Annotated in this window: 178 protein-coding genes, 6 tRNA genes and 2 pseudogenes; 83 read left to right on the top strand and 103 right to left on the bottom strand. The window is 32.2% G+C overall.

The features are described 5' to 3' along the window. Nucleotides 1-331: 331 nt before the first annotated feature. From PF021_RS06660 to PF021_RS06635, 6 genes are all read right to left on the bottom strand, one after another. The gene (locus PF021_RS06660) at nucleotides 332-736 is read right to left on the bottom strand and encodes a DUF2972 domain-containing protein (RefSeq protein ID WP_271021698.1); all 405 of its coding nucleotides are present in this window, start codon (nucleotides 734-736) and stop codon (nucleotides 332-334) included. Beyond that, complete coding sequence (locus PF021_RS06655; protein WP_271021697.1) at nucleotides 666-1,055, bottom strand: hypothetical protein; 390 nt, start codon at nucleotides 1,053-1,055, stop codon at nucleotides 666-668. The genes PF021_RS06660 and PF021_RS06655 overlap by 71 nt, the downstream gene beginning before the upstream one ends. Continuing rightward, a complete protein-coding gene (locus PF021_RS06650) occupies nucleotides 1,028-1,531 on the bottom strand; it encodes a hypothetical protein (RefSeq protein WP_271021695.1) in 504 nt (167 codons plus the stop codon). Before PF021_RS06650 ends, PF021_RS06655 begins: the two co-directional genes overlap by 28 nt. Next, the gene (locus tag PF021_RS06645; protein WP_271021694.1) at nucleotides 1,531-2,808 is read right to left on the bottom strand and encodes a peptidase U32 family protein; all 1,278 of its coding nucleotides are present in this window, start codon (nucleotides 2,806-2,808) and stop codon (nucleotides 1,531-1,533) included. Before PF021_RS06645 ends, PF021_RS06650 begins: the two co-directional genes overlap by 1 nt. Nucleotides 2,809-2,818: 10 nt before the next feature. Continuing rightward, nucleotides 2,819-3,487 (bottom strand): chemotaxis protein, encoded by a 669-nt coding sequence (locus PF021_RS06640; RefSeq protein WP_271021693.1) that lies wholly within the window; start codon nucleotides 3,485-3,487, stop codon nucleotides 2,819-2,821. Nucleotides 3,488-3,555: 68 nt separating this feature from the next. Beyond that, the gene (locus tag PF021_RS06635; protein WP_271021692.1) at nucleotides 3,556-4,653 is read right to left on the bottom strand and encodes a deoxyguanosinetriphosphate triphosphohydrolase family protein; all 1,098 of its coding nucleotides are present in this window, start codon (nucleotides 4,651-4,653) and stop codon (nucleotides 3,556-3,558) included. Between the two features lie 74 nt (nucleotides 4,654-4,727). Here PF021_RS06635 and PF021_RS06630 point away from each other — a divergent pair, with 74 nt between their 5' ends. Further along, nucleotides 4,728-5,369 (top strand): MBL fold metallo-hydrolase, encoded by a 642-nt coding sequence (locus PF021_RS06630; RefSeq protein ID WP_271021691.1) that lies wholly within the window; start codon nucleotides 4,728-4,730, stop codon nucleotides 5,367-5,369. Here PF021_RS06630 and PF021_RS06625 read toward each other — a convergent pair. Beyond that, nucleotides 5,362-7,008 carry a lactate permease LctP family transporter gene (locus PF021_RS06625; protein ID WP_271021690.1) on the bottom strand — a complete coding sequence of 549 codons (1,647 nt, stop codon included), beginning with the start codon at nucleotides 7,006-7,008 and terminating at the stop codon, nucleotides 5,362-5,364. The two genes, PF021_RS06630 and PF021_RS06625, sit on opposite strands and share 8 nt — an antisense overlap. Nucleotides 7,009-7,208: 200 nt before the next feature. On the opposite strand from PF021_RS06625, the gene PF021_RS06620 reads away from it, so the two are divergent. From PF021_RS06620 to PF021_RS06610, 3 genes are read left to right on the top strand one after another with little or no spacing between them, the layout of a single operon-like run. Then, on the top strand, nucleotides 7,209-7,940 hold the full coding sequence (locus PF021_RS06620) for a (Fe-S)-binding protein (RefSeq protein WP_271021689.1): 732 nt from the start codon (nucleotides 7,209-7,211) through the stop codon (nucleotides 7,938-7,940). Between the two features lies 1 nt (nucleotide 7,941). Beyond that, entirely contained in the window at nucleotides 7,942-9,384 is a 1,443-nt protein-coding gene (locus tag PF021_RS06615) for a LutB/LldF family L-lactate oxidation iron-sulfur protein (RefSeq protein ID WP_271021688.1), read from the top strand. Further along, nucleotides 9,377-10,024: a LutC/YkgG family protein gene (locus tag PF021_RS06610; RefSeq protein ID WP_271021687.1), complete on the top strand. Its 648-nt coding sequence runs from the start codon at nucleotides 9,377-9,379 to the stop codon at nucleotides 10,022-10,024. The genes PF021_RS06615 and PF021_RS06610 overlap by 8 nt, the downstream gene beginning before the upstream one ends. On the opposite strand, the gene PF021_RS06605 is transcribed toward PF021_RS06610, so the two are convergent. Together PF021_RS06605 and PF021_RS06600 are read right to left on the bottom strand one after the other, a co-directional pair. Beyond that, entirely contained in the window at nucleotides 10,021-10,395 is a 375-nt protein-coding gene (locus PF021_RS06605) for a group III truncated hemoglobin (protein WP_271021686.1), read from the bottom strand. The two genes, PF021_RS06610 and PF021_RS06605, sit on opposite strands and share 4 nt — an antisense overlap. A 9-nt stretch (nucleotides 10,396-10,404) precedes the next feature. Then, a complete protein-coding gene (locus PF021_RS06600; RefSeq protein WP_271021685.1) occupies nucleotides 10,405-10,842 on the bottom strand; it encodes a copper resistance protein CopD in 438 nt (145 codons plus the stop codon). A 96-nt stretch (nucleotides 10,843-10,938) separates the two neighbouring features. Between PF021_RS06600 and PF021_RS06595 the strand changes: the two genes are divergently transcribed. Further along, a complete protein-coding gene (locus PF021_RS06595) occupies nucleotides 10,939-11,502 on the top strand; it encodes a Crp/Fnr family transcriptional regulator (RefSeq protein WP_271021684.1) in 564 nt (187 codons plus the stop codon). Here the strand turns inward: PF021_RS06595 and uvrB are convergent. Then, a complete protein-coding gene (gene uvrB, locus PF021_RS06590) occupies nucleotides 11,499-13,475 on the bottom strand; it encodes an excinuclease ABC subunit UvrB (RefSeq protein WP_271021683.1) in 1,977 nt (658 codons plus the stop codon). The genes PF021_RS06595 and uvrB overlap by 4 nt on opposite strands. 74 nt (nucleotides 13,476-13,549) lie before the next feature. On the opposite strand from uvrB, the gene PF021_RS06585 reads away from it, so the two are divergent. Further along, nucleotides 13,550-13,882, top strand: coding sequence for a hypothetical protein (locus tag PF021_RS06585; RefSeq protein ID WP_271021682.1), 333 nt, complete (start codon nucleotides 13,550-13,552; stop codon nucleotides 13,880-13,882). 2 nt (nucleotides 13,883-13,884) lie between these two features. Here PF021_RS06585 and PF021_RS06580 read toward each other — a convergent pair whose 3' ends face one another. From PF021_RS06580 to PF021_RS06545, 8 genes are all read right to left on the bottom strand, one after another. After that, nucleotides 13,885-15,210, bottom strand: coding sequence for a sodium-dependent transporter (locus PF021_RS06580; RefSeq protein WP_271021681.1), 1,326 nt, complete (start codon nucleotides 15,208-15,210; stop codon nucleotides 13,885-13,887). A gap of 65 nt (nucleotides 15,211-15,275) precedes the next feature. Next, on the bottom strand, nucleotides 15,276-16,988 hold the full coding sequence (locus PF021_RS06575) for an AAA family ATPase (RefSeq protein WP_320415073.1): 1,713 nt from the start codon (nucleotides 16,986-16,988) through the stop codon (nucleotides 15,276-15,278). Nucleotides 16,989-16,997: 9 nt separating this feature from the next. After that, nucleotides 16,998-17,450 (bottom strand): hypothetical protein, encoded by a 453-nt coding sequence (locus PF021_RS06570; RefSeq protein ID WP_271021679.1) that lies wholly within the window; start codon nucleotides 17,448-17,450, stop codon nucleotides 16,998-17,000. Beyond that, complete coding sequence (gene lpxC / locus PF021_RS06565) at nucleotides 17,443-18,333, bottom strand: UDP-3-O-acyl-N-acetylglucosamine deacetylase (RefSeq protein WP_271021678.1); 891 nt, start codon at nucleotides 18,331-18,333, stop codon at nucleotides 17,443-17,445. The genes PF021_RS06570 and lpxC overlap by 8 nt, the downstream gene beginning before the upstream one ends. Next, on the bottom strand, nucleotides 18,334-18,888 hold the full coding sequence (locus PF021_RS06560) for a septum site-determining protein MinC (protein ID WP_271021677.1): 555 nt from the start codon (nucleotides 18,886-18,888) through the stop codon (nucleotides 18,334-18,336). A 1-nt stretch (nucleotide 18,889) separates the two neighbouring features. Beyond that, a complete protein-coding gene (locus PF021_RS06555) occupies nucleotides 18,890-20,290 on the bottom strand; it encodes a M23 family metallopeptidase (protein WP_271021676.1) in 1,401 nt (466 codons plus the stop codon). Nucleotides 20,291-20,303: 13 nt separating this feature from the next. Further along, the gene (locus tag PF021_RS06550) at nucleotides 20,304-20,618 is read right to left on the bottom strand and encodes a thioredoxin family protein (protein WP_271021675.1); all 315 of its coding nucleotides are present in this window, start codon (nucleotides 20,616-20,618) and stop codon (nucleotides 20,304-20,306) included. Nucleotides 20,619-20,627: 9 nt separating this feature from the next. Further along, nucleotides 20,628-21,341 (bottom strand): YebC/PmpR family DNA-binding transcriptional regulator, encoded by a 714-nt coding sequence (locus PF021_RS06545; protein ID WP_271021674.1) that lies wholly within the window; start codon nucleotides 21,339-21,341, stop codon nucleotides 20,628-20,630. A 182-nt stretch (nucleotides 21,342-21,523) separates the two neighbouring features. Between PF021_RS06545 and PF021_RS06540 the strand changes: the two genes are divergently transcribed. After that, nucleotides 21,524-21,598: transfer RNA gene (locus PF021_RS06540), tRNA-Asn, on the top strand. 59 nt (nucleotides 21,599-21,657) lie between these two features. On the opposite strand, the gene PF021_RS06535 is transcribed toward PF021_RS06540, so the two are convergent. From PF021_RS06535 to PF021_RS06450, 18 genes are all read right to left on the bottom strand, one after another. Further along, nucleotides 21,658-22,353 carry a DUF2726 domain-containing protein gene (locus PF021_RS06535; protein ID WP_271021672.1) on the bottom strand — a complete coding sequence of 232 codons (696 nt, stop codon included), beginning with the start codon at nucleotides 22,351-22,353 and terminating at the stop codon, nucleotides 21,658-21,660. Between the two features lie 116 nt (nucleotides 22,354-22,469). Next, complete coding sequence (gene fusA, locus PF021_RS06530) at nucleotides 22,470-24,551, bottom strand: elongation factor G (RefSeq protein ID WP_271021671.1); 2,082 nt, start codon at nucleotides 24,549-24,551, stop codon at nucleotides 22,470-22,472. A 95-nt stretch (nucleotides 24,552-24,646) separates the two neighbouring features. Further along, nucleotides 24,647-25,114 (bottom strand): 30S ribosomal protein S7, encoded by a 468-nt coding sequence (rpsG, locus tag PF021_RS06525; RefSeq protein ID WP_271021670.1) that lies wholly within the window; start codon nucleotides 25,112-25,114, stop codon nucleotides 24,647-24,649. 16 nt (nucleotides 25,115-25,130) lie between these two features. Then, nucleotides 25,131-25,514 (bottom strand): 30S ribosomal protein S12, encoded by a 384-nt coding sequence (gene rpsL / locus PF021_RS06520; protein WP_271021665.1) that lies wholly within the window; start codon nucleotides 25,512-25,514, stop codon nucleotides 25,131-25,133. A 96-nt stretch (nucleotides 25,515-25,610) separates the two neighbouring features. Beyond that, complete coding sequence (locus PF021_RS06515) at nucleotides 25,611-34,250, bottom strand: DNA-directed RNA polymerase subunit beta/beta' (RefSeq protein WP_271021664.1); 8,640 nt, start codon at nucleotides 34,248-34,250, stop codon at nucleotides 25,611-25,613. 62 nt (nucleotides 34,251-34,312) lie between these two features. After that, the gene (rplL, locus tag PF021_RS06510; protein WP_271021663.1) at nucleotides 34,313-34,687 is read right to left on the bottom strand and encodes a 50S ribosomal protein L7/L12; all 375 of its coding nucleotides are present in this window, start codon (nucleotides 34,685-34,687) and stop codon (nucleotides 34,313-34,315) included. Nucleotides 34,688-34,702: 15 nt separating this feature from the next. Continuing rightward, nucleotides 34,703-35,185, bottom strand: a complete 483-nt coding sequence (rplJ, locus tag PF021_RS06505) for a 50S ribosomal protein L10 (protein ID WP_271021662.1) — start codon at nucleotides 35,183-35,185, stop codon at nucleotides 34,703-34,705. A gap of 92 nt (nucleotides 35,186-35,277) precedes the next feature. Next, nucleotides 35,278-35,982 carry a 50S ribosomal protein L1 gene (rplA, locus tag PF021_RS06500; protein WP_271021661.1) on the bottom strand — a complete coding sequence of 235 codons (705 nt, stop codon included), beginning with the start codon at nucleotides 35,980-35,982 and terminating at the stop codon, nucleotides 35,278-35,280. Between the two features lie 22 nt (nucleotides 35,983-36,004). After that, complete coding sequence (rplK, locus tag PF021_RS06495; protein WP_271021660.1) at nucleotides 36,005-36,430, bottom strand: 50S ribosomal protein L11; 426 nt, start codon at nucleotides 36,428-36,430, stop codon at nucleotides 36,005-36,007. A 23-nt stretch (nucleotides 36,431-36,453) separates the two neighbouring features. Then, nucleotides 36,454-36,978: a transcription termination/antitermination protein NusG gene (nusG, locus tag PF021_RS06490; RefSeq protein WP_271021703.1), complete on the bottom strand. Its 525-nt coding sequence runs from the start codon at nucleotides 36,976-36,978 to the stop codon at nucleotides 36,454-36,456. Between the two features lie 21 nt (nucleotides 36,979-36,999). Then, nucleotides 37,000-37,179 (bottom strand): preprotein translocase subunit SecE, encoded by a 180-nt coding sequence (gene secE, locus PF021_RS06485; protein WP_271021659.1) that lies wholly within the window; start codon nucleotides 37,177-37,179, stop codon nucleotides 37,000-37,002. 25 nt (nucleotides 37,180-37,204) lie between these two features. Next, nucleotides 37,205-37,280, bottom strand: a tRNA-Trp gene (locus tag PF021_RS06480). A 46-nt stretch (nucleotides 37,281-37,326) separates the two neighbouring features. Beyond that, on the bottom strand, nucleotides 37,327-37,497 hold the full coding sequence (gene rpmG, locus PF021_RS06475) for a 50S ribosomal protein L33 (RefSeq protein WP_271021658.1): 171 nt from the start codon (nucleotides 37,495-37,497) through the stop codon (nucleotides 37,327-37,329). Between the two features lie 10 nt (nucleotides 37,498-37,507). Next, the gene (gene tuf / locus PF021_RS06470; protein ID WP_271021657.1) at nucleotides 37,508-38,707 is read right to left on the bottom strand and encodes an elongation factor Tu; all 1,200 of its coding nucleotides are present in this window, start codon (nucleotides 38,705-38,707) and stop codon (nucleotides 37,508-37,510) included. Between the two features lie 120 nt (nucleotides 38,708-38,827). After that, a tRNA-Thr gene (locus PF021_RS06465) sits at nucleotides 38,828-38,902 on the bottom strand. Nucleotides 38,903-39,004: 102 nt separating this feature from the next. After that, nucleotides 39,005-39,081 (bottom strand) — tRNA-Gly (locus PF021_RS06460). A gap of 9 nt (nucleotides 39,082-39,090) precedes the next feature. Further along, a tRNA-Tyr gene (locus PF021_RS06455) sits at nucleotides 39,091-39,175 on the bottom strand. A gap of 53 nt (nucleotides 39,176-39,228) precedes the next feature. Then, nucleotides 39,229-39,304, bottom strand: a tRNA-Thr gene (locus PF021_RS06450). Between the two features lie 278 nt (nucleotides 39,305-39,582). Here PF021_RS06450 and PF021_RS06445 point away from each other — a divergent pair. From PF021_RS06445 to pseF, 13 genes are all read left to right on the top strand, one after another. Continuing rightward, a complete protein-coding gene (locus tag PF021_RS06445; RefSeq protein WP_271021656.1) occupies nucleotides 39,583-40,269 on the top strand; it encodes a 5-formyltetrahydrofolate cyclo-ligase in 687 nt (228 codons plus the stop codon). Further along, nucleotides 40,178-41,743: a ribonuclease Y gene (rny, locus tag PF021_RS06440; protein WP_407081417.1), complete on the top strand. Its 1,566-nt coding sequence runs from the start codon at nucleotides 40,178-40,180 to the stop codon at nucleotides 41,741-41,743. Before PF021_RS06445 ends, rny begins: the two co-directional genes overlap by 92 nt. 11 nt (nucleotides 41,744-41,754) lie before the next feature. After that, entirely contained in the window at nucleotides 41,755-42,921 is a 1,167-nt protein-coding gene (locus tag PF021_RS06435) for a cation:proton antiporter (RefSeq protein WP_271021654.1), read from the top strand. After that, on the top strand, nucleotides 42,918-43,634 hold the full coding sequence (locus tag PF021_RS06430) for an NlpC/P60 family protein (RefSeq protein ID WP_271021653.1): 717 nt from the start codon (nucleotides 42,918-42,920) through the stop codon (nucleotides 43,632-43,634). Before PF021_RS06435 ends, PF021_RS06430 begins: the two co-directional genes overlap by 4 nt. A 119-nt stretch (nucleotides 43,635-43,753) precedes the next feature. Further along, nucleotides 43,754-44,815: a YedE family putative selenium transporter gene (yedE, locus tag PF021_RS06425; protein WP_271021652.1), complete on the top strand. Its 1,062-nt coding sequence runs from the start codon at nucleotides 43,754-43,756 to the stop codon at nucleotides 44,813-44,815. Continuing rightward, nucleotides 44,815-45,036 (top strand): sulfurtransferase TusA family protein, encoded by a 222-nt coding sequence (locus tag PF021_RS06420; protein ID WP_271021651.1) that lies wholly within the window; start codon nucleotides 44,815-44,817, stop codon nucleotides 45,034-45,036. Before yedE ends, PF021_RS06420 begins: the two co-directional genes overlap by 1 nt. Next, nucleotides 45,029-46,183, top strand: coding sequence for an aminotransferase class V-fold PLP-dependent enzyme (locus tag PF021_RS06415; protein WP_271021650.1), 1,155 nt, complete (start codon nucleotides 45,029-45,031; stop codon nucleotides 46,181-46,183). The genes PF021_RS06420 and PF021_RS06415 overlap by 8 nt, the downstream gene beginning before the upstream one ends. Then, nucleotides 46,183-46,398, top strand: coding sequence for a DUF3343 domain-containing protein (locus tag PF021_RS06410; RefSeq protein ID WP_271021649.1), 216 nt, complete (start codon nucleotides 46,183-46,185; stop codon nucleotides 46,396-46,398). Before PF021_RS06415 ends, PF021_RS06410 begins: the two co-directional genes overlap by 1 nt. 8 nt (nucleotides 46,399-46,406) lie before the next feature. Beyond that, nucleotides 46,407-47,090, top strand: coding sequence for an aspartate/glutamate racemase family protein (locus PF021_RS06405; protein ID WP_271021648.1), 684 nt, complete (start codon nucleotides 46,407-46,409; stop codon nucleotides 47,088-47,090). Between the two features lie 103 nt (nucleotides 47,091-47,193). Further along, nucleotides 47,194-49,767: an ATP-dependent Clp protease ATP-binding subunit gene (locus PF021_RS06400; RefSeq protein ID WP_271021647.1), complete on the top strand. Its 2,574-nt coding sequence runs from the start codon at nucleotides 47,194-47,196 to the stop codon at nucleotides 49,765-49,767. Between the two features lie 95 nt (nucleotides 49,768-49,862). After that, nucleotides 49,863-50,849, top strand: a complete 987-nt coding sequence (gene pseB, locus PF021_RS06395; protein WP_271021646.1) for a UDP-N-acetylglucosamine 4,6-dehydratase (inverting) — start codon at nucleotides 49,863-49,865, stop codon at nucleotides 50,847-50,849. Between the two features lie 15 nt (nucleotides 50,850-50,864). After that, nucleotides 50,865-52,031 carry a UDP-4-amino-4,6-dideoxy-N-acetyl-beta-L-altrosamine transaminase gene (gene pseC / locus PF021_RS06390; protein WP_271021645.1) on the top strand — a complete coding sequence of 389 codons (1,167 nt, stop codon included), beginning with the start codon at nucleotides 50,865-50,867 and terminating at the stop codon, nucleotides 52,029-52,031. Then, nucleotides 52,013-52,687 (top strand): pseudaminic acid cytidylyltransferase, encoded by a 675-nt coding sequence (gene pseF / locus PF021_RS06385; protein WP_271021644.1) that lies wholly within the window; start codon nucleotides 52,013-52,015, stop codon nucleotides 52,685-52,687. The genes pseC and pseF overlap by 19 nt, the downstream gene beginning before the upstream one ends. On the opposite strand, the gene PF021_RS06380 is transcribed toward pseF, so the two are convergent. Then, nucleotides 52,676-54,076 carry a TrkA C-terminal domain-containing protein gene (locus tag PF021_RS06380; RefSeq protein WP_271021643.1) on the bottom strand — a complete coding sequence of 467 codons (1,401 nt, stop codon included), beginning with the start codon at nucleotides 54,074-54,076 and terminating at the stop codon, nucleotides 52,676-52,678. The two genes, pseF and PF021_RS06380, sit on opposite strands and share 12 nt — an antisense overlap. Before the next feature lie 49 nt (nucleotides 54,077-54,125). Between PF021_RS06380 and tgt the strand changes: the two genes are divergently transcribed. The 6 genes from tgt (at nucleotide 54,126) to galE (ending at nucleotide 62,349) form a co-directional block, all read left to right on the top strand. Further along, complete coding sequence (tgt, locus tag PF021_RS06375) at nucleotides 54,126-55,244, top strand: tRNA guanosine(34) transglycosylase Tgt (protein WP_271021642.1); 1,119 nt, start codon at nucleotides 54,126-54,128, stop codon at nucleotides 55,242-55,244. A gap of 78 nt (nucleotides 55,245-55,322) precedes the next feature. After that, nucleotides 55,323-55,988: a bacteriohemerythrin gene (locus PF021_RS06370; RefSeq protein WP_271021641.1), complete on the top strand. Its 666-nt coding sequence runs from the start codon at nucleotides 55,323-55,325 to the stop codon at nucleotides 55,986-55,988. Nucleotides 55,989-55,997: 9 nt separating this feature from the next. Beyond that, complete coding sequence (locus PF021_RS06365) at nucleotides 55,998-57,734, top strand: flagellar assembly protein A (protein ID WP_271021640.1); 1,737 nt, start codon at nucleotides 55,998-56,000, stop codon at nucleotides 57,732-57,734. A 19-nt stretch (nucleotides 57,735-57,753) separates the two neighbouring features. Next, nucleotides 57,754-60,348 carry a phosphoenolpyruvate carboxylase gene (locus tag PF021_RS06360; RefSeq protein WP_271021639.1) on the top strand — a complete coding sequence of 865 codons (2,595 nt, stop codon included), beginning with the start codon at nucleotides 57,754-57,756 and terminating at the stop codon, nucleotides 60,346-60,348. After that, nucleotides 60,348-61,334: a glycosyltransferase family 2 protein gene (locus PF021_RS06355; RefSeq protein ID WP_271021638.1), complete on the top strand. Its 987-nt coding sequence runs from the start codon at nucleotides 60,348-60,350 to the stop codon at nucleotides 61,332-61,334. Before PF021_RS06360 ends, PF021_RS06355 begins: the two co-directional genes overlap by 1 nt. Then, nucleotides 61,327-62,349: a UDP-glucose 4-epimerase GalE gene (galE, locus tag PF021_RS06350; protein WP_271021637.1), complete on the top strand. Its 1,023-nt coding sequence runs from the start codon at nucleotides 61,327-61,329 to the stop codon at nucleotides 62,347-62,349. Before PF021_RS06355 ends, galE begins: the two co-directional genes overlap by 8 nt. Here galE and PF021_RS06345 read toward each other — a convergent pair. The 8 genes from PF021_RS06345 to PF021_RS06310 form a co-directional block, all read right to left on the bottom strand. Continuing rightward, nucleotides 62,307-63,269, bottom strand: coding sequence for an RluA family pseudouridine synthase (locus PF021_RS06345; protein ID WP_271021636.1), 963 nt, complete (start codon nucleotides 63,267-63,269; stop codon nucleotides 62,307-62,309). The genes galE and PF021_RS06345 overlap by 43 nt on opposite strands. Continuing rightward, on the bottom strand, nucleotides 63,269-63,763 hold the full coding sequence (gene msrA, locus PF021_RS06340) for a peptide-methionine (S)-S-oxide reductase MsrA (protein ID WP_271021635.1): 495 nt from the start codon (nucleotides 63,761-63,763) through the stop codon (nucleotides 63,269-63,271). Before msrA ends, PF021_RS06345 begins: the two co-directional genes overlap by 1 nt. Continuing rightward, nucleotides 63,763-65,706, bottom strand: coding sequence for a ribonuclease J (locus PF021_RS06335; protein WP_271021634.1), 1,944 nt, complete (start codon nucleotides 65,704-65,706; stop codon nucleotides 63,763-63,765). Before PF021_RS06335 ends, msrA begins: the two co-directional genes overlap by 1 nt. Nucleotides 65,707-65,717: 11 nt before the next feature. Then, nucleotides 65,718-66,449 (bottom strand): 16S rRNA (adenine(1518)-N(6)/adenine(1519)-N(6))-dimethyltransferase RsmA, encoded by a 732-nt coding sequence (gene rsmA, locus PF021_RS06330; protein ID WP_320415072.1) that lies wholly within the window; start codon nucleotides 66,447-66,449, stop codon nucleotides 65,718-65,720. Nucleotides 66,450-66,515: 66 nt separating this feature from the next. After that, complete coding sequence (locus PF021_RS06325; protein ID WP_271021632.1) at nucleotides 66,516-67,187, bottom strand: pilus assembly FimT family protein; 672 nt, start codon at nucleotides 67,185-67,187, stop codon at nucleotides 66,516-66,518. Beyond that, nucleotides 67,177-68,349 (bottom strand): hypothetical protein, encoded by a 1,173-nt coding sequence (locus tag PF021_RS06320; RefSeq protein WP_271021631.1) that lies wholly within the window; start codon nucleotides 68,347-68,349, stop codon nucleotides 67,177-67,179. The genes PF021_RS06325 and PF021_RS06320 overlap by 11 nt, the downstream gene beginning before the upstream one ends. Next, nucleotides 68,327-69,532 carry a threonine ammonia-lyase gene (gene ilvA, locus PF021_RS06315; protein ID WP_271021630.1) on the bottom strand — a complete coding sequence of 402 codons (1,206 nt, stop codon included), beginning with the start codon at nucleotides 69,530-69,532 and terminating at the stop codon, nucleotides 68,327-68,329. The genes PF021_RS06320 and ilvA overlap by 23 nt, the downstream gene beginning before the upstream one ends. Beyond that, nucleotides 69,529-69,924, bottom strand: a complete 396-nt coding sequence (locus tag PF021_RS06310) for a CoA-binding protein (protein WP_271021629.1) — start codon at nucleotides 69,922-69,924, stop codon at nucleotides 69,529-69,531. Before PF021_RS06310 ends, ilvA begins: the two co-directional genes overlap by 4 nt. A 76-nt stretch (nucleotides 69,925-70,000) precedes the next feature. On the opposite strand from PF021_RS06310, the gene PF021_RS06305 reads away from it, so the two are divergent. Further along, complete coding sequence (locus PF021_RS06305; protein WP_271021628.1) at nucleotides 70,001-70,240, top strand: DUF2443 domain-containing protein; 240 nt, start codon at nucleotides 70,001-70,003, stop codon at nucleotides 70,238-70,240. A gap of 12 nt (nucleotides 70,241-70,252) precedes the next feature. Here the strand turns inward: PF021_RS06305 and bcp are convergent, their stop codons facing one another. Further along, on the bottom strand, nucleotides 70,253-70,723 hold the full coding sequence (bcp, locus tag PF021_RS06300; protein WP_271021627.1) for a thioredoxin-dependent thiol peroxidase: 471 nt from the start codon (nucleotides 70,721-70,723) through the stop codon (nucleotides 70,253-70,255). A gap of 75 nt (nucleotides 70,724-70,798) precedes the next feature. Here bcp and gltX point away from each other — a divergent pair, with 75 nt between their 5' ends. Together gltX and PF021_RS06290 are read left to right on the top strand one after the other, a co-directional pair. After that, nucleotides 70,799-72,190, top strand: coding sequence for a glutamate--tRNA ligase (gltX, locus tag PF021_RS06295; RefSeq protein WP_271021626.1), 1,392 nt, complete (start codon nucleotides 70,799-70,801; stop codon nucleotides 72,188-72,190). Further along, nucleotides 72,184-73,356 (top strand): MFS transporter, encoded by a 1,173-nt coding sequence (locus tag PF021_RS06290; RefSeq protein WP_271021625.1) that lies wholly within the window; start codon nucleotides 72,184-72,186, stop codon nucleotides 73,354-73,356. Before gltX ends, PF021_RS06290 begins: the two co-directional genes overlap by 7 nt. Here the strand turns inward: PF021_RS06290 and lpxD are convergent. From lpxD to PF021_RS06270, 4 genes are read right to left on the bottom strand one after another with little or no spacing between them, the layout of a single operon-like run. After that, complete coding sequence (gene lpxD, locus PF021_RS06285; RefSeq protein ID WP_271021624.1) at nucleotides 73,349-74,323, bottom strand: UDP-3-O-(3-hydroxymyristoyl)glucosamine N-acyltransferase; 975 nt, start codon at nucleotides 74,321-74,323, stop codon at nucleotides 73,349-73,351. The two genes, PF021_RS06290 and lpxD, sit on opposite strands and share 8 nt — an antisense overlap. 10 nt (nucleotides 74,324-74,333) lie before the next feature. Next, the gene (gene ilvN / locus PF021_RS06280; protein ID WP_271021623.1) at nucleotides 74,334-74,801 is read right to left on the bottom strand and encodes an acetolactate synthase small subunit; all 468 of its coding nucleotides are present in this window, start codon (nucleotides 74,799-74,801) and stop codon (nucleotides 74,334-74,336) included. 2 nt (nucleotides 74,802-74,803) lie between these two features. Then, nucleotides 74,804-76,495 carry an acetolactate synthase large subunit gene (locus PF021_RS06275; RefSeq protein ID WP_271021622.1) on the bottom strand — a complete coding sequence of 564 codons (1,692 nt, stop codon included), beginning with the start codon at nucleotides 76,493-76,495 and terminating at the stop codon, nucleotides 74,804-74,806. 14 nt (nucleotides 76,496-76,509) lie between these two features. Then, nucleotides 76,510-77,796, bottom strand: a complete 1,287-nt coding sequence (locus tag PF021_RS06270; RefSeq protein ID WP_271021621.1) for an aminotransferase class V-fold PLP-dependent enzyme — start codon at nucleotides 77,794-77,796, stop codon at nucleotides 76,510-76,512. Nucleotides 77,797-77,892: 96 nt separating this feature from the next. Here PF021_RS06270 and PF021_RS06265 point away from each other — a divergent pair, with 96 nt between their 5' ends. From PF021_RS06265 to PF021_RS06255, 3 genes are read left to right on the top strand one after another with little or no spacing between them, the layout of a single operon-like run. Beyond that, nucleotides 77,893-79,653 carry an aminopeptidase P family protein gene (locus tag PF021_RS06265; protein ID WP_271021620.1) on the top strand — a complete coding sequence of 587 codons (1,761 nt, stop codon included), beginning with the start codon at nucleotides 77,893-77,895 and terminating at the stop codon, nucleotides 79,651-79,653. Further along, nucleotides 79,623-81,398 carry a bifunctional anthranilate synthase component I family protein/class IV aminotransferase gene (locus PF021_RS06260; RefSeq protein WP_271021619.1) on the top strand — a complete coding sequence of 592 codons (1,776 nt, stop codon included), beginning with the start codon at nucleotides 79,623-79,625 and terminating at the stop codon, nucleotides 81,396-81,398. Before PF021_RS06265 ends, PF021_RS06260 begins: the two co-directional genes overlap by 31 nt. After that, complete coding sequence (locus PF021_RS06255) at nucleotides 81,395-81,961, top strand: anthranilate synthase component II (RefSeq protein WP_271021617.1); 567 nt, start codon at nucleotides 81,395-81,397, stop codon at nucleotides 81,959-81,961. The genes PF021_RS06260 and PF021_RS06255 overlap by 4 nt, the downstream gene beginning before the upstream one ends. A 47-nt stretch (nucleotides 81,962-82,008) precedes the next feature. Here the strand turns inward: PF021_RS06255 and PF021_RS06250 are convergent, their stop codons facing one another. The 11 genes from PF021_RS06250 to PF021_RS06200 all read right to left on the bottom strand — a co-directional run bounded on the left by PF021_RS06250 (nucleotide 82,009) and on the right by PF021_RS06200 (nucleotide 93,947). Next, nucleotides 82,009-84,192: an NADP-dependent isocitrate dehydrogenase gene (locus PF021_RS06250; protein ID WP_271021616.1), complete on the bottom strand. Its 2,184-nt coding sequence runs from the start codon at nucleotides 84,190-84,192 to the stop codon at nucleotides 82,009-82,011. A gap of 102 nt (nucleotides 84,193-84,294) precedes the next feature. Next, nucleotides 84,295-85,713 (bottom strand): replicative DNA helicase, encoded by a 1,419-nt coding sequence (locus PF021_RS06245; RefSeq protein WP_271021615.1) that lies wholly within the window; start codon nucleotides 85,711-85,713, stop codon nucleotides 84,295-84,297. Between the two features lie 3 nt (nucleotides 85,714-85,716). Continuing rightward, a complete protein-coding gene (locus tag PF021_RS06240; protein ID WP_271021613.1) occupies nucleotides 85,717-86,415 on the bottom strand; it encodes an EI24 domain-containing protein in 699 nt (232 codons plus the stop codon). Between the two features lie 39 nt (nucleotides 86,416-86,454). Next, the gene (locus PF021_RS06235) at nucleotides 86,455-87,174 is read right to left on the bottom strand and encodes a methyltransferase domain-containing protein (protein WP_271021612.1); all 720 of its coding nucleotides are present in this window, start codon (nucleotides 87,172-87,174) and stop codon (nucleotides 86,455-86,457) included. Beyond that, entirely contained in the window at nucleotides 87,174-87,800 is a 627-nt protein-coding gene (locus PF021_RS06230) for a pimeloyl-ACP methyl esterase BioG family protein (protein WP_271021611.1), read from the bottom strand. Before PF021_RS06230 ends, PF021_RS06235 begins: the two co-directional genes overlap by 1 nt. After that, nucleotides 87,784-88,947, bottom strand: a complete 1,164-nt coding sequence (locus PF021_RS06225) for an aminotransferase class I/II-fold pyridoxal phosphate-dependent enzyme (protein ID WP_271021610.1) — start codon at nucleotides 88,945-88,947, stop codon at nucleotides 87,784-87,786. Before PF021_RS06225 ends, PF021_RS06230 begins: the two co-directional genes overlap by 17 nt. Continuing rightward, nucleotides 88,935-90,083, bottom strand: coding sequence for a glutamine-hydrolyzing carbamoyl-phosphate synthase small subunit (gene carA, locus PF021_RS06220; RefSeq protein WP_271021609.1), 1,149 nt, complete (start codon nucleotides 90,081-90,083; stop codon nucleotides 88,935-88,937). The genes PF021_RS06225 and carA overlap by 13 nt, the downstream gene beginning before the upstream one ends. Then, complete coding sequence (locus PF021_RS06215; RefSeq protein ID WP_271021608.1) at nucleotides 90,083-90,634, bottom strand: DUF507 family protein; 552 nt, start codon at nucleotides 90,632-90,634, stop codon at nucleotides 90,083-90,085. The genes carA and PF021_RS06215 overlap by 1 nt, the downstream gene beginning before the upstream one ends. A gap of 45 nt (nucleotides 90,635-90,679) precedes the next feature. Beyond that, nucleotides 90,680-91,321: a dethiobiotin synthase gene (gene bioD / locus PF021_RS06210; RefSeq protein ID WP_271021607.1), complete on the bottom strand. Its 642-nt coding sequence runs from the start codon at nucleotides 91,319-91,321 to the stop codon at nucleotides 90,680-90,682. Beyond that, a complete protein-coding gene (locus PF021_RS06205; protein ID WP_271021606.1) occupies nucleotides 91,321-92,688 on the bottom strand; it encodes an L-serine ammonia-lyase in 1,368 nt (455 codons plus the stop codon). The genes bioD and PF021_RS06205 overlap by 1 nt, the downstream gene beginning before the upstream one ends. Continuing rightward, entirely contained in the window at nucleotides 92,685-93,947 is a 1,263-nt protein-coding gene (locus PF021_RS06200) for an SLC5/6 family protein (protein WP_271021605.1), read from the bottom strand. Before PF021_RS06200 ends, PF021_RS06205 begins: the two co-directional genes overlap by 4 nt. 71 nt (nucleotides 93,948-94,018) lie before the next feature. Here PF021_RS06200 and PF021_RS06195 point away from each other — a divergent pair, with 71 nt between their 5' ends. Genes PF021_RS06195 through PF021_RS06145 form a run of 11 tightly spaced genes read left to right on the top strand, consistent with a single transcriptional unit; the run spans nucleotide 94,019 to nucleotide 101,948 of the window. Continuing rightward, nucleotides 94,019-95,125: an epoxyqueuosine reductase QueH gene (locus PF021_RS06195; protein ID WP_271021604.1), complete on the top strand. Its 1,107-nt coding sequence runs from the start codon at nucleotides 94,019-94,021 to the stop codon at nucleotides 95,123-95,125. A 26-nt stretch (nucleotides 95,126-95,151) separates the two neighbouring features. After that, on the top strand, nucleotides 95,152-95,877 hold the full coding sequence (locus tag PF021_RS06190; protein ID WP_271021603.1) for a thioredoxin domain-containing protein: 726 nt from the start codon (nucleotides 95,152-95,154) through the stop codon (nucleotides 95,875-95,877). Then, nucleotides 95,877-96,974: an MlaE family ABC transporter permease gene (locus tag PF021_RS06185; protein WP_271021602.1), complete on the top strand. Its 1,098-nt coding sequence runs from the start codon at nucleotides 95,877-95,879 to the stop codon at nucleotides 96,972-96,974. Before PF021_RS06190 ends, PF021_RS06185 begins: the two co-directional genes overlap by 1 nt. Beyond that, nucleotides 96,975-97,706, top strand: a complete 732-nt coding sequence (locus tag PF021_RS06180) for an ABC transporter ATP-binding protein (RefSeq protein ID WP_271021600.1) — start codon at nucleotides 96,975-96,977, stop codon at nucleotides 97,704-97,706. Nucleotides 97,707-97,715: 9 nt separating this feature from the next. Next, nucleotides 97,716-98,519 (top strand): MlaD family protein, encoded by an 804-nt coding sequence (locus tag PF021_RS06175; RefSeq protein WP_271021599.1) that lies wholly within the window; start codon nucleotides 97,716-97,718, stop codon nucleotides 98,517-98,519. After that, nucleotides 98,516-99,040, top strand: coding sequence for an ABC-type transport auxiliary lipoprotein family protein (locus PF021_RS06170; RefSeq protein ID WP_271021597.1), 525 nt, complete (start codon nucleotides 98,516-98,518; stop codon nucleotides 99,038-99,040). Before PF021_RS06175 ends, PF021_RS06170 begins: the two co-directional genes overlap by 4 nt. Further along, nucleotides 99,037-99,375, top strand: coding sequence for a dihydroneopterin aldolase (locus tag PF021_RS06165; protein ID WP_271021596.1), 339 nt, complete (start codon nucleotides 99,037-99,039; stop codon nucleotides 99,373-99,375). The genes PF021_RS06170 and PF021_RS06165 overlap by 4 nt, the downstream gene beginning before the upstream one ends. Continuing rightward, nucleotides 99,368-100,078: a hypothetical protein gene (locus PF021_RS06160; RefSeq protein WP_271021595.1), complete on the top strand. Its 711-nt coding sequence runs from the start codon at nucleotides 99,368-99,370 to the stop codon at nucleotides 100,076-100,078. Before PF021_RS06165 ends, PF021_RS06160 begins: the two co-directional genes overlap by 8 nt. Beyond that, nucleotides 99,999-100,586 carry a CDP-glycerol glycerophosphotransferase family protein gene (locus tag PF021_RS06155; protein ID WP_271021594.1) on the top strand — a complete coding sequence of 196 codons (588 nt, stop codon included), beginning with the start codon at nucleotides 99,999-100,001 and terminating at the stop codon, nucleotides 100,584-100,586. The genes PF021_RS06160 and PF021_RS06155 overlap by 80 nt, the downstream gene beginning before the upstream one ends. A gap of 8 nt (nucleotides 100,587-100,594) precedes the next feature. Continuing rightward, nucleotides 100,595-101,737 carry an FkbM family methyltransferase gene (locus PF021_RS06150; protein WP_271021593.1) on the top strand — a complete coding sequence of 381 codons (1,143 nt, stop codon included), beginning with the start codon at nucleotides 100,595-100,597 and terminating at the stop codon, nucleotides 101,735-101,737. Nucleotide 101,738: 1 nt separating this feature from the next. Beyond that, on the top strand, nucleotides 101,739-101,948 hold the full coding sequence (locus tag PF021_RS06145) for an alkylphosphonate utilization protein (RefSeq protein ID WP_271021591.1): 210 nt from the start codon (nucleotides 101,739-101,741) through the stop codon (nucleotides 101,946-101,948). Here PF021_RS06145 and flhB read toward each other — a convergent pair. After that, nucleotides 101,945-103,009, bottom strand: a complete 1,065-nt coding sequence (gene flhB, locus PF021_RS06140; RefSeq protein ID WP_271021589.1) for a flagellar biosynthesis protein FlhB — start codon at nucleotides 103,007-103,009, stop codon at nucleotides 101,945-101,947. The genes PF021_RS06145 and flhB overlap by 4 nt on opposite strands. A gap of 27 nt (nucleotides 103,010-103,036) precedes the next feature. Beyond that, the gene (locus tag PF021_RS06135; RefSeq protein WP_271021588.1) at nucleotides 103,037-103,588 is read right to left on the bottom strand and encodes a molybdenum cofactor guanylyltransferase; all 552 of its coding nucleotides are present in this window, start codon (nucleotides 103,586-103,588) and stop codon (nucleotides 103,037-103,039) included. Nucleotides 103,589-103,677: 89 nt separating this feature from the next. Between PF021_RS06135 and moaA the strand changes: the two genes are divergently transcribed. Both moaA and PF021_RS06125 read left to right on the top strand, forming a co-directional pair. Then, entirely contained in the window at nucleotides 103,678-104,640 is a 963-nt protein-coding gene (gene moaA, locus PF021_RS06130) for a GTP 3',8-cyclase MoaA (protein WP_271021587.1), read from the top strand. 110 nt (nucleotides 104,641-104,750) lie between these two features. Continuing rightward, nucleotides 104,751-105,188 carry a Dps family protein gene (locus tag PF021_RS06125; protein WP_271021586.1) on the top strand — a complete coding sequence of 146 codons (438 nt, stop codon included), beginning with the start codon at nucleotides 104,751-104,753 and terminating at the stop codon, nucleotides 105,186-105,188. Here the strand turns inward: PF021_RS06125 and gpmI are convergent. Beyond that, complete coding sequence (gene gpmI, locus PF021_RS06120) at nucleotides 105,185-106,651, bottom strand: 2,3-bisphosphoglycerate-independent phosphoglycerate mutase (RefSeq protein WP_271021585.1); 1,467 nt, start codon at nucleotides 106,649-106,651, stop codon at nucleotides 105,185-105,187. The genes PF021_RS06125 and gpmI overlap by 4 nt on opposite strands. A 70-nt stretch (nucleotides 106,652-106,721) precedes the next feature. Here gpmI and mraY point away from each other — a divergent pair, with 70 nt between their 5' ends. Together mraY and murD are read left to right on the top strand one after the other, a co-directional pair. Beyond that, nucleotides 106,722-107,780 (top strand): phospho-N-acetylmuramoyl-pentapeptide-transferase, encoded by a 1,059-nt coding sequence (gene mraY / locus PF021_RS06115; protein WP_271021583.1) that lies wholly within the window; start codon nucleotides 106,722-106,724, stop codon nucleotides 107,778-107,780. Continuing rightward, entirely contained in the window at nucleotides 107,780-109,018 is a 1,239-nt protein-coding gene (gene murD, locus PF021_RS06110) for a UDP-N-acetylmuramoyl-L-alanine--D-glutamate ligase (protein WP_271021581.1), read from the top strand. The genes mraY and murD overlap by 1 nt, the downstream gene beginning before the upstream one ends. An 86-nt stretch (nucleotides 109,019-109,104) precedes the next feature. Here murD and PF021_RS06105 read toward each other — a convergent pair whose 3' ends face one another. Then, the gene (locus tag PF021_RS06105; RefSeq protein WP_271021580.1) at nucleotides 109,105-109,668 is read right to left on the bottom strand and encodes a DUF4879 domain-containing protein; all 564 of its coding nucleotides are present in this window, start codon (nucleotides 109,666-109,668) and stop codon (nucleotides 109,105-109,107) included. Between the two features lie 142 nt (nucleotides 109,669-109,810). Here PF021_RS06105 and cfrA point away from each other — a divergent pair, with 142 nt between their 5' ends. Further along, nucleotides 109,811-111,916, top strand: a complete 2,106-nt coding sequence (cfrA, locus tag PF021_RS06100; protein WP_271021579.1) for a TonB-dependent ferric enterobactin receptor CfrA — start codon at nucleotides 109,811-109,813, stop codon at nucleotides 111,914-111,916. Nucleotides 111,917-111,936: 20 nt separating this feature from the next. Here cfrA and PF021_RS06095 read toward each other — a convergent pair whose 3' ends face one another. Beyond that, nucleotides 111,937-112,821 (bottom strand): LysR substrate-binding domain-containing protein, encoded by an 885-nt coding sequence (locus tag PF021_RS06095; RefSeq protein ID WP_271021578.1) that lies wholly within the window; start codon nucleotides 112,819-112,821, stop codon nucleotides 111,937-111,939. Nucleotides 112,822-112,915: 94 nt separating this feature from the next. Here PF021_RS06095 and PF021_RS06090 point away from each other — a divergent pair, with 94 nt between their 5' ends. After that, nucleotides 112,916-114,016 (top strand): putative sulfate exporter family transporter, encoded by a 1,101-nt coding sequence (locus tag PF021_RS06090; RefSeq protein WP_271021577.1) that lies wholly within the window; start codon nucleotides 112,916-112,918, stop codon nucleotides 114,014-114,016. Between the two features lie 13 nt (nucleotides 114,017-114,029). On the opposite strand, the gene PF021_RS06085 is transcribed toward PF021_RS06090, so the two are convergent. The 10 genes from PF021_RS06085 to PF021_RS06040 all read right to left on the bottom strand — a co-directional run bounded on the left by PF021_RS06085 (nucleotide 114,030) and on the right by PF021_RS06040 (nucleotide 124,286). Continuing rightward, the gene (locus PF021_RS06085) at nucleotides 114,030-114,377 is read right to left on the bottom strand and encodes a hypothetical protein (protein ID WP_271021576.1); all 348 of its coding nucleotides are present in this window, start codon (nucleotides 114,375-114,377) and stop codon (nucleotides 114,030-114,032) included. Beyond that, entirely contained in the window at nucleotides 114,374-115,063 is a 690-nt protein-coding gene (locus tag PF021_RS06080) for an AzlC family ABC transporter permease (protein WP_271021574.1), read from the bottom strand. The genes PF021_RS06085 and PF021_RS06080 overlap by 4 nt, the downstream gene beginning before the upstream one ends. Further along, nucleotides 115,060-115,830: a hypothetical protein gene (locus PF021_RS06075; RefSeq protein WP_271021573.1), complete on the bottom strand. Its 771-nt coding sequence runs from the start codon at nucleotides 115,828-115,830 to the stop codon at nucleotides 115,060-115,062. The genes PF021_RS06080 and PF021_RS06075 overlap by 4 nt, the downstream gene beginning before the upstream one ends. A 608-nt stretch (nucleotides 115,831-116,438) precedes the next feature. After that, complete coding sequence (locus tag PF021_RS06070; RefSeq protein WP_271021572.1) at nucleotides 116,439-118,343, bottom strand: heavy metal translocating P-type ATPase; 1,905 nt, start codon at nucleotides 118,341-118,343, stop codon at nucleotides 116,439-116,441. 9 nt (nucleotides 118,344-118,352) lie between these two features. Next, nucleotides 118,353-118,682: an ArsR/SmtB family transcription factor gene (locus PF021_RS06065; protein ID WP_271021571.1), complete on the bottom strand. Its 330-nt coding sequence runs from the start codon at nucleotides 118,680-118,682 to the stop codon at nucleotides 118,353-118,355. Between the two features lie 84 nt (nucleotides 118,683-118,766). Continuing rightward, nucleotides 118,767-119,960 carry a type II secretion system F family protein gene (locus tag PF021_RS06060; protein ID WP_271021570.1) on the bottom strand — a complete coding sequence of 398 codons (1,194 nt, stop codon included), beginning with the start codon at nucleotides 119,958-119,960 and terminating at the stop codon, nucleotides 118,767-118,769. Continuing rightward, nucleotides 119,957-121,360: a GspE/PulE family protein gene (locus PF021_RS06055; RefSeq protein ID WP_271021569.1), complete on the bottom strand. Its 1,404-nt coding sequence runs from the start codon at nucleotides 121,358-121,360 to the stop codon at nucleotides 119,957-119,959. Before PF021_RS06055 ends, PF021_RS06060 begins: the two co-directional genes overlap by 4 nt. A 136-nt stretch (nucleotides 121,361-121,496) precedes the next feature. After that, nucleotides 121,497-122,081: a GIY-YIG nuclease family protein gene (locus PF021_RS06050; RefSeq protein ID WP_271021567.1), complete on the bottom strand. Its 585-nt coding sequence runs from the start codon at nucleotides 122,079-122,081 to the stop codon at nucleotides 121,497-121,499. 3 nt (nucleotides 122,082-122,084) lie between these two features. After that, nucleotides 122,085-123,062: a DNA adenine methylase gene (locus PF021_RS06045; RefSeq protein ID WP_271021566.1), complete on the bottom strand. Its 978-nt coding sequence runs from the start codon at nucleotides 123,060-123,062 to the stop codon at nucleotides 122,085-122,087. A gap of 18 nt (nucleotides 123,063-123,080) precedes the next feature. Further along, nucleotides 123,081-124,286, bottom strand: coding sequence for an argininosuccinate synthase (locus tag PF021_RS06040; protein WP_271021565.1), 1,206 nt, complete (start codon nucleotides 124,284-124,286; stop codon nucleotides 123,081-123,083). Between the two features lie 123 nt (nucleotides 124,287-124,409). Here PF021_RS06040 and PF021_RS06035 point away from each other — a divergent pair, with 123 nt between their 5' ends. The 6 genes from PF021_RS06035 (at nucleotide 124,410) to PF021_RS06010 (ending at nucleotide 128,728) form a co-directional block, all read left to right on the top strand. Next, complete coding sequence (locus PF021_RS06035) at nucleotides 124,410-124,658, top strand: RNA-binding S4 domain-containing protein (RefSeq protein ID WP_271021564.1); 249 nt, start codon at nucleotides 124,410-124,412, stop codon at nucleotides 124,656-124,658. Further along, the gene (locus PF021_RS06030) at nucleotides 124,655-125,200 is read left to right on the top strand and encodes a phosphorylase family protein (protein ID WP_271021563.1); all 546 of its coding nucleotides are present in this window, start codon (nucleotides 124,655-124,657) and stop codon (nucleotides 125,198-125,200) included. Before PF021_RS06035 ends, PF021_RS06030 begins: the two co-directional genes overlap by 4 nt. Then, a complete protein-coding gene (gene rlmN / locus PF021_RS06025) occupies nucleotides 125,190-126,233 on the top strand; it encodes a 23S rRNA (adenine(2503)-C(2))-methyltransferase RlmN (protein ID WP_271021562.1) in 1,044 nt (347 codons plus the stop codon). Before PF021_RS06030 ends, rlmN begins: the two co-directional genes overlap by 11 nt. Before the next feature lie 133 nt (nucleotides 126,234-126,366). After that, on the top strand, nucleotides 126,367-127,014 hold the full coding sequence (gene plsY / locus PF021_RS06020) for a glycerol-3-phosphate 1-O-acyltransferase PlsY (RefSeq protein ID WP_271021561.1): 648 nt from the start codon (nucleotides 126,367-126,369) through the stop codon (nucleotides 127,012-127,014). Nucleotides 127,015-127,084: 70 nt separating this feature from the next. Beyond that, nucleotides 127,085-128,458: an anaerobic C4-dicarboxylate transporter gene (locus PF021_RS06015; RefSeq protein ID WP_271021560.1), complete on the top strand. Its 1,374-nt coding sequence runs from the start codon at nucleotides 127,085-127,087 to the stop codon at nucleotides 128,456-128,458. A 114-nt stretch (nucleotides 128,459-128,572) separates the two neighbouring features. Further along, nucleotides 128,573-128,728, top strand: a complete 156-nt coding sequence (locus PF021_RS06010) for a hypothetical protein (RefSeq protein WP_271021559.1) — start codon at nucleotides 128,573-128,575, stop codon at nucleotides 128,726-128,728. A 66-nt stretch (nucleotides 128,729-128,794) separates the two neighbouring features. On the opposite strand, the gene PF021_RS06005 is transcribed toward PF021_RS06010, so the two are convergent. The 6 genes and pseudogenes from PF021_RS06005 to dnaA all read right to left on the bottom strand — a co-directional run bounded on the left by PF021_RS06005 (nucleotide 128,795) and on the right by dnaA (nucleotide 136,795). Continuing rightward, the gene (locus tag PF021_RS06005; protein WP_407081416.1) at nucleotides 128,795-129,268 is read right to left on the bottom strand and encodes a restriction endonuclease; all 474 of its coding nucleotides are present in this window, start codon (nucleotides 129,266-129,268) and stop codon (nucleotides 128,795-128,797) included. 1 nt (nucleotide 129,269) lies between these two features. Continuing rightward, a pseudogene (locus tag PF021_RS06000) lies at nucleotides 129,270-130,183 on the bottom strand (SAM-dependent methyltransferase). Between the two features lie 38 nt (nucleotides 130,184-130,221). After that, nucleotides 130,222-131,940, bottom strand: coding sequence for a DUF262 domain-containing protein (locus PF021_RS05995; RefSeq protein WP_271021558.1), 1,719 nt, complete (start codon nucleotides 131,938-131,940; stop codon nucleotides 130,222-130,224). Beyond that, nucleotides 131,940-134,255, bottom strand: coding sequence for a DNA topoisomerase (ATP-hydrolyzing) subunit B (gene gyrB, locus PF021_RS05990; protein ID WP_271021557.1), 2,316 nt, complete (start codon nucleotides 134,253-134,255; stop codon nucleotides 131,940-131,942). The genes PF021_RS05995 and gyrB overlap by 1 nt, the downstream gene beginning before the upstream one ends. 24 nt (nucleotides 134,256-134,279) lie before the next feature. Further along, nucleotides 134,280-135,353 (bottom strand): DNA polymerase III subunit beta, encoded by a 1,074-nt coding sequence (dnaN, locus tag PF021_RS05985; RefSeq protein ID WP_271021556.1) that lies wholly within the window; start codon nucleotides 135,351-135,353, stop codon nucleotides 134,280-134,282. Nucleotides 135,354-135,502: 149 nt separating this feature from the next. Next, nucleotides 135,503-136,795 (bottom strand): chromosomal replication initiator protein DnaA, encoded by a 1,293-nt coding sequence (gene dnaA, locus PF021_RS05980; RefSeq protein ID WP_271021555.1) that lies wholly within the window; start codon nucleotides 136,793-136,795, stop codon nucleotides 135,503-135,505. Between the two features lie 108 nt (nucleotides 136,796-136,903). On the opposite strand from dnaA, the gene ruvC reads away from it, so the two are divergent. The 13 genes and pseudogenes from ruvC (at nucleotide 136,904) to PF021_RS05915 (ending at nucleotide 147,386) form a co-directional block, all read left to right on the top strand. Next, nucleotides 136,904-137,383, top strand: coding sequence for a crossover junction endodeoxyribonuclease RuvC (ruvC, locus tag PF021_RS05975; protein WP_271021554.1), 480 nt, complete (start codon nucleotides 136,904-136,906; stop codon nucleotides 137,381-137,383). A gap of 8 nt (nucleotides 137,384-137,391) precedes the next feature. Then, nucleotides 137,392-138,021, top strand: coding sequence for an FAD-dependent thymidylate synthase (gene thyX, locus PF021_RS05970; RefSeq protein WP_271021553.1), 630 nt, complete (start codon nucleotides 137,392-137,394; stop codon nucleotides 138,019-138,021). Nucleotides 138,022-138,023: 2 nt separating this feature from the next. Beyond that, on the top strand, nucleotides 138,024-138,665 hold the full coding sequence (locus PF021_RS05965; RefSeq protein ID WP_271021552.1) for a DsbA family protein: 642 nt from the start codon (nucleotides 138,024-138,026) through the stop codon (nucleotides 138,663-138,665). A gap of 60 nt (nucleotides 138,666-138,725) precedes the next feature. Beyond that, nucleotides 138,726-139,127, top strand: a complete 402-nt coding sequence (locus PF021_RS05960) for a hypothetical protein (RefSeq protein WP_271021551.1) — start codon at nucleotides 138,726-138,728, stop codon at nucleotides 139,125-139,127. Nucleotides 139,128-139,237: 110 nt separating this feature from the next. Then, nucleotides 139,238-140,620, top strand: a complete 1,383-nt coding sequence (locus PF021_RS05955) for a cation:dicarboxylate symporter family transporter (protein WP_271021700.1) — start codon at nucleotides 139,238-139,240, stop codon at nucleotides 140,618-140,620. A gap of 9 nt (nucleotides 140,621-140,629) precedes the next feature. Then, on the top strand, nucleotides 140,630-141,913 hold the full coding sequence (locus tag PF021_RS05950) for an adenosylmethionine--8-amino-7-oxononanoate transaminase (protein ID WP_271021550.1): 1,284 nt from the start codon (nucleotides 140,630-140,632) through the stop codon (nucleotides 141,911-141,913). A 94-nt stretch (nucleotides 141,914-142,007) separates the two neighbouring features. After that, nucleotides 142,008-143,231 (top strand): sodium/glutamate symporter, encoded by a 1,224-nt coding sequence (gene gltS / locus PF021_RS05945; protein ID WP_271021549.1) that lies wholly within the window; start codon nucleotides 142,008-142,010, stop codon nucleotides 143,229-143,231. Between the two features lie 158 nt (nucleotides 143,232-143,389). After that, complete coding sequence (locus PF021_RS05940; RefSeq protein ID WP_271021548.1) at nucleotides 143,390-144,319, top strand: hypothetical protein; 930 nt, start codon at nucleotides 143,390-143,392, stop codon at nucleotides 144,317-144,319. Nucleotides 144,320-144,450: 131 nt separating this feature from the next. Continuing rightward, nucleotides 144,451-144,906 (top strand): hypothetical protein, encoded by a 456-nt coding sequence (locus PF021_RS05935; RefSeq protein ID WP_271021547.1) that lies wholly within the window; start codon nucleotides 144,451-144,453, stop codon nucleotides 144,904-144,906. A gap of 57 nt (nucleotides 144,907-144,963) precedes the next feature. Then, complete coding sequence (locus PF021_RS05930; RefSeq protein ID WP_271021546.1) at nucleotides 144,964-145,959, top strand: hypothetical protein; 996 nt, start codon at nucleotides 144,964-144,966, stop codon at nucleotides 145,957-145,959. Beyond that, a pseudogene (locus PF021_RS05925) lies at nucleotides 145,959-146,815 on the top strand (hypothetical protein). Before PF021_RS05930 ends, PF021_RS05925 begins: the two are co-directional and overlap by 1 nt. Nucleotides 146,816-146,830: 15 nt before the next feature. Beyond that, the gene (locus PF021_RS05920; RefSeq protein WP_271021544.1) at nucleotides 146,831-147,106 is read left to right on the top strand and encodes a cysteine peptidase family C39 domain-containing protein; all 276 of its coding nucleotides are present in this window, start codon (nucleotides 146,831-146,833) and stop codon (nucleotides 147,104-147,106) included. Then, nucleotides 147,096-147,386, top strand: a complete 291-nt coding sequence (locus PF021_RS05915) for a cysteine peptidase family C39 domain-containing protein (RefSeq protein ID WP_271021543.1) — start codon at nucleotides 147,096-147,098, stop codon at nucleotides 147,384-147,386. Before PF021_RS05920 ends, PF021_RS05915 begins: the two co-directional genes overlap by 11 nt. 5 nt (nucleotides 147,387-147,391) lie before the next feature. On the opposite strand, the gene PF021_RS05910 is transcribed toward PF021_RS05915, so the two are convergent. From PF021_RS05910 to PF021_RS05900, 3 genes are read right to left on the bottom strand one after another with little or no spacing between them, the layout of a single operon-like run. Beyond that, nucleotides 147,392-147,745 (bottom strand): YraN family protein, encoded by a 354-nt coding sequence (locus tag PF021_RS05910; protein WP_271021542.1) that lies wholly within the window; start codon nucleotides 147,743-147,745, stop codon nucleotides 147,392-147,394. Beyond that, nucleotides 147,742-149,013, bottom strand: coding sequence for a homoserine dehydrogenase (locus PF021_RS05905; protein WP_271021541.1), 1,272 nt, complete (start codon nucleotides 149,011-149,013; stop codon nucleotides 147,742-147,744). The genes PF021_RS05910 and PF021_RS05905 overlap by 4 nt, the downstream gene beginning before the upstream one ends. Nucleotides 149,014-149,054: 41 nt before the next feature. Beyond that, nucleotides 149,055-149,408 carry a hypothetical protein gene (locus tag PF021_RS05900; protein WP_271021540.1) on the bottom strand — a complete coding sequence of 118 codons (354 nt, stop codon included), beginning with the start codon at nucleotides 149,406-149,408 and terminating at the stop codon, nucleotides 149,055-149,057. Between the two features lie 108 nt (nucleotides 149,409-149,516). On the opposite strand from PF021_RS05900, the gene PF021_RS05895 reads away from it, so the two are divergent. From PF021_RS05895 to PF021_RS05860, 8 genes are read left to right on the top strand one after another with little or no spacing between them, the layout of a single operon-like run. Beyond that, nucleotides 149,517-150,362: an ATP phosphoribosyltransferase regulatory subunit gene (locus PF021_RS05895; protein ID WP_271021539.1), complete on the top strand. Its 846-nt coding sequence runs from the start codon at nucleotides 149,517-149,519 to the stop codon at nucleotides 150,360-150,362. A gap of 42 nt (nucleotides 150,363-150,404) precedes the next feature. Next, nucleotides 150,405-151,646 (top strand): adenylosuccinate synthase, encoded by a 1,242-nt coding sequence (locus PF021_RS05890; RefSeq protein ID WP_271021538.1) that lies wholly within the window; start codon nucleotides 150,405-150,407, stop codon nucleotides 151,644-151,646. Continuing rightward, nucleotides 151,643-152,062 carry a flagellar export protein FliJ gene (locus PF021_RS05885; RefSeq protein ID WP_271021537.1) on the top strand — a complete coding sequence of 140 codons (420 nt, stop codon included), beginning with the start codon at nucleotides 151,643-151,645 and terminating at the stop codon, nucleotides 152,060-152,062. The genes PF021_RS05890 and PF021_RS05885 overlap by 4 nt, the downstream gene beginning before the upstream one ends. Nucleotides 152,063-152,070: 8 nt before the next feature. After that, nucleotides 152,071-152,601, top strand: a complete 531-nt coding sequence (locus tag PF021_RS05880; protein WP_271021535.1) for a MotE family protein — start codon at nucleotides 152,071-152,073, stop codon at nucleotides 152,599-152,601. Continuing rightward, nucleotides 152,582-152,803: a hypothetical protein gene (locus PF021_RS05875; RefSeq protein WP_271021534.1), complete on the top strand. Its 222-nt coding sequence runs from the start codon at nucleotides 152,582-152,584 to the stop codon at nucleotides 152,801-152,803. The genes PF021_RS05880 and PF021_RS05875 overlap by 20 nt, the downstream gene beginning before the upstream one ends. Next, nucleotides 152,766-153,527 (top strand): type II secretion system protein, encoded by a 762-nt coding sequence (locus tag PF021_RS05870; protein ID WP_271021532.1) that lies wholly within the window; start codon nucleotides 152,766-152,768, stop codon nucleotides 153,525-153,527. Before PF021_RS05875 ends, PF021_RS05870 begins: the two co-directional genes overlap by 38 nt. After that, a complete protein-coding gene (locus PF021_RS05865) occupies nucleotides 153,527-153,880 on the top strand; it encodes a hypothetical protein (RefSeq protein WP_271021531.1) in 354 nt (117 codons plus the stop codon). Before PF021_RS05870 ends, PF021_RS05865 begins: the two co-directional genes overlap by 1 nt. 27 nt (nucleotides 153,881-153,907) lie before the next feature. Continuing rightward, entirely contained in the window at nucleotides 153,908-154,687 is a 780-nt protein-coding gene (locus PF021_RS05860; protein WP_271021530.1) for a HesA/MoeB/ThiF family protein, read from the top strand. A 56-nt stretch (nucleotides 154,688-154,743) separates the two neighbouring features. On the opposite strand, the gene PF021_RS05855 is transcribed toward PF021_RS05860, so the two are convergent. From PF021_RS05855 to PF021_RS05770, 18 genes are all read right to left on the bottom strand, one after another. Then, on the bottom strand, nucleotides 154,744-155,310 hold the full coding sequence (locus PF021_RS05855) for a D-glycero-alpha-D-manno-heptose-1,7-bisphosphate 7-phosphatase (RefSeq protein WP_271021529.1): 567 nt from the start codon (nucleotides 155,308-155,310) through the stop codon (nucleotides 154,744-154,746). Next, the gene (locus PF021_RS05850; protein ID WP_271021528.1) at nucleotides 155,311-155,475 is read right to left on the bottom strand and encodes a hypothetical protein; all 165 of its coding nucleotides are present in this window, start codon (nucleotides 155,473-155,475) and stop codon (nucleotides 155,311-155,313) included. An 11-nt stretch (nucleotides 155,476-155,486) separates the two neighbouring features. Continuing rightward, nucleotides 155,487-155,744: a 30S ribosomal protein S18 gene (rpsR, locus tag PF021_RS05845; RefSeq protein ID WP_271021527.1), complete on the bottom strand. Its 258-nt coding sequence runs from the start codon at nucleotides 155,742-155,744 to the stop codon at nucleotides 155,487-155,489. Nucleotides 155,745-155,754: 10 nt separating this feature from the next. Next, nucleotides 155,755-156,246 (bottom strand): single-stranded DNA-binding protein, encoded by a 492-nt coding sequence (locus tag PF021_RS05840; RefSeq protein WP_271021526.1) that lies wholly within the window; start codon nucleotides 156,244-156,246, stop codon nucleotides 155,755-155,757. Between the two features lie 15 nt (nucleotides 156,247-156,261). After that, nucleotides 156,262-156,654, bottom strand: a complete 393-nt coding sequence (gene rpsF, locus PF021_RS05835) for a 30S ribosomal protein S6 (RefSeq protein WP_271021524.1) — start codon at nucleotides 156,652-156,654, stop codon at nucleotides 156,262-156,264. 68 nt (nucleotides 156,655-156,722) lie between these two features. Then, nucleotides 156,723-157,724 (bottom strand): DNA polymerase III subunit delta, encoded by a 1,002-nt coding sequence (locus PF021_RS05830; protein ID WP_271021522.1) that lies wholly within the window; start codon nucleotides 157,722-157,724, stop codon nucleotides 156,723-156,725. Continuing rightward, complete coding sequence (locus PF021_RS05825; RefSeq protein ID WP_271021521.1) at nucleotides 157,721-159,832, bottom strand: RNB domain-containing ribonuclease; 2,112 nt, start codon at nucleotides 159,830-159,832, stop codon at nucleotides 157,721-157,723. The genes PF021_RS05830 and PF021_RS05825 overlap by 4 nt, the downstream gene beginning before the upstream one ends. Next, entirely contained in the window at nucleotides 159,825-160,697 is an 873-nt protein-coding gene (locus tag PF021_RS05820; RefSeq protein ID WP_271021520.1) for an HDOD domain-containing protein, read from the bottom strand. Before PF021_RS05820 ends, PF021_RS05825 begins: the two co-directional genes overlap by 8 nt. A gap of 383 nt (nucleotides 160,698-161,080) precedes the next feature. Next, the gene (locus tag PF021_RS05815) at nucleotides 161,081-161,512 is read right to left on the bottom strand and encodes a hypothetical protein (RefSeq protein WP_271021699.1); all 432 of its coding nucleotides are present in this window, start codon (nucleotides 161,510-161,512) and stop codon (nucleotides 161,081-161,083) included. Continuing rightward, nucleotides 161,512-162,075, bottom strand: coding sequence for a D-sedoheptulose 7-phosphate isomerase (gene gmhA / locus PF021_RS05810; RefSeq protein ID WP_271021519.1), 564 nt, complete (start codon nucleotides 162,073-162,075; stop codon nucleotides 161,512-161,514). The genes PF021_RS05815 and gmhA overlap by 1 nt, the downstream gene beginning before the upstream one ends. Continuing rightward, nucleotides 162,072-163,589 carry a D-glycero-beta-D-manno-heptose-7-phosphate kinase gene (rfaE1, locus tag PF021_RS05805; RefSeq protein WP_271021518.1) on the bottom strand — a complete coding sequence of 506 codons (1,518 nt, stop codon included), beginning with the start codon at nucleotides 163,587-163,589 and terminating at the stop codon, nucleotides 162,072-162,074. The genes gmhA and rfaE1 overlap by 4 nt, the downstream gene beginning before the upstream one ends. Next, nucleotides 163,586-164,581 carry an ADP-glyceromanno-heptose 6-epimerase gene (gene rfaD / locus PF021_RS05800; protein WP_271021517.1) on the bottom strand — a complete coding sequence of 332 codons (996 nt, stop codon included), beginning with the start codon at nucleotides 164,579-164,581 and terminating at the stop codon, nucleotides 163,586-163,588. Before rfaD ends, rfaE1 begins: the two co-directional genes overlap by 4 nt. Nucleotides 164,582-164,601: 20 nt before the next feature. After that, complete coding sequence (locus tag PF021_RS05795) at nucleotides 164,602-166,164, bottom strand: class I SAM-dependent methyltransferase (protein ID WP_271021516.1); 1,563 nt, start codon at nucleotides 166,162-166,164, stop codon at nucleotides 164,602-164,604. 38 nt (nucleotides 166,165-166,202) lie between these two features. Further along, nucleotides 166,203-167,108, bottom strand: coding sequence for a sulfate/molybdate ABC transporter ATP-binding protein (locus tag PF021_RS05790; protein ID WP_271021514.1), 906 nt, complete (start codon nucleotides 167,106-167,108; stop codon nucleotides 166,203-166,205). Further along, nucleotides 167,105-167,770 (bottom strand): molybdate ABC transporter permease subunit, encoded by a 666-nt coding sequence (gene modB, locus PF021_RS05785; RefSeq protein WP_271021512.1) that lies wholly within the window; start codon nucleotides 167,768-167,770, stop codon nucleotides 167,105-167,107. Before modB ends, PF021_RS05790 begins: the two co-directional genes overlap by 4 nt. Nucleotides 167,771-167,774: 4 nt before the next feature. Continuing rightward, complete coding sequence (locus tag PF021_RS05780; protein WP_271021511.1) at nucleotides 167,775-168,134, bottom strand: hypothetical protein; 360 nt, start codon at nucleotides 168,132-168,134, stop codon at nucleotides 167,775-167,777. Further along, entirely contained in the window at nucleotides 168,127-168,891 is a 765-nt protein-coding gene (modA, locus tag PF021_RS05775) for a molybdate ABC transporter substrate-binding protein (RefSeq protein WP_271021510.1), read from the bottom strand. The genes PF021_RS05780 and modA overlap by 8 nt, the downstream gene beginning before the upstream one ends. Nucleotides 168,892-168,901: 10 nt before the next feature. Continuing rightward, the gene (locus PF021_RS05770; protein ID WP_271021509.1) at nucleotides 168,902-169,693 is read right to left on the bottom strand and encodes a molybdenum-dependent transcriptional regulator; all 792 of its coding nucleotides are present in this window, start codon (nucleotides 169,691-169,693) and stop codon (nucleotides 168,902-168,904) included. Nucleotides 169,694-169,815: 122 nt separating this feature from the next. On the opposite strand from PF021_RS05770, the gene PF021_RS05765 reads away from it, so the two are divergent. The 7 genes from PF021_RS05765 to traT all read left to right on the top strand — a co-directional run bounded on the left by PF021_RS05765 (nucleotide 169,816) and on the right by traT (nucleotide 174,452). Next, nucleotides 169,816-170,040: a hypothetical protein gene (locus PF021_RS05765; protein ID WP_271021508.1), complete on the top strand. Its 225-nt coding sequence runs from the start codon at nucleotides 169,816-169,818 to the stop codon at nucleotides 170,038-170,040. Nucleotides 170,041-170,049: 9 nt separating this feature from the next. Continuing rightward, a complete protein-coding gene (locus PF021_RS05760) occupies nucleotides 170,050-170,298 on the top strand; it encodes a tetratricopeptide repeat protein (RefSeq protein ID WP_271021507.1) in 249 nt (82 codons plus the stop codon). Continuing rightward, nucleotides 170,289-170,687: a CiaD-like domain-containing protein gene (locus PF021_RS05755; protein ID WP_271021506.1), complete on the top strand. Its 399-nt coding sequence runs from the start codon at nucleotides 170,289-170,291 to the stop codon at nucleotides 170,685-170,687. The genes PF021_RS05760 and PF021_RS05755 overlap by 10 nt, the downstream gene beginning before the upstream one ends. 243 nt (nucleotides 170,688-170,930) lie before the next feature. Continuing rightward, nucleotides 170,931-171,620 (top strand): response regulator transcription factor, encoded by a 690-nt coding sequence (locus tag PF021_RS05750; protein ID WP_271021505.1) that lies wholly within the window; start codon nucleotides 170,931-170,933, stop codon nucleotides 171,618-171,620. Nucleotides 171,621-171,623: 3 nt separating this feature from the next. Next, nucleotides 171,624-172,874 (top strand): ArsS family sensor histidine kinase, encoded by a 1,251-nt coding sequence (locus PF021_RS05745; protein WP_271021504.1) that lies wholly within the window; start codon nucleotides 171,624-171,626, stop codon nucleotides 172,872-172,874. Beyond that, complete coding sequence (gene hemB, locus PF021_RS05740; RefSeq protein ID WP_271021502.1) at nucleotides 172,867-173,844, top strand: porphobilinogen synthase; 978 nt, start codon at nucleotides 172,867-172,869, stop codon at nucleotides 173,842-173,844. The genes PF021_RS05745 and hemB overlap by 8 nt, the downstream gene beginning before the upstream one ends. Then, complete coding sequence (traT, locus tag PF021_RS05735; protein WP_271021501.1) at nucleotides 173,841-174,452, top strand: complement resistance protein TraT; 612 nt, start codon at nucleotides 173,841-173,843, stop codon at nucleotides 174,450-174,452. Before hemB ends, traT begins: the two co-directional genes overlap by 4 nt. The last annotated feature ends 88 nt before the right edge of the window (nucleotides 174,453-174,540 follow it).

Genomic DNA, 174,540 nt, shown 5'->3' with positions numbered 1-174,540 from the left:
ACAAGATATTACTAATAATGTAAATAGAATTGCAGATGATATTATTAGTGATGTAAATAAGAAAAGATTCTAGGAGTAGAATCTTTTCTTGAGAGATGTTGCCTAGAATCACTTTGATATTCTTTCTTTAATTCACCTAATATAATATATTTAAATACATTTATGATATACAATGATTTCTTATAGCAATACATAATAATAAAGCATCTGCAAAGAGTTAGTATAAAAATATAGTTAAATATATTGTATACCAATATATTTAACTATCTAATTCATAGTCTATTAAGCATTTCTTGTATGATGTGGAAGTTTTGAAATAAAGCAATCTATATTATTCCAAAAACTCTTTGTAATACTTCCAACCATCATATATGTGTGGTGCACATGATCTAAAAATTGTTGTTTCATGTGTCAATAACTCTTTAACCTCTGAATAAAATTCACTTTCTTTTAAATATTGCAATACTTGATTTTCTATTAGTCTTTTATTATCTTCATCTTGAATCTTTATATGCAATCTATAACAAAAATTACTAATATCATACTTAAAGCTATCACATTTAAGAAGTTCCAAATCATTGCAGTAAATTTTCAAATAACTCATATTTTGGCTATCTTTAGAATCCAAAATATCATCACTAATATCAACATAACCTTTTTTATTGTCACCTAAAATAGTGGTTATAATACCCCCCCCCCGCTCTATACATACCACAATCAATATTAATACTACCAAAAAAATTTACAAGTTTTTTTGTATAAACATTACTTCTAAATTCTATGTCAAACAATTCTGATATAAATCTCAAAGTGTCCGTTATTTTATCATGTGCCAAGTCTTTCATATCTATAATAGATATATTTTTATCTTTAAATAGATTCAATAATGTATTTTCAAAATACTGGAATCTTTGTGGTCTTTCAAAAATATTTCTTATATCATTATTTTTATAATTTATCTCCGATTTAACAAATAATAAAACGGCATCTAATGTGGGATGATAATTAGCAATATATTCATTTCTGGCTATAGAATAACCATGATAAACAAACAAATTATCAAAAAAAGATTCTCTAAATCATCTCCAAGTCTAAAGCTGTCCTTATGCAAGAATTTTACATTACAATTTGTTACTAGATTGCTTATAGGATCTCTTGTTAGCATTAACATACTTGGTTTTTTACCACTTATTAGATCTATATATTTTGAAAAATTATCATAAAAACAATTTAGATATACAATTTTAGTATCTTTGTTATACATCTTACTTATAGCTTTATAATATCTATCTTTACCGTCTCCTGTGTAGTCAGCAAGAATTAGAGCATTACTATTTTTCAAAAAATAACTAATAGCATTATTTCCACTGCCATGAGATGCAATTATAAACTTATCATAGCAACCAAGTTTTATACCAAGATTCCAGAAAATACATTTTACAAACTTAGGCAATCTCTTTGTTACTAAATAAGCAATAGAGTATAAAAGTCCATATTCTTTGAAATAAGATAGACTTTTACTTTTTTGCATTACTCTATCTTTTCCCTTAAAAAGCTAAAGGCAGGTAAAGTAATTGGCAATACTATTTTATTTTCATTTCCACTATGAATCGATTCTAACTCCTTGCCATTTTCTAGTAGAATCTTATAAAACTTCATATATTTTTTGCCATTCTCACTATATATCTCGCCAAGCTCACTCTTGCCAACTGATACCTCATCGATATTAGGACTTACTATTTCTTTGCTTTCTCCAAGTCTAATTGTATGCCTACATAAAGCAAACTTACCATCTTCACTCACTTCAGCATTTACTTGATAGCTACCCTCGCTAATGGCTGTTTTATGGTTTTGTGTATTTAGCTTTTCAAATGGTCTATGTATCAAATATCCATCGCTAAAACCACGATTTTTAAGAGTCAATAATTCATTTTCATATCTATCCAAAACAAAATTAGAATCCCTATAATCATCAAGTGCTGCCCTATAAGCTAAAGCAGTGATTCCAGCATAATAGCTAGACTTTGTTCTTCCTTCAATTTTTAGCGAATCAATAACATCACTTTCTAGTATAGCAGGTATATGTTCTACTAATTTTAAATCTTTAGCGTTAAAAATATGTGTGCCAACTCCCTCTTCTTCTACAAGTCTCATCATAACGCCATTATCAGGATTTTTGACATAATATTCATAATCGAATCTGCAATCATTAGCACAGCTTCCACGATTTGGGACTCTACCATTTTGCAACGCAGAAATAAGACATCTACCAGAAAATGCAAAACACATACTTCCATGCACAAAAATTTCTAGCTCCAAGTTAGGCAGTGCCTTTTTAATCTCTATTGCATCTTTTAAGCTAAGCTCTCTTGCAGCTACAATTCTTTTAACTCCCATTTCATAGAAGACTTCTGCATCAAGTACATTTAGGACATTTGCTTGTGTTGATAGATGGATTGGGATATGTGGTGCTATTTTTTTAGATAACTTTACCACCCCGGGTGTAGCCATGATAAAAGCATCTGGGTTTAAAGATGCCATTTTTTCAATATGAGATTCTAGAAGCTTTAGTTGCGAGTTAAACGGAAAACCATTTATTGTTACATATATTTTTTTACCCAAAGAATGAGTATATCTAACGCCCTCACCAAAACTATCAAAGTCAAATTCTTTACTAGCCCTATTTCTTAAAGAAAAATGACTAACTCCACCATATACAGCATCAGCACCATAACTTAAAGCTATTTTTAGTTTTTTTAGATTCCCAGCAGGGGAGAGTAACTCGGGGATTTTTTTTGTATTACTCAAGGTTTTAGTCTTATTTGGAAAAGTTAGCAATTAATGCTTCAATATCATCGTCATTGACTACATTTTCGGTTTTATCACCTTGTATATGAACTGCAGAACTAACCCTCTTAGAATCATCAATTCTACCTTCAAATAAAGAACTCATATACCTAGATAACGCTCTCATTACATTTATAACTCTCTCTATCTTTTGCCTATGAATATCTTGATATTGCATTATATCCATAGCCTCTAATGATGAGTTGCTTATAATATCAGAAGAATCCATTATCGTATCTAACGCACTTTGTGCCTTTTTTAGCTCTTCTAATTTATCTCCAAATGTATGAAAGTCAGGGAATTGAGCATGTAGTTTTTCCAATAATTCTTTTTGTGATTTAAAAAATCCACTAATAACTTTGACAGAATCTTCAATGTCCATTCCTGCATTATTTATAGCTTCTAGCTTATCAAAAGTCTCTGTAGCCTTCACTTCAGAATCTCTTGTAACATCATCTAACTGATGCACAACTTTATGCTCATTAGTAGGTGGTGGTGGTGGCCAATTTACTTCTTGGTCTATTCTAAAGTCGCTACTTAGCTCTTCTTTTGCTTCCTCTTTTTCCTCTTGTAATTCCTCTTCGTCTGGCAATTCAGAAACATCACTATTTAATAGGGCATTTAGCTCTTCTTGTGTCATATAAAAACCTTAAAACTTAAATTTTGTAATTGTATTCAAAATTTTTTGTAAAAAAAATTAAATATTTATCATTTCAGCTCATTATATAATGAAAGTGCATATCTATCGCTCATAGAAGCTATAAAATCTGCACAGATTCTATGTAGTTTGCCTCCATTTTGCACCCTTAGTTTTAAATCTTTTGGCAACAAATTTACATCACTGCTTAAACATTCATATAGAGTTTTTATACATTTCTTTCCTACAAACATTTTTGTCTGTATTTCCTTATGCTTATATAGCTCACTAAATAAAATCTTTTTTATCTTTTTAATTTCGCTTTGTATATCTTTTGAGTGGGATATAAGTAAGGATTCTGTGCTTTTAAAACAACTGCATTGCGGTTGTTGCTGCATTATTTTTTGTGAATTTTCTAGCACATCATAGACTAACACAGAAATAAGCCTAGAAGTAAATCTATGCCTAAAAATTTTATCCTTCCTACATACCCCCTCATTAGATTCTACATATCTCATACAGTCTTTTATTAGCTCATTTTCTTGTATTGTATCAAAGCTAATAAGCCCATATTTTATACCATCATCAATATCATGGCTAACATATGCTATCTCATCTGAAATATCTACCACCACTGCTTCTAAAGATGGGTGAAATCCTGTTTTAAAAATACTCTTTAATTCATCACTCAAAAATGGTTTATCATAGGGATAGGAATGTTTTAGTATTCCTTCTAAAGTTGCAAATGTCAAATTTAGCCCATCAAAGTCCTTATATCTCTTCTCTAGCTTACTTACAACCCTAAATGACTGAAAGTTATGGTCAAATCCATTTTTATAGTCATTTTCTTTTAATACTTCATCTAGCATATCACCACCTGCATGACCAAAAGGAGTATGACCTAGATCATGTGCTAGTGCTATTGCCTCACTTAGAGATGAATCTAATCCTAGATTCTTAGAAATCGCCCTTGCTATTTGACTTACTTCCAAAGAATGTGTAAGACGCGTCCTAAAATAATCTCCACTAGAGTTTAAAAAAACTTGAGTTTTATACTCCAATCTCCTAAATGATGAACTATGTATAATTCTATCCCTATCTCTCTCAAATGAACTTCTAAAATCTTCATTTGATGGATAAAATCTAGTATGTGGCAATAAATTTTCCATTTAGATTCCTAAAGCTTTTTTGTTATTTTATCGCCTTTGTGATAAGATTGCCACAAATTAGGCTAAGGAACAATATGAAATTTGATTTTGAGAATTTTTATATCTTAAGAGAACCTTTTGGCGAATATCAAACCAACTGCTACATACTATGCTCAAATAATAGCTCTATAATAATAGACCCCGGAATCAATGCTACTTCATGGGTGCTAGAAAATGCAAAAAGTCCATTAGCCATACTAAATACTCATGGGCATTTTGACCATATTTGGAGCAATTATGAATTACAAACAAAGCTAAACATACCGCTAATATGCCCAAAAGAAGATTCATTTATGCTTCTTAGCGATTGCTTTAGCACAGGACTTACTCCATCAAAACCAGATGTCTTAATAGATGATACTAATAGTGGCCAAACTTTTGCAGACTTTGAAATATCATTCTTACACTTCCCCGGACACACACCTGGTTGTAGCGTGATAGTAGCAAACCATAAACAAAACAAAGAAGAAAAGGTAATGTTTAGCGGTGATTTTATATTTTATCGTTCCATAGGCAGAAGTGATTTTCCATACTCAAACACACAAGATATGATTGATAGCTTAAAAAGATTCTTAGATATAAAAGAAGACATGCCAATCTTCCCCGGACACGGAGAAGAAACAAGCATTAAAAAAGAACAGATAAATATTCCCTATTGGCTAACAAGGCTTACATAGGGATTAAATCTGTAAATACAAACGCCAACAAATAAGTAAAGATTCCTATACCTATTACAAGCAATATAGAATACTTAACTGTGTATCTAAATAGCTCTGATTCTTTACCAACCAAGCCAACTGCCGCACAAGCAATGGCGATACTTTGAGGACTTATCATTTTACCAACGACACCACCAACAGAATTAGCCGCTAAGAATAACACTTCAGGCACTCCAAGCTGTCTTGCAGTTAGTTGTTGTAATGTCCCAAAGAGTAGATTCGAACTTGTATCACTACCGGTTAAAAACACTCCAATCCAACCAACTATAGGAGAGAAGAAAGCAAAGGCGTCACCAGTTTGAGCTAAAGCAAGTGCTAAGGTTGCAGATAATCCACTATAATTTGAAACATAGGCAAAGCCAACAACAAGCCCTATTGTAAGAAGTGCAAATTTCATCTCATTTAATGTCTCTCCAAAAGTCTGAACTGCAGTTTGGATATTTATTCTTAAGACAACCATAGTAATTAATGCAGTAAAGAATATAGAAGTTCCAACTGCTAGTATTAAAGGAATCTCAAAGACTGATTTTACTGCTTTATCACTGCTTACTGCAGGTGCTGTTTGTATTATATTTGATAACGATTCAAAATTAAATTTCAGACTAGTAAATGCCAAGATTCCATCTTGTGCAAATAACGCTTTAAACCAGCCTTGCGTCCAAATAATAATCATAAACACCAAAATAACAAATGGAATCCAAGCAAGTATTATTTGCTTTGGGGTATAAGACTTAACCGAAAGCGTCTGCTCTCCACCAATATCACTATCAAACTTAAATGTATTTTTTGGTTGCCAAAATTTCAAAAATATAGTAGTAGCCGCTATTGATACAATTGCAGAGGCAATATCTGGTAATTCCGGTCCGAGTTTAGTTGCAGTGTAAAACTGCACAATAGCAAAACTTCCACCTGCTACCAAAGCAACTGGATAAGTCTCTTTTATCCCTCTAAATCCGTCCATGAGAAAAATTAAGAAAAATGGCACAAACAATGATAAAGGTGGCAACATATGCCCTGCTACTGATGATATTTCTAATGCAGGAACATTTACAACTCCTGCCATGGCAATAATAGGAATCCCAACAGCACCAAAAGCAACAGGAGCAGTATTTGCTATCAAACAAAGTCCTGCTGCATAAAGCGGTCTTAGCCCCAATCCAACAAGCAATGCAGCAGTAATAGCTACAGGTCCTCCAAAGCCAATAGCACCCTCCAAGAATGCACCAAAACAAAATCCAATTAAAATTACTTGGATCCTCTGATCTGGGGTAATAGCAATTATCGATTCTCGCAAAATATCAAAATATCCCGATTTTAGCGTTAGCTTATAGAGAAAAATTGCAGCAATGATAATCCAAGCAATAGGCCACAATCCATACAAAAACCCATAAACAAAACTATATATCACTTTATCAAGTGGCATTTTATATACAAATATAGCTATCAATATAGCAGATAGAACCGTAAGAAACCCAGCAACATGTCCCTTGAGCTTCAAAACAACTAAAGATATAAAAAACAATGCGATAGGAATAAATGCAACCAATGCACTAAGCCAAAGATTTCCTGTTGGATTATAAACTTGAAACCATTCCATATAACCTCCTAAAAATGTCTTTATTTCATTGTATATAAGGTTTCTAAAAAATACTGATTACAAGATATTAAATATGGAAAAATTAAACAATAATGTTACTTTTTGTATTCACAAAGCAAAGCCAAATAAAATGCTTAAATGTTTAAAAAACAAAAAACAAATTTTGTGCTAGATTGTTAAAAAAGTAGTAAGGATTCTTTATGCGTGTTTATTTTTTTGGAACCTGTATTGGCTCAATGGTCTTTAGCAATACTTGCGTCAATGCTATAAAATTGCTTCAAAGAGAAGGTGCAGAAGTTATCTTCAAAAAAGATCAAACCTGTTGCGGACAACCAAGTTATAACTCTGGATATTATGAAGAAAGCAAAAAAGTTGCACTTTATAATATGGAGCTTTTCAAAGGAAGTGAGCCAATTATTATACCTAGTGGATCTTGCACTGGCATGATGAAAGTTGATTATATAGAACTATTTGAAGGCACAGAACATGAAGAACAAGCAAGAAAATTTAGCAACAGAATCTATGAACTAAGTGAATTTTTAGACAAAGTGTTACAAGTAAAATATAATGATTTAGGCGAAAAAACAAAAGTAACATGGCATAGCAATTGTCATGCATTAAGGGTGGCTAAGTGTATAGATTCTGCAAAAAATCTTATACGATCGCTTAAAAATGTTGAACTTATTGAACTAGAAAGGGAAGAGGAGTGCTGTGGGTTTGGCGGGACATTTAGCATAAAAGAACCTGAAATATCAAACGCTATGGTAAGCCAAAAAATAAAAGACATACAATCACGCAATGTAGAATACATGCTAAGTGCTGATGCTGGTTGTTTGCTAAATATTAGCGGAGCAATGCAAAAACAAGGCGTCAATGTGCAGACCATGCACCTATATGATTTTATTGCACAAAGAATAGGTATAAGGGGCTAGCATGAGCGAAGCACTAAAACAAAAATATCACAATATAGTTTCTCAAAAATTAGAAGATAAACAATTAAGAAAAAACCTCCTTAGCGTTATGGACACGCTAAAAGGCAACAGAAAAAAACTCATAGCCTCAAGATTCTATGATTGGGAAGCTTTGAGAGAACAAGGCAAAACCCTAAAGCAAAAAAACCTAGCCAAGCTTGATACATTGCTTGAAAAATTTGAATCTAAAGCAAAAGAAAATGGCTTTATAGTGCATTGGGCAAAAAATAGTGATGAAGCAAATAATATCGTGCTAGACATAATGCGAAAAAATAATATAAATAAGATTCTAAAGGGTAAGTCTATGGCAAGTGAAGAAACGCATTTGAATGCGTTTTTAAAAGCTAGAGGCTTAAATCCTATTGAAACAGACTTGGGCGAGATTATTATCCAGCTTATAGATGAACCACCAGTGCATATAGTAGCTCCTGCAATCCATAAAAATCGCTACCAAATTGGTGAGATTTTTCGAGATAAACTTGGAGCACCATTAGAATCTGAACCAGAAAAGCTTAATGAAATTGCACGCACACATTTAAGAAAAGAGTTTAAAGATTTCAAGCTTGGTCTTAGTGGAGTGAATTTTGCTATTGCTAATGAAGGTGCTATTTGGCTATTAGAAAACGAAGGCAATGGCAGAATGAGCACGACTGCTTGTGATATTCATGTGGCATTTTGTGGGATTGAAAAAGTTATAGAAACTTTTGAAGAAGCCTCAATTTTAAACGCACTACTTATCCCCTCAGCAACCGGTGCTCCTGTAACTTGCTATAACAATATAATCACCTCTCCAAGAAAAGAAGGTGAGCTAGATGGTCCAAAAGAAGTGCATATTATAATACTGGATAACAATCGTTCAAATATGCTAAAAGATTCGCATTATTATCGTGCGTTAAGTTGTATTCGTTGCGGGACATGTCTAAACCACTGCCCAGTATATGATAAAATCGGCGGACATGCTTACCTTAGCACATATCCCGGACCTATTGGAGAGGTTATTTCACCTCAACTTTTTGGTTTAAATAAATTTAGCCCTATGCTTGATCTTTGCTCACTTTGTGGGCGATGCTCTGAAGTGTGTCCAGTAAAAATCCCCCTAGCAGAACTTATAAGAGATCTAAGGAGCGAGAGGGTTGGACAAGGTAGAAAGGGTGTAGTTGGAACAGATTCTAGCACACAAAATAAAGCTGAAATCAAAGCAATGCAAAGCTTTATGCAAATAGCAACAAATCCAAAAAAATGGAGACTACTATTAGCTATGGCAGACTTTTTATCACCACTTAGCAAAACTTTTGCGCCATTAATTCCGGGACTAAAAACTTGGACTAAATATAGAGAGCTACCAAAACTTAATGGGAATCTACATCAAAAAGTATCAAAAATGCAAGGAGTGATTTATGAGTAGAAATGAAATTTTAGAAAACATAAAACATGGAATCGCCACAAATAATAACATACCAAAAAATGATGTAAAGTATAAAAATCCCATGAATCACACAAGAGAAAGCTTGTTAGAAGAATACAAGCTAAACCAAAGCAATAACAAAGCAATAGTATTAGAATCTGATAATTTACCAAAGACAATAAATGAAATATTAACTGAAGTTAATGCAAGCAAGATTCTGCTAAACAATGACTTAGCAATAGACACAAAAGATATTAATAACAATTACCAAACAATCCCATATACAAAAAGTATCGATTTTGTGCGTGAAGAACTATTTAACATTGATACTTCAGTTGTAGAGGCAAGATGTGGTGTAGCAAATGTTGGGATTGTAGGCTTAAGCTCAAACTCTGCTTCTCCTAGACTTGCTTCATTAATTACAAATAATTGTATTTACTTACTTAAAAAAGAAAATATTGTAGAGAGTTTGCATGAAGGTATAAACTTTATAAAACAATACGAAAAAAAGCGTAGCAACACGGATATTCTGCCAAGCAATATAATCTTTGTAGCAGGTCCATCACGCACCGCAGATATTGAACTTCAGACAATTTTTGGTGTGCATGGACCAAGGGTTGTGTATGTTGTTTTATACTAATGTGCTTCATATAGCATATATTGGAATCTTGAGGCAATCATCTTTGCTCTTTGCAAGATTTCAGCACTAACTTCTTGTGAGAAAACTTGGGATAAACTCTCTTCAAACAAAGATAGCCACAAATCAAAAAACTCCCTAGGAAATGGTGGTAAATCCAAATGAGCTTTCATTGGTTGCCCACTATAATTTCCAACTCCAAGCAACATTCCTTGCCAAAAATTTGAGATTTTCTCTTTGTGCTTATCCCACTCTTCGTTGCTTGTACCAATTTTATTGTTAAATATATCGCCAAGCCCATTTTTATCAACGCGAATCTTGTTATAAAAAATGTCCATAAGCTTATTTATCTTTTCAATAGTTATTTCTTCCATAAAAACTCCTTAAAAATAAAATGCCATCTTAGCTAGTAAGACAATAAATAACCCAAGTATCAAAGCCAAAATATGGATAATCTTAGCTAGTGGATTTTTAAGCCCCAAATAATAGCAAGAAAGAGAGATAACAACAGCGACCAAAATCACAAATGCTAAAATCATTTTTATAAACAAAAATTGTTGCAGCGTTGTATCAAAAAACCCAACTTCGCTATTTATATATCTACTAATCATAACACCACCGCTTAATATTAACAAAGCAAGACATAATGGCATTATCTTTCTAGCTCTAGAACCTATTATAGAAAAAATCTTATCTGCAATCTCTTCGCCTAGCTTCTTCCTTATAAGACTAAGTAACACTACATCAGTAAAAATATATCCTAAAAATATAATTGCACACAAAATGTGTATTATCAAAAAATATGGGTATAAAGATTCCATGAATGTCCTTTTAAATTTTAGAGATATTATCAAAGTTGTATCATAAAAAAATTGACAAGAGTTAATTGTGTGATATACTTAGTAAAAGGAGCAACAATGCAAGACTACATAAAATTACTAAGAAACATAGGGCATAAAAGGTTCTACAACAAAAGTGAGATTCTATTTTTTGAAGGAGAGAAGCCAAAAATGGTGCTAATCTTGCTAAGTGGTAGCATACGACTTTATAAGACAAGCGATACGAACAAAGAAACAACAATACACAAAATAGAACACACAAGTTTCATTGCTGAAATGCCAAGCTTTCTAAACATGCCCTACCCAGCTAGTGCGGTATGTGAGAGAGATAGTGAAATTTTAGAAATAAACATAGAAACTCTAAAAAATCAGTGTATAAAAGATTCTGACTTTTGCTTCTCTCTAATAGCTTCCTTATGTCAAAAAATCAAAATTTTAGAAAACTTAATAAACAACAACCAAAAAACCCTAAAAGAAAAGATAATAGAATTCCTAGAAAACAACAAAGAAAACTTGCAAACTCTAACTCAAAGAGAAATAGCCAAAAGATTGAATATTAGCCCAGAATCTCTATCAAGAACGCTAAAACAACTTAAAGATTCAAATAAACTAAAAATCGCAAAGGGCAAAATCAGCCTTTAGAGATTTCTAAATCTTGCAATCTCATCTCTAAGCCTAGCAGCCTCTTCAAAATCTAGCCTTTTGGCTGCTTCGTGCATTTGCTTTGTTAGCTCTTTTACAAGTTTTGCTCTCTCTTCTTTTGGCATTTTTTCCTTTTTCTTTGCCCTTTCATATAGCATTCCTAAATCTTGGTTTTTTAGATTCTCATCTAATTTCCTTACAACCCCTTTAGGTGTTATATTGTTCTCTTTATTGAATCTTTCTTGTCTCTCTCGCCTATAATCTGTCACTTCCATTGCCCTCTTTAAAGATGGAGTAATTGTGTTTGCAAACAACAAAACATGCCCTCTTACATTTCTAGCAGCTCTTCCCATTGTCTGAATAAGGCTTGTCTCGCTTCTTAAAAATCCCTCTTTATCAGCATCTAATATTGCTACTAACGATACTTCAGGCAAATCAAGCCCTTCGCGCAACAAATTAATCCCAACTAGCATATTAAACTCACCTAACCTAAATTCTCTAATTATTTGATTTCTTTCTATTGCGTCTATTTCAGAATGCATATATCTAACCTTAAGCCCAAGCTCTAAATAATACTTAGTTAGTTCTTCTGCCATTTTTTTAGTCAAAGCAGTAACAAGCACTCTATCGCCATTTTTGATTACTCTTTTGGCTTCATCATATAGCCTTTCCACTTGATTATCTGTGCTACAAATCTCATAAGTTGGATCAAGTAAGCCCGTAGGTCTAATTAGTTGCTCTGCTATATGTTCTTTACTCAAATCTAGTTCTTTTTGTGCAGGAGTTGCTGAAACAAATAAAAAATGTGGTGCTTTTTGTATAAATTCTTCATATTGTAATGGTCTATTATCTAACGCACTAGGAAGCCTAAATCCATACTCTACTAACACTTCTTTTCTACTTCTATCACCTGCATACATTCCGCCAAATTGAGGCAAACTCACATGAGATTCATCTACAATTAGCAAATAAGGTTTTCTTTTTTGCTCAAAGTAATCAAGCAAAGAATATGGAGTTTCTCCCTCTTTTTTACCAGTCAAGTGTCGTGCATAATTTTCTATTCCTTTGCAAATTCCAGTACTACTTATCATTTCTAAATCAAATTCAACCCTACTTTTTAGCCTCTCATACTCTACCATTCTATTTTCTTTTTTATAAAGCTCAAGTCTTAAAGCTAATTCTTCTTCTATGCTTTTTATTGCAGATTTTAGCTTGTTTTCACCAACTATAAATGGATTTGCCGCATAAAGAACAAAAGTATCTTTTCTGTCAATATTTTTCTTATCTATAGAATCTAAAATAAAAATATTCTCCAATTCATCACCAAAAAACTCTAACCTAACCACCTCATCTTCATTATATGCAGGATATATATCTATAACTTCTCCATTAACTCTAAAATCACCTCTATCAAAAAAGGCATCATTTCTTTTATATCCCATATCCACCAGTCTTAAAAGGAGCGATTTTTGATTATAACTTTTACCCACCTCAAAGCTCTCAATCATCTCTAAATATTCACTAGGATTACCTAAACCATAGTTTGCAGAAACAGAAGCAACAACAATCGTATCATCAAAAGCCAACAAAGAAGTTGTAGCCGATAGACGCAATCTCTCTAGCTCATCATTAATCTTAGAATCTTTTTCTATAAACAAGTCTTGTCTTGGTATATATGCTTCAGGTTGATAGTAATCAAAGTGGGAGATAAAATATTCGACATGATTTTTAGGAAAGAATCCTTTAAACTCGCTAAATAGTTGTGCTGCTAAAGTCTTGTTATGCGTCATTATTAAGGTTGGCATTTGAAGCTTTTCTATTATATGTGCCATAGAAAATGTCTTTCCGCTACCAGTTACACCTATTAGGGTTTGATATTGACTACCTTGTTTTATAAACTCGCTTAACTTTTCTATTGCTTGAGGCTGATCGCCAGATGGATTATATTTAGATTCTAATATAAATTTTTGCATACACATGCCTATAAAATAAAATTGCAAAAAGCTATAATTATATCACAGCATTTTTACTAACCTTAGGAGAAGTCATGTTAAAACTTGTATCATTATTATTTTGCCTTTCTTTTAGTCTTTATGCACAACCTTGGGTTATGTTTAGCGATATGGACGATACATATTTATATGACCAAGCAAGTGGACAAGTATATATAAGAAAGAAAAACGGAGGAAAAAACTATGAAGATACATTCGTAAAAATGGGAGTAATAGATAACGCAAAAAAAGATTCCAAACCAAACACACAAACAACAAAAACCACACAAGATTCAGCAGATAAAGCCAAAAAAGAACAAGAAGATCTAATAAAGAAAGCCCAAGAACTTCAAAGAAGTATCCAAGGCAGTATTTTTGAAAACCAATAGCTTTATATAAGGCTAATCATGGCCGATAATATACCTATTGGTGCAATAAATCTAATAGTAAAATACCAAGTTTTAAAGTAAATACCTCTCAAGTGTCCCTCGCTCATAGCATATACTTTCTCCTTTGGTAGTATAAACCCCATATAAATACACATAAAAACACCAGCTAGAGGCAACATAAATGATGAAGTAATATAATCTAACCAACCAAAGAAGTTCTTATCAAAAAATGTCAAATAGCCCCCATAAGATTCTGTGTTGCTAAATAAAACCACAAGTCCAAGAATATATGCAATGCTAATACTAGTTAAGTTTGCTCTTTTTCTAGTGTATTTTAATCTTTCAATAAGGCACGAATTAAGTGGTTCAAGCATGGATACTGCAGATGTAATTCCTGCAAAAATTAATGCAATAAAAAACAAAAACGCAATAATTTGACCACTAACTCCCATGTTTGCAAATATCAGCGGAAGAGATACAAACACTAAGCCCGGACCACCAGATGGTTCTGCACCATGCCCAAATATAAATGTAAATACCACAAGCCCTGCTACAAGACAAAATAGAAAATTAAGCACCGCAACAATAACAGCAAATCTAACAAAGTTACCATGCTTTGGAAGAGAGTTTGAATATGTAAGAATCACACCAACACCAAGCGATAGCGCAAAGAATGCTTGTCCTATTGCCTCAACTACAACTTGCGAGTTAAGCTTACTAAAATCAGGGCTAAATAAGAACTTAAAAGATTCAATAAATGAATCTTGCATTACAGAATATACCAATAAACCAGCAAAAATAATAAACAATAAAGGCATTAAAATTAAATTTAATTTCTCGATTCCAGCCTTCACGCCCTTATTTAGTACATATGCACAAAGTGCTACAACCAATAAATGCCAAAACATCTGATAACCTATGCTACCACTTACAAACTCTCCCCATACCTCTTGTGCTTCTTGTAGTGTCTTTGGCATACCAATAACCGATAAAAACAAATAATGAAACAACCAACCAAGCACAACCACATAAAAAGAAAAAATAAGCAAACCAGAAATAACCATCAGGCCACCATATTTTAAAAACTTCATATTATTTGGCGCTAAAGTCTCAAAAGTGCTTATACTATTTTGCTCGCTCTCTCTGCCAAATAGCATTTCAATCACAAAAATACTAAGCCCAAATAATATAAATGCCAAAATAAACACGATAACAAAAGCAGCTCCACCATTTTGACCAACTAGGTATGGAAATTTCCAAATTCCACCAAGTCCTATGGCGCTACCTGCAGTTGCTAAGATAAATCCGGCTTTTGAAAATCTAGTCATAATAAATCCCTAAAACACTAAATAAAAGCCTAACTTTATCAAAAAATATAAAAAAATAAAATATTTTATGTATTAAACCCAACTTCCCTAGCACCATCAAAGTTTGATGAAAGCTCTCTTTTTATCTCATTAATAAAAACTTGTGTTGTAAATAGCGGATTCTTCATCGTAGCTACAAGCAATGCTACATTTTTTATTATTATAAATATCTGACCACCAGTTAGAGAAAACTCACACAAAGAATCTATGCTAAAGTCTTTTTCATAAGGTGCATTTTTTGGAAGCATTTTCTCCCATAGCAATTTTCTCTCACTTAAGCTTGGCTTTTTAAACTCGATTTTATAATTGAATCTCCTAGAAAATGCACTATCTATTGTCTCTAAGAGATTTGTGGTAGCTATTAGGATTCCATCAAATTTTTCTATTTGTTCTAAAAATATATTTTGCATTTGGTTGTGCATTTTATCAGCACCACTTGTATAGAGACTCCTTGTGCTTAAAAACTGATCTGCTTCATCTAGTAGCAATATTGGTGTTTGCTTGGTTTTATTTCTTATTTCATAATATGAATCAAAGATTCTTCTGACATTTTTCTCACTCTCGCCAACATACATCGATAATATCTTAGAACAATCAAAGCTTAGCACTTCTTTTTTTAGCGATTTTGCTAATGCTAAAGCAGTCATTGTCTTCCCAGTTCCTGCAACACCATAGAAAATTATTTTAGATTCTATATCTTTATTTTTATCCTTTATGCCCCATTCTTTAAGATTAGCAAGAACTTTTGTATCCATTTGTTGCAATACAGAATCTAACAACTTTCTAGTATCTTTATTTAATATAACTTCATCAAGTGTATGCTTTGGCTTTACAAACTCGAATATTTCATGGTCTTCTAATAAGTTTTGCACACTTATTTTTTTTCTTGTTTTGCATTTTGTGGATTGATTTATTATTTGCCTTAGAATATTATCTGCTATATAAAAACTACGATTCCCACCAAACATAACATCACTCTCTATTAACCCACCATATATTAGCCTACTATCATCATCTAGCAAATATCTATTTTTTATTTTTTCATCATTATTCTTGCTAATTATATTTATAAGATAATTTAGATCTCTCCTCTCACTATCAATAGGAGCATACTCTTCTTTTAGAATAACTAAAAATATCATCTTTTCATTTCTATCTAAATTATAATCATCAAATATTACTTCAATGCTTGGCTTGTCTTTTGTCAAAGCTAGTCTTTTTTTAATTCTTGATTCTAATGAAGTTAGCTTTTTTATATTTTGAGTTAGCAAGGGTGAATTTTTATTGTATTTTTTAAGCATAAAAATATCATGCAAAATATCCACGACACAGAATTGATCCTTTAAATAATCCAAATCATCGACATATGAAGATATTTTTTCTGTCTTTGCACTATTGTTTAGATTCTCCAAAACCCTAAAAAAATCACTACTTAGATAGAATGGGGAATTTATAAGCTCTAGCAATGTTAGCTCTCCACCCATAGTTCTTATCCAGCCTAGATTCATTAGATTTTTAAATTGCACCATTAGATTTAGTATAGAAAGTGGATTTTCAAGACCATACAAACCACGCAAAATCTCTAAAGCAGTCCCCTCTGTATTGCCATGCAAAAACGAATTTAACATATATTGTAATATTAGTGCTTCATCTTTTGCACATTGCAAAGAAGCAAAAATTTTTGTTTTTTCTATATTTTTTGTGTTTAAAAACTCTAAAACATGTTTCATATTCTGCATACACGCCCCTTATACTGCTGGAAGTATATATAATGGCTCTAAATCACCACCAAAAATGCTCTCATCTAAAACACTAGGCAAAGCATAATTCGAACATATATTCTCATTTGATTTTATTAACTTTATCTGCCCATTCTCATATGCAAAATAACAATCTCCATATGCTTTAATAGGGGTGTTATTATTAAAATAAAATCCATTAGTCGCATGTAACTTTACATTGTTTGATATATGCAATGTTTGAGCAAAAATATATGTAAGCTTCAATGCCATATAGCTACCTGGGCCATTTACATAAAACAACTCATCAAAGGCTATTCTTTTCTTTTTTAAATCACAAAAAAAAGACACTAACGAATCTGAAAGCTTAGATTCTAGCACATGAGATGAAATCAGCTTATTATCTTTATATATCCCAATAAGAGGTGGCACGCTTGTTGGGATTAATAATATTTTATGCATTTTCTTTTGCTAATTCATAATCATAAAGCTTGTATTCTTGTGGTATTTCCACTATTTCATAAGCTTCTTCTTCAAGCAGTTTTTTAGTTAGCAAATGATTTAGTTTATGACTTCCAGCATACGATATATACGCACCAAGCAATGGCATGCCAAGCAAAGACATATCTCCTATTGCATCAAGTATTTTATGTCTTACAAACTCTTCTTTATATCTAAGTCCCTCTTTATTTAAAATAGTAGTATCATCTAGCACTATGGCATTATCCAAAGAACCACCAAGTGCTAAGCCTATACTACGCATATATTGCACTTCTGATAAGAATCCAAAAGTCCTAGCTCTTGCGATTTCTTCTTTATAATTTTTGGTGCTAAATTCAAATTTGTATTTTTGAGTCCCAATTGCAGGGTGTGGAAAATGTATGGAAAAGTCAAATACACATTCATCGCTTGGCTCTAACCTTACGAATTTATCTCCATCTTTTATCTCAATAGGAGATTTTACTTTTAGAATCTTTTTTGTGCTATCTTGTTCTATAATTCCAGCTTCTTCAAGCAACATACAATACCCTATGCTACTTCCGTCCATAATTGGCACTTCTTCATTATCAAGCACGATTCTTAGATTATCTATACCATATGCATATACAGCTGATAGTAAATGCTCAATGGTAGAGACTTTATGAGAATCTTTAGCAATCACGGTTGCCATTGTAGTATCTACTACATTATCTGGCTTTAGCTCTATATTTACTCCAACATCGCTTCTAAAAAAATGTATCCCACTTCCAGTAGGTAATGGCTCTAGCTTCATTGTAACTGGCACACCTTTATGCAAACCTATACCAACTAATTCCACTGATTTTTTAATTGTCTGCTCTCTCATCTATAACCTTTCAATTTTAATTTCATTATCAACTTTATATATTTTCTTCATATCAGGCATTAAACTATCCCTATCTATAATAGTGCCATTTAACAATAAATTACCTTCTTTAACTGTACCTGCTATTATATAGCTACCATCACAGAATATATTTCCATTAATTTCGCCAAAAATCTGTATATTACCCATACTCTGCACAATAGCACCACTATTAACATTACCAAAAATAGTAATATCGCTATTTGATATTATCTCCTCTCCACTTCTTACATTTCTGTGCAATACTAAAGTTTTTGGAATATCATTGGTTTCTTGTTTTTCTTCTTCTTTGTTTTTAGCTTCTTTTGCAACATGAAGACAATTATCGCTTTCTTGGACAAAATTTAACTTTAGCTCTTTTAAGCATTCAAGGACATTATCTCCAACTTCATAAGAAAAAATCAAAATAAAATCAGACAATAAAATTGAATTTTTACGCAAATACGCAATAACCTCATCATCATCGCTCCTAGTAAATATAAATGCTCTTAAACTTTTCTGTCTGACATTTACCACACTACAACCTATCTATAATCTGCTTAGATTCTAAAATTACATCTGTTATATTATCTCTTATCCAATCTTTATCCATCCACTCTGCGGTTCTTGCTTCATATCCTTGAATTAAAACACTAAAATGCAAATGATCTCCAAGTGCTAATCCAGTAGCACCAGTATTTGCAATAATATCACCACTAAAGACTTCATCTCCAACACCTACATTAGAACTAGTTAAATGTGCATACAAAGTAGATAATCCAAGACCATGATAAATTACAACTGCATTGCCATCGATTCCTACAAACTCATTTAAGCTAACTACTCCATTGTTGCTAGAGATTACAGGCGCCTGTTTAATGCTTGCTATATCTAACCCCATATGATTTGACCTACTAACTATCTCTCCTTGATAGCTAAAGCTCCTAGAATCTCCAAAACTTGCCATAACGGCTGGATTTTTAAGTGGTGCAAATGGATTTATTTTAAAATCACTAACAATGCTATCTCTATCATATACACTTGCAACTTCATAGATTCTATTAAAGCTATAATCTCTAACTTCTTCGTTTATATATTTAAAAAGGGATACTTTATTTGGAAACTCACTTATATCCCTCTCTCCTATTTCTTGTGTTAATGAGGTTATCTTGCCATCAATGAAGTTATCTGTAAGTGGGATTGTAGAATCTCTATATTGTCTCTTTTGTAAATAGAAATTAATAGGAACAATGCTTACATTTCCTGCTTTATCCTTCACTTCTATCTTGCCATCAAATGTAGATTCACCCTTATCCCACGCAACTAAAGATATATAAAACCCATCTTTATAGAAAGGTTGTGGCTTAAAGATATATTGTCCATTTGTGATTTGTATAGAATCTAAATTATCATCAACAGCACGAAATACAACCAAAGCACTTCCGCCTTGTGTTATCTTATAAGAATGAGCCACAATGGCTACTTGTGGATTTTTAGCATCTATGGTTATTTTAATGTTCTCTGTTGTTGTGTTTCCGCTAAAAAAATTCCACTTACTATTATCTATGGCAACTACTTCTAGTTCTAAAGATTCATTGCTAGATTTTACTTGTTGAGGCTTTTTGAAGCTTACACACACATTGTTGGTATTTACTGGTATATCACACTTTGTAGCCTCTTCTTTAACTAACTCTAGTGGTATTTTACTTCCATTATCATTTATAGAGATACTATACTCCCTAATTCCACTATCATCGGTAAAACCAACAAAAAAGCTATCTTTTAGATTCCATATTGTCGGATTTTTGTATGATATTTTTGGCGACTCTTTTTCAAAGCTATCTGAAGAGAGCATAAAAATACCGCCACCAATTAGTACAAGCACGAATATCAAGCCAAAAAGCTTCACAAAACCTCCTTGTCTTCTATGGTATTGCATGCAATTCTCCTAGTTATGCTTCTAATGCTACTTTAATTGCGTTTTCTATTTTGTCCTTAGAATCTGGTTCAACAACTCTTTCACCAACCTCCACACCATTTTTATAAAAAATCAAAGTAGGGATTCTTCTAACGCCTAGCTTGTCTTTTAACTCTTCCTCTTCATCAGCACCAAGATGAAAGAAACTGATATTAGAATACTCACTAGCTAGAATCTTCATAATAGGCTCTATCTTCCTGCAATCAGGACACCAAGGAGCACCCACAGCAACCAAACAAACGCCTTCTTTAATAGAATCTTCATAGATTTCTTTTGTTAATTTTTCCATAATATCTCCTTAAGCTATATTTGTAAATACTACTTGCACATCATCATCTTCTTCTATTTTATCAAGTAGCTTTTCTATATCAACTAATTGCTCCTCACTAAACTCAACTGGATTATTTGCTATACGCTCTAAAGCAGCCTTCTTTACATCTAAGCCTTTTTCCTCTAAAGCCGTCGCTAAAGTGCCAAAACTCGTATAATCACCATAGATGTGTATTATATCACCATCAACTTCTAAAGTCTCTAAGCCAAAGTCAATAAGCTCTAGCTCTAGCTCTTCAATGTCATTTATATTTTCTTTACTGATTTCAAAATGTGCTTTTCTAGAAAACATAAACTCCAAAGAATTATTAGTAAGCATTTGTCCGCCAAATTTATTTACATAACTTTTTAGATTCGCTACCGTCCTAGTTGAATTATCAGTAGCACATTCCACAAAAAATAATGCACCATGAGGGGCTTTTATCTCATAATTTACTTCTGTAATAGTAATTCCATCTTTACCCAATGCTCTTTTAATTGCAGCTTCTATATTATCCTTTGGCATATTTTGTGCCTTTGCTGCTAAAATCGCACTTCTTAATTTAGAGTTCATATCAGGATCGCCACTTCCTCCTTCTTTTACTGCAATGCTAATTGCCTTGCCTAATTTTGGAAATAGCTTAGACATTTTATCCCAACGCTTCTCCTTGCTTGCTCTACGATACTCAAACGCTCTTCCCATAATAAAACCTTAATAATGTAATATAACGATAATATAAACATAATATAATAATATAAACATATTATTAACACAATATAGCATTATAGCTTTGTAGGCACACTTTTTTCAAGCTAAAACAACAAACATACTATTTTCTTGACACAAAATTATTTTTTTACTATAATCTCATTTCTTTTTTACATTCCGGATTAGCTCAGCGGTAGAGTAGGCGGCTGTTAACCGCTTGGTCGTAGGTTCGAATCCTACATCCGGAGCCACTAATCCATTAAATCAATCTCAATACTTTTACTTATAAATTAAAGCCAATCGATACTGCTTAGTTTATTATATTTAATCTATGCAACTCAGCTTCCAAATACTTTTTTATATTTACTTTCAATTCCATATAATAGTCTGTTGCGACCTTTCTATATTCATTGTAAGCTGGTTCTTTACTATTTTTATTTTGACTTAATTTTGTAAAACTATCCATAGTGACTTTAAATGCTTGATCTTTTGTAAAATCATTTATATCAACAACTAAAAGTGGAATTTTTGCCATTTCAAATATGCACTTTTTAATAAAATCTCTCAACTCAACACCTCTTTTTATGTTGTCTTGCACATATTCATTGCCATAATGTCCGCTACCTTGATATTCAACAATCACTCTTGGTTTGTAATAATCACACACAACAAAATCAACATAAAGCTTATCATAATATTGACGAAGCCCAGCATATTCGTCCTTAAACTCGTTTGGTATATTAATTAGAGCTGAAACTGATATTTGAGTAAAAATATCTTTATCTGGCAGTAGTTCTTTTAAGGCTAACATACATTGTTGTTCTTCTCCATTAATGATCTTTTTACTTTGTATAAATTTTTTATTTTCATAGTTTTGTGCAGCTATTTGCAACTTTTTTAATGCTTCAAGTTCGTTATTATATTGCTGGAGCTCATATGTTGCTTTATTAACAAGTCTATTAGAAGTTATAAGTCCGCTTTCGATTTCTTGGATAATTTTTTTCATAGATTCAAACCTTTAATTTTTGATTATGCAACAATTATCCTTACAAATATATAGGTAGCAGTTTTTAATATTTATTATTTCCATAGCACTAAAGATTTAGCAAAAATGCTAAATCTCTATCCGTTTCTCTTTTCCATGATTTCTTTAGCGATATTACTTGGAACCTCTCCATAATGGTCAAATTCCATAGTATATGTTCCTCTACCTTGTGTAGCAGAACGCAAATCAGTAGAATATCCAAACATTTCTGCTAATGGTACAAAAGCATTTACAATCTTTAATCCCATTCTATCATCCATTGAATTAATCTGTCCTCTTCTACGATTTAAATCACCAATTACATCACCCATATATTCTTCAGGAACTTCAACTTCAACCTTCATCATAGGCTCTAGCAATACAGCCCCTGCCTTTCTACAAGCATCTTTAAATGCCATAGAACCAGCGATCTTAAACGCCATTTCACTTGAATCTACATCATGGTAGCTACCATCAAAAAGAGTAACTTTAAAATCAACAACCGGATAACCTGCCAACACACCATTTTGCATTGCCTCTTGGATACCTTTATCAACTGCTGGAATATATTCTTTAGGGATAACACCACCAGAGATATTATTAACAAACTCATATCCTTTGCCAGGTTCTTGTGGTTCAACTTTTATAAATACATGTCCATATTGTCCTCTACCACCTGATTGCTTAGCATACTTGCACTCTTGCTCTACACTTTGGCGGATAGTCTCACGGAATGCAACTTGTGGTTGTCCTACTTCTGCTTCTACTTTGAATTCTCTTTTTAGTCTATCTACAATAATTTCTAAGTGAAGCTCACCCATACCAGAGATGATTGTCTGACCTGATTCTTCATCTGTATGCACTCTAAAGCTTGGGTCTTCTTCGGCTAGTTTTGCTAAAGCTAATGCCATTTTTTCTTGGTCTGCCTTTGTTTTTGGCTCAACTGCGATAGAAATAACCGGATCTGGAAATTCCATTCTCTCTAAAATTACCGGATCTTTTTCAGAACATAGAGTATCACCTGTTAGCGTCTCTTTTAATCCAACAAACGCACAAATCTCCCCTGCATACACCTCTTTAATATCTTCTCTTTTATTTGAGTGCATCTTAAGAAGTCTTCCAACTCTTTCTTTTTTGCCTTTTGTAGAGTTAAGCACATAGCTTCCCGATTCTAACATACCACGATAAGCACGCACGAAAGTTAGCTGTCCCACGAATGGATCTGTCATAATCTTAAATGCTAGACCTGCAAACTCACCATCATCAGTAGATTTAACACTAATTTCTTTTTCTTCATCTTTTGGATCTACACCACGAATGTCAGCAACTTCTGTTGGAGCTGGTAAATATTCTACAACTGCATCTAGCAGTGTTTGCACGCCTTTGTTTTTAAAGCTTGAACCACAAAGCATAGGGATAATCTCCATTGCTAAACAACCCTTTTTGATTCCTGCTTTAATTTCCTCTACACTTAGCTCTTCTCCGCCAAGATACTTTTCCATAGTAGCTTCATCAAGCTCTGCAACGGATTCTAAAAGTTTTTCTCTATATTCATTTGCTTTTTCTACTAAATCTGCTGGTATCTCTTCTATGTCATATTTTGCACCCATAGATTCATCATTCCAAACAATCGCTTTCATAGCTATAAGATCTACTACACCTTTAAAGCTATCTTCAGCACCAATAGGAATCACTAAAGGAACTGGCTTAGCCTTAAGTCTATTTGCAATTTGAGATTCTACATTATAGAAGTTTGCACCAATTCTATCCATTTTATTTACAAATACGATCCTTGGAACACCATATTTATTAGCTTGTCTCCAAACAGTTTCACTTTGAGGTTGCACACCACCAACAGAACAAAACACAGCAACAGCCCCATCTAAAACGCGCATAGATCTTTCAACTTCAATAGTAAAATCCACGTGTCCGGGAGTGTCAATTAGGTTTATTTGATAATCTTTCCAAAAACAAGTTGTTGCCGCAGAAGTAATTGTAATACCTCTTTCTTTTTCTTGCTCCATCCAGTCCATTGTAGCTGCACCATCATGCACCTCACCAATCTTATGGCTCACACCTGTATAAAACAAGATTCTTTCTGATGTAGTAGTCTTACCAGCATCAATGTGAGCTGCAATACCGATATTTCTAATCTTATGCAACGGGGTTTTTCTTGCCATTTTTATTCCTTTGGGATAAATATTTTTTGAGTTTCAATAGAAATCGTAGAAAATGCTAAAAGAGGGCAATAAGCAATCCTCTTAAGCATAGATAATTACCAACGATAGTGTGCAAATGCTTTATTGGCTTCTGCCATTTTATGCACATCTTCTCTTTTTTTGTATGCTGCACCTCTTTCGTTTGCTGCATCAATTAATTCATTTGCTAGTCTTTCAACCATTGTTCTCTCATTTCTCTTTCTAGCAGAATCTAAAAGCCATCTGATAGATAAAGACTGCTGTCTTGCAGGACGAACTTCAACAGGAACTTGATAAGTAGCACCACCAACGCGTCTGCTTCTTACTTCCACTAGAGGCTTAACCTTCTCTAATGCTTTTTCAAAAGTTTCAATACCTTTTTCTTTTGTTTTTTCTTCAATTTTTTCAAAAGTAGCATATATGATTTTTTCAGCTACACTTTTTTTACCATCATACATCATCTTGTTAATGAACTTTGTTACAACAATGTTGTTATAGATTGGATCTCCCAATACCTCTCTTTGCGGAGCTTTTCTTCTTCTCATTTAATTACCTCACTTACTATTTTGAATCACTCTTAGCACGCTTTGCACCATACTTACTACGAGATACTGTTCTTTTAGCAACACCAGCAGTATCCAACGCACCACGAATAATGTGATACTTAACACCCGGTAAATCTTTTACCCTACCACCACGAATTAGAACTATCGAGTGTTCTTGCAAATTATGTCCCTCACCGGGAATATAGCTAATCACCTCAAAGCCACTTGTTAGTCTAACTTTAGCTACTTTTCTTAAAGCAGAGTTTGGCTTTTTAGGTGTTGTAGTATAAACACGAGTGCAAACACCTCTTCTTTGAGGGCAAACCACCAAAGCAGGAGATTTTGACTTCTTTATAACCTTTTTTCTTTCTTTTCTAATTAATTGATTAATCGTTGGCACTTTTTTTCCTTCCTAAAAATATCTTCAATAGAGAAAATGAAGCGGATTTTACATGCAATCTGCTTTTATTCTCCTTAAATTAAGGTTTAACTAACCTTAATTCTCCTTGATTTTTATCTTCTGATCCTTGTAGATTCCAGTTCCTACCGGTATCATACGGCCTAGCACTATATTTTCTTTTAAATCCTCTAAGCAATCTGTCTTAGCTGCAATACTTGCTTCAGTTAGGACTTTTGTTGTCTCTTGGAAAGAAGCCGCAGAAATAACAGAATCACTTCCAATAGCAGCACGCGTGATACCTAGCAACACAGGCTCTGCGATAGCAGGGATTCCGCCCATTTTGATAATTCTTGCATTTTCTTCTCTAAAATGTCTCTTGCTAACTAAATCACCCTCTATGAATTTTGTATTGCCACTATCATAGATTCTTACTTGTCTTAGCATTTGCGATACGATTATTTCTATATGCTTATCTGCAATACTAACCCCTTGTCTTCTATACACTTGTTGAACTTCACTTACAATATATTTATAAAGCTCCTTCTCTCCACCGATTCTTAGTATATCTTGACTAGCTACCACGCCATCAGTTAGAGCCTCTCCAGCATGTATAAACTCGCCTTCATGTACCAAAATTTGCTTTGACTTATCTATCATATACTCAACGCTTCTACCATCGCTTGCTGTAATTACAAGTCTCTCTTTTCCGCGTATTGGCTTACCAAAATTCACAACACCATCTATTTCAGCTAGCACAGCAGGATCTTTTGGCTTTCTAGCTTCGAATAGTTCTGAAACCCTAGGAAGACCACCTGTGATATCCTTAGATTTTACAAGTGCTTTAGGAGTTTTTGCCAAGATATCTGCCATCTCAACTTTAGCACCATCATTTATAAATATGGCTGTTTTTGGCTCCAATGCATATCTTATTAGCCCTCCATTACCTGTTGATAATACTAAAGTTGGCTTATACGCACTTGCTATATACTCATTAACCACAAGTCTAGTTTGTCCTGTTAGCTCGTCTGTCTGTTCAGATACTGTAATTCCCGGTATAATATCCTCAAACTTGATAGTTCCTTTCTCTTCAGCTATGATAGGATTTGAGTAAGGATCCCAATCAGCAATTACAACATGCTCATCTACCTCTGGTCTAGCAATTAGTGCATCCCTTGATACCTTGCTATTATCGCCAAGCTCTATAATAGAATCTCTAGCTATATAATGCCTTGTTGCTTCTTGATCATATTCATCTGCTATTACTGCAAACAACCCTTTTTCATTAACTTTCGCCCCCTCTTTTACATCATGATATCTTTCTAAATGATCACCATGCAAATAGTAATACTTAACAACGCCATCAGCTTTTGCATATATTTTTTGAACTATAGGATCGTTATCATTTACTTTCAGCTCACTTGCATAAGAGATTCTATGTGGTATATTCCAGCTATCTTTAATAATATCCACAATACTTCCCTCATCTCTTACATAATGCCCACTTGCATAAGGTATATAGTATTTGCCTTCTATATTACCAGTTACACCTGCTAACTCATTAGGCTTTGCTACATCGCTCTTTCTTAGGACATATTTTGCAGTTTGCTTTTTACCTATTACAGAGACTATTACTTCATCGTATATCACATCGACTTTAAGCTCACCTTCAAATGGTGCTTTAATCTTAGGCTCTACAAGCAGTATAGCTGCATTTCTACGATTTGATACTATTGTTTTACCTTCTCTATTTTTGTAGGTTTTTACATTGTAGTATCTAATGAATCCTTCTTTGTTTGTTACTACTTGTCTTTCTTCTTGGCTTCTGCTTGCCGTTCCACCAACGTGGAATGTTCTAAGCGTTAGCTGTGTTCCAGGCTCACCAATAGATTGTGCAGCTACAACCCCAACTGCCTCTCCAACTTTAGAGATTCTAGCCTCTCCTAAGTTTAGTCCATAACACTTAGCACATACGCCTTTTTCTGCTTTACAAGTTACAGGAGTTCTAATTACAACAGATTTAACTCCTGCTTCTTTTGCTCTCTTAGCCTTTTCTTCATCTATCATAACGCCTTCAGCAATTAGAACTTCATTGGTAATAGGGTCAATTACATTTTCTGCTACAACCCTACCAAAAATTCTCTCTTCTAATTCTTCAATTAGCTCACTACCAACTGCTATATCTGTAATTTCGATACCCTCGTTTGTCCCACAATCTTCCATTACAATTTTTACATTTTGACTAACATCAATTAGCTTTCTTGTTAGATAACCAGCATTTGCAGTCTTAAGTGCTGTATCTGCTAGACCCTTTCTTGCTCCGTGTGTAGAGATGAAATACTCTAGCACATTAAGCCCCTCTTTAAAGTTAGAAGTGATAGGCGTTTCAATAATAGTTCCATCAGGCTTTGCCATTAGACCTCTCATGGCTGAAAGCTGCCTAATTTGTCCTGCGCTACCTCTAGCACCGGAATCTGCCATCATATAAATGGAGTTAAATCCTGCTTTATCATTCTCAATAAGCTTCATCATAGAATTACCAAGAGAGTTGTTTGTATCTGTCCAAACATCGATGATTTTGTTATATCTTTCTTGCTCTGTTAATAAACCAGAACTAAACTGACTTTGAATCTCATTTATCTTTTTCTTAGTTGCTTCTATTACTTTATTCTTATCAGATGGCACGATAATATCATCTGCAGAAATTGAAATACCTGCTTTTGTCGCATATTTGAATCCTAGATTCTTTAAATCATCTAAGAAACTAGCCGTAATACCAACTCCACCTTCTTTATACACATAGTCAATTAAAGTTGCAATATCTTTTTTCTTTAATACCTTATTCCACAAATTTACAGGCACAAAGTCAGGCAACACTGATTTTAGAATCATTCTACCAATTGTTGTGTTTATGATTCTTCCATCACAAAATGCTCTAATCTTAGCACTAATATCAACCACACCAGATTCTAGTGCAATGTATATTTGGTCTATATTTGAGAACAATTTATGCTCACCTTTTACATCTTCTTTTTCTAAAGATAGATAGTAAAGTCCTAAAATCATATCTTGACTAGGAACAGTTACTGCCTTACCACTTGCTGGAAGCAAGATATTCATAGAGCTTAGCATTAATAGCTTACACTCTGTAATTGCTTCTTGCGAAAGTGGAACATGCACAGCCATTTGATCCCCGTCAAAGTCTGCGTTAAATGCAGCACAAACAAGCGGATGTAATTGTATAGCCTTACCATCTATAAGTCTTGGGTGGAAAGCTTGAATCGACTGCTTATGCAATGTTGGAGCACGATTTAAAATCACAGGATAACTTGCTACTATTTCTTGCAGACACTCCCACACTTCATTGCTCTTTTGCTCGATCATTTTTTTAGCTTGTTTTAGAGTTGTAGCATAGCCCTTCTCCTCTAACTTGGCTAGAATATGTGGCTTAAATAATTCTAAAGCCATATTTTTAGGCAATCCACACTCGTCCATTTTTAAATTCGGTCCTACAACAATTACAGAACGCCCAGAGAAATCAACTCTCTTACCAAGTAAGTTTTGTCTAAACCTTCCTTGCTTACCTTTAATAATCTCTGATAGTGATTTAAGTGGGCGTTTATTCGCTCCTTTAACAGCATTTGCATTTCTGCCATTATCAAATAGTGCATCTACAGATTCTTGAAGCATTCTTTTTTCGTTTCTAACGATAATCTCTGGTGCATCAAGCTCGATTAAACGCTTTAATCTTTGGTTTCTATTTATAACTCTTCTATAAAGATCATTTACATCACTTACAGCAAATTTACCGCCATCTAGCGCTACAAGCGGTCTTAAATCTGGTGGAAGAACTGGTAGTATTGTTAGCATCATCCATTCTGGGCGGTTTTGCTCACCTGATACTACAAAGCTTTCTACAACTTTTAGTCTCTTAATTATTGTCTTCTTTTTCGCTTCAGAACTTGTTGCTTTTATAGCCTCTTTTAGCTCCGCTATTAAATCAACCAAATCTAGCCCTTCTAACAATTCCTTAACAGCTTCTCCACCCATTTGTGCTACAAATCCAGCATGTTCGAATCTTTGAGAAAGGCTTTGGTATTGTTCTTCGTTTAATACATCATACTTAGCAACCGGCTTTGTTCCTTCATTATCATAGAATGCCTCTCCGGGTTCTTTTACAATATATGCTTCATAATAAAGCACTCTTTCTAAGTCTTTCATTTTTACACCAAGAAGAGTTCCAATTCTACTTGGCAAAGAATTTACATACCAAATGTGTGCAACCGGAGTTACAAGCTCAATATGCCCCATTCTAGATCTTCTGACCTTAGAGCTTGTTACTTCTACACCACATTTTTCACACACTACACCTTTATAACGCATTTTTTTATATTTGCCACATAGACATTCATAATCTCTTACGGGACCAAATATTTTTGCACAAAACAATCCATCTCTTTCTGGCTTTAGGGTCCTATAATTAATTGTCTCTGGCTTTTTAACCTCACCATTACTCCAACTTTTGATTTTCTCTGGACTAGCAAGTAGAAGCTGGAATGCATTAAAGTCTCGTGGTCTTTCATTTTCTTTTATAACTACTGGTTCATTTATTCCATCTTTGTTTTTTACAAACACATTTACATCTAATGCTAAACTTTGCAGTTCTTTAGTTAGAACATAGAATGTCTCTGGAATTTCAGATTCTTTTACTGCCTCACCTCTTGTGATTGCTTTATATGCTTTTACCCTTCCTTCTACATCATCGGACTTTATAGTAAGCATTTCTTTTAGAGTGTGTGCAGCACCATAAGCCTCTAAAGCCCACACTTCCATCTCACCGAATCTCTGACCACCAAATAGCGCCTTACCACCAACTGGTTGTTGGGTAACAAGACTATAAGGACCAGTGCTTCTTGCATGAACTTTCTCATCTACTAAGTGGTGAAGTTTCAACATATACATATATCCGACATTTACTCTTTCGATCATTTTTTCGCCGGTTCTACCATCATACAACTCTGTCTTACCATCAGAATCTATCTTGGCTAATGCAAATAGCTTTTTGAATTCTTGCTCATTTACACCTTCAAACACAGGAGTAGCAAACTTAACACCTTTACTCCAATCTCTAGCATACTCGATTAATTCATCATCGCTTAAAGATTCAATGAATTTCTTTGTATCTTTCATGCCAGATGTATCTGCGATTTCTTGCATTTTAGATTTTAGAAGACCAACCCACTTGCTTTTTTCATTCTCAAAGACCGCACTTATTTGATCTCCTAATTGCTTACCTACCAATCCCAAATGCACCTCTAAAATCTGCCCTATATTCATACGACTAGGAACACCTAGAGGATTTAGTACTATCTCAACAGGGCGACCATCTTTTGTATAGGGCATATCCACTTCAGGGACAATATTGGACACGATACCTTTATTGCCATGTCTTCCTGCCATTTTATCACCAACTTTTAGCTTCCTCTTTGTTGCAACATAGATTTTAACAAGCTTCACAACTCCACTTGGCAGAATATCATCTTTTTCTATTACAGCTAGTTTTTCTTCATGCTCTTGGCTTAGTGTCTTTTTTTGCTCCAAGAAATTTGCTTTTATTGTTTCATATTTACTTTGAATCTCTTTTGGATAACTTTTAATCAAAGTAGCCATAGCAAATCTATTGACTTTTTCTAACTCTTCTTTTGGAATTATTTTGCCTTTTTTATACTCTACATCACCTATTTTCGCATTTGAAGTTAGCTTTTCTTTAGATAGTATAAATCCTATTCTTAAACTCTCTTCTCTATCTAACATAAGCAGTTTATCATGGTGTTCTAAGTCAAGTTTAGCCTTTTCAGATTCATAGGCATCAATTGCTCTTTTATCCTTGTCATAGCCTTTTTTAGTAAATATCTTTACATCTATTACGGTTCCTTCTAAACTTGGAGGACAATAGAGAGATTTATTTACAACATGACCTGCTTTCTCGCCAAAGATAGCCCTAAGCAATCTTTCCTCTGGAGTTGGCTTTACTTCTCCTTTTGGAGAAGCTTTACCAACTAGAATCATACCGCCACTTACATAAGTTCCAATTTTTACTATACCACTATCATCAAGATGGGCTAACTCTTCTTCTCTTATATTTGGTATATCTCTTGTAATTTCTTCTACACCATGCTTTAGTTCTCTTGCTTCAATTTCTTTTTCATAGATATGAATCGAAGTGAATGCATCATTTCTTATTAATTTCTCACTTACAACAATGGCATCTTCAAAGTTATATCCATTCCAAGGCATAAAGGCCACACGGATATTTTTACCAAGTGCTAATTCTCCTTGATCCATGTTTGGACCATCTGCTATTACATCTCCTGCCTTTACGACATCTCCTGCCTTTACTATAGGAATTTGAGAGAATGAAGTGTTTTGATTTGTTCTTAGATTCTTTTGCAATGAATAATGATCAATAAATGCACCATTTTCATCTTCACCTAAGATATAGATATTCTTTGCATCTATTTTCTCTACCACACCACCTCTACTAGCTTTGATAGCTTCCCACGAATCTCTTGAAACAATCTTTTCTATACCTGTTCCAACAACTGGAGCACTAGGGCGCAAAAGAGGCACAGCTTGTCGTTGCATGTTAGAACCCATCAAAGCCCTGTTAGCATCATCATGCTCTAAGAAAGGAATAAGGCTTGCTGCAACACCAACCACCATTCTAGGGCTAAGGTCAATTAAATCAACTTTTGAAGATTCCATAAGAATAATTTCGCCATCTTTTCTTACTTCTACTATATCTTCTTTGATCATATTATCACTAGTTAAGATTGTGCTAGCAGGAGCGATTACAGCACCTTCTTCTTGTGTAGCTGTAAGATATACAATCTCATCAGTTACTTTTTTATCAACAACTTTTCTATAAGGAGCTTCTATGAAACCTAATTCATTTACTTTAGCATAAGTCGATAGAGTATTAATCAAACCAATGTTTTGACCTTCTGGTGTTTCAATAGGACAGATTCTCCCATAATGAGTAGGATGCACATCTCTTACCTCAAATCCTGCTCTCTCTTTTACTAATCCACCCTCGCCAAGTGCGGAAAGTCTTCTTTTATGAGTTACCTCTGATAGCGGATTTGTCTGATCCATAAATTGAGATAGTTGCCCACCTGTGAAAAACTCCAAAATAGTACTTGTTATCATTTTAGAATTTACTAAATCATGAGGCATGAGCTCTTCTAATCCAGTACTTATTGTAGAGAGTTTATCTCTTATTACTTTTTGCATTTTAACCAAGCCCATGTGAAGCTCATTGGCCAAAAGCTCACCAATAGATCTAATTCTTCTATTACCTAAATGATCTCTATCATCAATTCTACCTTGACCATTTTTTACATGCATTAAATATCTAACCGTCTTAATTATATCCTCATGAGTTAGAACTGTTACATATTCTGGGACGCTCAAATCAAGCTTATGATTCATCTTCATTCTACCAACGGGTGTTAGATCATATCTTTCTGGATCAAAGAATAGTTGCTGAATAAATTGCTTTGCTGCTTCTTTGGTTACAGGCTCACCCGGCCTCATAACCTTGTAGATTCTTATCATAGCTAGATCATTTTCATTTTCTATCTTTTCTGTTTGCTTTAAAAGCTTCAAAGATTCTGCATCTGCTATAAATGAATTAATAATAGAAGAATCAACTCCATTTGCCAAGTCATTTGCAATTACAAAGTCATTAATACCAAGCTCGGCTAATTTTTTAAGCTTACTTTCATCCATTAAAGTTAGAGCATCAAAAATTACTTCTCCATTTTTATCAACAATAGGCTTTGCTAAGTATCTATTTACCAAGATATCACCAGGATACTCTATCATATTTATTTTGTCATCTTGTAAAGCTTTTGCTTTCTTAGCAGTCAATCTTTTGCCTGCAGCAATTAAAAGATTCCCTTTAGCATCTTTAATATCAAACTCAACACGACCTACAAATTCATTTGGATCAAATGAAATTAGATACTTGCCACCTTTTGCCTTGATTTCTAATAGAGGGTAGAATATCTTTAAAATATCTTGCTTAGAATATCCCAATGCCCTAAATAGAATCGTTACTGGCACTTTTCTTCTTTTATTAACCCTAACATATAATATGTCTTTTGCATCATATTCAAAATATAGCCACGATCCTCTATCTGGTATTATTTGTCCCATATAAACAAGTTTGTTTGATATTGTTGAAGCTTCTTCTTTGAATATAACGCCCGGACTTCTATGTAGCTGATTTACAACAACCCTCTCAACACCATTAATAATAAAGCTAGTCCTATCTGTCATTAGAGGAATCTCTCTTACAAATATGCTTTGCTCTTTAATATCTTTGATTCCTAGTTTTTCGCCCGTTTTCTCATCTCTCTCCCAAAGCACTAATCTTATTTTGATTTTTAATGGAATAGAATATGTAAGTCCCCTCTCCATAGCTTCTCTAACCGTATATCTAGGCTTACCATATTCACACCCAGCATACTCTAAGCTTATACGATTTTGTGTATCATGTATAGGAAATATTGATTTAAATACCTTTTCAATTCCAGATTCTCCGCCATCTTTAGCCACCAAAAAAGTATCATAACTATTTCTTTGAAGTTGTAATAAATTTGGAACTCCTATATTTTGAGGAATCTTTGTGAAATCTACTCTTAGTCTGTTTCCTGATTTTAAATTTACTGGCATATTCGTTACCTTATATGTAGAATTTTGGAAGAAAAATGAGGGAGCATAAGTCCCTCAAAAAATTATTTAATATCGACTTTTGCACCTGCTTCTTCAAATTTAGCTTTGATAGCATCAGCATCTTCTTTTTTAACTCCCTCTTTAACCGTAAATGGAGTTTGCTCAACTGCGTCTTTTGCTTCTTTTAAGCCAAGTCCTGTAACTTCTCTTACTACTTTAATTACATTGATTTTCTTATCTCCACTATCTGTAAGGATAATGTCGAACTCTGTTTTTTCTTCAGAAGCAGCACCACCGCCTGCAGCCGCAGCACCTGCTACAACAGTAGGAGCAGCAGAAACGCCAAATTTCTCTTCAAAAGCCTTTACAAGCTCTGAAAGTTCCATTACAGAAAGGTTACCAATGTATTCTAAAACATCTTCTTTTGTGATTGCCATTTTTATCTCCTTAAATTATTGTTCTTCTTTTTGTTTTCTTAAATTATCAAGTCCAGTAACAAAATATCTCGCCGGTGCAGTCCATACAGATAGCAACATACCAATAAGCTCTTCTTTAGAAGGTAGTTTAGAAACTGCTTCGATGTGTTTTGAATCTACACAACTTCCTTCAAAATATCCAGATTTTATTACTAGCTTACCACCAACAGAATCTGAAAACTTGCAAACTGCTTTTGCTAATGAAATTTGATCTTCACTCCAAACAAATATATTGTTTTCTTTAAGTTCTAAGTCTTCGATTCCAACTTGCTTTAACGCAATAGAAGCTAATGTGTTTTTGATAACTTGAACTTTTGCACTCTTTTCTCTAGCACTAGCTCTTAGAGATTCAAGCTCTCTAACACTTAAGCCTTTATAATCACAAACAATAATTGCATTTGAAGCTTTAAACTCACCAGCTAATTTTTCAATTAACGCCGTTTTTTCTGCTTTTGTCATATTAACCTCCTTTCAGACGAAAGACTTATATAGGGAAGTTTAAGCTTAAAAAGCCCCTATAGTCATTAGTCTAAGATAAAAACAAGAATAAATTATTTCATATCAGCAAGCTCTTGAATATCGAGCATCAATGAGGGACTCATCGTTAGTGATAAAGTTGCATTTTTGATATATTTTCCCTTAGCTGTTGCTGGTTTTTGCTTATTAATATTTTTAACAAGTGCTATAATGTTTTCTTCTAGCTTTTTAGCATCAAAACTAGCCTTACCAACAGGTGCATGAATGATACCTTTTTTATCTACACGATAATTTACTTGACCACTTTTTGCATTACTAACAGCTTTTGAAATATCCATTGTAACTGTGCCAGTTTTTGGATTTGGCATTAATCCCTTTGGTCCTAAGATTCTACCTACTTTACCAACTAATGCCATCATATCTGGTGTTGCAATTACCATATCAAAGTTCAAATCTCCACCTTTGATTTGCTCTGCTAAATCATCATCACCAACAACATCAGCACCAGCAGCTTTAGCTTCATCAGCTTTAGAACCTTTTGCAAATACTGCTACACGCACACTTTTACCTGTCCCATTAGGTAAAACAACAGCACCACGAATCATCTGATCAGCATGTCTTGGATCAACACCAAGGTTTAACGCAATCTCTACAGTTTCATCAAACTTTGCAGAAGCTAGAGACTTTACTGATGCAGAGGCGGTTGTGATATCGTATATTTTCTTGCAATCAACTTTATTTAGAAGATTTTGCATTCTTTTTGTTAATTTTTTTGCCATTTTATACTCCAACGCGTCTTTATTAATCTACAACTTCAATGCCCATGCTTCGAGCACTTCCTTCAACTATCTTCATTGCTGCTTCTTCTGAAGTAGCATTCAAGTCGTCCATTTTTGTCTTTACAATCTCTAAAACTTGTGCTTTTGTAAGCTTACCAACTTTATTTTTTAGAGGATTATCAGAACCTTTTTGGATTCCAGCTGCCTTTTTAATCAAATCTGTAACAGGTGGCTTTTTAGTAACAAATGTAAAGCTCTTATCTTGATAAACCGTGATAATAACAGGAATATTAAAATTTCCCATATCTTTGGTTTTTTCATTAAAAGCCTTACAAAATTCCATTATATTAATACCACGCTGACCTAATGCAGGACCTACAGGTGGTGATGGATTAGCCTTTCCTGCTGGGATTTGCAATTTTAGTTCGCCAACAATTTTTTTTGCCATAACTTATCCTTGTTTTTAGTGTATTAAACTATTTTTTCTACTTGAGAATAAAGTATTTCAATAGGTGTACTTCGTCCAAAAATAGATACATTTAGCTTTAACTTTCTATGCTCCATGTCATACTCTTCAACAATACCTGTAAAATTAGCAAATGGACCTTCTATAATCCTTACAACTTCACCAGATTCAAAAATAATTTTTGGTTTTGGAGCTGCACGATTTTGAACTTTTTCTATAATGTGGTTAATGTCTGCTTCGCTTAGCGGTGTAGGTTTTTTTGCTTCGCCTATGAATCTACTAACTTTAGGTAATGATTGAATTGTATGCCATAAAGCAGTATCTAAATCAACCCTAATAAAAACATAACCGGGATATAAACTTCTCTCGCTGATTTTTTTCTTGTTATTCTTAACTTCAATAATATCTTCAGTTGGAACAACTATATCAGTTAATCTGTCCTCTAGATGATGCTCTTTAACTATGTTTTCTATACCTCTTTTAACAGCTTGTTCGCTACCAAAATAGGTTTGAATCGCATACCAATACAAAGCCATAAAAAAATCCTAAAATTATAAAATACTTGAAACAAAACTTCCAAGAATGAAATCAACCGATGCCAAAAATAGAGCAATAACAGAGACAACTAACAATACAGAAATAAAAGCACTTCTAACTTGCTCTTTTGTCGGAAATATTACCTTTGATAGCTCTTCTTTGGATAATCTATAATATGCAATAAGCTTTTTCACTATACTTATTCCTTTATTCCAAATATGGCAGGCCAGGAGGGACTCGAACCCCCAACACTCGGTTTTGGAGACCGACGCTCTACCATTGGAGCTACTGACCTACAATTTGGATATAGAGAATTCTCTCCATATCCATAACGCTAAAATTTAGCTTTTTAACTTCACTTCTTTATGAATTGTATGTCTATTAAGCCTTGGGCAGAACTTTTTTAGCTCCAGTTTTTCTGTTTGTGTTTTTGCGTTTTTCACGGTGCTATAGTTTATATCACCACACTCTACACATTTAAGTCCAATTTTTATTCTATTACCCTTTGCCATGTTTTACAGCCTATTCAATAATTTTTGTAACAACACCAGCACCAACAGTTCTACCACCTTCACGAATAGCGAATCTTGTTCCTTCTTCTAGTGCGATAGGGTTAATTAGTTCTACTGTGATTTTGATGTTATCACCCGGCATAACCATTTCAACTCCATCAGGCAATTGAATAGAACCAGTAATATCTGTTGTTCTTACATAGAATTGTGGTCTATATCCATTAAAGAATGGAGTATGTCTTCCACCTTCATCTTTTGAAAGAACATAAATTTCACCTTCAAACTTTTTGTGAGGAGTAATTGAAGCAGGCTTACAAAGAACCATACCTCTCTCAACTTCTTCTTTCTTTGTTCCTCTTAAAAGAACACCAACATTATCACCAGCTTCACCCATGTCTAGCTCTTTTCTAAACATTTCAACGCCAGTTACAGTTGTCTTTTGAGTTGGGCGAATACCAACTATTTCAATTTCATCACCTACTTTTACAACACCTCTTTCGATTCTTCCTGTAACAACCGTTCCTCTACCTGCTATTGAGAAAACATCTTCGATAGGCATCAAGAAAGTCTTATCAGTTTCACGAGCTGGAGTAGGTATATACTCATCTACAGCATCCATTAACTTCATAATCTTCTCGCTCCACTCGCCTAGAGAACCAGCTTTAGCTTCATCTAGTGCTTTTAGAGCAGAACCAGCAATAATTGGAGTATCATCTCCCGGGAATTCATAACTTGATAGAAGTTCTCTAATTTCCATTTCTACCAATTCTAATAGTTCTTGGTCATCAACCATATCTTGCTTATTCATGAAAACTACGATATATGGAACACCAACTTGGCGAGATAGTAGAATATGCTCTCTAGTTTGTGGCATAGGACCATCAGCAGCAGAAACAACCAAGATAGCTCCGTCCATTTGAGCAGCACCTGTAATCATGTTCTTAACATAGTCAGCGTGTCCAGGACAATCAACATGTGCGTAGTGTCTCTTTTCTGTTTCATACTCAATGTGAGAAGTAGCAATCGTAATACCTCTTTCTTTTTCTTCAGGTGCATTATCGATATTGTCATAGTCTTTCATCTCTGCCAAACCTTTTGTAGATAGAACAGCAGAAATAGCAGCACTCAATGTTGTCTTACCATGGTCAACATGTCCGATTGTTCCAATATTTACATGGGGTTTTGATTTAACATATTTTTCCTTAGCCATAAGCTTCTCCTGTAAAATTAATATAGTTTTGATAGTTAGACTACCTAAAAAACAAACACAAAAACACGAATCCATATCTAAATTTATAGCAAGATTCAATGAAAATGCATTGCGAAAAACTGGAGCCCATAAGCGGGATTGAACCGCCGACCTCTTCCTTACCAAGGAAGTGCTCTGCCACTGAGCTATATGGGCATAAACATCGTTTATTTTAGTGTGCTGATTTGTCTAATTTAATTGTTTAAGAATCTAAACATTAGCAAAGTAGAATCAGCTCCCAGTTATCACAAGTGTGATTGGAGCGGGAAACGGGGCTCGAACCCGCGACCCTCAGCTTGGAAGGCTGATGCTCTAGCCAACTGAGCTACTCCCGCATGGCTACATGGTGGTGAGACGTGGATTCGAACCACGGAAGGTAGAACCAGCAGATTTACAGTCTGCCCTCGTTGGCCACTTGAGTATCTCACCACAGAAAATTTATAAACTGGTCAAACACTGAAAAATAAATAGAACTTAAATTATGGAGCTGGTGAAGGGACTCGAACCCCCGGCCTGCTGCTTACAAGGCAGCTGCTCTACCAACTGAGCTACACCAGCAAAAATTAAAGGAGGCATTTTACAACTTTTTATAGCTTTTGTCAATAAATTATAGAAAATAAATAATATTTTTTGTGCAATATAAACATAAACTATGGCTTATGCTTAATGTCATATTTATAAACTTTGCAGATTCTAAAACCTACAAATGCCATACTTCTAAATATTGAATAATATTTGTGCTATTAAAGATTGTAAAATACTCCTTAAAATAATAGTTTGTATATTTTTATAAAAACGCAAAAACACCAACAATACAATTAAAGTTAAGGCAAAAGATGACCAAAGAATTAATAAGACAAAAATTTAAAAACAGATTAAACAAAGCAAAAGATTCACAAAACAAACTATATATGGATTTGATTTTAAACAAAAAAATAGAAATCCTACTACAACAAATAATATCAAACCTAAAAAAGCAAAAAAGAAAACCTCACTCAAGAATCAATATTTTATTGTATTTCCCACTGGATATTGAGTTTAACTGCCTAAAATTGCTAAATAAATTTAAAAAACAAAAAAACACACAAATTTTTCTACCATTTATGTCTGATATAAATTTGAAAATGGTAGAATATAGACTGCCACTAGGGAGACAAGCTTTTGGCATTTATCAACCAAATGGTTCATTATTTAGAAACAATAAATTAGATATTGCAATTATTCCAGTGTTAGGTATAGATATGGATTTTAGACGGATAGGTTTTGGCAAAGGTATATATGATAGATTCTTTATGAATCTCAAAAAACAACCAATAACTATTTTTGTATCTCGTGCACTAAACTATCACAACTCTAAAATAACGCAGTATCACGATGTGAAAACCAACATATACATAACCCCATTTGCAACAATCAAGGACAAGATACATGATAGTAGTAACATTAAGTTCCGTAGCATCAGCACTAATAGCAGGTTTAGGAGGCTACCTAGTTTCACGCAAAATATTCAACACAAACTCTAGTGTATTACTAGAACAAGCAAAGGCAAAGGCAAAGGCAATAGAATATGAAGCAGAAAAAATGCTACAAGAATCGAAAATCAAAATTAAAGAGCTAGAAGTAGAAGCAGAAAAAAACATACAAACAGAAAAGCTAAAAAACAAAAAAGAATATGAACAAAAACTGCTAGAATTTGAGAGAAAGAAGCTACAAGAGATTCAAAAAATAGAGAAAGAAACATCTATCATAAATGAAGAAAAGCAACGCATAAATAGAGATATACAAAATATATCAGAAACAAAAAATGCAATAAAAAAGCTACAAACAAACTATGAAGAAAAAATAAGCGAATTAACATGTCAATTATCACAGATTGTGAGCCTAACTAAAAAAGAAGCCAAAGAATTATTATTTAACAAGCTAAAAGAAGAATGCAAACAAGAAGCTGCGCATATAATAAGAAAATATGAAACACAAGCAAAAGAAGATGCAAAAGAAAGAGCAAACTATCTTCTAGCACAAGCTACTTCACGCTTTGCAGGTGAGTTTGCAGCAGAAAGACTAATAAATACAATAAATCTCCCAAGCGATGACTTAAAAGCAAAAATAATAGGCAAAGAAGGACGAAACATAAAGGCACTAGAAATGACCTGTGGTGTGGATATAATCATTGATGACACACCCGGAACTATAATAGTTAGTTGCCATAATCTATATAGAAGAAGTATAGCCACTAAAACTATCGAACAACTAATAGAAGATGGTAGGATTCAACCTGCAAAAATTGAAGAAATATATCAAAAATGTTTTGATGAGTTTGAAACTCAAGTCTTTAAAGAAGGAGAACAAGTAGTATTAGATTTGGGACTAAATAATATGCACCCAGAAATCCAAAAACTAGTTGGTAAACTAAAATATAGAGCAAGTTATGGACAAAATGCACTAGCACACTCACTAGAAGTAGCACATCTAGCAGGAATCATAGCAGCAGAACTTGGGGGTGATTGCCTCCTAGCTACAAGAGCTGGATTATTGCATGATATTGGCAAATCAAGGACACATGACTTTAAGGGTTCGCATGTAGAACTAGGTGCTGAAATATGCAGAAGATACAATGAGCACCCAATAGTAATAAATGCAATCATGTCTCATCATGGGAATGAAGAAGCAAAAAGTATCGAAGCTGCTGCTGTATGTGCTGCAGATGCACTTAGCTCTGCTAGACCTGGTGCAAGACGAGAGGTGCTAGAAAATTACCTAAGAAGAGTTAGCGAGATAGAAAATATAGCATTAACAAAAGCTGGCGTAGTGCATGCTTATGCAATAAATGCTGGAAGAGAAGTAAGGGTAATTGTAAAATCAAGCGATTTAAGTGATGACGATTTGCATGTCTTAGCAAAAGATATTGCAAAAGACATTGAATCTAGTGTGCAATATCCTGGAGAAATAAAAGTTAGTGCAATAAGAGAAACAAGGGCTTATGCTATTGCTAGTTAGCGGGGATTTTTGTGGAGAGCATTGTTAGTTTTGGGATTATTTCTGTATTAATAGTCGTTGCTCCTTTTCTTAGTAGTATCTTACGACTTCCTTTGGTTGTAACAGAAATAATGCTTGGTGCAATAGCATTTTATTTTGGTTTATTTTCACATTCTCAATCATTAGAATTTATGGCACATATCGGATTTTTGTTTTTGATGTTTTTGTGCGGATTGGAGGTGAATCTAAAAGCATTAAAAGAACTTGGAGCTTCATTTTTAAAATCAGCCCTCTCATATTTGTTTATAATGTATGCTTTAGCATTGCTTTATGTATGGTATATGGACATTAGCATATTTTATGTAGCTGCATTGTCTGTTATGAGTTTAGGCATGATAATGATGCTAATTAAAGAATATCCAAAAAACACAGACTGGTTACAATTATCACTAAATATTGGAATCTTAGGAGAATTAATCAGCATAATTATACTTGTTATAATAAATGGTAGCTATTCTTATGGGCTAACTTGGAAGCTATATGAGACACTGCTTATATTGTTTTTGTTTTTGACTGCGATTGTTGGAATATTTAAAATAGCTGATATTTTATTTTGGTGGTTTCCTACATTGAAATTTATGCTAATGCCACAAGAATCTAGCAAAAATCAAGATATAAGATTTAGCTCTATGTTGTTTTTAGTTATGATAGGGATTGTAACTTTGCTTGGACTTGAATCTGTCTTAGGTGCATTTTTAGCAGGAATGATTCTAGCTACATATTTTCACTATCATAGCCAACTAGCAGAAAAGCTAAATGACTTTGGGTTTGGATTTTTTATACCTTTATTTTTTATATATGTTGGCTCTACACTAGATTTGGAGCTAATAGTAGAGCACCCTTATTTATTCTCAAATGTATTTCAGATAATACTTGTAATGGTATTAATACGAACTATTGGTGCATTGCTTATATATAAGAAATATTTTGCTTCTTATAAAAAAGTATTATTGCTTGGCTTTAGCCATGCTATGCCACTTACATTTTTAGTAGCCACTGCACAATTAGGAAAACAATTTAATGTAATAAACAATGAAGAATATTACACATTTATCCTAGCAGCATTACTAGAAGGAATCTTGTTGATACTATGTATTAAATTTATTGCAAATTTCAAATTCATAAAGGAAAAAAGGTGAAGATTCTACTTTACACATTACTGATAATTATTTTTGCAGGTTGTAGCACAAAGCAATATATCCCACAACAAAACACAAAGATGGAAGTTGGCTATTTGGTGCAAGTAGGTAGCTTCAAAAACCCAAACAACGCATGGAGATTCGTAGATAAGTTAAATAAAAACGGATTAGAAGCATTTTTGTTTAACGACAATGGATTTTATAAAGTTAGATTCGGAAATTATAGAAGCATAAATGAGGCAACAAAAGAAGCACAAAGATACAAAAAAAGAGGATATTTTAAAGATTTTTTTATCATTAATCCAACAAAAATGATAGCAAACAAAAAACACAGCACAAGTGAATTAAGAGAGGAGCTTAAAAAAAGCACATATGGATATATAGGAGTGCCATATAAATGGGGAGGCACTTCAGAGAGTGGCTTTGATTGCAGTGGGCTTACATACACGGTATATAGGCTAAATGGAATTGATATACCTAGAAACTCTCTACTTCAATTTAATTCTGGCAAAAAAGTCCAAAGAAACAATTTACAAATTGGCGATTTGGTGTTTTTCTCTATAAACAAAAAAAGAGTAGATCATGTAGGCGTGTATGTTGGAGATAATAAATTCATACATGCTCCAAGCAAAGGCAAAAAAGTGCAAGTCGCTAAATTAGACTCTCAATTTTGGTCGTCGCGATACAAAGGTGCTAGAGACTACACAAAATAATTTATGCTACAATAAACAATTGCTTAAGGTTTAAGCACACAGCACTTCTAATGCTTCTTACAATATTCTTTGTGTAATTATTTAAATTGCTGTTTTAAAATTTTTGATTTGGAGAAACTATGAAATTGGCTTTTTTGCCCATTATTGCTGGGGTAATTTTTGGTGTTACAGCACCCATTTTAGTATATTTTGGGAATCCCGGAAATATGGGAATGTGTGCCGCATGTTTTACTAGAGATATTGCAGGTGCGATAAGTTTACATCAAATAGGGACTTTACAATATATAAGACCCGAGATTATTGGTTTGATATTTGGTGCTTTGATTGCTTCATTTATATTTGGTGAGTTTAGAGCTAGAAGCGGTTCTGCACCTATTGTTAGATTCATGCTTGGTGCATTTGCCATGATTGGGGCTTTAGTATTTTTAGGTTGTCCATGGAGAATGTGGCTTAGGCTAAGCGGAGGTGATTTAAGTGCAATTGCTGGAATCTTTGGCTTTTTAGCTGGAGTTATAATAGGGCTTGTGTTTTTAAAAAGAGGCTTTTCACTTGGTAGGAATCGCCCTACAAGCAAGATAGTTGGACTAGCATTTCCTATTTTTGCATTTATATTATTTGCTCTTTTAATGTGGGGTGTTTTTGATAACAATACACTTATAAAGGAATCCACCAAAGGTCCTGCTTCACAACACGCACCACTTATAATATCGCTAATAGCTGGGCTAGTGCTAGGCGGAATCTTTCAAAGAAGTAGATTTTGCACTATTGCAGCCTTTAGAGATAGTATATTATTTAAAGATACTCACATGCTGCAAGGAATAATAGCACTAATAATAGTAGCAGCTATAACAAACATGGCACTTGGTAGCTTTCATCTGGGATTTATAAATCAACCAATAGCACATAATGATACTATTTGGAATTTTTTAGGAATGCTCCTATCTAGTCTTGCATTCACTTTAGCAGGTGGTTGTCCGGGGAGGCAATTAGTCTTAGCCGGTGAAGGAGATGGCGATGCTGGAGTGTTTGTGTTTGGATTGCTCTTTGGTGCTGCATTTGCACATAATTTTGCAATTGCAAGCTCTCCTGCTGGAATCACTGCTAATGCACCTATAACCGTTATTTTAGGTATTATATTTTGTCTTATTGTTGCTATATTTGCTAAAGAGAGGAGAGTTTAATGGAAGAATTAGATGTAAGAGGGCTATCATGCCCTGAACCTGTGCTACAACTAAAACCACTAATTGATAAAAATGTAGAGACAATAAAGATTCTGTGCAGTTGTGGAACTTCTAGTGAAAATATTCAAAGAATAGCAAAGAATCACAACTATGAAGTAAATATATTAGAAAATGGCGAAGATTGCGTGTATTTGCTAAATAAAAAGGAAGTGCTTGGATAAAAAGCTAGTATATTTTGATAATGCTTCAACTAGCTTTCCAAAAGCTCCTATATTACAAGAATCTTTTTACAACTTTTTAGATAATGCGGGGGTAAATGCTAGTAGGGGCGTATATTCTTTAGCACTAGAATCTGGCAGGATTCTGCATAGATGCAGATTATTGCTATCACAATTAGTCAGCACAGAACCAAAGAGAATTTTATTCCACCTAAATGCAACACATGCAATAAATGTAGCATTGCAAGGCTTCTTAAAAAGAGGAGATATTGTAGTTACAACACAAATGGAGCATAATGCAATAAAACGCACACTAAATGCATTAAAAGAAAAAATAGGGATAGAAATTAGAGAAATTACCACAGATGAATTTGGAAATATCTCTCTACAAAGCGCAAAAGAACTCTGCAAAGGTGCTAGAATGCTTGCATGTGTGCATGTAAATAATGTAAATGGTGCAACAATCCCACTAGAAGAATTAAGCCAAATTGCAAAAGATGAGAATCTATGCTTCTTGCTTGATGCTAGTCAGAGTGTAGGTGTGTTGCCTGTGGATAATATTTTAAAAAAGGTAGATTTAATAGCATTTAGCGGACATAAGGGGCTTTTATCAACTATGGGTGTTGGGGTTTTGGGCTTAAGCAAGGAATTTGATGAAGATTTACTAGAACCACTCATATTTGGTGGAACTGGAAGTTTGAGCGAAGAAGAATATCAGCCAAGATTCTTACCTGATAAATTCGAAAGCGGAACTATCAATATGCATGGGATTACAAATTTAAAAGATTCGCTAGAGTGGATTTATAGTTATGGAATTTATAATATTTATAATCACAAAGCAAATTTAAAAGAATATTTATATGAAAAATTACAGACAATAAATAATATTAATATATACTCCACACAAGGCACAAGTGGTGCTAACCTATCTTTTATCATCAAAAACAAAAGTATTTCTGATGTTGAATTCTTGCTTAGTGATACTTATAATATATGCACAAGAATCGGACTTCACTGCTCCCCTGCTACACACAAATGCCTAGATACTCTAAAATATGGTGGCACAATTAGAGTTAGCATTGGAGCATTTAATACAAAAGATGAGATAGACTATTTAATTTATGCAATTAAAGAAATAGAGGCGAAATAGTGATAAGTGGATATATTTTAGTATATAGCAGTGCTGATGCATTCTATGCAGAAGAAATTTTTAAAACACATAATATAAACATAAAACTAATGCCAACTCCTAGAGAGCTAAGTAGCGATTGTGGAGTTTGTATATATTTTGAGATAGAATCTATTGATAAAATACATCTTGTATTAAATGACAAAAATTTAGAATACGAAATAAAACTAAAATAAGGATTTTTATGAAAACAATAGGAATTATCGGCGGAATGAGTTTTGAGAGCACTCTTAGCTACTATCAAGGTATAAACGAGCTAGTAAGAAAGAATCTAGGTGGGCTAAACTCCGCTAAAATCGCACTTCTTAGTCTAAATTTTGAAGAAATCGCAAAATTACAAAGAGAAAATAAATGGCAAGAGAGTGCAGAGATTCTAAGTAAAGCAGCATTGAGTTTAGAAAAAATAGGAGTAGATTTTATACTAATTGCTACAAACACAATGCACAAAGTATTGCCAATTATTACACAACAAGTTAAAACTCCTTTTATCCATATAGCAGAATCTCTTGGAGAAGAGTTAAAAAATAACAATATAAAAAAAGCATTACTTCTAGGCACGAAATTTACTATGAGTGAGAGCTTTTATAAAGATATTTTGCAGAACTTTAAAATAGAGACAATAATCCCAAATAATGAAGAAATGGAAATTGTAAATTCAATTATATTTGATGAACTATGTCAAGGAAAGGTTTTAGAAGATTCTAAAAAGAAATATTTACAAATCATAGAATCCTATAAAGAAGCAGAAGCAGTAATCTTAGGTTGCACAGAAATTGGTATGCTTATACAAGAGCAAGATTGCAAAATAAAACTCTTTGATACAACCAAAATACACATTAAAAAGGCGGTCGAGCTTGCATTGAAATAATATACACTCATAAATATTTAGCATTTTGTTATTATAAAACTTGACAATGATTGACTAAGGTTATATAATGCTTGTAAATTTAACTTATCCATAGGAGGATATTATGAATTTACTAGAGAAATTAACCAACCAAATGCAAGAAGCACTAGAACAAGGTGCTTCACTAGCTTTGCATAATAAAAACCAAGAAATACAAAGCATACATCTTTTTTGGGCTATGCTAACCAATACAAACTCTCTTCTAAACCAAGCACTAAACCGCCTAAATATTGACAAAAATGCACTAGAGCTTGAAGCACAAAGCATAGCAAAAACACTCCCACAAAGCTCAAATGTCAGCAAAGATAATCTAAAAATAAGTAGAGAGCTAAGCGAATCTCTAAGCAAGGCTGAAGGCTTAGCTACAAAAATGGGAGATAGCTATATTGCCATTGATTGCTTTATAAACTCCAGCCTAAATGATGAGCCAATTAAAAGCTTGTTTGCGAAATTTTTAGACATAAATGAGCTAAAAAAGACAATAGAATCTATGCGTGGTGGCGCTAAGATTGATAGCAAAAGTGCAGATGAAAACTTAGAATCTTTAGAAAAATTTGGCATTGATTTAACACAAAAAGCACTAGAAGGAAAGCTAGACCCAGTAATTGGGAGAGATGAAGAAATCACACATATGATGCAAATCCTAATAAGAAAGACAAAAAACAATCCTATCTTACTTGGCGAACCCGGAGTTGGGAAAACTGCAGTTGTAGAGGGCTTAGCACAAAGAATCATCAAAAAAGAAGTCCCGCTATCACTGCAAAACAAAAAGGTAGTTGCCCTTGATATGAGTGCATTAATCGCAGGTGCAAAGTATAGAGGAGAGTTTGAAGATAGACTTAAAAAAGTCATCGATGAAGTTAAAAAAAGTGGAAATATTATTTTGTTTATTGATGAGATTCACACTATTGTTGGAGCTGGGGCAAGTGAAGGAAGTATGGATGCAGCAAATATCCTAAAACCTGCCCTTGCAAGAGGAGAACTCCACACAATAGGTGCTACAACGCTTAAAGAATATAGAAAATATTTTGAAAAAGATGCAGCATTACAGAGGAGATTCCAACCTGTAAATCTAAATGAGCCAAGCGTAAATGAAGCCTTACAAATCCTGCGTGGCATAAAAGAAAGACTTGAAGCTCATCATAATGTAAGCATACATGATGGTGCATTAGTTGCAGCAGCAAAGCTAAGTAATCGCTATATCACTGATAGATTCTTACCTGATAAAGCAATTGACTTAATAGACGAAGCAGCAGCAGAGCTAAAAATGCAAATAGAATCTGAACCAAGCGAACTCTCAAAAGTAAAAAGAGAAATAGAAAGCTTGCAAGTAGAAAAAGAAGCACTGCTTATGGAAAAAAGCGAGAGAAATAACGCAAGATTAGATGAGATAAACAAAGAGCTAAGCAACAAAGAAGAGCAAAAAAACGCACTTTTAGCACAATTTGAAAACGAAAAACAAGTTTTTAATGCAATAGCAAAGATTAAAAGTGAAATAGATTCTCTAAAAACTCAAAGTGAGTTAGCAAAGCGAAATAGCGACTTTAATAAAGCAGCTGAAATTGATTATGGAAAGATTCCAGAGCTTGAAAAGGAGTTAGCAAACCAAAATGAAAAATGGGAAAAAATGCAAGAGAGTGGTACACTTCTAAGAAATGCAGTAACTCCAGAATCTATCGCATCAGTAGTTAGCAGATGGACACAAATCCCAATAAAGAAAATGCTACAAGATGAAAAAGACAGGATCTTAGGCATAGAAGATGAGCTAAAAAAAGATGTAGTAGGACAAGATAAAGCACTAAAGGCAATAGCTATGGCTATAAAGAGAAATAAAGCAGGATTAAGTGAGTTAAATAGACCTATTGGAAGCTTTTTATTCTTAGGACCTACGGGAGTTGGAAAGACAGAATCAGCTAAAACTCTAGCTAGATTCCTCTTTGATAGTGAGAAAAATCTAATAAGAATCGATATGAGCGAATATATGGAAAAGCACGCAGCCTCTCGCCTTGTAGGAGCACCTCCGGGATATGTAGGCTATGAAGAAGGCGGACAACTAACAGAAGCAATAAGGAGAAAGCCTTATAGCGTGGTGCTTTTTGATGAGATAGAAAAGGCACACCCAGATGTATTTAACATGCTTCTTCAAGTGCTTGATGATGGAAGGCTAACGGATAATAAAGGTGTAACTATTGATTTTAGAAACACAATTATTATCCTAACAAGCAATATTGCAAGTGATAAGATTTTAGAAATTAGCGATGAAGCGACAAGGGAAAAGTCAGTGCACGAAGCATTAAAAGGATATTTTAAGCCCGAATTTTTAAACCGATTAGATGATATTATTATCTTTAACCCTCTAGGATTGGAGCAAATTACGCATATTGTGGATATTCTCTTTAAAAATATCCAAAAGAAAGTAAGTGAAAGAGGCATAAGCTTAGAGCTAGAATCTAGTGCAAAAGAATTTATAGCAAAAGTTGGCTTTGACCCTATCTATGGTGCTAGACCGCTAAAGAGGGCATTATATGAAGAGATAGAAGATAGATTAGCAGAACTCATCTTAGAAGGGAAAGTCAAAGAAGATAGCAAAGTTAGCTTCTATACAGAAAATGATGAAATAAAGGTAAAAATAAACTAAGCGTGGGAATCCCCACGCAAACTTGTCATCTAAATAGATTCTAAAGTAAAACTATCTTTTGTTATAATTACTAAAAGCTAGAATAAAGGGCGTATATGTTTAATGGCAAGAGCATTTTAATTACCGGTGGAACTGGGAGCTTTGGTAAGCAATACACAAAAACACTACTTGAGAGATACAAACCCAAAAAAATAGTCATCTTCTCTAGAGATGAGTTAAAGCAATATGAAATGGCACAAACTTATAATGATTCTTGTATGAGATATTTTCTAGGTGATGTAAGAGATGAAAATAGACTAAAAGAAGCAACAATAGGAATCGACTACATAATCCATGCAGCAGCATTAAAGCAAGTCCCAGCAGCAGAATACAATCCAACAGAATGTATAAAAACAAATATCTATGGCGCACAAAATGTAATTAGTGCTGCACTAGCAAACAATGTCCAAAAAGTAATAGCACTATCCACAGATAAAGCCGCAAATCCAATAAACTTATATGGCGCAACAAAACTAGCAAGTGATAAATTATTTGTAGCAGCAAACAACATAGCAGGGCTTAGACAAACTAGATTTTCGGTTGTTAGATATGGCAATGTTATAGGCTCTCGAGGTTCTGTTGTACCATTATTTTTAAAGTTAATTAACGATGGTGCAAAAAAGATTCCAATAACTGATGTTGAGATGACTAGATTTATGATTACATTGCAACAAGGCGTGGATTTTGTACTAAAAAACTTTGAAAGAATGTTTGGAGGTGAGACATTTATACCAAAGATTCCATCAATGAAAATAACAGAAGTAGCAAATGCTCTAGCACCAAACTTGCCACACAAGATAATAGGGATAAGACCGGGAGAGAAGATTCACGAAATAATGTGTCCTAGTGATGATTCTCACATTACTTATGAGTTTAGCGATCATTTTGTAATAGCACCAACAATACAATTTAGCTTTATAACTGACTTTAGCAAAAATGCACTCGGAGAGTGCGGGAATCTCGTAAAAAGAGGCTTTGAATATAACTCTGGCACAAATACACAATGGCTAAGCAAAGAGGAGTTTTTAGAGCTAATTAAATAAAGTTTAGGGGGATTTATGGACTTTATACCTTATGGGAAACAAGAAATATTACAAGAAGACATCGATAGTGTTGTTAGTGTTTTAAAATCACCATTTATAACTCAAGGTCCAAAAGTATTAGAGTTTGAAGAAAAAGTAGCAAAATATGTGCATGCAAAATATGCCATAAGCACAAATAGTGCAACTTCTGCATTGCATATTGCATGTCTTGCTTTGGGACTTAAAAAGGGTGATTTTCTATGGACTAGCCCTATTAGCTTTGTTGCTTCTAGCAATTGCGGGGTTTATTGTGATGCTAAGGTTGATTTTATAGATATAAATTCAAAGACATACAACATAGATATAGACTATTTAGAATCTAAACTTAAAAAAACAAAAAAACATAAACTCCCAAAAGTAATTGTAGCTGTGCATTTTGCTGGACAAAGTTGCGACATGGAGGCTTTATATAAACTATCATTAAGATATGGATTTAAAATCATTGAAGATGCCTCACATGCATTAGGTGGGAGATATAGGGGAGATAAAATTGGTGGTTGCAGATATAGCGATATATCTATCTTTAGCTTCCACCCAGTAAAACCAATCACAACAGGGGAAGGCGGGATAGCAACGACAAACAATCAAGCACTAGCTAAAAAAATGCAAATACTAAGAAGCCATGGCATCACAAAAAACATAGAAGAGTTTGATAATCCTAAAAAAGATTCTCCTTGGTATTACGAACAACAAATCTTGGGATTCAACTATCGCTTAAATGATATATCAGCATCTTTAGGAATCTCTCAATTAGAAAGACTAGATTCATACACATACAAGCGAAACAAAATTGCAGAAAAATACAACAAAAAGCTAGAACACTTGGAAGTAATCACTCCATTTGTTACATCTTACAACTATAGTGCATACCACTTATACCCTATTTTGCTTACAAAAAATAGCGAAATATCACGAAAAAAATTAGTAAAAAAATTCCTAGATTCAAAAATAGGAGTGCAAATACACTATATCCCCATACATTTACAACCATTCTATGCAAGATTTGGCTTTAAGAAGGGTGATTTTAAAGAAGCAGAAAAATATTATAAACACACTATATCTTTACCTATATTCCCAAGCCTTAGCGATGATGAGCAAGATAGGGTGATTAAAATATTAGAACAATGTGTAGCAAAAAAATAAATAGCATCTGCATAATACCTGCTAGAGGTGGAAGCAAAAGAATCCCTAAAAAAAATATCAAAGATTTTTTAGGTAAGCCAATAATTGCATATAGTATAGATAATGCAATCAAAAGTGGAATCTTTGATGCAGTATATGTATCAAGTGATGATGATGAGATTTTAGAAGTTGGATTAAAATTTGGTGCAACCCCGTTAAAGAGAGATTCTAAGTTAAGCGATGATTATACTGGCACAAGAGAAGTAATAGAAGATGCGATAAACAAGCTAAGCTTCAGTGGTATTGCATGCTGTTTATATGCAACAGCACCACTTCTAAAAAGCGAAAAACTAAAAGAAGCATTTAATGTCGTTGATGATAATTATGTGCTTAGCGTTGTAGAATATAGCTATTCTCCATTGAGATCATTTATGATACAAAATGGCAAAAATGAAATGTTGTTTAAAGATAGGTTCAATATGCGTTCTCAAGACCTAAATAGCATATATCATGATGCAGGACAATTTTATTTTGCTAAAAGTAGCACATGGATTACTAAGCATAATATATTTGAAGATTCTAAAAGCATAATATTAGACGAGCTAGAAGTACAAGACATAGACACTCTAAATGACTGGAAATTAGCAGAAATGAAATATTCACTGCTATACAGATAATGGTATAAATAATTGAGGTATATTTGTAAGATGAGTGCTTAGATTCTCAACATTTGTTAATGATCTCCATATAGGCTTTTTTGCTTCTTCTTTTTTAAGAGGTATTATTTGGATTGTATGCTTTTCGTTATTTAGCCATATTATTGGGTTTAGTGTGTTTGAGGTTATTGTTTCTATCTTTTTTTCGAATATTTTTGCGATTCTATTGTAGTAATCTATCGCATCTTTATGATACTTTGAATCTATATCAAAATCATATAGCTTGATTTTCACTCCTATTTGCGTAGAAAAGTCAAACACAACAGATGATATTTTTTCAGATTCTTGTATTTTATCCGGTATTACAACTGCACTATCTGTAAGCTCATATAAAGGCGTGTTACCAAGCTTTAAGAGAGGAATCCCTAAATCAAATAAAAATCTTTTGCTAGTAGCAAAAAGTCGACTATTTAAAATAATTAGTCCTATATTTTTATTAGCCCTATCCCTGTTTATTATTTTCTTTAACGAGGTTTCATAATATTCTATATGCCATGTGACGTTCTCTTTATTTAGGTTTTCATTTGTTTTTATATTTTGTAAATCATCAAAATTAGCTGGATTAAAAAAACACAAATGGAATCTCTTGTTTTTAAATTTATTAAAAAGCCATAAACCTTGATCAATAATTAACTGCAAATTCTCATTATCTTGCAAATCACAATAAAGCACGACATCTCTGCCAAACGGTGTTGGGAACTGCCCTATTTCATCTTTGATCCTATAATATATGTCCCATAATATCTTGGGTTCTCCAACTAAAAGCAAAGAATCGTTTGGAAAAATTACGCTTGAATTTATTGGCAACAAAAAATCATTGTTTCTATAAATTGCAACTATCTTCCACTTTTTTTGTTTTATAGATCCTATTGCCCTATATGCATATGGACTACCTGAAGGCACACTTACCTGCATTATCTCACCTTGACCTAAGCCTATATACTTTGCAGTTCTAGGGACATTTGGGAATCTCTCAAAGAGCTTAGCACTAAGGACACTTGATTCATCTACCACAGTAAGCATTGAATCTTCGCCTTTTAACTCTATCTTACCAAGCATTGTGATTTGTATGTTTTTACTATAATTCCTAATAGTTTCATAAATAATATCCCTATCGTCATTTACTATAATGTAACAATCAGTAATCTGCGGATCTAGTATTTCTCTTAATTTTCTAGTTGAGCTTGGATCAAAGTTGTGATTTTCAACATAATCACTGCTTATATCTGGCAGCAACAATGGATCTTGTGATACAAAAATCTGATAATTTTGCTCTATATGCTTACTGCTTAGTGTCATTACAAATTCTTTTGCTACAATTCCATCTAAAATAAGCAGTATTTTTCGCATATATTCCCCTAAAAATCGTTTGCAAAAATTTAGCAAAAAAAGGTTGAAAATGATATTTAATTTGCAAAAAGTAGATGGCAATGCTAGAGCCGGGACTTTAAACCTACCACACGGAATAGTAAATACACCAGTTTTTATGCCTGTAGGCACACAAGCCAGCATTAAGGCACTAGACTTTAAAGATATGCTAGAACTAAATACACAAATCATTCTTGCAAACACTTATCACTTATATCTTCGTCCGGGAGAAAAAATAGTAAAAGATTTAGGAGGATTGCATGGTTTTAGCAAATTTCCAAATAATTTTCTAACAGACAGCGGTGGATTCCAAGCATTTAGCCTATCAAATAATGTAAAAATAAACGATGAAGGAATAATTTTTAAAAGCCACATTGATGGGAGCAAGCATCTATTTACCCCTAAAAAAGTGCTAGAGATAGAATATGACTTAAATAGTGATATTATGATGATTTTAGATGATTTAGTAGGGCTTCCAGCAACAAAAGAAAGACTAAGAGAATCTATAAACAGAACCACAAAATGGGCAAAAGAAGCAATAGAATTCCACAACCAAACAAAACAACAAAGAGAAGTGGAAAATAAAATCTTTGCCATAGTGCAAGGTGGGGTGGACATGGAGTTTAGAACAGCAAGCGCTAGGGATTTGACATCACTTTGTGATTTTGACGGATATGCAATAGGTGGTCTAGCAGTAGGTGAGCCAAACTCTCAAATGTATGACACAATAGAATTTACAACACCTCTATTGCCAAGAGATAAACCACGATATTTAATGGGAGTTGGAACTCCACAAGATATAGTTGAGGCAATCAAAAGAGGGGTTGATATGTTTGATTGTGTAATGCCAACTAGAAACGCAAGAAATGGCACACTTTTTACAAATTTTGGCAAAATATCTATAAAATCACCAAAATACAAGACAGATTCAAGCCCAGTTGATACAAAATGTTCTTGCTATACATGTAAAAATCATAGCAGAGCATATTTGCACCACTTATTTAAAGCAGGGGAGATAAGTTATTTTAGACTTGCAAGCATTCACAATATCGCATATTACTTAAGCCTAACTACAAGAGCTAGAGAAGCGATATTAAACAATAACTTTGAATCTTTTTATAAACAATTTTACGATTCATTAGAAAAGTAAAAAGAATATCAACAAAGTTTATTAAAGCATTTAAATAATATAATCAAATTTATTTTTGGTTTTTGTGAGGTTATAGAATTGTTAGAATGGAATGAAGAATTTGGTATAAAAAATCAACACTTAGACGAACAACATAAAAAATTCCTACAACGAATCTTAGAAGCATACGAACTATCACAAAGCAAATCAGAGGCTAAAAAATCTGCACTAGTATCGTTAATTGGAGTTGTAACAGAAGAGCTAAAAGAGCACTTCAAAGATGAAGAAACATACATGAAGCATACTAGCTATCCATTCTTAGAATCCCATGCTACACTCCATAAAGAAATGCTAGTAAATATAAGCAAATTATCTACAAATATAGATGATGTAGATGTCGCTGGAACAGAATTTTATGAGTTTTTAAAATCATGGTTTATAACGCATGTATTAGGAGAAGACAAACAAATAGAATCTTATAGAAACAGACTAAGAGATGTAAAAGAGATTCCGTATAGCCTTGAAACCCAAACAAGCATACTAGCTGAAAGCCATGACATAGAAAACGAGCCAAAATATTTATATATCTGCTTATGCCATTTAAAAGAATTTGAAGTATGTGAAGCACTACATAAACTAATGCAAACAGAAAGCACATTCATTCGTTGCAAAACATGCAAACAACCTCTAATACACAGAGATGATTCACTAGATGATGAAGATAATTTTGAAACATTAGCAAAAAAATATTTTAAACAATTCTAGGGATAAAAAATGAGGTTTGCACCAAAAGGATTCAAAACTTTTAATGATGTTAGCAATCTAAAAAATCTACTAATAGAACAAAAAAAGCAATTTCAATGCGAAATTGACTTTTATTTACTTGAAGTAAAAACAATATACGCAAAAAAAGGCGAAACTAAATATAAATCAATAGCAGATATAGGAATCTTCAACAAAAATTCTAACTTTATTTCAAACATAACCATAAGGCAACTTTACAAAATAGAAATATGCAAAAAAGAAGAAAAGCCACCTAGGACATTTGGATTTAAGCTATTCCCCGGTGAGAACACAACGCTTAGAGCAATACTCCTATGCAATAATCAAATAAAATATCACAAGGATATAAAAAGCGAGATATACCAAGAGCTATACAAAACAATGATTTTACAAGGCTACTTGGTAGGGATTCGAGAATATGGCAAACTATCCTTACAAATCGATAAATTTATAAAGGATTTAGAAAACAAAAAAATAGAACCAAAGACGATATTAAATATCGGTGTTGGCGTAGCTAGCAAAGAAGGTAGAAGTGGCGATATTAAAATCTATCATGAGCTAAAAAGCGAATCTGAAATAAATGGAGAAGAAAATACTAGCGAAGAATTTAGCCCAAGACTATGTATAAATGCAGTCAGAAAAGGCGATTTGCTATTTGAATACATAAAACCAATAAGTGGCAACATAGGAAGAGACTTAAAAGGAGAAATCCTTCCTATAAAACAAATAGTGACAAATACTCCAAAAATAGATTCAACTATAAGACTAAGGGAAGATACGCAAATAATAAAATATCAAGCAGGCAAAGACGGATTCTTCAAAGAAGTAGCACCACTTAGCTTTAGCATTGTAGATGAGCTAGATATGAATCAGCCAAAAGAGGGCGGAGCAAAAACCCTAAATATGAGTGGTTCTACACATTCTAACTCAAAAATAACAACAGATATTGCATATATAGATTCTCATAGAGGTTCTATAAAGGCGAATGTAGTAGTAATTGATGTGCTCGAAAAGGGTGTTGTAGAGGCAAAAGTTGCATACATTAACAACACTCTTGGCGGGACGATTATTGCAGATTACATATACATAAAAGAGGTTCGATCATATAATGAAATATATCCTAGGTACTCTCTAATAGTTGATAACATAGTTGGTGAGCATAATACATTTGAGCTAAACCCTACTAAGTTTGCATTCTCAAGACGTGATAGAGTAGAGTATGTGATGCTATCAGACCAAATAAGAATAAGACTAAGACATTTAAAGAAATTAATGGACGAGGTATATTCATATCTATTAGCTTCGCAGGGCAAAACACACAAAATAAAGCAAGACAATAAAGATGAAAAGTTACCTAAGAATCTGCAAAGCATAGTTGATCAATACGATAAATCACTTGAAAGATATCAACAATATTTAGAAGAATACAGAGAAATTGCAAATCTATACTATACAAATGAAGTTAGACTAAAAAATATAGATGAAGCGGCATTAAAAACAAAAATGATAATAAGGGGCGACATTTCTGAAGCAGAAACCATTGTTAAATTCAAAATATATAATGGCAATAGAGAAGAGCTACTAAAGTCTGTTCTCAGCAAAGAAGCTCCAGCCAAATTGCTAGAAGTAATCAAAGATGGTGATTTTTATAGGCTAAAAAGCGAAGATTCTTATGATCCAAACTATCTACAATGGATAGAAAAGCTAAAGCCACCAAAACCAGATTAATGCTACATAGGGGGGAGTAATGAGAAAAGAGATTTCATTTATATTTTCTATTATTACAGAGTTGCTTGAAGAATCCTCGCCAAACATTAGTGAAATATTTAAAGAAATATGCACTACAAATGACAAATCAAAACAAGAACTAATACAATCTCTATCAAACACCGAAATATCACATCTAATAAAAGCACTAACGCTATATCATTTATTATTTAACATAATAGATGAAATCAATAGCATAAAAACACATACTTCAATAAAAAGTGTCGTAGATGAACTAAACAAACAAAACTATACAAATATACAAGACACATTAAAAAGACTAAAATTTTATCCCGTATTTACCGCACACCCAACAGAATCACTAAGAAGAACATTTTTAGAGAGTTATCATCAAATGTATAACGACATTGAATCTTTTCTAAAATATGACAACAAAGAGGCATTAGAACATCTAAAATATAGGCTAAGCCTCTTATGGTATAGCAAAATAGTAAGGGAAGAAAAAATTGAAGTGCTATTTGAACTTGATAATTTGCTTTATTTTATGGAAAGCTCCATTTTGCAAAGTGGCACAAAGGTGCTAATAGAAATAGAAAACATACTGCAAACAAAGCTCAAAAAATCACCAATAAAGCTAGGAAGCTGGATAGGTGGAGATAGAGATGGAAATCCATTTGTAAATAATAAAACAATGCTAGAAGCAGCAAAGATTCAACACAAAACCATAATAGAACACTACATAAAAATAGTAAGCAAGTTAGAAAGAGAACTATCATGCTCACTAGATTATATAAAGCCAACAAAAGAGCTACTAAAAAGCATAGAACAAGACAAAGACCTCTTAAGCCAAACTGCAAAGAAACTCTTCTTAAATGAGCCACTAAGAGCAAAACTTAGCATAATCAAAGCAAAACTAAACAACAAGATTCTAACTTTAAATATTCCAAATCCACAAAGCATAGACAACCAACAAACATACAAAAACCACAAAGAGCTAATAAAAGACATAGATATGCTACTAGATTCTGTAAATCCTCGAAGTGGGGCATATTTAAGAGAATTTAGAGCATTGGTATTGTTAGCTGGATTCCATTTAATGCAGCTAGACTTTAGAGAGCATAGAGATAAATTCTATCTAGCGTTAAATGAGATATTTATAATACTAGGATACACACATGAGAATATACTAAATCTACCAAAAACACAAAAAATAGAAATATTAAATAAAGCCTTAGATGAACCAATTATAAACCTAAATAAACTATATGACAAACTATCTAGCGATAGTAGAGAGCTTGTATGGGCATTTGTCAATTTTAAGTGGATTAAGGAAAATATTTCAGATTCTGCTATTGATTCATGTATTGTATCAATGACAAAAAATGCTGAAGATTTACTATGTGTATTGTGGTTTGCAAAGCAATCAAAACTATGGCAAGAAGATAAAAAAACAAAAATCTCAATTTCACCACTTTTTGAAACCATAAATGACTTAGAAAACGCACCAAAAATAATAAGCGAACTTGCACAAAATAAACATTATGCAAACTACCTAAAATCACGCAAAAACTACCAAGAAATAATGATAGGATATTCAGATTCAAGTAAAGATGGCGGAATCTTTGCTAGTAACTATTTTTTAAGAAAGGCAATTTATAGTCTTCTATCTTTAGAAAAATCTCTTGGAATTAAATTCAGACTATTTCATGGTAGAGGAGGGAGTGTCAGCAGAGGTGGCTTAGCATTAGAAGATGCGCTAATTGCAGCTCCAAACAATAGTGTAGCTGGGTTTTTCAAGGTTACAGAACAAGGCGAAGTAATAAGTGCAAAATATCTAAATCCTAAAAAAGCCAAGAGAAGCTTTGATATTGCAATATCTACCATACTAAAAAAATCAATCTATGATCTTTATAAACAAGAAAATAAAAGCGATAAATACGAAAAACTCTTAGAGAGCATAAGCACACACTCATATAATACATACAGAAAGCTAGTATATGAGGATAAAAACTTTATAGAATATTTTAAAGTCGCAACTCCAATAGAATTCATCTCACAGCTAAACATAGGATCACGCCCAAGCAAGAGAAAAAATACTCAAAAAATAGAAGACTTAAGAGCTATTCCTTGGGTGTTTTCATGGATTCAAAATAGATCAATCCTCCCAGCATGGTATGGCATAGGAAGTGCCCTAGAAGCAAACAAAAATGAAGACTTACAACAATGCTACAAAGAAAATCTATTCTTCAAAACAACAATAGATAACATCTCTCAAGCATTTTTGAAAGTAGATTTAGACATAGCTAAAAAATACCATGAATTTGCAAATAATATCCCGCAAAGTAAAAATATATGGAAAAGCATAGAAAATGAATACAAGCTAACACTAAAGTGGCTATGCTTTATAAGGGGTGAAAAATCACTACTTCAAAACACTCAAGCAAGAGAATCAATATTACAAAGAAAGGAATTTTTAAAAAATCTTAGCTTTTGCCAAATATACTTAATAGAATCATATAAAATACAAAAGAACTCTAAGACAAAAAAGATTATACTAAGCCAGATAATCACAACAATAGTTGGCATAGCTCAAGGGATAAGGAATACAGGATAATGGTAAAATTAACGATATTAATGCCAAATTACAATAATGCGACATATATAGGACAAGCTATAGATTCTATCTTAATGCAAAAAACCAGATATCAATACAAAATAATAATAAGTGATGATGCTTCAAGCGATGATAGCCTAAAAATAATTGAATTATACAAACAAAAATACAAAAATACAATCAAAGTCCTAAAACAAAAGAGGAATCTTGGATTAACACTAAATATGCTAAAGCTATACAATGAAGCTAAAAGTGAATATTTTTGTGTGCTAGATAGTGATGACTACTGGACAGATGAACTAAAAATAGAAAAGGCACTGAGCTTCCTAGAGGAACATAAAAACTATACAAGCTATCAGGGCAAAACGCTAATCAAACAAGATGGTACAGAAAAAATATATATGGACTACACAAACAATCATACATGTTTATTTTCTCAATATCTAACAAAAAGCGAAAAACAACAATACATGCAAATAAGTGGGGGGGGGGGGCAAGACAATATAATAAATGCTCCAATATCATTTCCAACTATGGGACATACTTCTAGTTCCATTTTTAGAAATATAGCCTTACATACAAAACATACGCAAGATTTTTTTAAAAAAGCCACACGATATGATATGTATGGCGGAGATAGCTTTAGAAACTTATTGCACTTAATATATGGATGTTCATACCATAGCACAGATGTTGATAGTGTGTATAATATGCATGGAAGTGGAGATTGGAGTGCTAATAATGACGATTTGCAAACTTATAGAAATGCTGTATTTTGGCATGATTTTTGGGGGTTTAGTGGCAAGAAATTTTTATTATTTATATCTACATCATATGACCTTTTTATAGGCATGGTAAATAAAACAGACGAAATAAAATACACAAAAAACGATAACCCCAAGAAAAAAATCCCACAAATGCTACGCAATTATAATGAAAACATGGAAGCTATAATCAATCTTTTAAAAAGATACCCAAATGCATAGCAACAATATACTAATAACAGGTGGTGCAGGCTATATTGGTGCATCTTGCGCTTATTATTTTTTAAAGAATACTTCTTGCAATGTATTTATAATAGATGACTTTAGCACTGGATATATGGAAAATATAAAGGCACTAGATGACTTTAAGCATAAAATCAAACTCTATACCTCATCTGTAGGAGACAAAAATACCCTAGAAGAGGTATTCTCACATGATATAGATTGTGTTCTGCACTATGCAGGTTCCTTGCTGGTAAGCGAAAGCACAGAAAAACCAATACAGTACTACAAAAACAATGTAACAAATATGATAACCCTCCTAGAAATGTGCGATAAATATAAAGTCCCAAGACTTATCTTTAGCTCTTCTGCTACAATATATGGAGAACCACTATACACACCAATTGACGAATCGCATCAAATCTCACCAATAAATCCATATGGGAACACAAAGCAAATAGGAGAAAAGCTACTTAGTGATTATGCCAATTCAACAAATAATTTCGAATTTGTAACCTTACGATACTTTAATGTCGCAGGCTCATTAATAAACAATGGGATAAACATAGGACAAAGAGGGATTGCCACACATCTAATAAAAATTGCTTCTCAATGTGCTATAGGCTACAAAGAAGCAATAGATATCTTTGGAAATGACTATAACACAAAAGATGGCACTTGCATTAGGGATTATATAAGCATACAAGACTTGGCATTAGCGCATATAAAAGCATACGAATATCTAAAAAATGGTGGAAAAAGTGATGCATTTAATGTTGGATATGGACGTGGATATAGTGTAAAAGAGATCCTAAATATAACCAAGAAAGTGAGTAATACTAATTTTACATGCAATATAAAACCACGAAGAAATGGAGATCCTAGTATCCTAGTAGCAAATAATGCGAAAATAAGAGAAAAAATGGGCTGGAAAGCAAAATTTGACAATATTGAAGAAATAATAAAAAGTGCTTATAAGTTTGAAAAAATGCTAAATGGGGATTTGAAAAAATAGTTAATATTCTTATAGCGAAATTTCATGCTATATGAATGAAGCATTAACCTACTAGCCCCAAAATACTCTATACGCTTAGAATCGCTCATACAAGTAAAATTGCCACCCTCTATAAACTCACTATCTAAATACTCTCTCACCTTAAAGTCCTCACAACCATAAAGTGGGTCGCCAAGTATTGCGTGGTTTATAGAATGCAAATGCACTCTTATTTGATGTGTGCGACCGCTATAAAGTCTAACTTTTAATAAAGTATTATTAAAAATATGTCCTAAAATTTCAAATTCACTTTTTGAATCTTTAAATGAAAAATTTGCAGAATCTTTTGTGCATATATTGCCATTTAGATTCTCTCCTAAAAATACGCTTCTAATGCTTAAATCTCTGCCCTTTGCCTGTGTGCTAATTGGCACAGAAATACAAAAATCTCTACTTAAATACCCTCTGCAAAGGGCCAAATATTCTTTAGAGATGAGATTTTTTGCAAACATATCCCCAAGCTCTCTTATGCTATCTTTATGCTTACCAACTAGCACAAGTCCGCTAGTTTCCTTATCTATCCTATGTATCAAACTAGCATCATTTCCACAATGACTTCTTATCTCATCAACTAAGCTTTTATGATTAAATCTCCCCTTAGGGTGAATTAATAGCTTCTCTGGCTTATCAAAAACTATAAAATCATCATTTTCAAAGACAGCTTTAACACCAAGCCTATTTGGCTTAAAGACTAGCACATCTACAAAGTTCTCTAAAAGTTTATTTTTGTCATTATTCCCCAAAATATCGCCATTATAGACAACTCTGCCTTTATTTATATATCTTTGTGATTGTGCCATGCTAAGCTTTAAAGTATCCATTAAGAATCTAAAAGCCTTTATAGGCTCTTGTATATAAAATCTCTCTAAGATAAATGGCACTAAATCTCTCTTAATGCACCACTTATATCGATATGGCAGTATCCATTTGGATTTTTTTGTAGATATTTTTGATGATAAGATTCTGCAGGATAGAAGTTTTCTAATAGCATAACTTCAGTTACTATTTTTTGCTTAAGTGATATTTGATATTTTGCTACAAACTCCAATACAAATTCTAGTGTAGCAGAATCTTGTGTGTAGATTCCGCTTCTATATTGCTCTCCTATGTCATTTCCTTGATAATTTAGTGCAAAAGGATCAATAATGCTAAAAAATCTACGCAATATTTCATCTAAAGATAAAATGCTATCATCATAATAAAGCTCCAATGCTTCAACGGCACCACTACTTCCACTGCATACTAGCTCATAACTTGGGTTTTTGACTTTAGAGTTTGCATACCCAACGCTAGATTTAATACTACCTTTAAGCAAATCAAAATAACCTTGAATCCCCCAAAAACAACCTCCAGCTAGATATATAACGCTCTTCATCAAAAAATCACACTAACAATAATTGAAGGATATTTTTTAGTTCTTTTAAACATCACTTTTCTTAGTGCGTTTTTTATCTCGTTTTCCATTGCTTTTTGGCTATTATATAGCTCTTTTTTGCAATTTTTCAAAAATAGCTCAAAAAACTCCTCTATTTCTTTGTTGAATCCCATAGTTTCCTTATTAGACACTATGCCCATAGAGTGTATTTTTGGCTTTTCTTTTAATGATTGCTTATTTTTATCAATTTGAACTACAACGCATAAGATTCCATTTTCAGCCAAGTTTTGTCTATCTAAAACTACATCATTAGATATTGTTGAATTTACTTGGTTGTCAATATATGTTTTGCCTGTTTTTACACTCTTTACCTTACGCATATAATTGTGAGCAATCTCTACTTGATCGCCATCTTCCATAAGATAGATATTTTTCTCATTTACACCACAAGAAATAGCGGTTTCTTTATGCTTTAAAATGTGGTTATACTCCCCATGCACTGGCAAGAAAAACTTAGGCTTTACAAGACGCAACATTAGCTTTTGTTCCTCTTGCGCTGCATGTCCACTTGTATGAATCTCGCTAAAATCTTGGTAATACACCTTAGCACCAGATTTTGTAATGAAATTTATAACATTTGATACAGCACCTTCATTTCCTGGAATCGCCTTTGCAGAGAGGATTACCACATCGCTTTCTTTGATTTTTATGTGTCTGTGCTCATCTGTTGCCATTCTATATAATGCACTCATGGTTTCACCTTGACTGCCGGTAGTAACTATTAGCACTTCTTCATCTGGGTATTTTGCTACTTCATGTGCTTCGATAAATATATTTTGTGGCAAGTCAATATAGCCTAAAGTTCTAGCAATTTCTAAGTTTTTCTCCATAGAACGCCCAATAACGGATACCTTTCTGCCATATTTGATTCCATGTTCTATTGCTTGATATACTCTATGGATATTTGAGCTAAATGTGCTCATAATCACTCTTCCCTTAGCACGAGAGAATAGTAAATCAAATGCAGGTCCAACACTTGCTTCACTTGGTGTATAGCCACTTTTATGTGAGTTTGTAGAATCACTTAATAACAATAAAACTCCTTGCTCACCATAATGTGCAATTCTATTTAGATCTGTTGGATAGCCATCAATTGGTGTATGATCTATTTTAAAGTCTCCAGTATGGAAGATTAATCCTGCTTCTGTTTTGATAGCTAAAGCACTAGAATCTACAATAGAATGCGTAATATGAATCCATTCAATTTCAAACTCTCCGATTCTAATAGGCTTCCTTTTCTCCACTGCTCTAAAGAGTGAGCGATATTTTTTAAGCCCATGCTCATCAAACTTAGAACCAATAAGCCCTAGTGGTAGTGGTGTGCCATAGATAGGAAACTGATATTTTTTAAAGAGATATGGCATAGCACCGATATGATCTTCATGTGCGTGAGTGATTATAATCCCTGCAATTTTGTCTTTAATCACTTCTAAATAACTAAAATCAGGCACTAAAATATCAACCCCATGCATACTAGAATCTGGAAAGCTCATACCCGCATCAATGATGATTGCAGAGTTTTGCGTTTCAATCACAGTCATATTCCCGCCAATCTCACCTAGCCCACCAATAGGAGTTATTCTAACCTTGCCATTTGGATTTACATGCACTTGAGAATGCGGAGTTAGCGTATTGTGATGAATCTTAGCATTTATATCAACAACCCTCTTTAGCTCTGTGTTATTTTCCTTTGGAGCTTGTCTGTTGCCATGCTTTGCTTTGTCTGTATTTTTAAATTTTTGATTATATCTAGGCTTAGATTCTTGATTTTTATCTTGTGTTCTCTCTTTGTTTTCTCTGTTTTCTCCCTTATTATGTGGGCGAAATCTCCTCTTTGGTCTTTGTTCGTTTGGTTTTGTTTCATTTTGTTTATTTTCTTCCATGTTCCGCTCTTTTATAAAAATTTCAAAAGTCGGTGATAAGTATCTGTATCCACTTCATGAGGTCTTGAATTTATCGGTATATTTAGTTTCTGCAAAATATCCTTAGCATTTTTATAAGTTTTGCTAAGGTTGTTTAACAATGTCTTTCTTGGGCTAGTAAAAGCAATTTTTAGCATTGCTTCTAGCTTGTCTAAAGATTCATAATTTTTTGTCTTTTGTATTAAAAATACTGCTGAAGTTACTTTAGGTGGAGGGCTAAATGCCTCTTTTGGAACAGAGAATAAATAACTGGCCACTCCTACACTTTGCGTCAAAATACTCAATGCTCCAAAACTAGAGCCAAATACATCAGCACAAAATTTCTCTGCAACTTCCTTTTGTGTCATAACAACACAGCCCTTACAAAAAGGATCTTTTAACACCTTTACAATAAGTAAAGTAGCAATATAATAAGGAAGATTCGAAACCAAAAAATATTTCTCGTTTTCTAAAGTCTCCCCTTTCCAATACTCAAGTATATCTCCTAGCTTTAGCTGCAATTGCTTTGATTTTAGAGCATCACTAAAACGCCTCTGCAAATGCGGCACAAGCTCCATATCGACCTCATACGCAGTGATACTTCCTAAGCTTAATAGCTTATTTGTTAAATCACCTAAGCCAGCCCCAATTTCTAATATTTTATATTGTCTCACATCTTTGGGAATGGATTGGATAATCTGTGTTAAAATAATTTCATCTTGCAAGAAGTTTTGCCCAAAACGCTTCTTAGCTACTACATTTGCACCTATGATAACCCTTAGATTCTAAAATTATTCAATTATATCACAAATATTTCCACTTTTTGTGATACATATCTTTTCGCTACTAAATTTATCAAAAATCTCTAAAATTACATTTTCTTTTGGACGAGAAATACCAACATTAACAATCTTGCACACTAAAAACCCAAAATCATCAAACAAGATTCTATTGCTCTCCCCACAGCCACCGCTTATTTTTATATCAACAATCCCATATCTACTAGAAATAGCCAAACTTCCATCTCTTAGAGCATTAGCAAACTTTGAATTATTATAATTATAAACACTTAAATATTTTGAATCTATCGGACTTCTAGCTATTTCAAAAGAATCCATAGGTCTATCATCAAAATTCTTTGTCTTAGAATCTCTGGCACTATCACTAAAGATAGAATAACTCCAGCCAATATCTTTTAATTTATTAAATTGAATCCTATAAAAACTTTGTTTATATTTTTTCATTTCTTCACTACAAAAATCACTTTTGCAAAACTTATATTGTGTAATTTCCTTGCTATTTTGCAATGCCAAATATTTTGTGTATTGTATATGTTTTACTATCTGATTTTTTGCTAGGTGCAGTTTTGAATGAGGATATAAAACATAACCAATAGATGCTAAGATTCCAACAATAACAATAAAAAGCAGAATCTCAAATAAGCTAAATGCCCTATTCCACATAGAATCTAACTATTTCTTTATTGTGGTATATAATTGGCACTGGTCTAAAGTTCTCCTTTTTTATATAGCTAAGCTCTCTATCTCCTCTATCTATCCCATAGAATCTAAGTCTTTCTTGCAAAGGCACATCTGTCTTTACACTATAGATTCCTCGAATCTTCAAACTCTCGCTTAATTCCTTTGCTATATAGTGTCTAAGTGCGAAATTATCACTATAAGGCATTACCAAAAACAATAGCTTAGATACAAAAATACTAGAAGTAAAAATTATAAGCACAATAAAAGACACAACAAATGGAATCTTATATCTAGCTCTAAATTGTGGCAACCTAACTCTAAGCCCAGATAAAAATAGTAACACCATAAAAGGCAAGAAACACAAAAGCAATGGAGCATAATTTTGCGTATCTATCTTTTGTCTTAATGATACAAATAATATAAACAAAAGTGCGACAATAGCGATATAAAATCCAAGTGGTTTTTCTTTTTTATTTGCGAATCTATAAAGGCTATATAAAAAATACACAAAAATAAGTGGAGAAAAAATAAGCATCAAATGCCCCATAGTATCAGCAAAATATCCTCTAGGATACCCACCAATATCAATCCCAAAAATATAAGAATTAACCCCAAAGCCAATAAGTGAGACAAAAATCAATATAGTATTTTTATTGCTAATACCATAAAAAATCAAAGCCAAAAAAATAATAGAAAAACTCTCATCTAAGAACATTAAAAATACAAGTAGCCAATATGGAATCTTGTTATATCTTTGATACAAAAAACACAACAAAAGAGTAAAAAAAATCGTAATATTTACTTCTAACACAAGCAATGCCCCAGCATTAATGCCGGGCAAAAGCATAAACAAAATAGTGCAAAATAGCGAATCTTTATCGTTTTTCAAATTGCTTCTAGCATATAAAAACATAAGCACTATATTAAATATGTGTAATATTAAAAAAAAGATTCTAAGACCAAAGTCATTTTGACCAAACAAATACACGCCAAAACGCGATAAATACGCACTTGGTGTAGTGCCATTAAAAAATGCTAAAGTTTCATGGTAGCTTATGCTTAAATTTGACCAAAACCAGCAAAGCAAAGCAACATGCAATAAAATAGCCAAAAAAAGATAACTAGAAACTCTCACTAAACTCATAGCCATTTATTCTTAGTTTATTTCTTATTAATTCTTGGTGTTCTTTGCCTTTTGTATCTAGCATAATGCTGACGCTTGCATCGCCATAAGAAGTAGAGATTCTATCAAAGTCAATCTTTACAATATTCGCCCCCAAACTTGATAGCAAATTGCTAAGTTCTTGCAAACTTCCGGGCTTATCAATTAAAGTTACACTAAACCTCATCTTTCTATGAGCTCTAACTAAGCCCTTTTCTATAATCACACCAAGCATTGTTACATCTATGTTTCCACCACTTAGCACAAGTCCTATATTTTCGTTTTTAGATATTTGAAACTTATTGTGCAAAAGTGCAGCTACGACACTAGCCCCGGCACCCTCGACTACTAGCTTTTGTTTTTCTAGCAAAAATAATATCGCCTCTGCTATTTCATAATCATCTACCATTACAATTTCATCAACACATTCTAAAATGTATCCAAAATTCTTTTCATTAACATTCTTAACAGCGATTCCATCAGCTATCGTCCGCACTGAATCTATGCGTTCTATTTCTTTTTTTAAAAACGAATGATACATAGCAGCAGCACCTTGAGCTACGACGCCTACTATTTTTGTATTAGGAATCATTTGCTTATACACAGCACCAATACCGCTTATAAGTCCACCACCACCTATTGGCACTACTATTGTATTTAGGTTATTTTCCGCTTCTATCATCTCTAAGGCTATCGTTCCTTGACCGGCTATTACCTCATCATCGGCAAATGGGTGGATAAAACATAAATTATTTTCTTTGGCATATTCTAGTGCATACGCATAAGATTCATCATAATTATTCCCCTTAAGTATCGCTTCTGCACCAAGCTCTTTTACGCCCATTACCTTTAAAAGTGGGGTAGATTCTGGCATCACAATTACTGCTTTAATACCAAAATGCTTTGCACTATATGCAACACCTTGCGCATGATTCCCAGCACTTGCTGCAATTACTCCTCGATTTTTTTCATCATCACTTAGAGTTGCTATTTTGTTAAATGCTCCCCTAAGCTTAAAAGAGCCTGTATTTTGGAGATTTTCTTGTTTTACATATACATTTGCCTCTCTTTTAGCACTAAGTCTTGGTGCAAAAGCTAACTTTGTGTTTTGCACCACTCCATTTAGCCTCCTTGAAGCGTCCATTATCTTTGATAGAGCAATCATCTAAAAAGCCTTTTGTGTTCTAGTTTTATACATAAATTTTCAACATAAAATATATCACTATTTTCTAATAACTCTTTTGATTCTTTAGATTCTATGCCTAGTTGCACCCACATGCACTTTGGCTTATTTTTTAAAGCTAATACCTCTTGTGCAATTCCAAAAATAGCCTCACTTTTTCTAAAAACATTTAAAATATCAATCCTTACATCAATTTCTTGTAGGCTTTTATATGTTTTAATCCCTAATATCTCATCATATTTTGGGTGTATTGGTATTATGTTATAGCCATTATTTAACAAATACTCCCCAACCATGTAGCTTGGTTTATTTATATCATTGCTAAGCCCTAAAATTGCTATATTTTTACTTGCTTGCAGAATCTCTTTTATCATTTTTTCTCTTTCATGTATTTGCTTAATTTTAACGCAAAAAATGATAAAATCACCAAATTACAACAAAGGTAGGCAAATGTTTGAAAGAATTGATTCAATATTAAGAGAAATAGAAGAAGCACAAGCTGAAATAAAACTACTGCTAAATATGGCAAAAATTTCATTCGTTGATTTTATAATGATAAAAAGAGGCTCACAAGATATGCCAGAAGGCTTAGGGGAATGGAATTTTCAACAAATAGACAATGAAGTAAGAAGATTAAAAGAAGCTATTGATACTTTAAACAAAATAAAAAAAGAAGTCCTAACTTGGTAAGTTTAGGTTTCTCTATTTAGATAGCTCTTTTAATTTATCCATTACTTCTTGTGCATGACCATTTACCTTTACATTTTTCCAAATATACTCTATCTTGCCGCTAGGGCTTATAATATATGTGCTTCTTAGCACTCCATAATACTCTTTGCCATATAGCTTTTTTAATCCCCAAGCATTATATGATTCTAAGACTTCTTTATTTGAATCGCTCAAAAGTGTGAAGTTTAATGAATCTTTTTCTATAAAGCTTTTATGACTTTTTATACTATCTGGGCTAACTCCAATTATAGTTGCCCCAAGAGAAGAGATTATCTTCATATTATCCCTAAAATCACACGCCTCTTGTGTGCAACCTTTAGTTTTATCTTTAGGATAAAAATAAAGCACAACAAAACTTCCAACATAATCTTTTAATGACACTTCTATTCCATCTTGATTTTGAAGCCTAAAATTTGGTGCTATATCACCTATTTTTAATTCCATTTTTACTCCTTTTTGAGAGATAATTTTTACATATTTTAGGGTAATATTACAAATTTATAATTTTTGGAGATAACAATGAGCACAATAGTAACTAGATTCCCGCCTTCACCTACTGGATTTTTACACATAGGAGGCTTAAGAACAGCACTTTTTAGCTATCTATATGCTAGAGCAAATAATGGCAAATTCCTATTAAGAATCGAAGATACAGACCAAGCAAGAAACTCAAAAGAAGCAACAGATGCAATTATAGAAGCATTTAAGTGGGTTGGAATGGACTATGATGGCGAGGTTGTATATCAAAGTCAAAGATATGATCTATATTCACAATATGTTCAAAAGTTACTAGAAAGTGGCAAAGCATATTATTGCTATATGAGCAAAGAAGAATTAGACCAATTACGAGAATCTCAAAGGCAAAGAGGCGAAACTCCAAAATACGATAATAGATACAGAGATTACAAAGGTACTCCACCTAAAGATATAAAGCCCGTAGTAAGGATAAAAGCACCACTAGAGGGAGAAATATCATTTTATGATGGAATAAAAGGAGATATGAATATAAATGCAAAAGAACTAGATGACTTCATCATTGCAAGAAGCGATGGAAGCCCAACTTATAACTTTTGTGCAGCCATAGATGATGCACTAATGGGGGTAACAGACATAATAAGAGGCGATGACCACCTAAGCAACACTCCAAAACAAATCATAGTATATGAAGCACTAGGATTTAAAGTGCCTAAATTCTACCATGTGCCTATGATACTAAACCCACAAGGGCACAAACTAAGCAAAAGAGATGGCGCTACTAATGTTATGGATTATAAAGATATGGGATACCTTCCACACGCACTCTTAAACTTCCTAATAAGGCTTGGCTGGAGTCATGGAGACCAAGAAATATTTAGCATTGATGAAATGCTAAGACTATTTAATCCAAAAGACATAAACACTGCTCCATCAGCATACAACCAAGAAAAGCTTTTATGGCTAAATAGTCAATACATAAACAAACTAAGCAATAATGAGATAAATGAACTCTTGCCAAATTATGGAGCAACAATTCCAAGCAAAGAAATACAAGACATACTTTACTCTGAAGCAAAAGAGAGGTCAAATACTCTAGTAGAGTTTGCTAACATAATAAATGAATGTCTAAATGATGAGATAAACTTTGATTCTAAAATGAAAGAAAAAATTAAAAATGATGAAAATATTCATATACTAAAAGAATTTCTAACATACACAAACACAATGACAAAGCCAAAAACCATACAAGATTCAGAAAACGAAATAAATGCTTTTGCAGATTTTCAAGGCATTAAAGCAAAAAGTCTATTTATGCCATTAAGATATGCTTTACTTGGCAAGAGCGGTGGTGTTGGCGTTGCAGTGTTATTAAGCATATTAGAAAAAGATCAAATACAACTAAGATTACAAAACGCAATTAATAGCCTATGCTAAGAGGACAATATTTTGCACTAAACTTAACAATACTAATATTAGTTGCAATAAACTTAAGAGCACCGATAACTTCAATAGGACCAATTGCAGAGATAGTTCAAAAATACTATCAAATAAGCTCATCTGAAGTTGGACTTTTAACATCGCTACCGCTTATGGCTTTTGGTATATTTTCTTTCTTTGCTATGTATTTACAAACAAGTCTTGCATTGTTTTTAGCATTAATATCAATGTTAATAGGCGAGATTCTAAGAAGCTATGGCTCACATTTCTTGCCAAACAATAGTGCATTATTTCTAGGCACTATAATAATAGGCTTTGGAATTGCAATAGGAAATGTGGTTTTGCCCATTTTTGTAAAATCAAAATTCAAAAAAAATCTATCAAAAATAATGAGTCTATATAGTCTCATTATAAACTCATCTGGTTTTTTAGGAATCTTAGTTGCCCTTCCACTAGTATTAATGTTACCAATCCCACATGCTCTTGCTACATGGACTATACTAGCCTTTATAGCATTGATTGCTTTCTTGCCATACACAAAGAATAAAAGATTATTCAAAAAGCGTAAAAGAATACAAAAGTCACAAAATTTATTTTTCTCAAAGACTGCATGGAGTGTTACTATTTTTATGGGATTCCAATGCTCTATTGCATATTGCTTGCTTGCGTGGTTTCCTACATTTATAGTAGAGAAAGGATATAGTTTGCAATATGCTTCAAACATTACTTTATTTATGCAACTAATCTCACTTCCAGCCTCTTTTATATGCCCCATACTTTTAACTAGATTCAAAGGCAAAAAAGAAGCATTATATATAGCTTGTTTATGTATATTATATTTTCTAGGATTCATATCTCTTTATTATGCAAAAGAACCTTTAGAGATATTCATATCTACATCGATAATAGCCATTCCATTTGGTGGAGTATTTGGGATTGTATTATTGTTTATCTCACAAAAAGCAATCCAAGTATCAACCGCCTCAAAGCTATCGGCTATGGCGCAAGGTATAGGATATATAATAGGTGCTATTGGACCATATCTAATAGGCAAGATTCATGATATAACTTTTAGATATGATTATGGGATATTGCTACTAGCATTATATGCTTTATTTTTACTAATTGTAGCCAGTCTTTCATATAGGGCAAAGCCTATTTAGACTTTAATAGCTTTCTTGTAATTGCGTGTGTCTTTAACCAATCTTGCAAAGGCAATAGAGGGTATCCAGCCATTTTGCTAAATGGCTTGACATCTTTTGTAATACCACTCTTTGCACCAATTTGAGAAAACTCTCCGATATGCAAATGCCCCACACTACCAGCCTGACCGCCAAGCACTACATTTCTTCCCGTGCTAGTAGAACCTGATAGTCCAACTTGAGATACAATAATACTATATTCTCCAAGCACACAATTATGTGCTATTTGAACTAGATTATCTATCTTTACACCTTTTTTGATTCTAGTCTCACCAAAAACTGCCCTATCTACTGATACATTAGAACCTATCTCTACATCATCTTCTATTATTACTACACCATTATGATATATCTTTATATGCTCCCCACTAGCAGTATGTGCATAGCCAAACCCATCTCCACCAATTACACTATTTGCATGAATTGCTACACTAGAGCATATTTTTGTATCATTGTATATACATACATTTGGATAGATAATGCAGTTATCGCCTATCTCTACATTTTCTCCTATTACAACACCAGACATAATTAGAGTATTATCCCCTATTTTGCTTCCATTGCCTATTGTTACATTATTCTTAATTACTGCACTTGTGCTAATACTAGGGCTTATAGTGCTAGAAAATAGTGGCTTTGCAAATATCTTTGTCAAATACGCCATTATTAAATATGGGTTCTTACTTATTACAACTATCCTATTCTTTGGCAAGATTTCTTTATGAATCTCCCTTGCTATTATCATGCTTGCATTTGTGTTTTGTATATCGATTATATATTTATCTTTTTCTAGGAATGTAATATAGCCACTCTGTGCTAGTTTTGGAGATTCAATCCCTAAAATCTCAAAATCATCACAAAATCCATCTCCAACCTCAACTCCATCTATCTTATCTGCTAAAAATTCCAAAACTTCCTTTAATTTCATAAGTATCTCCCTAATTAGCCTCTATTGATAAAATTCCACTTCTTGTTATATCTCTAGGAGAAAATGATTTTATAGCTTGTAATAAATTATTAATCCTAGAACTCGTATCATACGCCATAAACACGGCAAATTTCTCATTTACTTCCAAAAGCCTACCACCATATCCACTAAATATCGCACTTAATTCATTTAGAGATTCTTTTATATCAAACTTTATAAGTATCGCCTCTAGCCCACAAAAATCACTCTCATAGACCTTAAGCACTGGTATTAATTTGTTTAGTTGCTTTAATATTTGTTCTAATACTTTATTGTCGCCCTTAGTAGTTATAGTAATTTTAGAGAATTTGCTATCAAGCATTGGGGCTACATTTAATGCCTCTATATTATACCCACGCCCAGCAAATAGCCCACTAATGCGCGATAGAACCCCATGTTCATTTAGCACTATTATAGTTATTGTTTTTTGGCAATCCATAACTACTCCTTAGATTCAAGTATCATATTAAACAAAGCTCCACCCGTAGGCACCATAGGAAGCACATTCTCCATTCTATCTATCCTTACATCTAGCAATGCAACTTTGTTTTGTGATATTGCATCTTTTAATGCTTTCTCAAAAGAATCTTTATCCTCACATACATAACCCACACCGCCAAAAGATTCCACAAGTTTTACAAAATCAGGTTGTATTTCTAAATTAGTATTAGAAAACCTCTCATCATAAAAGAAGCTCTGCCACTGACGCACCATTCCTAAGTAATTATTATTAAGCACGATATTTATAACAGGGATATTTTCTACCACACAAGTTAAAAGCTCTTGAATATTCATAAGTATAGAACCATCGCCACTTATGTTTATAGAAATTTTACTAGGATTTGCACACTTAGCCCCCATAGCAGCTGGCAGACCAAACCCCATAGTCCCTAAACCTCCACTAGTTATAAACTCTCTAGGAGATGAGAATGGATAAAATTGAGCGCACCACATTTGGTGTTGCCCCACATCTGTGGAGATAAAGGCATTTTTGCTTACAATTTCTCCAACTTTTTGTATTACCCATTGTGGTTTTAATACTTCATTGGAATCTTTAAAGCTTAAAGGGTGAAGTGCATTGTATTTCTTTAGGCTATCTCTCCATGTTTTATGAATCTCACAATTATAATTATCTTTTAGCAACTCTACAATCTCACAAACAACACTAGAAACATCGCCAACAATAGGATAATCAACTTGAACAATCTTTGAGATAGAGCTTGGGTCTATATCAATGTGAATAATATCTGCCCCTTTAGCAAACTCGCTTAATTTACCAGTAACCCTATCGTCAAATCTAGCACCAAGTGCGATTAACAAATCAGCCTCACTCATAGCCATATTAGCAACATAGCTACCATGCATTCCAACCATTCCTAGAAGATTCTCACAATCACTTCCTAACACGCCTCTTGCCATTAATGTCTCAATAGCCGGAATCTTTGTAATCTCACATAACTTTAGTATAGAATCTCTAGCATTTGATGAGATACTTCCACCACCTATGTATAAAAGCGGTCTTTTAGATTCCTTTATAGCAGTAGCTGCTTTTTGAATCTGTCTTGCATTTCCTTTATATGTCGGCTTATAAGTCTCTAGGCTAATGGTTTGTGGATAATCAAACTCACCAATAGTTGCACTAATATCTTTTGGTAAATCTATATGCACAGGTCCCGGTCGCCCACTTCTAGCAATAAAGAATGCCTCTTTTAAGATTCTAGGAAGACTTTGTATATCTTTTACTAGATAATTATGTTTTGTGCATGGACGCGAGATTCCTACTGCATCTATTTCTTGGAATGCGTCTGTGCCAATTAGTGTTGTAGGGACTTGTCCGCTAATTATTACAAGAGGGATTGAATCCATATAAGCAGTAGCAATACCAGTAACAGCATTTGTAAATCCCGGACCGCTTGTAACAATTGCAACCCCAACTTCCCCGCTTGCCCTTGCATATCCATCTGCTGCATGAACTGCTGCTTGTTCGTGTCGCACTAAAACATGCCTAAAAAAATCTTGTTTATAAATTTCATCATAAATATTTAAAGCAGCACCACCGGGATAACCAAATACTACCTTTACACCTTCATTTTTTAATGCGTGCATTAGCATTAGTGAGCCATTTAACTCCATAAAAACAACCTTGATTATTTTTTTATAATTTTATACAAACAATCTTTAAGATATTGTATATCCCTAATTTCATGCGTATAGTGTAAGCTAACACGCAAAAATCCGGGCTTACTACTAAATGTATCATTATCTCTAAACCCCAATAAATCATGCCCATAAGGTCCAGCACATGCACAACCAGCACGAAGCAAGATTCCATTATCTTTGTATAAAATACTTGCTATCTCGTATGGATTTTTATTTTTTATATTAAACGAAAATATAGATAATGCATTATGCTCTAAATTTCCGTAACTTATCACTCTTTTATCATCAAAAAAATCCAAAAATTCTAAATGTGCTTGATTCTTTTTCTCTGCTATATATTCTAATCCTATTTCATCTCTTAACGAATATGCTAAAGATGCACGAATAAGCTCTAAAATACCGGGAGTCCCAGCTTCTTCTCGAATCTCTTCTTGCGAGAAATAATTCTGTGTGCTTCTAGATACATAGCCAACAACCCCACCTCCACAAAAGCTAGGCGATATACTCTTATCAACAAGCTCCTTTTTGATAATCAAAATCCCACTTCCTCCAATACCACCTAATAGCTTATGTGATGAGATAAATGCGACATCATAAATCTCACAAGGTATATTAAAATAAGCAGAAGTGCTAGCCATATCAAAGCAAACTATCCCACCATAACTTCGAACCAACCTAGAAATATCAAAAAATGGCACAACAATACCGCTTACATTTGAGCCAAGCGAGAATGACGCAATAATTTCCCTACCTCTATTTTCTTGTAACGCAGATTCTAAGTGCGATAAATCAACAAGCCCAGAATCTGTAAGCTTAATCCTTACAACATCGCAGATCCCTTCTCTAAAGCTAACTTCATTACTATGATGCTCATAAGGTCCAACTATAACTAATGGCTTATTTTTAATGCTATTTTTATCTATTGCTAATCTTTTTATTAACTTAGGTGGCGCATAAATCCCTAGTAATTCTTGAAATTTCTTTATAGCTGAAGTTGCACCAAACCCGCATGAAATTAAAGCAAAGCTTGAATCTAGCCTAAATCTTTCTTTTAAATTTTCTCTAGCTTTATTGTATATATTTGTAATTATTGAATCCTCGCTAGAGTGCGTATTAGAATAATATGGGAGTATTCTTTGAATCTTATTTTCTATATCTCTTAGCCCAAGCCCACTGCCTGTCCAATCAAAGTAATGAAAGCTAGAATCTAAGATTATATTCTCTCTTAAAGTATCTATGTTTTGTAAAACATCTTCAAAAAATCTATTATGCAAAATAAATCCTAAAGTTTTAGAGTGCATTATACAAAAAGCGTATAAATTTAAGCATTAATATCATATATTCACGCGATTAATTAATTAGGATATATTATGAATCCAAAGCAAAGAATACAAAAATTACAAAGCCTACTAAAACAAACTAACATAGATGCATATTTAGTGCTAACTTCAGACCCGCATTTAAGCGAGTATATACCACAACACTGGCAGGAGAGAGAATATCTTAGTGGGTTTAGCGGTAGTGCTGGAGTTCTTATAGTAATGCAAGAAAATGCATTTTTATTTACCGATGGCAGATATTTTTTACAAGCAGAAAATGAGCTACAAGGAAGCGACATAAAACTACAAAAAATAATAAACAATAAAGATTCATATCTAAACTGGATTTTAGAAAATCTAAAGCCAGATTCAATAATTGCTACTAATGGGGAAGTCTTGCCATCTTCGCTTGAGAGTGCCCTAAGGCTAAAACTACTTACAAAAAATATAACTCTAAAAACAGACATGAATTTAATTAGCAAAATATGGGAGAATAGACCGCCACTACCGCAAAATATAATCTATGAACACAATAGTAAATACTGCTATAAAACAAGCAAAAAATTAACACTAATAAGAAAAGAAATGCAAAAGCTAAATGCAACGCATCATCTAATATCATCACTAGATGATATAGCATGGATAATGAATCTAAGAGGGAGCGACATATCATACAATCCTCTATTTTTATCATACCTATTGCTAAGCCAAACAGAAATAACACTATTTATAAACAACGAAAAATTAATGCCAAAAATAAAATCAAAACTAGAAAAAGACAATGTAAAGATAAAACCATACGATGAGATTTTCTATACTTTAGATAACTTAAATGGCAATATGCTACTAGACCCAAGCAAGACAACATCAAAAACAATAAATCATCTAACAAAATGCAAAATCATAGAATCTAAAAATCCAAGCTCACTTTTAAAAGCACGAAAGACAAAACTAGAAATAAAGCACATAAAAGACGCTATGATAAGCGATGGAATTGCACTTTGTGAGTTTTTTGCTTGGCTTATTACATCTCTTAAAAAAGAAAAAATAACAGAACTAACAATAGATGAGAAACTACAATACTTCAGAAGTCAAAATGAGCTATACATAACAGATAGCTTCTCTACAATAGCTGGGTTTAATGAAAATGGAGCATTACCACACTATAAAGCCACAAAACAGCACAATAGCACAATAAGCAGAAATGGGCTTTTACTAATAGATTCAGGTGGGCAATATCAAAATGGCACAACAGATATAACGCGAGTAATACCAATAGGAAAAATAACAAAAAAACAAAAAATCGACTATACGCTTGTGTTAAAAGCAAACATAGCATTAAGCATGGCAGTATTCCCAAAAGACATTTCACTATCAATGCTAGATTCAATAGCTAGAATGCCACTTTGGAAAGAGCATTTAGACTATATGCATGGCACTGGACATGGCGTTGGATACTTCTTAAATGTGCATGAAGGACCACAGAGCATATCGTATTATTCATACAACCAACATGCACAAGCAAAAGAAGGCATGTTAACATCAATAGAGCCCGGAATCTACAAAGAAGGAAAATATGGAATAAGACTAGAAAACTTGGTGCTAAACAAATACAGCAAAGATAAAAATTTTCTATGCTTTGAAGTGCTTAGCCTATGTCCTTTTGAACCTAGCTGTATAGTAAAGAGTATGCTAAGTGATGAAGAGAAAAAATGGCTAAATGACTATCACAAACTAGTATATAAAAAACTCTCAAAACACCTAAGCAAAAACGCACTAAAATGGCTAAAGACAAGATGCAAAGCAATATAGATAAATTTGCTATTTTTGGTAAGTTCTTATACAAAAATCCTAAATTCTTGCTACAAGCATACAATCAACAACAATCCAAAAAAGCACTAAAAATAATAGAAAAATATAAGAAAAAATATTACTTCATAGGATACATAAAGTATGAATTTTATAAATATTTAGATAGTAAAGATTATACAAGCAGTGAGCCTTGCTTGGTTTTTTACGCCTTTAAAGATAGAGAAAAATACAAAAAAGAAGAATGCACCTTTGAATTTTGCCCAATTTTTACCAAACACATATTAAAAGGTAACTACAAAGATAATTTTAATAGCATAAAAAATAGCATTGCAAAAGGACAATGCTATGAAGCAAATTTAAGCGATGAGATACACTTTATCTCAAACCTAAATGGATATGAGATATTTAACTCTCTACACACAAGGCAAGATACACCATATAAAGCATATATAAGCACTGATTTTGAAGAAATAATTTCATTCTCTCCAGAGAGATTCTTCAAAATTAAAAACAACAAAATAACCACAAAACCAATGAAAGGCACAATCAAAAAAGGAAGCACAAAAAAAGAAGATAAAGACTTAAAAAATTTCCTAAAAACAGATACCAAAAGCATGAGCGAAAATGTAATGATTGTGGATTTATTAAGAAATGATATTTCAAAAATAATAAAAGCAAACTCGCTAAAAGCAAAACTCTTTCAGATTAAAAGCTATCCAACGCTACACCAGATGATATCAACAATAAGCGGGGAATTAAAGAATAATATAAATCTCTACAAAATATTAAAAGCGCTCTTCCCATGTGGCTCAATCACAGGAGCACCAAAAATAGAAACAATAAAACTCTTAGAATCTTTAGAAAAGCGAGAAAGAGGGATATATTGTGGTTCTGTTGGATTTATACATGGTGATGTTATGGACTTTAGTGTAGCAATAAGGACAATTTATAAAAACAACTCTACAGACTATATTTATGGCACTGGGAGCGGACTAGTATGGGATTCAAAACTAGATGATGAATTAAAAGAATTGGAACTAAAAAGCAAAATATTGCAAAATGATTTTTATTTATTTGAGAGCATGTTTTATAAAAATGGCGAAGTTTTGTTTTTTAAAGAGCATTTAGAAAGACTATTAAACTCTGCAAAATTTTTTAACTTCAATACAGAAAAGATTCTAAAAGCCTTTAGCACCACACTAAACTTCACGCTAAAAATAGCAGAATCATTTAAAGACATACACGACTTTGACCAAAAAGCATTTAGTAAAAAATATTTTTTCTCACCTCTAAATTCAGATAGCGGAACAAAATGCTTAAAATTAAAGCTATACAAAAATGGAGAATATGAGCTATTAGCAACGCCATTGCAAGAATCTAAGAACAATAAACTACTAATCTCAAAGACAACCATAAAGCCAAACTTCTTGCTAAATCACAAAACTTCACTAAGAGAGCACTACAAACAAGCTACACAACTATGGCAAGATAACACATGCTATGATGTTATATTTTTTGATGATTGTGGTCTTTTAAGTGAGGGTGCAAGAAGCAACATAATAATAAAGCTAGATAACAAATTAATAACCCCAAAAACAAACAATGCACTAAATGGAATTTATAGACAAAAACTCTTGCAATATGATCTAATAAAAGAGCAAAATATAGACAAAACAATGCTACAAAATGCAGATGAAATATATGCGATAAACTCGCTAAGAGGCTTAAAAAGGGTGGTTTTATGAAAGTTTTAATAATTGATAATTACGATTCATTTACATATACGATTGCCTACTATCTAAAAGAGCTAAATGTAAAATACAAAGTAATAAAAAATGATAAATATAAAAATGTAAAAAAGCTAGAAAAATACAATTTCACACATCTAATAATATCTCCCGGACCAAACTCTCCAAAAGAATCAAAGCTAAGCATGGACGCTATCAAATACTTTGCAAAAACAAAAAAGATTCTTGGAATCTGTCTAGGACATCAATGTATTGCCGAAGTTTTTGGTAGCAAGGTAGAACAACTATCAACCCCCATACATGGCAAAGTAAGACAAATACACTTTAAAGATAGCAAGATATTTAAAGGACTAAAAAACAACTTCAATGTATGCTTATATCACTCATTGCATGTGAGCAAAATAAGTAAGGAGTGCAAAATACTAGCACAAAGTGAAGATTCAATAATCATGGCACTAAAACATAAAAAATATAAAGTGTATGGGATTCAATTCCACCCAGAATCTGTGCTAAGCCAAAATGGAAAAAAGATTCTAAAAAACTTCTGCTATAAAATATAACATTTAATTCCTATGCTACTGCAAGGAGAAGCTCTCTCCATTGCATATTAAAATTTCTCTAAAATCTCATTAAATGTCTTGCTAGGTCGCATTATTGCATTACACTTATCATCATCAAGCTTATAATACCCGCCTAAATTGACGGCTACACCTTGGGCGTCTATATACTCTTTATATATTTTTTCTTCATTGCTTTCTAATTCTTTTGAAATCTCACTAAAAAACTCCGCTAGATTTTTATCTTCATTTTGTTCTGATAGCGATTTTGCAAAATACATAGCCACATAAAAATGGCTAGTTCTATTATCATCTTCTTTTGTCTTTCTTGATGGTGCTTTGTTATTATCTAAATACTTACCTATTGCATAATCAAGGCTTGTAGCAAGTATTTTGGCTTTTTTATTATGCGTTTTTTGCGAGAGGAATTCTAAGCTTGCCTGCAAAGCTAGAAACTCTCCTAAACTATCCCATCTTAAGTGATTTTCAGAGATTAGTTGTTCTACCTGCTTTGGCGCACTACCACCAGCACCAGTCTCAAACATCGCACCACCATTTAGCATAGGCACGATCGATAGCATTTTTGCACTTGTGCCAAGCTCCAAAATAGGAAACAAATCAGTCAAATAATCCCTTAGAACATTTCCAGTAATTGAGATACAATCCCTCCCAGCACGAATCTCGCCTAGAGATTCCAAACAAGCCTCTTTTGGTGCTAGAATCTTTAGCTTATCACTTAGACTAATACCTTTACTAGCTAGTCTATCTTTTACAATATCTATCATTATTTTATTGCTTGGACGCTTCTCATCTAGCCAAAATATAGCCTTAGCCCCGCTAAGTTCTGCCCTCTCTAATCCTAAGTCAATCCAATTTAACACAGCATCATTTTTAGCTTCATTAGCTCTATAAATATCTCCCTTTTTCACACTATGAGATATTAACACTTCCCCATTAGCTATTATTCTAAACTCTCCATCTTCTGGTGCTACAAATGTCTTATCATGTGAGCCATATTCTTGAGCCTTTTTTGCCATTAGGCCGACATTTGAGACGCTTCCTAATTTGCTTGGGTTAAGAGTGCCATTTTTTCTTAAATCCTCAATTACCGCTTCATATATCGTAGCATATGTTTTATCTGGTATTAGTGCATTTGTATCTTGCTCTTTACCATTCTTATCCCATAATCTAGCACCATTTTTTAGCATTGCTGGCATTGATGCATCGACTATTACATCACTAGGGACATGCAAATTGCTAATGCCTTTATCAGAATTAACCATAGACAATGGGGCGCTATTTTTCAAAATCTCGTTGTATTTATTTAATATCTTATCCTTTAGGCTAGAAGATTCTATCTTGCTTAAAAGTTCTGCAACGCCATTATTTACACTTACTCCAAGAGATTCTAATTCATCTTTAAACTCCAAAAACAAATCTTTAAAATAAGCTTTTATTGCATAGCCGAAAATAATTGGATCGCTAACCTTCATCATCGTAGCTTTTAAGTGTAGGGATAGAAGGATATTTTCATCTTTGCACACTTGAATTTGCTCTTCATAAAATTTAAAAAGCTTCTCAACACTCATAAATGTGGAATCTAACACCTCATCTTTTTCTAACTTCCACTTGTCTTTTAGAATTTGAATCCCTGTGCTACCTACAAACTCGATTCTAGCCTCGCAGTTATCCTTTATCAACACTGCTTTTTCATTGTCAAAAAAATCTCCACTAGCCATGTAAGAGATTCTACTTTTAGAATCTTTATTAAACTCAACTACTCTATATGGATTTTTCTTAGCATACTCTTTGACTGCCTTTGTGCATCTTCTATCAGAATTCCCCGCCCTAAGAACTGGATTAACCGCACTACCTAATACTTTTTGATATTTTGCTTTAATCTCTTCTTCTTCTTTATTGCTAGGATTATCAGGGTAGCTTGGAATCTTAAATCCCTTTTCTTGCAGTTCTTTAATGGTGGCTTTTAGTTGAGGGATTGACGCAGAAATATTTGGTGTTTTTATCAAATTTGCCTCTGGCTTTTGCACTAGCTCACCCAAATATGCTAACTCATCTTTAAAGTCCAAAAAAGAAGCCATAACTCTAGCACTAAGTGATATATCAGAGCTTTCGACTTCTATATCTGCTTTTTTCAAAAATGCTCTTATTATTGGCAGAAATGAATATGTCGCCAATGCTGGAGATTCATCAGTTAGAGTGTAAGTGATTTTCATACGCTATCCTTTTGTGAGTGTTTTAAAGAGTATAGCAAGAATCTAGAATCTTTATGCAGTTTTACAATTATTTTTTAACTTTTTAGTTGTGGTTGTTACTAATTATATACTTGGCATATCTATTAATTCTGTATTTATATTGATGTGTGGCTCTCTTACATCAAGTGCAATATCTTCAAACTTAGAAAATCTCTTATGAAACTGAAGCTTAATTGTCCCAGTTGGTCCATTTCTTTGTTTGCCTATTATTATTTCTGCTTCTTCGTTATCTTGTATTTGCTCTTGTTGCACTGCTTTTGCCTTTTCAAACTCTCCTGCTTTCTTTAGTGCTTCTTCTCTTTCTTTTGCGTCTTTTGCTTTATATACTGCCTCTCTATAAACAAACAAAATAATATCTGCATCTTGCTCTATTGCTCCAGATTCTCTCAAATCCGATAGCATAGGTCTCCTATCGCTTCTACTCTCCAAACTTCTATTTAGCTGTGAGAGTGCTATTATAGGCATTTTAAGCTCTCTTGCTAGAGTTTTTAAGCCCCTACTTATATCGCTTACTTGCTGATGCCTATCTTTGTTATCAGAACTTATCATTAACTGGAGATAATCCACAATAGCAATGGAAACTTCTGGGTGCTTAGTTTTCAATCTCTTTAGTTTGCTTTTTAAATCATTTATGGTTAAAGAACTATTATCATCTATAAATAATGGAGCTTTTGACATTTCATCTGCAGCTTTTGATAGCATTGATAACTCACCATCTTGCAAGTCTCCAATTCTAAGATTCTGCAATGATATTTTTGTCTTTGCTGCTAACATTCTTAGCATTAATTGCTCTGATGGCATCTCAAGCGAGAAAAATGCAACTCCCTTGCCAGTATCCAATGCTCTTTGTGCCATATTTAATACAAGTGTAGTTTTTCCCATGGCAGGTCTTGCGGCTACTATTATTAAATCCCCCTCGCCAAATCCAGTAGTCTGCTTGTTTAAGTCTCTAAATCCAGTATCTATACCTATTAGCGTTAAATTTCCCTTCTTTTTCATATCCTCTATGTAGAGCATTGTTTTTGTAACTACTTCTTGTGCTACTTTAAATTCGCTACTTTCTTTTGTGGTGGTAATATTATAAATTTCACTCTCAAGCATGCCAATAATTTCGCTAGAACTTTTATCAAACATATAATCTTCATTTATCTGTGTCGCTAATTTCATCAGCTTTCTTTTTAGAGAGTATTCTTTTATATTATGAGAATAGGTTTCTATATTTGCAACACCAGTTATGCTTAATACCTCAAGCAAATCAGATTCAGAAAATTTATATGTCTTTGCTTTTTGCAAAATCGCATTATGCTCTATTGGTAGCTCTAAATTTTTTAACTCCAAAATAGCCAAAAAGATTCCACCATTTGGCTTATAAATAAAATCATCTGCACTAATTATCCTCTCTGCTACTTCTATGTGTTCTTCATTATATATCATAGAACGCAACACAATGCGTTCTTCTTGAATCCTATGAACTTCTGACATAATCTATCCTTGTGACTTTTTGGTAAAAATCAAATGAGAAAACACAATAAGCGAGAAAAACGGCACAACAAAATTCAAAAAAGGTATCAAACTAGCACCATATAGTAATCCGCCTAAGATTCTTATGTCTCTTTTGTTATTAGATTCAATTTGTTTTAAATTTGAAACTCCAACAATTATGCTTCCAACATCAAAAACAACACATTTTGTAAAAAACCAATAATTAATAAACAATAACACACAAGCCCCAAGCACTGGGATAAAATATATAGGGATACAAACTAAAAGCACAAACAAATACAAAACATATATCTTTAAAAGACTAAAAATACTAACAAGATTGGAATCTTCAAGTAGCTCTATGCTTCCATAGTGCTTATCTTTAGTATGTTTCACAACCAATGGTGCTAAAAAAGAACAAACAATCAAATTGCTAAACAAAATAAATACAAAAAACAACACAAATAAAAGCAAAAAAATCGTAACTTTAGAAAGCCAATCAAGCACATATTCAAGCCAAGTTAGCCAAGAGCTAGTAAAGCTAACATCAACAAAAGAAAACAAATACACAAATAAATCATAAGAAAAATAATAAAAAATAACTGCCCAAAAAACAAACAAGCACACAATCGGCAAAAAAGTTAGTTTTAGCATATAAGGTGAGAGAAAATCTTTTATGGACTTTATTATCAAATCTTTCACAAAAATTCCTAAGTTTTAATTCAAATTTTTATCATTTGTTTAATAAAGAATAGCTTTTTTAGCCAAGATATAAATAGGCTCATAAGTGATTGTATTTTGTGCTTCTTTTTCTATTTTGTTTAATATTTTCTTTGTAAGTCTAAAGTTATTGCTTAGCGAGTTTGTTCCTGTGTTTTTAAAATGTCTAAAAACTTCTATTGGGTTTTTAAAATGTATTTTTTTCACTTGTGAATAGCATTCTAAAATCCTCCAGCCATCAAGCATTCTCTTATAATCATCAACACCAAAATAACTAAGCCCAACACCACAAATATCTCTTATTTCTTTTAGATTATTTTTTCCAAAGATTCCAAGTAGCAAATAAGAATCTCTACTGCTTATCTTGTTAATTCCTATAAGAATCTCTTTTTGATTCCCCCATTGCAGTGCAGCGTTTGAAACAATAAGATCATATTTATTATCTAAAGATTCTAAGCTATTCATATCTAATAGCCTAAACTCCATATTCAATGAAGAAAGACACTCTCCAAATGGCGCAATATCTATGGCTAGAAATTTTTTGTATCGTATATATTTTGCTATAAGCTGTGATAGCCCTCCACTGCCACAACCAATCTCTAGCACATTTTTAAAATCTATCTTGCATAAACTATGTTTTTTAGCAATTTGTATTAACTCATTTTGCATTTGTATTTGGACAAATGCATTATCTAAATAGCTATCTTTTGAATCTAAAAACTTTCTGGCAATATATTTCATTAAATCTCCAAAGTAAAAAACGCAAAATGCGGAGAATCAATAAAAACAACCCTATCTAAAAGCCCCTCTCTTTCCCAAAACCGCACTTGAGATTCGCTAGAGAAAATCGAATCATCTTTTGAGATATAAACCTTATCCCAAGAAATATATTGTTTTGGGGCTTCTTTATTCTTTATAAAAAATAACAACTCATCTTTTAAGACAGAAATCTCTAAAAACAAAAAATCTTCACTCCTAAACCTCCCAAATAGATTCTTAACAAAACTTTGAAAATCAAAATTTCTATATACCGCTTTAAAGAGATTAGGATTTATCCCATACGCTCTATCTATGCCAAACCCAGTACCATTTACCGCAACTTTTGTCGAATTTTTGACAAAATCTCTTAAAGATTCATATAGCATATAAAAAACCCACACTCCCATAGAAAATGCTACTACTTTATTAACTTGCATATTATTTTCTTGTAATAGCTTTACTAAATTATCACCTTTTAAAGTATTATAGCCATATACAACGACTATATTCTCACCAAAAAATGGCAAAAAATGACTATAATGACTAGCAAATCCACCAAAAATTAATGTTATATCTTTATTATTATTTGATTTATGATAAATATTCATTATCAATCTCTATAATATCTCGAACAAATAACGATAGCTCTTCATATCCAAAGTTAGAGCATAGTGAGATTCTAAGTAAAGCCTTATTTTTTGGTATTGTAGGCTCTTTGATTGCTGGTAGATAATATCCCCTTTCTTCTAGCATTTTTTGAAAATGCACAGCTTTTTTATTCTCTTTTAGAACAATTGATATAATGTTGTAATCTCCCATTATCTCATATGGCAATTGCTTTAGAGAATCTTTGAGATATTTTGAAATATCACTTAAGTGTTCTCTCCTATCTTGCATAGATTCTAGCTTTTTAAAGACAAAATAACTCATAGCAACGCTAAGAGGTGGCAATGCGGTTGAATATATAAGACTTCTTGCTTTGTTTATAAAATAATCTCTAAACTCACCATGACATAACACACAAGCCCCAAAGCTAGAAATAGCCTTACCAAATGTTAAGATTAAAATATCAATCTCATCTAAAAGCTCATAATAATGTGATAATCCAAGCCCACTTCTCCCAACTATGCCTATACTATGTGCCTCATCTATATAAAGATACATATTTTTGTATTTTTTCTTTAAGCTAACTAGCTCTTGTAGCTTTGCAAAATCACCCTCCATGCTAAATAGCCCCTCGCTTACCACAAAAACTGCTTCATATTTACTGCTATCTTGCAAGATTATCTCTAAAGATTCCATATCATTATGCAAATATCTCTTAAAATTGGTTTTTTTGAACCCCTTTAATCCATCAATAACACTTGCATGGATACTCTTATCCACCACAAATAAAACATTATCCAAGCTTGCCAAAGCACTAACAATTCCAACATTTGCATGGTATCCGCTATTAAAAAGCAGAGATTCTTTGTTAAAAACTTCAGATAAATATTCCTCAAACTCAAAAAACACACTAAAGCTACCACTCAAACTACGCGATGAGGAACTGCTAAAATGCAAATTATCAGAAAATAACTTCGAATCTAAAAACTCATCTACAAAATCATTTGCACAAAGATAATTATTACTAGCTAAGTTTAGGAGTTTTTTATTGTTTTTGTAGATATGCTTACCATTGTGAATCTGAACAAATAGCTCCCTAAAGTTAGATTCTTGTTTTAAAGATTCTAATATCTTACTTATTTGCTGCATTTAACACTATTTATAAACTCTGCAAACTCTCTAAAAATGGCTGTAGATTCTAATGGACCAGGACCTGCTTCTGGATGGTGTTGCAGTGAATATATAGGATAGTCCTTATACTTTAGCCCTTCAATAGTGTTATCAAACAAATTAACATGAGTTATATCTGCAATTTTTACTATATCATCTGGCACAGAATAGTTATGATTTTGTGCAGTTATTTCAATTTTATTTGTTAGTGTATTTTTTACTGGGTGATTCCCACCATGATGACCAAAAGGTAGTTTATATGTAGGATATCCCATTGCTAAAGATATAAGCTGATGACCTAAACATATAGCAAAAATAGGAATTTTTGCTTCAATTAGACTAGATATTTCTGCCACTTCAGAACTTAGCACTTGAGGGTCTCCCGGACCATTTGATAAAAATATAGCATCAAACTCGCTATTTTTATACCCCTCTATAAGCTTACTAGCCTTTGTAGTATTTGGCACTACTGATACGCTAAATCCAGCATTTACCAATTGTTGAAGAATGCTTCTTTTAATACCAAAATCAATTGCTACTATTTTTTTAGAAGTATTTGGGGTTTCATATGCCATAGTATTAAAGTCAAATTTCCCAAAATAATAATTATAAGCTTCCTTTGTGCTTACCTCTTCTATATAGTTTATATCTTCTATTCTCTTAGACTTTGATAGCATTTCTTTTAACTCATCTTTAGAAGATATTTCGCTTGAAGCTATCATCATCATAGAACCATTTGTCCTTATACTCTTAGTAAGCTTCCTAGTATCAATGCCACAAATCCCCATGCAATTATTTGCCCTCAAAAACTCACCAAAGCTAAAATCCGCTCTAAAATTTGAAAAAAACTCATTATAGTTTCTACAAATAATTCCTTTTGCGTAAATCTTGACACATTCCATATCTTGATTATTAGCGCCAACGATACCTATCTCTGGCATTGTTAGACACACAAACTGCCCTGCATAGCTAGGATCACTTGATATTTCTTGATAACCACTAAGAGAAGTGTTAAAAACTATTTCTCCAACATAGCTTCCACTAGCACCAAAACTCCTAGCTTCGTAAAAATCGCCATTTTCTAAATATATCCACGCCTTTTGTAATTCTTGCATTATAAAAAGCCTTTCTTTTTTAGCTCTTCTTCATAGAGCTTATCAAATATTAAGTCAAACTCCTCGCTTCCAAAGACTATTTTTCTTTTATAGTTACTAATTTTGTCATAAATTGAATCTTCTATCTCACTATATGCCTTTGAGTAGCTATTTATAGCTTTAAAAATTATATTTTTCACCATTACTTCAGATACAGAAAAATCTATTAAATCTTCATCTAAAAGTTCTTGCATAATATTATGTGATAACTTATTGTATCTATCTTCAAAATTTAGTTCAAAATCCGATTCTTGTGCAATATGTCTTTTAACTTTCCAAAACAATTGATGTTCATCAGCTTGCATAAATTCTATTTCTTCTGAATTTTCCTCTACTATTTCTCTTGCTTTTTCTTCGATTTTTAATTCTTCTTGTATATTCTTAGTCAAAAGCTCACTAGCTACCTTTACAATACCATCCAAACCATGTAATAAGCTCACAAAATTACAATTTGCCAAATCAATAGCTATTTTATTTCCAATATAAGGTGCATGAGATACTTTAAATTTCATTGTTATACCTTAGATAATTTTTATAAAATTCTACAATTCTTTGTCTTAAAGTTTAAAGCAGTTTTTAAATTCGCTATTTTGCAATTCCTCCCTTAATAAATCAGCATTTTTTATAAACTCGTCTTTTGATGAATAATGCTTAAAGTTGAAAAATTTGACCCCGCTGTAACTTTCTATAAAACTAGAAAAATTAATATCTACTCCACCACTAAAGATTCCAAAAAGCACATTGATTTTTTTAACTTTCAGAATCTCTAAACTCAAAAGAGTATGATTTATAGCACCCAAATAATTACTAGATACCAATATAACTGGCAAGTTATGCAACAGCACAAAATCAAGCATACAACTTTTACCATCAAGTGGAGTTAGTATTCCACCTGCACTCTCTATTACAAGATTCTCTGAAGCTGGCATCTTTATATCAGTTAGGCTATACAAAATACCCTCTTCTTTCATCGCTATATGAGGGCTTTTTGGAGCTTTTAGAGTAATTCCATTATTAAATATTCTGGCATTACTTAAAGAGGCTATCACTTCTTTATCTTCTATAATGTTTTCTCCATTATACACACCGCTTCCTGCTTGAACTATCTTAAAATAATCCAGCATAAACGCGTAACACAAAGCGGCACTTACGGAAGTTTTCCCAACTCCAGTATGAATCCCACATGTGCATACACGCATTAGCACACACTTTTACTTTTGCTTAGTGTTTTTGCTAATCCACCAAGTGCAGTTTCTCTATATTTTGAATTCATATCCTTGCCTGTTTGATACATCGTAGCTATTACATTATCTAGACTAACTACTGGGTGGCTTTTACGATTCATAGCCATTCTTGCAGCTGATATTGCTTTTATAGCCCCAAAAGCATTTCTTTCGATACATGGTATTTGCACAAGCCCAAAAGCCGGATCACAAGTAAGCCCCAAGTGATGTTCCATAGCAATTTCAGCCGCACTACATGCTTGATCTATATTTCCACCAAGTACACTAACCATAGCAGCGGCAGCCATAGAACTAGCAGATCCAATTTCAGCTTGACAACCTGCTTCGGCACCACTAATTGAGGCATTCTTCTTATACAGTGAGCCTATCATCATAGCAGATAACAAGAAATCAACCGCCGTCTCATCACTAAAACCTACGCTATGATTTTTCAAATACAACATTACACTTGGTATCACAGCACATGCACCATTTGTAGGTGCAGTAACAACCCTACCGCCACCAGCATTTTCTTCGGCAATAGCAATTGCATACAAACTAACATAATCTAAAATACCAAATGGATCGGTGCTTGGCTTTATCCTCTCGCTTAGTTCTTTTGCCCTCCTATGAAGCTTTAAAGGTCCGGGAAGCTCCAAAGATGATGGGTTGCAACCACTCTTAAAAGATTCTTGCATTACCTGCCACATAGAAAGACAATACTCAACTATATGACTTTTGCTATGAAACTGCCTTTCATACGCCATAGATATTTTTGATAGATTTTTCTTTCTCTTTTTAGCTTCTAGTATTAATTCTTTTGCATTATTTATAGATATATCAAGCTTTTGCGTTTCTTTGTCATCGTTTTGTTGCATTTCCTGCTCGGTTTTGACAAATCCACCGCCTATTGAATAATATCTCTCTTGCAATAAAATTTCATTGTTACTATTTAACGCAAAAAATTCAAGCCCATTTTCATGTAATGGTAGAAAATCGTTACAAAACTCTATATTTTTTTCATAATCAAAGGTTATTTTTTTGCAAGAATGTAGATTTAAAATTTTATTATCAAGCACCAAATCCAAAACTTCTTGCTGAATCTTTGGTGTAGCCATCTTTGGCGTAATCCCACTTAGTCCCCACATCAATGCCTTATCACTCAAATGCCCCTTACCAGTTAAGCTAAGAGAGCCATAAAGAGTGCATTTTATGGTGTGTGTTATATCTAAAAGATTCTTGTTTATTAATAATTCACAAAATAAATTAGAAGCAATCATAGGACCAAGAGTATGCGATGAACTCGGTCCTATACCTATTTTAAAGATACTTAAATTACTCATAATAATTTATATACAACGCTAGTTATAGTTAAAAGCCCAGTAATAATTACAAAAGCGTCTAATGCTGGGTTTTTATACTTTTTAAATTTACTAACACTCCAAATAGCAATCATTGGCATGATAAATAAAATCATAGCAATAATAGGACCGCCTAAATCCTCTATGAATCCTAAAATACTTGGATTAATATAAGCTACGATAATTATTGTAATATACATAAATAATGTACTAAATACTTTAATTACTTTTATGTTTGGGTTTTCATTACCACTCATTTTTACTGCTTTTCTTACAATTCCATTTAATCCCTCATAAGCACCAAAATAATGCCCAAAAAACGAACTAACAATAGCCAAAAATGCAACCAAAGGTGCTCCATAAGAAATAATAGGAGTATCAAATTTATTTGCAAAATAAGAAAGAATAGGAATATTTGCCTCTCTAGCGGCGGCAAAATCACTAGAATCTAAACACAAAATACAAGAAAATACAAAAAACATAACAAATGCTAAAAGCATTAAAGAAGTTCTAAATAGAATCTGATTCGCCTTTGCAACTGAAGCTTCTTCTCCATACTCTCTTCTTACGCTAAGCGTAAATGTAGAAATTGCAGGAGAATGATTAAAAGCAAAAACAAGCACAGGTAAAGTAAGCCAAACAACTTCTAAAAATTCTTTTAAGCTAGGTGAAGTCTGTATTATTTCTAACTTCCAATGAGGTATCAAATATAGAGAAAAACCAAACAACACTAAGCACAAAGGATAAACAAGTGCATTACAGGCTTTTGTTACTACTTCTTCTTTTAGCACCATAACAGACATCATAGCAGTAACTAGAACAAATGCTAAGCCCATTCTAACTGCTGGATACATAGTCATGGTCTCTGGATCATATAGCCCCTCTAGCTTAAGTTGATTAACAAAAAAGCTACCAAATGTATTTGTAATACCAACACCATAAGCCAAACAAATAGGATAAATAGCAAAAAAATACAATATTGTTATAAAAAAACTAACATTTCTGCCCCAATACTCTTCAGCTGCGTGAGTTATATCATGCTCAACACTTTTAGATTCATTGACAAATCTGCTAAGTGCTCTATGAGATAGCCAAACCATAGGAAAAATTAATAATGTCATAACAACAACAGGCCAAAATCCTCCCGTCCCAGCTCTAATTGGCAAAAACAAGATTCCAGCACCAACTGCCGTCCCAAACAAGGATAACATCCACCTATTGTCAAATTTATTCCATTGCATTAAAAAACCTCCAAAAAAGCTTATATTTTCAATATAATTGCGGAATTATAATAGCAAAAAAAGGCAAAATAGTGAGTGCATTTAACTTTAAAGATACAAATACAACACTAGTTCATATATGTTGTAGCGTAGATAGTCATCATTTTTTAACTCAATTGTTACAAAAATACCCAGAAAAGAATTTCTGCGGATATTTTTACAACCCAAACATACACCCATATGAAGAATACAAAATGCGACTAGATGATGTAAGGCGAAGTTGCCAAAGACTTGGGATTCCGTTGGTTGAAGGCAAATATGATGATAAAGAATGGCTAGAAAATGCAAAAGGTATGGAAAATGAACCAGAAAAGGGCATTAGATGCTCTTATTGCTTTGATTATCGGCTAAAGAGTTCTGCGAAAATTGCAAAAGAATTAAAATGTGTAGAATTTACAACAACACTTCTAGCAAGTCCCATGAAAACACAAAACGAACTATATACTCAAGGCACAAAAATAGCACAACAATATAGTCTAAACTTCCTGCCAATAGACGTCAGAAGCAATGGTGGCACACAAATACAAAGCAAAATCGCAAAAGAAGAGAATCTATATAGACAAAATTATTGTGGTTGTATATTTGGACTAAGCAAACAAAGAGAACAATCAAAAAAAATGCCATTTGAACTTTTTTCATCTTTATCACTACCAAAGGATAGTAGCACACTGCCAAAAATAAGGATAAAAAACTTCAAAACAAGAGAAGAATTAGAAAAAAATAACACAAAATATAAAATGATAAGACAAAAAGTTCTAGCATACAGAATTTTAAAAGGCCTATTAAGAGTAGAGAGCGTTGTGATTCCTAGCTTTATTTGTAGCTACTCATATCTTAAAAAACCACTAAAGAGTGAAATAGAATTTTGGCATAACAATATAGGCTATGCCCAAAAAGAAGGGGCAATTTTTATACTCTTTGATTCTATTAAAGAACAAATAAAATACGATAGTTTTGAATCTCTATTGAAAAATGGCTTAGATGAGAAAATACAGCTAAGCTTGAGACTAAAATTTAGCGACAATGGCCTCTTTACCTCGCCTATTGTAATAATAAAAGATAAGTTTTATGGAAGCTTTATGCTAGAGATTGACGCAATATCACAAGATGAAATATTTGAAAGCTTTATTGTAGTATAATCTTTACTTTTACTAAAAGGAGATTTATGAAAAAAATACTTGTAATAGCATTATTAATTAGCAGTGTATTTGCAAATGCAAATTTTGACAAAAACTTCCAAAAAACAATAAAAGAAGTAGCAGATATAGAAATAGAAGTGCAGTTTAAAAAAGAGTTAAAGAGCTTTCCAGCCTTCTTTGTAATAGGAAAGACAAAGGGCGGAGATCTATTTCCAGTAATATCAAACAAAAATGGAGATTATTTCTTTGGTCTTAGTAATGTTATGCACCTAGATGAAAAAGATTCTAGCATGATAAGAAGCGAGTTGAACAAAGCACAAACCCAAAAAAACAAACAAGACAAGGTAGTGCTAGACAAGTTATTTAGCAGTTTTTCAGATAATGATTATTTATTCTTGGAAGGAAATTCTAAGAATCTTCCTACACAAATTGTAGTTAGCGATCCTGATTGCCCTTATTGTAGAAAACACTTAGATGAAATAGAAGACACACTAAAAGTAGCAAATGTAAAATATATTTTTGCACCTGTGCATGAAGGAGATGCATTTGTAAAATCACAACTAATAATGGATGAAGCAAAGAATCTAAAAAGCACTAAAGACAAAATAAAAGTAATGAAAAAATACTACAAAGATATAGAGCTAAGCAAGAAACAACTAGGCACAAATACTTCACAAATAGATAAAAATGCAAAAAAAATATTTGAATCTGGCGTAATACGCGGAGTTCCATTTGTCTATGAAGTAGAATAATGCCCTTTCTTAAGATTAACTACTCTAATAAAATCGAAGTAACTCTAGGTGGTGCTTGGGACTATAAAATCCCAAGTAGCACCATAAGGCAGCTTGAACAAATTCCTAACAATAAAGAAATATCACTAAAGCTAGATGATGATTTTGATTTAGATTTTTGTGGTGGCAAGATTCTGCATTCATGGTGCAACAATAGAATCTTTGCCCAAAATGAACTTCTCTATAATCAAAAAAGCAAACATATACTAAAAGAACTAGATAGCAGTCAAAAACCAAAAGACAAAACTCTGCACGAAGAGATAATAGTAGCCCATAAAGATAGCTTCAAAATTATTAAAAGCTTCTCTAAAAAACTCTATTTTGCGTTTGGGTTTTTAGGGGAGATTATTTCTCTTGTAATACTAAGTTTTATAAAGCCAAAGAATATCAGAGTAAAAGCATTTTTCTATCATACTCAAGAATCTCTAATAAAAGCCGTAGGAATAGTATCTTTAGCCTGTTTTCTAATAGGAATTGTAATAGCATATCAAGGCTCAATTCAGCTAAAACAATTTGGTGCAAGTATCCTAATAGTCGAAATGAGTGCAATGCTAACTTTAAGAGAAATGTCGCCAATTATTGCTGCAATAATAATTGCCGGAAGAAGTGCATCTTCATTTAGTGCAGAAATAGGCATGATGAAATCCACACAAGAACTAGATGCAATGTCTGTTATGGGATTTAATCCGATTACTTTTTTAGTTATCCCTAGAATCTTAGCCCTATGCTTGATTATGCCTTTGGTTGTATTCATCGCTGATTTGTTTGGGATTTTAGGCTCTATGTTTATTAGCTCACTACAGCTTGATATAAGCACGGAGCAGTTTTTAGAGAGATTTTTGACTATGGTAGATGAGAGACATTTTTGGGTAGGTATGATAAAAGCACCATTTTTTGGACTTATAATATCCCTAATTGGGTGTTATCATGGATTTATAGTGGCAAAAGATACTAGAAGCATAGGTTTGCACACGACAAAAAGCGTAGTTGAATCTATATTTGCAGTAATAGCATTTGATGCAATTTGTTCTGTTATCTTTACCGAGCTTGGATTGTAGATGCAAAATATAATTGAAATAAAAAATCTAACTACCAAATATGGAGATAGAATAATCCATGATAATATAAGCTTCAACATACAGCAAAAGGACATATTTGCCATACTTGGTGGAAGCGGTAGCGGTAAAAGCACCCTGCTAAATACAATGATATTTCTAAAGCCTCCTACAAGTGGCGAAGTTAGATTTTTAGATAAAAATATATGGACGCTAGATGAAGAAGAATCTCTAAAGATGAAACTAAAATGCGGAGTTTTATTTCAGTTTGGTGCTCTTTTTTCATCTCTTAGTGTGCTTGATAACATTACAATTACTCTAAGAGAATACACTTCATTGCCAAATAGAGTAATAAACGATCTTGCATACATGTGGATACATCAAGTTGGACTAAAGCCTGAAGTAGCAAATCTATATCCTAGTGAGCTAAGTGGTGGAATGATAAAAAGAGTTGCATTAGCTAGAGCATTATCTCTTAGCCCAAAAGTGCTATTTTTAGATGAACCAACAAGCGGACTTGACCCAAAGAGTGCTAGACATTTTGATGAGCTAATAAAAGAGCTTAGAGATATTTTAGGCATTAGCATAGTTATGATAACGCATGATATGGATAGCGTAAAAAGCGTAGTAAATAGACTAATAATTTTAAAAGAGAGAAAAATATTTTTTGAAGGAACTATTAGTGAGCTAGAGAGGCAAACGGAATCTTTGGATTTATTTTTGTATCAAATTTAGGAGGAGATAATGGAGGCTAGGCTAAATCATGTGCTAATTGGTGTATTTTTTGTATTATCATTATTTGCACTTGCTTACTTTGTGTATTGGATTGGTAGATATGATAGAAATATTTCAAAATATAATGAATATTATGTATATAACACAGAGCTTCCAAAAGGGATTCGTTCAGAAACACAAGTTAGATTCCTGGGAATCCCAGTTGGTTTTGTCAAAAGCTATAAGCTAATAGACGATAATGTAGAAATGGTAATATGGATTAAAAAAGACATAAACATTAAAAAAGGAGCGAAGATTCTTGTAGATTCCCAAGGATTAACAAGTGGTAATTTTCTATCATTAATACAAGGCAACGAAGGGGACTTCACACAAGGAGAAAAGGCTGTCTTAGGCTTTGAAGAAAACTGGGTAGATAGAGTAGGAAACAAAGTAGAAAAAGCAATGGAGCAACTAGAGACAAGTTTATATAAAGTAAATATGCTTCTAAACGATAAGAATCTACAAAACATAGAATCTAGTTTGGAAAATTTTGCAAAATTTTCACAACACCTAGATAAAACACTCCTAAATATAGAGAGTGAAATACTAAAATTTGGTAACACAAGAGAGGTTTTTGAAGAATCTATAAAAAATGGAGACTATAATTTAAGAGAAATGATTACACCTCTTATATTTGACTTGCAACAAAGTGCAAAAAGATTTGACTCAATCTTGCAGAGCACACAAAGCATCACAAATGAAATAGAATCTTCTCCTTATGATTTTATTTTTGGAATTAAGACTAATAAACTTGGACCTAGGGAGGAGAGATGAGACAAATACTATTTTTAGGAATTAGTGCGATACTATTTGCTGGTTGCTTTAGCAAACAAATACAAGAACAAAATAAATATGAAATATACACCCCACTAAATAATAAAGAATGCCAAAAATATATAACAATAAGCTATCTTGGAATCGAAGTGGCGCAAAAGATAAATAGCACAAAAATAGCTTACAAAGAAAACAATAACAAACTAGAATATTTTGCAAAGAATAAATGGGCTTCAAATCTGCAAGATATGCTAGAGATAACACTAAATAAAATAGCAAAAAACAACTGCATAGCACTAAGTGATAATAATAGTCCAGAGAGTATGAAGCTAAAAGTGCTTGATTTATACTTCGATGAATCTAGTAATAAAGCCGTTTTTAATGCTATTTTGGAGTTAGGAGAGAGACAAATATGGATAGCAAAGCACACAAAAGTAGAGGAAGGTGATTTTAGTAAAATTATAAATGCACTAAATAGCACTATAAACTCTGGACTAGATGAGGCATTAGGTGAAATATGATATATACGATAAATATAGAAAATCTAAGACTTAAGGCAATAATAGGGATTCTGCCATTTGAAAGAGAAAATCCACAAGAAATAGAGGTGAATTTTTCTTGTAAATACGAAAAAAATAAAGAGTTTTTAGACTACTCAAAAATAAAAGAATTTATAGAAGAATCTTTTAAGAATGATTTTTTACTACTAGAAGATGCACTAGAGTTTTTTTATAACGAGATTCCAAAACGCTTTATAATTATTGATAGCTTTTCTTTAAAGATAACAAAACTAGACATTTTTAAAAACTGCAAAGTATCAATGGAGGTAAGCTATAAAAAGGATATAAATGAATGAGACAATAGAATTTATAAACCAAAGACATAAAAACTACGAAACAATAAAACAAAAACTAAAAACGCAAGATAAAATCCGTATAGGAATCCTAGTATGCTCTGATACTTCATTCCAATATCATTCTTTAATTACAGAATTACAAAAAGATTCTAGATTTGTAATAAATATTTTCGTAGTGCCAATGATTACTAAAAGTTTAGAAAAAATAAACGAAATGCTTACAACAACACTTACAAATTTACGCCAAAAATATCCGAATGTATATTCTGTATTCAATTTTGAAAAGCAGTGCTATATGGATATTTCGCCACATATTGACATTGCATTTTTTTGCAATATATATGATGCTGGAGTGCATGAATTATATAGAATAACTTATTTATCACAATTTATGCTTACTGTTTATGTGCCATATGGTTATACAGGGTTATTAAACTATGATGTGAATCACATAATAAATAAAATAGGATACAACACGCTTTGGAAAATATATGTAGAAAATAAAAAAACACAAAAATTAACACAAAATACTAAATATATGCCACACGATAATGTAATAGCTGTAGGCTATACAAAAATGGATCTATTACCAGCTCCAAAAATGACTGGGGGGGGGGGGCGATATGAAAACAATAATAATTTCTCCTCATCATACTATTACAAATTGGGAAGGATTAAGGCTATCAAATTTTTTAGAATTTAGTGATTTTTTCTTAGAATTACCAAAGCTATATCCTCAAATACACTTTATCTTCAGACCTCATCCACTTCTATTTGATACTATAAAGCAAAATCCAAATCTATGGAATGATAGCGTCGAATCTTATCTGACAAAAATCTCAAGAATACCAAATATGACATACGATGATACAAGCGATTACTTACAAACTTTTATGGATTCTAGTGCTTTGATACATGATTGTGGATCATTTCTGGCAGAGTATCTATTTACAGAAAAGCCAATGCTATTTATAGCAAAGAGAGCACAAGCAAATGATAGCTTCACCAAACATGGCAAAGACCTACTAGATAAACTATATCTAGCATATACACAAGAAGAAATAATAAACTTCATAAACGAAGTGGTTATAAACAATAATGATTACATGAAGAAAAAAAGAGTAAATTTTACCAACAAGCAAATAATCTACAATCAAGGCAATGCTGGAAAAGCAATCGCTAATGATATAATAAGAGAAATTTTTGGGTAAGGAAAATAATGCTACAAAGAAAGAATCTAAGATATGAAAATGGATTATTAGTAAAGGAAAAATACTATCTAGGAAAACTATGCGTATTAAAAAGAACTATAGACTATAAAAAATATGACACACAAACCACAACATATCTCTTTGGAATCCCACTATATAAAGAAAGCACAAAAATTAGCTCTAGACTTCTTTATAAATGCCATATACAAGAAAGCAAATACAACCACACGCTAGACGCAAACCATTATATGTCCCAAGATATAGCAAACGCAACAACGCAAAATAATCTGCATGATAGGCTAGAGAGGCTATGCAAGAATCTAGATCCACAAAGCATAGAAGTAGTAAACAGAATAATAAATAGACTAAAGCTAACAACACTAAGCAAGGATAAATCATACACTGGAGTAAGCAAAGAAGAACATAAAGCGCTAGAAAATCTAAGAGATAACTATCTAACAAATATAATAAAGCTAGATGAAAATTTGTATTTTTATAATGGATATTTCATACCAAAAAATCCACTTTACGAAGCTTCAGTATGGCTGTATGAACATAATATGAATCTATTCTCTACGCTAGATAAAATAAAAAATAAAAACATAATTGATGTTGGTGGATATATAGGAGATAGTGCCATTATCTTTGAAAAATACACAGACAAAAATATATACTGCTTTGAGCCTGTAAGTGATAACTACAAGCTAGTGCAAGAAACAATAAAACTAAATAATGCAACAAAAATAATACCTATAAACAAGGGTCTAGGCTCCAAGAAAGAAAATCTATCTATAATGAAAAATGGTGCAAACTCTACTATAAACAATACAGATAGTAGTATAAAAAACAAAGAAAAAGAACAAATAAGCATAACAACCCTAGATAGCTTCGTAGAGGAAAATAACATTGAAGTAGGATTCATAAAAGTAGATACCGAAGGCTTTGAAATGGAATTCCTAAAAGGAGCACTAGAGACTATAAAAAGTCAAAAACCAGCAATGCTACTTAGCATATATCATAGTGCAGATGACTTTTTTGGTATCAAACCATTTATAGAGTCTCTAAATTTAGGATATAGTTTTACTATTCACAAACCTATTGATTTTACTATTTCAGGTGAGTGTGCATTATATTGTGAAGTAAGGAATTAAAATGGCAAAAGATTCAAATGGAACAGAACTAAACGCTGGAGATAGCGTAAGTGTGATAAAAGACTTAAAGGTAAAGGGTGCAAACTCCACTATAAAAAGAGGCACAACAATAAAAAACATAAAGCTAACTAATAAAGATGATGAAATAGAAGCAAAAGTTGATAAATGCGGTGTGGCAGTGCTTAAGACTTGTTTTTTAAAGAAAATTTAGAGTTTCTTTTTCTTTGCTTCGTTAATTTGTTGAACCTTAATTAACACTTGAACCATTGCTTGATAAAGAGATTCTGGAATCTCTTTATCAATATCTACATCTTTATACAATGCCCTTGCAAGTGGTGGGTTTTCTATTATTGGTATTTCATGTTCTTCTGCTACTTTTTTAATCCTTTGAGCGATTAAATCGACTCCTTTTGCCAAGACTCTTGGTGCTCTTTCTTTTTGTGTATCATATCTTAGTGCCACTGCATAGTGAGTTGGGTTTGTAACTACAACATCGGCACTTGGTATATTTTGCATCATACGCTTTTTTGAAGCCTGGAACATAAGTGAGCGAATCTTTCCTTTTACTTGCTGGTCTCCTTCTTGGTTTTTAAACTCATCTTTTACTTCTTGTTTTGTCATTCTTAGGGATTTAAAATATTGATAACGCTTTAACATATAATCAGCCGCTGCCATAACTAAGAAAAATGCCAAAAGTATGCCAATTAGAATCAATGCTTTATCCCTAAACCACAACATTTGATCGCCCAAATTAAAAAGTGAAACCGTTGCTAATTCATGCATGAATCCTAAAAACACAAAAAAAGCAATAATAAATGCACTAAAAACCTTAAAGGTAATCAAAAAGCCATCTAAAAGCTTTTTTAAGGAGAATAGATTCTTAATTCCAGAGATAACATTTAGCTTTTGAAGCTTTGGTTGTATTGCCTTTATAGTTAATAAAAGTCCGCTTTGTGCTACATTTGCAACAACTCCAGTTATCATCAATGCAGCAAAAATAGGCACAAGAAGCAATATGGTCTCAAATGCCAACGACAAAGTTAAAGACATGGAATTTGCTAGGTTTAAATCTCTATTAAACAATCCATATACCGCATGAAACATATCACTTAATCCAGAGACCCAAAAACTAAAACACAAAAATATAAGCACAAGCCCAACAACCATACCCAAAAAAGCATTTACATCAGGGCTTTTTATAACATTACCTTCTTCTCTTGCCTTTTCTATCTTACGCCCGGTGGGTTCTTCTGTCTTTTCTTCATCAGCCATTTATAACCTTTAAATCCGCAAATTATATCAATATTTATAAACCATTCTTAAGGCTTCTTTATAGTCTTCTTTATAGTTTAGATTCTGTGTTTCTTTTAAATCTATACTTACATAATCTGCTTTTAATGATATAAGCAAATTTTGTAATTTATAGTTATTTTCTTGTATATGCTTTTTTACAACATTAATCGAATCTTTCGGATATATACCTATTAGCGGGTGGATTTTAGAATTACTCTTAGCAAAAGTTGGTCTTTGCATCTCATAAAAAGAATTAATAAGCCTAGTAAAAGATACAAAAAAGGGAGTATCAACCGCAAGAACAAAAATATCATCATCTATAAACTCTAAAGAGCTACAAAGCCCAAAAATAGGTGCATAAATATTGCTATTATCAAATATTGTTGGTATGTTATATGAATTTAACACAGATTCTTTGCTTGAGAAATATAATTTTTCAAAATTAGCTTTCATTTTTTTTGCTTGATAGTCTGCAAGAGTGAAATCTGCAAATTTCAAATACTCCTTTTTTTCTCCCATTCTTTGACTTCTGCCACCACATAATATCACGCCTACCATAATATCACCTTTTGCAAATTGATAAAAATTATAGCTTTTTTTATAACACTTAGGTAAGATTATGCTTTACTTTATAAAGGGAGAAATATTTGCTAGTTGATAGTTTTGGACGCACAATAGACTATATAAGAATAAGCTTGACTGAAAGATGTAATTTTAGGTGCATGTATTGTATGCCAAATACGCCTATGGATATAGGCAGTGAGAGTGATGATGTGCCATTAGATTCTGTATTAAACTTCATAAAAATAGCAATAAAACAAGGTGTAAAAAAAATAAGAATAACAGGTGGTGAGCCATTACTTAGGAGCCAAATTGTGCCTTTTATTGCAAAAATTTATGAACTAAATCCAAATATCGATATAGCACTAACTACAAATGCTTTTTTATTAGCTCCACTAGCAAAAGACTTAAAACAAGCTGGGTTAAAGAGAATAAATATCTCCCTAGATTCGTTAAAACCAGAAAAAATAGTACTAATTTCAAAACGAGATGGTCTAAATAAAATCCTACAAGGCATAGAATCTGCAGTCAAAGAAGGCTTCACAATCAAGCTAAATATGGTACCACTACTAGGCATAAATGATGATGAAATTGTGGATATTTTAGAATATGGAATAAATCTTGGAGTTGGAGTTAGATTTATAGAGTTTATGGAGAACACACACGCAAAAGATTCCACAAAAGGGCTTAGAGCAAATGAAATACTACATAAAATAAAAGCAAAATATGAAGTAGATTTATTAGAGAAGGATTTTTTTGGTCCTGCAACACTATTTAAGCTACCAACAAAAGATTGTATATTTGGAATCATAGCACCACACAATGATGATTTTTGCAAAACTTGTAACAGAATAAGGCTCAGCAGTGAAGGTAAATTAATACCATGTTTATATCATGAAAATGCAGTTGATATAAAAGAGCATATGTTAAGAGGAAATGAAAAAGAGATTCTGAAAAATCTAAAACTATGCGTAGAAAAAAAACCAGAAAAAAATGACTGGGACAATAATGAAGTATCTACTAGGGCATTTTATAAAACAGGTGGATAAATAGTTCTAAATAATAATAATTTTCTTTTAAGAATTAATCTATATAATTACACCAACTTTTTCAAATAAAAGTGATATAATCAAATTAACTTCAAATTAAGGAAAAAATAATGAGCAAAGTAGTTCAAACTTTAAAACAAATTCAAGCAGATAGTGCAGTATTCTACATTAAGCTTCACAACTATCACTGGAATGTAGTTGGTATGGATTTTCACCCTGTGCATAAAGCATTAGAGGAAATGTATGATGATATTACTGATTTAATGGACGATTGTGCAGAGAGAATCTTGCAATTAAACGAAAAGCCTTATGTAACACTAAAAGATATGCTAAGTGCTAGTAAAATTGCTGAAGAGAGTGCTACAAAATTTGATTCAAAGACTATCTTAAAAGCTATTTTGCCTGACTATGAGATGTTCTTAAAGAATCTAAGAGAGCTATCTGATATAGCTGGTGAAGCAAATGACAAAGCAACAGTTGCACTAGCAGATGAGAAAATAGCTTCTTTAGAGAAGTTCTTATGGATGCTAAAGGCTCAACTAGCCTAAAACAAAGGAGTATCCATCTCCTTTGGAATCTCTAGCCCCATTAGTTTTAGCACACTTGGTGCAATATTATTAAGTCCTCCATTTTTTACACTTTTGACATTTGGTGCTGATATAAATGCCCACACCTCGCCTATAGTATGATTTGTAAGAATCTCACCATTATTATTTTGCATTTCCTCACAATTCCCGTGATCACTTGTTAGAATTAGTGCATATTCTTTTTCTTTGGATTTCTCATAGATTCTGCCTATTTGAGTATCCACTGCTTCGACTGCTTTTATAGCTGCAGACAAAGAGCCTGTATGTCCTACCATATCACCATTTGCAAAATTAACAACAATAAAATCATACTCCATATCCATAGCTTTTAATACCTCATCACACACTTCAAAAGCACTCATTTCTGGCTTTTCATCATATGTTTTAACCTTTGGTGATGGTATTAAGATTCTATCTTCTCCATTATATGGTTCTTCAATTCCGCCATTGAAGAAAAATGTTACATGTGCATATTTTTCTGTCTCTGCTGTGTGGAATTGTCTTAAGTTATTTTTAGAAATTATCTCTGCAAGTGTATTTTGTATGCTATCTTTTGGAAACATAACTGGAAAGTTAAAATTCTTATCATATTGTGTCATTGTAACCAACGGTAATTCAACAAAACCTTTCCTGACAAAAGAGCTAAAATCAGCAATCCCCAATGCACTAACAATCTCTCTAGCTCTATCACTTCTAAAATTCACAAAAATAATGCCATCATCTTTACTAAAGCTCTCTCCAATAAAACTAACTGGCTCTATAAATTCATCAAAAATTTCTTTAGAATATTGAGTCTCTATATACTCTAGTGGCGTTTTATCTGTTAGATTTTCGCCAAGTGCTATTGTATTATATGCCCTCTCTACTCTGTCCCACCTATTATCTCTATCCATTGCGTAGAATCTCCCGCAAAGAGAAGCCACCTTGATATTTGTGCCTTGAATCTTCTCTAAAATAGACTGCACAAAACCTAATGCACTTTGAGGCAACACATCCCTACCATCGCTAATTAAATGTAAATATATCTCATGACTATCTTTAAGTCCAAATGCCAAAGCATTTATATGATCTATATGAGAATGCACACCACCATCACTTGCTAAGCCTATTACATGAATCTTTTTTGTGTTTTTTAGAGATTGCAAGGCTTTATTTTTTAACAATTCTCCACTCTCTATTGCTTTGTTTATTTTTACTAAGTCTTGGTATAAGATTCTGCCACTTCCTATACACATATGCCCCACTTCAGAATTCCCCATTTGTCCATCTGGTAGCCCAACTGATAATCCATAAGTCTTTATCATTCCATATGGAACTTCTTTGAAAAGCTTTTCATAATTTGGCTTATTAGCGTGGAAAAATGCGTTATATTCTGTCTCTTTACTATATCCTATGCCATCTGTTATCACAAGTATTGTTTTCATTAGCTATCCATATTTAAACTTTATTTAGTTAGAATCTTACCTTAAATTTTGGATTTTAAAGTGTTTATTCATGTTATACTATATTTATTCTATATTTGACATAAATATCTTTCAATACATCTCTGTAAGGGCGGCTATAGCGTTTTTCGTAAGCTTCATTTTGGTTTTAATTTGTATGCCAAAATACATACTATGGACACAAAAGAGAGGCACAAATCAACCAATATCAGAGTTCGCTCCCAAAAATCACCAACAAAAGACAAACACGCCAACAATGGGTGGAATAGTATTTGTATCATCAACACTAGTTGCTTCTTTTATATGCGCCAAATTAACAAACGAATATGTAATCTTAGGACTTTTGAGTATTATATTATTCTGCTTAATAGGAATCAAAGACGATTTATCAAAAGTCTTACAAAGAAAAAACGCTGGTATGAGCGCTAGAACAAAACTTCTTTTGCAAGGACTTAGTGCTTTTGTTATTGCACTTGGATTATATTTATTTAATTTTGATACATCTTTTTATGTTCCATTTTTAAAGAATCCTTTGTGGTATTGGGATATATTTAGTATTTGCTTTTGGATTTTAGTCTTTATTGCTACTAGTAATGCGGTGAATCTAACAGATGGACTAGACGGACTAGTAGCAATTCCATCAATTTATGCAATCACAACTCTTGGTGTATTGGTATATATTGCTGGGCACTCTGTGTTTAGCTCATATTTATTGTTGCCAAAAATAATCGGAAGTGGCGAAGTTGCCATTGTTGCTTCAGCTTTAGTTGGCTCTTTAATAGGGTTTTTGTGGTATAACTGCCACCCTGCACAGGTATTCATGGGAGATAGTGGCAGCTTGGCTTTAGGTGGGTTTATAGCATATATGGGGATAGTATCAAAAAATGAGATTTTATTATTTGTAATAGGTTTTATTTTTGTCGTTGAAGCATTATCTGTATTATTACAAATAGGAAGCTACAAAACAAGAGGTAAGAGGATTTTTCTAATGGCACCACTTCATCATCACTTTGAAGAAAAGGGACTAAGTGAATCTAAAATAATAGTTAGATTTTGGATTGTTGCATTAATTAGCAACATAATTGCATTAATTACTCTAAAGCTTAGATGATGATTGTATTACTTGGATTTGGTGGGACAACACAAGCTATTGCAAAGCAATTTGCACCTTGTGCTATTTTTGATGATAAGTTTCTATATAAACAAACAGACGAGCTTGGAAATATTCTAATGCCTACAAATATGCTTGTATCTTTTTTATCAGAAAACAAAAATATACAAGTCATAACAAGTCCCGGAATCCCGCCACAAAACCAAATGATACAAGATACAATAAAGATTCTAGGCAAAAATAATTTGCTTAGCGAATATGACTTCTTTGCCAAAGATATGCCTCCTAGCATATGGATAAGTGGCACAAATGGCAAAACCACAACAACACAAATGCTACATCACCTATTATCACATAGAGGCATTGAGTGTGGGGGCAACATAGGCACACCACTTGCAAATCTATCCAAAAATGCACCAATGTGGATTTTAGAGACTAGCTCATTTACTCTGCATTACACAAATATTGCAAGACCAAATTTATATATCTTATTACCACTTAGTGAAGATCATATAAGTTGGCATGGAGACTATGAATCTTATGTAGATTCTAAACTAAAAGTACTTTTACACATGAGAGAAAAAGAAATAGCCATAATCCCCAAAAATCTGCAAAACCATAAATACTGCAAAGAAAGCTTAGCTTGTCTTATATTCTATGAAAATAGCACAGATCTTGCAGAATCTTTTTATATAAATTTGCAAGATATACCATTTAAAGAACCATTTTTGCTCGATAGCATTCTTGCACTATGTGCTAGTAAGGCTCTATTTTCAGAAGCAAACTACAAATTACTATCAGAATTTAAAATAGGGCAACATAAAATAGAAGAATTTTTTGATAATAAAAATCGACTATGGGTTGATGATAGTAAGGGAACAAATGTAGATGCTACTATACAAGCTCTAAAAAGATACAAAGACAAAGAGATTCTGCTAATTTTAGGCGGAGATGATAAGGGTGCTAATTTAGACTACTTATTTGCAGAGCTAAAAATGCTAAATGTAAAAATATATGCCATAGGAAGCAACGCAGAAAAGCTAAAGCTCCTAAGCGATGAATCTAGCATAACATGCACCATGTGTAAAGAGCTAAAAATAGCAATAAAAGAGATAAACAAGATTCATAGCACAACTTCTGTTGCACTACTATCGCCTGCTGCTGCTAGTTTGGATCAATTCTCCTCATATAAACAAAGAGGAGAATTATTTAAAAAATACGCATTAGAAACAACATAAATCCTTCTTAGATTCCTAAGCTAGTAATTATGTTATCTATTTTCTTTGTTACAAAATTATACACTTAACTCTAGGGTAATTTTATCTTACTTTATAAAAATCGTCGTATTTAATGCTGGGCCTACATTTATAGAGCGAGAAGTATAGCTAAAGATTCCACTATCGTTTGCCAATTCAGAAATATCCCATAATTCTAAATATCCATCAACCCTTCTATCACCATCAATGTCTATACCAGAAGTCTCTATTAATCTAGCTTCATTTCCCAAAAATGTAGCACTCCCATAGCCCTTACCACCATAGCCAATAACAGCAGTTTGCACCACAAAAAAGCCCCCTTCATGATCGTATTGCGTAGCTAGTTGATTGTTTGGTATATCTTCACATACTTCCTTTGTTGTTTGCAGCTTTTTTGTAGAACACACTTGCAACACCATAACCCTAGATACAGGAGGCGCTGAGTTGCTACTTTTTATATTCAAATTGTTAAAGATTCTTCTAACTTGCGCTAGTGATTTATCCATACCGCCTTGTTTTATGCGATCTTTATTTATAGAATCTCTATCTACAAACACATTAACACCGCTCCTTGTGATAGTCTCACCAAATACTATGCCCACAGATAATAAAATACAAATTATAATTTTCATATCAATTCCTAGAAAATTTTTACAGAAATTAAGCAAATTACATTCCTACAAATAAAAATAAAAATATTTCTCATTTTTATTTTTATTTAAATAAGTTTAAAATACTATTGTGCCCATTTCAATATTTTAAGAAGGAAAATTTATGTCAAAATTTACAAAATACACAGGAATCTTGTCTATCATATTGCCAATTATAAGCAATGCTAATGAAGAATACAGACTAGATAAATCAGTGGTTAGTGCTTCTGGTTTTATGCAAGATGTAAAAGAAGCACCAGCTACAATATCAGTAATAACAAAAGAAGAGTTATCAACAAAGCCTTATAGAGATATTGCAGAAGCTATATCTGATATACCCGGAGTGGATTTACATGCTTCAAAAGGTAAGACTGGCTCATATTTAATAACAATGAGAGGAATTACAGGATATACTTTAATCCTAATAGATGGTAGAAGACAAAGTGTAAGCGGTCAAATTGGACCAAATGGATTTAGTGAAGCCCCAAGTGTATTTATGCCACCATTATCATCTATAGAAAGGATAGAGATAATAAAAGGACCTATGTCAACTTTGTATGGTTCAGATGCATTAGGTGGTGTTATAAATATAATAACTAAAAAAATATCTAACACATGGAGTGCGAGCATACAAACAGAAGGAATCTTTAATCAAGATTCTAAATGGGGAAATTATTATGGCACATCTCTATATACTTCAGGTCCTCTAATAAATGATAAATTAGGTTTGACGCTTAGGTTAAGAGAATATTATAGAGAGGGTTCTAGCGTAGAATTTAGACAACAAAATGGAGAAATCTTATCCCCAAGTGTAGCAGGACCTCAAAACCCAACAAGAGCAAACTTGCACAACATAGGAACAAAATTAACATATACACCAAATGATAACAACACTATTATTTTAGATTTTGACTATGGACTAAATAAATATAATAACAATAAATCTCAAATAGGGACACTTACTAAGCCTAATTCTGAAGGTGGATTAACTGGTGGATACACGGACTCTATGGGATTTGAAAAAATTGTTACTTACTTAACGCATGAGGGAGCTTATGATAATTTCGTAATAAACTCTGGTATACAATACAACAGCGTATCAAATGATGGCAGGGAAGTAGTTGGGGATAAAAGCGTAAAATATCTTGGCGAAAATAGAGATATTCTAGCACAGACATATATAGCAGATACAAAAGTTACCACATTAATTGGCGACAAGAATATGATAACTTTAGGAGGAGAATACAGGTTAGAAAAAATGCAAGATAAAATAGCAAATCCTACAAATTTTGATCAATATTCAATAGCTATTTTTGGAGAAGATGAAATATCAATCACAGATAAACTGAATTTAACACTTGGTGCTAGATATAATTATCACGAAACATTTGGAAATAATATATCACCAAGAGCATATGTTGTCTATAATCCTACAGACAATCTAACACTAAAAGGAGGAATCTCCACAGGCTTTAAGGCACCAGAGCCAAATTTATTAATACCCGGAGAATACAATTATGGAGGGCAAGGCGCAGTGCCAATATTTGGCAACCCAAACCTAACAGAAGAAACATCTATAAACTATGAGGCCTCCATATACTATAATACAGATTTATTCTATATTGGAGCAACTGGCTATATTACAGATTTCAAAGATAAAATAAGCAGTGTTTCTATCCAAAAAGACGCAATAGTGCCAAATACAAATAGAATCTGCACACCATTTGGAGGCAGGACAACTTGCTCTCAAGCAATAAATCATGGCGAAGTTGAATACAGGGGCATAGAACTTCAAGCCGGAATTTCTCCTTTTGAGAATTTAAACTTTGATTTTGGATATAGCTATACAGATAGTAATATAAAAGAATCTCTAGCAAAAGAAACCATAGGCACACAAGTGGCATATACATTAAAACACAACATAAATGCAAAAGCTAGTTATAAAATATTAAATTTTACACCATACATAAAAGCGGAATGGCAAGGAGATAGATACAGGGATCCAAGCGAATACGAAAGCTTAGGAAAAACATATAAAAATATATTTCTATTATCATTTGGTGCTAGTTATGAAATCAATCCTAACTGGACATTAAATGGCGGAATATACAATCTCTTAAATAAAGATTTTACCAACGAATTCATTTATGATGGTAGCGGATATTACAATGCATATAATAGAGTTGAGGAGGGGAGAAGATTCTGGCTGTCTTTAACTGGAACATTTTAAAATATAGAATCTAATGTCAATTAGATTCTATCTATCATATATTTTTCAAATCTTGATATTACTTTATTAAATGGGGTTGATTTTCGTCTTAGCGAATAAAAATACCTATCAGGATTCAAATTTATAATCTCAATTGCAAAAAGCTTTTTAGATTCTAGCTCATCTTTAATGGCTAACTTTGAAAACACAGAAATAGCACCTTTATTTATAACTAAATTCTTAATGGCACTTATCCTATCTATCTCTAAAAATATAGGAATCTCGCTTTGTATATCACCAATTGAATCTAAAAACTTATCTCTAAGGCCTGAACCATACTCTCTAAAAATCCATTTCCTATCCAATAGCTCATCAATATATCTAGGCTTTGAAGCTAAAAGAAAGTCATTACAAGCAACAACTAGTTCATCTTTTTGCAACACCTCCCTTATAAAGCCCTCTTTTTCTGCTAGATTCTGACTTATTTCTCCCTCTACAAGCACAAAATCAACATCACCATTTTTAAGTAGCTTTAAGCATTCTTTTGTGTTATGTATTTGAGAGTTTATTTGAATCTTTTGGTATTCACTTGCAAAATCAAACAATATTGATGGGAGTAGATATTCCCCTATGGTGTGTGTTGAGGCTATCTTTAGCTCCCCATGTAACTCATCATCTCCCAGCACTTCAAAACTCTCATAATATTTCTCTACCACCTCTAGCCACATGCTACCCAAAAATAGTGCCTTTGACGTTGGAAGCAACTTTTTGCCCTTTCTTTCAAACAAAACCTCCCCTATTATGCTTTCTAAATTTTTTATTATTACTGATATGTTTGGCTGCGTTGTTTTAAAGTTTTCAGCAGTTGTTGTTGGGCTTTTTGTCTTTAAAATATCTAAAAAAACCTCAATATCCCTTATTCTCATTACAGTTCCATTTATATTTTTTATTATTTTAATAAAAATAATATATTTTTATTATTAAAATAAAATAAGTATAATTCACAAAAAAGGAGGATTTATGTCAAAAACAATACATATAAACCAATTTATAAATTCAAATATTAAAGGCTTCTTGTTTGTTGGCCTTATAGTATTTATATCATTCTATCTAGCCAATATAGAAGCTATATACAAGACCACACATCTAGCGGCAACTGCTTTTGCTATCCTTTTGGGTGCTTTTTTATCACCGATATTTTTTAGATTCGAACATACTTTAAACGCAGGCGTTAATTTTAGTGCCAAGAAGCTTCTTCGTCTTGGTATTGTGCTATATGGATTTAATGTAACTTTCACAGAGCTTTATAGTATCGGAATCTATGGCATTATCATATCGATTATTATAATTTGCAGTGTATTTTTTATTGCTATCTTGGCAGGTGTTAAGATTTTTGGACTTGATAAAGAAACTTCCATATTAATAGGTGCTGGTAGTGCCATTTGTGGTGCTGCTGCAGTCTTAGCAGTGGAATCTTCGCTAAAATCAGAACCATTCAAAGGCATAATGGCAGTTGGAACGGTGGTTGTCTTTGGACTTTTGGGCATGTTTTTATATCCACTTGCATACTACTATGGACTTATACCAAACTTGGATACAAATAGTGTTGGAATCTTTATGGGTGCCACTTTGCATGAAGTTGCAAATGTGGTTGGTGCTGCAGAAATGGCAAAAGATTTAAGCCAAGGAGAATTCACTCAAAATGCAGCAAATATGGCGATTATCCTAAAGATGATGAGAGTTATTATGCTTGTTCCATTTTTGTTGTTGCTAACATACTTTATAGCACATGATAAGAATGAAAAAGAAATTGTTGACAAGAAAAAGATAGCCATACCATATTTTGCGTTTGGATTTTTGGGAGTGATTATTTTAAATACATTTCTATCAGACTATAAAGATTCAATATTGCTTGGCATAAGCGTTGAATCTCTTTTAAGCTTTGGCAAACTTTTATGTTCTATTTGTATTGTATTTGCCATGGCTGCTTTAGGCTTACAAATAAATATTAAAAAATTTCTAGGCTCTGGAAAAAGTGCATTTGCACTAGCTTTTCTTCTATGGATTGTTTTAATTGTTGGGGGATATTTGCTAACTCTAGCCTTTAGAGACTTTATATAGAAATATAAAATCTCTATATAGGCATATACCACAATACAAACCCTACAAAAATAACAAGAGATAGTAAAAATGCACTAAGTAGCCTGTTTGTCACCATTGTTGCAATAAATACAAATATCAAAAGTGCAAGTTTTACTACATCGACCAATGCAAAATCGCTTACAAAACTTACTATATCTTTACTAAAAAATGCAGTAGCATACACGATTGCCCCAAGCATTGCTTGTGTGCTATATGTTAAAAACCTATAAAATACTCCATCTTGATTGCTTAAATAGGCACTTTTGGCAAAGAAAAATGGCAAAATGCGAAAAGCAAATATACTTAAAGCAGAAAAGATTAATAAAGCCCAAAAACTCATGCTACATCTCCTCTTTTTCTCTGAATCTCATCAAAAACAACCATAAAAAATCCTATAACAAATGGCAAAATAAGCAAATAATAACTAGGTGCAAGTGCCAACCCAAAAGGAGCAAACAAAAAACCTAAAAAGTAGGAATTAACTTCTTTTAAGTTTGGATAATGCTTAGCAGCTAAACCTGTAAATTGTAAAGGAAGCACTAAAGATATGATTTCTTTAAGTTGAGGAGAATTAAGCGATGAGCCTGTCTCATATCCTATGGCAGTGGAGAGAATAGATACTAGCCAAATAGGTATCCCAAGCCCCAAAAAGTAAGCAAATGGGTGAATACTTGCCTTTTTAAAATAAGAAATGCAACCACTAAAAACTGAAGGACAAATTACTATACTGCTTAAAGAAAGTTTTATAATGCTTTGATTTTTAAAATAAGGGGCTAAAGTTGCACTCATTAGCAAGAATCTAGCATTCATAGCTAAAATTAGCGGAATTAAAATATAGCCCTCTTTATAGCTTTGCACAAGCAAAAATTGTAAAGGAGTGGAAAATACAAAAAGCGTAGTTGATAAAGTCTCAAAAAAACCTAAAGCATTTGCATAGCCATTTGCCCCGATGGAGAGATACAAAAATATAAAAGACACACCAAAAATAGCTGAATCTTTTAGCCCATCTAAAAGATAATTTTTCATGCAAAATCCTTATAGTTAAACTTTAAACCCTTGCTTCTTATTAGAATTCTTGGTTTTTCTGCATCTTTTTTTATGTTATTTAATTTATCTCTTCCATGTAACACTTGCTTGTTTTTTATAATAAGAAACGAACCAATCCCATTAAACTTATTTGTATTAATTTTATTTTCTACAATATTTCTTAGTATTTCTATAATATGATGTGAATCCTTATCTATACCCACCATTCTAAAGCCAACATTAGTATCGTTTCTGAAATCTAAGTTAACGCTTAGTGTATCGTTATATGTTATTAAATTTTTTATCGTTTTCTTTATACAAGATACATTTTTACCTGATATAAATTTTGCTTTTGCTCTTAGGAGTGCTTCTAATTGCTTATCACCTAGTAAATTTATTATTTCTCTTATTGGTAAATAATTTGTAGGGGTATTACTTATATCTTTACAAATACTTAAAGAAAGCAAGTCTATATCTCTAGTTTCATAAATATCATCGCTGTGCAAGGATATCATTCCAACTCCACCACCCCATTCCTTGTAATCAAAAGCTTTTTCTTTTAAACATAGCCATTTGTGATCTTCATATTCATAATGTATATCTATAAGCCCAAAAATATCAGATAAACTTTCATGGGCTATATAGTGTAGCTCTAAATCACTTTCTTTTAATATATTATTTATAATTACAGCAGAGGTAAATTTATCATCAAACCTTCTTATTTTCTCTAAATCTTCTTTACAAATATTATCTAATACAAGACTCATAAAGCTAGCTTTTTAAAAGATAATGGCTCTTGTATATTTTTTGACTCCAACCACCAAGATTCTATTTTTTTTGCAAATAGGACAAGTCTATGGTAATTTCATATTGTTTAGTGCAATATTCTCTTATAAGCTCTATCATTATTATTATCTCCTTTGTCTTAAAAATTAAAATAAATATAACATTTATGAATATATTTTGGTTAAATATTTCTTTAATTTTTTAATTTTCTTGTGTGTTTGTTTCTAAATTACAAATTTATTAATACTTTAAGCAGGGATTTAATTTTACAATAGTAAAAGGAGGAGTTTAAAAGAGCTTATGAAAAGCTAAAGTTGCATCTATCTTAAAACTCTAGTAAATGGATTTGTGCTGTGCTTGTTCCAAAGAATAGGTTGCTTTAGCAACCAATGGATAACTTTGCTTGTATGCTTGATTGACAAAACCTCCTTGCAATGACAAGATAAAAAGATGGTTAATTCTATAATGACAGAAGTGGGAGTGTAAATCTCACAATAACAAAAGATAAAGCCTTGTAATAAACGCAAAACACTCCAGTGTGATACTACAAAGGCTATATCTTGTTAGTCTAAATATTGCAACTACTAAATTACCTTATAGCTCTAATTGCATTTAATAGTGCAAGGAGTGCTACACCCACATCACCAAAAAGTGCTACCCATAAATTTGCCACACCAAATGCACCTAAAATCATGATTCCTGCTTTAACCCCTAATGCAAAGATTATATTTTGCCAAAGGATTGTGCGTGTTTTTTTAGCTATTTTTAAAAGCTTTGGAATCTTTTTTAAATCATCGTTTAAAATAACTACATCAGCTCCCTCTAGTGCTACATCGCTGCCTTTACCCATTGCAATTCCAACATCACTTAAGGCTAAAGATGGTGCATCATTTATCCCATCTCCTACAAATATGGTTCTTTTATGATTCTTGCTTTGCTCTTTTATTATGCTTTTTAAATGTGTAACTTTATCACTTGGCAATAATTCTGCATAATAATTTTTAATCCCAACAATATTAGAAATTTCCTTTGCTATATTCTCTCTATCTCCACTTAGCATATAGAGTTCATAGCTTTGAAGCTCTTTTATAGATTCTACTGCTTCATTTTTTAATTCATCTTCTAGCTCTATGCTACATATTAGTTCTAAATCATACGCTACAAATACTTGGCATTTTGAATCTGTATTAACTTCTATGTTTTTTTGTATTATGGACTCTATATATCTTGCATTTCCTACTGCTACATTTACACCATTATAAGTCCCACTTATACCGCCCCCTGCACTCTCTTTTATATTATCAATATTTAATATCTCATCTATTTGCGATAGTTGTATTGCTTTTGCTATTGGGTGATTTGAATTATTCTCTAATGATTTTGCTATTTTTAATACAAATTCTTTATCATATTTAGAATATAGATATATTTCTTTTATTCTTAACTCACCTTTTGTTAGCGTCCCAGTCTTATCAAATACTATCGCATTTACACTATTTAGAGTTTCTAAATAGCTAGAACCTTTGATTAAAATACCTTCTTTGCTCGCCCTTCCAAGTGAGGCAAAAAATGTAAGTGGTATAGATATAACAAGTGCACAAGGACAAGATACGACAAGAAAGATTATCCCTCTATAAAGCCATGTTTTAAAACTCTCTAAAAACACAGAATCTAAAAATAAAACTTCATACAAAGTAGGGAAAATGACGATACCCAATGCTAAGAGCGTAACTATAGGGGTATAAAGTCTAGCAAATTTTCTTATAAATTCTTCACTTTTGCTTTTTTGTGCTTGACCTTCTTCAATTAGCTTTATAATTTTAGAAAACGCAGAATCTTCATAACTTTTTGTAGCCTTTATATGTAATGTGCCCTCCAAGTTTATCCCACCTGATAGCAAAGAATCACCACTTTTTACACTTTGTGGTAGAGATTCACCATTTAATGCAGAGTTATCAATACTACTCTCACCCTTTATAATCACACCATCAGCAGGGATTCTATCTCCTGCTAATACAACTAAAATATCATCTATTTTAATATCTTTTGGATCTTTTTCTTGTATTTCATTGTTTTGTAGAATCTTTACTGATTCTATTTTTAGAGAACTTAGGTTTCTTATTGATTGTTTGGACTTTTCTACTATTAGAGATTCTAAACTCTCTCCAACGCGATAAAAAAGCAAAATAGCAACAGCCTCTGCACCATCGCCTATAATCCATGCACCAATAGAAGCAATAGCCATAAGACTATTTTCGTTAAAAAATTCTTTCCTAACAAGCCCTAAGAATGCCTCTTTTAAAATCTCATAACCCAAAGCAAAATAACAAAATAAATATATAGCACTCAAAATTAACTCTTGCACATCTAGCTTCATAAAATCTATGCCTAAAGTGCATACATATATAGTCGAACTTGCTATAAATAATATCTGCCTATAACTAGCTCTTTCTTTCTTGCCACCACAGCAACCACTATTACAACAGCCTTCCATTACTATTCCTTACACCTCTTGAATATGCTCTAATCCCTGCTCAAATATCTTTTCTATATGATCATCGTCAAGTTCATAATAGACTTCTTTGCCATGTTTTTGGTATCTAACAAGCCTTGCTTGACGTAAGATTCTTAATTGATGAGATATTGCAGAATTAGACAAATTTAATATTTTTGAAATTTCACTTACGCATAACTTCTCTTTGCTTAATAACGATAGGATTCTTATCCTAGAAGAATCACCAAATATTTTAAAAAGCTCTGCTAACTCGTATAACAATTCTTCCTTTGGTAGATTATTTGCTACTTTTTCTAAAATTTCATCTCTTGTTTGCATTATATTTCTTTAAAATAAATTTATATATGAACAAATATTCATATGTTCAAATATTAATAATTATATTCTTAAATGCCAATGAATCTATATTTGTATCTGACTAGGTAACTCCCAAAGTGGCAAAAATACGCCAAGTGCCAACCACAAAACCAATAATCCTAAGACAAAAATCATAAATGGCTCTATTATGCTAAGTAAAGATTCTGCCTTGCTTTCTAACTCATCTTTGTGCAATTCCAAAATAAGCTCTATACTCTCTATAAACCCATCTTCATCTTTACTGCTTTTTAGAAGTTGCTTTGTTAGGCTATCCCATATATTTAATTTAAGCAAAGATTCTTGGAGACTAAACCCCTTATTTACACTTATATACACACTATTTAACTTTGATTTTAAATATTCATTATTTAGAGATTGTATAGATATGCTTAATGCAGCCTCTAGTTTCACTTTACTCTTATAAGTCCAATAAAAGCTAAGGAAAAATTTCACACTTTCATAATAATAAAATACCGCTCCAAAATATGGTAGTTTTAAAGACAAATAAGACAATCTTTCTCTTACAAAACATGACTTTTGATAAAATATTTTTATTATTATATAAATAATAATAAAAATTACTGCAATAAGGATTCCATATTCTAAAACCAAGAATCTCATAAATAATAAGCTGACACTAGCAAAAGGCAAATCTCCTTTAATACTCAAAAACAAGGATTCAAATTGTGGCAAAACAAAAATAGTAATAGCCAAAAACACACATGCCATAACAACACAAACAAATGCAGGATAGGAAATAGCCTTTTTTAAAAGCTTTGTATTTTTTGCTTTGTTTTTTAAATCCAAAATTATAAATTCCAAAGAAGATAGTAAATTCCCAGATTTCTCACCTATATCTATCATAGAACATATAAAATCACTAAATTTTGCCTCAACAAAACACATATGCAACGATTTTCCAGCATTTAGTCCAAGCAAGATTCTTTGTATTTGTAATTGTAATTTTTTATTTTTTGTCCCATCTAGCGTATCGCTTAGTATTTTATTGAATGGTAATTTTGCCTTTAATCCAAGCTTTATATGATAGAACATATTTATCATTTCTTTTGTGCTTGGTTTTAGTTTTATAAATCTATTAAATATACTCTCTTTTGTTTCTATTTTTATTGGCTTTATTTGCTCTTTACTTAATGTTATATCTAGTGCTTCAAAACTATCACATTTTATTTTTTTGGATTTTAACTTACCATCTTTTTTATAGGTGATATAAAAAATCATTTAACAACCCTATAAACCTCATCAATATCAGTTATACCACTCTTTACTTTCAGCATTGCTTGGCTTGTTAGAGAGAAGTTCTCATGTTTTGCCTCTATTATTTCTAATAGCTCACTTTTTGTTATTTTCCCATTTATAAAATCACTTAAAGATTCATCGTTTAATAATATTTCAGCGATTACTTCTCTATCTTTATACCCGGTAAAACTACACTTTTGACATGCTTTTTTTATAAATCCTATATCTGTCTTTTCTTTGCAAGTACATAGTTTTCTAATTAGCCTTTGAGAGATTATCCCACTTAATGCCTGTGATATAAAATAAGGCTCTAAACCAAGCTCTAATATCCTAGAAATAGCATCTAAAGAATCATTTGTATGAAGAGTAGCAAATACTAAATGCCCTGTAAATGCTGCTTGTATAGCTATTTTTAGCGTTTCTTTATCTCTTACTTCACCTATCATTATCACATCTGGATCTTGTCTTAATACATTCCTTAACACATTGCTAAAGCTTACTTTATGATTTATGGCAACTTGAGATATTTCTTGCAGTCTATATTCTACTGGATCTTCTATTGTGATTATTTTTAGATTCTTATTTTTTATTATATTTAGCATTCCATATAAAGTCGTGCTTTTCCCACTTCCTGTAGGACCTGTAACTAAAACTAGCCCATATGGCAAGTTATATAGATACTCCAATTTTTGCAGTTGAGATTCACAAAACCCAAGATTATCTAGCGTTAATATTGTCTTATTTTTGTCCAAGATTCTAAGAACTATTGATTCGCCATCTATTAGAGGTAAAGTTGAGACTCTAAAGTCAAACTCATTATTTTCTCCATTTTTTCTTTTAAGATTAAAGGAGAATCTCCCATCTTGTGCTACGCTATTTTCAGTTATTTCAAGGTTTGCAATTAGCTTCAAACATAAAGAAAGTGGTGCAAAACAAACTTCTTCAAACAAAAATCTATCAATTAAGATTCCATCTACTCTAAGCCTTATACGCATGTTATTCATATCTTTTTCAAAGTGTATATCACTTGCATTTTTATAGATAGATTCTTGCAAGATAAGTGTTAAGAGATTCATAGCACTAGAAGTGCCATCTTGTGTGATTTCATCATTTATTTCTTGTAGCATGGAAGATTTATATTTGTTTATTTGCTCTTCTACTTGTAGATATTCTATTAAGCTATTAAAACTATCTTCATTTATTGTATTTATCTCTAAAGTTTTATCTTTATGTAATGCTTTAAAAGAATCTAGATTCTCGCTTTTTTCTGTGGTTACTATGCTTAGTTTGGAGTCTTCTATTTTTACAATCACAACACCAAAATACTGCATTTGCAAAATACTCAAACTAAGTGCAGAATCTACATTTAGACCTTGTATCAATCTTATCCTTTAGAGTTTAGGTAGATTGTAACATGACAAATCAAATCAAGTAAATAATTAAAAAGCTTTTTGTAGTTTATAAAAGATATTTGTAACTATTTGCAATAAATATAAACTAGAATAGCTCATTACTGCATTATCTTTTAACCTCTTTTCTATTCACTTTCTTTTCTCTATTTTGTGCGTTTTGTTGCAATGTTGCGTGTTCATTTTTGATTTCTAGTGGCCAATCCATTCCTTGCTCTTGCACATTCCATTCTGGGTATTTTCCATTTTCTTCTTTCAAATAATCATCAATGCAACATTGTTCTATAAGTTTATATGAAATATACGCATTTTGCACTAATTTAGTTCCAAATAAACCTTTAATTTCTTTTTCAAAATTTTCTTGGTAAATCATATAAAATTCTATTTTTGCACCCTCTAAAATCGTATAATACAAAAAATACCACACACCAAAACTGCGTATGCTAGGACGCCCTTTTACTCCACCATCTCTATAAATCTCTAAAGTGCTTTTAATTCCTCCAATTTTCTTAATCTCTCCATTAACAACAATTAAATATACCCTAGCTACATTATCAGTTAGAATCTTTTGTGGTAGTGGCTCACCATTTTCATTTTTTAGCTCTTTTAAATAATTAAAATTAAGTTTTGTGCTACCCTCTACAAACTCAACATCAGCGATTTTAAAAGCAGTTTTTACCTCACTTATTTTCATTACTTACTCCTTTATAATTAAAAGCTCGTGGCTTTGCTTTATATTATTATCATCACCTCGTTCTATGCGATTTTTACCGATTCTAATCTCACCTTGTCCCATTGTGTATTGCCATTTTGGCTCTAGAATCTTAAAGTCTTTATAGGCTTCTCGCACAAATTCACAATCATTGTAGCTTAAAATAAATTTTCCTTTGTGATTCTTTAAACACTCTGCCAAAAGTTCGTGATTAAAGTCATTATGATGAATAGGAAAATTTCTCATAGGATAGATTCCTTTAAACATCTTAGAATCTCCTTCTAAGAAATAAGGCGGATCACAATAGAAAAAGTCGTTTGGATATTCTCTAAAAACTTTTTCAAAACTTTTACATTCTACTTTTAGATTTTGTGTTTTGAAGTTTTTAATTTTTTCTAAGGTGTTTAAATAGCGATTTTTATCTTCATAAATCTTGCTCATCCATCCTAGAAATCCAGGACCATAACTAAGATTAAAATTAAAATAATAATCTCTTGCAAGAGTGATAGAATCTAGATTAATTTGAGGCTTATTTTGTGGATTTTTATGCCTTTCATTCCAATAAAGTTTTAGTTCATCTTTAATTTTTTCATAGGTTTCTTTTGTCGGTTCTAACTTCTCCAAGGATTCATAAAGTGCTTTAGAATCTTTATTTAACACCTGCCAAAAATTAACCAAAATATCAAAAATATCAAAGGCTAAAACCTCTAAATTTAATTCCAAAGCACACGCTACTTCTAAACTACCCCCACCAATAAATGGGCTAACTACACGCTTTACATTATTTGGAAAATTCTCTATTATCATCCCAACGGCTAAAGATTTACCCCCACCATAACGCAGTGGGCTTTTTGTGTAGCGTTTATAAGTTAAGCTTTTACCTTTTAAATTTTTTAAAAAAATTTCTTTAGTAAATAAAAAATCATTAAATAGACAATCTGCATAATTTTTTAATAAAGTCAATTTACTTCCTTAACTTTTCTATCTTGCTTTCCCCGCAATTATAAACCTCAACGCATTTAACTTTATAAATCCTGCAGCATCTTTTTGGTTATAGACAGAATCTTCTTCAAAGGTGCTATATGCAGCATTAAAGAGGGATTTTTTAGATTCACGCCCTAGAATTGTTACATTACCTTTATATAACTCTAGTCTTACTATACCCTCAACTTTTTCTTGCGTTTTATCAATGAGTGCTTGTAGTGCCTCTCGCTCTGGGCTAAACCAATATCCATTATAAATAAGCTCGGCATATTTTGGCATTAGAGAATCTTTTAAATGTGCTTCCTCTCTATCAAGACATAGAGATTCTATTGCACGATGTGCTTTTAGATAGATTGTGCCACCCGGAGTTTCATAGCAGCCACGAGATTTCATTCCCACATAGCGATTTTCTACTAAGTCAAGGCGTCCGATTCCATTCTCACCACCAAGCTTATTTAGTCTTGCCCAAAACTCTGCTGGACTTAGCTTCTCTCCATTGATTGCCACACCATCGCCATTTTTAAACTCTATCGTGATAATTGTAGGCTTATCGGGTGCATTTTTAGGGCTTACAGACCATCTCCACATATCCTCTTCAGGAGCGACATTTGGATCTTCTAATATCTGCCCTTCATAGCTGATGTGAAGCAAATTTGCGTCCATTGAATAAGGAGATTTATTCTTTTTCTTTTCTATCTCTATTCCTGCTTTTTCTGCATAGTCTAGGAGCTTTTCACGGCTGTTTAAATCCCATTCTCTCCAAGGAGCGATGACTTTAATATCTGGGTTTAGTGCATATGCACCTATTTCAAATCGCACTTGATCATTTCCCTTGCCTGTGGCACCATGAGAGATTGCATCAGCACCTACTTTTTTGGCAATTTCAACTAGTCTTTTTGCTATAAGTGGTCGTGCGATGCTCGTGCCAAGTAAATATTCTCCTTCATAAATGGTGTTTCCCCTAAACATAGGAAACACAAAATCTCTAATAAATTCTTCCCTCAAATCTTCAATAAAGATATTTTCACTCTTTATGCCGAGCTTCTGTGCCTTTGCTCTTGCAGGCTCTACCTCTTCTCCTTGTCCGATGTCTGCTGTAAATGTTACTACCTCACAATTATAAGTATCACCAAGCCACTTTAAAATCACGCTTGTATCAAGCCCCCCGCTATATGCTAAAACTACTTTTTTAATCTCTTTCATAACTTCTCCTTAGCCTTAAGATTCGAACGATTATAAGAAAAAAGCTATTACAAGATTATTAAGCCTCTTAATTCCATATTTAAGCCAAAACTATGTAGAATAAATCAAAAAATAAGGTTATTTGTGAGAGTTGATAAGTTTTTAAATGCTGTAAATATAACTAAAAGAAGAACAATAGCACAAGATATGATAGAAAATAGCGTAGTAAAGATAGATGGTATAGCTATAAAAGCTAGTAGAAATGTGAAAGTTGGAGATATAATTGAAATTGCATTTTTAGAGAAATCTAGATTCTATGAAGTGCTAAAAATCCCAGAAACAAAAACAATAAAGAAAAATGAATCTCATCTATATTATAGAGAGAAGCTATGATTTATTGTGCTGGTAATATCGAAAGTTTTGCATTTGCAAAGCCCATTGGAGTAGGATTAGTAAATAGTGCTATAAATCTTGTCCGATCTATAATGCATGATAAGCCAGAAGAAATAGTATTTATAGGAAGCTGTGGGGCTTATGATAATAGTGCTAAGTTATTAGATATATTTGAATCCCAAAGTGCTAGTAATATAGAGTTATCATTTTTAACTTCAGATTCATACACACCAACTGATAACTATATCACATTAGAAAATGTTTCACATGAAACAAAAGAACTCCTAAACATAGTAAATTGCAGTAATTACATAAGCACCAATCAAAACCTAGCACAAAAATTATTTAAAATGGGTATCAGATACGAAAATATGGAGTTTTTTAGCATTCTATCTGTGGCTAAGGAATTTAGCATTCCAGCATTAGGGATATTTTGTATAACAAATCATATACATAAAGATTCGCACAAAGAATTCCTAAACAATCACAAACAAGCAATGAAAAATTTAGAAGAATACATAAGGTCAAAAAATGCCAAATGAAAAGAAAAATATATTTTCTCTCACATTACAAGAGCTAGAAGAATCTCTATCAAAATTCCATAAATTTCGTGCGAAGCAAATTTATAATTGGCTATATACAAAATATGAAGACAACTTTGATAATATGCTAAACCTCCCAAAAGAACTAAGAGAGTATTTAAAAGAAAATTTCACTACTAAATTAGTAGATATGGTGAAGTTTGAAGAAAGTAAAGATGGTAGCGTTAAATATCTCTTTAGAACTAAAGATAATTATACATATGAATCTGTATTTCTAAAAATGAAAGAAGATAAATACACCCTATGTCTATCATCGCAAATAGGCTGTAAAGTTGGTTGTAGCTTTTGTCTAACTGCTAAAGGTGGGTTTATTAGGAATCTAGATTCTGGAGAAATGGTATATCAAGTATTCTTTATAAAAAAGATTCAAAATATTCCTAGCAACAAAGCAGTAAATATAGTCTATATGGGTATGGGCGAACCACTAGATAATTTAGAAAATACAAAAAAATGTATAGAGATTCTAAAGGATAATAATGGGCTTGATATTTCTGTAAGAAGACAAACAATCTCTACAAGCGGACTAGCTCCAAAAATTAAAAAACTTGGTGAGTTAAATTTAGGTGTGCAACTAGCAATATCACTACATGCCGTAGATGATGAACTAAGAACAGAACTAATGCCAATAAACAAAGCATATAATATAGAATCTATAATAAATGAAATAGCAAACTTTCCAATAGATAATAGAAAAAGGGTTATGTTTGAATATCTAATGATTGATGGTTTAAATGATGGATTAGATAGTGCTAAAAAATTAGTAGCATTACTAAATAAGATAAAAGCTAAAGTTAATCTAATATATTTCAATCCTCATGAAGGTAGCAAATACAAACGCCCAAGTAAAGAAAAGGTTGAATCTTTTAGAGAATATTTACTAAAAAAAGGACTTCTATGCACTATTAGAGAAAGCAAGGGACTAGATATATCAGCTGCATGCGGACAACTAAGAGAAAGAGAAAAAACACTATAAAGGAAAATAATGCAAGTCTTAGATATAATAATGCTCGTATTTTTAACTTTCGTATTTATAGTTGGTATGGGATATTTTCTATATCAAGCATACAAAAAATAATTGTTTCACATGAAACATAAAAAGAGGTAATATGGCTTTATTAGGATTCGTTATCGATTTTTTTACTAGCATTAATGGAATCTTCTATCTAATAGCATATCTTTTTGGTGGGATTCCATTTGGTTTGATATATGGCAAAATATTTGGAAAAATAAATATAACAGAACATGGCAGTGGTAGTATAGGAGCTACAAATGTTTTAAGAGTATTAAAAGAAACAAAACCAGAAATCGCAAAAAAAATAGCAATACTCACTATAATAAGTGATGCACTAAAGGGAATAATAATAATTGCAATAGCACGATATTTGGGACTTACTTACGAAGCTCAATGGTTTATAGCACTATTAGCTGTTCTTGGACATTGTTATTCACCATTTTTGAGATTCGAAGGTGGTAAGGGTGTGGCTACTGGAGTTGGTGTTATTGCTATGTTTTTACCGCTAGAAGCATTAATTGGACTTGTAACTTGGTTTATAGTTGGTAAAATACTAAAAATATCCTCTATAGCTTCATTATTTGGTGTATTAATTGGTGTTAGCTCTAGTTTTATAATCCACCCTGAAGTGCCATATATAGAAACTCACACTCCTTTAGTAATAATAGCTTTTATAATATTTTATAAACATATACCAAATATAGTAAGATTAATACAAAAAAAAGAAAGTAAAATAATATAACTTAACTATCCTCCTTAAACTATAACATTTGTGATAAAATAAAATATTCCATAAAGATTAAGGAGGGGTTATGGATTTATTAGTAAATTTAAGTGAAGGGACGCAATTTACAATACAAATTGTAGTCGTGCTTATTTGTTTATTTTATGGAGCAAAGAAGGGTGGTATTGCACTTGGATTGCTTGGTGGTATAGGTTTATTAGTTCTTGCATTTGGTTTTGCGGTTAAACCGGGAAAACCTGCAATTGATGTTATGCTTACAATTTTAGCAGTTGTTGTTGCTAGTGCTACTTTACAAGCTAGTGGTGGATTAGATGTAATGCTACAAATAGCAGAAAAGATTCTAAGAAGAAATCCAAAATTTCTTACAATCCTAGCACCATTTGTTACTACATTTTTAACTATTCTTTGCGGAACTGGACATGTTGTTTATACAATGATGCCAATTATTTATGATATTGCTATTAAAAATGGTATAAGACCGGAAAGACCTATGGCAGCCTCATCAATATCATCTCAAATGGGCATTATTGCTTCACCTGTATCAGTAGCAGTTGTATCATTAACAGCATTATTATTAAATTCAAATCACCCATTAGCTGGATTTGATGGATATATTGATTTATTAAAAATTACAATTCCATCTACATTGTTTGGTGTATTATGTGTTGGAATCTATTCTTGGTTTAGAGGTAAAGACTTAGACAAAGATGAAGAATTCCAAGCAAAATTAAAAGATGAAGAATTTAAAAAATATGTGTATGGAGATTCTAAAACTCTTCTTGGAGAAAAATTACCTGCAAAACAATGGCTTGCTATGTGGATATTTTTAGCTGCTATTGTTATTGTTGCATTACTTGGTGCTTTCCCAAATTTAAGACCCGAGTTTGATGGTAAAGCTATGAGTATGGTTTCTGTAATACAGATATTCATGCTTTTAGCTGGATCTGCACTATTAATTTTTACAGATGTAGATGCTGGAAAAATAGGAAAAAATGAAATTTTTAGATCAGGTATGATAGCTCTTGTTGCAGTATTTGGAATCTCATGGATGGCTGATACAATGTTTGCAGTGCACACTCCAATGATGAAAGAAGCATTAGGAGGGATAGTGCAACATTATCCATGGACATATGCAATCATGCTTCTACTTATTTCAAAATTTGTTAATTCTCAAGCTGCTGCTATTGCTGCATTTGTGCCATTAGCACTTGGTATTGGGGTGCATCCTGCTGTGATTGTTGCTTTTGCACCTGCTTGTTATGGCTATTATATATTGCCAACTTATCCTAGTGACCTTGCTACGATTCAATTTGATAGATCTGGCACTACAAAAATAGGTAAATTTGTAATTAATCATAGTTTTATATTACCTGGACTTATAGGAGTATTTAGCTCTTGTGTATTTGGATATATTATAGCTGGCATTGCTGGATATCTATAATTTTAAACTAGAGGATTATCCCTCTAGCAATTCTTTTTTAAAATATTTTTATATTTTCTTTTACTATCAATATACAAATTTTAATAAATTTAATAAAATCTTTAAGAAACTTGCTTGAAGAGTGTAATTAGTCTTTTTTATGGTTGTAGTTGGCTTGATTTAGAATTTATTAAAGCTGGATTTGAGATTATTTTTGCATATGCACAAATTGGCAACGCAGTCCCACCATTAATGAGCTATTATATTGCTAAAGAATTTTTAAAATGCTAAAACAAGAATCTAATTTATATTTTAAAAATTTGGATATCATCAATTAAACTATCTATATTTTTTAAATCATTTATAATTAACAGAATTTCCTGGATTCATTTGCACTAATTGCTTATCTTTATTATTAATTTTAATAAATTCTTTCCTTAATGAGTGATTATAAATGTAATCTTGCTTTTTATCTACTATATGGTAATACACATCATCATATGTAATACCTAATAAAATAATATAATCATAGTTATACTTTGGATTTATTCCATTAAATTGAAAGGTATTATTTTTTAAACCTTTTCTTGCTGTTTTAATTTCTATTTTTTTACCATTTGATAATAAATCAAATTCATCATGTATTGTTTCTTTTTCAACATTATCAAATGGAATATTATTATATATAAAAATCTCCTTTATAAATTTTTCTCCTATCTGCCCTATAGCATTTCCTTCAAAATATTGAATCTTATCAAATATACCACTTTGTTTATATTTATTTAATTCATTATACTTACTTTCTATGATTTTTAACAAAATATCTCTCAAATTAAAAACCCTCATCTTTAAGTAACTGAAATATATGTGATTTTCCTATATGTCTACAACCATTAGTAGCAAGTGAGCTATATTTTTTCCAATCAGCATTCAAAAAAAGTTTATCAAGTTCTTGTTTATTAGAATTTTCATTATAAATTATTGCCACACCACTTTTATACTTAACTTCAGAAAATTCTTTTACTACTGAATTTTCTTTAAAAAAAGTAGATGAAAGATAAAAATTTGCTTTTTTATTAAAAATCCATTCTTTGCCACATTCTCTATTTTTTGCTAATGAAACTGTTACAACTTTTAAAATATCAGAAAATGGTTCTTGCTTTTCTTTTTGTCTATACCAACTAAATTCATTTTTTTCATCTTTATAATTTTTACTCCAAATTTGAAAACAACATTTCACATCTTTTTCTTTTCCATTACTAAGATAAAATGAATTATTTGGCAAAGATTCTTCATACAATAAATTAAAATCTTTAATCCTATATCTAATAGAACCTTTACCTAAACTCTGAAAAAACATAGGTAAAATAAAAGCTACAAAATCAGCTCCTTTAGAATGTTTTATGAATTCTAAAGCTAAAACTCCTCGATGACCAAAAGGTGGGTTTCCAATTACAATAATTGGTTTTTTAGGTAATTCAAATTCTAAATAATTACATTGAATCGTATTAAATTGTGTTTCATTTATATCTATACCTATTTTATTTTCTGGAAGAATGCTATAAAAACAACCATCACCAACGCTTGGTTCAACCCAAGTATATTTACTAATATTTTCATATTTTGAAATAACTTTTTTAGTTTTTTCAAAAAGCATTTTTGAAACTTCTAGCTTCGTAAAATACTCGTCAAAAACATTGTATGATTTTGCTTCATAGTTCTACCATTAACATATTTTAAACTCATAAAAAAACCCTATATTTTATTTATTAATTTTACATTTTTTAAATCTCAAATAAATCTACATTCCAAATTTTAAAAAAATCATCTATAAATTTTGAAGTTCTTTTTTCTATTTCAGTTTTAGTCCAAAGTTTATCTTCTAATTCTTTATTTATTAATAAATCAGTATTAACCTTACCATCGATACGAATAAGCTTATTATTCCAAGAATTATTTTGTAAAGTAGAATTAAGTTTGCCTTTCAATAAAGTCATATTTCCTATTTGGTATATGAATTCCTTAGCTTCTTCTTCATCTTGTATAATATCACTCCAGTGTGTTTCCCAACTTTGCGGTAATAAATGCTCTAGAGTATAATTATACTCTAGAGATGAAGTATCATCTTTATAATCTTTCTTTTGTTCTCGCTTATATAATTCAATCCAAAATAAAATTAAAGTTGCTTTCTTGTTATTTTTTATGCACTTAAGCTTACTTTTTATTTTATCTTTATCAAAACTTTCTTTATCTTTGTATTTTTCGCAAATTGCTTCTTTTATGCTATCTATTACATCATTATCTTGTTTTCCTTTAATTTTTTCAATAATTTGTGGAAAAAACTTATTATAATCCTTGCTACTGACATTACATAAAATATTACATACAATCAATGCTTCTAATAAATATAGACATTCTTTATAAATACTCTTTTTTTGATTCAATAAATTTTTTAAAAACAACACTAAAGGCAAAATTGTATTAATGTTATAAACACTTATTATGTGAAAAAATCTTAATTCATATTTTTCATATTTGAAAGTAGTTTCTTTATTTATATCTGGAAAATCACGATATATTTCTGAATAATCTTTTAATTCTTTTAGTATTTGTTTTAGCTTATTTTCATCTAAATTTTTAATATGCTCTTTATACAATGAACTTAAATGGCTTAAACTATGCTCACTTTTAAAAATACCATTTATAGTAGCATAAGAATGCAAAAGTATCTCGCTTCTACTTCTTTTAATTCTACCGGTTTCAACTTCTTTATTCCAAAATTCTTGTGTTGCCTCATCTTTATCAAATACATTATTCCAGTAATCTTGGTAATACTCCATAGCTTTATTTTCGTTTGTAATTTTTATAATCTTATCAAATAAAGCATTTTTTATAATATCAGTAGAAGACAATCTCTGTCCTTTGGAATTTATAGAATCAAATATTTTTTGCTCATCTTCATTTTCATCTAAATATATAATAACCCATAATTTATTTTCTTCTTTTGTAATAAATTTTGCAAATTCATATAAATTAATTTCTTTTTTTAATCTCTCAACTTCTGATTTGAAATAATTAAAACAACCAAAAATTCCCTTTTCTTCTTTGATATCAATAATTTCACCTGTTATAATTTTTTCATATTTTTTTTTATCTAGCTTTGAATGATTAATTTTTATATTTGTTTTATCAAATAGATAATTTCTTAAATCTAATTCGTCTCTTTGTTCTTGCTCTAAAAAATCATACAAAATCTTAATTAAAATCGAACAAGTAGTAAGTCTTTGTTGTCCATCTATAATAGAGTAAATTTTTTTATCATTTTCTTTCAAAATAATAAAGCCTAAAAAAATACTTCTATTTTCTTTAAAACTATCTTTTAAATCACTCAGTAATTGCTTCCAGTGATCTTTTTTCCATACATAAGGTCTTTGAAAAAAAGGAACAATTACTCTTGTTTTATTGTCTCTTATAAATTCAAAATTATTTGTTTCTGCTCTCACTAAATATCCAAATGCTTAACTTCTTTTGCGTGGGTTTGTATGTATTCTCGTCTAGGTTCTACTTCATCGCCCATAAATAGTGAGAATACATCACTAGCACTCTCATTATCGTGTATCTCAACTCTAATTAATCGGCGATTTTCAGGTGTCATTGTAGTCTCCCACAACTGCTCTGGATTCATCTCACCTAATCCCTTATACCTTTGTATATACGCACCTTTTTTACTACTTTCTTCTACATTATTTAGCATATCTAATGGATCACTACCATTTAAAAATCCTAAATCTCTCTCAATAATCTTAGAATAAACGAAATTTGCTTCAGTAAATAATGGATGAGAGAATAATTCGTCATCTACTTTTATATCTACAAGCCCAGAATCTGTCTGAACATATAAATGTATAAACTCATCATTAATAACTTCATTTAAAATATTAAAATTTAAAGAATCTAACTTTTTCTTTATTTCTTTATGAAGCTCTGTATTTTGTAGTGAAATTAAATTGTTATTTTCTATTAAAAACTTAACAATTTCTATTAACTGGAATCTTTTTTGTAGATTATTCAAAGTCGCTCTATAATGTGCGACAATTTTGAAGAATTCTATTAAATCCCTCGTTCCAATTCCACTAAATTCAAAATTTTCTATACCATTTTCTATTAGATATTCTGATAGAGCTTTTTCATCTTTTAGATATATTTCTTTTTTGCCTTTTTTGAATCTATATAGCGGTGGCTGTGCAATATAAAGATACCCTGCTTCTATAATTCCCTTTAAATATCTAAAGAAAAATGTCATTAAAAGAGTTTGTATATGACTACCATCTACATCAGCATCTGTCATTATTATTATTTTGTTATAGCGTATTTTAGAAATATCAAAATCTTCTCCTATGCCACAACCTAAAGCTGTAATTAGATTTTTAATTTCTTCACTTTTTAGAATCTTATCTAGCCTGCTTTTTTCTACATTTAGTATTTTACCTCTAAGTGGTAAAATAGCCTGATAACCTCTATCTCTACCTTGCTTTGCAGAACCACCAGCAGAATCTCCCTCTACTAAATATAATTCACTAACACTTGGATCTTTACTTTGACAATCAGCTAATTTACCAGGTAATGTGCCAACACTAAAAGTTTCTTTTTTTCTTGTTAGCTCTCTTGCCTTTTTAGCTGCTTCCCTACCTCTTGCTGCAAGGAGAGCTTTTTGCATTATGGCTTTTGCTTCATTTGGATTTTCTTCAAAGAATTTTGCTAGTTTCTCATAGGTAAGTTTTTGAACTATAGGACGCACAAAAGAACTTCCTAATTTACCTTTTGTCTGTCCTTCAAATTGTGGATCTACAACCTTAGTAGATACAACTGCAACAAGACCTTCTCTAATGTCATCTCCCGTGATTTTAGAATCTTTTTCTCTTGCATTTGCATTTGCTTCAATATAATTTGTAATAGCTCTTGTAAGACCCATTCTAAAGCCAGATTCATGTGTCCCACCATCAGTTGTTCTAATATTATTTACAAAACTTAAAACTCTCTCATCAAATCCATCATTATAAGCTAATGCAATTTGCACTTCTACATTATTTTCCATACCCTCAAAACTAATAATTGTAGAAATAAATGATTTTTTATTTAAATCTTCTATGAATTGATTTAATCCACCTTCAAAGTGATAAACTTCTTCAAAACCATCTCTTTCATCTTTGAAATGTATTGTAATTTGACGATTTAAGTATGCTAATTCTTTGAATCTCTTTGCTAAAATCTCTCTTTGAAAAGTTGTAACTTCAAAAATACTATCATCTGGGATAAATTCTATTGTAGTTCCACTATCATTACAATTACCTATTATTTCTAGCTCATCTTGTGGAATCCCTTGTTTAAAGGTTTGTCTATAAACTTTATCATTTTTATGAATTGTCATTACCAAACTTTTAGATAATGCATTAACAACAGATACACCAACACCATGCAAACCACCAGAGACTTTGTAAGTATCTTGGTCAAACTTACCACCAGCATGAAGAACAGTTAAAACAACAGTTGCTGCAGGTATATTTTCAGTTGGGTGAATATCAACTGGAATCCCACGACCATTATCTTTAATAATAGCACTGCCTTCTTTTGTCAAAGTTATATATATTTGATCACAAAATCCAGCCATAGCCTCATCAATAGAATTATCAACAACTTCATAAATTAAATGATGAAGACCATTAATGTTTGTATCTCCAATATACATTCCCGGTCGTTTTCTAACAGCTTCTAAGCCTTTTAGAACTTTGATACTGCTTCCAGCGTATTCTTTTTCCATTTTTATCCTTAATAGATTCTAAATTTATAAAATAATAGGCATGATTACGGTTTTAAAATTTTCACTTTGCAATACAACAGATGCATTAGTTTCGTTTAATCCTATTACAAATTCAGCTGTATCTATTGAATTTAAAAAATCAAGTATATGTTTTGAACTAAAACCTATTTCAATATCTTCTTCTATATCTATATTTATATCTATTTGTGTTTTTGCTTCTGAACTATCTTGGCTTATTGATTCAAATAGGATCTCATTTTTTCTAAATGTTATTTTTACATCATTTGTAATTGCATTTATTAGTTTTATACCTTCTATTATTTTTGATTTTGGTATTGTAATTTGTGTTTTTAATTCTTTTGGAATTATCTTTTCATAGCCTGGGAATGTTCCATTTATTAAATGTGAGAAAAATACATAATTTTGTGATTTTAAAATTACACTTTTTTCGCTGTAATATAATTCAATGTTGTCAAAGAATAATTTTTGAATCTCTGTGATTGATTTTTTAGGGAAGATTAGAGTTACATTACCGCCTGTTGCTTTGTTGTAGTTTATTACTGCTAGTCTTTTTGTATCACTTGCTACAAAGTCATATGAATATTCTTTTATAACTAATGCTGCACCATTTAGTTCTCTTTTAATATTATTTACATCTATTACGGGGAATATTTTTTTCATAGAATTTATTAATTGACTTGAATCTATTTCTAATTTTGGTAGTGATTCATACTCTGGGAATATTGGGAATTCCTGTGCGTTAAACATTTGTAATTTAAAGGAGCTTTTACTTTGTTTTATGTTTAATGTCTCATTTTCACTATTTGTGTATAGTTCTACTTCTCCATCTTTTAATCTTTTTATAATATCTAGTGCTTGTTTTCCATTTACGGTTGCGATTCCTTGTTCTTGTATTTCTAATTGTTCTGTAAATGTGCATAATCCAATTTCAAAATCAGTGGCTTTGCATATTAATTTATTATTTTGTGTTTCAAAATATATGTGAGATGTTATTTGGCTTGAATCTTTTTTGTCTAAGAATGGTTGAAGTGATGTAAAAATATTATCTAACACACTGCTTTGTATTACTATACGCATTAAGTCCCCTTTATTAATAAAAATTTAGAAGTATTAGTAGGTGTGTTGAAATTATGAATAAGTGTTTCTAACAACCTATTTTACTTTATTTTATAGATGAATAACTTTGTATTTTTTATTCATATTAATTCATAAAATTTTATCAAAAATTACTTAATTTTGCTTTTTAAGTCGTTTATTATTATACTTATATTCCCGCCTTTGTTTATTTCTTCTGTTATGCTTTTCATTGCTTTGCTAATTGAGCTTGGTGATTTCATATTAAATACTTTTGCAATTTCTGGGGTTGAATTTGGAGTTAGTTTTATAGCTAGATATATTGTTATTTTTCTTGCTATAGCTATGCTTTGTGTCCTATTTTTACCTTTTATATCAGATGGTTTTATGTTGAAATATTTTGCAACTATTTCTATTATGGATTCTAAAGATATATTTTCTTTTTTCTCTTTTATATATTCTTTTAGTATATCTCGGACAAATTCTATTGTTACATCTTGCATATTTGTTAGAGTAATTGAGAAATTAAGTTTTATTAATATGCCTTCTATCTCTCTTATATTATCATTAATGCTTGCTGCTATGAAGTTTATAATGTCATCTTTTAAGTGGATTCCATCTGTGGCACATTTTGTTTTTATTATGTTTATTTTTGTTTCTAATTCTGGTGGAGTTATATTTGCTAATAGTCCTCTTGTGAATCTTCCTTTTAGTCTATCTTCTAATCCGTCCATATCTTTTGGTGGGCAATCAGATGTTAGCACTATTTGTTTATTATCGTTTTGTAGTTGGTTAAATGTATGAAATAATTCTTCTTGAATCTGTGATTTTCCTATAAAAAATTGCACATCATCTATTAATAAATAATCGCATTTTCTATATTTATTTCTAAAGTTTTCCATATTATTTGTTTTTAGGTTATTTAAAAAGTCATTTAAGAATTGTTCGCTTGTTGTATAAATTACATTTTTTCCAACACTTGTATTTGCATTTCCTATGGCGTTTAATAGATGTGTTTTTCCAAGTCCAGTAGCACCATATATCATTAGAGGATTATATTTTGAGCCTTGATTTTGTGCTACCACTTTTGCAACATCAAAAGCAAATTTATTGGAATTTCCAACAACAAATGAATCAAAAGTCAAAGAAAGATTCAAATTAGATGCATTTTGTGCTTTTCTTATATTTAATCTTGTTTCTTTTTTCTTGCTTGCTCCTAGCACTTCTATTATTACATCTGGTTTTATTCCTGTTTCTTCTTCAAATATTTCTGCTATTTTATTTGCATATCTTCTATGTATCCAGCTAACTAGTCGCATATGAGGGACATTAAATACAGCCCTATCATCTCTTGAATCTTTATTGTTGTATGTTAGCTGTTGTATGTAGTTTTCAAATTCTACTGGTGTGATTTTGTCTTTTAATTTTAATAATATGTTATGCATGTGAATAACTTATGAAAAACCTATGAATAATTTGTGAATAATTTTGAAATTATAGCTAAAACTTTTTTGTGATAATATTCTACCAAATCTTAAATTTTAAGGTTAATATTGAATATTTTAGGTATAGATCCAGGAAGCAGAAATTGTGGTTATGCTATTTTAGAATTAAATAATCAAGGTATAAAATTACTAGAAGCAGGACTTATAAAAATAAAAGAAAGAATCTTACAACATCAAATTGTAGAGTTCGTAGAGGGAATTGATTTAGTTTTAAAAAGCCATACAATACATGATGTTGCAATTGAAGATATTTTTTATGCTTATAATCCACAAAGTGTTATAAAATTAGCACAATTTAGGGGAGCTTTGAGTTTAAAGATATTACAAGAACTTGGAAATTTTGCAGAATACACTCCCTTACAAGTTAAAAAAGCTCTAACTGGCAATGGAAAGGCTACAAAAGAGCAGGTGGCTTTTATGGTAAAGCGACTTTTAGGGATTAAAGGTGAGATAAAGCCACTTGATATTACAGATGCAATCGCCATTGCAATTGCTCATTCACAACGATTAAAATTACATGTTAAATAAGGAACGAAATGGAAATAACACTTTTAAATTACACTGATTTAAAGATTTGTTCTCATGCAATTAGAACTTGTTGGCAAAGTTTTGAAAAAGGTGATAATGGTGGAGAAATAGACATTGAACTTATCGATAGAGTAGGAAATAAATTTAAACATGCCTCCACGCTAGAACATTTAAATTATACTTTTTATATTCAAGGTATAAGCAGGGCTTGCTTGCAAGAACTTGCCAGACATAGAATGGCTTCTTTATCGGTAAAAAGTAGTCGCTATACTCTAAAAGAACTAAAAGAAGAAGAATCTTTTTTGCCATTTTGTGAGGATAATTTAAATAGAGCTAAGAGATTCTTAGTCTTTACAGAAAATCAAGCAGTAAATGAAGCCTCTTTAATGGCATTAGAAAATTTACGCAAACTTTTAATTGTAAATATTAGTAATGATTTAGCAAAATTTGCAATGCCTGAATCTTACAAAACAGAGCTAACTTGGAGTATCAATGCAAGAAGTTTGCAAAATTTTCTAACTTTAAGAAGTTCTAAGTCTGCTTTATGGGAGATTAGAAACTTAGCACAAAATATTTTTGAGAAACTACCACAAGAGCATAAGTTTATTTTTGAAAATTGTATTACTAAGGAGAATTAATAATGAAGTTGTTTAAAGTTTTGTTTTTAGGAATTTTAAGTTTTGGTGTTTTGTTTGCTGGTGATTTAAAAGAAGGTGAAGACTATATTATCTTAAAGAATCCCATAAAAAATACAGAAAATAGTGTAATAGAGCTTTTCAATGTCGGTTGTCCGCATTGTGAGTATTTTAATAAAGACTTACCAAAGGTGTTAGAGTTTTTGCCTAATAGTGTTGCATTTTATCCTTATCATTTAAGTGCTGGTGTTAGGTTGCATGAAGTATTTTCCGAGATTCTAGCAGTGGCTTTGAATTTGGATTTAGATACTGGACTTAGCACAAAATCTAATAATTCAAACTTTAAAAAAGTTACGAATCTTTATTTTGACCTAATGCATACAAAGCAAAAGAAGTGGCAGTCTGAAGATGAGTTTTTATCCGATGGATTAGCTATTTTAGGGATTTCAAGTGAAGAATACAAAAAGATTCTAAAGGATAAAAATACACAAAATACTCTAAAAAAATGGCGTGATTCTATGCAGTATGCAGAGTTTCAAGGTGTGCCAAGCTTTATAGTAAATGGTAAATATATGATAGTAACAAAAAATATTTCAAGTACTGAAGATTTAATTTTTAAAATAGATTCTTTATTGGAGAAAAAATAATTCACACTTGCTTTATAAATAGAATCTAAAATCACATCATAAATTTATTAAGGAGAATTTATGAAAAAGAAATTACTTTCAATGGTTTTAGGTGTGTGTATGTGTGGTAGTTTATCATTTGCTGATTTTGATTTTGATGTCAATGGACAAATAAGTGCTGTAGATAATGCAAATAAGACTATAACACTATCTAGCATGAATGGTGGTAAGTTAGTTATAAAAGTGTTGCCTTATACAGAAATTAAAGGTGATGATTGTGGTGCTTTTGGGCAAGATATATATGGTAGTTTTAAAGATTTGACTATTGGCAAGTTTGTAAAGGTTGAGGCAGTTCCACATGGTGGATATAATGCATATAACGATAGTAATTCTCAAGCAATAGATCCTAAAACACAATTACCACAAAATATGGAGCTTGTTGCTAAAGAAATAGAGTGGAAATGCATTCCTAGAGCATATTAATACAATGAGTTTTTAACTCATTGCTATTTTCTTTTATAATTTCAGTCTCACTTAAGAACTTTTTTTATAACTTCACTTCCTAAAATTTTTCTCTTTATTTATGTTAAGGTATTGTTATGAAGTTTGTAGAATCTTTTTTAATATTATCTCAATTGCAAACAATCGTTACTTTAGGGTTTTTATTTGTTATATTTTTTGTAATTTATAAAATGTATAAAAATAATATTAGCTTTTCAATACGAATGCTTTTTGCACTTTTTGTTGGATTGGTACTTGGGTTTGTTTTGCAGTATTTAGCTGGGTATCCAGATGTAAAAAGCGCTAAAGAAATAATTTGGTTTAATGAAGTTAAAACATGGTTTAGTTTTGTTTCAACTGCTTTTATTGGATTTATCAAAATGCTTGTAATACCTATTATAAGCGTGTCTATTATTAAAGTAGTTATGAATCTCTCCAAAGATATAAAGGTTGCTTCTTTACTCTTATATAGTTTGTTTTGGATACTTTTTACCACTGCTATTGCAGCGTGTGTTGGGCTTTTACTTGGTTGGTATTTTGAGCTTGGTAGTGGATTTGATATACAAATTGGAAATAGAGAGATTCGAGATGTGCTAAGCATTACTGATATATTACTTGGGTTAATACCTAGTAATATAGCTAAGGCCATGACTAGTGAGAATATAATTGCAATTGTAATTTTTTCGTTTTTTATTGGGTTTGGTGCTAGAAGTTTGCAAAAACAAAATGACAGAATCTCATATAAAGTTTTTGAAAAATTTATTTTTGCACTACATGGTATTATTATGAATATTACTAGCTTTGTTATTTCATTTATGCCTTATGCAATTTTGTGCATGATGGCAAATGTGGTTGTATCAAATGGGTTTGAAGCAATTAAAATAGCTTTATTATTTATTGCATTAATTTATGTTGCAATGATGGTTATGTTTGTTGTGCATTGTGTGCTTTTAGGGATAAATGGACTAAATCCTTTTGTGTATATTAAAAAGTCATTTTCTGTATTGCTTTTTGCCTTTAGCTCTCGTTCATCAGTTGGGACATTGCCACTTACTATTTCTACGCTACAAAACAAGCTAGGAGTTAGCTCTTCAGTGTCAAACTTTGTAGCTTCCATTGGAACGACGGTTGGACTAAATGGTTGTGCTGGATATTTTCCTGCACTCTCTGCGGTGTTTATTGCATATTGTATTGGAATTGATATTGATTTAACATTTGTTGTGATGGTTATTTTAATTGCAATTTTGGGTTCTTTAGGAATCGCTGGTGTTCCGGGATCTGCAACTATGGCAGCTTCAATCATGCTTACAGGAATAGGCTTTGGTGAGTATTTTGTGTATCTTACTTTGATTTTAGCAGTAGATCCAATAGTTGATATGGCAAGGACTGCTAGCAATGTATCTGGTGCTATGACTTCGGCTATTTTAACAGACAAGAATCTAAATGCACTTAATAAGGATACTTATAATTCTTAAGGATTTTTAATGGATAGTTTGGTTAGAGAAGATTTGGAATATATTTGGCATCCTTGTATGCAAATGCATGACTTTGAAAAAAATGTCCCATTGGTGCCTATAAAAAGTGCTAGTGGAGTGTATTTGTATGGTTATAATGGAGAAAAATATATCGATTGTATATCAAGTTGGTGGGTAAATATATTTGGGCATTGTAATCCTTACATAAACCAAAAATTAAAAGAACAAGTAGATAAATTAGAGCATGTTATTTTTGCTACTTTTACACATGAACCAATAATAACTCTTTCAAAAAGATTAATAAAATTGACAAATTATTCATTTGATAAATGTTTCTATGCTGATAATGGTTCAAGTGTTATTGAGGTTGCATTAAAAATGGCATTTGCTGCTAAGAGATTTGAAGATAAAAATGTAAATTCATTTATATCGTTACAAAATGCGTATCATGGGGAGACAATAGGTGCATTATCCATAGGGGATATTGGAATTTATAATGAATCTTACAAGCCACTTTTATGCAAAAGTATAAAAATAAAAGCACCAAGAGGAGATTTCTATTTAGAATCATTAGAAGAATTAGAAAATACACTAAAAGAAAATAAAGATAAAATAGCTGCATTTGTTCTTGAACCACTAATACAATGTGCTGGTGGAATGAATATGTATAATGCAGAATTTGTAAAAGAAGCAACAAATTTGTGTAGAAAATATGGAATTTATGTCATTTTTGATGAAATAGCAGTTGGGTTTGGTAGAACTGGAAGCATGTTTGCATTTGAGCAGTGTGGTGTAACTCCTGATTTTTTATGCCTTAGTAAGGGCATTAGTGGTGGGTATCTACCTCTATCTGTGGTTTTGTTAAAGAATGAAGTTTATAATATTTTTTATGCACCATTTTATGAAAATAAGGCTTTTTTGCACTCTCATTCATACACTGGGAATGCTCTTGCGTGCGCATGTGCAAATGCTACACTAGATATTTTTGAAAAAGATAATGTAATAGTGGCAAACAAGATTCTAAGTGATTTTATTTGGGAGAAGGCACAAGAGCTTTTGGAATTTAATTTTATACAGAATCTTAGGCGTTGTGGTATGGTATTAGCCTTTGATATTGTTGGGTTTGTCAATGAGCGAAAAGGTTTAGAGGTTTTTAACAAAGGGCTTAAGAAAGGGCTATTGTTACGACCACTTGGAAATACCATTTATTTCATGCCACCTTATGTAATCACTAAAGATGAGGTATTGTTCGTTTTTGATAATCTAAAGTGTATTTTTGAAACTTTTCAATAAAATTACAAAAAGTTAAATATAATTTAACTATAATTTATACAATTTTAAAAATCATCGTGTTACTTTTATTGCATTTGATTAATGGAGGTAATTCATGGAACTTACAATGAATTTCTATGCAACACTTGCATGTTTGGTGGGAGTGTTGTTGCTTGGTAGATTTTTTATAAGTAAAAGTAAGTTTTTACAAGATTACAATATACCAGAGCCAGTAGTTGGAGGAATTGTTGTGGCTATTGGTATTTTTATACTGCTTAAATATTTCGGTATCAAATTCAACTTTGATGGTTCTTTAAAGGATCCATTAATGTTGGCATTCTATGCAAGTATAGGTCTATCTGCTGATTTTGCTTCTTTTAAAAAGGGTGGCAAGATACTCTTTGGCTTTTTGATAATTGTTACAGGACTTTTATTTTTACAAAATGTAGCAGGTGTTCTTGTTGCACAAGCCATGGGGGTTAATCCTCTAATAGGTCTTTTGGGTGGTTCTATAACAATGAGTGGAGGTCATGGGACAGGTGCAGCATGGGCTTCTGTGTTTAAAGATATGCCTTATAACTTTAATGCGGCATTAGAAGTTGCTGTTGCGTGTGCTACATTTGGACTTATCGCTGGTGGTTTGGTTGGTGGTCCAGTAGCTCATTATTTGGTAAAAAAATATAATCTAGCTCCTAGTAATCACGCAAAAGAGGCACAAGAAAATGGGCAAATAAATAGCACTGCATTTGAAACTCCAGAGCGTCCAAAGCTAATAACTGCTACTTCATTTGTAGAATCTTTAGCATTAATTGCTATTGCTTTGCTTATTGGAACTATAGTGGCAGATTATTCTAAGGGGAGTTTGCCAGTTACGATACCTACATTCGTTTGGTGTTTGCTTGTTGGTGCTATTTTGAGAAATGTGCTTGAAGCAACCAAATTGCATAAAGTTTTTGATAGAGAAGTAAGTGTAATTGGAAATGTAAGCTTGTCTTTATTTTTGGCATTTGCACTTATGACTATTAATATATTAGATCTAGTGTCTTTAGCATTACCTATGATTGTTATTTTGACTATACAAGTTACACTTATGGTTCTATATGCAATATTTGTAACATTTAGATTCTGTGGTAAAGACTATGATGCAGCAGTTCTTGCATCGGGACATTGTGGATTTGGACTTGGTGCTACTCCTACAGCAATGGTTAATATGCAAACTGTTACTCATCATTATGGGCCTAGTCATATGGCATTTATCGTTGTGCCATTAGTTGGTGCATTTTTTATAGACATTATAAACGCACTTGTTATAAGTGGTAGTTTAAAAATATTCTTTTAGTCTTTATTTATAGGAGCATTTGCATGCTTCTATAACTCCTCTAATAATATTTATTCATGGAATAATTTTTGCTTGTATTCTTTAAGTGGCTTGTATCGTTTTTGATATCTTATTTATTTAGATTCATCATCTAAATAGTGTGCAAGAAGGGCAATCTCATGGTTCTTTCATCAATCAACAATAATGCAAACTTATTTATAAGAAATAATTCTTCTAATAATACAAATACAGAATCTAGCTTTAATGCACATATACATAACAAAGATAGATTAGTAAGCAAAAGCCAAGAAAGATATGACTTAATGATAAATGGTATCACATATGGTGGTATATTCGATGATTATATTTTGGCTGATAAAATTACAAATAAATTAAACAATAAAATCAATCATTCAAATAAACAACAAGCAGATGAAGCAAAAGCATTTTTGCAACAAGAGATGAAAAATTTTTTAGAAGAGCATAAAGAATTAATAGAAAAAGCAAGATATGCTATGGATAATTTAGATGTAAATAGCCAAGAATACAAAGATATTATGGTTAAAAATGGTGGATTGGAGCTATTAAGCAATTTGAGATTCATAGAAAAAAATGAATCTATTGGAGATTATGATATAAAGCCTGATAGCTACAACAATGAAGTAACTTTTAATGGGATCATAGGTAGTGCAATAAGGAAAGAAATAGATTTTTTTGGAGCTATGTTGCCATATATTAGTGATGATAAAGCAGACAAAATAACAGATGCACTAACTACTATATATTCTTATTATCTTAGTGGAGATAATGTAGAGATAGATGGTAAAGTGTATAACTATGATGTAAAGCCAGATAAATCACACCCATTAACTTATTTGGCTTATCTTAAAGAAGAGCCAACAAATATACAAAACAATAATATATCTCTAGAATCCTTCCTCCTCTCTGCACAAACCAATATGCAAAAGAGTATGTTTGATGTATTAGATATTAGAGATAATAATACATACAATAGTAATACTAAATACTATAAAGAATCTAAATATGATTCTATTATTAAAGATATATTAAGTATGAGAGAAGCTAAGATGAGAGAAGGAGCAGGATAGTGTTGTGTAATATTAATAAGCGTTACTTTAAGTGATATTGTGTTGCAAACTATTTTTACAACTAATAAGTTTAAGTTAATGCTAAAAACTATCAATTTAGAATGAATTAATACTAACATAAAGGAGAGAGCATGAAAAAACTAATACTTAGTATATTTATACTATCAAGTATTACTTCAAATATATATGCAAATGATCTAATATCTATTGCTACTAATGGAATCTATAATAAAGATTCTATAGGTGTTAGAGAATTAAATGATGAAGAGATGAGTAAAGTTGTGGGGGGACTGCAATTTTATGATAGATTTTATGTGCAAGGTTCGGCTATATATACAAACTATTATATAGTAAATCCTTATGATTTGAGGCCATACCCTGTGAGTGATTTTTCTAATGAATTGTTAAATATACTTCAGCCAAATGAGGTATTGGGTTATGCACAAAGATTTAATTTAGGGCGTGAGGAATGTTGGCTAGTTGGAATAGATACTAGTAGGAAATCTATAAGAGAAATACCATTTAGTGCTTCTACAAGGTTGTATAAAGTTATTAATGGTAGATATAGTAGTAAGTATGGCTATTAGTTGATAAAATAAGGATAAACAAATTTTGCAAAGGATTGCGTTGAAAAAGGATAAAAAATGATTTCTAATACAATGCAAACAACATATAAGCCTTTTGAGATACGAAGCGATTATTCTGTATCTTATGAAAGGATAGAGGCAGAAAAAGAGCGAATTAAAAATATACAATCGCAAGGTCAATATAGGGTGGAGTCTTATTTAGCTCCTGATTCTTATGAAAATGCAACTTCTTATCTAGGGGCATATGTTACAAGTGGTAATTTTAAGCATGATACGAACAATCCACTTAGCTTTAAAAACGATATAAAAGCCGAAGAATCTTTAATTGCAAAATCAAATATGCAAAACTTTCTAAATACTTCAAATCCAGCAGGTATTTCTTATAAAAATACTTTTGGTGGATATAGCATAGATGAAAATGGCTTCATGGGGCAAGATTTTTTAAAGGCTTCTAATTTGCATAGCGATTATAAGATACATAAAAACGCACTACAGGCTATTAATGATTACTTTACAACACCTATTGCAAGGGAAAAAGATGTTTATTATCCTGAGTTTGAATCTATCGATATAATTGCTGGTTTATCTCATGCAAACGGAGAATTTAATTTTTTGTTTTCAGACAATAAACAACATTATACGAAAGAAGAAATAATGCAAAAGGGCAATGGAGTTTTTGACGCTAGTGATTTTAACACGCCTTTAATGCAAGATTATATGACTGAGAATGGAGAGTTTAAAAGAGAAGGTATTTTACTAATGTATGCTTTTAAGAGTGATGCATTTGCTAGAGCAGAATCTCCACATACAAAGCTTAGTGAATATGGGAAATTTCAAAGAGGAATGCCAAGTGAGTATTCTCCTAGTGGTATTGTTGAATCTGAAAAAGAGGCAAAAAGCCCAGAGGAGATTCAAAAAGAAAATAAAGATAAGCTAATGGATTATTACCTTAAGGCTATTGCAAAAGATGAAAGCGAAGATATACATAAAGAATCTAAATATGATTCTATTATAAGAGATATATTAAAAGATTCTAAAAAGGAAGAGTATTAATGTTAAAAAAGTTATTATGTTTGGTTGGGGTATTTTCTTTTTGTGTGGCATCAGAGCCTATTACTACGGATTCTTTGTTTAAAAGCAAATAGGATTAAGAAGCATAACAAGTGTAAGTTATTTAAGTAGTGGTAATGCTTATATTTATAATATGTATCCTACACTAGTAGCACAGCCTGATACTAAAAACTGGACTGATACAAAGAGATTGTCAATAAATCAGACCTTTATATATTCTATAACTCCAAAGCTAGATTTGCTCATATCTGGCAATGGTAGTTATAAACAAAATGAATATGTTAGTAATTTTGGGCTTGATTATCATACTAATAGGAGTTTTGATTTTGATTCGTTGTGGATAGGTGGTATTTATACGCTAGATACTATAAAAGATATATTTGTGCCACAAATTACACTGCAAAGTGGTGTAATACAAAGAGAAAATCATTTTGATGAAGATAAAAACTTTATATTTAAATCATATTCTGCACGATTTGCATTAAAAAACTACTCCGACCCCATCATATCATCTATTTATATAGGTGGAGTCTATAATGCAGATAGAGATTTTGCATATGGATCTTTAGAATATGGAAATAGTATTTATTTTGGATTTGATATGTCTATAATTTTAAGCCCTAAGATTTCGTTTGATGTAGGATTGGAGCAGAGATATCAGAGTGCTTCTAAGTTTGAAGGAAGAAAAACTTCTAATTCTTATTCTATACCAACTATGTCTCTAGGAACTACATATAGCATTAATTCTAATACAGCTATTTCTGTAAGCGGGACAGCAGGAGGCAGCTCATCAGCACCCGATAGTGTATTTACTATTAGTCTGTGGAAGAAGTTTTAGATTGTGAGGTTCGAGTTGAGAACCTTGTTTTTGTTTATTTTTATGATTAATTTTGCAGAAGCATTTGCAGTAAAATCTATGCAAGAAATAAATGCTAAAAATATTATAAGACAAGAGTTCGAGGAATCTTGTGGCGCTGCTTCGTTGGCAAATTTGATAAATTATTTTCAGCTAAAGCAACTAAACGAACAAGATGTGCTAGATATGATTAGTAATAAAACTGATATGCTAAGCTTTAAAGAACTACAAAATATAGCTAAAAGTCTAGGATATACAGCAGATGGTTTTTAGGCTTACAAGAGACATTTTGGAACAAACTTCATATCCCATCTTAGTTCGAATAGAAGATGATCCTAGATTCCCTCATTTTGTGGTTATTATAAATTATAGTGGAGATTTTATAAAGATTCTAGATCCAAATTTTGGGGAGTATATAAGTAGTAAGAAAGAATTTTATTCCATTTGGGATAGGGATAATAGCGGAGGATATGCACTTTTAATAGGCAAGGATAATGTAAAGCCAGAAGTTGGAGGGCTAAATTTTCCTACAAGTATATTTTTCGGTAAATAAGAAACTTAGTATATTGTTAGGTTTTCTAAAAGATTGATTGTAGCTTGTGAGTTTTCGTTTTCTTTATAAATCGTGATTCCATCGATACAAAATGGATCTTTCGTGTTTTTGGTTTTTATATAGATATTTATGCTTTTTATTATTTTGTCTAGTTTTGTTTTTGTGATATTAAATACAGGTTCAAAGCCAATCCCGCTTTTTACCTCTATAAAGTGGAGGGTTGAATCTTTTTTGGCTATTATGTCTATCTCGCCAAATTTTGTATAAAAGTTCCTATCAATTATAACAAAGTCATTTTCTTTCAAAAACTCACACGCCAAAGATTCTGCTTCTTTGCCCTTTTGTGTGGTGTTTTTCATTCTTCGATTCTTATCATTACTGGCATATCTTTTGTTATTTCTAGTTTGCTTATTCTGTCTATTGCATTTTTGATTTTGGATTCTTCGCATATGTAAGTTGAGAGAAGCAAGGTAGAGTAATTTTGTATGTTTGATTGTTTTTGTAGAAGTGTTTGTATAGATATATCATGTTCTCCAAGTATTGATGATATTTGTGCTAATACGCCCGGTTTGTCTTGTGCTAGGATTCTAAGATAAAAGGCACTTTTGCTTCTTTCTTTTGGCTTTAATTGCAGATTATTTTCTATTGGTGTTTTAAAGCCAAGCATAGGAGAACTTTTTGTTCTTGCTATTTCTATAATATCAGAAATTACCGCACTAGCAGTTGCATCTCCTCCTGCACCTGCACCATAAAACAAGCTTTCTTTTGCATTGTCCCCTAGCACACTAATTGCATTATTTACGCCATCTACTTTTCCTATTATTTTATCTTTTGGTAGGAATGTTGGTTGCACTCTTAATTCAACCTCATTTCCGTCTTTTTTGGCGATTCCAAGTAGCTTTAAATTATAGTCAAACTCTTTTGCAAAGACTATATCTTCTTGTGTTATTTTTCTTATACCTTCTATTAGTATATCTTCTGGCTTTGCATCTATTCCATAGGCAATGCTTGCTAGTATAAGTAGCTTGTGTGCTGTATCAAAGCCATCTATGTCAAATGTAGGATCGCTCTCTGCATAGCCTAGATCTTGTGCTTCTTTTAGGGCTTCTTTGAAATTAGTATTTTCGTCTTTCATTTTTGTTAGTATGTAGTTGCAAGTCCCATTTATAATCCCATAAATACTTAAGATATGGTTCGCACCCAAGCCGTCTCTAAGCCCTTTTATAATTGGGATTCCACCACCTACACTTGCTTCAAAGCCTATTGGTAAGTCCCCAGCTATTTTTTGTAGCTCATATCTATGGTAAGCCAACATAGCTTTATTTGCAGTTACGAATGCCTTGTTGTTTTGGAGCGCTTTTTTTGCTATTTTAAATGGTTCATCAATACCGCCTGCAAGCTCGACTATAATATCTATGCTTGAATCATCTAATATTTCATCAACATTTGTGCTTATTTGAAAGTCAAATTTACCCTTTGCTTTATCCAAATTTCTTACAATGGCTTTTTTTATATTTATTTTGCAACCGGCTCTAGCTGATATTAAATCAGCATTGTCTTTTAAGATTCTAGCTACACTGCTTCCAACAACACCTAGACCAACTATACCTATGTTTAGCTCTTTCATTTGACTACCTTAAATTAAAGCAAATATTGTAGCATAATAGATTAAGAATCCCTTTTATTGTGCGAATTAGTCGTATTTTTAAAGCCACTTAGTAAAGCCTCTAAGAATCCTTCAGGCAAAGAATCTTTTAGGGTTTCTTCTGTGATTCCAAACTCCTTTTTTAGCCATTCTTTAAGTGGGAGACTTAGGGAGCTAAAGGCACTATTTGTCGTGCTTGGAAGAGAGTTATCTACCTCTCCTTTGTCGTTGTTGTCCTCTGGTGGATTTGGTTTTTCTTCAGGCTTTTCTGGTTCTTGTGGTTTTTCTGGTGGTTTTATTTCTGTTGGAGGCACTACACTTGGTGGCTCTATTGGTGTTTGTGGCAATGAAACATAGGTATTTATTTTAAAAGCCATGTCTTATCCTTAAGTGATTTATAACTAATCAAGCAAAATACATTCCTAAAGGCTTAGCAAATACCACATTATGCTATAATCTATGAAATTTTATTTTTAGGATTTTTAGTGATTTTAAGCCATGAAATACCGCAAGGTTCGAAGCTATATTTTGGCAAAAGCGCAAAGATAAAGAGGGATTTAGAAAATTTGGTTAGCAATGTTTTAAATCTAAATGGATATGAAGAGATTCTAACGCCCACTTTTAGCTATCTGCAATATCAAAGAGATATACAAAATAGAGAAGCAATAAGAATTAGCAATAAACATAATCATCAAATGATATTACGACAAGATTCTACAATTGATGCAATGAGGCTATTAACGCCGTATCTAAGCGAGAATCTAGTTGGTAAAAAGTGGTTTTATATACAGCCTGTTTTTGTATATCCTACAACAGAAATAAATCAAATAGGTGTCGAAAACTTGGAGGATAACGATATTTTATCGTTTATTGATATTTGTGTTGATATTTTTAAGAAGATAAATTTAGCTCCATATTTGCAAATAGGTAGTGGAAATATTGCTAAGATATGTCATTTAGAGTTTGGTGTGCCTTTAGAAGTCTTTAAGAAAATGGATATTAATGCACTAATTAAATCAGATTTTTTTCTTAAAGAGTTGTTAGAGGCAAGAGATGTAGAATCCTTACAAGGTTTAGCTAAAAAAGCACCAAAGAATCTACAAAATGAGCTAAATAAAATAATAGAATTTGGTAATAAAATAGCCTATAAAGATTTGATTATCTCACCGCTTATGTATCCTCCTATGGAATATTATGATGATTTATTTTTTAGGTTTTTTATTGATAATCACACAATGATACTAGGCGGTAGTTATGAGATTCTAAAAAGAAGAGCTTTGGGGTTTGGGGTTTATACAGATAATGTAATTTGTAAGCTTATGGACTTATAAAGTGTTATAATTTAATTTTTATTAAATAAGGAGAATATTTTAATGGCTAAGGCTGATTTGATTGTTGGGATTCAATGGGGAGATGAAGGCAAAGGCAAAATGGTTGATATGCTAGCTTGTAATTATGATTATGTAGTTAGATATCAAGGTGGGCATAATGCCGGACATACCATAGTTGTAAATGACGCTAAATATGCACTTCATTTAATTCCATCTGGAATCTTATACGACAAATGTAAAAATATCATCGGCAATGGTGTTGTAATAAATCCTCAAGCATTAATTGATGAAATGAAACAATTTAAAAATTTAAAAGATAGATTGTTTATAAGCTCTAAGGCACACTTGATATTGCCATACCATGAAGGGCTAGACAAATTGAAAGAAAGCGCAAAAGATGCAATAGGCACGACAAAAAAGGGAATAGGTCCAGCATATACTGATAAGGTCTCAAGAGAGGGGCTTAGGATTGGTGAGCTAAGAGATATAGAATCTTTATGCGATAAAATATTAAACAAATATGAAGATAACAACTTTAAAAATATAAACACCAAAATACCAAGTAGAGAATCTTTATTGCAAGAGCTAGAAGGCTATGCAAGAGAGTTAGTTCCATTTATAACAGATACTACAACTATGTTGTGGGAGGCATTAGATAGAGGCGAGAAAATATTGTGCGAGGGTGCACAAGGGAGTATGCTAGATGTTGATTTTGGGACATATCCGTTTGTAACTAGCTCTAATACAATAGCCGCAGGTGCATGTAGTGGCACAGGTATAGCTCCTAGATATTTAGGCGATGTAATAGGCATTATGAAAGCATATTGCACGAGGGTTGGAAATGGACCTTTCCCAACAGAAGAGATTGGAGAAATGGGAGAATATTTAAGAGAGAAAGGAGGCGAGTTTGGAGTAACGACAGGCAGAGCTAGAAGATGTGGTTGGTTAGATGCTATGCTTGTTAGATATGCATGCAAATTAAATGGTGTAAATAAACTTGCTGTAATGAAGCTTGATGTATTGGATGGGCTAGATACGATTAAAGTATGCGTTGGATATGAAGATGATAAAGGAAATAAGTTAGAATCTTGCCTTGATGATTTGGGTCTTGCAAAGCCAATATATAGAGAGTTTAAAGGGTGGGATAAAACCGCTGGAATCAGGGAGTTTGAATTCCTTCCAAAAGAGGCACAAGAATATATCTTAGAGTTAGAGAAGATAATCGGTGTAAAAATAGAGATGATATCAACTAGCCCAGATAGGCTTGATACAATCATTAGATGAAGACAAAATTTACTCCACTAGTGCTACTTTGTAAAAATAAAGTAGATGAAGCAGAGAGAATGCTTCAGCAAAATGCAGCAGAGATAAATGCAAAACAAGCAGAGATAGATTCTGCTGTTAGAGAATTTGCGGCTTGGAGTTTAAATGAGCCAACAAGTGGGCTTTATCAAGAGCATTTAACATTTTCTTATCACAAAGATGAATATAGATCTCTAATAGATAGAAAGGTTATGGAATTAGCACAGCTAAAACAACAAAGAGTTGAGCTTCAAGAGTATTTTAGAGTGCAAAATATGGAATACGAAAAAGCAAAATATTTAGAAGGGCTTGAGATAAAGAAGAATCTAGATAGACTAAAGAGAAAAGAAAGTATCGATATGGATGAAATATCAGTAATGTTACATAATGCAAAATGAGGTGTTTTATGAGGGTTTTTAGTTTTTTTATTTTTTCTTTTGTTGTTTTTGCGCAAGAGGGTAGAAATGTGGTTGATTGTAATATCATATTTGAGCAACGCAAAGATGAGATTTTAAAAGAATTAGAAAAAATAGATGAGCAACAACAAGCATTGCAGGCCTTGCAAAGTGCTACTCAAAGTGTGCTAGATCAAAAAGATGCTGATTTAAAAAAGAGGGAAGCAGAAGTTAGCAATCAAAAAAAGGAAATAGAAGAAAAAGAACAAAGAATTGCTAGTTTGCTAAAGAAAAATGAAGAGATTTTAAAGCAAATACAAAATGCGACAGGAAGCAAACTAAATGATACTTATTCTAGTATGAAAGATTCAAAATCTGCTGCTATTTTGGAGAATTTGCCAGAAAGTGAGGCAGCACAGATACTCTTTGGGCTAGATACAAAAGTAATGAGCAAAATACTTTCCAAGATGAATCCACAAAAAGCGGCAACTCTTACTCAAATAATCCAAAAAGGACCTCCTTTTGACAAGAAAGAAGAATAAAGCTTTTAGCCTACTAGAAATGGTGGCTGTGTGTTTTCTTGTGGGCTTTATTGTTTTAGTATTTATAAAAAGTGCTGAAATAAGAATAGACGCAGTAAAGATACAAGATATAAATTTGATACCAATTTGCACCAATACTTATGACAAGTGCGTGTTTGTATCAAATGTTAGAAATAATTTTTTATTTTATGATATACCATAGAGCATTTGGTTTATTTGAGATTCTAGTTTGTGTTGTTATTATTTCTATAATTGGAATTTTAGGTGCTAAGTCTTTATTGTATATTTATAAAAAATATGAAATAGAAAAAACACAATATTACAAAACCATATCTCACAAAAATGCACTTTTGCAACTTAAAAAAATACTAGATAGTGCGTATTTGGAAAGTTTGTATATAAAAGATGATAAGATAGTATTTTATGAAAAAATACAAGAGAGGCAATATTATAAAGATTCAATGCTTCCATGCTTGATTAATGTGTTTAATCCAGAATCTATCAAGCTTGCTTCCAATCTTAGTTTAGAGTTTTTAACTTTAAGAAGTGGGTTTATGCCTAATTGTAATGTGTATAATGAATCTTTAGAGGTTATTTTTGTAGGTGAGAGTTTTATCTTTCCAAATGATTTTTATAGCAATAAATTTAGAGCAAAAGTTATTAGTCTAACTCATAAGAATCTAACTAGCACCATGCCCCCATTTTTGCAAAATAGAGAAAAAATAAAGCCGTATTTGTATTTTATAAAAGATAAAACAGAAATTTTGCTACAAGATTCGCTAAAACTAGTAAGAAACAAAGAAGAATATACTATTCTTGATAAATATGATAGCTTTAATATTAGGAGGTTGGATTTTGGCTATGTAGTGGAGCTGTGTGTAGATGAGGTATGCTTTAGCGATGTATTGCATAGTGAGGTATTGTAATGAGGGCATTTGTTTTGTTGCCATTTTTGTTTTTTATTTTACTTGGTGGAATGCTTATAGCTTTGACTTTAAAATTTGAAATGTATGGTAAGCATGAAGATTCAAGTTTTTTTGCTTTATATTTTGTCTCTTTTAAAGAGAGGATCAAAGATAGCATATCAAATAATAAAATTTACTTTGAGAATGGATATGCTTTTGTCTCCTATAATGTAGAGCAATACAGATATAAGGCTGTTATTTTGGAGTTTGATTCAAAGCTTGTTGATAAAAGCGTGTATTTGGTTGATATTTTTGGAGAAGATATAAATACGCTAGAATCTTCTAGGAGAGAAGACTTTATTTTTAGCCCATAATTGTTACAATAAACAAAAAGGATATATATGGAATTTAGCAAAGAAGAGTTACAAAGATATGATAGGAATATTCTGCTTAGCGGGATAGGTATAGAGGGTCAGAAAAAGCTAAGAGATTCAAAAGTTTTTGTAGTTGGAGCTGGTGGGCTTGGATCGCCGGTGTTGTATTATCTTGCAGCAGCTGGAGTTGGCCATATAGGCATATGCGATGGTGATATTGTAGAGTATAGCAACTTGCAACGACAAATATTGCATAATACAAATGACATAAATAAAAACAAAGCACAATCTGCAAAAGAAAAACTCCAAGCATTAAACCCGCATATAAAAATAGATATTGTTATAGAAAGGCTAAGTGTTACAAATGCAATTAATATAATTAGTGAATATGATTTGGTTATTGAATCTTGTGATGCATTTTCTTCGAAATTTTTGATAAATGATGCGTGTGTATTGGCTAATAAGATTTTAATAAGGGCTAGTGCATTGCATTTTTGCGGACAGGCTATGAGTATCAAGCCTAGAGTTAGTGCTTGTTATGCTTGTCTGTTTGATGCACCACCAAAGGGAGAAGTGCCAACTGGAGCTAGTGTTGGGATATTAGGTAGTGTCGCTGGAATGTTTGGTTGCATAGAAGCTAATGAAGCAATCAAAATAATCACAGGAGTTGGCACACCACTTTTTAACCAAATACTAAGTTGTGATATAAGGGATATGGAGTTTAGAAAAATTGAAGTAAAAAGAAATATGAATTGTAGGGTATGTGGCAATAGTGGAATTACACAATTAGATTTTGATTTGTATTAATATTGCAATAGAGCAAAGAGTAATTCTGTATTTTTAGATGAGCTTAAGCTCTAAATTTATCGTAGGAGTATAATATCCATTGCCTCTTTTAGGATATGTATCCTATGTGTGTGATTGGTGCTTGGTTCATCTCCAATTAGGATTCGTGTTTGTATATTTGCATTTAGTGCTGCTACCATATCTGTATCTTTGTCCCCTATCATATAGCTATCATAGAGTTCTAAATTTATGCCAAAGTCTTTTATTGCATTTTGTATCATTGTGCTTTTTGGCTTCCTGCAGTTGCATTGCTCTTCTTTTGTATGCGGACAGAAGTAGATTCCATCAAATGCTATATTCTCTGGCACAAAACCACTCTCTCTAAGTGGAATGGTAAGGTTTGAGATTATGCAATTTTGCATAAATGAGCTTAGAATCTCAAAGTCCTTTTGCGTAAAAATCCCTCTATTTATGCCTGATTGATTGGTTATTACAAAGCATAGAGAATCTAGCTTTTTGAGCTCTAAAAATAATTCCATGAAATGTGGTGCAAAATAGAATGTTTCAATTTTGTATCCATATGGCTCATCTTCTAAATTCACCACTCCGTCTCTATCAAAAAATACTACTTTTCTTTTTTTCATTTAGTTTAGAATCCTTAAAAATCTTTTAATTATAAGATGATAGAAAAATATGTATTTACATGCGTGAATTGTGTTTGTGTGGGATTGTTTATGGTGTGATAATATAAATGGTGCAGTGAAGATTCCAGCTAATAGGCTAAGCATAGCCTTGCTTGGATTTTTCACTACCGCTCCCTTTATAGTTTAAATGGGTTTTCTACAACTTTCTTTCTATCTACGATATAAGGTATAAGTGCCATATGTCTTGCTCTTTTGATTGCAACTTCTACTCTTTCTTGCCACTTTTTAGAGTTGCCTGTTAGCCTTCTTGGCATTATTTTATATCTTTCTGATAATGAGTGTTTTAGCATATCTACATCTTTGTAGTCTATGAATTCTATTTTTGCTTCAGTGTATCTACAATATCTCTTTGAGTATCTCTTTTTTTCTGCCATATTTTATCCTTTAAAATGGTATTTCTTCATCATTTATATCAATAACGGGCACTTCTGGTTCTTTTGTGTTTTGTCTTTGTGGATAGCTTTCTTTGTATCCATCTCCACCATAGCCATTGCTACTATAAGAGTTATCCGAACCATACTCCCCATAACCGCCACTTTGTTCGTCTTTGGAGGCTCTACCTAGCATTTGCATACTTTCAGCTGATATGGAGTGCTTACTTCTCTTAGCACCAGTGTTATCAGTCCAGCTCTCCAGCACCAAACGCCCCTCTATTAAAACTTGAGAACCTTTTTTTAAGTATTGATTTGCCACTTCTGCAGTTCTTCCAAATAGATTTACATCAATGTAGCACACTTCATCTGCTTGTGTGCCGTCTTGTTTTTTATATTTTCTATTGGTTGCTAGATTGATCTTTGATACTGCCAATCCACTTGGTGAATATCTAAGCTCAACATCACGCGTTAAATTCCCTACTAAAATGACTTTATTAAACATAAGGCTATCCTAAAGCTATTGTGCTTCTTCTTTTTTCTCTTCTTTAGCTTCTTTTAGTGGAGTTGCTTTTTTATTGTTTATGGCTCTATCCACAAGACTTTCCCAAGCTTTTTGCTCTTTTTTGCTTTGATATTTAATTACTATGAATCTCAAAATATCTTCATTTATTCTATAAAGTCTCTCAAGCTCTAAAACTAAGCTAGGGTCAGCTTTGAAGTAAATCACAAAGTAATAACCGCGTTTGTTTTTCTTAATTTCATATGCTAGATTTCTCATACCCATATCAAGTGTAGCACTAATTTCACCATTGTGATTTAGTATCGTAGCTTTGTAGAAATCTATTTTTTGGTTGATTTCTTCTTGTGTTAAAGTTGGTTTTACAATGAACATAGTCTCATAAAAACGCATATTTCTCCTTTTGGTTATCGCCCTTTTTCTCTCAAAAAGAGCAAGGTTTTAAAATAAAAGGATAAATTCTACTTTAAAATTGCTTGAATTTTTATTAATGCCCTTAAAAACCCATTAGTCTTTGTATTTCCGCTTATAGAATCATGTCTCCATGTGTTTAAAATTAAAAATATTTGCTCATATTGCATTTCATTTAATTTTGTAGCTAGGAATCTTTTTTTATCAAATATATGTTGAGGAAGCTTGTATCCAAGCACATCTTCAGAAGCCACGCTCCCGTATATTTTTGTATGACTTTGGAATAAAAATAGTTGAAAAAAATACTTTTCTATCTCTTGTATTAGCATAACTTCTTCATATCCCTTTTCTAAAAAGTGATTTAATGCCTCAAAATACGGCTTTTTATAGAGTAGCAACTCTAAAATTTCTTCACACTTTACACTTCCTAAAGAATATCCTAGCTCATCTATTGTTTGTGAGTTTATTTCTTCATCATATATGCTATATTTTCTCATCTCCGCTATGCTAAGCCCTAGATTGTTGCTTTGTTGTTCTAGTATTTTTCGTAATACAAAATCGCTAGTTTGTATATTTAGTTTCTTTGCATATTCTTTTAAAATACTCATAGATTCATTTAGGTTTGGTGCAAAAAGCCTAGCTTCAAACACCCCATTGCCTCTAAAGCTAGGTATCATTGATTTATAATCTAGTGCGTATTTTGCGGCACTTTGATTATCACTTTGATGAAATTCAAGTATCAAATATCCAGTTTCATTTTTTATTAGTGTATTTATTAGTGTATCTAGTTGTTTTTTGGGGATTTTTTTGTCTGTTTTTATCCATACTAGTGATAGCTCTCCAAACAACGACCCAGAAGAAAAGCAAGAAAGTGCAGATTCAAAGTTGAACTCACCAAAATAAAATGTATTTTTTTGACAATCTTTTGCTAATGCTTTTTGTGCGAGTTTTTCTCCATAATATTCTATTAGAAACGAATCCTCACCATATAGCATTATTGCTTTTATTTCTGTGTTTCCTGTTATTTTTGATTCTAGTTCTTTTTTTGTCATTTATATCTCTTTTTTGATTTTTTGGGTTTATTTTTTATGTTTTGCTTTATTTGTTTTGCATTTATTTTTGCTTTTTGTTTTAGATTCTTCTTGTTTTCTAGAATCTTATTTTTTATATATGTTTCATCAGTGTAATTTTGCCCTAATATTTCATTGTAGCATTCTACTATTCTTCCATAAACTTTTGCAGTTTTTAAATTTACATCTATTATTTGGATTCTTACTTTTTGATACTTCACACCCTTGCCTTTTAGGGCTATTACTCTTGCGCCAAGTAGCATTTTATGTCTTAGCGATACTAGCTGTGGCGTTTGCTCATCTATTATTATTCCATCAAAGCTTTGTGATATTTTTGTGTTTAAGAATCTAGCGAATTTTCTATCATTAAAATCCCACTCTATTTTGGCTATGTTTCTTTCTTCTTTGTTTAGATGTTCGCATAGCATTGGGAGAGATTCTTTTATTGTTATATTTTCTTCTAGTTTTATCTTTTGTTTTAAGATTCTATGTAGCACAAGATCGCTATATCTCCGAATCGGAGAAGTAAAGTGGCTATACGATTCAAACCCCAAGCCAAAATGCCCTATATTATGACTTGCATAATTTGCTTGTTGCATTGATTTTATTATTAGCTTATCTACTTCTTGTGTTAGGTTTTTTTTGTTGGCTATTTTTTGTATTTTTAGTATTGTTTTGTGCAGGTCTTTTTGGGCAGGGATTCCTTTATCCCATATCCCAAGCAATCTTAGTTCTAAAAATAAATTCTGCAAACTTTCTTTTTTTGGTGAGGCGTGGATTCTGTATATTCCTAGCTTTAGGCTTGAATCTACTTTGGTGTTTTTAGATTCTAGTAATTTGGCACTTTGTATATTTGCTAGTAGCATACATTCTTCTATTAATTGGTGGGAGGCTGTTTGTTTGCTTTGTTTGATTGATTTTAGTTCTTGGTTTTTATCTAGCTCCAATCTTGTCTCATCATTTCTAAAGTCAAACCCACTCTTTAAGCGTTTTGCCCTTAGTTTTTGTGTTGTATCCTTCAAGGATAGTAGCATATCGCAATTAGTGCCTTTTATCTTTTTGTTTGTGTCAAAAAACTCATCTACTTGATTGTATGTTAGCTTTGACTTTACTTTAATTACAGCTTCAAATAGTTCGCTATTTAATATGGATAGATTCTTTTTATGGAGTTTTATTTTCCATACCATTGCTAATCTTAGTTTGTTTTGTTGTAGTGAGCATAGTCCTTCGCTTAAGATTCGTGGTAGCATTGGTATTGATTTGTGGGGAAAGTATATGCTAAATGCCCTATGTCTTGCATCTTCATCTAGTGGAGATTCTTCTTTTACATAGTAGCTTACATCTGCGATTGCTATATATAGAGTTGATTTATCCTCTATATAGCATATAGCATCATCGTGGTCTTTTGCATCATCGGGGTCAATCACGCAAAAAGGAAGAGAGCTTAAATCCACTCTTTCTTTAAAGTCTTTTAATCTTGCTTCTTTAAAGCTTTGACTTTCAATCTCGCTATTAAGCGAAAATCCCTCATGTTTATCATATAGACTTAGAGAGATTTTCTCATCTATTTTTGGATCGCTCATAGCACCAAGTATTTCTACTATTTCTCCATTATCTTGGTTGATTTTTATAATCGTATCTTTTGGGAGAGAATCTAGAGATTTTTTACTTGCTTTTATTTTGTAGGCTAATTCATTTGGGATGCTTATTGCTATATAGTTGTTTTTGTATTTTTCTATGTAGCATATTGCGTATTTTTGCGTTGTTTGGAGTTTTGTTATTATTTTTCCCTTTTTTTTGCGGGAATTTGTTGTTATTTTTGTTAGGACTATATCATCTTTAGTGGCGTTGTTTGTGTTTGTTTTTTCTATTAGTATGTCTTGTGAGCCATTTAGTGGTATTACATATCCATAGCCTTGCTTTGTAGGGCTAAATGTCCCTATGCAGTAATCTTTGTGCAAATAGTATTTGAATTTATGCAAAATAATTGCGTTGTGTTTTTTTAGGATTTCTAAAGATTCTTCAAATACTCTTGCTAACTTTTTTTTCTTTGGGATTCCTCTCTCTAGTAGGTTTGCAAGTTCAAGCATTCCCCAAGTCCATATTTTGTATCTTTACTAAAGCTTCATTAAACAAAGCTATATCCAATTCATATTCCTCTATTAAGTCTATACATTCAGCTATTTGCTCTTGTGTAGCTATTTTGTATGGAGTAATTATAGTGTTTAGCACTCTTAGTGGATATACATATTGCTTTAGCGAATCTGGCACATCGTTTGAATATAAAAAACGCATAGTCTCTACCATTGTCTCTTCAAAATTCCAATGACTAAATAATAGCTCTAGTATTTCATATTGTGTATTACCTGCTATTTGTAGCTCTCGGTTTAAAAAGTGATCTTCATCTATTAGTGCTTTGAACTCTTTTGCTTTGCCAAGTTTTTTTATGTATTCTGATATTATCACCATTCCCATATGCATAAGCAATGAAGTTGGCATTAGTATTTCTAGTTTTTTAATCTCGTGTTTATACCATTGAAGCATGAATTTACTTTTTGTTAGAGATGTTTTAATAAATTGTTCCGTATCTAGCTTATATGGTTCTAAGTCTATTTCAAATGATGATCTTATAACGCTTGAAATTGCCAAACCTTTTATTGTTACAATTCCAAATAGGCTTATTGCCTGTGTCACTGAAGTAATTTTATGTGAGAATCCATATATTGGAGAGTTTGCACTTTTTATTATATCTGCACTTAAGAATGGATCTTCTTGGACTATATATACAACTTCTTTTATGCTTGTATCTTTTTCTAAAGATATTGATTGTAACTTTGTAATAGTGCTAGACAACGGCGGTAGAGAATTTATATCTTGCATAATTTGGCTTTCCATTAGGTTAGGTCGCCCCCCCCCCCCTATTATTTTGTGATAATTATAAATAAATAATAACATAAAATCCTAATACACAATTGCATAATGTCTAAAATATGTGATTTCTTACATACAACAAGATAAATATTTTATGTTTAAAATAAAACTATTATTTATTTATAAAATTTTAAACATTATTTTATACTTTAATAAATAAAAATTTGATTAATAAATAAATAATAATAAATAAATAATAATAAAGTAAAATATATTAGTAACCATTAAGCCTAAGTTTATTGGGTTTAATTTGGCTGATAAATAAAAAATAAGTTCTTTAATTTATAAAAATATAATTTTATTTTAAGGAATACTTATTATAATTTTAATCTCTCTCTTTAAAAATCGTAGTAGCTTTATATAGCAAACCCCACTTTGTTATGTGGGGCTACTATGGGACAAATTTATCAATCTACTAAAAATTTTTGCAAACTTCCGAATTTATCTAGCGTTATTTTACATTGTGGGCAGATTGATAATGGTTTGTCGTTGTAAAACTTAATTTGCGTTCTATGTGAATATATCCCTATAAAGAACTTCATATCATAGTTAATAATGGCGGTAAAGTCTTGGTTGTTTAGATTTATCTCGCTTTCTTTGCATTTGCATATATGCACAAATGGGTCTCCATTACTTCTAAAGAATCCTTCTTGAATCTTGCTTTGATATAGCATTATTTTTTTTGTGCTTCCATTTGGGAATGTAAAATATATGCCATCTTCATCTAGGTGCAAATCAGCAAGATTTGCCCTTATGCCACTGCTTTGTAGCATGTTTAATAGATGTTTATTTAATGAGAGTTCAAAATTACAAGCCTCTTTAAACTCTGTAAAAAACATCACTTAAACGCTCTTTCTATCAAATCGCAAATAATATGTGCCATTAATATGTGCATTTCTTGGATTCTTGGTGTGTCATTGCTTGGGGATATTAATAATACATCACACAAAGATGACATCTTGCCACCACTATGTCCGCTAAAGCCTATTGTTCTTACTCCTAATTTTTTGGCTTTTTGTAGTGCGTTTATTACATTTTGACTATTTCCACTAGTTGAAATTCCCCATAATATATCTTGCTTGTTTGCTAAGCCCTCAAATTGTCTAGAAAATACAAATTCATATCCATAGTCATTGCCAATGGCAGTTAAAGCACTAGTATCAGTTGTAAGTGCAATAGCAGGGATAGATGGTCGCTCACACTTGTATCTGCCTATTAATTCTGCTGCTATATGTTGGCTATCAGCAGCACTTCCGCCATTGCCACATAGTAGAATCTTGCCACCATTTTTTAGAGATTCTATACACATTTCTGCTGCTTTTTGTATATCATCACTTAGACTTTCCATTTTGTTTGCTACTAATAAATGCTCTTTTATTTCATTTAGGATATGTTCTTTCATTGATTTCCTTTTATTTTGTTTATTATGTTTGTTGTGCTTTTTCCTTCTATGAAGTCTATTAGTTTTACTTCATTTGCAAACTCTGCTCCTACAACTTCTTTATTCTTGTAGTCTCCACCTTTTACTAGAATGTTTGGCTTTATTTGTTTTATTAGATTAAATGGAGTTTCTTCATCGAATATAATTACAAAGTCAATACATTCTAATGCACATAGCATATAAGCTCTATCTAGTTCATTATTAATTGGGCGATCATTCCCCTTTATGGCTTTAATAGAAGAATTACTATTTAGCCCTACAATTAGCACATCTCCTAGCTTTTTTGCTTCATTTAGGTAGCTAATATGTCCTATGTGCAGTATATCAAAGCAACCATTTGTAAAAACAATCTTTAGATTTGTTAGCTTGGTTAGAGATTCTAAAAAATTATCAAAATCATCTTTTGTAATTAGTTTGTTTTGTGGGTTTATTGGTTTTTTTCTTTGCACTATTTTGTGGAAATTTGATAAGAATTTCGCGCCATCTTGGCTAAATGCTTCCATAAATTTAGTGCTAACAAGTGAGCTATCAAGCAAATCATTATCATATAGATATGTAAAAATATCCTTTTTGTTTGTAGCAACAGAGCCAACTTTGCTAACAACAACAGCAGCAGCAGCATTTGCAAAATATATGCTAGGGAGAATCTCTTCCTTTTGTGATAGCATGAAAGCTAAAGAGGCAATAACCGTATCTCCAGCACCCGTTACATCAAAGACTTCTCTAGCAATTGTTGGCACTTTTATAAGCTTTGAATCTTGCAAAATAGCAATCCCATCTTCGCTAAGAGTAATTAATGAGTATTCTAAGTTGCAAGTATTTTTTAGTTTCTCTAAGGCTTGTAGTAGAGATTCATCATCTATTATATTTATTCCTGTGGCTTCTATGGCTTCTTTTTTATTTGGTGTTAGAAGTGTTGAATCTTTGTATTTTGAGTAGTCATGTCCCTTTGGGTCTATTAGTATTTTTAGATTCTTTTGTTTTGCTAGTTGTATTAAGCTTTGTGTTAGTTTTGTGCTTAGCACACCTTTTTGATAGTCAGATAGCACAATGCAGTCTATTTTATCTATCATAGTTGTTGTAAAGTCTAAGATGAATTTTTCTCCATCATTGCTTATTTGGCTTTTGTCTTCTTTATCTACTCTTATTACTTGTTGGTTTGAGGCTATGATTCTTGATTTTTGTGTTGTTGGGCGATTTTTGTTTGTGTAGATTCCACTTGTGTTTATGTTTAGAGATTCTAGTCTATTTTTTAGTTTAGCACCTGCATCATCATCGCCTATCATTCCGCATATAAACACATCTGCACCAAGTGAGATTAGATTATTTGCTACATTGCATGCTCCGCCTAAACTTAGTGTTTCTTTGTTTATGCTTACTACTTGCACTGGTGCTTCAGGTGAGATTCTTTGGCATTCTCCCCACACATAGTGGTCTAATATCAAATCTCCAACGACTAAAATTTTTGGATTCAAAACTCGCCTTTGTCTGCAATTTCTTTTATGCTTTTTGCATATTCTTTTATTCCATCTTCTAGCTTATATCTTGGATTGTATCCTAGTGCTTCTTTGGTTGGCTCTATGTCCGCATGTGTATGGTTTTGGAAGAATTTATAAGGATTGTCAAAATATTCTACTTCAAATTCTCCAAATTCATTTTGCAGACATTTTACAATATCATTAAAGCTTCTAGATTCTCCGCTTCCTACATTATATACGCCACTTTTGCCACTTATAGCTTTTATGTTTGCCATTACTACATCTTGCACATAGACAAAATCTCTTTTTTGTTCGCCCATTTTAAATAATCTTACTTTTTTGTTCTTTAGTGCTTGGATTCCTAGTTGCAATATCATTGAAGCGGTTTTGCCTTTATAAAGCTCATTTTCTCCATATACATTAAAATACCTTAAGCCAACTATATGCTCTGGATTTTCTTTTAAAAATTTATATGTTAATTTGTCCATGCAAAGCTTTGAAAATCCATAGACATTTTCTGGAATCTCTCCTTGTCCTACTATGTTTGGTGCTTGAGTGTTTCCGTAAGTTCCAGCACTTGATGCATATATCATCTTTGCTCCATGTCTTAGAGACATTTCTAGTAGATCTTTATAGGCATTTACATTTGCTCTTAATATTGCATCTTGGTCTATAACCGTGGTATCAGAGATTGCGGCTTCATGGAATATGTAATCAAACTTTATTTTATCAATCCTTGCTAAGTCATCTTTATTTGTAATATCCCCAACTATTACTTCCCCATTGAAATCTAAGAGGTTTTTAAAATGTCCTAGTGATTTAAAATTTCCATTGCTAAATGTCTTTTCACTTCTAAAGCTATCAAAAACTATAACTTCAGCATTTGGGTGGAATTTCTGAAAATACATTGCAAGGTTTGATCCTATAAAACCAGCCCCACCTGTTATTAGAATCTTTTTATTGTTTAGGCTTTCATCTGTATATTTCATTGTTTTTCCTTGCAAATTGTTCAATCTATTATTCCTAAGTTTTTAAAGATACCTATTTTTTGTTTAAACTCGTTAGCCATTTGTGTTATTTCTTTTTTGATTTCTGAATCGGTTGTTAGTGTTTTTCCATCTTTAATTGGTTTTGAATCTAGCTCTTTTAGTTTTTCTATTGTTCTTGTTATTAGATTATTTTCAGCCGTTATTCCTTGCATGTAAAATCCAAGCATGAATCTATGCAGATCGTTAATTGCGATTGCAGAGCATGTTACAGGAGAAGCTATGTATGAAGCACTTAGGATTGATTTTTCTTTGTTTTTAATTATGTTTTGATTGTATATTTTGGTTCTATTTTTTATAGTATCACTTATGGTTTGTGCGGGCGATACTATTCCTTGTTGCATTAATATCGCTAAAATACTCATCAATTCTTGGAATTGTAATTTGCATTTTTCGCTAATCTCCCAACCGGTTTTTGAAGTATAATTTTTAGATTCTAGATATTCTAAAACGCTATCATATTTTTCTCTCTTTAATGTCCCTTCCCCGAGTACGAATTGCATTTTGGTAGAAAATTTTTCCTTTTGTTCTACTAATGCAAATTTTGTATTTAATAGTTTTGTTTTTGCTGTATTATGGTTAGTGTATGCTACTCCTTTACAATATATGTCTTTTCTAAACTGTCTATTCAAACAAAAATCTTTTAGTTGTTCTTGGAATATTTTATCTTTTATATTGCTTAGATAGCTTACCCATTCGGGTCTTAAAGTCCATTCGTTAAAGTGCTCTAATATCTCACCCATAGTTATATAGCTACACTTTGCCATATCTTGCATTCTTTCTGCTATCTCATGGAAATAAAAAATATCCCAAGTAGAATTTAGATATTCGTGTCCTAAGTACTTATGGTTATTGCTCTGAGTGAGTTGTGTGACCAATGATTGCGCTATTTGATTGCCTTGAAAATACATAGGATTTGTTTCCATAAATTCCTTTAAGAAGTTTGCAGAATTTGCAATAGATTCGTGTGCACCTGTGCTTGCATTTGTATAATGTCTATTATGCATTCTAAAAATTTCTCTCAACGCCATTTTGGATGACCAACCTGGCATACAATTGTAGCTATTATAAACGATACCACCAGGCTTTAGGAATTTTCTTATTATTTCTAGTATTATGTCTTGGTTTTCTCTTGATATCCATGAGAAAATACCATGAAATACAATGTAGTCAAATTCTAGCCTAGTTTTATTTAGTCTTTCTAATAATTCCTCAAAACTATCATTGTATAGAGTAATATTATCAAGTCCATTAGCATAAATGTTGGCTTTATGTGTGTGGGTTGGAGTAAAATCGGTCCCATAGAATATACCATTATTTGTTGCTGCATTCAGCGTTATGCTAATTCCCATTCCGTAGCCAAGCTCAAGGTAGCTAAAGCCATCTTTTGGTGTTATATCATGTTCATTTCCAACTTCAACTCCAGCTAACGCTAGATTTAAGTTAATCATCATAGGACTAATTTCTTTATAATATCCCTCTGTATATTCGGTATTTGTAAAATATCCATCGCTCCAAGATTCCATGCTATTTTCCTTGTAAAGTATAGTTTGCAAAATTGTAACTAAAAATATTGAATATTTTTAGTTAATTTTGTTATTGTAGGATTGAAGGCTTTTGTGCTAATTATTACTAGGTCTCCTATTTTTAGCTCTTTTGCTTCATTTTTTGTTATGCTTAATTTTATTATGTCATTTCCGGTTAGAATGCTAACTATACAAAAAATCCCATTTTCTGTTATATTAAGCACATTTCCACTTTGTCTAACTTTGCCACTTGGAATCCCGCGTAAAAACACTTCATTAGCAGTTCCACTTTTTATAACCTTTCCATTTTGCATATGTAATACATGGCTTGATAGAGAAAATACCTCACTAAAGTTATGGCTAACTAAAAAGGTGCTAAGAGAAAAGTGTCTATGTATCTTTAATAATTCCTCTCTTAACTTTACATTCATCTCTATATCCAACGCACTAAATGGCTCATCAAGTAGTAGAATCTTTGGTTTTCTAATTACTGCTCTAGCTAGTGCTACTCTTTGTTGTTGTCCTCCGCTTAGCATATTTGGCTTTAGTTTTTGCAGGTTTGTTAACTCTGTTATTTCTAGTATTTCATCGATTTGTTCTTTTGCTTGTATCTTGCTTGTTTGCTTTGGTATTGCAAAGGCTAGATTCTCCCTTATAGACATATTTGGGAAGAGTGCATAGTCTTGAAATACGAATCCTATTTGTCTATTTTGCGGTTTTAGGTTTATGTTTTTTTGCGTATCTAGCCATATTTCATCTTCTACTTTAATTAAGCCAACTTCTGGGGTTAAAAGTCCGGCTAGAATCTTTAGTATAGTTGTCTTGCCAGCACCTGATTTTCCAAATATAGTTGTTAGTTCATTTTTGTTTATTTTGCAATCTATATCTAACAGTAAATCTCCATTTGCACTTATTAGATTCTTCTTAAATTTGAGTTCTATCATAGTTTGTCTTTTTTGTTTAGATAAAATGTAAGGAGCAAGATAGAAAATGTAACTAGAAACAAAGTTAGTGCGTATTTATGTGCTAGTGCATAGTTTAGAGATTCTACTTCATCATAGATTGCAATACTAGCAACCCTAGTTACTCCTTCTATGTTTCCACCTATCATCATTATGACGCCAAATTCTCCTATGGTATGGGCAAATGTAACTACAATTCCAACTATGATCGAGTTTTTGATATTTGGGATTAGTACTTTAAAGAATATCTCAATCCTACTTTTACCAAGTGTTAGTGCTGCTTCATATAGTGATTTTGGCAAACTTGCGAAACCAGCTTGAATCGGATTTATCATAAATGGCATTGAGAAAATAATAGAGGCCAAAATTACACCTTCAAAGCTAAAGACGAACTTTATATCAAAATATTCTAATAAAAATGCTCCTAAGAAATTTTGTGGGCTAAAGGCAATTAGTAAATAAAAGCCAAGCACACTAGGAGGCAATACAAGTGGCATTGAGACTATGGTTTCTAAAATCGGCGTTATTTTGCTTTTATAAAATGCCAAAAAATATCCCAATGGTAACGCAATGCAAAGTAATATAGCAGTTGTGATTATGGATACTTTGAAAGTTAAAAGCATGGTTTGTAAAAAAGATTCCATATCTCTACTCTATTATCATTATTTCACTCTCTAAAATATGCCACACTACTTTTTCTCCCTCTTTAAAGTTGGAATCTATATTGGTAATTGCCTCTATTTGTAAGTTATTACTTTTTAGCTTTAGCTTTAAAAACATGGAATCTTGCTCACAAGATTCCACATTTGCAACGAAAATATTGTTAGCTCCTTGTATATTTCTTGCTACTAAGATATTGCTTTCTTTAAAGGCTAGTGTGATTATATCTCCTATTTTTCGAGATTCTAAAAGTATTATAGAAAATATCAGTCCATTTGCATTTGCAATTATGCGAGAAATATCTCCACTAGTCTTAGAATCTATAACTTTTGCTTGTATTTTATTCAACGCTATAACCAAATTTTATAAATTTTTCTTTTGCGTCTTTACTTAAAATATAGTCTTTAAATTCATTTGCTAGTTTAGAATCTTTACCAAAATTTGGAATTATTAGTGCTTGTTCTATTGGCTTGTATAGCTTTTCATCGATTGCTACAAAGCTCATAGCAGGAGTATTAATCCCGCCTTCACCAAGCATTGATAGTGCAGTAAAGCCTACTTCTGCATTGTTTGATTCTACATAAGTTGTAGCAGTACCTATGCTCTCACCAGTTACAAATTTATCTTTTACATCTTTTAGCATATTTGTAGATTCTAGTGCTTCCATGCTTGCTCTTCCATATGGTGCTAGTTTTGGGTTTGGTATTGAAATATGCTTTATGTTTTTGTTTAAAATATCTTCAAATTTTGTAATTTTGAAGCTTTTATTATTGCTCCATAGCACTAATTTGCCTTTAGCATATACTTCTTCTTTGTTTGGTGCTAGATTTTCTTTAAATAATTTTGCAGGATAGTCTGTATCTGCTGATACAAACAAATGCACAGGTGCTCCATTTTGAATCTGTGCGAAAGCCTTGCCACTTGAAATGTAAGAAATTTCTATTTTATCATTTGGTCTGTTTTTTAAAAAGTCATTTTTTATATCTTCTAGCACATATTTTAGCGAAGCTGCACCTAGCACCCTAATATCTTCTGCATTAGCATTAATGCTTAAGCAGATTCCAGCAATTACGCTTATTGTTAGTTTTTTGATTACATTTTTCATCTTTTCTCCTTTAAATTCCTAAAATTACATTATTAGCCTTAAAGCCAAACCAAACTTTATCTCCGATGTTTAGCTTTATTGAATCTTGTGAGGATTCTGTTATTATCGCACTTAACCTCTCACCATTGCTATTTATCTCTACTTGACAATTTATAGCACCATTAATTATGTTTGTTACCTCGCCTTCGATGCAGTTTTTCATTGAGATTTTGCTTGGCTTTTCATCAAAGACTACAATCCAATTTGCCTTTATTAGTGCATAGCATTTCATGCCCACTTTTAGCCCTAGCTCATCTAATGAACTCATCGTTATTATGCTACTAATTGTTAAATTGTTTCGCGTTTTTAATATTACTTCAGCATTTACTTTTCCGGTTTTAATTTCGATTATCTCGCCTTGTAGTTGATTTCTAGCGCTAGTTTTCATCGTTACGCTCCTAAAATGTAGTGGATTTTCTATTGTAGAATCTTCTAAAGATTCTAAGTCGTTTTTAAACACATTAAGTAATGCTTCATTGAGCCTTTCCATTTGTCGGAATATTTTTATAAGTTTGAGACCTTTTTGTGTGAGTTTTGCTCCGCCGCCACTTTTACCTCCCCTTACTACACATACCAAAGGCTCTTTTGATAGCTTATTTATGCTATCTATACTATCCCATGCGGCTTTGTAGCTCATTTTCATAGTTTTGGCAGCTTGTGAAATTGAGCCACTTTTGTCTATTAACTCTAGTAGCTCAACTTTGCCATGCCCTAAGAAGTTTTTGCCTTGTTCTTTAATCCAAAATCTTCCTTCTACTTCCATAAATCAATCATTCCTTAACTTTAGTGTTCTACCAAAGTATATAAATTTATATATTGCTTGTCAAGCGTTAAAACATGATATAATCAAAAATTGTTAAAAATAAATACATCTTAAGGAATCTTATGACCATTATTTCGCATGAGAGCCAAGAAGTTCTAGTAGATGGGATAAAGGCTTCTAGCTTGGAAAATCTGACTTTGAGCATAGAGCATGCGTTGTTATCTAATGATATTGAACCGCAAAGAATCTTTTTTCTAAAAGTGCCAGAGACTTTTAAGAAGTTCCTTTATAGCAAGGATTGGTATTGGAATGGAAGAAAACTTGTAGTTTATAAAGATGATTTTTAGGATATTTAAGTGAAGACTTTAACTTTAGCAAATATCTATGAAATACAGGGTCATAGGCATGAAGCAGCAGAAATCTACAAAGAAATACTAAAAGAAAATCCAGATAATGTTGAAGCTAGAATCGCATTACATAGGCTAACAAGCAATAGAAAGAGATATGGCAAGGCAAATTCTGATATGTTAGATTTATTTATAAAGATGGATAGCAAGGTAGAGTTTAATGAGTTTGAAAGGTGGTTATTGCAGTTATGGAATTAAAAGAAGCGATTTTACAGACATTAGCAGAAATAGATACAAAGGGTGATTATTCACAAGATAGTGATAATATAGACGGAAAACCAGAGCGAGACGCACTGCTAGATATAATACCTAGTGATGATTTTGATGAGATTCCACAGATAGAGAGTGCATATAAGCGAAAAATAGAAAAATTAAACTATAAAAATGCTGATGAGTTGAAGGAATTATTAGAAAAATATTACTTAGAAGAAGAAAAGTTTTTAGAATCTCTGCAAGATAGAATCTTAGTGTTATTTGAAGGATTGCAATCTCCAAATAATAGAAATATAGAGGCAAAATTAGACATGGTACTTAATTTCTTAGAATTTACCCTAGCAATAATTGATGAAAGAAAAAGTGCAAAATGAAAAAATTATTATTTACTATCTATTTACTTTATGGATTTATAATTTCAGTATCTCAAATGAGTGATTTGAGATACAAGCAAAAGCTTGTTTTTATAAAAGATGTTTTTCATCCGCTCCTCCTTTGTTTAAGGAAGATTAGTGCGAGTAAGTTCTTTGAAATTATCAATCTAGCAGGTGTTATTCCTAATAAAATAACCCCCCCTAAAATACCCAATCCTCCTTTTTCTTAAATAGGAATACGCCATGCTAGAAATATTGATGATAGAAGATGATTTAGAGTTAGCTGCAATCCTTGCTGAATACTTGAAAGCTCATGATATTAATGTAGTAAATTATGATGAGCCCTATACGGGTATGAGTGCAATAAACGCTCAACATTTTGACCTCCTTCTTTTAGATCTAACACTCCCAAATTTAGATGGGCTTGAAGTATGCAGAAGGGTAGCTAAAGAAAAACAACTACCAATTATAATTACCTCCGCAAGAAATGATGTTGATGATAGAGTTTTAGGACTAGAGTATGGTGCTGATGACTATCTGCCAAAACCATATGACCCAAAAGAGCTTGTAGCTAGGATATATAGTGTCCTTAGAAGATATAATAAAAACATTAAGCAAGATGAAAATCAAGTGTCAATTTTGCCATTTAAGTTAAACAAGGATAGCAGAGAAATATATTTGCATGATACTTTGCTTCCTTTAACCAAAGCAGAGTATGAAATCCTTAGCTTCATGTTGGAGAATAAAGATAAAGCACTAACTAGAGATGCAATAGCAATGAATGCAGATTCTATAAATCCAGATTCTGGAAATAAAAGTATAGATGTAATAATAGGCAGACTTAGAGCAAAAATAGAAAAAAATGGTCAAAAGTATATACATTCAATACGGGGCATAGGATATAAGCTACAAATAAAAGGCGATACGGACTAGGTAATGTTTAAAACATCTATATTTATAAAAATTACAATCTTATTTGTAGTTGCTATCTTTTTTTTGGGTGCTTCTTCGTATTACTTCATAAGAGAAGAGATTAATAATGAAATGCTAAATAATCAACTAAAATACAATCAATTTTTAGCAACCATAAACCAGCTTGTAAGATTTGGCGGAAATATAGACTTGATAGAAAAGTATTTGCATGAGTTGGATTTAAATGAGATTAATGATTCTGATATTTTAAGAAAATTTTCTCATCATTTAGCTAACAATTTAGAATATGGAGTATATGCAAAAATAATCAAAGATGATCATGCAGTATATTTATTGTTACAAACGCCTACTTCATGGAGTTTGTATGGCGATTTTCATACAACGAAATTGCTAAATTATTATATATTAACCTTTGTTGGATTTTTTGTTGTAGTTTTTTTGTTTGGCCTTGTTATAAAGAGTATCTTGCCACTTAAAATATTGCGACGAGAGATAAGAAAGTTTGCCAATGGTGATACAAATATATCAATACCAATTAAGCAGTATGATGAGATTGGTGAAGTTGCAGATGAATTTAATCATGCAGTAGAAAAGATAAATGCATTAAATAATTCGCGGAAACTATTTTTAAGAGCAATAATGCATGAGCTAAAAACTCCAATTACAAAGGGCAGAATCACCGCAGAAATGTTAGAAGATTCTGTGTATAAAGATAGACTTTGTTCGGTATTTATTCGTTTGAATTCTCTAATTGATGAGTTTGCCAATATAGAAAAACTAAGCTCAAAAAACCATGCATTAAACAAACATAGTTACTATTTAAGTGAAATTTTGGATAAAGTTTTTTCTATGTTGCTTTTAGATTCTCAACAAGTTAGAGAATACTTTATTTTGCCAGAAGATGAATATTTGTTGTATGTTGATTTTGAGATGATTAGCTTAGCTGTTAAGAATCTTTTGGATAATGCTTTAAAATATAAGACACATGGGAGAGTAGAAATTATCGTCAATGATAGAGATGTGTTGATTAAAAATTATGGAATAGAACTAAAGGGAGATTTTAAGGATTATTCTAAGCCTTTTTTTAAGCAAGATTCAAATCCTAGTGGCGGTTTTGGCTTGGGTATATATATTGTAAATAGCACGTTAGAAAGCCAAGAATTAAAGCTAGAATATAAACATAGCAATGGATATAATATATTTACAATCAAGCAAGTTGTTCAAAACTTTTGCAGAAAGGAAAAAGATGTTTAAGCGATTAAGAAGAATGAGACTAAACCCTATTGTGCGAGATATGGTAGAAGAAACTTCGTTACATATAAAAGATTTTATTTATCCTATTTTTGTTGTGCTTGGGAATAATATTAAAAACACAATAGAATCCATGCCGGGCGTTTATCAGCTAAGCATTGATGAGGTTTTGAGAGAATGTGGAGAGTTGCAAGGTTTGGGGATAAATTCCATAATTCTTTTTGGGATTCCAAATATAAAAGATAGCATAGGAAGTGAAGCATTAGATGATGAAGGCATAGTTGCAAAAGCTGTGCGAGAGATAAAGAAGAACTTCCCAAATATGCTTGTTTGTGTTGATTTGTGCTTTTGTGAATATACAGACCATGGGCATTGTGGAATCTTAAATCCAAAACTAAATAGCGTAGATAATGACTTAACCTTGGAAATATTGGACAAACAAGCCTTGATACTAGCACAAAGCGGTGCAGATATAATTGCTCCAAGTGGTGCTATGGATGGCATGATATATTCTTTAAGAAAAGCACTTGATGAAGGTGGATTTAGTCATTTGCCTATAATGAGCTATTCTACAAAGTTTGCTAGTGGATATTATGGTCCATTTAGAGATGTAGCACAAAGCACACCTAGCTTTGGTGATAGAAAGAGTTATCAGCAAAACCCAGCTAACAGAAGAGAGGCCATATTAGAATCAATCGAAGATGATGCACAAGGTGCAGATATTTTGATGGTAAAACCTGCCTTAGCGTATCTTGATATTGTAAGGGACATTAGAGAAAGGACGCTACTTCCGTTAGCTGTGTATAATGTAAGCGGAGAGTATGCAATGCTAAAATTTGCACAAAAAGCTGGGATTATTGATTATAATAGAGTGTTATTAGAGACTATGGTTGGCTTTAAGAGGGCAGGAGCAGATATTATAATTAGCTATCATGCTAAAGAGGTTGCTATGCTTTTAAGGAGTGAATTATGATTCGGATATTTTCTGTATTAGCGTTTTTTATTTTTTTATTATCTGGGTGTGCGACAAACCAAGTGCAAAGCAATGTGAGTATGACAAATAGTATATTCATTGATCCTGTGCATATGAATGATAGAGTGATTTTTATTTCTGTTAGCAATACAAGTGGCGAATATGTGAATCTAAAACCAAAGCTTGTAAAAAGCCTCGAAAATATGGGCTATCTTGTAACTAACAATCCAAATGAGGCAGTATTTATTTTGCAGACAAATATTTTGTATTGCAATGTAAAAAGAGAGGAAAATACTGCAGATGGTGCGATCATTGGCGGTGCGATTGGTGCTGGTATTGGTGGATATAATAGCGGTGCTACTGGTGCGGTTCTTAGTGGATTAGCTGGTGCTACACTTGGTGCGTTGCTTGGACATGCTTCAGAGGATACTATAATACAAATGCAAGTTGATGTTAGTATAAAGCAAATAAATAACTATGGGCATTATACACAAAGGCAAACAACCATGATAGCCGAAGCTTCAAGGCGTAATCTACAATTAGGTGAGATAGTAAATATGCTAGAAGATAGAATCTCTTCACAAATAAGTGGAATTTTTAGGGAGTAATTTCAACCTCCCTTAAGCTTCTTTCGTTATACTTTCATTCCTTTTTTGTTGATTTTTCTTTATGAGCTTTCAATAATAAAGAGGTGTT

The sequence above is a fragment of the Helicobacter ibis genome, assembly GCF_027859255.1.
GTDB classification, from domain to species: Bacteria; Campylobacterota; Campylobacteria; order Campylobacterales; family Helicobacteraceae; genus Helicobacter_D; species Helicobacter_D ibis.
Note: the sequence above shows the minus strand (reverse complement) of the source record. Positions and strands in the feature narration are given on the sequence as shown.

Coding starts and splice junctions, on each gene's coding strand:
- PF021_RS06650 (WP_271021695.1), bottom strand. CDS start 1,531: ATGCAAAAAAGTAAAAGTCTATCTTATTTCAAAGAATATGGACTTTTA.
- PF021_RS06640 (WP_271021693.1), bottom strand. CDS start 3,487: ATGACACAAGAAGAGCTAAATGCCCTATTAAATAGTGATGTTTCTGAA.
- PF021_RS06635 (WP_271021692.1), bottom strand. CDS start 4,653: ATGGAAAATTTATTGCCACATACTAGATTTTATCCATCAAATGAAGAT.
- PF021_RS06630 (WP_271021691.1), top strand. CDS start 4,728: ATGAAATTTGATTTTGAGAATTTTTATATCTTAAGAGAACCTTTTGGC.
- PF021_RS06625 (WP_271021690.1), bottom strand. CDS start 7,008: ATGGAATGGTTTCAAGTTTATAATCCAACAGGAAATCTTTGGCTTAGT.
- PF021_RS06620 (WP_271021689.1), top strand. CDS start 7,209: ATGCGTGTTTATTTTTTTGGAACCTGTATTGGCTCAATGGTCTTTAGC.
- PF021_RS06615 (WP_271021688.1), top strand. CDS start 7,942: ATGAGCGAAGCACTAAAACAAAAATATCACAATATAGTTTCTCAAAAA.
- PF021_RS06610 (WP_271021687.1), top strand. CDS start 9,377: ATGAGTAGAAATGAAATTTTAGAAAACATAAAACATGGAATCGCCACA.
- PF021_RS06605 (WP_271021686.1), bottom strand. CDS start 10,395: ATGGAAGAAATAACTATTGAAAAGATAAATAAGCTTATGGACATTTTT.
- PF021_RS06600 (WP_271021685.1), bottom strand. CDS start 10,842: ATGGAATCTTTATACCCATATTTTTTGATAATACACATTTTGTGTGCA.
- PF021_RS06595 (WP_271021684.1), top strand. CDS start 10,939: ATGCAAGACTACATAAAATTACTAAGAAACATAGGGCATAAAAGGTTC.
- uvrB (WP_271021683.1), bottom strand. CDS start 13,475: ATGCAAAAATTTATATTAGAATCTAAATATAATCCATCTGGCGATCAG.
- PF021_RS06585 (WP_271021682.1), top strand. CDS start 13,550: ATGTTAAAACTTGTATCATTATTATTTTGCCTTTCTTTTAGTCTTTAT.
- PF021_RS06580 (WP_271021681.1), bottom strand. CDS start 15,210: ATGACTAGATTTTCAAAAGCCGGATTTATCTTAGCAACTGCAGGTAGC.
- PF021_RS06575 (WP_320415073.1), bottom strand. CDS start 16,988: ATGCAGAATATGAAACATGTTTTAGAGTTTTTAAACACAAAAAATATA.
- PF021_RS06570 (WP_271021679.1), bottom strand. CDS start 17,450: ATGCATAAAATATTATTAATCCCAACAAGCGTGCCACCTCTTATTGGG.
- lpxC (WP_271021678.1), bottom strand. CDS start 18,333: ATGAGAGAGCAGACAATTAAAAAATCAGTGGAATTAGTTGGTATAGGT.
- PF021_RS06555 (WP_271021676.1), bottom strand. CDS start 20,290: ATGCAATACCATAGAAGACAAGGAGGTTTTGTGAAGCTTTTTGGCTTG.
- PF021_RS06550 (WP_271021675.1), bottom strand. CDS start 20,618: ATGGAAAAATTAACAAAAGAAATCTATGAAGATTCTATTAAAGAAGGC.
- PF021_RS06545 (WP_271021674.1), bottom strand. CDS start 21,341: ATGGGAAGAGCGTTTGAGTATCGTAGAGCAAGCAAGGAGAAGCGTTGG.
- PF021_RS06535 (WP_271021672.1), bottom strand. CDS start 22,353: ATGAAAAAAATTATCCAAGAAATCGAAAGCGGACTTATAACTTCTAAT.
- fusA (WP_271021671.1), bottom strand. CDS start 24,551: ATGGCAAGAAAAACCCCGTTGCATAAGATTAGAAATATCGGTATTGCA.
- rpsG (WP_271021670.1), bottom strand. CDS start 25,114: ATGAGAAGAAGAAAAGCTCCGCAAAGAGAGGTATTGGGAGATCCAATC.
- PF021_RS06515 (WP_271021664.1), bottom strand. CDS start 34,250: ATGCCAGTAAATTTAAAATCAGGAAACAGACTAAGAGTAGATTTCACA.
- rplL (WP_271021663.1), bottom strand. CDS start 34,687: ATGGCAATCACAAAAGAAGATGTTTTAGAATACATTGGTAACCTTTCT.
- rplJ (WP_271021662.1), bottom strand. CDS start 35,185: ATGACAAAAGCAGAAAAAACGGCGTTAATTGAAAAATTAGCTGGTGAG.
- rplA (WP_271021661.1), bottom strand. CDS start 35,982: ATGGCAAAAAAATTAACAAAAAGAATGCAAAATCTTCTAAATAAAGTT.
- rplK (WP_271021660.1), bottom strand. CDS start 36,430: ATGGCAAAAAAAATTGTTGGCGAACTAAAATTGCAAATCCCAGCAGGA.
- rpmG (WP_271021658.1), bottom strand. CDS start 37,497: ATGGCAAAGGGTAATAGAATAAAAATTGGACTTAAATGTGTAGAGTGT.
- tuf (WP_271021657.1), bottom strand. CDS start 38,707: ATGGCTAAGGAAAAATATGTTAAATCAAAACCCCATGTAAATATTGGA.
- PF021_RS06445 (WP_271021656.1), top strand. CDS start 39,583: ATGACCAAAGAATTAATAAGACAAAAATTTAAAAACAGATTAAACAAA.
- yedE (WP_271021652.1), top strand. CDS start 43,754: ATGAAATTGGCTTTTTTGCCCATTATTGCTGGGGTAATTTTTGGTGTT.
- PF021_RS06420 (WP_271021651.1), top strand. CDS start 44,815: ATGGAAGAATTAGATGTAAGAGGGCTATCATGCCCTGAACCTGTGCTA.
- PF021_RS06405 (WP_271021648.1), top strand. CDS start 46,407: ATGAAAACAATAGGAATTATCGGCGGAATGAGTTTTGAGAGCACTCTT.
- PF021_RS06400 (WP_271021647.1), top strand. CDS start 47,194: ATGAATTTACTAGAGAAATTAACCAACCAAATGCAAGAAGCACTAGAA.
- pseB (WP_271021646.1), top strand. CDS start 49,863: ATGTTTAATGGCAAGAGCATTTTAATTACCGGTGGAACTGGGAGCTTT.
- pseC (WP_271021645.1), top strand. CDS start 50,865: ATGGACTTTATACCTTATGGGAAACAAGAAATATTACAAGAAGACATC.
- pseF (WP_271021644.1), top strand. CDS start 52,013: ATGTGTAGCAAAAAAATAAATAGCATCTGCATAATACCTGCTAGAGGT.
- PF021_RS06380 (WP_271021643.1), bottom strand. CDS start 54,076: ATGCGAAAAATACTGCTTATTTTAGATGGAATTGTAGCAAAAGAATTT.
- tgt (WP_271021642.1), top strand. CDS start 54,126: ATGATATTTAATTTGCAAAAAGTAGATGGCAATGCTAGAGCCGGGACT.
- PF021_RS06365 (WP_271021640.1), top strand. CDS start 55,998: ATGAGGTTTGCACCAAAAGGATTCAAAACTTTTAATGATGTTAGCAAT.
- PF021_RS06360 (WP_271021639.1), top strand. CDS start 57,754: ATGAGAAAAGAGATTTCATTTATATTTTCTATTATTACAGAGTTGCTT.
- PF021_RS06355 (WP_271021638.1), top strand. CDS start 60,348: ATGGTAAAATTAACGATATTAATGCCAAATTACAATAATGCGACATAT.
- galE (WP_271021637.1), top strand. CDS start 61,327: ATGCATAGCAACAATATACTAATAACAGGTGGTGCAGGCTATATTGGT.
- msrA (WP_271021635.1), bottom strand. CDS start 63,763: ATGAAGAGCGTTATATATCTAGCTGGAGGTTGTTTTTGGGGGATTCAA.
- PF021_RS06335 (WP_271021634.1), bottom strand. CDS start 65,706: ATGGAAGAAAATAAACAAAATGAAACAAAACCAAACGAACAAAGACCA.
- PF021_RS06325 (WP_271021632.1), bottom strand. CDS start 67,187: ATGTGGAATAGGGCATTTAGCTTATTTGAGATTCTGCTTTTTATTGTT.
- PF021_RS06320 (WP_271021631.1), bottom strand. CDS start 68,349: ATGAGTTTAGTGAGAGTTTCTAGTTATCTTTTTTTGGCTATTTTATTG.
- ilvA (WP_271021630.1), bottom strand. CDS start 69,532: ATGATTGCTCTATCAAAGATAATGGACGCTTCAAGGAGGCTAAATGGA.
- PF021_RS06310 (WP_271021629.1), bottom strand. CDS start 69,924: ATGATAAAAGAGATTCTGCAAGCAAGTAAAAATATAGCAATTTTAGGG.
- PF021_RS06305 (WP_271021628.1), top strand. CDS start 70,001: ATGTTTGAAAGAATTGATTCAATATTAAGAGAAATAGAAGAAGCACAA.
- bcp (WP_271021627.1), bottom strand. CDS start 70,723: ATGGAATTAAAAATAGGTGATATAGCACCAAATTTTAGGCTTCAAAAT.
- gltX (WP_271021626.1), top strand. CDS start 70,799: ATGAGCACAATAGTAACTAGATTCCCGCCTTCACCTACTGGATTTTTA.
- PF021_RS06290 (WP_271021625.1), top strand. CDS start 72,184: ATGCTAAGAGGACAATATTTTGCACTAAACTTAACAATACTAATATTA.
- lpxD (WP_271021624.1), bottom strand. CDS start 74,323: ATGAAATTAAAGGAAGTTTTGGAATTTTTAGCAGATAAGATAGATGGA.
- ilvN (WP_271021623.1), bottom strand. CDS start 74,801: ATGGATTGCCAAAAAACAATAACTATAATAGTGCTAAATGAACATGGG.
- PF021_RS06275 (WP_271021622.1), bottom strand. CDS start 76,495: ATGGAGTTAAATGGCTCACTAATGCTAATGCACGCATTAAAAAATGAA.
- PF021_RS06265 (WP_271021620.1), top strand. CDS start 77,893: ATGAATCCAAAGCAAAGAATACAAAAATTACAAAGCCTACTAAAACAA.
- PF021_RS06260 (WP_271021619.1), top strand. CDS start 79,623: ATGGCTAAAGACAAGATGCAAAGCAATATAGATAAATTTGCTATTTTT.
- PF021_RS06255 (WP_271021617.1), top strand. CDS start 81,395: ATGAAAGTTTTAATAATTGATAATTACGATTCATTTACATATACGATT.
- PF021_RS06250 (WP_271021616.1), bottom strand. CDS start 84,192: ATGAAAATCACTTACACTCTAACTGATGAATCTCCAGCATTGGCGACA.
- PF021_RS06245 (WP_271021615.1), bottom strand. CDS start 85,713: ATGTCAGAAGTTCATAGGATTCAAGAAGAACGCATTGTGTTGCGTTCT.
- PF021_RS06235 (WP_271021612.1), bottom strand. CDS start 87,174: ATGAAATATATTGCCAGAAAGTTTTTAGATTCAAAAGATAGCTATTTA.
- PF021_RS06230 (WP_271021611.1), bottom strand. CDS start 87,800: ATGAATATTTATCATAAATCAAATAATAATAAAGATATAACATTAATT.
- PF021_RS06225 (WP_271021610.1), bottom strand. CDS start 88,947: ATGCAGCAAATAAGTAAGATATTAGAATCTTTAAAACAAGAATCTAAC.
- carA (WP_271021609.1), bottom strand. CDS start 90,083: ATGCAAGAATTACAAAAGGCGTGGATATATTTAGAAAATGGCGATTTT.
- PF021_RS06215 (WP_271021608.1), bottom strand. CDS start 90,634: ATGAAATTTAAAGTATCTCATGCACCTTATATTGGAAATAAAATAGCT.
- bioD (WP_271021607.1), bottom strand. CDS start 91,321: ATGCGTGTATGCACATGTGGGATTCATACTGGAGTTGGGAAAACTTCC.
- PF021_RS06205 (WP_271021606.1), bottom strand. CDS start 92,688: ATGAGTAATTTAAGTATCTTTAAAATAGGTATAGGACCGAGTTCATCG.
- PF021_RS06200 (WP_271021605.1), bottom strand. CDS start 93,947: ATGCAATGGAATAAATTTGACAATAGGTGGATGTTATCCTTGTTTGGG.
- PF021_RS06190 (WP_271021603.1), top strand. CDS start 95,152: ATGAAAAAAATACTTGTAATAGCATTATTAATTAGCAGTGTATTTGCA.
- PF021_RS06185 (WP_271021602.1), top strand. CDS start 95,877: ATGCCCTTTCTTAAGATTAACTACTCTAATAAAATCGAAGTAACTCTA.
- PF021_RS06180 (WP_271021600.1), top strand. CDS start 96,975: ATGCAAAATATAATTGAAATAAAAAATCTAACTACCAAATATGGAGAT.
- PF021_RS06175 (WP_271021599.1), top strand. CDS start 97,716: ATGGAGGCTAGGCTAAATCATGTGCTAATTGGTGTATTTTTTGTATTA.
- PF021_RS06170 (WP_271021597.1), top strand. CDS start 98,516: ATGAGACAAATACTATTTTTAGGAATTAGTGCGATACTATTTGCTGGT.
- PF021_RS06165 (WP_271021596.1), top strand. CDS start 99,037: ATGATATATACGATAAATATAGAAAATCTAAGACTTAAGGCAATAATA.
- PF021_RS06160 (WP_271021595.1), top strand. CDS start 99,368: ATGAATGAGACAATAGAATTTATAAACCAAAGACATAAAAACTACGAA.
- PF021_RS06155 (WP_271021594.1), top strand. CDS start 99,999: ATGAAAACAATAATAATTTCTCCTCATCATACTATTACAAATTGGGAA.
- PF021_RS06150 (WP_271021593.1), top strand. CDS start 100,595: ATGCTACAAAGAAAGAATCTAAGATATGAAAATGGATTATTAGTAAAG.
- PF021_RS06145 (WP_271021591.1), top strand. CDS start 101,739: ATGGCAAAAGATTCAAATGGAACAGAACTAAACGCTGGAGATAGCGTA.
- flhB (WP_271021589.1), bottom strand. CDS start 103,009: ATGGCTGATGAAGAAAAGACAGAAGAACCCACCGGGCGTAAGATAGAA.
- PF021_RS06135 (WP_271021588.1), bottom strand. CDS start 103,588: ATGGTAGGCGTGATATTATGTGGTGGCAGAAGTCAAAGAATGGGAGAA.
- PF021_RS06125 (WP_271021586.1), top strand. CDS start 104,751: ATGAGCAAAGTAGTTCAAACTTTAAAACAAATTCAAGCAGATAGTGCA.
- gpmI (WP_271021585.1), bottom strand. CDS start 106,651: ATGAAAACAATACTTGTGATAACAGATGGCATAGGATATAGTAAAGAG.
- mraY (WP_271021583.1), top strand. CDS start 106,722: ATGTTATACTATATTTATTCTATATTTGACATAAATATCTTTCAATAC.
- murD (WP_271021581.1), top strand. CDS start 107,780: ATGATTGTATTACTTGGATTTGGTGGGACAACACAAGCTATTGCAAAG.
- PF021_RS06105 (WP_271021580.1), bottom strand. CDS start 109,668: ATGAAAATTATAATTTGTATTTTATTATCTGTGGGCATAGTATTTGGT.
- cfrA (WP_271021579.1), top strand. CDS start 109,811: ATGTCAAAATTTACAAAATACACAGGAATCTTGTCTATCATATTGCCA.
- PF021_RS06095 (WP_271021578.1), bottom strand. CDS start 112,821: ATGAGAATAAGGGATATTGAGGTTTTTTTAGATATTTTAAAGACAAAA.
- PF021_RS06090 (WP_271021577.1), top strand. CDS start 112,916: ATGTCAAAAACAATACATATAAACCAATTTATAAATTCAAATATTAAA.
- PF021_RS06085 (WP_271021576.1), bottom strand. CDS start 114,377: ATGAGTTTTTGGGCTTTATTAATCTTTTCTGCTTTAAGTATATTTGCT.
- PF021_RS06080 (WP_271021574.1), bottom strand. CDS start 115,063: ATGAAAAATTATCTTTTAGATGGGCTAAAAGATTCAGCTATTTTTGGT.
- PF021_RS06075 (WP_271021573.1), bottom strand. CDS start 115,830: ATGAGTCTTGTATTAGATAATATTTGTAAAGAAGATTTAGAGAAAATA.
- PF021_RS06070 (WP_271021572.1), bottom strand. CDS start 118,343: ATGGAAGGCTGTTGTAATAGTGGTTGCTGTGGTGGCAAGAAAGAAAGA.
- PF021_RS06065 (WP_271021571.1), bottom strand. CDS start 118,682: ATGCAAACAAGAGATGAAATTTTAGAAAAAGTAGCAAATAATCTACCA.
- PF021_RS06060 (WP_271021570.1), bottom strand. CDS start 119,960: ATGATTTTTTATATCACCTATAAAAAAGATGGTAAGTTAAAATCCAAA.
- PF021_RS06050 (WP_271021567.1), bottom strand. CDS start 122,081: ATGAAAATAAGTGAGGTAAAAACTGCTTTTAAAATCGCTGATGTTGAG.
- PF021_RS06040 (WP_271021565.1), bottom strand. CDS start 124,286: ATGAAAGAGATTAAAAAAGTAGTTTTAGCATATAGCGGGGGGCTTGAT.
- PF021_RS06030 (WP_271021563.1), top strand. CDS start 124,655: ATGATTTATTGTGCTGGTAATATCGAAAGTTTTGCATTTGCAAAGCCC.
- rlmN (WP_271021562.1), top strand. CDS start 125,190: ATGCCAAATGAAAAGAAAAATATATTTTCTCTCACATTACAAGAGCTA.
- plsY (WP_271021561.1), top strand. CDS start 126,367: ATGGCTTTATTAGGATTCGTTATCGATTTTTTTACTAGCATTAATGGA.
- PF021_RS06015 (WP_271021560.1), top strand. CDS start 127,085: ATGGATTTATTAGTAAATTTAAGTGAAGGGACGCAATTTACAATACAA.
- gyrB (WP_271021557.1), bottom strand. CDS start 134,255: ATGGAAAAAGAATACGCTGGAAGCAGTATCAAAGTTCTAAAAGGCTTA.
- dnaN (WP_271021556.1), bottom strand. CDS start 135,353: ATGCGTATAGTAATACAAAGCAGTGTGTTAGATAATATTTTTACATCA.
- dnaA (WP_271021555.1), bottom strand. CDS start 136,795: ATGCATAACATATTATTAAAATTAAAAGACAAAATCACACCAGTAGAA.
- thyX (WP_271021553.1), top strand. CDS start 137,392: ATGGAAATAACACTTTTAAATTACACTGATTTAAAGATTTGTTCTCAT.
- PF021_RS05965 (WP_271021552.1), top strand. CDS start 138,024: ATGAAGTTGTTTAAAGTTTTGTTTTTAGGAATTTTAAGTTTTGGTGTT.
- PF021_RS05960 (WP_271021551.1), top strand. CDS start 138,726: ATGAAAAAGAAATTACTTTCAATGGTTTTAGGTGTGTGTATGTGTGGT.
- PF021_RS05950 (WP_271021550.1), top strand. CDS start 140,630: ATGGATAGTTTGGTTAGAGAAGATTTGGAATATATTTGGCATCCTTGT.
- gltS (WP_271021549.1), top strand. CDS start 142,008: ATGGAACTTACAATGAATTTCTATGCAACACTTGCATGTTTGGTGGGA.
- PF021_RS05940 (WP_271021548.1), top strand. CDS start 143,390: ATGGTTCTTTCATCAATCAACAATAATGCAAACTTATTTATAAGAAAT.
- PF021_RS05935 (WP_271021547.1), top strand. CDS start 144,451: ATGAAAAAACTAATACTTAGTATATTTATACTATCAAGTATTACTTCA.
- PF021_RS05930 (WP_271021546.1), top strand. CDS start 144,964: ATGATTTCTAATACAATGCAAACAACATATAAGCCTTTTGAGATACGA.
- PF021_RS05915 (WP_271021543.1), top strand. CDS start 147,096: ATGGTTTTTAGGCTTACAAGAGACATTTTGGAACAAACTTCATATCCC.
- PF021_RS05910 (WP_271021542.1), bottom strand. CDS start 147,745: ATGAAAAACACCACACAAAAGGGCAAAGAAGCAGAATCTTTGGCGTGT.
- PF021_RS05905 (WP_271021541.1), bottom strand. CDS start 149,013: ATGAAAGAGCTAAACATAGGTATAGTTGGTCTAGGTGTTGTTGGAAGC.
- PF021_RS05900 (WP_271021540.1), bottom strand. CDS start 149,408: ATGGCTTTTAAAATAAATACCTATGTTTCATTGCCACAAACACCAATA.
- PF021_RS05890 (WP_271021538.1), top strand. CDS start 150,405: ATGGCTAAGGCTGATTTGATTGTTGGGATTCAATGGGGAGATGAAGGC.
- PF021_RS05885 (WP_271021537.1), top strand. CDS start 151,643: ATGAAGACAAAATTTACTCCACTAGTGCTACTTTGTAAAAATAAAGTA.
- PF021_RS05880 (WP_271021535.1), top strand. CDS start 152,071: ATGAGGGTTTTTAGTTTTTTTATTTTTTCTTTTGTTGTTTTTGCGCAA.
- PF021_RS05870 (WP_271021532.1), top strand. CDS start 152,766: ATGTTAGAAATAATTTTTTATTTTATGATATACCATAGAGCATTTGGT.
- PF021_RS05865 (WP_271021531.1), top strand. CDS start 153,527: ATGAGGGCATTTGTTTTGTTGCCATTTTTGTTTTTTATTTTACTTGGT.
- PF021_RS05860 (WP_271021530.1), top strand. CDS start 153,908: ATGGAATTTAGCAAAGAAGAGTTACAAAGATATGATAGGAATATTCTG.
- PF021_RS05855 (WP_271021529.1), bottom strand. CDS start 155,310: ATGAAAAAAAGAAAAGTAGTATTTTTTGATAGAGACGGAGTGGTGAAT.
- rpsR (WP_271021527.1), bottom strand. CDS start 155,744: ATGGCAGAAAAAAAGAGATACTCAAAGAGATATTGTAGATACACTGAA.
- PF021_RS05840 (WP_271021526.1), bottom strand. CDS start 156,246: ATGTTTAATAAAGTCATTTTAGTAGGGAATTTAACGCGTGATGTTGAG.
- rpsF (WP_271021524.1), bottom strand. CDS start 156,654: ATGCGTTTTTATGAGACTATGTTCATTGTAAAACCAACTTTAACACAA.
- PF021_RS05830 (WP_271021522.1), bottom strand. CDS start 157,724: ATGACAAAAAAAGAACTAGAATCAAAAATAACAGGAAACACAGAAATA.
- PF021_RS05825 (WP_271021521.1), bottom strand. CDS start 159,832: ATGCTTGAACTTGCAAACCTACTAGAGAGAGGAATCCCAAAGAAAAAA.
- PF021_RS05820 (WP_271021520.1), bottom strand. CDS start 160,697: ATGTTATTATTTATTTATAATTATCACAAAATAATAGGGGGGGGGGGG.
- PF021_RS05815 (WP_271021699.1), bottom strand. CDS start 161,512: ATGTTTTTTACAGAGTTTAAAGAGGCTTGTAATTTTGAACTCTCATTA.
- gmhA (WP_271021519.1), bottom strand. CDS start 162,075: ATGAAAGAACATATCCTAAATGAAATAAAAGAGCATTTATTAGTAGCA.
- rfaD (WP_271021517.1), bottom strand. CDS start 164,581: ATGAAATATACAGATGAAAGCCTAAACAATAAAAAGATTCTAATAACA.
- PF021_RS05795 (WP_271021516.1), bottom strand. CDS start 166,164: ATGGAATCTTGGAGCGATGGATATTTTACAAATACCGAATATACAGAG.
- PF021_RS05790 (WP_271021514.1), bottom strand. CDS start 167,108: ATGATAGAACTCAAATTTAAGAAGAATCTAATAAGTGCAAATGGAGAT.
- modB (WP_271021512.1), bottom strand. CDS start 167,770: ATGGAATCTTTTTTACAAACCATGCTTTTAACTTTCAAAGTATCCATA.
- modA (WP_271021510.1), bottom strand. CDS start 168,891: ATGAAAAATGTAATCAAAAAACTAACAATAAGCGTAATTGCTGGAATC.
- PF021_RS05770 (WP_271021509.1), bottom strand. CDS start 169,693: ATGGAAGTAGAAGGAAGATTTTGGATTAAAGAACAAGGCAAAAACTTC.
- PF021_RS05765 (WP_271021508.1), top strand. CDS start 169,816: ATGACCATTATTTCGCATGAGAGCCAAGAAGTTCTAGTAGATGGGATA.
- PF021_RS05755 (WP_271021506.1), top strand. CDS start 170,289: ATGGAATTAAAAGAAGCGATTTTACAGACATTAGCAGAAATAGATACA.
- PF021_RS05750 (WP_271021505.1), top strand. CDS start 170,931: ATGCTAGAAATATTGATGATAGAAGATGATTTAGAGTTAGCTGCAATC.
- PF021_RS05745 (WP_271021504.1), top strand. CDS start 171,624: ATGTTTAAAACATCTATATTTATAAAAATTACAATCTTATTTGTAGTT.
- hemB (WP_271021502.1), top strand. CDS start 172,867: ATGTTTAAGCGATTAAGAAGAATGAGACTAAACCCTATTGTGCGAGAT.
- traT (WP_271021501.1), top strand. CDS start 173,841: ATGATTCGGATATTTTCTGTATTAGCGTTTTTTATTTTTTTATTATCT.